We start from the raw sequence: 230,686 nt of genomic DNA on the forward strand, positions 1-230,686 counted from the left end.
TTTTCAAGATGATTTTATCATCTATATTCATAAATTAACGGAATAAATTTTTGTCTATATTTTTGGGGTCATTCCAGGTTCAACCTTTGAAGTTGTTATTGCTAAGAATGAAGATTTATTACATGGGCTTAATGTTTTAGATTTTAAAGAAATCAATAAAGGACAATAAAATGGAAAAATTTTGCATATTAATATTAGATGATGTGGAAGAAAATATATATTCTTTGAGACTGATGATTGAAGATAGTTTTGATGTTGATATATACACAGCATTAAATGCACAAGATGCCATAACAATTCTTATGAATAATAAGATTGACCTTATTTTAAGTGATATTCAAATGCCTGATGTGGATGGGTTTCAATTTGTTGATTATATTAAAAGTCTTGAAAAAACTAAAGATATTCCTGTTATTTTTATTACTGGAATTTATGATAAAGATTCATATCAGAAAAGAGGTTATGATTTAGGTGTTATTGAATATATTTCAAAACCTATTGATAATGATTTGCTAACATCAAAATTAAAAGTATTTATCAAAATATTTGAAGAGAAAAAAAGTTCAAAAGAAGAGTTAGAACAAGCAAATAAACTTCTTGTTCATAATGCAAAGATGGCTAGTATGGGAGAAATGATAGGTGTTATTTCCCATCAACTAAAACAACCTTTAAATATATTATCACTTTATTGTCATGATATTAAATTCTCTTATGACGCAGATGAATTAAATAAAGAACTTATAGACGAATTTGCAGTTAATACAAAACAGCAAATAAAACATATGAGCGATACCATAGATAGCTTTTTAGGTTTTTTTAATTCTGAAAAAAGTTTTACAAAAATTTCATTAAAAAAATCAATTGAAAAATTTATGGATCTGATGAAATCACAAATTAGTAAAAATAATATTGATATATCCATCGATGTTGAAGATAATTATATTTTAGGTGTAGAAATGGAGTTATCACAAGTTTTTATGAATCTTATTACTAATTCTATTCAAGCATATGTAGAAAGAGATATAGAAAATAGATCAATTGAAATAAAATCATATAAAAAAGATGATAAAGTAATTTTAACAATTGCTGATTTTGCAGGTGGGATAGATGAAAAAGATATAGAAAAACTTTTTGACCCATATTACACAACAAAAGAGACAGGCACAGGAATTGGGCTATATATGGTTAAATTAGTAATCATAAATAGTTTTAAAGGCGATTTAAAAGTAGAAAATAGCAATAAAGGTTTAAAATTTACTATGACTTTTCCTATAGCATAATAAATATAGCTTTGGAAATAAAAAATTAAATAAAAAGTAATCCTTTTAGAATTACTTTTTACTTACCTATAATCATTTTTATATTCAACATAATGAGCTGCATGATTGATAAGTTTATCAACATCTTCTTGAGTTAATTGTTTAACTACCTTTGCAGGTGTTCCCATAATTAAGCTTCTTGGAGGAAAAACTTTTCCAGAAGTTACAAGAGAATTTGCTCCTACTATACTTCCTTCACCAATAACAGCATTATCCAAAATTGTTGCACTCATACCAATAAGACAATTATCTTCAATAGTGCAACCATGAAGCATAACTTTATGTCCAATAGTAACATTATCTCCAATAATTGTTTTTGTATCAATATCAGTATGAATACAAGATAAATCTTGAATATTTGAATTTTTACCTATTATAACTTCATTTACATCTGCTCTAATTACACAACCAAACCATACTGAAGAATCTTCTCCAATTTCAATTTGTCCAATTAAATCTGCACTTGGCGCTATCCAAGCTGAAGAAGCTATTTGAGGGTAAAATTCTTTAAATTTTAATATCATATTAATTATTTTCTATTTTGATTTTTACCAGCAATGATAAATCTTAAAGCATTTAATCTAATAAAACCTTCTGCATCTTTTTGGTTGTAAACTTCATCTTTTTCAAAAGTTGAATAAGCATCGTTATATAGTGATTTAGAAGAATCTCTACCAACAACTGTTACATTTCCTTTGTAAAGTTTAACTTTTACAGTTCCTTCAACATGTTTTTGTGTTGAATCAATAGCAGCTTGAAGCATTTCTCTCTCAGGAGAGAACCAATATCCTTGATAGATAAGTTTTGCATATTTTGGCATTAATTCATCTTTTAAGTGAGCTGCTTCTCTATCTAAACAAATTGATTCAATAGCTCTATGAGCTTTTAACATGATAGTTCCACCTGGAGTTTCATAACATCCTCTTGCTTTCATACCAACATATCTATTTTCAACTATATCAACTCTTCCAATACCATGTTTATTACCATACTCATTTAATTTTGCAAGTAAAGTTGCTGGTGACATCTCTATACCATCAATAGCAATTGGATCACCATTTTTATATGTTAAAGTTAAATATTCAGGTGCGTCTGGAGCTTTTTCAGGTGCTGTTGTCCATAACCACATTGACTCTTCTGGCTCATTGTTTGGATTTTCTAAATGTAAACCTTCATAAGAGATATGAAGTAAGTTTGCATCCATTGAATATGGACTTACTTTTGGATTACCATTTTCATCAACATGTTTTTGAGCAATTTCAATTCCATGTTTTCTTGCATACTCAAGTAAACTTTCTCTTGAATTTAAATCCCATTCTCTCCAAGGAGCGATAACTCTAATATCAGGTCTTAATGCTAGGGCACCAATTTCAAATCTTACTTGGTCATTTCCTTTTCCAGTTGCTCCATGAGAAACTGCTTCTGCACCTTTTTCATTAGCAATATCAATAAGTTTTTTTGCAATTAAAGGACGAGCAATAGAAGTTCCAAGTAAATATTCACCTTCATAAATTGCATTTGCTCTAAACATTGGGAAAACATAATCTTTTACAAATTCTTCTTTAATATCTAAAATAAAAACATTTTCTGGTTTAATCCCACATGCTATTGCTTTAGCACGAGCTGGTTCAACTTCTTCACCTTGACCTAAATCAGCAGTGAATGTAATAACTTCTGCATTATATTCATCTTGAAGCCATTTTAAAATAATAGATGTATCAAGCCCACCACTATAAGCTAATACTACTTTTTTTACTTCTTTTTTACTCATTTATTTATCCTACATCATAGTAATTTTAAGGGAGTTATTTTATCTAATCTTAGCTATAATCTTCTTTATGAGAATAGATAAATTTTTAAACGCAGTTAATATAACTAAAAGAAGAGCCGTTGCTGAAGATATGCTTGAACACAAAGTTGTTTATATAAATGGTATGGTTGTAAAAAAATCAAAAGAAGTTAAAGTTGGAGATGTTATAGAAATAAGGTACTTAGAATACACAGAAGAGTATAAAGTATTACAAATTCCTTTGACTAAATCAACTCCAAAATCAAAACAAGATGAATATATTGAAAAATTAAAAGGAAAAGATAATGTTTAATATGGATAAACTAAAATTTGATGATATATTTGAAAATAGACTTCCAGCAGAAGAAGTTAGAGATTTTTTAATAAAATTATATGAAGATGGGGAAACTGCAGAACAAATAGCAGCAGCAGCTGATGCTATGAGAGACCATTTAATACCATTGCCTATTCATTATTCATTAAAAGATGAGTTAATTGATAATTGTGGAACAGGTGGAGATAAATCAAATAGTTTTAATATTTCAACAACTGTTTCATTACTTTTAGTTGCTTGTGGAAGTAAAGTTGCTAAACATGGAAATAGAAGTATTACAAGTAAATCAGGTAGTGCTGATATGCTTGAAGCACTTGGAATAAATCTAAATCTTAGTATTGAAGATCAAGTTAAAATGTTAGAAGAGACAGGTTTTGTATTTATGTTTGCACAAAATCATCATCCAGCAATGAAAAATATTATGCCAATAAGAAAATCAATCCCACATAGAACAATTTTTAATATATTAGGACCACTTAGTAATCCAGCAACTGTATCAAAGCAGTTAATTGGTGTATTTAGTGATGCTTATATTCATAGAATGATTACAGCACTTAGTCTTTTAGATACAAAAAGAGCTATGGTTGTTAGTTCAAAAGATGGTATGGATGAAATCTCAATTAGTGATGTAACTTATGCAACTACATTAATTGATCAAAGAACAAGTGATTTTATTATAGACCCTAGAGAATATGGCTTAGATATATATCCTAAAGAAGATATTTTAGGTGGTGATGCAAATGAAAATGCTCAAATTACAAGAGATATTTTAGAAGGAAAAATAACTGGTGCAAAACTTGATATTGTATTGATTAACGCTGGAGCAGCTTTATATATAGATAACCGAGCAAAAGATATTGAAGAGGGAATTGCTATAGCTAGAGAAGCTATTACTTCTGGAAAAGCTAAAGAAAAGTTAGAACAAATCATTAACTTCTCAAAAAGCATATAATAGGATTAATTTGGAAAAAATAGAATTAATTTTAGAAGAGAATCAATTAACAAAAATTATTGAAAAATTAGATAATTTGATTAATAAAGAAGAGTCTATAGTTTTATTAAGAGGTGATTTGGCAAGTGGTAAAACTACTTTAGTTAAAAATTATGTTAAATCTTTGAATATAAATGAAACAGTTACTTCACCAACTTTTTCAATTCAAACAATTTATGGTAATAATATTTATCACTATGATGTTTATAATAAAACTTTAGAAGAGTTTATATCTTTAGGTTTACTTGAAGAGTTTGAAAAACAAGGGGTACATTTTGTGGAGTGGGGTGATGATAGATTGGACGAACTTCTTAACTCTTATGGATTTCATACCATTAAAATAGATATAGAAAAATTAGAAAATAAAAGGCGATATATAATTAATGCATAAACTAAGAATAGAAAATATAACTAAAAGTATTAAAAAAACTCAAATTTTACATGGTATTTCTTTAGAAGTTAAATCAGGAGAAATCGTTGGATTATTAGGACCAAATGGAGCAGGAAAAACTACAACATTTTATACTGTTTGTGGACTAATAAAACCAACATCAGGTGAGATTTTTTTAGATGAACAAAATATTACAAGTTTACCTTTGCACAAAAGAGCATTAAAAGGAATTGGATATTTACCCCAAGAGTCTTCTATTTTCAAAGACTTAAGTGTAGAAGATAATTTAATGCTTGCTGCTCAAATAGTAACAGATGATAAGGAAGAACAAAATAGAAGAGTGGAAGAGTTACTTGAAGTTTTTAATATTGAACCAATTAGACAAAGAAAAGGTGTTTCTTTATCTGGAGGTGAGAGAAGAAGAACTGAAATAGCAAGAGCACTTGTTTCAAAACCAGATTTTTTACTTCTTGATGAGCCTTTTGCAGGGGTTGATCCAATAGCAGTTAAGGATATTCAAGAAATTATAAATCAACTTACAATTAGAGGTATTGGTGTTCTTATAACAGACCACAATGTAAGAGAAACTTTAGAAATCTGTGATAGAGCATACGTTATGAAAAGTGGAGCATTATTAGCATCTGGTAATAGTGATGAAATTAGAAATGATGGAAGCGTAAGAGAACACTACTTAGGAGAAAGTTTTACTTTTTAAAAGTAAGATACTCTCTCATCTTCATTATTTAATGCTTTTTTAAGAGCTGAAGAAACTCTTTTTAAGAATAAGTCTTCATTATCATCATTATTTAATTCAACTACTCCAAAACAAGACTTTTTATTTGTTCCTTTGCTTTCAAGCATATCATTTAAAAGTTCTTCTAATTTATAAGCAACATTTAAAGCACCATCTAAATCTGTTTCAGGAAGTAAAATTAAAAATGACGATTCTTCGACTTTAAAATTTATATCATGTTCTCTAACATTTTTATTAATTAGTTCTGTAATATCATTCATAAGTTCTTCATAGGTGATTTTTTCATCTATATTTTCTATCGCAAGTTTTATAATAGAAAGACTTTTTCTATATCTTCTAACTCTTTTTGATTCTATGGAAAATATTTTATGAAACTTATTTAGATTATATAACCCCGTTATTAAATCATGGTTATATTTATATTCAAATAGATTTGATTTTTCATTTAAATTAGTTACATCAAATAAACTAACTACATAAGCATCTTCTTCATTTTTTAATTTAGATACATCTATTTTAAAGATTTTATTTAAATCATCTATTTTTAAATTAATTAAAGTACTTTGATCTTCTAAATTTGCTATATATTCAAGCCAAGGAGTTTTATCTTCTTGTGAATATTGCTCTTTATCAATCAAAGAATCTTCTAAATTTATCTCAAGATTTTTAAAAGTTTTTGAAAATAATTCGTTTGATAAAAACTGCTTATCTTTTTTAAAGATTGCAACAAAACTATCTTGTTTGTTTAATAGTTCCATTGTATCACTACTATTACTTAAATCAATCTCATTATTTAATTTTTCAGCTAAAAATTTATGCTCTAATAACTTTGTTATATTTTTAATTAATTCATATAAATCTAGTGGTTTTAGACAATATGAAGTAATCCCTAAATCAATAGATTTTTTATAAAAATTTGAATCAGTATGTGCAGTTGTTGTTATGGTTGGAATATTTGGATTAATCTTATTGATTTGGCTTATCATCTCTAAACCATTCATTTTAGGCATATTAATATCAGTAATGATTAAATTTACATCTTGATTTTCTTTGAAGGTAATAAGTCCTTCTTCTCCATTATTACACACTATTAACTTATTTACGAAATTATTTAAAATATTAGAAGTAAAATTTCTAATTTCATCTTGGTCTTCAACATAAAGTATATTTAGTTGTTTTAAAAAATCTTTATTCATGATTCCTTCTTATTGTAAGTTAATATTTTCAATAATACCTGTGGATATTACATTAAATAATTTAAAAATAACTTTATTTACTAAAAATTCTAAGTGCATTTTTTAAATCTTCTTCTGTATCTATTCCAAAAGATTTAGATTGAACTTCAACCATCGCAATCTTTTTTTCATGATAAATTGCTCTTAATTGCTCTAATTTTTCGATACTTTCTGTAGCTGCTGCTGGTAATTTGCAAAATTCATCTAAGCTTTTTACAGTAAATCCATAAATCCCTAAATGTCCGTTATAATTAGAGTGTTCATAATGGTCTCTATGGTATGGAATTTTACTTCTTGAAAAATATGTAGCATTACCTTTATCATTTAATAATACTTTTACATGATTTGGATCATCTGCCAATTCTGAAGAGATTTTTTTATGACAAGATACAATCATTATATCTTCATTATTTTCTTTTACTTTTTTAACTCTATTTATTACAGCTTTTATCACATCAACTTCTATAAATGGCTCATCGGCTTGAACATTAATAACAATATCATCTTCACTAAGTTTTAATTTTTTTGCTGCTTCATTTATCCTATCAGTACCGCTTTGATGTTCACTTGAAGTCATTATTGCATTTATTCCATGCTTTTTGGCTAATCCTATAACTTCTTGGGAATCTGTTGCAATAGTTACTTCATCTAAACTACTTACTTGTTTTGCAGTTCTTATAACCATTGGTAAACCAAGTATATCTACTAATATTTTGTTTTGAAATCTACTAGAATTTAATCTCGCAGGTATTATTATCATATGTTTTTTCCTTTAATTAATTATTGGTAAAGTTATCTTTACATTTGTTGTTTTATTAAGACTAGTTATTTTAATAGTTCCTTTTAAATGTAATTCTATAATATTTTTTGCAATATATAAACCTAATCCAACTCCATGTTGTTGATATTTTGTTGAAAAATAGGGTTCAAAAATTTTTGTAATATTTTGCGGTTCTATTCCACCAGCATTATCAATTATATTTAATTCAATAAAATCTTTTTTCTTTTTTACATCAATTGTAATTTTTTTATTAACTTCCATCATATTTCTTTGCATAGCTTCAATGGAGTTTTTAACAATACTATTAAATACTGAAACTAACCTATCTTGGTAGGTTTCAATAATTATATTTTCATCACAATTAATTTCAAACTCTGTGACTCGTTTATAGGGTTTGATTAAAGTTTCAATTAAATTTTTAACTTCTATAATCTCTTTTTGACCTTCTTCTTCAATCAAAGATTTAAACTCTTCTATTGTATTGGAAAGATTTTTTACATTTTCTGTAATTATTTTTAAAGCATCAGAAAAAGATCTATCATCCTCTACTTCTAAAGATAGTTTTTGTGCTATTATTGATATGGTATTAAGAGGTTGTCTCCATTCATGGGAAATAGTTCTAATGGTTTCATTCATAATATTTAATTTATTATCTTGGACAATTACTTTTTCATCAAGTTCTAATTCGTGAGTAATATCAAACATCAATGCTGTATATCCTGTAATATCACCATATTTATTATATATTGGTTTTATTTTTGTATCAACCCAAAAAATATCATTATTTTTTTTAACATTTTTGATTCTTCCATTCCACTCTTTTCCACTTATAATAGTATCCCACAAATTTTCAAAAAGTTCATTTGGAGTATCTTCATGTCGAATAATAGTATGTTTTCTTCCTAACAATTCACTTTTTGAATAACCTGTTAATTTACAAAAAGCATCTGAAACTTTTGTGATAAATCCATATTTATCAGTATGACTAGAGATAACATAACTATTTAAAATTTGGTCATCAGAAATCTCTTTTGTAATATCTTTAGCGTTTAAAACAAAAAGTTTTTTATTTAACATTAGAGAAACTGTAACTTTTAAATATATAGGTTTACCATCTTTTCTAGTACAAACAACATTGATATCTGTATTATAAGAATTAATCGTATTTTCTTTTAAAAGTTGTAAAAAAGGTAGTTTATATTCATCATTAATCAAATCAACAAAAATTTTATTAAGTAATTCTTGTTGTGTATATCCTAATATTGGAGTTAAAGCATCATTTACATATAAAAATTTACTTTTAAAATCAATTATTCCTATACCATCCCAAGAATTATTGATAATCTCCTTTAATTCAAGATTTGTACTTTTTAATTTTTCTAATTCTAAATCCATTCTAAACCTAAATAAACTTATTTTTATATCTTTTCATTATAATATAAAAACTTTAAAACTAGGGAATACTTAATGGATAATGACAATTTAAGTGCTAAAAAGACCATAACTGTAATAGATACATTTGGATTTTTATTTAGAAGTTTTTATGCGCTTCCACCTTTAAAATCAAAAGATGGTTTTCCAACTGGATTGCTTACTGGATTTATGAATTTTATCTCAAATATTGGAAAAGATTTTCAAACTGATTATATAGTTTTTGCACTTGATTCTAAAGGAGATACCTTTAGAAAAGAGATTTATAATGAATATAAATCACATCGGCCAGATGTTCCAGAAGATTTATTAAGACAACTTCCCGTTGCCATATCATGGATAGAACAAATGGGATTTAAAACAGCTATTAAAGATGGTTTTGAAGCAGATGATATTATTGCTTCAATTGCCCATGATGCTAGAGAAAAGAACATAGAAGTAAGAATTGTAAGCCATGATAAAGATTTATATCAATTAATTGATGATGACATGATTTATCTATTTGATCCAATAAAAAAAGTTATAATAAACGAAGAAAAATGTTATGAAAAATATGGAATTCATCCTAAACAATTTATAGATTATCAATCACTTTTAGGAGATAGTGCTGATAATGTTCCTGGAGTAAAAGGAGTAGGGGCTAAAACAGCAGAAGCACTTATAAAAGAGTTTGGAACCTTGGACAATATTTATAATAATATTGAAAGTGTTCCAAAACCAAGATGGAAAACACTTCTTTTAGAAAATAAAGAGATGGCATATATTTCAAAAGAGTTAGTGACTTTAAAAACAGACTGTCATTGCATAGATTTTTTACATGAATTTGAACTACCAAAAGAAAATCCTATATTAAAAATAGAAGAGACCTTATTAAAATATGATTTAAATAAAATAATCGAAAGAGTTCATCAAAATGGTCTTAATTATAAAACTGAACTACCAAAACCTAAAGAAATAGTAAATTATGATTTTGTGTTGTTGGATACAAAAGAAAAACTAGAAAATGTAATAGCTTCTATTCCAAAAGATTCTATTGTAGCTTTTGATACTGAAACAACAAGTTTAGATACAAAAATAGCAAAAATTGTTGGTTTTTCTTTTGCTTATGAAGATACAAAAGCATATTATGTGCCAATTGCACATTCGTATTTAGGTGTATCAGAACAAATTTCATTAACTGATGCTAAAAATGCTATTAGCAAATTAAATGAGTTTAAACTAATAGTTCAAAATTTTAAATATGATTTTGACATTATAAAATTTAATTTTGATATTGAATTAATTCTATTTGCTGATACTATAATATTGGCTTGGTTGTTAGATAGTAGTTCTAAAGTTGGACTTGATGCACTCGCAAAAAGTTATTTTGACTATACTATGATTGCTTTTAATGATGTAGTAAAAAAAGGTGATGACTTTTCTACTGTAGCTATTGAAGAAGCGTGTAATTATGCTGCTGAAGATGCACTTATGACTTATAAAATATATTTTAAACTTTTAGAAGAATTTAAAAAACAAAATTGTGAGCATCTTTTAAAAATAGCAGATGATTATGAGTTTAAATTTATAAATGTATTGATAAACATGCAAAATAACGGCGTAAAAATAGATACACAAATATTAAAAAATTTAAAAATCCAAAATCAAGAATATATCCAAGAACTTACAAAAAAAATATATGAACTTGCTGGGTCTGAATTCAATATCAATTCTCCAAAGCAACTTGGAGTAATACTTTTTGAGACATTAGGTTTACCTGCATCTAAAAAAAGTAAAACAGGGTATAGTACAAATGAAGTAGTACTAAGTAAGCTTATAGATTCCCATGAAATTATTTCAGCACTTTTAGAGTATAGAGAGGCATATAAACTTCAATCAACATATATTGAACCACTTTTAGAATTAGCTTCAAATGACAATGAAAATAAAATCTATACCTCATTTTTACAAACAGGTACTGCAACAGGAAGACTTAGTTCAAAGAACCCAAATCTTCAAAATATACCAGTAAAAAGTAGTGCAGGCAGAGAAATAAGAAAAGCTTTTATAGCAAGAGATGGATACAAGTTAGTTGGAATTGATTATTCTCAAATAGAATTACGACTTTTGGCTCATTTTAGTAAAGATAAAGCCCTTGTAGATGCCTTTAATAATAACTTAGATATTCATAGTCAAACTGCAATAAAAATATTTGGTGAAGAGAAAGCTAGTGAAAAAAGAAATATTGCAAAAACTATTAACTTCGGATTACTTTATGGAATGGGAAGTAAAAAACTTGCTGATACCCTTAAAATAACTCCTAAAGAAGCAAAAGTATATATAGATTCATATTTTGAAGCTTTTACAAATGTAAAAGAGTATATGAAATCAATTGAAGATTATGTTTTAGAAAATGGTTATGTTGAAACTTTAATTAAAAGAAGAAGAATATTTGATTTTAATTCGGCAAATACTATGCAAAGAATTGCATTTTTGAGAGAAGCAGTTAATACAAAATTCCAAGGAAGTGCTGCTGATTTGATAAAACTATCAATGATAAAAATATTTGAAAAATATAAAAATGATGAAAATCTTAAAATGATTTTACAAATACATGATGAACTTATTTTTGAAATAAAAAATGAAAAACTTGATGAAATAACAAATGATTTGAAAAAAATAATGGAAAATATCTTTACTTTAGAGATACCACTAAGAGTATCAGTAGCTATTGGTGATAGCTGGGGTGATTTAAAGTAAAATAAAAAGCTTTTTTATTAAAAAATAATTTTCTTTTGACAAAAAAGATAAATTTAGATATAATGGAAAAAATTTTAAAAAGAGTGACTTATGATTAAGACATTAAAAAATATTAGAAAATTAGATAATGCTAAATTACTTGTTGTAAGTAGTGACTTAACTGTTAAAAAAACTTTAGAACAAGATTTAGATAACTACTTTAAAGAAGTTAGTTTTGTATCAAATAACAAAGATGCTTTAATTTTAGCAGCACAAAATAGTTATGATTTAGTAATTATTGATACAAAAAGTGAAGGATTATCGTTTAGTAGTTTTTGCTTTGAATTACTTGATGTTGTAAAAAATTTACCTAAAATAGTAATTTCAGATGAAGATAATAGTGAAGATATAGTTATAGCAGTTAATTGTAATGCTTATACATTTATCTCAAAACCTTTAAGGTTACAAGATTTAAAACTAGCGATAATTATGTGTTTAAATCAAACAAAAAGAGGGGATAAAATAGAATTCCAAAATGGAATCTATTTTGATGAGTATAGAGATCAATTTTTCAAATCTGGTGGGATAGTAATTGATTTTACTAGACTTGAAAAGGGATTTTTAAAGCTTCTTATAAGTAAAAAAGGTGAAATTACCGATTATGACACAATTAAAGATGTTGTATGGAAAGGTAAAAATATGTCTATTTATACAATGAGAAATATTGTAAATAAAATTAGACAAAAAACCTATTATGAAATAATTAGAAATCATTCAAATAAAGGTTATGTAATCGATGAAACAGGTATGAAGAGATTCTAATTAAAGGGTGCATAAATGGAAGAATTGATTTTGACCAAAGAAGAATTGGTTGAGATGTTTGAATCACATGTTCTTGAAGATACAAATAAAGGTTGGTTAATGAATGATAAAGTTGTGGAGATTATTGCTTTACATGAAGTTGAACCAAAATATCTTCAAGATATCACAAATGCAAAGTATTATAAAATAATCCCGAAAGGTAATTAATGTCACATTGTCCGTTCTGTAAAAAAAAGATTGCTATGAGTAAAGCATTTTGCTCAAGAAGTTGTAAAGAAAACTACTTTCAACTTATAGCGATACAAGTTCCAAAACCATTTTTAAAAAGAATTTTTGTGTTTTGTGACTTTGAACAAAGAGAAGCCGAAATCGAAAACTTCGCTGATAGACACGGTTGGAGATTAGACTTACTTAAAAATAAAATAGATGAACTGGCAGTAGAGCATGGATTTACAAGCTAGTCAAATTGACTTAAAAAACTCCATAATCAACAAATCATCTGTTCTTTATGTTGAAGATGAAGAAATTTTAAGAGAAGAAATTTCAAATTTACTTCAAGGATTTTTTAAAAAAGTTTTTACTGCTTCAAATGGGGAAGAGGCTTTAGAAATTTATGAAAAAAATAGTGATGAAATAGACATATTGCTTACAGATGTAAATATGCCTAAAATGAATGGTATTGAACTTGTTACAAAAGTAAGAGAAAAAGATTCAAACCTGCCAATAATTATTTGTACTGCCTTCAATGATGCTGAAGTTTTATTAAAAGCTATTAAATTAGGAGTTAGTGATTATATTATAAAACCTATTCAAATGATTACTACATTAAAAGTTTGTAATAAAATTTTAACGACAAGAAATAATGAATTATTAATAAAAAAACACGTAAAAGAGTTAGAAGATTTAAAATCTGTTTTAGAAGATGAAAATTTTATTATAGAAACAGATTTAGAACAAAAAATAACTTATGTAAATGCTTTAACATGTAAAGCTTCTGGATATACAGCAGAAGAGTTAATTGGACAAAAAAACAATATATTAAAACATCCTGATACCTCAAAAGATTTTGTTGAAAATTTATGGAACACAATAAATACAGGGAACAAATGGCAAGGAAAAATTAGAAACCTAGCAAAAGATGGAAGTACTTTTTATACAAAAACAACTATTCTTCCTATTTTTGATGAGAATGGCAAGATTATAAAATTTTTATCAACTGGTATTTTAATTACAGCAGAAGAGGAAGAAAAACAAAATTTAAAAAGGATAATTCTCCAACATAAGGGAGAAAAACTAAAAGTTGAAAATACAATTCAGCAAAGAGTAGAGGATGAAGTTAAAAAAATACTTGCATCTACAGGAAATGAAAAAGAGGCTCAAAATAAAAAATTAATTCAACTTGTAAATGACTTAGATGCTGAAATAAAAAGACTAAGAAATAAAAATATTGATAATAACTCAAGGGTAATTACATCAGAGAAAAAACTACAAGAGACTATGGTTAGATTTGATAATATGCAAATCGCTTATCAAGAAAAGATTTCAGGTATGAATAGTACTATACAAATATTAGCTAAGAAATTTGAAGATTTAATCAAAAAGAGTAAATTAACTGCTGAGAAACTAGATAAATCGCAAAAATCAATTACTATTTTACAAGGTTATATTGATGATTATAGAAAGAAAATAGCTGATTTAGAAGATGTTATCTCAAGCTATGAAAAAGAATTAAAAGAATCAAAATCCTATAAATACTAATTGACTCTTTTATTTATTACAATTAAAATTAAAACAGCTAAAATTAATATAAAAATGGATTGTAATATACCCATTGTAAGCCATCCGCCATATAAAAATCCTAATTGAACATCTGGTTGTCTAAAGAATTCAGCAGTAATTCTAGCAAGTGAATAACATAAAGCATAAATAATAGCTAGTTGTCCATCAAATTTTTTTCTGTTTCTAAAATATACTAATATTAAAAAGATGACTAATCCCTCAAGAAATGCTTCATATATTTGAGAAGGATGTCTTAAAATACCATTTACATATATTCCCCAAGGTAAGTCTGTAACTCTTCCTACTAACTCTTGGTTAAAAAAGTTCCCAAATCTACCAAATATATATCCAAAGCTAATTCCAATTACTGCAATATCAGTTATAAACCAAAATGAAACTTTGTGTTTTTTACAAAATAAAAAAGATGCAAGTAAAAACCCAATAAAAGCTCCATGGTAACTCATCCCAGAAATACCAACATATGTCCCATCAATAAAGGGATTAAATATTTGCCAAGGATGAATTAAATAATACATTGTATGAGTATCATAAAAAAGGACATATCCTATTCGGGCACCTAATATTACACCTATTTCTGCCCACCAAATATAAGAATCAAAAACTTCTTGTTTTATATTAATATTATCATATTTAATAAACCATTTTGCAACATAAATGGCACTAAGTAAAGCAAAGGCATACATAATTCCATACCAATGAACTGCAACTGATCCAATATTAAATGCTATTGGATCAAATTGAGAATAGATATTTTGCCAAAACTTCATCAATCCAATGCCTCTGCTATCAATTCTATAGGATTTTTAAATACAACATCAACATCAGCTTGGTATAAAGAGTTTGTAATTTGCATTCTACATGCACTACATTCTGCACTTACAATCTTTGCATTTGTTTCTTTTATCATTGCTGCTTTTGGAGCTCCTGCTGCTTTTGAAAACTCATATTTTTCAGTTTGCATAGTAACTCCACCAAAACCACAACATCTATTAGAGTCACTCATCTCTGTTAAAACATAATTTTGTTTCAATAAATTTCTTGGTTCTCTCCAAATACCTTGCATTTTTTTAGCATGACATGGATCATGGTAAGTTACTAAATCATCTATTTTTTTACCAGAATTTGCTAATACATCTTTTAACTTAGTAGAATTTTCGAGCCATTTTGTGGCCATAAAAACTTTTTTTGATAACTTAGCAGCTCTTTCTTTCCACTCTGGTTGGTCATGTAAATAGTGTTCCCAATCTTGATTAATCATAGCACTACAAGTAGCTTCTGGGATGATTATGGCATCAACATCATCAATCCAAGTTTCAAAATACTCTATATTTTTCTTAACTAAGTAATCAACAGTATCAAAATCACCTGTAAAATATGCAGGTGCTCCACAGCATAGTTGTTTTTTAGGAATAAAAATATCGATCTCTAGCTTTTTTAAAATATTAACTAAACTATCACCAATATTTGTATAACTATAATTACCCATACATCCAATAAAAATAGCAACTTTATTTTTAACACTACTATCTTTATTTTCGACATTTGCAGGTATATTTTCAGGATATTTATTTAAAAAGGTTCTCTTATCTGCATAGGGTAGGGCTCTATCTTTTTTTACAATTGGCAAAGAAAATTTTGGAACTGCAGAACTATTTTTTTCTTCTATTTTTAAAGCACAAGTTTGAAACATCCAACCAAGCTTAGACATAAAATCCATAATTTTTCTATGTCTTAATAAAAAGAAAAATAACCTTTTATACCAAGCAATACCAAATTTTTTAGCAATATCAGAACGAACTTGTTCAATAATCATATCCGTTGGTAAATCATTAGGGCAGGCTTCAACACAGTTTGTACATAAAAAGCAACTTTCAAAAATATCTTTTGCATTTTTATCCAACTCTAATTCATTTCTTTCATATGCACCTAATAAATCAATGAATCCTCTAGGAGAGGTTGCTTCATCTTGATTTATATTAAATATTGTACATACAGGTTTACATTTACCACATTTAACGCAATCATCGCTAATGCTTGTATAATCAAATTTATTAATTGTATTACTCATTATATAGTTTTACTAAACCTTCTTTTATTTTCAGGAATTTTTTTCAAATAAGCATCAAAAGGCATACAAATATTTCGTATAAGCATTGCACCTGTTTGATTTACTTTTATAAACTCTTTATCTAATGTCATAAGTTCTGCTTCAATAAACTCATTTAAAGCATTTAAATCATCTTTAAAATATTCAAAAAAATCTATATTAAATTTATTTTCAACTCTTTTTATATTTAAAGAAAAATTACTCATAAGTTCCATTATTACAAATTGTCTTAATTGATCATCTGCACTTAATTTATATCCTTTAAATGTAGGTAGTTTCCCTTCATCTAAGGCATTTTCATACTGTTTTAAATCTTTATAATTTTGTGCATAATAATCAACACCATCACCTATTGATGTAACACCAATACCTATTAAATCAGCTCCACCTTTTGTAGTGTAACCTTGAAAATTTCTATGTAATTCGCCTTTTTCTATTGCTTTAAATAACTCATCATCTTCTTTTGCGAAGTGATCCATACCTACCATTTTATAACCATTACTGGTAAAAAAGTCAATTGTATCTTTTAAAATAAGTAATTTTTCACTTGGTGGAGCAAAAGTTGTTTCATCAAATTTTCTCATTGTTTTCATAAGCCATGGAACATGGGCATAATTAAATACTGCAAATCTATCTGCATCAAGTTTTAAAATCTCTTTTAATGTCTCTTTAAAAGTTTCTCTATTTTGATATGGTAAACCATAAATTAAATCAATATTTATAGACTTTATTCCCGCTTCACGTGCAATGTTCATAACATTTTGTGTTGTTTCATATGGTTGTATTCTATGGATTGTTTTTTGAACTTCTTCATCTAAATCTTGAACACCAAAACTAAGTCTATTGAATCCACCTTTTTTAAGAACATCCATATGCTCTTTTGTAAAATATCTAGGATCAACTTCACATGAAATTTCAGCATCACTACTAAAATTTGGAAAACTTTGTTTAATCATAGATATTACTTCATCTAATTGTTCAGGAGAAAAGTATGTAGGCGTTCCTCCACCAAAGTGCATTTGAGTAACCAATCTTGATGTATCTAAGTATTTTTCAAGTAGTTTTAACTCTTTTTGAAGATACTCTAAATATCTAACTTTTTTATCTTCTTTAGATGTAAAAATTACGTTACATCCACAAAAATAACAGGCACTTCGGCAAAAAGGAAGATGAATATATAAAGATAAGTTTCTAAAAGAGTCTTGTTTTGAAAAAATCTCTATTAAATCATCTTGTGAAAAATCTTCAGTAAACTCAGGAGCTGTAGGATATGATGTATATCTAGGCCCTGGTTTTGAATATTTTTCAAACTTTTTAAAATCAATCATTTCTTTTACCATCTAACCAAACCATAATACCTTTTTGTGCATGTAGTCTATTTTCAGCTTCTTCAAAAACTTTACTTTGAGGTCCTTCAAATACCTCTTCAGATACTTCATAACCTCTATATGCAGGTAAACAGTGTAAGAAAATAGCATCTGATGCAGCATAAGACATAAGTTTATTATCTACAATAAAGCCTGTAAAATCTTTTACTCTTTTCTCTTTTTCAGCTTCTTGTCCCATAGATACCCAAGTATCTGTTGTAACTACGGTTGCACCTTTAAATGCTTCTATTGGATCATTTCCAATTATAATTTTTGCACCAGAAATTTTTGCAAACTCTAAAGCTTTATCTAAAATCTCTTGTTTAACTTCATAACCTTTAGGTGTTGCAATTCTAAGTTCAAACCCTAATTTAGATGCTAACATTAGCCAAGAGTGAGCAAGATTATTTCCATCTCCAACATAAGCTACAACTAAATCTTTTTCTTTACCTTCTTCAATAATTGTAAGATAATCAGCCATAAGTTGAACTGGGTGAAAGTCATCTGTTAAACCATTTATTACAGGAACTTTTGAATACTTTGCAAACTCTTCAAGTTTTGAGTGTTCAAAAGTTCTAATCATTACCATATCAACCATTCTCGAAATAACTCTTGAAGTATCACTCATAGGTTCACCACGACCTAGTTGAATATCATTTGATGAAAGGAACATTCCTATTCCACCAAGTTGATACATTCCTGTTTCAAATGATACTCTTGTTCTAGTTGAACTTTTTTCAAAAATCATACCAAGAACTTGTTTAGGTAAATACTCTTTAAAATTTCTTTGTTTTGTTTCAGCTTTAATTTGTTTTGCTAGATCTAAAATCTCTAGTAACTCTTCTTTGCTGAAATCCGCGATTGTTAAGAAATGTCTCATATTAATTCCTTGTTTTTATAAAAGCAAATATTATATTAGAATTGGCTTTATTTTTAACTTAATAGTGATTAAAATCTTCTTAAAAAATAAAAATAATTTCTTCCTAAATAGTCCATAAAATGACACTTTCGTGACTTTTAGGGTAATTACAAATTAAGAATTTTTTACTTAGACTTCTATTATTCATCAAAAGGGAAAAAAATGAAAAAATATATATTTAAACGAGATGGAAAAAAAGAAGAGTATCAATCATATAAAATTGAAGATGCTATAAAAAAAGCTTTTAAAAGTGTCCAAATAAATTATGATAAAAGAATATTTTTTAATGTTACAAATAAAATTGAGTTGTTAGATGAATTATATGTTGAAGATATTCAAGATATTATTGAAAAAGAGTTATATGAATTTAAATATTTTGAAGTAATGAAATCCTTTATGATTTATCGTCATACACACAAACTACAAAGAGAACATATATTTGGACTTAATGAAGATACAACATATATTAACTCAACACAAACAGTTGAAGAGTATATATTAAAAAGTGATTGGAGAGTAAATGCAAACTCCAATACAGGATATTCTCATGCTGGACTTATTAATAATAGTGCAGGGAAAATTATTGCAAATTATTGGTTAGATAAAATTTATTCAAGTAAAGAAGGACTTGCCCATAGAAATGCTAATTATCATATACATGATTTGGACTGTTTAAGTGGCTATTGTGCAGGCTGGAGCTTAAGAATTTTACTTGACGAAGGATTTAACAAGGTTCGAGGAAGAGTAGAAAGCTCTGCCCCAAATCACTTTAGAGAAGCTTTAGGACAAATGGCAAATTTCTTAGGCATATTACAAAGTGAATGGGCAGGAGCTCAGGCTTTTAGTAGTTTTGATACTTATTTAGCTCCATATGTTTTTAAAGATAATTTAGAATATAAAGAAATAAAAAAAGCAATTCGAAGTTTTATTTATAATCTAAATGTTCCAGCACGTTGGGGACAAAGTCCTTTTACGAATATTACAATAGATTGGACAGTTCCAAACGATTTGAAAGATCAAATTCCTACTCGAAATCAAAAACATCTTTTTAAAGACTTAGAGGATATTACCCTATTAAAAAAATTAAAAATAAAAGGTTACAACTCATTTGAAGAATTAACATATAAAGATTTTCAACATGAAATGAATCTCATAAACAAAGCTTATTATGAAATAATGACAGAAGGTGATAAAACAGGTCAACCTTTTACTTTTCCTATTCCAACAGTTAATATAACAGAAGATTTTGATTGGTATGGAGAGAATACAGATTTACTCTTTGAAAATACCGCTAAAATTGGAAGTTCTTATTTCCAGAACTTTATTGGGAGCCAATATTCAAAGGATGAGAATGGAAATATAATACCAAATGAAAAAGCATATAAGCCAGGACACGTAAGAAGTATGTGTTGTAGATTACAACTAGATTTAAGAGAACTTCTTAAAAGAGGAGGGGGATTATTTGGAAGTGCTGAGATGACAGGAAGTATTGGTGTAGTTACAATAAATATGGCAAGACTTGGATACTTATATAAAGGAGATATAAATAGTTTACTTAAAAAGCTTGAAGAGTTAATGGATTTAGCAAAATCAACTTTAGAGAAAAAAAGAAAATTTATACAAGATATGTATGAAAGAGGTTTATATCCATATACGAAAAGGTACTTAAATGGTTTTAATAATCACTTCTCAACTATTGGTGTAAATGGAATGAATGAGATGTTAAAAAACTATTTTTCAAAAGATATTGATATCTCTTCAAATATAGGAAATGAATTTTGTATTGAAATACTTGATTTCATGAGAAATAAAATGATTAATTATCAAGAAGAAACAGGGAATTTATATAATCTTGAAGCAACGCCTGCAGAGGGTACTACATATAGATTTGCAAAAGAGGATAAAAAAAGATATAAAGATATCATTCAAGCTGGATTTGAAAAAAACATCTACTATACTAATTCCTCACAACTTCCTGTTGATTATACAGATGACCCTTTTGAAGCCTTAAGTTTGCAAGATGAATTACAGTGTAAATATACTGGAGGTACTGTATTACATTTATATATGAACGAAAAAATGTCATCAATTGAATCTTGCAGAAAATTTGTCAAAAATGTTATTACAAACTTTAGACTACCATATATAACAGTTACTCCATTATTTTCCATTTGTGAAAAACATGGATATATAAATGGAGAGCATGAATTTTGCCCAAAATGCGATGAAGAAATTTTAAAACAGGAGATATTAAATGAACACACAAGAATTGCTTGAGAAAAATAGTAGTAAAAGAACAAAATGTATAGTTTATACTAGAGTTATGGGATATCATAGACCCGTTGAAAGTTTTAACATAGGGAAAAAAGGTGAGCACAAACAGCGAATTAAATTTGTTGAATCAAAAAATTATTTATGATTTAACAAAATTTACAACTACCGACTATATAGGGCATCTTTCCTGTATAGTTTGGTTTAAATCTTGTAATTTAAGATGTCAATATTGCTATAATGATGATATTGTATTTTGCAAAGAAGGAAACTATTATATAAATGATATTTTAAATTTTTTGAAAAATAGAGTAGGGATGTTAGATTCAGTTGTTTTATCTGGTGGAGAAGCTACACTTTATGACTTAAGTGATCTTTGTAAAAAAATTAAAGATTTAGGGTTTAAAATAAAACTTGATACAAATGGTACAAATTTAAAATTAATAAAAAAACTTATCTCTGAAAAACTACTAGATTTTATAGCAATAGACTTTAAAGCACCCAAATATAAATATGAAAATATCACTGGAGTAAAAAAATATGATAATTTTATTCAAACAATCAAATATCTAATAGACATTAATTTTGACTTTGAATTAAGAACAACTATAAATTCACTACTTTTAGATGAAATTGATATAAACAATATGATAAATACAATTAATTCATTAGGTTATAAAAATACATATTATCTACAAAATTTTATAGAAACTCCATCAAATATTGGAAATATAGATAAAGGAAATGATATAAATAAAGAAAAATTAGTTACAAATGGTTTAAGTATTCAATGGAGAAATTAAATATCCTTGTCCTTGAATATTTTCTATAATATCCTTTGAGATTTTTATTCTTAATCTCTTTATAAAAGTTCTTAGACGTTCATCACTTACTTCTTCTTTCCAAAGATTTATTTTTATATCTTCTGTAGTTACTAAAGTATTTTGATATTTAATTAATAAAAATAAAAACTCTTTTTCCCTTTTAGTGATATTTATTATTTTTCCATCTTTATATAAGGTCATAGTATTATTATCGAAAATAAAATTTTCTTTTAAAAATACTTTTTTTTGTTTATTTATCTTTGGTGCTATTTTTTTAATATGTTCTATTAACTCATCTGGGTCAAAGGGTTTTATAAAATACTTATTAATACCTAAATCAATAGCTTTTAGTAATTTTTCTTTATCCGAATGAGCACTTAAAACAATGATTGGAATAAACTCATCCAATTCTTTAATCTTTTGAGTCATCTCTAATCCATCACAAAATGGCATCATAATATCTGTTATTACGATATCTGGTTTAAATGATTTAAATTTTTTTAATCCTTCTTTTCCATCTTTTGCAATAACAATTGAAAAAAAAGAGTCAGAAATAGCATCTTTTAATAACTGTGCTAATCTTTTTTCATCTTCTACAAGTAGTATTTTTAACTCTTTTAATAATGTATTTTCCATAATTATCCTAAATTATCAAAGGGAATTAAAATGGTAAACAAAGAGCCATTTTCAATATTTTTGTGACTTAATTCACCATTTAAACTTTTTTCTATAATCATTTTAGACATAAACAGACCCAATCCAGTACCTTGGCTTTTATGTTTTGTAGTAAAATATGGATCAAATATTTTATCTAAGTTCTCTTTATCAATTCCACCTGCATTATCTTTTATCTCTATTTTTGCATATTTTTTATTTAAAATCTCTTCTTCATATAATCCAATAAAAATGGTTTTATTATCTATATTATTTAAAATACAAGCATCTTTTGTGTTTTGTATAAGATTTACTATTACTTGAGAAAGTTCATTTAATACACCAATTACCCGACACTCTTTAGGCATATTAAGTTTAATATTAATATCTTCAACTACCTTTTTTAAAATAATTAATGCTTCATCTATAGCATCTCTTATATCAAAACTTTTTTTCTCTTTTTGAGGATTGAAAAAATTTGTAAAATCATCTATAGTAGAAGACATTGTTGATATTAGAGTTTTACTTTCAAGATATAAATCATCTACTTTTTTTTGATTATTGTTTTTACAAGATTTGTTCATATTAAAAAGTGTTAAATTTAGTTCAGTTAGTGGCTGTCTCCATTGATGAGCAATATTTGCCAACATCTGTCCCAAACTTGCCATTCTTGATTGCCAAAATAGAAGCTTTTGTTTCTCTTCATTTTTACTAATCTCTTCTTGAACTCTTTTTTCTAATGTTTTATTTAACTCTTTTAGTTTTTTTGTTTGTAGAGAAACTCTATTTTCTAAATCTTTATTTAACTCTTCTAGCTCTTTTTCTTTTTTTTCTAATCGTTTTTTTAATTCAACTTCTTCTGTTACATCATAACGAATAGCAATAAACTCTTTTATCTCATCATTTTCATCTAAAATAGGGGTAATTGTAGTATTTAAATAAACAGTTTGTCCATCTTTTGTAAGATTTTTCACTGTTGCTTTATAGGGTTTTTTACTTAAAATTGTATCCCAAAGCAGAGTAAAGTTACTCTTTGGGATATCGGGGTGTCTTACTATATTATGATTTGCTCCAATTAGCTCATCATAACTGTAACCTGAAATTTTACAAAACTCATCATTTACAAAGGTAATTATTCCATTAATATCAGTTTTTGATACTATATTTGAATTTTCAATTGCCTCTTGATAAGTTTGACTCATTTTATTTTCTATTTAAAAGTTCACAAGCTTCTTTTGCGTGATATGTAATAATTATATCTGCACCGGCTCTTTTAAATGAGATTAAAGTTTCAATCATAATTCTTTCATAATCAATTAATCCAGCCATTCCAGCATGTTTTAGCATCGCATATTCGCCACTTACATTGTAAACAGCAAGTGGAAGATTTGAACTATTTCTAATATCTCTTACTATGTCTAAATATGCTAATGCAGGTTTTACCATAAGAATATCTGCACCTTGATTTTCGTCTTGGATTGATTCTTCAATAGCTTCTCTTCTATTTGCAGGATTCATTTGATAAGACCTTCTATCTCCAAAAGATGGAGTAGATTCCGCAACATCTCTAAATGGACCATAATAAGCACTTGCAAATTTAGTAGAATATGCCATTATTGGTAAATCAACAAATCCATTAGCATCAAGTGCAGTTCTTAATGTTTCTATTATTCCATCCATCATACCACTAGGAGCAATCATATCAGCACCTGCTCTTGCGTGAACTAATGCTTGTTCGGCAGATATTTCTAATGTTTTATCATTATCAACTGTTTGAGTTTTTGGATCTAAAATACCACAGTGTCCATGATCTGTATATTCACAAAAACATAAATCTGTAGCTACAAACATAGAAGGAAATTTCTCTTTTACTGCTTTTATTGTTCTTGCAATTATACTTTCATCACATAAACATTCGCTTCCAACTGAATCTTTTACATCAGGAATTCCAAATAATATTATTGATTTTAATCCAATGCTTTGGATATATTCACACTCTTTTAATATTTCATCGATACTCATTTGAAAAACACCTGGCATAGATGAAACTTCTGTTTTAATACCTTTACCCCCTACAACAAATAATGGATAAATAAAATCATTTGGGCTTAGGTTAGTTTCTTGTACTAAGGCTCTTAAATTTTCATTAATTCTCAATCTTCTTAATCTTTTAAACATAATATTTACCTCTTTTAGATATAATCTGCACCATTTTAACAGTTTAAGGTTTAAAAAGATATGAATATAGAAGAATCAAATATTGCAAAGTTACCTACAGTACATGGTAATTTTGAAATACAATCTTTTAAAGAACATCACAAAGAACATCTAGTAATTTTTACAAAAAATTTAGGTGATGTTGTAAACGTTAGAATACACTCGGAATGTTTAACAGGAGATGCAATAGGCTCTTTAAAGTGCGATTGTCAAGCACAACTAAATTTTTCTTTGGATTATATAAATAAAAATAGTGGAATGGTTATATATTTAAGACAAGAGGGTAGAAATATAGGTTTACTTAATAAAGTAAATGCTTATGCCTTACAAGATAAAGGATTTAATACAATCGAAGCAAACCATCAATTAGGTTTTGCAGCAGATGAAAGAACATACGAAATTGTTGAGTATATTCTAAATAAATTTAATATAAAAAAAATAAATTTAATTACAAATAATCCTGATAAATTAGGAAGTTTAAAAAATATAGAGATTATACAAAGAATTCCAGTAATTGTTGGAGAAAATGAAAATAATCAAGGCTATTTAAAAGTTAAAAAAGAAGAAATGGGGCATTTACTGTAGTGGATTTTAACAACATAAAAGAGTTTAATTTAGATAAAGAGTTTTTATACAAGTGTGAAGAATTTAAAAAGTTTTTACAACACTGGGGTAAAGTACATAATCTTTCAGCAGAATTACAAGATGAAAAAATAGAGAATAATATTTATGATTCTATTTATGTTTTATCTTTTATAAAAGATTATGCAAGCGTTGCTGATATAGGTACAGGAGCTGGATATCCTGGTCTTATTTTAGCAATGGCAAGACCTAATATTAAATTTTATTTAATAGAACCAAGGGCAAAAAGAGTTGCATTTTTAAATTTTGTTAAAAACTCTTTAAAACTTGATAATGTAGAAATACTTTGTAATAGAGTTGAAAATGTAAAAGATATAAAAGTTGAACTTATTACATCAAGAGCTGTTACAAATACTGCACTATTATTGGACTTAACAAAAGAGATATCAAACGAAAATACTTCGTACCTTTTTTATAAAGGAAGTATGCTAGAATCAGAACTTGAAGAGGCTAAAATACACAATTATCAAATAATTAAAAAAGATGAAAAAAGAAACTATTTATATATAGATAAAGGGGCTAAATAATGGTATTTAAAGTTTTAGCTATTATAGCTATTTTATTTATAATCTATTTATTATTTTTCAAAAAAAGTAGAGAGAGTGAAATATCAAATAAAAAAAGAGAAAAAGAAGATAAAATAGCTGATATTATGGAAGAGTGTCCCACTTGTAAAACATATATTTCAAAAAATGAAGCCATACTTAGTAATGGCAAATATTTTTGTTCAAAGGAGTGTTTAAAATGATAATTCTTGGTGATAATTTAATTCCATTTGAAGAAACATTTTATATCAGTTCTATTGAAGAAATTTTCAATAGTAAAGCAAACTCAACAATTTTGTTTAATTATGATGAAAAGATTTTAAAATACTGTTTTGAGAACAATTTAGCTTTTGGTGTTATTGTTAATACTTTAAAAGAATCAATTTATGCAAACTCTTTGCAAGCAAAATATATAATATGTACTAAACCTTTGGATAAATCTATTCAGGATATTGCAGAAAACTATATGTTTGACTCAAAAATACTATCAATAATTGAAAACTGTGACCAATTAGAAAAAATTGCAATGGATAAAATTGATGGTGCAATATATAAAAATTTATTAGGATAGATATGAAAGATATACTAGATATAATCGTCATTATAGCTTTTATAATAATAGTTTTTGGCTTTATTAGAGGTTTTAACAAACAACAAATTGACAAACATACAAAAAAATTAGAAGAAATTGAGAAAAGGGAAAAAGAAAAAAATGAATAAACCATTATTAATTGAAATAGGTGTTGAAGAACTACCTGCTATACCATTTTTAAAGGAACTTCCAAATATAGAAAAAAAATGGAGTGATATTTTAGAAAAATTTAAATTATCAACTAATTTTGACTTTTTTTATACTCCAAGAAGATTAGTTCTTTGGCATAGAGAATTTAATTTATCTCAAGAAGATACAACTGTTGAGAAATATGGTGCACCTGTTGCAATTGCATATAAAGATGGAAAACCAACAGGGGCAGCAATTGGATTTGCTAAAAAATGTGGAATTGAAGTTGATGAATTACAAACAATTAATAATGGAAAAGATGATGTTTTATATTTCAAAAAAGAAGAGAAAGGTAAAGCTTCAAAAGATTTATTAAATGAAATGATAAATGAATTTATAAATGTTCTTGATTTTGGTAAATCAATGAGATGGGCGAGTAGAACAGATAGCTTTATTAGACCTATTAGAAGCTTAATTGTTATGCTAGGAGAAGAGATAGTTGAAGCAGAACTTTACGGTGTAAAAAGTTCAAATAAATCTTTTGCACATAGAATGGTTTCTTATGAGCCATTTAGTTTTGATTTTGCAGGAGATTATTTTTGTAAGTTAGATAAAAATGGAGTTATTTTATATCCAGAAGATAGAAAAAAAGCCATTTTAGAACAAATGAAGAAAATTGAATCTGATAATAATTTAAGCATAGATATTGATGAAGAACTATTAGAAGAAGTAGTTGCTATTACTGAATATCCAACAGCATTATTAGGAACTTTTGATAAAGAGTTTTTAGAATTACCAGAAGAGGTTATTGTGACATCTATGAAAGAACATCAAAGATACTTTGCTGTTTATAAAGATGGAAAGTTAACAAATAACTTTATCGTAGTTTCAAACTCTAAAACAGATGATTTTTCACTTATTATTGCAGGAAATGAGAAAGTTCTAAGACCAAGACTTGCAGATGCAATGTTCTTTTATAAAAATGACTTAAAAAATGGATTGTCAAATAAAGGTCTTAAAAACTTAGTTTTCGTTGATGGATTAGGATCTATGTATAATAAATGTGAAAGAGAAGAAAAAATAGCTTCTTATTTAGCAGATATTTATAATATTGGACAAAAAGAACTTTTAACAAAAGCTGTAATGCTTTCTAAAGCTGACTTGATGTCTGAAATGGTTTATGAATTTACAGAACTTCAAGGACTTATGGGATATTACTATTCAAAAGCAGCTGGAGAAGACGAATTAGTTTATACAGCACTAAAAGAGCAATATCTACCTGATGGTGAAGATTCTGAACTACCATCAAATAAATTTTCTGCAATAGTAGCACTAGCATATAAACTTGATAATCTTATGGGACTTTTTAGTGTTGGAAAAATTCCAACAGGTTCTAAGGATCCATTTGGTCTTAGACGTGCAGCAGCTGGTATTGTTAAAATTGCAATAGAGCATAAAATAGAAGTGAATTTATCAAATATAATTGATAATTTATTAGAAAACTACACGGGATTAGAAAAAAGCAAATTAATCGAATTTTTCAATGAAAGATTATTTAAAATATTTGAAGTAAATCCATCTGTTATAAAAGCAGTTCTTGGAAGTGGGGAAGGGGATGTTTATAAAATTTCTCAAAAAATATGTGCTTTAAATCCAATAGTTTTAAGTGAAGATTATAAAGAGGCATCAGCAACATTTAAAAGAGTGGCAAATATTATTAAAGATATTGATGTAAATTCATCATTAAAAGTAAACTCATCATTATTTGAGCAAGAAGAAGAGAAAGATTTATATGAAACTTACACACAACTTACAGATAAAAAATATAATAACTATGAAGAAGAATTAGATGCGTTATTCTCTTTAAAGCCAAAATTAGATAAATTTTTTGATAATGTTTTTGTAAATCATGAAAATGAAGCTATAAAAACAAATAGAAAAAACCTAATTGGACTTGTTTATCAAGCATTTAGAAATATTGCGGATATTAAAGAAATTACAATATAAGGATATAAAATGAAGAAAATTTTAACTCTTATCACAATGGTGACATTTATTACGGTATTAAGTGGATGTGCTACATGGGAAGGTGTAAAAAAAGACACTTCAGATGCTTATGATGCTACAAAAGAGGCTATTCACGACGCAACAAAGTAATTTTATTACTTTGTTCGTATCTATTAAAAATATGCTAGATTTATCTTATAGTTTTTGTTTATTTTAAATATTATATTTAAAAATATTTTTTGAAGTAGAGTAAAATGTTTATTTAAAACAATATATTTATTTGGCAGAAAGTCAAACTCAATATTATTTTTACTAAGTGTATAAGTTATTTTTATTAATTCTTTTTTTGCTAATTCATATTCTGTTTCATAATTAAATTTAAAAACCTCATTTTCATTGTCAAATTCGTAGTATGCTAAGTTTAAAGAATCAATTTGTGTTTTTATATCTTTCATGTTAATACTTTATTTAAATTTGTTATTTTATTATTTTATTATTCATAAGTTAACAGATGATTAACAAACTAATCTTTTTTTAAGAAAGTGAGAGCAATTTTAATAAAAAAGAGTGAATTAACACTCTTTTTTATTATTTACAAGCAGAAAATTGAAGTTGAGCTTCATTTTTTTCTAAAAAACCTTTTCCAATCCCTTTTACATTTAAAAGTTCTTCTTTGTTTTTAAAACATTTATGTTCATTTCTGTATTGAATAATCATTTCAGCTTTTTTTACACCTAAACCTTTTAATGACTTCAACTCATCAATGGAAGCCTTATTTACGTCAACAGCAAACAAACTTACACAAAGAACTACAAACATCACAATAGTTTTCATTTTTTCTCCTTAATTTAAAATAATATATTATTATAAAATTTAAATTAAATTACACTTTAATAGAAACTATTATGAAATTATTTGAATTAAATATGAATAAAAATTATTTACTTAGCTCTTTTAAACAATTTTCAAAAGAACCAATTACTATATTATTTACACTACATGCAATCATTAAATTAATAGGATAATCAAAATCTTCTATTACCATATTATCAATATCAACATACAATCCATTTAAAAGCTTTTTTTCATCATTATTAAAAGTATCTAAATATGATTTATTATTACTCATATAACCATAAACATCTTTTCCAAGAGCTTTAGCATAACCACATTCCCATATTGTTCCAGAATCAGCCTCTTTCCCACGAAATTGATTTAAATTTGCAATAACAATATCTGAATTATGTATTAACTCAACATTGGCTTTATATATATCTTGAGCAATCTTATTTTTTTTATTTTGATTAAAATCAACAACATTATCCAATGGATACAAACCTTTAAAGCCATATTTCTCACAGAGATTAACGTAGTGTTTACCTATTTCAATAGAATTTTGTTTAAAAACATCATAGCCTGCAATATATATTTTTTTCATTTGTCATCCAATTTTATAAAAATTTTGTATTTTTTTGTAATAAAACTTACTTTAACTATTTTTTGATTTTCATACTTTACTAGAAGAGAGGAATAAAGGGAAATAAAGTTGGTTGCGGAAACAGGATTTGAACCTATGACCTTCGGGTTATGAGCCCGACGAGCTACCAAGCTGCTCTATTCCGCGATCAATTGGTGGATGGGGTAGCAGGATTCGAACCTGCGAATACTGGTACCAAAAACCAGTGCCTTACCACTTGGCGATACCCCATTCAAAGTGCGAATTATAGTAAAATAATCGATTTTTGTCAAGAATCTTTATATTTAATTTTGTATATTTAGATATAATTAGAGACTAAAAATAATATTTAAAAGAGATTTATAATGTCAGCAATTAAAAGAGTACAAGAAGCTATTGAAGAGATAAGAAAAGGTAACATGGTAATCATGTTAGATGATGAAGATAGGGAAAATGAAGGTGATTTAGTATATGCAGCTGCTCTATCTACTCCACAAAAAGTTAATTTTATGGCAAGCCATGCAAAAGGTTTAATTTGTGTATCAGTGACAAAGTCAACGGCTAATAGATTAGAACTTAATCCTATGGTGGCATCAAATACTTCATCATATGAGACAGCATTTACAATTTCAGTTGATGCTGCAACTGCAAGTACAGGTATTAGTGCAGGGGAAAGAGATGATACAATAAAAATCTTAGCAAATCCTGTAAGTAATACTAAAGAATTAGTAAAACCAGGACATATTTTCCCTCTTATAGCTAAAGATGGTGGAGTATTGGTTAGAACTGGTCATACAGAAGGTTCTATTGATTTATGTAAACTTGCAGGTTTTAATGGAGAAGCAGTTATTTGTGAAATCATGAAAGAAGATGGAACAATGGCTAGACGTGATGATTTAGATATATTTGCACAAAAACACAATATGAAGCAAATCTATATCTCTGACTTAGTTGAATATAGATTATCACATGAAATACTTGTGGAAGAAGTTTCTTCAACAAGTATGGAGTTTTTTGGTAAAAGTGTTCTTAAAAAAGAGTTTAAAGACCATTTAGACAATATTCATACTGCAATAATTTTTGGTGATTTTGAAGATACTACACATGTAAAATTTCACTCTGTAATCCCAGATTTAGAGCTGTTTTTAAATGATGAAAAATTGAATTCTATGTTAAAATCAATTAATTTTTTACAAGCTAAAAATGGAATTTTAATTTTTCTTGATGAAAAAATGAAAAATTTGGAATCAAAAAAAGATTATGGAATTGGTGCACAAATTTTAAATCTATTTGATATCAAAAAAATCAAACTTTTAACAAGTGGTGGTAAACACTCATTTGTAGGATTGACAGGATTTGGACTTGAAATTATTGAAGAGATTCAAATAGAAGGATAAAGAGAAAAGTAGGGGAGTAATTTATTTTATTCCCGCAGCTACTTTTACCATGTTAATACTCTTTTTGAGTTTTTCTAGCTCTTTATAGGCTAATTGTTTATTTTCTTTATAATAAAAAGATTTTTCTATAATGCTAATTTTTTCTTCAATTTTATAAATTGCATTATCTCTTAAATCTTCATTTTCTATATCTAAGTATTTCATGGGATTTTGATTTAATACTCTTTTTATTCTATGAGAAAAAAGATATTTATTATCAGGATTTTCTCCAAAAAATAGACAAATTTCATTATAAACATTATCTATTGAAGATTCAAATTTTTTATAAATAACTCCTGCATAATCATTTAGGTATTTTTCATAATTTTCATAATTTATAAAAAATTCTTTTATATTTTCTTTATTTGAAGTATCATTTTCTATATCAAAATTCTTTTCAAGCATATGAATTGAGCAAAAATATGTAATAGTAGTACACTCAGCTTTTATATTTTCCAATAATTCTTTTATTTTCATTTTATTCCTATATAAAAAAAGGGACAGAGTTACCTGTCCCTTTTTAATATCAATATTTGATTTTTACAACTGTGGACCAGCTGCAGTAAAATCATAATCACTTTCTAATGTTAAATATTTTTTGAAGTTTTCTACATACATTCCTGCAAGTTTTTTTGACATTTCATCATAAGCTTCTGTATCTTCCCAAGTATTTCTAGGGTTTAATACTCTTGTTTCTACACCATCAAGTGTTTTAGGAACAGCCAAATTAAATACAGGAAGCATTTCAAATTCACTATTATTAATAGAACCATCTAAAATACCATTAATACAAGCTCTTGTATTTCGTATACTCATTCTTGTACCTATACCGTAAGGACCTCCAGTCCATCCAGTATTAACTAAATATACATTAACTTGATGCTCATCAATCTTTTCACCTAATAAAGCAGCATAAATTGTTGGATTTAATGGTAAAAATGCTTCACCAAAACATGAGCTAAATGTTGCAACTGGTTCAGTAATACCTCTTTCAGTACCTGCAACTTTTGCAGTATATCCACTTAAGAAATAGTACATAGCTTGTTGTTTTGTAAGTTTTGCAACTGGAGGTAAAACTCCAAAAGCATCAGCACATAAGAAAATAATATTTTTAGGGTGTCCACCTTTCATATCAGGTGTATGATTAGGGATATGAGATAAAGGATAAGAAACCCTTGTATTTTCAGTCTTACTTCCATCTTCAAAATCTACAACACCATTTTCATCAGCAACAACATTTTCTAAAATTGCACCTTTTTTAATAGCATTGTAAATTTCTGGTTCACTATCTTTATCTAAATTGATAACTTTAGCATAACATCCACCTTCAAAGTTGAAAACACCACTATCATCCCAACCATGTTCATCATCACCAATTAAAGCTCTATTTGGATCTGTTGATAATGTTGTTTTTCCAGTACCTGAAAGTCCAAAGAATAATGCTGTATCTCCGTTTTTTCCAATATTTGCAGAACAATGCATTGGTAATTTTCCTTCTAAAGGAAGCCAGTAGTTCATCATTGAAAAAAGACCTTTTTTCATCTCACCAGCATACCAAGTACCACCAATAATAGCGATATTTTCTTCTACATTAAAAACCACAAAAACTTCAGAGTGAAGTTTATGACTTACATAAGATTTATCTATTGTTTTACAAGCATTATAAACAGTAAATTGAGGAGTAAATTCATTTAACTCCGTTTCATTTGGCATAATAAACATATTTTGAATAAAATTTGCTTGCCATGCAATTTCTGTAACAAACCTAGCTGATCTTCTTGAATCAATTGATGCACCACAATATACATCCGTAACAAATAAATCTTTATTGCTTAACTGTTTTTTTGCAGTTTTTAACAAGTCGTCATATACATCTTTAGTTACTGCTCTATTTATATCACCCCAAGCTATATACTTGTTTGAAGGATCTTGATTTACGAAAAATTTATCTTTAGGACTTCTACCAGTAAATATACCAGTATCAATCATTAAAGCACCAGTTGAAGATATTTTAGCACCTTCATTTTTTACTGCATGATCAATTAATAAATCTACATCACTGTTTCTGTATACAGTTTGAACGTTTTCTAAACCTAATTGGTTCTTAATATCAGACATTATTCTTTTTTTCCTAATAAATTAAAATATTGATAATAGTACACCGGCGGCCACAGCAGACCCAATAACACCGGCAACATTTGGACCCATCGCATGCATTAATAATACATTTGATTTGTCGTATTCCTGACCAACTTTACTAACAACTCTAGCTGCCATCGGTACAGCACTAACTCCTGCAGCACCAATTAAAGGATTAATTTGATTTTCTTCTGAACTAAACTTATTCATAAGTTTTGCCATAAGAACACCAGCAGCAGTTCCAGCTGAAAATGCTAATAATCCAATAATCATAATTCCTAACGTATCCAATACTAGGAATTTATCCGCTGCCAATTTTGAACCAACTCCTAAACCTAAGAAGATAGTTACAATATTGATTAAAGAATTTTGCATTGTATCTGAAAGTCGCTCAACAACTCCTGATTGTTTTAAGAAATTTCCAAATGCAAATGCTCCAATTAGTGGAGTAGATTCTGGAAGCACTAAAATAGCGAGCATTAAGATTAAAATTGGTAAGAAAAGTTTTTCTAATTTATGTACTTTTCTTAGTTTTGGCATTTTAATTCTTCTCTCTGCATCTGTTGTAAGTGCTTTCATAATTGGAGGTTGAATTACTGGTACTAATGCCATGTATGAATATGCAGCAACTGCAATAGCACCTAACATCTCAGGTGCTAATCTATTTGCAATAAAAATTGATGTTGGTCCATCAGCTCCTCCAATAATAGAAATAGCACTTGCAGTTTGTAAATCAAACCCAATCATAACAGCACCAACAAGTGAACCAAAAATACCAAATTGTGCTGCACCACCAAGTAATGCAGATTTTGGATTAGCTAAAAGTGGTGAGAAATCTGTCATAGCTCCTACACCCATAAAAATCAATAATGGGAAAAATTCATTTGCAATTCCCATATTATAAATAATCCCCAACATTCCATGAGCACCACCCATATTTGCAAGAGGAATATTTGCTAACAATCCACCAAAGGCAATTGGAAGTAGTAATAATGGCTCAAATCCTTTTGCAATTGCTAAATAGAACAATAAGAAAACAATACCAAACATAATAAGTCTTCCCCAAGTTTGCTCAAACATAGTCATAGGTCTAGCATGAGCAGGATTTGGTTCAGAAGTCATAACATCTGGACTAGGATTTATTAATGAATTAATACCAGTAGTTTCATAAAAAGAAACTACTAGCTGACCTATTGTTTTCGCATGATACTCTTTTACTTTTGGTTCTTCTTTAACAGTAGATGATGTATGAGAAGTATCAGAAGCAAAAGCATTCAAGCTAAACACACAAAATAATGAGATTAGCAAAGAAGCAATTAATTTTTTATTCATAAATTTTCTCCAACTTGCTTCTTAACCAATAATGGCAATAACTTGCCCTTCTTCAACTGCTTCACTTTGTTTTACTAAAAAAGATTTAATAGTACCTTCAACTGGTGCTTCTACATCAATCTCCATTTTCATTGCTTCTAAAATAGCAACAACTTCACCTTTTGCTACTTTATCACCTACATTTTTTGTTATTTTCCATACATTTCCACTAACAGTTGCACCTACTTCAACACCATCACCACTTATTGGTGCACTTTGTGTTGCAGTAGAAGTTTGTACAGGTGTTACTTGAATATCTGCATTTCCTTCTGCTACTGTTACGTTAAATTTTTGTCCATCTACTACTACCGTATAATTTCCAGTTGCATTACCCATAACTTTTTTTTCTCCTAATTTACAATCTTTATCATCTTCACATATATCTAAGCTATTTTTTCTAACACTTAAAGGACTATTACCTTTTAAAAATGAAATACCCTTTTCATCACAAGCAGCAGCAATAAAAATATTTTCTTCAGTTATTTCTATATTTTCATCTTTTAATCTAGATTCCCAATATTTCATAGTTTTTTTCTCATCTCTATCTGAAATATCTAAAGGATTTTCTTTTGTAGGTTCTAATTTTAGTTTTTCAGCTGCTAGTGTAACAAGTTCTGCATCTGGCTCAACAGGAGTTTTACCAAAATAACCAAGAACCATTTTTCCATAACCAGGAGCAATTTGTTTCCATGGTCCAAACATAACATTTGCATATGCTTGTTGCCAATAAAATTGAGAAACAGGAGTTACAGATGTACCATATCCACCTTTTTCAACAACTTCTTGCATAGCTTTTATTACTTCTGGGAATTTATGTAAAGTTCCATTATCTCTCATCATCTGAGTATTTGCAGTCAATGCACCACCAGGCATTGGAGAAAATGGAATTAAAGGAGAAACTTGTGTTGCTTCTGGTGGCATAAAATAATCTTTTAAACAATCATTTAAAACTTCTTCATATTTTAAAATTTTGTCTATTTCTAAACCACCAAGATCATAATTCATCCCTTTAACAGCATGCATCATTGTTAAAATATCTGGTTGACTAGTACCACCTGATACTGGGCTAGCTGCTAAGTCAATACCATCAGCTCCTGCATCAAGAGCAGCTAAATAACAAGAAATACTTACACCTGCAGTTTCATGGGTATGAAGTCGTATGTGAGTATCTTCACCAACTAATTTTCTAGCCATTTTAATTGTTTCAAAAATTTTATTTGGAGAAGAAGTTCCTGAAGCATCTTTAAAACAAATAGAATCATAAGGAATTCCACTGTCTAAAATTTGTCTTAATGTTTTTTCATAAAAAGCTACATCATGTGCACCTACACAACCTGGAGGCAAATCCATTAGTGTAACTACAACTTCATGATTTAAACCATATTTTTTGATACATTCAGCTGAATATTCAAGATTTTGAACATCATTTAAAGCATCAAAGTTTCTAATAGTTGTAGTTCCATGTTTTGCAAACATTTTTGCATGTAAATCAATAAGGTCTCTTGAACCTGTATCTAACATAACAGTATTAATACCACGTGCTAGAGTTTGTAAGTTAGCATCTGGACCAACTATTTCTCTAAACTTATCCATCATATCAAATGCATTCTCTTGTAAATAGAAGAATAAAGACTGAAATCTTGCTCCCCCACCAAACTCAAAATGCTTTATTCCTGCCTCTTTTGCAGCTTCAACAGCTGGAAAAAAGTCATTCATTAAAACACGTCCACCAAAAACTGACTGGAAACCATCCCTAAAAGTGGTATCCATTATATCAATATATTTTTTAGACATTAAAATTAACCTTTTTGATTATTGTGATGTTGAATAGCTGCAGAAATAGCAGCAATCTTTTTAGCAGTATCAGATGTTGCAACACTAGGCTGAACTTTTTTAGCAGTCTTTAGATTGTCTTTTTCAGGAAAAAATTTCCCAATAAGCGCTGCTTGAGCTTTTAAAGCAAAAACCATGATAATAAGAAAGGCATAAACAATTCCCATTCCTAAGACCATGAATTTTAATGCTTCCATGACTAAGTTTGTTTCCATATATTTCTCCGTCAAAACACCGAAATTCAAACTCAATTTTATAGTAATTTACCTTTGTTAAAATTAATTTTACTAATAATTTATCTTAAATTTTAAAATTTACATTATTTGTACATATTTACAATATTTTATTACCATATTTATATAATAAGTAATCTAATCTTTTTATAGCTCTTGAAATTGATATTTTTGTATCTATAATTATTGTTTGCATGTTAAACTCCTAAAAAATATTTCAAATTTTAGTAAATTTTTTTAAAAGTATTGAAAAATATTTCATTTTGTAATATAATTTCAAAAAGGAGATAAAATGTTATTAGTAAATGAGATAATTGAAAGATTAAAAGATGTTTTAAGTACAGATGGAAAAAATGGCAAAGTTTTTGATAAAGACGTAGCTGATGCTTTAAATCTAACTCAAGCAAATTTTGCAACTATGAAAAATAGAAGCAAGATTCCTTTTTCAAATATATTAGACTTTTGTGCACTTAAAAAAATCTCAATAAATTGGCTTTTATATAATCAAAATCCTGGCTCACTTATAGATTCAACAGATAAATATTGGATTAAGTATTTTCCAGAAATTTCTGTTAGTGCAGGGGGAGGGGCATATGATAGTGATGAAAATTATGAAAAACTTGAAGTTCCCCCTTATTTTATAGATATGCTAGGAGGAGAACAAAATCTAAAAAATATAGAAGCTATTAATGTAATAGGTGATTCAATGGAACCAACACTTAATTCAAATAATATAATTTTTGTAGATAAATCTATAAAAAGTGGTTTTAGAGATGGAATATACGCATTTACGACAAATCATGGTCTTTTTGTAAAAAGAATACAAAAAAGAGTTGATGGAAAGCTTGATATTATTTCTGACAATAAGGATTATCCTGCTCAAATAATGAAAAGTGATGAATTAGAAATTTTAGGAAAAGTTGTAGGCTCTTTTGGAATGGTATTCTAAAAGAGTTCTGTATTTTCGTGTAAAGACAATCTTAATATTTCTTCAACTTTTATTTTATCATAACCCATTATATAAATAGCATTGAAATTCTCTTTTTTAATAACATGTTTTAAATCATCTAAATTTTCTAAAACAATTTGCTTCTCTTTTAAATTTTCTATGAAAATTGGGCTAATAAATATAGTTTTACCATATTTGTATTTTTTTTCAAGGTATGAAATTTCATTTACTAATAAATCTAAATTCTTTTGACAAATAATAAATTTATTGCTTTTCCCAAAATCTATGATATTTAAGTATTTATCAACAAAAATTGGCTTAAAATGACTAAATTTAGCTAACTTATGAAAATCTAAATCTGTATCAAAAAAGTTGTACACATCTAAAAATTGATTTATATATAAAGATGGGATTTTTAATTTTTGAAAATACTTCTCTTCATAAGAAAATGAAGTTTCAAATAGGGAATGTTCTATTAAATTGTAAATTTTATAATCTTTTTGCGAAAATTTTTTATAATTTGGATAAATATTTTTTATAAGTTCTTCATCTGAACAAAAAAAGATCTCATCTTCACTTATATTTTCTATAATTTTTGTACTTCGATACAATTTAGATGATATAAGTTTAATTTGTTTATTTAAATACTTAAAAATATTTAATAAATCAAAGGTAACTTTATCACAATAATAAACTTCTAAATTAAAAGTAGAAAATTTAAATCTAAATAATTTAACTAAAGCTTCCTCAACCGAAAAAACTTTTATCCAAGCTATTTCTTTATCTAAAACTTCCATTTCAAAATCATAAACTATTGCAAAAGCACCATTTTTTAAAGCAATTATGATTTCTTCATAATTTTTAGCTAAAAAAAGGTCCCCTTCAATAACTTTTTTTGGATCAGTTTTAATATTGTATATAAAAGAAATAGATGGAGAGTTTTGTAGTTCTCCATCTATAATATCAATGATAGAAGAAATATTCACAATATTTCTTAAGAGATTTTCGTTCCAGAAACTTTTGGTTTTTCAGGACGAACTAAATTTAAACCATTTTCATCTCGTGCTGCTAGAAGCATACCTTCACTTAGCATTCCCATAAGTTTTGCAGGTTTTAAGTTTGCTACAACACAAGCTTGCGTTCCAACTAATTCTTCAGCGCTATAAGACTCTTTTATACCAGCTAAAATTTGTCTATTTCTTCCTTCACCCAAATCAACTTGTAGTTTTAATAACTTAGAAGATTTTGGTACTTCTTCAGCTTCTACAATTGTTCCAATTTTTAATGTAGTTTCAAAAAATTTGTCAATTGTAATTAAATTATCTTCGTCAACTATTTCTTCTGTTTTTTCTAGTTCTTTTTTAGCAGGCTGTGTACTAACAACTGCAGGTGCTGCTTGTTCTAATAATATTTCCTCAATTCTTGGGAATAGTTGTTCTATTTTTGTAATAGTTACATCAGAAAGTAACTCTTTGTTTACAACTATCTTTGTAAAATTATCACTATTTATTTCTAACCCTATACATTGAGCTATTTTTGAAATTTTTTCAGGCATTACAGAATCTAAAAGTAGGGCAACTCTAGCCATAATATTTGTAATCAAAGCAACTAAAGCCATGGCTTCATCTACTTTTCCTTCTTTCATTTTAGTCCAAGGCTCGTAATCACCAATTGCTTTATTTGCTATTGTTAAAACTTTCCAAATCTCTTCAAGATATCTATTTAATTGCATATTATAAATATAACTTTCTACACCTTCTAAAATCTCATTAACTTCATCTAACTCTTTTTTATGAAATTGAACTACATCTTTTGAAGTTACTTTATATTCAAAATATTTTCCACTCATACCAATAATTCTATTAAGTAAATTTCCTAAATCATTTCCTAAATCAGAATTGATTCTGTCCATTAAAGCTTTTTGAGAAAAATCACCATCTTGACCAAAAGGAACTTCTCGAAGCATAAAATATCTAAAAGCATCTAAGCCATAGGCATCTGCCACTTCTTTAGGATTTACTACATTTCCTTTTGATTTAGACATTTTATCTCCATCTCTAGTCCACCAACCATGAGCTGCTATATGTTTTGGTAATGGTAAATCTAAAGACATCAAAAATGCTGGCCAATAAATAGCATGAAATCTTAAAATATCTTTTCCAACTAAATGTACATTTGCTGGCCAAAATTCCATATTTTTTTCATCAGTTCCATATCCAAGTGCTGTAATATAGTTAAGTAGGGCATCTAACCATACGTACATTACATGTTTAGGCTCATTTAGTGATTCTGGTAGTTTAACACCCCAATCAAAAGATGTTCTAGAGATAGATAAATCTCTTAATCCACCCTTTACAAAATTTGTAATTTCATTCTTTTTAGAACGAGGTAAAATACAATCAGGATTTTCTTCATACCATTTTAATAATTTATCTTCATAAGCTGATAATTTAAAGAAATAACTCTCTTCTTTTACAATATTTGTAGGTTTTCCACAGTCAGGACAAAACTCATTTTCAATTAGTTGTTTTTCAGTAAAAAATGTCTCACAAGATACACAATAATATCCCTCATATTCACCTTTATAAATATCACCTTTGTTATACATTTTTTCAAAAGCAAACTGAACTCCAGTTTTATGTTCTTCATCCGTTGTTCTTATAAACTTATCATATGTAATATCAAAATCATCCCACAGTGCTCTAAACTTACCAGAAACTTCATCTGCATACTCTTTAGAAGTTTTATCTCTAGCTTTTGCACTCTCTTCTATTTTTTGCCCATGCTCATCAGTACCTGTAAGAAAAAAAGTTTTTTTACCAGTTAATCTTGAGTATCTAGCTAGCATATCAGCAATAATAGTAGTATAGGCATGTCCAATATGTGCAACATCATTTACATAATATATTGGAGTAGTAATATAAACATTTTTATGACAATTCATTTTTTACCTTTTATTAAAATTCAAATCCACCTGTAGAACCTTTATTCATAGATTCATACACAGCTATTACATATCTTTTTCTTATTTCACAATCAAAAAACTTCTCACAATCACTACAAGAATCCAATCCAAAAGATTCTTGGCACTGTTTTAAAACAACTAATTGCTCTTCTAAAGCCTCTTCCCATTGGTCAAGTTTTTGATTATTTTCCATTTTCACTATAAACTTTTAAAACTCTATTTATCTCTTCTTTTGAACCAAAGAAACAAGGAGTTGTGTCATGGATATGTGTAGTTTCAACATCTAAAACTCTTTTAAATCCATCAACTGCTTCACCACCTGCTTTTTCATATGTTAAAGCAAAAGGAAATACCTCAAATAGTTGTCTTAATTTCCCTTTTGGTCTATCAGTAGTTCCTGGATATGAGAATAATCCTCCACCTTTAAGAAGTATTTGATGAAGATCAGGAACCATTCCACCACTATATCTTAATCTATAGCCATCATTAAAAATATCATCGATTAGTTGTTTATGAAAAGGTGCCCAACAATTTTGAGTAGAACCAGGAGCATTTAATTTTCCTTTTTCATTTAACTTAATATCTTGAATAAATTCAAATTTTCCATTAAGTAATCTGTACATTTTTACATCATCAGTTGTAATTACCATTTCAACTCTTGGTCCAAAAACCACATAAACAGAAGCTATAATATTTTGTGCATTAAACTCATTTTCATAGATACCAAATATAGAACCAACTGATAAATTTACATCAACTAAAGAAGAACCATCTAAAGGGTCATAAGCAATTAAATATTTACCTTCATCATGCAAATTTACAATACTTTCTTGCTCTTCACTAACTATTGCTTTTATAGATTTTACTTTTGCAAATATCTCTTCAATAATTACATCACTTTGGATATCAAGTTTCAACTGCGTATCACCAGTAGAATTTTCTTGTTCACTTTTTCCCGTATCACCTGTCTCTATAAGATATTTAATCTTTACAGCCGACTCTTTTATGGCATCAAAAATTTCATTCATTATTTTACTCTTTTCGCATTTTGTTCAATCCATTTGATTATCTCTTCTGGATTATTTAAATCTAATCTTTTTATCCCATTTGGAATATTTTTTATACTTTCATCAGTAGCAATTATATCTGTAATTTCAAAATAAGAATTTTCAATTTTATCTCTAAATATGGCAATTCTTGGCAATGGTAAAGTTTTAAGTCCTTCTACTAAAAGATAATCAAACTCTCCAAACATATCAATAATCTCTTCTATTGTTGAAGTTTCTTGTTTAAACATAGTTGTTTTTGTAGGACCTACAACTGCAACATTTGCTCCTGTTTGAAAAAACTTATAAGAGTCTTTTCCTTCTCTATCAAAGCTGGCTTTATCTTTTGGGTCATGTTTGACAATACAAACTTTATAACCCATATCTTGCAAGATACTTGAAACTTTAATAATTAAAGTTGTTTTACCACTATTTGAAGGTCCAGTAAAAGCTACAGCTAAATATTTTTTTGTACTTGATTTCATTTTGGGATTTTACCTAAATGATGGTTAAAGTATCTTTAGTGTAAAATCACCAAATTATTATACTTATATGGAGTTTTTATGAACAAATTTTTATCAATTATTTTAATTTCTTTTTTAGTTTTTCTAAGTGGTTGTAGTTCTTATTCTATCACTAAATATTTTGATAAAAATGATTTTTATTTAAACTCTTTGCAATATACAAAAAAAGCAGACATAATTAAAAAAGATGAAGTAGTTGCAATATTCACAGCAACATACTTAAATAAAGTAGAAAATAAATATGATAATGACTATGAAAACTTTATAGTTTCTGTATATGTTGCAAATAACAAAGAAACTACAATACCAACAATAACTTTAGATAAAAAAAATTATTCAAATGAGGATATAGAAAAAGAATTAAATTATGAAACTAATTATGCAAAAATGGAAGAAATTGCAAAAGAATCAAAAATAATTGAATCAATTCCTCTTAAAAACCCATGGGCAAAATACTATTTAATTAAATTTAATAAAAATGAGAAAATAGCAAACTTTTTATTGAGATATAGACTTAATGAAAGTCAGAAGGCTGAAATAAGTTTTTAAAAAACTCTTCTAAACTTAAATCTTTTTTTGCAAAGATTTTTGTATAAGCAATATAATTATAAATAAACTCTTTAACTTTTTCATCCCCTAAAAGTTCTAAACTTAAGTAAGGTTCATAGATATTTTGAGTTTCAAACAAATTAAAATATAATCTCTCATTTAAGTTTTTTGCCCCATTAACATAAGCATAAAAAAGTGTTAAAGGATGGTAAAATTCAGTTTCTAATTCATTTAAAATATATGAATAATAAAGAATATTTGTTTTTGGAGTCAATAACTCTTCTTCTTTAAGCTCAAGATTATTTAATAATACTATTTCATTGACTTTATTTAAATTTAATTGCATTAAACCTAAGTCAAACTCTTTTGAAATACTTTTAACGTCAAAATTACTTAATGTTTTGGCAAATGAATGAATAAGAATTTTTCTATCAGTAAAACAATCTTTTAAAAACTCATATTCAAGAATTTTGAAGCTATCATCTATTTTAATATCTTTTTTTGCATAAAGAGTATAAATATTTAAGTCACTTGACTCTTTTAAAACAGCTAGAGTACTTTCCTCATTTTTTAATAAATAAAGCCAAAAGTTTACTTTATCTTTTTCATATTGGGAAATAGCTTTCGATAAAGCATTTTTAAAATATATCACTGTTTGTTCATCAATTTTTTTATTTAATACTCTGTTTATTGCTAAAAGAAATGACACATTGTAGTTATAATTAGTGTCATCTAAATCAAAAAATGAAGACTGTAAAAAATTTAACTTGGGATTACTTATTATCAATGATAAAAATCTTTCAAATTTTTCATCATATTTAATTTTTTCAATAGTTTTTAAAGGGAGTTTGTAATTTAATTTTTCATATAAAAAGTTATTTGAACTGTTTAAATATAAATCATAAATAATATCATGAGAAGAAGAAACAATTTTAGTAAAAGGAATAGGGGAGTTTATAATTTTTAACTCTTTTGCAAAAATAGGATATCTATCTTCGATTTTTAATATAATTGAATTAATTTCTAAAGGAGTAAGCTCTAATGCTTTTTTTAAGTTTAATCCAACAACTATACAGTCACTATTTGCTTCTACCAAACTTTTTTCATTGGCATTCATACACTGCAATACTGCTAAAGTTTCATCATAATCTATTTTTTTTGCATACTCATCAAAAATAGCTTGATTTACATTGGAAATGTTTTCTAGTATTTTTATAGTATGTTCATAAGATTTTTCACTATTTTTTAAATCAAGAAAATAGCGAAAATCCTTTTCTAAAGGTGTTTGAATATTTAAATTTTCTTCAGAAAATAAGTGACTAACAATAAGAAAAAAGAGTGAAAAAATCTTTAATCTCATAATAATCTTCTTACATACCCATAAATAATCTTCCTAAAAATGTCTCTAGGAAAATAAGAACTAAAATTAAAATCATTGGTGCTAAATCCATACCACCAAATACTGTTGGTATATACCTTCTTATAAAAGCATAAGCAGGCTCTGTCAATCTATATAACATCTGAACAATAGGATTATAAGGATCTGGTCTAACCCAAGATATTAAAGCTGAAATAATTACAACCCATTTATATAAAAATATAATACTCATAACAACTGTAGCAATTGAACCAATTAATGCATCTGTCATTTTACAATTTCTCCCATATAGTTTTTAATAAGCGGATAAATATCCGATAAATTTGCTCCACTATTAGTACCAGTTATAATATATCTCAATAAATTAGATAATAAATCACCTTTTAATTCGGTATTATCAATAATATAATTTTCAAATAGCTTAAAATCATCAATAAATGGAGCAGTTAAAATACAATCTTTTAGATTATTAAACTCTTTTTCAAATCCTTCAAGAGGAGTTTTTGAACTAAAAATTAAATCAATTTTTGATTTAATCTCCTTTATTGTACTGGCTTCTTCTAAAAAAAGCTTTCCAAGTTTTCCTATATCACTATCTGCAAAACCTAAAATTTTAGATAATCTCATTTCATCTAATTTTGATATATGTACAGTATTTATTGATTTTAATTTTTCAATATCAAATTCTACAGGAGTATTTGATACTTTTTTAATATCAAACCACTCAATAGCCTCTTCAATAGTAAAAATCTCAGTTGGTGTCTCAGTTCCTAAAAGTACCAAGTAATTTGCTATAGCACTAGGTAAAAATCCTTCTTCAACAAGATGTTTAACACTATATAGTTCATCTAACGTAGAAAGTGCTTCTCCAGTTTTTACATTAATAATTTTTGGAAGATGTATATAATCTATATTTTTAGTATAGTTTAATGTATTTCTTACATGAATTTGCTTTGCTGTATTTGAAAGGTACTCTTCTGTTCTAATAATTGTCGATATATCATAAAGCATATCATCAACAGCACAAGCATAATCATAAGTTGGTGTTTTATCGTGCTTTAATATTCTAAATGAATCAACCATAAAAGGCTCATATGAAAAATCACCTTTAAGTAAATCAGTAAAAGAAATGGTACTTTCTGGTTTTTTAATTCTAACTGTAAAAGGTGCATTACAATTCAAAACTGTTTCATCAGATAAAGTTTCACAAAAACCATCATAATAATATGGTTTGTCATTTTCTTTTGCTTCAATTCTAAGTTCTTCTAATTTTTCATCAGAGCAAAAACATGAAAATGCTTTTTTTTGACTCATAAGTTGCATAGCCATTTTTTGATGGTATTTTAAATTTTCACTTTGATAAATTACTGTTTTATATTCAATTGAAAAAAGAGATAAAAGTTCTAATATCTCTTTATCTTTTCCCTCAATATTTTTTTCTTTATCTATATCTTCTATTCTAATTAAAAGTTCTTCATTTAGCTGTTTTGAAACAATATAATTAATTAGAGCAACTCTTAAACTATTAAGCTGCATATTTCCTATTGGACTTGGTGCAAATCTTAACAAATTTATTTCCTTACTATTGAAAAAGATAGATTTTTTATTTCCACATGAGATTTAATATAATCATTAATCTCTTGTAAAGTCAATTTTTCAATTTTTTCTAACTCTTTATTTGTATGGTTTTGCTCTAATCCTCTATAGTAATTTGTAAATGCACGATTTAATCTTTGACTCAATGTTTCAACTCTAAGAGGTTCACTACCTGTTAAGAAATTTTTAGCAGCATTTAGTTCATCAATAGTAATACCATTTTTTACAAAATTATTAACTATTTTTATTACTAAATCTTTTGCTTCATTTGCAGTTTCATTTTTAGTTTGTAAATATCCAGAAAAATATGAATGGGATTTATTTATAGAAATTTGTCCATATGCACTATATGCTAAACCTCTTTTAACACGAATCTCTTCCATAAGTCTTGAACCAAAACCACTACCACCTAATACAAATGAAGCCACCTTTGCAATATAGTTATTTTTATCATTAACTTTTGTATTAAAAGGACTTCCAAAGTATATATAAGCTTGTTCTGTTTCTTTAATTATCTCTTTAACAATTTTTTTATCAGATGCGTTTAGATTAATAATCTTTGATTCTTCTGCATTTTTTAATGAACTTAAAAGTGGTTCTAACCCTTTTTTTACTTCATCTAAAGTAATATCACCACCCACTACAACTATCAAATTTTCTAATACTAATGTAGAATTAACAAATTCTTTTACATCATCTAAAGTAATTTTAGAAATAGAATCAATAGTTCCATTAGAAGGATTTTCTAAAGCACTACCTTTAAAAAGTATTTTATTTAATTCATTTCTTGATACATAATCAAAATCATTCTCTTTTCTCTTTAATGAACCTGTTAAAATTGTCTTAATTTTATTTAATGTTTCATCTTTATAATTAGGAGACTTTAATAGTTCATTTAATAATTGTAAGCCATTTTTATAAACATCTTTTATAGAAGATAATTCTATTACAAATGTTTCAAAACCATGAGAAGCATTTAATGAAATAGCTAACTTCTCTAACTTTTGAGCAAATTTTACACTTCCATCTTCTAAAGTACCTTCATTTAATACTCTAGCTGATAAAGTTGATAATCCACTTTTATCTTTGTCTTTTATATAACCACTATTTTTAAAAACTAATTGTAAATTAAAAGTTGCTAAAGAGTGTTGTTCTTCAAAAATAATTGGTATATTTGTATTATTTATTTTAATATGCTCAATTTGGGCACCCATTAAAAATCCTTGTATAAAAAATAAAATTAATGCTATTTGTTTCATATTAGAATTAAAACCTTTCTAATATCTCATATGCAGTATTTCTCTTAGCTGGGTTTTCACCAATATCTCTTATTAGTTGAATCATTTCATCTTGATTCATACAATTTGTAGCTCCTGCAGCTGCAACAACATTTTCTTCCATCATAGTACTTCCTAAGTCATTTGCACCAAATTTTAAAGCCATTTGACCTATATAACTTCCTTGTGTAACCCATGAACTTTGAATATTTTTAAAATTATCTAAATATATTCTTGAAACAGCTAATAATCTTAAATATCTGTTTGAAGACTGAGGTTTTAAATCAGGGATTTCTTCCAATAATTTAGTATTACTGCTTTGAAAAGACCACATAATAAAAGCTCTAAATCCGCCAGTTTCATCTTGTAATTGTCTAATTAAATCCCAATGCTCAATAATCTCTTCATCTGTTTCAACTGTTCCAAACATCATAGTAGCTGTTGTTTTCATTCCAATTGAATGGGCAAGTCTATGAACTTCTAACCATTGGCTTGCATCAATTTTTTTAGGTGCAATTATATCCCTTACTCTATCACTTAAAATTTCAGCTCCAGCTCCAGGTATTGAACTTAATCCCTTAGCTTGTAATCTTTTTAAAACTTCCAAAATAGATATCTTTGAAATTTTTGCAATATAAACAATCTCTATTGCAGAAAAAGAGTGTAGGGTGATCTGAGGAAATTTAGTATGTATATGTTCAACTAGATCTTCATAATAATCAATTTTTAGTTTTGGATGAACTCCACCTTGCATAAGAATTTGAGTTCCACCTATTTCTAGTAATTCTTCAATTTTTTTATCAATCTCTTCATATGATAATACATATGAATCATCATCTCGTCCATGTCTATAAAAAGCGCAAAACTTACAATCAACCCAACAAACATTTGTATAATTTATATTTCTATCTACAACAAATGATGTTATTTTTTCAGGATGAAGTTCCAACTTTCTTTTAGTTGCCATTTCACCTAATTCAACTAAAGAAGCATTTTGAATTAAATCTAAAGCTTCTTCATTCGTAATTCTATTTGTTATATTCATTTTTTTTACCATTTTATCTCTTTATTTAGAAAGACGAACCTAAAGCAAATTCAAATGAAGATGTTTTATCGCCTTGTTCATCATCTAATGCTTGTGAGAAGATGAATTGAAGTGGTCCAAATGGAGAAACCCATTCAAATAATGCTCCTGTTCCACTTCTTTTTATTTCAGAAAAAGAATCTTTTCCAATCATTCCATAGTCGTAAAAAACTCCCCATCTCATTTTTGATTTAGAAACTAAAGGGAAAGATAGTTCAAAACTATTTGCAAATGATTGTTTATAAACTGTTTTATTTATCAAGTTATCATCTGGACCAAAAGCATACGACTCATATCCTCTTAAAGATTTAGGTCCACCAAGATACAAAGAATCTCCTCTGTTTAATCTTCCATTATCAACTAAAAAATTTAAATTTGCTCTATATCTAAAGATCCAATCACTATCGATTAAATCCTCCAAAGAATAGAAATATTTAAAATTTGATAAACTTTTTAAATATTTTGAATCACCACCAACTCCTGCGAACTCTAAAGAAGTTCCTGCTTTTATCCCACTTCTAGGCACCATAAAATCATCAGTATTATTAAAATTAATATATGGAGTAATAGAACTTGTTATATAATCTTGATCAACATTAGAAGGTAATGAAAGACCATCACCAGTATTTGTATCTGTATATGTTTCTTCAATCATATCAAATCTATATTTTGCACCTGCATAAAGATTTCTAATTATCTCTCTTCCAGCAGAAATAGAGAATCCATTTGCTATTTTACTTAACTGATAAGATCCATTTGCCGTACCTGAATAATCAATTTCATTTTCTGAATTATGAATTTCAACTGTTCCATTGTATTTACTATCTCTAATTGCAGGGTTTGAAAGAGAAAGATAATAGTTATGACTTTTTTCAGAAAAATCTACATTAACAGCAGCTGCTAAACCTGAACCAAATACATTTTTTTCATTAATTCCAGCATTTAATAAAAGCCCATCATAAGAACCATATCCTCCACCTAGTGTTATATTACCTGTTGGAGTCTCTTTTACATTTACTACTAAATCCATTTTATCATCAGTAATTCTTTTTTGCTCAATTGTTACATCATCAAAAAAACCTGTTCTTTTTAATTTATTTTTTGAATCATTAAAATCAGTAAGAGAAAATAAATCACCTGGAGCTAAATAGACATCTCTTCTTATTACTCTATCAAGAGTTCTATTATTTCCAGAGATAATTACATCGTTTATATATACTTTTTTCCCTGGAATTATGTTAAAAATAATATCAGCAGTAGCATTTTTTTCATCTTTATTAATATCATACTTCACTTGTGTAAAAGCATATCCTAAATCAGAAACTTTTGTTTTCATAAATTCTACATCAGTTCTTAATTTTTCTATATTAAAAATATCATCTTTTTCAAGTTTTAATTCACTATATAAAGTTTTTGGGTCTATAATTGAGGCATCTACATATATCTTTATATCATTTGTTTTATATTGTTTACCTTCTTGAATAAAAAAATCTAGTACAGCATCATTAGAAGCAAAGTTAACTTTTAAAAATGGATCTTTTACAACAGAGTCTAAATAACCTTGTTTGAAATATTGATCTCTAATTCTTGGAGCATCAAATTCAAGTTGTTCTAAATTTACTTCACCACTATTTTGTCCAAAAAACCAAGGAATTAGATCTTCTTCATTATTTGCAGTAACTTCTTCAAAATCATCTTCATCTAGTTTTGTTGCACCATAATAGTTTACTTTTTTAATTATAATTTCATCACCAACATTTACATCAAAAGTTATAGCAACCGCATCATTCTCTAAATTTACAACATCAACTTCAACAACAGAATTAACATAACCTTCACGCTCTAAGTTTTTAAGTAAAACTTCTTTAGCATGCTTGATTGCCGAAGTTGTGTACATAGTTCCTTTTTTTATACCCATTTGTGAATATAATACTTCTTTATCTTCATCTCTACTTTTATAATTGTTCATTTCAATATTGGCAATAGAAGGCTTTTCCTTAAAGATAAATTCTAGATTACCATTGTCATTATTTACTGAAATATCATCAAAATATCCAAATTTATAAAATTTTTTAATAGCATTATTTATTGATTTATTATTTATATCATCGCCAACTTTGAATTCAATTGTCTCATCCGCAATATCTTGAGAGATTTTAGATAAATTAACATATTTTATAGACTGTATCTCTTGTGCATGTAAAAATGTAGCAAGTACTAAAGAGGTATATAAAGCAGATTTTTTCACGTTGATCCTTATAACTATTCTTATTAAAGCAGATAATATAACTAAATAAACTTTATAGGATGATTAAGATATAATCTTTTTTTTATACATTTTATAAAGGTAAAGTAGTGAATATAGGAATTATTGGATTAGGGCTTATGGGTGGTTCTATTGCAAAAGCAGTTAAAAAATATACAATAGCAAAAAATGTATATGGATATGCTAGAAATGAACAAACAGCTAAAGAAATTGAAGAGTTAAATTTAGTTGATAAATTAATGAGTTTAGATGAGTTAAAAAAGAATTCTGATGTTATTATTTTAGCTATTCCTGTTGATTCAATAATTTCAATGTTTGATGATTTAAAAGATGTTTCACAAACTACTACTATTATGGATTTAGGCTCAACAAAAGAGTTTATTGTCAAAAATATTCCCACAGAAATTAGAAAAAATTTTGTTGCAGCGCATCCTATGACTGGTACAGAAAAATTTGGTCCAAAAGCTGCAATAGATGGTTTATATGAGGGAAAAACTGTAGTTTTATGTGATTTAGAAGAAAATGATGATATTCATAAAGAAAGAGCAATTAAAATATTTCAAGATATTGGTATGAGACTAGTTTTTATGAAATCAAAGGACCATGATATACATGCTTGCTATATGTCACATCTACCACATGCTATTTCTTTTTCTTTAGCAAATACCGTTATGAACCATGAAGATCCAAGATCAATTATAGCCTTAGCTGCAGGTGGCTTCAAAGACATGAGTAGGATAGCAAAATCAAGCCCTGCAATGTGGACAGATATTTTTAAACAAAATAGAAAAAACCTATTAGATTCTATTGATTTATTTGAAACTCATATGCAAAAAGTTAGAGATATGGTTGAAAAAGAAGATTATGAGGCTTTAGATTTATGGATGAAAAAAGCAAATAGCTTACATGAGATACTTTAGCTAAAGTATCTCAACATTATTTATAGCTTCTTGTATTTTAATAGCTTGATAATGTTCTTTAACATCATGGCATCTTATAATTGAAGCTCCATTTTTAATTGACTCCAAATGAATAGCTAAGGTGCCAGGAAGTCTCTCTTCAATAGTTGACTCTATAACTAAATTAATCATCGATTTTCTACTAGCACCTATTAATAACTCATAACCAAAGTGTTTAAAATGCTCTAATTTTTTAAGAAGAAGTAAATTATGCTGTAAATTCTTACCAAAACCAATACCAACATCTAAAACAATATTATTTATTCCAAAGTTTTTAGCTTTTTTAATTCTTTGATTAAAAAAAGTATCTATTTCTTTAATTACATCATCATATTCTGGACTTTTTTGCATGTTTTCTGGATTATTTTGCATATGCATAATAACAACCTGTGCATTATATTTTGAAGCAATTTTACAAACTTCATCATTTTCTAGTCCAGTAATATCATTTACAATAGAAAAACCTCTATTTAAAGCATAATCTAAAACTTTTGGTTGATAAGAATCTAAAGAAAATTTTACCTTTTCATAAAGTTTTTCATCATATATTAAATCAATTATTGGTTTAACTCTATTTAACTCTTCTTCCCATGACACAGCAATACTTCCAGGGCGACTTGAAACTCCACCCAAATCAATAATATCCGCACCATCGCTAATCATATGTTCTATTTTTAAAACAGCATTTGAGCCATAAAATCTACTATTTTTAAAAAAAGAGTCTTCATTTGCATTAATAATACCCATGATTTTTGTTTTAAAATTTTTCATAAAACTCCAAATCTATCTATGTTTTCTATGAATTATCGTTAAAAGTAGGGTAGTTAAAATATGAATTGGTCTAGAGTTTAATTCTAAAAGCTTTATAGCATTTGAAAAAGCATCTAACTCTTTTTGAGAAAGTTTTATTTTTTGAGAATTAATTTTAAATAAAATTGATTCTATTATAGATTTTGCTTCTTTTTTACCAATTTTTTGATTATCTTTTAAAAATTGATATAGACTTTTTAAATCCATTCTAAAAAAATCAAAATCCACATCAACTCTTTCAATTCTCTTTTTTAAATACTTATGTGGCATACGAGAAAGAATAGTTGGTAAAATATTTGATTTAGAAGTAGTAACAATAATAAAAACAATATTTCGAGGAGGTTCCTCTAAAACCTTTAATAAAGAGTTTTGAGCTTCTGTTCTAAAGCTACTTCCACAAAGAATAATATATTTTGTTTCACTTGAAGAAATATACGCTTCTTTTATAGTTTGCTGTGCTTGTGCAGTTAGAAAATCATCTTTTTCTTCATTTCTTATAACTCTATAACTATGATTAGGTAGAGTTTGTATCAAATCTTTTAAAGTTTCATCTATATTATTTACTATAAGTATTGTTGAACTATTTTTTTCAATCAAAATTAACTCTCAACATTAATCTCTGCAAAAAGTGCTGCACTTAGGGTTTTATTATATAATCTAAACATTTGTAGAAATTTCATATCTAAAGCGATATCACTACTTTTTAAATTAAAAGCATCTTGCTTTTCTTCATCCAATAGCCATAAAAAAGAGTATTTAGAAACTTTTGGGATTAAAGCTCTTACATCTTGACTTCGCCCTATATACCAAAAACAATAACCATTTGGGAAAGATATATTTAACATATCTTTTATATAATTTATATCATCTTCATTTTGAACATTATCAATTAGTTTATAAAATGATTTAAAATCATAAAAAGGTAAATATGGTCTATTTAAACTTTTTTTATTGATATTTGTAAGAATATACTCCAAAAACCAATTTCTTTCATCATCACTTATTACAATAACTGAACAACCTTTATCTAAAATACTAATAATAGACTTAGCAACTAAAGGTGTCCATTCATATTTTTTTTCTTCCAACCAAGGAGATAGTAGTTTATCATCCCTGATTGTATCAACTGTCCAATTTAAAAATTCTTGCACTTTTATTTATCCAAATCATATGCTTCATGTAGAGCACGAACTGCTAATTCTGCATATTTTTCTTCTATAATCATTGAAATTTTAATTTCACTTGTTGAAATTATTCTAATATTAATATTTTCACTTCCAAGTGCTGTAAAAGCTTTTGATGCAACACCAGTATGTGACTTCATACCAACACCAACTATAGAAACTTTACAAATTTTTTCATTATAATCAACTTTTTCAACTTCATTTTTAAAGTTAGCCATAACTTTTTTACAAATTTCCCAATCTGTTTTAGGAATAGTAAAATCTAAAGCTGTTTTTCCATCAACAGCAACTGTTTGAACAATCATATCAACGTTTATATTTGCATCTGCAAGGGCTGTAAAAATTGCTGATGCAATTCCTGGTCTATCGATAACACCATACATACCAACTCTAACTTGATTTTTATCCAATGCAATACCACTTACTATTGGTTGTTCCATAATATTTTCTTCCTTTGTTATTAAAGTACCTTCAACTTCAGGAGTAAAGCTACTTCTTGATACTAAATTTACATTTAACTTTTTTGCCATTTCAACTGATCTATTTTGTAATACTTTTGCACCCAAACTTGCTAATTCTAACATTTCATCATATGATATTTTATCAAGTTTCTTAGCTTTTGGTTCTATTCGTGGATCAGTTGTATATATACCATCAACATCTGTATATATTTCACAAACATCAGCATTTATAGCCCCTGCAATAGCCACAGCAGTTAAATCAGAACCACCACGTCCTAACGTAGTTACTCTACCATTTTGTGTAACTCCTTGAAAACCAGCAACAATAATGATTTTGCCTTCATCTATGGCACTTTTCATATTTGTTGTATCAATATTTTCAATTCTTGCTTTTGTGTGTTTATCATCAGTTACTATTCCAGCTTCTCTTCCACTCATAGAAACAGCACTATAACCAGCTTCATTTAAAGCAATAGAAAGTAGGGCAGAAGTAACTCGCTCTCCTGAACTTAATAACATATCCAATTCACAAGCATTTGGACTTTTTGAATAACTTTCTGCATATTCGATTAATTTATTAGTTTCGCCACTCATTGCAGAAACAACAGCTATAACATCATGTCCCTCATCTTTTATTTTTTTTATAATAGTTGCAACATTTTGAATTCTATCTAAGGTACCAACACTAGTACCACCAAATTTTAATACTTTTAACATATAACTTGTATTCCTTTTTAAATATAACCTTCTTTTCTAAAATGCTTTAATACTTGTTTGTACACAGTCCTTTTAAAAAAAGTTATATAATCATAAATATTTTTTGTTGGAACAAATTTATATTCGCTAAACTCTGGAGTATGATGAGTGTTAATATTAATTTTTGCACCATCATTTAATTTAACTAAATAATACTTTTGCACCTGACCATCATATGGTTTCATTTTTTCAGCAATTGCAGGAGGGAATTCATAACTTACCCACTCTGGGTACTCTGCAATGATTTTCACATCATTAGTACCAATTTCCTCTTCTAATTCCCTAAATAAAGCTTCTTTTGCACTCTCACCGTCATCAATTCCACCTTGGGGAAACTGCCAAGCATTTTCAACATCAGTTCTTGATGCTATAAAAAGTTCACATTTTTGAGGATACTTTGCTGATAAAACAATAGCTGCTACATTAGGTCTATAATTTTTACCATTTACTACTGTAGGTATTTTCTCACTTTTATCAATCATAAATATCTTTTCCCTTATAATAAGGGAAATATTATAATAAACTTAGGATTAAAAATTGCTTTTATACATACATATTCCATTTTGTGATAGTAAATGCTTTTACTGTGCATTTAACTCATATGTGGATAGATTTCATCTAAAACAAACTTACATGAAAGCTCTTGAAAAACAGCTTTTATACGATATTAAGCACTATTTAAAAGACGAAAAAATTGAAACAGTATTTATTGGTGGAGGAACACCAAGTTGTGTTGATTATAACGAATACAAAAATATTTTTAAAATTATTTCTCCATATTTAAAAGAAAACTGCGAAATTACAAGTGAGGCAAATCCAAATTCTGCAACCAAAGAATGGCTTAGTGGGATGAAAGATTTAGGAGTCAATAGAATTAGTTTTGGAGTACAAAGTTTTAATGATAAAAAACTAAAATACTTAAACCGAGCACACAACAGTAATAGTGCTATAAATGCTATACAAAATGCAAAATGTATAGGTTTTAATAGTATTAACTGTGATATTATTTACGGTGTACAAGGTGATAGTTTTGAAAAACTAAAACTTGATTTTGACATAATTAATGAACTAAATATAGATCACATCAGTGCATATTCGTTAACGCTTGAAGAGGGTACAAAGTTTTACAATAAATCTAAAGTAAAAATTGATGATGAAGAGTTGTCGTATGAGCTTTTTAATTATTTAAATAATTTAGGTTACAAACAATATGAAATCTCAAATTTTTCAAAATCTAAAACAATGCAATCAAATCACAACTTTGGATATTGGGAATATAAAAACTATTTAGGTGTAGGAACAGGGGCTGTTGGCTGTATTGATAATTTTAGATACTATCCAAATAAAAGCATAGAAAAATATATAGAAAATCCAATATCTTATGAAAAAGAGTACATGGATAATCTAGATATCAAAACTGAAAAGGTTTTACTGGGATTAAGATCAACAGTTGGAACTGATTTAAATTTATTTAATAAAAAAGAATTAGAAAAAATAGAAATATTATTGAATGAAAATAAAATCTTCAAAAAAGAAAATAGAATATACAATTACAATTTTCTTCTTGCAGATGAAATTTCCTTATATATATTAGATTAGTTTTATTAAAGTCTAATTTATACTCTATAAGTATAATACGGTTTTTAAAGGAGTTTAATGACAATAAAAGAGTGTATTAAAAAATATTCACAAGAACTTAAAAATGTAACCCATATACCCGCAAAAGAAATAGAAATACTAATAATGTTTTTACTTGAAAAAAATGTTATTTGGATACATCTAAATAGTCATATAGAATTTACAAAAGAAAAAGAATTGGAAAAGTTAGTTAAAAAAAGAGCAACCCATTATCCACTAGAATACATTACAAATAAAGTCTCTTTTTATGGTGAAAATTTTATTATAAAAGAGAATGTTTTAATTCCAAGACCAGAGACAGAAATATTAGTAGAAAAAGCATTTGAAACTTTAAAACAAATATCTAATCCAAAAATAGTTGAAGTTGGAACAGGTAGTGGAATAATTTCTGTAATGCTTTCAAAACTACTTCCAGAATTAAAAATTGTAGCTGTAGATATAAATGATGATGCTTTGAATTTAGCAAAAGAAAATGCAATAAAACATAATGTTAAAAAACAAATTACTTTTATAAAATCTGATTTATTAAAAGAAATTAATGGTGATTTTGATATGTGCATATCAAATCCTCCTTATATTTCAGATAGTTATGTTTTACCACATAATGTAAATTTTGAGCCAAAAAATGCACTTTTTGGAGGAACTATTGGTGATGAACTTTTAAAAAACTTAATAGAAGAAGTTTCATCTAAAAATATAAAATATCTATATTGTGAATATGGGTATGACCAAAGAGATTCAATAAAAAATTATATGAAAAACTTCAATGTTAAATCACTAGAGTTTTATAAAGACTATTCTGATTTTGACAGAGGGTTTTTAATTGAATTTTATAATAAATAAATAAATAAAAGGAATAATATGTTTGATGAATTTAATACAAATGATTTAGAGAATAAAAAAGAGTTATTAGAGCTAAAATTAAAAGAATCAAAAGAAGAAATAGAAAAGCTTTTACAAATAGAAAATAAGACTTATGAAAACTTTGTTAAGCCTTATCAAGAAATAGGGGAGAGTATTAATATTTTCATAACACCAATTTTTCATTTAGATTCTGTTAAAAACTCAGAAATAACGACAAAAGTGCATGAAGATTGCCTTCCTTTAATCTCAATTTATGAAACTGAATTAAGTCAAAATGTAAATATTTATACATCATTAAAAGATATACAATATAACTATAAATATATATTAAATGATATACAAAAAAAAGTACTTGAAAATGAAATTAGAGACTTTGAATTATCTGGTTGTCATTTAAATAATAATTTAAAAGAGAGACTAAAAGAGATAAATTTAAGACAAAGTGAGTTATCTCACAAATTCTCACAAAATCTATTAAATGCAACAAATTCATATGAAATGATAGTAGAAGACTATGAAGATGTAAAAGAAATTCCAGAGTCGGATTTGGAACTTGCTAAATTTGAAGAAGAGGGTAAAACCAAATACAAATTTACATTACAAATGCCTTCTTATATCGCTTATATCACGTATGGAACAAATAGAGAAAAAAGAGAAGAAATATATAAAGCATATTGTACAAGAGCACCAGAAAATGGAAAAATTATAGAAGAAATACTAGCTTTGAAAGATGAAAAATCAAAAATACTTGGATTTTCTTCGTATGCAGAGTATTCACTTAGTACAAAAATGGCTAAAAGAGAAGATGATGTAATAAATTTCTTATATGAACTAGCTCAAAAAGGCAAAGATGGTGGAGAAAAAGAGATAGAAGAGATAAAAGAATTTGCAAAAAAAGATGGAATTGAAGATCTTAAATCTTATGATATATCTTATTATTCAGAAAAATTAAAAAAAGAAAAATATGATTTAGATGAAGAATTTTATAGACCATATTTTGAAAAAGAGTCAGTATTAAAAGGATTTTTTGATTTTCTTAATTCTATATTTGATATTGAGTTTAAACCTGCTAATACTACAACTTGGGATGAAAAAGCAACAGCTTATGACATATATGAAAAGGGAAAAATATCTTCTAGAATTTACATAGATTTGGAATCAAGAAAAGATAAAAGAGGAGGAGCATGGATGAACAATTGGCATTCATATTATGTTGATAAACATAATAATATTCATTTGCCTACTGCTTTCATTGTTTGTAACTTTCCTCAATCTACAAAAAAAACAAAATCACTTCTTAGACACTCTGATGTTGTTACTCTTTTTCATGAAATGGGACATGCTTTACATCATTTATTAAGTAAAATTGAAGAACCATTTATTAGTGGAATAGCAGGTGTTGCATGGGATACTGTTGAGTTTCCTTCTCAATTTTTAGAATATTTTTCATATGATAAAACAGTTTTAAAACAGTTTGCAAAACACTATAAAACTGGTGAAACTTTACCTGATACAGCCATTGATAAAATCATAAAAGCTAGAAATTTTCAATCATCTTTAAATATGATAAGACAAGTTGAATTTGCTCTTTTTGACTTCAAACTTCACCAAAAACTATACAAAACAGAAGAAGATGTACAAAAATTATTAAATGAAATTAGAGATGAAATTTCAATCATAAAACCACCAATTTACAACAAATTTCAAAATGGTTTTTCTCATATTTTTGGAGGAGGGTATGCAGCAGGATATTACTCTTACAAGTGGGCAGAAGTATTAAGTGCAGATGCTTATTACATGTTTATTGAGTCTGAAAATAGTTTTAATAAAGAGTTAGCATTAAAATATAAAGAAACTATTTTAGAAAAAGGTGGTTCAGCTGATATGAATGAGCTATTTTACGAATTTGCACATAGAGAACCAAGTGTTGATTCATTATTAAAAATTGATGGAATTATTAGCTAATTTTTGGCACAATACGGTTTGATAATAATATCAATGAAGGAAAAATTAATGAGTAATAATAGTGATACAATTTCTAAATTAAGTGATGCTCTTTCTAATTTAATAAATGCATATGAAACTTTACAAAAAGAAAAAGAAGATTTAGAAAAAGAAAATGAAGGATTAAAAGGCAATATAAAAGAACTAGAGTCTTTAAATTCTGATCTTGAAAATAAGTTAAATGAGATTAATTCAACTAATGAAAAACATGGAAGTAATATAAACTCAATGTTAAGTAAAATAGAGACTATTTTAAAAGTTGGAGATAAGAAGAAAGATACAACTAATGAGTCTAATACAACTCAGCCATTTAATCAAACAAGGGAATCTCAAACAACTAATAATATAGATGAAGAGGAGTTTTTAACAACTCCTATTGTCTCTAGTGATGCTTTTTTAAAACCAAAGGCTGAAGCTGTAAAAGTAGATGATATTCAATTAGATAAAAAGTCTTCTGATGAAAAAATTGATTTAAATAGAATGGCCTCATTGTTAAATGGATTTAATAAATAAGTAATAAAAAGAATGATACTACTTTTAAATAAAATATCTTTATACTCTACTTTTGGAGTAGATGATTTTGATTCTTTAGATAAAACCATAAATAATATGGCTCCATCTATGGTTGAGTACTATTTATCTGACTTATCAAATGGAGTTGAAAATATTTATTTAAATAAAAAAAACATACAAAATAGTCTAAATATAGGAGATTTTTCCATATATTTAGATTATGAAGATGAAGTCTATTTGGAAATAAATGATGAAAAAGAAGATTTAGAAACTTCTAGTTTATGGTAATTTAATCAATTAAATTTGTAGTTGCTTTTAATCTTTCCTTATCAAAATGGGTATATATTCTTGAAGTATTTATATCTGCATGTCCTAAAGCTTCTTGTACAAGAATAAGGTCATGATGTTTTTGATATAAAAGTGTTGCAAAACTATGTCTTAGCATATGTGCACCATTTTTTTCTTTTCTAATACCACATGAAATAAGAATCTTTTCAACTATTCTACTTATATATGCTTGAGTTAATCTATTTCCTTTTTTATTACAAACTAAAAAGTCATCTTCACAAATCCTTTGATTTAACCAATAATCTAATTCATTTTGAATAATTTTTGATTTTATCATTACAACTCTTGGCTTATTACCTTTTCCTCTAACTTGTATTATAAAAACATCATCTTCTTTATATATATCTTTTAATTTTAAATTTAACATTTCAGAAACTCTAATTCCTGTATAAATTATAATTTTAAGAATCAATCTATTTCTATACCTAATATCTTCTGAAAACTCATAATTTTCAACAGCATCTAAAAATCTAGTTATCTCATCTTTATTCATATATGAAGGTAGTTTTGTACCTGATTTACCTCTAAGTCCACCCCAGTTTTTCAGCTCAATTTTAAACATATATGAATTGCCATCTTCTGTTTCATTTTGCTTATCAATATATGAAAAAAAAGCGAGTAGGGCTATTCGATGGTTCTTTTTAGAAGCATCAGACAATCCACTTGTTGTTGTAGCTAAAAAATCACTCAATAACTCTTCATCAATTTCTTTCATAGAATCTAAACCTAAATTTATTAGAAAATCATACAATTTTGATAAAGGATTATAATACGTATTAATTCCTGATAGTCCAATATTTCTAGCACTTTTTACTAAAGAAGTTAATTCATCTAAATTTTTAGTACCTTTTATTAATTCTTTAATTATCATTGCCAATTTATTTTTGTCATTAACATTTGAATTACTAAGTGAAGTTAATTTATTACGAATAAATCTCTCAATCCAAAAGAGAAGTGTTTTATCAAAAGTATCACAAAAATCTAAATCATATCGCATGAGAGTCCTTTTATATTACAGTTTGAAAATTATAGTTTTCAATACTAATAATTATACCAAAATAAACTTTATTATCTTTTATGGTTATTTGAAAATTCTATAATATACTCAGCAATTTCATCTAAATGAACAATATCTTTTACTGCACCAATTTCAATAGCTTTTTTTGGCATACCAAAAACAACACAACTTTCTTCATTTTGAGCAACAGTATAAGCACCATTATCATACAATTCTTTTATTGCAATCATACCATCATCTCCCATGCCTGTCATCATTACAGCCATCGCAGATGAACCAACAACATTATTAACTGATCTAAACATAATATTAACACTAGGCTTATGATGAGAAATTCTAGTTCCATCTAAAAGTTTTGTGTAATAATCACTACCTCTTTTTTCAATAGTCAAATGCATATTCCCAGGTGCTAAAAAAGCCTTGCCTTTCTCCAATTTCATACCATCTTCTGCTTCATAAACATCAAGAGCTGATTCATTGTTTAATCTTTGTGCAAAAGATCTTGAAAATCCATAAGGAATATGTTGTGTGATAACTATAGGGGGTAAATTATTTGGTAATGATTTAAAAACTCTCAAAAGAGACTCTACCCCGCCAGTTGAAGAGCCTATAGCAATAACTTTTGTTCCTGGAAATCTTGCAGGAGATGAAGGAAGTAGTTGGTCAGGATGAACTTTAGTATTTGACTCTAAATCAGTTTTCTTTTGAAGTACAACTTGTGGTTTTGGTTTTTTTAACGTATATCTTTGAAGTAAAAAAGTAAGATTTAGTAGATTATCTTTTACTCTTGATTGAAAGGAAACCATTGATTCACCACTAGCTGGTTTTTCAATATATCCAACTGCACCATCATCAAAAATATCATTTCCCCTTGCACCCTCACCTGATACAACAACAGCTGGCATAGGGTGAAGACGCATTAAGTTTCTTAGAAAAGTAACTCCATCCATTTTAGGCATATTAATATCAATCGTTACCAAATCAGGCTCAAACTTTTTAATTTTTTCCCTTGCATCAAAGGCATCTACAGCTTCTTCAATAACTTCAAATTCATCAATAGAATTAATAATATCTTTCAATATTCTTCTCATTGACAATGAATCATCTATTACTATAACTGTATACATCTCATAATACCTTTAAAATAGCTCAATATCCATCTCTGGAGCTGGTACTGGGTCATTCCCAAATAAGTCAACACCACCAACATACTCTTTGATAACTGGTGCTTTTGTAATTTCCACTTGTAATGATTTTTCTTCTTGAATAACTTTTGAATCAGTTTCATTTTTATTTGTAACTTTAATAAATGTTTCAAAATTATTAGTCATCAAAATCAATCTTGCATGATCCCCTCTTGTATGTTCAGAAAGTATTTCAAATCCTTCTGACTTACAAAAATCTTTTGCAAACTCAACATTTCTATGCCCTATTGAGTTAATATTTGAAGCCATTAATTGCATAATATCTGCTCCACCAGAAATTTTTGCTTTTAAATTCTTTTTTGTACAACCTAATTTATACATTTCATTTAGCATTGCCTCAACAGAATAAAGACCATATTTCATATCTTCATTTGAATTGTTGGTTGTAGGTAAAAGAAAATGATTCATTCCTTTAATTCTTTTAACTGTATCATAAAACATAATTGCAACACAAGAACCTAATAAAGTCTTAAATGCAATTTCATAATCATCAGAACTAACTGCAAATTCTCCACCAATTACAGTATGTGCCTTATAACCTTTTATTGTCTGAGTAGAAAGATTATTGGTAACTTTTTCAATACTTCCATCTTTATGTCCTAAAATTACCAAGATATTTCCTTCTCTTTTATAAAAATGTTTTGCCCTATTCTTTTCACATATGCCTCAAGTTTTCCAGGACTTTCAGAATGTCCGATATAAAGAGTTCCCCCTATTTTCAGATGTCTAAACAATTTAAATAATATCTTTTCTTGGTCTTCTGAAGAAAAATATATTAATACGTTTCTACAAAAAATAACATCAAATTGATTCTTAGCAAAAGGATAATTATCATCATTTAAATTCATTACTTGAAATTTAATCATTCTTTGTAATTCTTCTTTAACTTTAATCAAAACTTCTTCAGATGCTAAATTTTTTTCAACTCTTTTTTTAAAATATTTTTGTGGTTTTAACCAAGATGGAAATTCTTTTGAGCTTTTAGAATATCTATATATTCCGTTTGCAGCATATTGAAGTACATTTGTATCAATATCAGTTGCTATAATAGAAGCATTTATCTTTTTACCTAATTCTTCTTGTGTTTCTAAAATTGTCATTGCCATTGAATAAGGTTCTTCACCTGTTGAAGAAGCGGAACAATACAATTTAATCTCTTGATTATTTTTAGATAATTCTGGTAAAACTCTATTTTTCAAATCAGTAAAATGAAATTCTTCTCTAAAAAAATGAGTTTTATTTGTTGTAAAAGCATTTATAAATTCTGTTTTATAATTACCCTCTTTAATAGCATCCAATAATTCATCTAAAGAACCTTGAAAAGAGGCATTTCTCTTCAATTTATGAAGTCTATTTGAAATCATAATATCTTTATTTTCAGTAAGCGTTATTCCTGTAAAAGAGTATAACAACTCTTTTACTTTTTCATGTAAATGAAGTGTATCGTCCATATTTATGAAGCTTTCACAATTCCTAATTCTTTTTCTTTTTTAACCTGCGCATTGATAATACCCAAAACATCTAAAATCAATCCTATACTTCCATCACCTCTTACAGTTGCTGCACCTACACCTTCAACTGATCTAAAGTTTTTATCTAAAGGTTTTACAACTACTTGGTATTGATTCAAGAATTCATCAATAGCAATTGCTATTTTTGTATTTCCTTGTTTAACAACAATTAACATACCTTCTTCAAGTTTCGTATATCTTGGTTCTACGCCAAAAAGTTTATGAAGTCTAACGATAGGAATAAATTCTTCTCTTAACATCAATAAATCTTGTGCACCATCACCAATTTTTTTGATCATTTCAGGAGTTGGTTGTAATGACTCAACAATAGAGTTTAGTGGTAAAATATATCTTTGTTCTCCAACTGCAATATCAAGTCCATCTAGAATTGCCAAAGTTAAAGGTAACATAATTGTAATTGTAGTTCCAACACCAATAGTTGTATCTAAATTAATAGCACCTCCAAGTTTATGGATATTAGTCTTAACAACATCCATTCCTACACCACGACCTGAAATATCAGTAATTTGTTCAGCTGTAGAAACACCTGCTCCAAATACTAACATAGCTTTTTCATTATCAGTCATTTTAGATAATTGATTTTCATCAATTAATCCATTATCTAGGGCTTTTTGAGCAACTTTTTCTCCAACAATCCCTTTTCCATCATCTTCTATTGTAATAATCATTTGACCATTTGCTTGCTCAGCTGAAATAATTATTTCACCCATCTCATTTTTACCTGAAGCAATTCTACTTTCAGGAGTTTCAATACCATGGTCCAAAGAGTTTCTAATAATGTGCATTAAAGGATCTGTTAATCCTTCAATCATAGCTTTATCAATTTCAACATTATCCCCAAAGTGTTTGAAATCAACTTTTTTACTTAATTTTTTAGAAATATCTCTTACAACTTTTGGGAATTTAGAATAAATAGATTCCATTGGAACCATTCTTATGCTCATAATAGAATCTTGCATATCTCTAATATGTCTTTCTAGTTGTTCTAATCTTTCATATACAGAGTTTTGCACTTTATTATCTTCAATTGAAGAAGTGAACTGTTTAAGCATAGCATTTGTAATTACTAAATCACCAACATTATTCATTAATAAATCAATTTTATCTAAATTTACTCTAATATTATTAGTAGCAGCTGCTGGTTTTTTCTCTTCTCTATTTCTAGCTGCTGCAGATGGTCTAGCCGCAGATGGCGTTGCAGAAGCTGTAGAAGGAGTTGTTGTTGGTGCTGGTGTTACTTGTTGTATTGGTTTAGAAACAGATTTTTCCTCTTCTTCTTTATCTACTTTAATAGTTGAAGAAGGTGTTATATCTTCAGCATCATCAAAAAATCCAAAATTATCACTGTTCGTATTATTACCTTGATTTGAAACTTTTATTTCGTCATTGAAAAAACCAAAAGAGTCATTTTCAAAAGAGTCATTTTCTTCTAAATCGTCATCTTCGAAAATTCCATAAGATGTTGATGTTGATTTTGCTATAGAAACATCATTTTCTTCTTGAACTTCAACAGGTGAATTTTCTTGAATATTCTCTTGAACTACAGCTTGTGGAGCAGATTCTTGTGATGAAGGACCTTCTCCATTTATATATGCTCTAATTTGAGTTAACATCTCTGCTGTCATAGAAGTAAAAGTTTCTCTATTGATATCTTCTGCAACTTCTAATTCTAAAATCTCTTTCATTATATCCATAGCATCCATTAGTGTTCCAGCCATTTCTGGAATAAACTCAATTTGATGATTTCTTAATTTGTCCATCATGTTTTCAACATCATGTGTAAATTCAGCAAATAATGGAAGTTCAACAGAAGCTCCACTACCTTTTAGAGTATGTACGTCCCTAAATAGTTGTCCCATTTCATCATCAGTAAGAGAACCGTTATTTTCAGCTTCTAATAAAACATTATCTGCAGACTCAAAAAGTTCCACAGCTTCTTCTAAAAACATCTCTCGATATTTTGATATATCAAAACCAGCCATAATAATACCCTCCTATCTATTTAAAACTATGTTAACAGCTTTTAATAATTGATCTGGAACAAATGGTTTAACAATCCAACCTGTTGCTCCCGCCGCTTTCCCTTTTGCTTTCATATCATCACTTCTTTCAGTTGTCAAAACTAAAATAGGTTTTGTTTTATATTTATCAACTTTTCTTAATTCACCAATTAGAGTCAATCCATCCATATTTGGCATATTAACATCTGTTATAATTAAATCAAAATCGTTAGCTTTTGCCTTTTCTAAACCGTCTACACCGTCTACTGCTGCAATAACATCACTGTAACCACCCTCTTTTAAAGCATAGGTTAACATGTCTCTTAACATAGTTGAATCATCCACTATTAAAAGCTTTGCCATAGTATTTCCTTAATACGAAAAAATAATATTTTATAAATAATAACTAAAGAACTATTAATTTAGTATAAAAATTAGATATTAGCCGAAGCTAATTCGATTCTATCTTTACTAACCTTTAATACTTTTAGTTCAACTTTATCACCAACATTTAAAATATCTGATACATTTTTAACTCTATCTTTAGAGATTTTAGAAATATGTAATAGCCCTTCTCCACCTTTTGGTAATTTCATAAAAGCACCAAAATCAACTATTCGTTCAACTATACCTTCTAAAATTTCATCTTCTTTATACAATGAGTCAAAAATAATTTTTTCATTTTGTTTTCTTGATGGTGCATTATTAGAAATAGTTTTTATATGCTCACAAGCATCTAAAACATTTTGTTTACACTCACCTGCTACTTTTACATTTCCACTATCTCTATCTAAATCAATAGATACTGAAAATTTCTCAATTATCTCTTTAATTGTAGCTCCAGCTTTTCCTATAACTACCATTATTTTACTTGGGTCTATAGCAAATTGTTCCATTAAAGGTAATGCAGGACTAGGAATAATATCAACAGCAGCTTCTTCCATTAGTGATAAAATATGTTCTCTACCCTCTTTTGCTTGTAAAAGTGCTTCTTTTAAAACACTTAGCTCTATTCCACCTAGTTTAATATCCATTTGTAAAGCTGTAATTCCTGTTTTTGGTCCAGCTACTTTAAAATCCATATCTCCATCATGATCTTCTAATCCCATAATGTCAGTTAAAACACAATGTTTGTCACCTTCTAAAACCATTCCCATAGCAACTCCAGCAACTAAACCAGAAATTGGAACACCCGCAGCTTTAAGTGCCAAAGAACCACCACAAACAGTTGCCATTGAAGAAGAACCATTTGATTCTAAAATTTCAGACACTAATCTAACAGTATCTCCAAAATCTTTGTCAATAGTTGCTTCTAATGCTCTTTTCCCTAAATTTCCATGTCCAAGTTCTCTTCTTCCCACTCCAAACATAGGTTTAGCTTCACCAACAGAAAATCCTGGGAAATTATAATGAACCATAAAGTTTTCCATAGAAGTTGATTTTTCATTCAGTGTTTCAAACATTTGTCCATCTTTTGCACCAGCTAATGTTGCTACAACTAAAGCTTGTGTTTCACCTCTTGTAAATAAACAAGATGAATGAGCTGAAGGTAAAATGTTAGTTTCAATTGAAATTGGTCTAACTGTTTTTAAACCTCTTCCATCTGCTCTTACATGCTCATTTACAATCATTGCTCTTACAATCTCTTTTTTCACTATTGAAACAGCTTCATAAACATCATTAAATGGAAATTCATTAGAAGTACAATATTCATCTTCAGCAATCTTTTTAGCTAAATCTTTTAACTCTGTTGCTCTTTCACTTTTAGCTAATTTTTTAACAGCATCTTTTACATCATTTAAATATATATTTTTAACATGAGCAATTAAATCTTCAGAAATAGTAAATTCTACAAGTTCTACTTCTTGCATCTTTTTACAAACATTTTCAAAACCAGTTTCATAAGTTGTATTAGCTTCTTTTAAAGCAATTTGAGCAATAGAGATAGCTTCAACTAGCTCATCTTCACTCATTTCATTTGTTTTATGAACTTTTGAAAATGCTTCAATATCAACTTCAACCATATCTTCAGATGAAATTGCTCTCATCTCAATCATTAAAAGTTCATCTTTTGAACCAGCAACATATAAATCTAATGTTGAATTATCCATATCAGTAACATTTGGATTAACAACATATTCACCATCAATTCTTGCAACTCTTACACCAGCAACTGATTTTTTAACTGGTAAATCAGAAGTATAAAAAGCAGCACTAGCAGCATTTAAAGATAATGTTTGTAAATCAACATCCTTATCTGCACTTAATACCATTACTGTAATTGTTGTAGGATAAACATAACCTTTTGGAAAAAGTGGTCTTAAACTTCTATCTATAATTCTTGAAGTTAATGTTTCCAATTCACTTGGCTTACTCTCTCTTTTGAAAAAACCACCTGGCATTTTTGCTGCGGCATAAGTTTTTTCAATATATTGTACAGTTAAGGGAGTAAAATCTTCTGAAACAGGATTATCAAACTCACTTACAATTGTTGCTAAAACAACTGCCTTACCACATTTTGCTAAAACTGATCCATTAGCTTGCTTTGCTACTTTATTAAACTCAAATATTTCCTGTTTTCCATTTAATTCAAACTCACATACTGTTGACATAATTATTTATCCTTTATATTTTTAATATCTTCAAATGTTATCTCTTCAAGTTCATTATAATAATAATCAATAGAGATAAAATGATCTAAACTCTTTACATAATACAAATCATCAGCAATAGACTCAATCGTTTGTATACTAGCATTTGGTAGTATAGGAATTGCAACTGAAACTGATTTTGCACCCAAATTTATTGCTGTTTTTATACATGCCATCATTGTAAGACCTGTATTTAAACCCTCATCAACAAGAAGAATATTTTTATCTTTAATATCTTTTATTCTTTCCCCTGACCTAAATTTACTTAATTTATTTAAAATCATACTATCATAAACATATTTTGACTTTGAAAAAATAAAATCTAAACTTAAATCAAAAGATTTAGCTAACTCTTCATGGATAACAACTTCTTCACTCTCTGTTACTATTGCAATCTCACACTCTTCATTATTTGGTGCTACGACTTTTTCAGTAAAAAGTATTTTAAATTGAGCATCTAATTCTTTTGCAATTGCCTTTGCAATAGGATAACCACCATAAGATGAAGCTACAACTATCCAATCTTCTAATTTCATTTTTTCAATTGGTAAAATTTCACATAATTTTTTTGCAGCATCTTCTCTATTTTTAAAATAAATTTTACTACCACTACATTTTAATTCAAAATCCAATTACTTTTCCTCTTTAACCATATATTGTTGTTTAAAACCACCCAAAGGTTTTAAAGTTAATTCTAAGTAAACAATATCTTGTTTAGTAGAATTCGTAGTTGTTGAAGCACTTGGTTTTATCTCTTTAATATATTTTAAATCTAAACTCCAACACTTATCATTAATCCCAAAAATAAAAGCTTGTTTATTCCGCAATTTTTCTTTTAAGTTATAATTTTCTTCATATCTTAAACTATAGTCTTTATAAAAACTAAAACCTGTATTATAACTATACGATTCTAATTCTTCTTTTCCAGAATTTGGAGTATTTTTTGATAAATAATGAGTAGCATTAAAAAAGTAATTTTCAAAATTAAATGAAAAACTTGTAGATGACTCTGTCAATTTTTTATCTAAATTACTATAAATAATTCTATTAGAAATAGTTCCTAAAAAATAATTATATCTAATTTCATTTTCTAAATCACCTAATTCCGTATTATTAAAATCATCATAAATAATAGATTGACTAATCTTATGATTTATTATCTCTTTTAATTCTTCTATATTTGTCCATGCTTGGTTTAGAGAAAAAGTTATAGTTTTGGTTGTCTTTGATAATGGGAAAGCTGATAATTCACTTGAATTTGAATTTAGAGGATAAATATCCCCATCTAATTTAACTACATTTGGAAAAACAAAATCTGTATTAAAATTAATTGTATGAATCCCTGATTCATACTCTTTTACCAAATTACTATTAAATGTAACTTTGTGTCTATTTTCTATAAATTTTGCATTTTTATAAGCACTATTTCCATTAGAATAATTTATTTTTGAAATAGTTAATTCTTCTTGTAAAATTATTTTTAAATAATCATCAAACATTGAAAAACTATATGAAACAGGAACATTAAAATCAGTTTTAACAGCATCAATTCCACTTTGTCTGCTATAATTTGTAGATTGTAAATCTATTGAATATAATAATTTATCTAAAAATAAACTATCAGAAAAAGAGTGTAATTGTACTTGCGGCAACTGCTGAAGTGTACTTTTATTTGAATCTAAATTTGTATCTATATAATGTCTTAAATATGTCCCAAAATAGTAATCACTATCTTTTAAATAATAATTGATCTTTGATTCAACTTTTTTTTCAACACTTGAATTTTTTTGACTAGAATCTCCTAAATTATAATATTCTATATCATTTAACCATTTTATTGATGCAAATAAACCATCATCACTATCATTTCCACTAAAAAGTTTATCTCTTCTATAATCAATATTCCAACCAAAATGCTTATCATTTTCTAAAGAATTTTCTACAACATAGCTATCTTTCTCTTTAAAATAACCTGTTCCAATTTTTAAAATAGAATTATCAGAATCTGCATATCTATAATACGCATACATTCCATATCCCCTATCTAATCTAACTTGTGGAATCAACTCAATGTCATAATTATCAGCAGGTGCAATAAAAATTGGTTGAGAATATAAAAATCCTTCGGAATTTGAAAAACCAACCGTAGGTCTCAAAAGTCCTGTTCTTCTTGTAGTATCAGTTGAGAAACCAAAATAAGGAGTATAAAAAACAGGAACATTTTTTATATAAAGTCTAGTATTATAAGTATTTAACCACTGGTCTTTAGTGTCATAATCTGCACTTGTGAATCTAATATTCCAAGCTGGATTTATACAATCACAACTAGATAAAATAGAATTTTTAAAATGATAAAAATTATTTTGTTTATTTGCATCATTTGAAGTTACCCAAACTTGAGATTTATTATCAAGTAAAAGAATTGGATTTTGGGTTAAACTTTCACTATTTAAATCCATAAAAGCATAATCACTTTGAGTTTGAATAATATTATCTTTTAAAATTACAACATCATCAAATAATTCTAAAGTACTCTTTTCCTTATCATAAATAACTTTTTGAGCAGAAATATAATATTTTGGAGAAAATATTACAACATCACCCTTTGCAATAACAATATTATCTTTACTATTTAAATCATTTGATAATATTTGAATCTTTTCATTTTTTAACTCTTTTGAAAATAGCATACCAACAAATATTGGTAAAATTAATAATATTTTATACATCTATAACCAATGTTTTTGAAATTTTATCGTGAAATGTTTGTCTTCCATCATTAAAAAATGAAAATATAAAACCTATATAAAAAAACATTTCACTTAAGATTCTACCAAAAGATCTTAAAGCTGATTGGAAAAGACTAACTCTATTAAAATTATCATAATCAATAACTCTTACTTTTGCTATTATTTTACCAACAGTTGCACCATAATACCATACAAAAAATGTTTGATAAATAAATTTCAATACCAAAACTTGTAAAACAAATTCATTCATTAAAATTAAAATAGTAGACAAATCACTTTCATTATTTGCAATCGTATCCCAAAAAATAATTAATACTATTAAAGTAATTAATATATCATCAATAATAAATGCTTTTATTCTTGAATTAATTGTAGCTAATTGTAAATTGTCCATATCGGTCTGTTTTTGAATCATAAAACTACTTCAATGCTTGATAAGCAATATCTGTTCTACATTTTTTACCAGCAAAATGAACTTGCCCACATAAGGCATAGGCTCTATCTCTTGCTTGTTTTATAGTTTTACCAAAACCAACACAAACTAAAACTCTTCCACCAGTTGCAAAAAGTTTATCATCTTCTTTTGAAACACCAGCATAAGATATATGTGTATTATTTAAAATATCTTCATCAACAATTTCATCAACTATTATTTCAGCAGGTTCACTTGAACTATATGGGTAGTTTTGGCTTGCCATAACAACACCAACACTAAATTCATCTTTAATTTTAATATCCAATGAATCTAAATCTTTCGTAGCACCCTTATAAAATAGTTCAGAAACTGGTGTTTCAAGTAATGGCATCAAAATTTCACACTCAGGATCACCAAATCTAACATTATATTCTAAAATAATTGGTTCTCCATCAACAACCATTACTCCAATAAAAAGAACACCTTCATAAGGTGCACCTTCTTTTTTCATACCAGCTAAAGTTGGTTTAATAACTCTTTCTTCAACTTTTTTATAAATATCTTCATTTACTAAAGGTGTAGGAGCATAAGCACCCATTCCACCAGTATTTGGACCTGTATCACCATCCCCTATTCTCTTATGATCTTGAGCAGCTGGCAATACCTTATAATTTTCACCATCACAAATGGCAAAAATTGATAATTCATATCCATCTAAAAATTCTTCAACAACCACAGAATTTCCAGCATCTCCAAAAGATTCACCACTAAGCATATCTGAAACTGCTTGTTTTGCCTCATCTTTAGATTGTGCAATAATTACACCCTTTCCTGCACATAAACCATCAGCTTTTACAACAATTGGTGTTTTTTTCATATTATCAATGAAATTATGAGCTTCATTTTCATTACTTGTTTCTATAAATGCTGCTGTTGGAATATTATATTTTTTTAATATATTTTTCATATAAACTTTTGAACCTTCAAGTCTAGCTGCAGCTGCACTTGGCCCAAAAATAGTTAAATTATTTTCTTTAAAAATATCTACAACTCCATCAACTAAAGGAGCTTCTGGTCCTACAATTGTCAAATCTATACTATTATTTTTTGCCCATAAAGCTAATTCTTTATAATCTTTTATATTTATATTAGTACCTAAATTTTCTGTTGCACCATTTCCTGGCATAAAATATATTTTGTGTTTATTCTCTTTATATATAGCTAATCCAATAGAGTACTCTCTACCACCGCTACCAAGTATTAAAATATTCACTATGATTTTCCTTAATAATTGTAAGTTTCCAAGTAGCCGTTAACCATTTAACTGGCCCTAAAAGCCAACACTAGCACATAAGAACTGCATTTTAGGAGCAAAATACTAAAAGTAAATGCTGCACACCATAAAGTTACATTACGCACAAAAAAACAGTATCGGACCCTCAACAATGGAAATCCCGAACTACTTAGATAGTATTATTTTATCTAATTATGATTGAATTAAAGATTAATTTTATTGAAATGTTTTGGCTAGTTCAATACAAGCTTCGATTGATTGTATTGGTGAAATTTTATATTCTATATCTTTTGGCATGTGTTTTGCTGTTGTTTTACCTATAACTACTGCTTTATAACTCTCATTCCAAGTAAATTTTTCAAAAAAACATTTAATACAAGAGGGTGAAGTAAAAATAATAATTGAATTAGATACAGGAAGATTAAAAATATTTTTGTTACAAATAGTTTTATAAACAGCTATCTCTTCTATATTTACATGATTATTACTCAATATCTCAAATAATCGTGAAACACTCTTTTCACCCTTAATATATAACACTTTTTTATTTTTTAACAAAGGAATTAATTCATAAGCGAACTCATCACCATGGGAAAAAGTACCAGTAAAAACGATATTTGAGTTATATTTTTTTAAGATATCTGAAGTTTTTTTTGCTATAGCATAAGAGTCTAATTTTGTCCAAGAATTGCATAACTTATCAATGGCATAAATGGCATTTTTAGAAGTAAAAATCAAAGAATCATATTTTTCTAAATCTATTTTAACATCTAAATATTCTATGTCAAAAACTGGCAAATTTTCAACACCTTCATATTTAATATTTGATAATAAAACTATATTATTCACTTATATTTAATTTCTCTTTTTGAATTTCATTTATTGCTAAGTCCATGTTTTTATATATATTGACACTCTTAAAATGTTCACTATCTTCAACTTTTACAAATCTTCGCCTATCTCTTTCTTTTACAACCAAAGAGACACCTATCTTATAATCTCTCAATAAATTAATTGTTTCTTCTAGTGTAATAATTGCTGAAATATCCAAAAATGGTATATTTCTACAATCAATAATAATATATTTAGCTTTTAAAACTTTTTTAATTCTTTGCTCAAGTAACATTGCACTACCAAAGAAAAAAGCTCCATCAATTTTTAATATTCTAATTTCATAATTATCAATATCTATATCAAAAGGACTATTTTTAAAAGCCCTAATTGTCTGAATTTTTGTTTGCTTAGATATTTTATAAATAGCTGAAATAGCAGCAAATGTTATACCTGCACCAACTGCCATAATTAAGTCCACAAATACTGTAAGAAGTAACACCGTTATCATAATTAGTAAATCATTTTTATGTATAACTTTCATAATTTTAAAAAATCTATAATCTATAATATCAACACCAACTTTTATTAATATACCTGATAAAACTGCTAAAGGAACTTGTGAAGCATATTTTGCAAAAAATACAACAGTTAATAAAAGCATTATAGAATGAGTCATACCAGAAATGTTTGTCACTCCTCCACTTTTAATATTAATAACAGTCCTCATAGTAGCCCCTGCTCCTGGAATCCCTCCAACAAAAGAACATAAAGCATTACCAATTCCTTGTCCTATCAATTCTTTATTTGGTCTATGTTTAGTTTTTGTCATAGAATCTGCAACCAAAGAAGTTAATAAAGTATCAATAGTTCCAAGCAAAGCCAAAGTAACGGCATACATTAAAATATCACTAATTTTTAAAATATCAAAATTAAAAGGCAAAATAAATTCAGGTAAAGAAGTTGGTATTTCGCCTATTACTTTAGTGTCAAAACCATAATAAATAGTAAAAACAGTCATAACAATTAAAGCAATCAAAGCAGAAGGAATAATTTTAGTTACAACTTTAGGAGTAAAAAACATAATTATTAATGTCATATATGCAATTACTAAAGAGTCTTTATTTGCTAAGTGAAGCGTATTTGGAAGCTCTATTAATGTTTGAATTACAGAACCATATCCATCAACACCTAAAAATGAATTAATTTGTAAAACTATAATAATAACACCAATCCCTGACATAAATCCAGAAATAACAGGATAAGGAATAAATCTAATCCATTTTCCAATACCAAAAACACCAAAAGAGATTTGAATTACTCCAGATAAAAATATTACCATCATTACAGATGATAAATCATTTTGGAATGCAACAATTGCAGCAGCAGTAATAACTGTCATAGGACCAGTTGGTCCTGATATTTGAGTTGGCGTTCCACCAAATAAAGCAGCAAAAAATCCTAGTATTATTGCACCATATATTCCTGCTTGTGCCCCAGCACCACTTGCAACACCAAAAGCTAAAGCTAATGGTAATGCAACAACAGCTGCAGTAATACCACCTAAAATGTCATTTTTAATATATTTAAACAAAAAGACTCCTTTGGGCTATTGATTTTCTGTATCTTCCTCTTCTCTTTCACCTTTTTTACGAGCTAAAATATGAATTGGCGTTCCCTCAAAATTTAATTGTTCTCTTAGAACATTTATTAAATATCTTTTATAAGAAAAATGCAATAAATTTGGTTTATTCATAATAAGCGCAATTCTTGGAGGTTTTGTCTCAAACTGAGTTGTATAATATATTCTTAAATAAGCTCCATTTGGGCTTGGTAAGGCATGTCTAATAACAGCATGTTCTATAACTCTATTTAATTCAGAAGTTGAAACTCTTTGATTATAATTTTCATAAATTTCAATCAACTTATCTTTTAATTTATCAATACTTCTTCCTGTTTTTGCTGATACAGCAATAATTGGAGCATAATACAAAAATTTAAACTTTCTTCTCACTGTTTCTTGTATTTTTTGGAATGTATCCATATTTTCATCCCATTTATTTAAAACAATAATAGTACCTAAACCATATTCATCAACAAGACCTGCAATTTTTTCATCTAAATCAACTAATTCAGAAGAAGCATCCAAAACAACCAATGCTAAGTTTGCTTTTTGAAGCATCTCTTTTGTTCTCATTAAAGCATATTTTTCTATACCTTCAATACTTCCTCTTCTTCTAAGACCTGCTGTATCAACAAAAGTAATATTTTTATCTTTATATTCAAAAGATTCATCTACAGGATCAATAGTCGTCCCTGCAATTGGAGAAACAACAGAACGTTCCTGTCCTATTAAGGCATTAAGAATAGATGATTTTCCAACATTAACTCTACCAATAATTGCTACTTTTATATTGTTATCATCAACTTCTTCTTCAATCACTTCATCTTCTAAAGGATATTCACCCTCTTCATATTCAGAATCATCTTCATCTAAGATTTCTCTATTTATAACAATTTCACTCTCAGGTAATTCTGGAAGTACATTATAAATCCAATCAAATAAATCTTTTGTACCTCTATTATGTGAAACTGATATTCCAAAAAGATTTTCATCTTTTATTCCAAATTCAAAAAATTCCCAAAGTCTCTCTTTTTCTTTATCATTATCAATTTTATTTACAACCAAAGCTAACTTTTTACCTAAAGCTTGAAGCTCATAAAATAATTCTTTATCTTTTTCATCAGGAAGCTTTTTACCATCTACCATAAAAAGTATTATATCAGCCTCTTTTGCTGTTTCTATCGCTTTTCTTTTTACTGTTGAAAAAATTGCATCATTGGTTTCATCAATACCACCAGTATCTAACATCAAAGCTTTTTTATCAAATATTTCTACTTCATGTTTTCTAATATCTCTTGTTGTTCCAGCTAAATCCGATACTATTGCGATTCTTTGTTTTGCGATTCTGTTAAATAGAGAACTTTTACCAACATTTGGCTGCCCTACTAACGCTATTTTTTTTAATTCATCTTTGCTATTTATTACTTGCATCTATTTCCTAATTTTCTTCAATTTTGTATTATAACAAAAAAAAGGGCATTAGCCACAAGACTAACACCCTTTTTTAATAATTCGTCAAAAAATTTTAGTATAAACCAAATTTTCCTTCTTCACTTGTTCTATATAAAACTCTCATATTATCATCTTTGTCATAAAAAACTTTGAATACAGCACTTGAACCTTTTAAGTCATTTAATGCCTCTTCAATGTCTATTGGTTTATATGATGATAATCTAACAGGAACAATCTCTGCTTCTAATTTATCTAACTCGTTAGCAATTGCATCTTCAATTTCTGTAGAAACAACTTCTGTAAGCTTAGTAGCTTTATGAGCACTTACTTTATCATGATGTCTTCTTAAAACTTTTGAAACTCTATCAACTGCAATATCAATTGCTGAATATAAATCTTTATCTTTTTGTTTTACAACAATAGTATCTAAATGTGCTACATTTAATGTAAATTCAAAAACGAATACAGGTTTACTATTTCTCTCTTCTTTATCAACAATTGAATTAACTGAAATAATATCTAAGTTATACTTTTTAAAAATTTCCACTGAACTATTTACATAGTCTTTTATCGCATCTGTTAATTCTATGTGTCTTCCTACAATACTTGTATTCATAACATACTCCTTACTCTTAATATAATTAATATAATAACACATTGATTATTAAAATAATAATAAATTCTTATTATTATTTAATAATTACGATATTAAATTAATATATCTCTATTTCCTTTAGCATTAACTTCTGATAAAACACCTGTCATTTCCAACTGTTCAACAATTGTTGCAGCTCTGTTATATCCTATTCTAAGCTTTCTTTGAATATAAGAAATTGAAGTTTTTTTATCTGTCAAAACAACTTCTTTTGCATCTTCGTACAATTCATCTAAAGATGACATATCACCACTTGAAATAGCTGTTCCATTTCCATCTTTATCTTTTACAAAATTCATATCATAATCAACTTCACGTTGAGATTTTAAGAAATCTACAACTTTCTCTATTTCATCTTCTTTTGACCACGGAGCATGAAGCCTAACAAGCCCAGAACTTCCAGGAGGTGTAAATAGCATATCTCCTCGTCCAAGTAAAGATTCAGCACCCATTGCATCTAAGATAATTTTAGAATCAACTTTTTGTCCAACTTTATATGAAATTCTACTAGGTAAGTTTGCTTTTATCAGACCTGTAACAACATCCACAGAAGGTCTTTGAGTAGCAACAATTAAGTGAATACCACTAGCTCTTGCCATTTGTGCAAGTCTAGCAATAGAAAGTTCTACATCTTTACCACTTGTCATCATTAAATCAGCTAACTCATCAATAATTACAACAATAAAAGGTAAAGGTTCAAATCCCTCTTTTTTCGACTTTTCATTATAGTTCTCAATATTTTTTGTTTTTGTTTGAGACATAAGAGTATAACGTCTTTCCATTTCTAAAACCATATTTGATAAGGCTAAAATTGCTTCTTTTGGTTTTGTAATAACTGGAGTTAAAAGATGTGGAATATCATTATAAATAGAAAATTCTAACATCTTTGGGTCTATCATTATAAGCTTTAAATTATCAGGTGAATTTTTATATAACAATGAAAGAATCATTGCATTTAATCCAACTGATTTTCCTGAACCTGTAGTTCCAGCTATTAATAAATGAGGAAGTTTTTTTAAATCTGTAATAAAAGGTTTTCCAACAATATCTTTTCCTAAAATCATTGTTAAGGGAGATGTTGCTTTATTAAATATTTCACTATCAAGTAATTCTTTAATATAAATCACGTGCATATTTTCATTTGGAACTTCAATACCAATTACATCTTTTCCTGGAATTGGCGCTTGTATTCTAATAGTTTCAGCTTTTAATGCCATGGCTAAGTCATCTTGTAAATTCAATACTTTAGATACTTTTACATGAGGTGCTGGCTTAAATTCAAAAGTAGTAACAACAGGTCCTGTATATGTTCTTACAACATCACCTTCAATCTTAAACATCAATAGTTTTTCTAATAAATCAGCAATTTTTTTATCAATTATTTCTTCATTTATTTTAGAACTTGACTCTTTAGGTGGTTTTTGAAAAAAATTACTACTTGGCAATTGAAAATCTTTTGGTTTTTCAGATTCACCTAACTCAATTTCATCTTGTAACTTTTTATTTTCTTCTAATTCATCAACAATAATTGAATGTTTTTCATCGATATTTTCACTATGAAACTCTTCAATCATTTGTTCTTCAACTTTTTTCTCATCTAGTGCTTTATTATCAACTTTAGAGTTACTATCTACTATAAGAATTTCAGCAGTATCACCCACTTCTTTTATGGTTAATCTTTCTTCTCTTCTTTTTTCTCTTTTTGTTTCACTTACTTTAGGTTGAAATAAAACAACATCTTTTTTGATATTTGATGCAATTTTTTGTACATCAACACCTTTAATCTCTTTTCCATCAGAAAATATTAAAAATGTAATTAAAAAACCTATTAAGACCAATAGCCATAATCCTGCAAATCCAACAAATGGGAAAAAAGAATCAACAATACTATTTCCAATCACACCTGAATATATATCTTTTTTTGTAAAGATCAATGATTGTAAAATCAATGAAGATAATAAAAAAACTATTACACCAAAATATTTTAGAAAATCTTTTTTCTCATCTTGTTTAAAATTAATTTTATATAATGGATATAAAATTAAAAAAAGACAAACATAAGATAAATATCCAAAATAAGTATGTGAATAAATTGCAAATATAGAACCTATTTTACCAACTGTTGCTTTATCAGAAACTATAGTTGCATACTCAAAATATACTATTATAAATAGCGATATTAAAGATAATATTTTTTTAACTATTGGAGACCCTTTATTTTAATAATTTTGAAATTTTAGCTTGTAATCTTAGCCAAGTTTTATGTTCCATCAAAGGAAAACCTGCCCATTGTTTTTTAGGCTCAGTTATACTTTTAGTTACTCCACCTCGTGCTGCAATTGTAGTAAATGGTGCAACTTCAAGATGTCCAGCCGTTGCACTTTGTCCACCCATAACAACATATTCATTTAAAGTTGTAGAACCAGATAATCCAACTTGTCCTGTTAAGATACATCCAACTCCAAGTTTACAATTATGTGCAATATGAACTAAATTATCAAGTCTAACTCCATCACTTATAATTGTTGATTTAAAAGCTGCCCTATCTATAGTACAATTAGCACCAATTTCTACATCATTTCCAATTTCTACATTTCCATTTTGATAGATTTTTATATATTTACCCCTATTTTGAGCAAATCCAAAACCATCACATCCTATAACTGTTCCAGAGTGAATTATACAATCATTTCCAATATTACAATCCCTATAAACTACAACATTTGGATAAATAATTGTATTATTTCCTATTTTTACATTATCTCCAATATAAGCACCACTCATAATAGTACAATTGGCACCAATAGTAGAATTTTTACCTAAATTTACATTTGGCATAATAATTGAATTTTCACCTACTATACAATCATCGCCTTCTGTCTCAACAACATTTGGAGCAAAAATTTTAGAAGCAAGGGCAAGTTTTATATATGGCTCATCACAGACAAGTGCAATTGTATTTTTAGGAACTTTTGAAACAAAATCGTCTTTTACTAAAACGGCTGCTGCAGAAGTTTTTTCTAAATCATTTATATATTTTTTATTTTCTAAAAATGTCAATTCATTTGATGTTGAATCAAGTAAAGTACTTAAACCACTTATTTCAATATCACTATCACATTTTATATCTAAAGCAAGAGCTATATCTTTTAATTTCAATAATTATCCTTTAATTCAAACAATAAGAGAAAACTCTTATCTCTCCATTGCAACTACACCACTTTTAACTATTTCAATTGGGTTGTAGTTTTTGATAACTTTTACAAAATTTGCAATTCTACTTGGTTCATCAGTTGCTGATACAACTATACAATCTTGAGTTACATTTTGAATCGAACCATTATATGCACGTGCTAATACATCCACATCACTTAGATTTTGGTCAACAGGGATTTTTATAAGTACTGTCTCTTTTTCAACAACATCAAAATGCTCGTTAACTCTTAATACAGGGATTAATTTATTTAATTGTTTAACAATTTGATCAATTACTCTTCTATCTCCAGTTGTTACAATAGTCATCCTAGAATATTCAGAATCACTTATTGGAGCAACAGTTAAAGAGTCAATATTATAACCACGAGCAGAGAAAAGCCCTACAATTCTTGATAAAACATTGTTTTCATTTAAAACAATAACAGAGATAACTTTTCTAGCATTTTCAGAATCATAGTAGTGATTAAAATTATTCATTGTTATCTCCTAAAAGCATCATTTCATTAAGTGCGTGTCCATTTGGAACCATTGGTAAAACCTCTTCATTTCTATCTACAATAACTTCAATCATTGCAACTACTTTTTTCTCCATTGCATCGTTTAATGCTTCATCAAACTCTTTTTTAGTTGTAACTCTATACCCTATTCCACCAAAAGCTTCAACAAGCTTCACAAAATCAGGCTGTGCACTTAAATCTGTTTCAGATAATCTGTTTTCGTAAAACATAGTTTGCCACTGTCTTACCATTCCTAGATAGTTATTATTTAATATAATATTAATTACTGGCAATTTTTGTTCAACACAAGTCATAAGCTCTTGAATATTCATTAAAATTGAACCATCACCCGTAAAGTTAATAGATACTTTATCAGGTCTTGCTTTTGCAACTCCCATAGCACCTGGTAATCCAAATCCCATTGTTCCTAATCCACCAGATGTGTTCCATTGTCTAGGATATGAAAATGGATAAAATTGTGCAGTCCACATTTGATGTTGTCCAACATCTGTAGAAATTATAGCTTTTTCACCAAGTAATTCACCAACTCTTACAATCGGCCATTGTGGTTTAATTTTTGTATCAGAATCTCTAAAAGCCAACGGATGTTGTGCTCTATAATCTCTCAATAATGCAACCCAATTAGAGTAATCATTAAATTCAAATTCACCAATTGAATCAATCATTCCTTGAACAGTAACTTTTAAATCTCCAACTATTGGGAAATTTGTATGTACAAGTTTTGCAATTGAAGCTGGGTCAATATCCACATGAATTACCTTAGCTTTTTTTGCAAATTCATCAAGTCTTCCTGTTACCCTATCATCAAATCTAGCACCTAAAGAAATCAATAAATCAGCTTCATGGGCTGCCATATTAGCTGCATATTCACCATGCATTCCTAACATTCCTAAAAGTAATGGATTATCATGTCCCATTACTCCTCTTGCCATAAGAGTTTCTACTACTGGGATATTTAATTTCTCTGCTAATTCTCTAATTTCATATGCACAGTTTGATAAAATTGCTCCACCACCAACATATAATAGTGGTTTTTTAGCCTTTGCAATTGCTTGCATAGCTCTTTTTAACTGTTTTTTATTGTAGTTAACTGTTGGTTTATAAGTTGGTATATTAACCTCTGCTGGATATAAATAATCAGCAACTTCAGCTGTAATATCTTTTGGTATATCCACATGTACAGGTCCTGGTCTTCCAGTACTTGCAATGTGAAATGCTTCTTTAATAATTCTTGGTAAATCTTTTATGTTATTAACTAAATAATTATGTTTTGTACAAGGTCTTGAAATACCTACTGCATCAATCTCTTGAAAACCATCTGTACCAATAATTGTAGTAGGAACTTGCCCTGTAATTACAACTAAAGGAATAGAGTCCATATAAGCATCAGCTAATCCTGTAACTGCATTTGTAAATCCAGGTCCAGAAGTAACAATTGCAACTCCTACTCTCCCTGTAGCTTTTGCATACCCTTCTGCAGCATGAATTGCAGCTTGTTCATGTCTAGTTAATATATGTTTAAAATCTGTTTGTTTATAAATTTCATCGTAGACATTCATAATAGCGCCACCAGGGTAACCAAATACAACTTCTACCCCTTCATTTTTTAATGATTCTGTTACCATTTTTGCGCCTGTCATTTTCATTATACATTTCTCCGTTATAAAATAGCTAATTATTCTACAAAAGTTTAGTTTAATTCATCTTTAATTGGAGCTTTTTAAGTAAATTGTTTAATAACAAATTTATAATTTTTCTATTATAATCTAATATAATTTTAGGAGCTTAATGTGGACGTAAATAATCTTAATAGTGTAAGTAATGTTAGCGTAAATAATGTACCAAAACAATATATTGACAAATCAAGATTTGAAGGTTCAGTTGGAGCAATTGATAAAAATAATGATGCTTTAAAAATCTCTATAAATGAAGTTTATAATAAAAGAAGAGATGAATTATCTTTATCTCTAAGAAATCTAAACGAAGGTATTGCAGTAACACAAATCTCAATGAATTCCCTTTCTAAACAACAAGAAAATCTCAAAAATATAGGAACCTCTTTGATTAAATTAGGAAACAGTGGTGATTTTGAAAATAAAAGGTTTGAAACTGCACAAGAAATCTCTGATCAACTAAATGATTACAACAAAATTGCAGATAATGCTAGATATAACAAAAAACTACTTTTAGATGACCAATACAATACAGAAATAATAAATGTAGTTACATCTAACAAAAATTATCAAATTACTGGTGTAAATACAAAAGAAATCTCTCAAAATTTAGTTAATAGTTTACAATCAAATAGCTTATCTTCTTCTGGAGAAGTAAACAGTGCATTAGAAAGTTTAGATAACGCTTTAAACAAAAGTTTATCTTTTTCTGAAAATTTTACACAAATGAATACAGAGATGAAGCAACTTGCTAGAGGAACACTAAATGAACAAATCAATTTGTTAAAAGAGAATACTAAACTAAAAAATATAGACTTTGGTTCTGATTTTAGTAACTTTTCAAAAACAAATATTATGGCTCAATTAGGCAATTTAGCAGCATCTCAAGCACATATTATTCAAGAGCAAACCTCGAAATTAATTAGTTAATTTCAAGGCATAATCTATAGCTACACCCTCTCTTAATCCATCATCAAAAACTATTGATTTATTTTTTCTAAGAACTTCATAAAATGTTTTGTAAATAAGCACTCCTGACTCAATGAAATCAGTTCTTCCTGGTCCCACAAAATCAAAAAGCTCTTTACCTGATAAGCTTTTTAGTTTATTTAAAAAATGTTCTATTTCATTTAACTTTAACTCTGTACCATTTACAATATTTCTATCATATGACATAAAATTTAGTCCAAGTTTAACCGCAGCAATTGTTGTTGGTGTGCCAGCTGTTGCCACAAAAACAAAGTTTTTTAAATCAATATTTAAACTATCTAAAAATATTAATATATCTTTTTCTCTTCTTTGTAACTCACTAATCAAATCATCACTATTCTTATATTTTTGAGAAAGAGTTACAATACCTATATCAAAACTTTTCGCAAAGTAGTCATTCCCATTATTGATAATCAATTCAGTTGAACCACCACCAATATCAATTAAAATAAAATGTTCAGATTCTTTTTTCTCTCTTTTTAAAGCATATTTTATTGCAAGAAGCGTTAATCTTGCTTCTTCATTTCCGTCAATTATTTTAAAATCTAAACCACATTCTTTTTTAAATCTTCTTAATACTTCATTGGAATTTTCAGCCATTCTCATTGCTGCTGTAGTTACACAAATGGCATCTTTAGGATTATATTTGAGCTTTTCTATTGATCTTTTAACAGCATCAATCACTCTATTTTGTGCGGCAATTGAGATTTGCTTGGTATCTATAAGCCCATCAGCCATACCAACAACTTCTTGATATTCATCTATTATTTTATGATTTAGACCATCATAAAGTAAGGTTCTAAATGAGTTAGAACCTAAATCAATTGAGACAATGTTTTTCATTAAGGGTGAGGAATTTTAACTTTTGAATTAAGTAAAAAACCTATTATTACCATAGATATTAAAACTATAGTTTCAGGTAATATTCCTGTTAACCAAACAAGATATACAACAAAAAGCAAAATTGCACCAAGGGGAGTAGGAACACCAGTAAAATACTTTTCTACTTCTCCTTCTTGTGCATTTATATTAAAAGTAATCAATCTTCTTAAACCAGAAATTATGTAATAAATAAAAGTAAATATTACCGCAAAAGTATTTAATTCTAACTCTTTGCCATCAATTATTGCAAAATAAATAAACATACTTGGGACAACAACAAAAGATAAAAAATCTGCATAAGAATCTAATTGAATACCAAACTCAGTAGATAAATTATATTTTCTAGCAATTTTTCCATCAACTATATCAAAAGCTCCTGCAATCCATGCAAAAAGTGCTGCACCAAAAAACTCACCATGTGTAATAAAATATATTGCTAAAATACCAGCACTTATATTCATAAATGTAGCTAAATTAGCTAAATTGAAATGATTATGTTTATTAAATAAGAAATTCAAACTTTTCCTTTAAATTGTATATTGGTTTCTTCCATTTTGTTTTGATTTGTATAAATTCTCATCAGCCATCTTATATAATCTATTTGGAGATATATTAGAACCTGGTTCATAAATAACTGCACCAATTGATATGGTTACAAAATCATTTGCTTTACTTGATTTATGTTCAATTCTTAAATATTCAATTATCTTATTAATTGCTTTTAAACAGTTTTCTAAAATCTCTTGGTCAACATCAAATAATATCGCACCAAATTCTTCTCCACCTAATCTAAACACATATTCATATTCTTTGTTAAAATATTTCTTTAACTCAGTTGCTACAGCTTTCAATGTCATATCACCCATATCATGACCATAGGTATCATTGTACTGTTTAAAGAAATCTATATCAAACATTATAAAAGCTGTTTCCCATTTATTTGCATTTGAAACAGCTGGAATACTATCAAATATGGTATCAAAGTATCCTCTATTATAAAGCATAGTCATAGAATCAGTTATGGATTCAATTTTATATTTTTTATTCAATATAGTTAAATGGTTATCTTTTTTGATAATACTATATGTTAAATAAATAAATATGGCAAAAGAGAAAATTACTAGGGCAATTATATTATAAAAAAGTAGTTTTTTCATCTCTTCATATCTATTTAAAAAATCTACCCTTTGATTTTTTGCATTTTTAACTTCATACTCTATCAAAAAATTTATTTTTTGAATCATAATTGTATATTTCATACTATTTTTATCCATAAATGAAACTTGAATATCTTCATTTACCGAATTTACAACTTTTCTTTCTTGATTAGTTTTATACCCTTTAAAATAGTCATTCCAATTTTTTTCAATAACTTTTTGACTTTTTTTAATAGAACAAAGTTTTTCTTTATTTTGTAAGCATATTATCATATCTTTATAGCTAGAAGATATGTTTTGTAGATTTGTAACAGGAACGAAATTCCCAAAGTATATTTTATCAATATGTTTTTTAAGGTTTTCAATTTGAGAATTGAATATAAAACTAGCCATTGTTAGCATCATTATTATAGTAATTAACAATAATACCAATTTAAAACTAACTGAATCAAAAATACGTTTTTTCATTCTTTGAATTATATAAAAATTATGATTAAACCAAGTAAAAACCTTAACTTGCTTTTTGATATGAATTTTAGTTAAAATATTAAATATACTTCAAAAGGAGTAATTATGCAAATTAATAGTAATTTAAATGCGATGAGATTAGAAGAAATCAAGTTAAATGATTCAGCTAAAAATATTGCAAATCCTAAAAATTATATAAATGAACCTCAATCACAAGAAGTTACACAAGATCTTATTGATTCAATAACTGCACAAATACCTATCCCTATTGCATATGAAGCAAATGGAACTAGCGTAAAAGTACAAGATGAAATCTTTGCATCATTAATTAATATTAAGGCCTAAATAAAAATGGATAAAATAAAAGTTGTCTGTTCTTCTTGTAATAGTGTAAATTCTATACCTAAAAAAGAGTCTTACAAGGTTGCTAATTGTGGTAGTTGTAAAGAATCATTGCTAAATACTAAGCCAGTTGATTTAAATGATTCAAATTTTGATATTCAAGTAGTAAATTCTGATATTCCAGTTCTTGTAGATTTTTGGGCTCCTTGGTGTGGTCCTTGTAAAATGTTTGCTCCTATTTTTAATGAAGCTAGTTCAAAATATCCATTAAAAGTAAAATTTGCAAAAGTAAATACTGAAGAGGAACAAAACTTAGGTGCTAAGTATCAAATACGTTCAATCCCTACTTTAATTGTTTATAAAGCAGGAGTTGAAGTAGAAAGAGTATCAGGGGCATTAGATCCCATAAAACTTGGGATGCTAATTAACAAATATATTTAATCCAATAACTCTTTGTCAAAGAATGTTGAAGTTTGAATATTTTTAAATGCTGCTTTCATAGATACAAACATTTGAGGATTTTCTTCTTCCATTTTTTCTAATAACTCTTTTGTTGCAGCTCTTGCATGTGGCATTTTAACATCAAATCTCATAGCAGGACAAGCTTCATCCCCTATTACACTTATTTCATTTGTTTTAGCAAAAGCTCTTAATTGTCTTTCTCTACAAAAAATAAGTGGTCTAATTACCTCTAAACCATTTTCAGCTTTATATCTTGGAGGCATAGAACGTAGTGCACCATTGTATAAAAAGTTCATAAAAAATGATTCCATAGCATCATCTAAGTGATGACCTAAGGCTAATTTATTGTATCCTTGTTCTTGAGCAGTTGAGTATAAGTACCCTCTTCTCATTCTAGAGAAAAATGAACAAAAAGATGAATTTTTTCTGATTTTTTCTTTTGATAATTCAAAAATTTCAGTATCAACTATTTCGTGTTCGATTCCATGTTCAGCACAATGTTTTGCCAAAAATTCAACTTGCTCACCCATTCCGTATGTAACAGTAACTGCTTTAAATTCAAAATTAAAAGGTGTAACTTTTTTTAAGTGGTTTAAAGCATGAATCAAAGTTGTAGAGTCTTTACCACCTGAAAATCCAACAAGTACTCTATCACCCTCTTTTATTAAACCATACTCTGCGTTTGTTCTTCCAACTACACTAGAAATTTTTTTACTTAATTCAACCAATTTATATTATCCTAAAACTTTTTTCGCGATTGTATCATAATTTACATTGATATCTATTTTAATAAAATAAACCTTTATAATAGTATCATAGGAATTAACTCTATTTTTAGAAAAATTTACTATAATTTCAACAACTAAAAATAAAGAGAATATCATGACTACAGAAGAAATCAAAGAGTTTAAAAATAAAATTAGCGAAACAATTATGCCTATGGCAAAAAATATGAAAGATGACGAAATAAAAGATTTAATAAAACATGTTGAAAAAGAAAATCCAGATTTACCTGAAGGTTTTGGAAATATGCTTTATGAACAAGTATTAATGTTAAAAGATAAATAAAACTAACAACTACTTTTCTCCTTCTTAACTAATTTAAAATTTCAAAAATCAACTTGAATTTTAAATTAGTCCAAAAATTATATAAAATAGCATCTAAAAAAATAAAAAGTTTAATTAAATTAAACTTTTTACTTTTAATTTTGATTGTATTGTGTTAGAATCTGTTTGTAAAAATATACAAAAGGAACTACAATGGAATACAAAAGAATATTTTTCCCCCTTGGAGGAGGAGGAGAACTTAGAAATAGAATTCATGGGGCACTACTAATAGGTAAATACTTCAACTCACATTTAGAGATATTTAAATCTTTAGCAAAACCAAGTAAAATAATGAAATTTGATGACAACTTACCTGAAGAGGTATTAAAAGAGCTAAATGCTATGGCGAAAGATAGATTAACAGAAGAAGTAACTTTGCATGAAACTATTTTTAAAGAAGAAGTTAAAAAAGTTGGTACTACTGTTTCATCAAAATCAAAAAAAGGAATAGCAACTGCTACTGTTGTTACAGGTGATGGTTTTAGAAGTAAATTAATAGAAGAAGAATCTAAATATTGTGATTTAGTAATTGTTTCAAATCCACATGAATCAAGAATAACTGCAACATTTGAAACAGCAGTTACAAAAAGTGGAAAACCAGCACTAATGTTTCCAAGAAAAATGACAAAATTTAGTACAGAAAAAATATTAATTGGATGGAATAACTCACCTGAAGCTTCAAGAGCTGTAACAGAAGCTATCCCTCTTTTAAAGAAAGCTAAAAAAGTACATATTATTTCATCAAAAGAATATGGAGAAGATTTAAATCAAGTTGCTAAACTACAAAGTTATTTAGAAGAACATGATATTGAAGCAAGTTTTGAAATAATAAAAACAACCAAAACACCAGGTCAAGCACTACTTAATTATGCAAAAGAAGGGAAATTTGATTTAATTGTAGCGGGTGCATTTGGTCATAGAGGATTAAAAGAGCTAATGTTTGGTGGAACTACTAAATATATGCTAAAAAATAGTGATATTCCTATATTTATGGCACACTAATAAAAAAGGGTTTTATACCCTTTTTTATAAAACTTTTTCTAAATCTTGAATAATAGATAAATCATAACAATCATCTACTTCTGCACTATTTTTTAAAATAGATATTGCTTCATCTTTACTATAAGCTTTTCTATAGACTTTATTTGAAGTCAAAGCTGAAAAACTATTAACAGCAGCTAAAAGTCTATCTTTTAGACTAAGGTCTTTGCCTTTTAAACTAAAAGGATAACCTTTGCCATTTTGTCTTTCTTGAATTTTTATTGCCCAAGAGCTTATATCATCAAATCCCATAATATTTGTCAATACTCTTTTTGTAAAATATGGATAAGATTTTATATCTTCATATTCCCATTTTTCGAGTTCTGTTTTTTTATTTATAATTTGTGGATCAATACATAATTTTCCAATTCCACATAATGAAGCTGCAATTAAAAATGTAAATTTATCTTTATGCTCAAATTTATAAAAATCTATCATTTTTTCTAAATTAATTAATAATTTACTCTCTTTATTAATAAGTTCAAAAATAGATGATGTGATTTTTAATAACTCTTCAAATTTTAATGTGATTGTAAAATCATATAAATTAGCAAATATAAAATATAATATTTCATTTTCATTTTGTAAATCAAGCCAAAAGTTTATTCTTTCTGATATTAGTAAAAAAATATCAACTAAATCTTTAGAAAAAAGCTCATTTTGACAACTTTTAACAAACTCAATAACTTCAGCCCTATCTTTAACAGCAAGTTGCGATAAGTCAAACCTATTTTCAATGGTAATAGACAAAGATAATATTTGAGATAAAAGAGGTATTTGCTCATCTTTTAAACCATAAATTCCACTTCCATCAAAATACTCATTTTGGTATTTTAAAATATTTTTTTTATCCAATAAAAAAGGGAAAATATCTGCAATATTATTAGAAGCTTCACAATACTCTTTTGATAAATTAGAACTACTTAACAATCCTATAGAATGTAAAAGACTATAAGAACATAAATCACTCATTTCTTGAGGAGTTAAATTTAATTGCTTCCCAATATTTAAGGCAATATAAGTAACCCTTTTTGAATGATTTAAAGGACTAGAACACTTAAATTTTCTCACATAATCAAGAGGCAATGAAAGTGCCAATAAAAAATTATTTAAATTAAAACTAATCTCTTTTTTCTTATCCATATGTACTATTCTTCTAAAAATTTAGTTATGGCTTCAACTGATGTATCACTCATATCTAAATCTAAGTGAACACCATTTTTAACTTTTATCAATTTTGCATCTAAACCTTTTTTAGAAGCTATTTCATAAAAGTCTTTAGTAACATTTGGTTCTGATATTTTATCATTTTCACCATATATAAGTAAAAATTTAGTCTCTTTACTTACTTTATCAATTACGTCAATAATAGATATTAAGCCAGTTGATTTATCTTTTTCATGGATATCGTATCTACCACCAACTAAAACTGCATTTTGAATTAGGTCTGGTTCAAAACCAGTAACTGTTGCTCCCATCATTGCGCCAGCACTATGTCCGATATAAGTAATAGTTTGAGCTTCAAATCTATCTTTTAACTCTTTTATCAAATCCACCAAAAAGTTTATATACTCTTCCTTTGCAGCTAAATTCTTAACTCCTTCATGTGCTAAAGCTGTAAAATTATTTGTAGAAGAATCAGAATATCCAGGAAGAGCAACTGCAACAGTTGTAATATCTGTATTTAAAGCTATCGTTTCAGCAAAAGGAGAATATCTTCCTAATACATTTGTTCCATCAGGCCATGTTCCATGAACAATTATATTTAAATACCCTTCTCTATCACCTTTACTTTTAAAATAATGAATACATTCACCACTAGCAAATAAATAATCTTCCCCCTTTTCTAAACACTCTTCATGACTTATTTTTTCAGCAGATAAATTCAAAGCAAAAAAAATAAAACTAATAAATACTAAAAAAAACTTTTTCATAATTTTCTCCTACTAATAAGCTATTATACCAACATAGCCAGCAACTTTTCGCTCAATTAATTCAACAATCCCTGCTTGAACATATGAAACATCATCAATAAATTCATCTTCATTCCATTTCATTGTTTCCATAGTATTTCTACAACCTATAAATTCCACATCATATTCCATCAAAGAAGTGATTCTATTTAACGTAGCCTTATCATAATCTTTTCTTAAAGCTCTCATTCCATTTCCATAGGTTACAACAACAATTTTTAAAGTCTCACTTGGATACTCTTTTAAAATATTATAAATTGAGCTCAAGTTATGATTTACTTTACTTACATCAGAATCAAATAACTGAAACACAACCCTTCTTGGCTTTTCAAAAGTTGGTTGAGGATCACTAAATGTCGAACTTGCAAAAGTAAAAGTAGCTAATAAAACAAATAAAATAATTTTTTTCATATTACCCCTTTATATATACATCATTATCTTTCTCAATTGTACCATTTTTTAATATTTTACAATACAATCCTCTACAATCTTTTACAATTTTTGGTAATTTTTTATCAAAAATTGACAAATGATTACAAATAGTACACTTTTCTGTAATTTCGATTTCTGCATTATTTATTTTCAATATTGTCCCCACTTCTAAATCATGTGGATTAAAATCAAATAAAATATTTTCTCCTAAACTACCAAACTCCAAGGATATATTGTGTTCATACGATTTATCATAACTATTAATTCCCAAAATCATAACTGTTTTGTCCAAATCTTTTTGTGCAAATTTATCATTTTCAATACCATAGTTTTCGATTAAATTTAAAAAATCTACTTTTGGTCTAGGCATTGAACTTTTTGAATCTTTGTTTGCACGATATGTACCTAAAACTTTTCCCAATAACTTCATTTATTAATATTTTCCTTTAAAATTGCTATAAAATCATCTTTTACCCATGCCCCTGGATAAATATTTAATAGCTTATTTTCATTTGATATAAAGAAAAATGTAGGTGTCATTCCATAAAAATTCTTTTTTAAATCAAAAGGTAACTCTACATTATCAACATCTACTTCTAAAAAAATAAAATCTTTATCAATTAAAGATTGAATATCATCTTTATTTAAAACATTATTTTTCATCTTTTTACAGAAATGACAAGTTTGTGATGTAGCAAAAATTATAATTGATTTATTTTCTTCTTTAGCTTTTTTTAAAATATCTTTTTCATCATAACCCTTTTCTAATACTTTTAAAGCTTTTGGATGGGCTAATTCTCTTTGTTTTTTATATTCCATAAAAAATTGAGCTAAATTTGTAGCTTCATTGTCACTTATTTTTATAGGTTCTTTTTTCTTATAATACTTCGTAATCATTGGATCACAAACACTATTATTTAAATCTGGTTTTGCCAAATAAGACTTTAAAAACTCTTCAATCTCTATTTGTCTCATTTCAGAATCTTCAGGATCTCCAATTTTTTTAGAACTATCCATAATTGCGTAAGCTAACATATTTTCTGTTGGAGTGTCTAAATTATATAAAGTATTCTTTTTTTCAAAAAAATTAGTTTTTAAACTTGATATGGAAATATAAGTACCATGACAAGAAGAACACTTATCATTAAATATCTTTTTACCCTCAATATAATCTGCTTTTAAAAGCAAAGTAAATAAAAAGAGAAAAATTATAACAAACCTAAATATCATCTATCTTCCTTAATTCTTAATTTAAAATAGAGTTCAATAACTACATTTTAAATTGAGAAAAGTACAGTAAAACTGTACTTTTTCAACTAAAAGATTAGATAATACCTGGATTACCTTTTATTCCAATGATATCAGGTGTATCAACTTTTAAATTTTTAACATGTTTAATACTTCTTAAATAAGTTTCAACTGTTTCCCATACTGGCTCACCTGGAGATTGCGCTCCAACTGTTGACCAACCAGCAACTTGATACTCTTTTTTAGCTTGAAGTTTTTCACCATTTCTTGTAAGTGTAATATCAGAAATTCTTTCACCAATTTTAGCACTTGGATTAATCTTATATGAAATTCCGCCAGTTCTTACCATATCTCCACCTTGTTGGTAAAATGGATCTGGATTGAATAAGTTATCCGCAACGTCTTCTAAGATATCTTTTATACCTTGACCAGTTATAGCTCGTCTATAAGTTTCAGGATAAGTCATAGCAGTTTGAGTTGCTAAATCATCAAAAGTAATTGCTTGACCTGGCATTACTGATGTTCCCCATCTAAATCCAGGTGATAAAGAGATTTCAGCATCTTTTACGTCAACTAAAGCATCACATATAATTTGATCCCAAGAACCATTAAAGTTTCCTCGTCTAAATAAAGTATCATCAGTAGTTGCAATTTCTCTCATTAACTCTTTTTTAAATGGAGCTCTTACATCTTCAATGTATTTTTTCATAGCTTTATCTTCAGGAATCAAGTCAGAAAAAATAGGCAATAATGTAAATTTAAAGTCTTTTATTTTCCCTTTTTGAATATCTAAATCAAGAACATTTAAAAACTTACCATTACTTCCCGCATTACAAACATATGTAACACCTTCTTCATTTTTAACAGGAACTGCTTCAGGAACACCATCATGAGTATGTCCACCCATAATAAAATCAATTCCAGTACAAACTTCAGCCATCTTTTTATCTGTATCAAAACCGTTATGAGATAATACGATAACAGCATCAGGTTTTTCTTCATCCCTAACTTTATCAACTAACTCTTGCATTCCCTCATCATCAATCGCGAAAGTCCAATCAGGAATAAATCTTTGAGGATTTGCAATCGTTGTATAAGGGAAAGCTTGACCTATAATTGCAATTCTAGAACCATTTATCTCTTTTATAGTATATGGTTTAAAAGCATGTCCAGTATCTTCATCATAAGCTTCAGCTTTTCCATCAAATAAAGATGATTCTTTTACTTTTACATTTTGCGCTAAAAACTCAGCATTTAGAAGTTTTACATTTTCTAGCACTTCTTGGGCTTTATATGTAAACTCCCAGTGCCCAACAGCAATATCAACACCAAGTAAATTCATAGCACCAACCATATCTTTACCTCTTGTTTGAAGAGCTGTCCAAGAACCTTGCCAAGTATCTCCACCATCTAGTAAAAGAGTTTTTTCTTTTCCAAAGCTATCTCTTAAAAAGTCAACAACTGTTTTAATTTGAGCAAAACCACCAGTTTTACCCATAGCTTTCGCATGTTTTTCAAAGTTTACACAAGAATAAGCATACTCAAGTCTTGCATTTCCTTTTATTCCATAATAATCCAAAAACTTTTCACCCACAATATGTGGAGGTTTACCTAAATTTCCAAAAAGACCAAGATTTACACTTGGTTCTCTGAAATATACAGGTAATAATTGTGCATGAGAATCTGTCATATGCATAAGTCTTGCATTACCAAAAGGTTTTAGCTTATAGTAATCTTCTAACTTACCAGTATTTGTCATTCTTGTATGTGAATTAGCAAATACTGGTGCAGCACCAAGTACAGCCATCATATATACAAATTCTCTTCTACTTAGTTTACTCATATGTATTAACCTTCTAATTATTTACCATCACCAACAACAGTAAACCCTAAAGATGTCCATGCTTGCATTCCACCTCTATAGTATTTTATTTTCTCTGCTGGGTAACCCATTTTTAATAATGCAAATTTTGCATTTTTAACCATTCCAGGAGTTTGTCCACACCAATATCCATTACAATATAAAGCTAAAGTTTTTGCATTTGAAAAATCAAGTGTTCCATCAGATTTTTGAACAACACCCATTTCATCTTCCATCATTTCAATTGCAGTATCTTTTTCATCAAAATTTGTATAAGGTACGTTTATAGCACCTGGAATTCTTAGTCTAGCAAACCATCCTGGTTTTCTTGAATCAATAACAGCAATAGTTTTATCAGTTTGTGCTTTTTTCATAAGCTCAATAAACTCTAACTCACCAACAGTCTCTACACCTGGTGCTAAAACCATAGGTTGAGGCGCACCTCTATCTGTAGTAACATATAAATCAGTGATTTTATTACCTTGTGTTTGATTTCTCATCAAAGTAAATTTTTCACCATTTAAATTCATTTCAATAGACTTAACACCCTTTGAAATCGGAACAAATTTTGCTCCTTCTGCTAAACTTGAACTTATACACAAACTTGAAACCAATGTAGCTATTGCTACTTTTTTTAACATCATCATACTCCACCCCTTAAGTTTTTTTGTTAATCTTTATCTATGTCTTTTTAAAAATTGTGCAGAAAAAAAGCCAAGGCAAAACCTTGACTTTAATATTTTATGTAATTAGTATTTTATACCAACACCTGGCATTGATTGTTTCCAAAATGTTTTTGCTTCATCTTTTTGTTGTAAAGCAACAACAGCAAATCTACAAGCTCTTTGTGCGGCTTCAGTTATATCCATAGTTCCTGTAACTTTTTTCTTTTTATCAACTATTTCAATAGTTTTTGCACCAGATTTAATTCCAGCTTGAACAGCTTCAACATATTGAGAAGCTGTCATACCAAGTCTCATAAATTCAACACCCTCCGCTTTTGCAATAGCATTGTATTCAGCTGCTGTTGTAATAACACTATTTATACCACTTTTCTCTACGCTACAAACTTGATTTAAATCAAGTTTTGCTGCTGTTGCAACGCTTGGTTGAGAAGTACATCCTGAAATAACTGCAGCAATAGATGCTGTTACAATTAAAGTTGTTAATATTTTCATTTTTATTACCTCTACTTTCTAATATCTGGACCATCAATAGCCATACCATTTGACATATAAGACATAAAGAATAACAACTCTTTCATCTCTTTACTTGTATCTTTTGGTGGAACTTGACCTTCATCAACAATACACCCAGACATTCTTCTCTCAGGAGTTCCAAGTCCAGCCCATTTTAATCTATAAACTGGCCATTGAGTCATTTGACCTAAAAGTGGAGAAAGTTTTTCATTTCTAACTCTTTGCCCTGCACCTTGTACATGACATTCAGCACAATTTAGTTTTAAATATCCTCTTTGAGAATAATAATACTCTTTCCCTCTTTCATACGCAGCAGCGGCTTCAGCACTATTAATTTTTACATCAATTTTTTGTTCTGCTTCAACTGATTTAGTAGCAAAAAATGCTTGTAATTTAGCCATGTCACCTTTTTGTGTATTCCAAGCTTTTTCACCATTTGTAGTTAAACACTCATTTACAGCTTGAGTTAAACTAACTACTTCTTTTCTTTTTTCATCAAAATAAGGATAACTTGCCATAATTGCAGGGTTTGGGAAACATGTTGCCATTGATTTACCATTTGCAAATTGTTTCTCATATAATTTTGCACCAGCATCAACATCATCTTCATATGGTGGCATCTCTTTAATCTCTTCATATTGAGATTTTCCATCTTTATTAAAAGAATAAGAACCTAAAGCAAAATCAGCATGCTTAAGACCTTTTTCAGATTTTTCTAACTCTTCATCAGTAGAGTATGGGAAAAATGTATTTTTATTTTTCAAAGGGTCTTCAAATTTTGCTTCAAAATATTTAATTACTTCTAATCTATCTTTCTCAGCTTGTGCAGAATAATTAGTTGCATGTAGTGCACTAACTGTCAATGCAGCTAAAGCTGTAGTTTTTGCAATTTTTAATAACATTTTATCTCCTTGTCATTATTAAATATTAGCTACGTTTGTGTAGCTAATTATTTGATTGTTGCTGTGTCAGTTTGCTTATTACCTTTTAAATCAGTCCATGTAAAAGTAAAATCATCCCCTGATTTTCCTGGGAAATCAAATTTTATATATGGATTTTTTGATAAAAATTGACTTGAAGACATTTCAAATACTACATTACCTTTTGAAGTTGCTATCATACTTGTGATAAAATTCACCTCTTTTTTAGCTTTTTTTGCTTCTGCATAACTTAGCATTTCATGATTAGCCATAACTTTTGCTGTTACTACACCATTTTTTTCTTTAACTTTTATTCTAGATTTTTTAGCCATTTTAATTCCTTTTTTTCTATATATTATTTAAAATTTATTTGTGGAGTTGGAATTAAATCAACCACCACATCCACCAATAGTTACTTTTACTTCTTTAGAAGCAGAATATAATTTACCATCAGCTTCAACAACAGCAGTTACTTTTCCAGTTTTAGCCATTTTTATTCTTATTGAATAATCTATGATTCCACCTTTTGGAACAGTAAATACAGCAACAGTAGCTTCTGGATTTGCATCTTGGAATATAGCTACTTTAGAACCAGCTAATTTAGAAGATACAGTAACAGGGATAACAGCACCATTTTCAGCGATATCTGGAGCTTTGATTTTAACTTTTGATTCACTAGTTGTTGTAGTTCCAAAAAGTTCTTTCATCGCTTCATCAACTTTAGTTGCTGTCCAAGCTTTTGGTTTTGTAGCTCTAAAATCAACTGCACTTAATGTAGTTGGTGCCAAAGAAGCAACCGCTACAGCACCTAATCCTAAACCTAAAAAATTTCTTCTATTCATTTTATTTCCTTTATTAAATATATTAATTAATTGTTTTTAAATAAGCCACTAAAGCTTTTATTTCACTATCACTTAACCAACCATTTTTTCCAAATGCAGGCATTTGCGAAATAGGATTTGTAGTATAAGGATCATAAATTTTGTCATATAAAGCTTGTTCTGGCCATGCAGAAAGATATTGTAATTTAGGCCCCATACTTCCTGGCCCATCAATATTTTTACCATTTACGGCATGACATGCTAAACAATTTCCTAAATTTTTAGTATTAAAGATTTTTTCACCTTTTGCCACTAAATCAGCATTTGCAAATGTACTTGAAACAAGTACACCAGTAACAGCCGATGCCATTAATATGTTTTTAATCAATTTCATCTATTCTCCTTTGTTATTTGCTTGAGTCAATTATATAGTCTACCACTTTTTTAAACTCATCATCAGATAAAACAGTACCACCTTTTGGAGGCATTGCATTTATTCCATTGATAGCATTTTTATAAACAGTATCCATACCTTTACTCACAACCTCTGTCCAAGCATTTTTATCTCCAAATACTGGTGCGCCAATAGCTTTATTTGAGTGACATGCTGAACAATATGTATCGTAATTCCCTGAAACAACTGGATCTTTCCCTGAGTTCTCACTTACAGGTTCTTTCCAACTTCTTTCAGCAGTAATTGGTTGATTAGCATTTGGTGCTAAATCAACATTTATTCTCATCAAAAGTTCCTTAACATCACCTTTAATACAATCTTTCATACATCTTGTACCAGTACCATAGATTTTAGGGTTAGATAATAATTTAGTTACTTCGTTAAGTCCATCACGTGGGTCTTTTGTATTAACATTAGGATAAAAACCATCTTCATTTGGAAGTTTTATTTTATGAAAATTTTCTTTATTTAATACAAATTCAGAATCCATTTCTTCACCATCTACTTTTATATCATTAACTGAAAGTAAAAAAGCAGTAATTGCATAAACTTCACTATTTGTTAAAGTTTTAGGTGCAGTAAATGGCATAGAGTCTTTAATATACCAAAAAAGTGTACTAGCATATGGCCAATAAGAACCAATAGTTTTTAATGCAACATTTGGATTAGGTGCTTTATCAGCAGGATTAAGTCTTTGAATAACTAAATCAGCTTTTTTACCACCTGAAAGAGTAGGATAACCTTTTCCTCCTGCACCAAATTCACCATGACACATACCACAGTTCTTATCATAAAGTTCTTCACCCCATTCTACAGAACCTTCTGCAATCTTTGGCTTACCATCTTCCATAACTGGTTTACCTTTTTCTGTATCATATTCTGGTAAATCTTTTAAATCTGGTTTTACATCTACATTCCAAATATTAATTTCATTTTTAGTAGCTGCTCTTCCATTATTATATTTCACATTTTGTGTATTGATATGATAAGGACCATATTTACCATCTTTAGTTGGATATTTTACAGCACCATCAACAGATGACTCATTTGCTACAGCAGAAGCAGCAAATAAAGAAATAACTCCCAATGAAAGAAGAGTTGTTTTAAGCTTTTTTGTTGTGTTTTCTAATTTGAACATTATTACACTCTCCTTTACTAGTAATTTCCCAAGTTACAATTGCATTTCTATGATAAATTGATTCAACACCAACAGCACTTGTTTCTTGATCAATTGTTGGTTGGATATTTCCAAAGTCATCTCTAGATCTACTAGCTAATAAAAGTGGCTTACCATTCCATTTGATAACATAAGAAAATCTTGTCCAAGATTTTGGAAGAACTAAACCTTTTAAGCTAGCTTCAACCCAGTTATCTCCACCATCAAGTGAAATATCAACACCTGTAATAGTACCATGACCAGACCAAGCAATACCTTCAATTTCTACCATATCACCTTTTTTTAAGTGAGTCCAAGGTTTTTCAGGACATGGACTAGTAATTACCGAGTTAACTTCATTTACCCAGAAAAATCTAATAGCTTTTCCACCAGGTTGAACCATAGTATATTTAGATGTTTCTTCTTTTGAATGCCAAGGAGTATCAGAGAACTCTAATCTTCTTAACCATTTAGTATTTAAGTTACCTTCCCATCCTGGAACAATAAGTCTTACAGGATAACCTTGTTCTGCTCTAAGAGCTTCACCATTTTGTCCCCAAACAACCATTACATCGTCTAAAGCTTTTTCAACTGGAATAGATCTTGGATTTGATGCGTTATCACTTCCTTCAGCAAGCATCCATACTGCATCTTTTTCTAATCCAACATCTTCAAGAATAGTTTTTAACATTACTCCAGTCCATTGTGCAGCACTCATAAGCCCCTTCATAAACTGCAATGAGTTAAACTGTGGACCTCTCCATTCAGGAGCACCATTTGCAGGACACTCAATAAAATAAATTCTTGATTCACTTGGATATCTTTTTAAATCATCTAAAGTTAAAACAATTTCTTTCTTAACTTTTCCGTGAATCATTAATCTCCACTCTTTTGGATCAATATGAGCTGTACCCCCATGATCTCTTACAAAGAACAGACCATTTGGTGTTACAATTCCTTCTGATTCATGAATTGGACTCATTGAAACAGAAGCATAATAATCACCTGAAGAAAACAATGAATGTGTTCTTCTTATATTATTATGCTCATATGGCGAAGGTAAACCGTATAAATTTTTATCTACAGGATCCCCTAATTTTTGCCCCCACGGTGCTTCATTCATAATTGCTGGATCATCCGCTTTAACTTTTACAGGCGCTAAAACATTTGCTGCAGCAATTGCACCAGCAGAATAAATAGCAGTTTTTTTGAAAAAACTTCTTCTACTAAGTTTTTCTTCTTGAGTAGAAGTTTCATTTTCATTAAAACTATCAGTCTTACTTGTCATTTATCCTCCTCATGATAATTGAAAAATATAAATAAAATTTATAAATATAGTTAAAAAAATATTTATAAATTACTTATACTTATAGATATTATAAACAGCCATTATATAACTATAAATTATATAATCGTTGACATATTATTACCATTTTTTATGAGGAAGTCAATTATTTTTTGCAATTTATATAAAAAAAAGTAATATGCTATGTTAATGCTATTTTAGGGGTAAAAAATCACCATATAAATAGCTTATAAAGTTAATTTTTTTATTGATTATGATAATATCATTTTCTAAAAAAGGGAGGAATAAATGTTAAATTTTATAAATTATGAAGAATCTTTAAATATATTAAATAATTTTATTTTAAAAGAAAAAATAAAGGAAAAATTATTTTTAACAAATGCAATAGGAAGAGTTTTAGCTACAGATATAATTGCAAGTGAGAATTCACCTGCATTTGTAACGTCAGGGATGGATGGTTATGCTATTAAATATGAAGATCAAAAGTTAGTTAATTTAAAAATCATAGATAAAAATCCTGCAGGAAATGTTGTAGAATCAAAAGTAGAAAATGGTGTATGTATTAAAACTTTTACAGGCTCTTTAATGCCAGAAGGTTCTGACACACTTATTCCAATAGAAAATGTAGAAGTTATAGGAGACTCTATAAAAATTATTGAAAAAGTGCCACAAGGTTTTGCAGTAAGAGAAGTTGGAGAAAACTACAAAAAAAATGAAGTTCTTATAAAAAAAGGTACAACTATAGGTTTTGCAGAAATTGGCGTAATGGCATCATTAAATATTGCACAAGCAACTGTTTGTTCTCAAGTTATTGTAAGTATTGCAAGTACTGGAAGTGAAATTCTAGATATTGGAGAAACACAAACTAATATTGCACAAATAAGAAGTTCAAATCATCTTACTGTTGAAGCATTAGCAAAAAAAGCAGGTGCAAAAACTATTCAAATGGGTGTTATCAAAGATGATATGGATTCAATTACTCAAATGATGAAAACTGCCTTAGAAAACTCTGATATTGTTGTTACAACAGGTGGTGTTTCAAAAGGTGATTATGATTTTGTACAAGATGTTGTAAAAAAAGAGCTTGGTGCAGAAGTTTTATTTCATGGAGTGACAATTAAACCAGGAGGTCCAATTCTAGTTGCTAAGAAAGGTGAAAAACTTATTATTTCTTTACCTGGCTTTGCATATAGTTCAACGGTATGTGCAATACTTTATCTTCTGCCTATGATTTATAAATTTGAAGGTTCAAATAGAAAACTTCCTATTGTAAAAGCTAGAATAAATGAAAACTTTCCTATGAAGATGAAAAAAACTCTGTTTACAGCTTGTAATGTAAAATATGAAGATGGTGAATATAAAATTGACTTTGAAGGAAAAAGAAAAGGGACAAGTGCAATATTGACAAATATGCTTGGTAGCCCTGCTCTACTTATACAAAAAAGAGATAGTGCTGATATAAAAGCTGGTGAATTAGTTGATATATTATTACTAAATGATTTATAATGTTTGAACAAATTATTATAGTATTGATGGGAATACTATTTTTAATAGTACTTCCTATCATGTCAACAATTAAATACTGGAATTATAAACCTTATATAAAATATGCACTTTCGCTTATATGGATATCATATATAGTTATATTTTACGAAGTTTTTTTTCCAAGGGATAGTTATTATATAAATAATTTAAAAAGCTTTTCAAATATTGAATTCACTAATGAAACAAAAATCTTAAATAGTTATACTTCTTTTTTAAATATAAAAGGAGAGTACTCTTCTTGTGCTATATTTGAAGTTACTAATAATGAAAAAAATATCTTAAAGAATCTAAAAAAAGATAAAATGATTTCTTTACCAGATTTCAATGACCATTGTACTAAAATAATAAAAGAACAATTTAAAAATGATAAGCTAATCACTTTTAAATCAATTGATGAAAAAAACCTTAAACAATGGGGATTTTTAAAAGATAGCAATAAAATTTTTATTTATCATAAATATTTTGGTATGACAAATAAATAAAACTATTTTAACTCTACCAATGCTTCTATCAATGAAGCATTGATTATAGAACAAATAAATTTAACTGTTCCACTCCAACCTATATCTTCTATCAAATCATCTACTTTTTGATAATTTGATTCCATAGTTGGAGCTGAATTTATCAAATCAAGTATTAAATTAAAAATATCATTGTCATTTATTTTACATAATTCTAAAATATTTGTTTGAACTTTTAAATCACCAAAGCCATGATTATCTTCACCACTTGTAAAGTTTTCTACTAGATTACCAAAAACATGAAGTGTTCTTCTTAAACCACTTTTGATAAGTTCCATTTTAAAACATAAATCAACTTTTGAAGAATAAGACATATTTGGTAATTCTGCTGTTTGTGATACTTGAGCAAGTTTATGTTTTAAAAGTTGATTTAAAGTATCTTCTATAATTGATACAGAAAGTACAATCGTATCTCTATCACTTTTATTATTTACTTTTTGGGTATAAATTTTTATATTTTGAGAAAATCTTTCATTTATATCTAAGTTTTTATCTAAAATCATTTTTTCTCAGTTCGAACAACATGTTGCACCTTTTTTTGGAAATTTTAATCTATATAAATGATAAACAATAAGTATCAACATAGCTAGGGAAGCCAAAGATTTAAAAATATTTGATTCGTCCATATCATGTGAAATAGATAAAACTTCAAGATTTTGAAAATATAAATCAAAAATGAATCCAAAAATTAAAGACATAATACATATAACTGATACATAAATTACAAGAGAAGTACGTCCTAGCATTTTATATACTACACTCATAGTAACAGCACTAGTTGCTGGTCCTGCCGTTAAGAATATAAAAGCTGCCCCTGCACTCATTCCGTGCAACATCAATGCAGCTGCAATTGGTAAAGAAGCTGTTGCACAAGTATATAAAGGAATAGCTACAATTAAAATTACAAAATAAGTTAATATCTTGTTATCAAAAAGTAGTTTTGCATACTCTTGAGGCATAAAAGTTGTAAATAAAGCTCCTAAAATAAGCCCTATAAGTAAAGATTTTGCCATATCAGAAAAAAGTGTTCCATAACCATAACTTAATGCACTTTTTAAAGAAAAAGGTTTTTTAGCTTTTGAAGAACTATCACAACATGAACTTGAGCTACAACAAGAGCCTTTATTTTCACTGCTAGGATTAATTTGAGGTTTAAATGTAGCATTTACACTAAAAGAACTATTTGGAGCAAATGCTTGAAAAGAAGGTTTTATTTCAACTTTTTCTTCTTTTTCTACAAAATTTTGTACTAATCCAACTATTATTGCAATGATTACTGAACTAACAAGCCTAAAAATAGTAAAAACAAGTCCAAAAAATGAAAAAGTAGCCAAAATAGAATCCACGCCAGTAATAGGCGTAGAAATTAAGAAACTTTGTATAGAACCTTTACTTGCACCCTCTTTTTTTAAGCCTTGTGCCAAAGGTATAACAGAACATGAACAAACAGGTAATGGAATTCCAAAAATTGTTGCTTTTATTACAGATGTTGTGGAGTTTGTACCTAAATGTGAAGATATAAAATCATCAGGTATTAACTGTTTTAAAATTCCAGCTATAAAAAGCCCAAGTATTACATAGATACTCATAGCATCTAAAAGTTTTAAAAGATTAAGTACAAACTCTAATATTAGTTCCATTTTATTCACCTAGTAATTTACTTTCATCAATACTCTTTTTGGCTTTTACACCCAACTCTTCAAACTCTTGTGCTCGTTTTAAGAGATTGCCTTTTCCAACACTTAATTTATTGATAGCTTCATCATATGATTTTTTTGTTCTATCTATGTGAGTACCAATATTTTCTATATCTTTTACAAAAGCTGCAAACTTATCATATAAATCAGCCGCTTTTTTAGAGATAATCAAAGCATTTTCATTTTGATGTTCATATCTCCAAATATTTTCTATGGTTCGTAGAGTCACAAACAAAGTTGATGGAGATACAAGCATAATATTACTTTCAAATGCTACTTTGAAAAGATTACTATCCTTTGAAGCTGCTAACATAAAAGCACCCTCAATAGGAATAAATAGCAAAACAAAATCCAAAGTCTTTAAATCACTTATTTCATCATAGTTTTTAGAACTAAGTCCTTTAATATGAGAATAAATAGATTTTACTAACTCTTTGGCATACTTTTCTTTTAAAATTTCATCTTCACTTTCCACATAGTTTGTATATGCAAGAAGTGATACCTTAGAGTCAATTATGACATCCTTTTCTTGTGGAAGATGTACAATTACATCTGGACGTAGTCTTTTCCCTTCTTCTGAAGTAAAACTTCCTTGTGTAGAGTACTCTATTCCTTCTCTAAGACCTGTTTGCTCCAAAATCTTAGATAAAATCATCTCACCCCAATCACCTTGGGTTTTATTTTCACCTTTTAAAGCTTTTGTTAGATTTATTGCATCTTGGGAAATTTGATTGTTTAAATCTTTTAGGTTTTTAATCTCTGTTAAAAGAGTAACCCTTTGTTTTGTCTCATCATTATAAATATCATTAACTCTTTTCCCAAAAGTATCTAACTGCTCTTTAAATGGTGTTAAAACTTGATTTAGGTTTAGTGATGATTTTTTTGAGTTCTCTTCAAATAGTTTATTTGCCAAAGATTCAAACTCTAGTTTCATCTGTTTTTTTGAGTCTTCTAAAAGCTGTAGTTTTTCATCATAAGATTCAATTCTTACTTTAAACTCACTATTCATAGCCTTTTTAGACTCTTCATATCTAATCTTCTCAAACTCTAGTTTTTGAATAATCTCTTTTTGAATAGACTCTTTTTCAAAAACTAAAGCCGATAGCTTTTTTTCATATACTAACTTCACTAAAAAATATGTAATTAGTATAGAGATTAAAACTACAACTATAAAGATTAGAATTTCATTAGACATTTAAATTAAACTCATCTTTCATGGCATCTTCATCCTTTGAGTGAACATCAAAACCTAATTCTTTAAATCTTTCCACTAATGGTGGATGAGAATAATAAAAGAAAATATACAAAGGATGAGACAGCGGAAATGATTTATTCTCATTTGCAAGTTTTAATAAAGCACTTACTAAATCCTCTTTTGATTGTAAATTTGAACCAAACTCATCGGCTGCATATTCATTATGTCTTGAAATAAGAGATATCAATGGCATAAGAAAAAATGAAAGTATCGGTGAAAACATCAAAAATACTACAATAATCCCATATGGTTCATTTGAGATGTCCAATCCTAAAAAGATTTCATCCCCTAAGTTTCCAAAGATAGCAAAAAATGCAAACATAACAAATCCCATGATTCCTATATTTTTTAAGATATCTCCATTTTTGAAGTGTCCTAACTCATGCCCTAACACTGCAAGTAATTCATTATGAGATAGTTTTTCAATCAATGTATCAAACAAGACTACTCTTTTAGTGCTTCCAAGTCCTCCAAAATAAGCATTAAGCCTATTATCCCTTTTACTTGCATCTACAGAAAATACACCAGAACTTTTAAATCCTACTTCTTTTAGAAGATTATTGATTTTTTCTTCTAGTTCTTTGTCTTTCAAAGGCTCAAATTTATCAAACATCTTATCTCTAATCACTGGATAAAGCATATTAATTAAAATAATTACAGCAAATATAAAAACAAAGCCCCAAATCCACCACATAGGAAAAGACTCAATTATAAACGAAATACCTGCAATAACTAAAGAACCAGCAACTAAAAATATAATCCCTGTTTTAATAGTATCCATAATATATAGTTTCGCAGTCATATTTGAAAAACCATATTTTTTATTTAATTTAAAAGTTGAGTATAAGTCAAATGGTAAACCTAAAATCCAATTGATAATTATAAAAGCATCTACAAATATAATAGCTTTCAGCCAAGACTCTTGAACAGTAATCAATGAGTCCAAAAAACCTAGTCCAAATTTTATCCAGAAAAAGAAAATCACAAAATCATATAAAGTAGAAACTATAGAAGCTCTTTCTTTTTCTACAGCATATTCAGCTGCTGTTTCATACTTATCACTTGACAAAATTACAGGTGACAATTTTTTTGCATTTTGGATAAAACCAACTTGCATAAATGAGGTATAAATATTTACTATAAAATAAAAACAATAAGCAATAACAAAAATTTCTAACACTAAATTTCCTTTTTAAATTTTATATATTTTATCCGTTTGAAACTTGCATAGTAGTAAAAAAATAATAGTAATTAATAATTTTTTTCCAAAGAAGAAAATATAGTTTTTATTTTTTCTATTTCATCTTTTTCTGAAGTTAAAAATATAAGTTCATAATTATCTTCAAAAGACTCTTTTGTCCAGTTCGCAGTTCCAAAAATTGCTATCTTTTTATCCACCATCAAAAGCTTTAAATGGTTTTTTCTATCTAAAATCTTGTATTCAATACCATTTTCTTTTAATATTTTATTGATTTTATCACTTTTCTTAAATTTAGCTTTATCTAAATAAATCTTTACTTTTAGCCCTCTTTTTGAGGCATTAATTAAGCTATCTATAAGCTTTTTATATGATAGATTATACATCGCTAAGTCTATAGAACTCTTAGAATTATCTATCAATGATATGATTTTATCCCTAGATTTTTTTGCCTCTTTTGGCAAAAAATAAATTTCACTACTAGCAAAACTACAGCTAAAAACTAGCAAAAATATTAATAAAAATCTAATCATTTTTAAACACTTCAAACATATCATTTGGTATTTTTGATGGCTTGCCATCTTTTAAATATGCAACTTTTACTTTCATAGAAAAGAGTAGTTTTTCATCTTTAAATATCTCTTGGTTTAACACTAATGAAGCAGATTTTTTTTCCAAAAGAGAAGTTTTTATAAAAAGTTCATCTCCAAAAAGTGCAGGACTTATATAGTTTGCTTCAAGTGATTTTACAACAAAAAATTCTCTAGGCTGATGTGGAGTTAATCCCTTTTGAAAAAAAAGCTCACTTCTAGCTCTTTCACAAAAGTTTAAATAATTGGAGTGATAAACAACTCCACCACAATCTGTATCTTCATAATATACTCGTATTTTCACTCGATAACTCCTAAGAAACTTTCTTTAATTTTGAAGTATTTTACAGTTACTCTTTTAAAGGGTTGGTTAATATTAAATTTTATTTTAACTTTGTTATTTGATATTTCTTTTAACTGCTTATGATAATATTGGAAAAAATTAATAAGAAGAAATATAAATAATATGAAAAACAAAAAAATCAATACCCTTGAAGAACTAGCTAAATTAGCTGATTACTCTTTTATAAATACTCTTGTTTGTGATCCTATAGCAAACAAAGATGGAAAAAACTTTTATCCTAGAGAGGTTTATAATGGACACTATGTACCAGTAATCCCTACCCCTATAGAAAATCCAAAATATATTACCCACAGTAAAACTTTTTTTGAAGAGTTGGGATTAGCTGACTCGTTAGCACAATCTGAAGATTTTATGAAAATGTTTAGTGGTGATACGGCAAATGTTCCAAAGCCATTGCATAATATTGGTTGGGCATGTGGATATGCCCTTTCCATTTATGGGAGAGAATATTATCAACAGTGTCCATTTCAAACAGGAAATGGATATGGCGATGGAAGAGCTATATCTATACTTGAAACAGTCATAAATGGTAAGCGATGGGAAATGCAACTAAAAGGTGGAGGAAAAACACCATATTGTAGAGGTGCAGATGGTCGTGCAGTTTTAAGATCAAGTATTAGAGAATTTTTAGCACAAGAACTTATGTATGCTTTAAATGTACCAACTTCTCGTTCTTTGAGTTTATATACTTCAAACACTGAAACAGTGAGCCGTCCTTGGTTTACACAAGGTTCTTATTCTAAAGACCCAGAAGTTATGATAGAAGAAGCTGTTGCTATAACTACCAGAATTGCACCATCTTTTATTAGAGTTGGTCAGTTAGAACTTTTTGCTAGACGTGCACGAAAAAATGAACACCCAAAAGCAAAAGAAGAGTTAGAACAAATTGTATTACATGCCATAAATAGAGAATACAAGGAGCAAATAGATATCAGCTTACCACTAGAAGAAAAAATACTTTTATTTGCAAAGTTATTTCGTGAACGGCTAACTTTATTGGTAGCAAACTGGATAAGAGTAGGATATTGTCAAGGAAATTTTAATAGTGATAATACTGCTGTTGGAGGATTTACTTTAGATTATGGTCCATTTGGATTTATTGATATGTTTGACCCTAACTATCAGCCATGGACTGGAGGAGGAAAGCACTTCTCATTTTTTAATCAGCCTGAAGCAGCAAGACAAAACTTCAATATGTTTTGTAGCGCTTTAGCACCACTACTTGAAGCATATCCAAATGCCTTAGAAAATTTGGCTACTATTAGAAATAATTTTGCAAAAGTAATGGTAGAAAAATTACAAAAGATGTGGGCTTCTAAACTTGGACTAAATAAATTTGATGAAGAATTATTTAACTCACTTATATCCCTTATGATTGAAACAAAAGTTGACTATACAATATTTTTTCGGGAGTTATCATCTATTCCAGAAGATATCTCTACTCTAGAAAAAAGTTTTTATTATCAAATAGATAATGAAAATATCAAAAATAAATGGAAAGATTGGCTTAAAAACTGGAAATCAAAAGTTAATGCAACATCAAAAGAAATGAAAGCTATAAACCCTAAATATACCTTAAGAGAGTGGTTTTTAGTTCCAGCTTATGAAGAGGCTAAAGATGGTGATTACACTTTAATACATGAATTGCAAAATATAATTGCAAATCCATATGATGAACAATCTACTGAAATAGAAAAAAAATACTATAGAAAAAAACCATTAGAGTTTTTTGATATAGCGGGGATTTCCCATGTTAGTTGCTCTTCTTGATTTTACCCTCTTTACATAATTAAAACCTAAATATGTTAAAATCAACTTTTAGATTTTAATATATTTCAAGGTGTTTATGTGTCTATATTTGCTTTACAATCTTTAGCTGGTGGATTTCTAGATGAAGATTTACAACATTTTAATAAAAAATTTGATGATTGGTGTATTCAATTTGATAATTATGAAGATGCCATGGATATAATGCAAACCCTTGAAAATCAAGAGGCTATTGATATAGTTGAAATCACACCTTTAACTTATCCTAAATACTTTTTTACCTCATTACAAGGTACTGTTTATACAACACGACAAATTGAAGATAAGATTATTTGTGTTGTAGAACCATATATGGGTTCTAGTTTTAAAATTGCAATCTGTGATCTTAAAACAAAAAAAGTAACGCTAACAAAAACTTCTTATAAAAATATTCCAAGTGTTGAAAGTGCTTTTGCTAATTTTGGAGAATAAATTTAATTATTTAGATTTTTTTAGAAGCTCTGGCATGATATTTCCTATCTCATGAAATCTATACTCTAAACTTTCAACTACAATATTATAGAGTTTGTGTTTATTGTATTTCTCATGCCATTTTGTTTCTTTATTTTCATAAAAATTATAGTACTCATATCTTAATTTATATGCTTCTTTTAAATCTATGATATCTATTTCATCCAACTATTTACCTTCTATTTATGTACCAAAATAGTGTTATCTTTTTCTATTTTATATTTGATTTGATTTTCTTCTAATATTTTTAAAATCTCTTTTAACTCTTGGATAAGTGAGTCATTATCTACTTTAAAATAATTTCTTATTTGAAAACAATGTTTTGTGTAATTGTATTTATAAATGTTGCAGTCTAGTAAAAGTAATATTTTTTCATCAAGCATGAATAACTCCTTTTTTAGTCTAATAATATTCTATTAGAAAAAAAAGGAGAAATCAATATCTTTGACAAAAAAAATTAGACTTTTTTAATATTTTCTATTTATATTTGGTTAATAGTATATTGCTAACTATTTTTGCACTTCTCTACTCTAATTGTATTTAACGCATCAAAAACTATATCTATATTTTTTTCTATTTTATCTGTAACATCAAAAATCTCTTTATTTGGAGCACTAGAAGCATATAAATCAACTGTTTGCTGAACTAAGTTATGAACTTCTTTATGAGCTTCTTTTAAATGTGACCACTCTTTAGTTTGTGAAAAATCTGTATTTTCATGTTGATCAATCCATTTACCTAAATTACACTCATGGTGAGTTTTCACCTTAAAACTATGACCTTTTTTACATTCAGAGAAATTTATATTTTTAAATGCGATATGGTCTGACTTTAATTTATTTGCATCAAAAATCAAATTTTCATCACAGATTCTATCACTTGCACTTTTATCAAAACCAGTTCTATTTACAGTATTTTGTAATTGGGCAGCAAGATTTGATGTGATATTAGACATTTCATTAATAGAAGAAGCTAGAGAAGCATTTTGTTGTGTTGCTTGATCTAAAGAATTTACAGTATCAGTAATTTGATTCATTGCTGATTCTTGCTCTTTTGTTGCAGTTGTTACATCTTCAATAAGTCCAATTGTCAATGTAATATTTTCATTTAATTGGTTATATCCTGAAATCATTTGATTAGATATATCTTTACTCTCTGTAGCTTTTTGAGTTGCATCTTCTACTAAGGCTTTTATTTCCTTAGCAGCTTCAGCACTTCTTGAAGCTAGATTTCGCACTTCTGCTGCAACTACTGCAAATCCTTTTCCAGCTTCACCAGCTGTTGCAGCTTCAACAGCTGCATTAAGTGATAGTATATTTGTTTGGAAGGCTATTTGGTCAATTATTGAAATAGACTCATTAATTGCACTAACTTTAGAACTTAACTCTTCCATCGCTTCTGCTGTTTTAAAAGCAAGTTGTTTACCTACTTCATTTGATTCACTTACATTTTTTGCATAAGAAGACATCTTTGAAGCTGTTTCACTACTATTTTGAATAGTCGCTGAAATCTCTTGAATGGCAGCTGCAGTTTCTTCTAAAGATGCTGCTTGTGTATTTGAAGAGTTACTTAGCTTTTTAGAAGCTCCAGCTAGCTCAAAAGCACTTGCAGTTAATTTATTATTTGCATTGTCTATTAAACACATAACTTCATTTATAGTTGATTGGGTAACTTTTATACCACTAAAAATAGAAGCCACTACACCTGTAAGTTTAACATTTGGCATTTTAGTATCGTATTTTGCATTTGATAGATTAATTAGTACATCTGAAAGCATCAATAGATTTTTTTGAAAAACATCAATCATAGAGTTTACTTCTTCCACAAGTTGATTAACTGATTGAGAATGACCTTTTTTAATTACTCTATCATTTAAAAGACCTTTATTAACTTTTTCAATAATTAACTTTGTCTCTTCAATAACTTCAGTATCAAGTTTATTACCCTTGTTTAAATCATCTAAATAATTATTGAAGCTATTAACAACTTCACCAATTTCATCATTTGATTTAACCTCTATTTTAGTAGATTCATTTGTAGTATTATTTACTAACTTATCGATAGATTCTTTTAAATTTTTAATTGGAGATAAAACTGTTTGTTTTAGGGTTAATAAACTAGCAATCATAGATAAAATCAATGCAATAACTAACAATACTGAAGCTTGCCAAATAATATCTGAAACTCCATGAACAGCCACATTTACTACTTCATATTTTCTTCCAATAAGTGATATACCTAAAATTTTATCTTCAAAATCTTTTATATAAGTAAATGTATAAAAATATTTAGCTGATTGAACATATCCATCATTTAAAAGTTTTTTTAAATCAATAGTTTTAGCATCATCATAAAAATCTTGATTTAAAAACTTTTGAGATACCCTGTAGTTATCAAGTTTTAGTAATTTTGAAGTATCAGCAATAGCTACAGAGTTATCCATAAGTAAAATAAAAGCATCACCATTTTCATTAAACTCTTTAGCAACAGAGTTAATTCCCTGCATAAATTCCAATGAACCTACATGTTCATTCCCATTTGCATAAACAGGTACAACAGAACGTATGCTTAATCCTGCTTTCCCTACTTCAAAAGTATTTACTACTTTTTTTTCTTTATTTACTTGAACAACACTATGTCTAAAAGATGATAAATCATCTCCAAATTTATCAGTAGCCCAAGATCTAACAAATGACTTATTGTCGCTTGTATGAATATGTACTTTTATATTTTTAAATGGTGTTGACTCTTTCATTTTAATAGATAGACTTGAAAGTGCTTCGATGGCTAAATCTCTATTGTTCTCTAAAAGTGATTTTTGTATCATAGAATCATTTTCTATTGATATTGCATTAGAAATACCAACTTCAAATTTTCCATTTATTTTTAATTCTGCAGTTTTTTGAAGCTCATTTTTTGTTTTATTTATAACTTCCTCAACGATTATAGATTTTTTATTATCTAAAATAAAAAAACTTACTATAAACATAACTATAGTTACTGCTATAGTTATAAATGAAAACTTCTTTGAAATCCTAAGATTATTCATACATTTCTCCCCCAAAAAAATATAATTGGAAAAGTATATCCATTTAAAAGATAAATGTAACTTATAATATTATCCCATAGGATATGGGATTTCTTTTTGGATTTTTTGAATTTCTTCTAAAATCTCATCATTTAAACTTATATTTAAAGCTTCCAAAGAAGCATCTAATTGCTCTAGTTTTCTAGCACCAATTATTGTTGAAGCTACAAAATCATGCTGTTTTGACCAAGCAACTGCTAATGTTACTGGATTAATATTATATTTTTTTGCCAAATCTAAGTATCTAGCTGTAGCTTCTATTGTTTTATCATTTACAAATCTATTTGCCATAGCTTGGACTCTTTTATTTTTATTTGCCATATAAATTGAGAATCTTGCACCTTCTGGATAAAATCCACTATTATATTTTCCACTCAAAACCCCACCAGCTATTGGAGAATATGGCAAAAGAGATATTTGTTCTTTTTTACATACGGTACTTAATTCATCTAAAAATCTAGGATTTAAAAGTGAAAAATTGTTTTGAATAGATTCAAATCTAGCTAGATTATTATATTTTGAAGTTTCATTTGCTTTTGTTAAACCATAGGCACTATCATTTGAAGTTCCTATATATCTTACTTTCCCTTCTTTTACTAACTCATCAAAGGCCTTTAATGACTCTTCAATAGGCACAACAGTATCTGGCCAGTGCATTTGATATAAATCCACATAATCAGTTTGAAGTCTTTTTAAACTTCCTTCAATAGCTCTTTTGATATGAAAAGAATCTATCGCAGTCAAACCATGACGTGTAGGAGGTACAAACCATCCTGAAGCTGCACCTGCAACTTTTGTAGCTAAAATAACAGAATCTCTAGGTTTTGTTTTTAGCCACTCTCCCACTATACTTTCAGTTAATCCACCCAAATCAGATGTTGGAGGAACAGGATATATTTCAGCAGTATCAAAAAAGTTTATGCCACTATCGTATGCTTTATCCATTATTTGAAAAGCTTCTTCTTTTGAAGTTGTTGTCCCAAAAGTCATAGTTCCAAGACAAATATCAGTTACTCTAAGTCCAGTTTTTCCTATATATTTATAATTCATAATAATACCTTCTAATACAATTAATTTATTATATTACCATTAGAATTACTATTCCATTATACATATCTCTTTTTTCATAATATGTTTCAAAGTATTAAATGCAACTATACAAACTATAGCTGTCGCACAAAAAACAAAAAAATATGACAAATAATAATAAATAATCTCTTTGTTTATAGAATAAACTAAAAGTGTAGCTAAAGCCATAGAAGCCAAAGGAAAAGTAAATGCCCACCATGAAATAAAAAACTTGATTTTTAAAAAATTCTTGTACATAAAAAATAACAATAGTGTAAAAAATAGTCCTAAATTATATAAAACTGTAGCAAATATGTCATAATGTTCTGTCAACTTATAATATGCAAGAAGTCCCACAGTTGGTGGTGCTATAAGTATAAAAAGAGTTGGCATAAATTTTTGTGCAAACTGATCATGGAAAATAATTCTATTTAATATAATTGAAAACATAATTATCCAAAAGAAAATACCGATTGAGAAAAAATACATCAAAATACTATTACATAAAATATTTATTCCACCAACAGGAATAATAAGATTTCCTACAATTGGTATAAACCATGCTGGGTTTGAGTGTTGGATATTTAAAGATTTATTTATCCAAAAACTAAGTGTATAAAAAGTAAAAAATAGATGTAAAAGTGTACCTATTGTAAATAATGTATGTGCAATATAAGTGTTCAAAGGCTGAAATAACATCGATACAAGTACAAAAGATATAGAGATAGCTGCAAAAAAGTTTATTCGAATCGGATGTGAAAACTCTTGTTTTACTTCATCTATATAATTAATCATTTTTAAAATATACGTAACTAAAATAACTAAGAAAATAACTATAGTAAAATATGAAAGTATCTCATAAAACATTTTATTTAAATTCAATACTTCATGGGCTTTTCCATAGACTAAACTAAGACCAGATAATCCCATAACAATTGCAAACATCATTACTGGAAAAAATTTTAACCGATTAGGAACTAACTTTATACTTTCATTATCCATTTTTTGGTACTCTTCTTTTGTAAAGGAATAATTAATGGCAAAGAAAAAAGAGATAATAGACTTCAGAAATAAAGATATAACTTATACTCTTGAAGGGATAAAATATAAGGTACTATTTTTAAATAAAGGCACTATGAATGTTGAATTATCATGTTATGAGAAGGAGAAAGTAACATATAATAAAACACTACCTTTTGCCCATCTTCCAAAAGCTATCAAGTCCTTAGTCAAGCCAAATAACTAAAACAATTATAATCCGTATATTATTAAAATATTATAAAAAATATTATTAGATTTTCTTATAATATAAGTAAAAATATAATCAATATAACTTCCGATAACTCCAATATACTACCTAAGGCATCACCATTAAGAAAACCTACATTTTTCCTAATAAACAGTGCAAGTAAATATGAAATAATGAAAGCGACTATTGTTAGAATAATAGCTTCAAATCCTATAAGAAAAATATTTAAAAAAGTAAAAATAAGTATTGCCACTAAAAAAATATTTGTACTTAATGATTCTTTTAATTGAGTTACAAAAGATGATTTAAAATCAAAATTTTTAATCACAAATAAAACCATAAGACGACTTATAATAATGATTGATAAAAACTCCAATAAATAATCATTTAAAAACAAATATACAATCCCAGCTATTTTAAGTGTAAAAAAAGCCAAAGCATATAAAACACCCATAGCCCCAATTGTTGGCTCTTTTATAACCTCATAGGCATCTTTTCCACTATGTTTTGCATATATAGCATCAACTACATCTATGATAGCTTCCGTATGAATAAAACCATAAAAAATCATATATGAAACAGCACATATTATTGCTCCAAACCAAGATAATTGGTCTAAAAAACTATATAGTGTAAGTGAAATAATCCCAATAATTAGACCAACTAAAGGCAAAGAAAAAAGCATAAAAGCCAAAATCTCTTTTTTGGATAAGTCATCTTCTTCTTTAAACTTCACTGGTAAAATTGTAAAGTAACTAAGGGCAAATTTAAAACCTAAAATAAAATTATTCATTTATGCTATCCCATATTTTATTTACATCTAGTTTTTCTTTCATGGTAGAAATAAAACTATCAATTTTATCTTTTTTATATACTTTAAAATCAAACTCTTTATACTCATTATTTATGGCTTTAAAGAGTTTTGTTCTTATATTATCATTATCAAAAATAGCATGGATAAAAGTACCTTTGATATTATCTCTTTCATAAGAGATTGGATATTTTTTTGAAACTCCATGATGTATTTCAAAACCTTCAATCTCACAATCAAAGATATCATAAGTGGCTTTTTTAAGGACTTTGTCTTTTTCAAATACTATTTCATCATCTATAAAAGCAAAGCCCTCTTCTTTACAAGCAATACTATTTTCTAAAGCATATTTATCATCAAGAGTATTAAACATCATCTCATAACCACCACAAAGCCCTAAGATAGTTTTTTGGTACTCTTTTATCTTTTCAAATAAACCGTTTGATTTAAGCCATAAAAGGTCTTTTATAACTAACTTTGAGCCAGGTAAGATTATCATATCAAATTTATCAAGGGAAATATTGTTTTCTATAAACTCTAAGTTTATGTTACTATCCGCAATCAAAGGCTCAAAATCGTTGTAATTACTCATATAAGGATATGAAATAACCCCTACTCTTATAATACTATCTTTAGAGTTTTGTGCATAGTTTTTCAAACTTTGAGAATCTTCAAAGCCAAGATTAAAAGGAACATAAGGAAGCACTCCAAGAACTGATATCTTAAAATCATTTTCTATGATTTTTATACCCTCATCAAAAAGACTTAAATCTCCACGGAATTTATTTACAATCACCCCTATTACATTTTTTTGAAGCTCTTTTGGAAGAAGATTATTAACCCCATAAATAGAAGCAAAAACCCCACCCTTTTCTATGTCTGCAACAAGTATGATTTTTGTATTGTATTTTGTAGCGATGTAAATATTTGATAAGTCCTTATCCATAAGATTAAGTTCCACAGGACTTCCAGCACCCTCACAAACAAGACAATCATACTTCTCATCAAGATAAGAAAAACATCTATCAACAGCAGGCTTTAAAAGGTCTAAATCTTTATAATAAGTAAGCACATCCTTAGAAGCCAATACTTGCCCCTCAACAATAACAGAAGCACTACTTCCTCGACCTGATTTTAGTAAAACTGGATTTAGATGATAAGAAGTAGGCACTCTCAAAACCTGAGCCTGAAAATACTGTGCAACAGCAATCTCACTACCATCATCACAAACATAAGCATTGTTTGATACATTTTGAGCTTTAAAAGGAGCTACATTTACTCCTAAATCTTGTAAAATCTTAGCTATTACAAAAGTAATAGTTGATTTTCCAGCATCGCTTGAAGTTCCAAAGATAGAGATGTTATTCATCTATTAAAATACCTTTTGTTGCTTTAGTTCTTTCTTGATTTGACATTATATATTTCCTATTTATTTCATAATTGATTTAATATTTTCTTGAATAATAGTTTTACCATTTAAAGCAATTTTCTCAAACTCTTTTGTTTGGGGTTCTATTTTTTCTAATTCTAAGATATATTTTTTCTCATCAAGTTTGTTAAGTGAATTATTTAAAACCTCTAAATCTTCAAATGTAATAAACCTAGAAAAAATAAGTTTTTCAATAATACTTTTATCAAAAGATACAGCTATAGCTATATCGAAAATATCTCTTGTGAGATTATCTTGTTTTCTATATTTTATTTTTTTGGCAATTATATCTTCTACTGATTCATAAAAAAGTTCATAATCAATGTCTAATTTTGTATCTTTTATTGGTTTATTTATAATTGATTCATTAAGTAAAAAATCAACTTTTATATCATCTTTTGTTTTAAGTTGGACATGATGAGTCATACCATCAAATCGATACTCATTATTGTCAAATATTTTTGTTTCATCTATGTACCATTTTGGATTTAAAAAATCAAAAAGCTGTGATTCTGTGATAAATATATCTATATCAAAAGATTTCCTATGATTAAAATGAAACATAGCCAAAGCTGTTCCTCCACCAAATACCCACCAATTTTTTATGACTGATTGCTTTTCAATAGGAGCTAATAATTCATAATAAATACTATTTAAAGTATTTATTTGCTGTTCAAAATTATTTAAGTAGCCATTCATATTGTGAAATCGCCTTTGTTTTGTATTGATTAGTGTAGTATTCATATAGTTTTTTTAGATTTGATTTATCTATATCATAAACTTCACAATACTTAATAACATCCTCATAACTTACTTCATTAAAAAGTGTAGTAATAGCATATTGATATTTTATATCTGTGTTTGCAGTTGAAAAAACTATATATAAATCATCTAAATCATAATGAAGTCGTTTATCACTTATTGAGTTGTTTATCGTTGATAAAATCCATTTTGCAGTAGATATTTTTTTCTCTTCTTGAAAAAGTTCCTTATAAGGCTTTATAAAATCATACTCTTCTTTATCTAAAGATAAATCATATTCAACTTGTTTCATTAGAATAAATTCAGGTTTTAAACCAAAAAATTTAGCAAACTTTTTTGCTGTATGTATGGTAAAACCTCTTTTCTTTTGATAAAGTTCACTGATTGTTTTTTTACCTATTTGAAGAACTTCACAAAGCTTATCTTGAGTTATTTTGTTTGGTTCTATGTATTTTTCTTTTAAAAAATCTATTGGTGCCAACATTTTATTATCCTAATATGATAACTTTTATTTAAATAATATTATCGTAATATGATAATATTGTCAATCATACTCTTTTGATTATGCTTATCTTTTATACGATTTTTCACGAGATTTTACACTTACAACTAAAATAATAAGTTTTTCTTCCTCTTTTTTGTAAATCACTCTATAACTTCTAAGTTTTAGTCTATAGAGTTCTTCACTTACTCCTTGAAGTTTTTTGATTTTTCCAATTTTTAAAAACTCTTGTTCAAATTCATAAGAAAAATTTTCTACAAAATCATACAAAGACTCTTTTATAAATCTTATATCTGAGATATTTATATTTTTAAAGTCTTTTTTTACTGGCTTCTCAAACTCCAAAGTGTACATTTATACGCCTAAATCTTTGAAAAAATCATCAGCTTTTATTGTTCCTGTACTTTCAGATAATCTTTTTTTGGCAAGTTGAATATCCTGATAATCCATATACATTTCCAAAGCTTCAGAGATAATTGCTGTTTTCTTTTTACCTAATTCTTTTGACATAGTATCCAAGTCTTCTAGTAATTCTAAAGATAGAGTAAAGGTTGTTGGTTTAACTGTTTTATACATAATAAACTCCTTTTATATTGTTTATTATATTGTTTATTATATTTTTTGTCAATTATATCTATTAACATTATTAAAAATATCATCGAGAGTATAAAGCTCACTATCCGTATTAAAGATAGACTCTCTTAACCTCTGTAAAAGAATTATATAAGATGTATTACACTCTTCTTTTATTTCTTTTATAATCTTTTCTAAACTAACATCAATATCATTCAACTTACTAATAATTTTATGTAAAAATAATTCAGGACAATTCCATTTTTTTTTATTTTCTTTAATAATTATTATGAAAATTTTTTTAAAAGTATTTTCACATTTGTCACAATAAAATAAATCATCAGTTATTTTCATTATGAATACACTATCACTTAATTTTTCACTATTATTACTTTTCTTATTACATTTTGAACATCTAATATCTTCCATATTTATCCTCTTGAAAACTTTTATAACAAATTATAATATAAAAAATACCAAAATTTTAGCTTGTTTTTTTAACTTTTATTTTTATGAAAAAAATATCGTTCCTTTCATAATTTTTAAGTTTAAAAATTTTGAAATTTATTTAGAAAGTAAAAAAATCACTTCAACCTTTGAGCAAGACCAAGCTTCACTTCATAAACTTCATCACAGATACTTGCTAACTTTTGTCCAATGATTCCGCTTAAGTCAACATACTTACGACTTACTTTTTCAAAAGGGATTACTCCGCTACTTACATCATTTAATACAAAAACTATATTTGCATCTTTTTGTGAAAGTTTTTCTATCTCTGCTAAAAGTTTATCTTCTTCTTTTTCAAGACCATTTAAAAGCCACATGGAGATACAATCTATCAAATATGTATTTTTATCTTGGATAACCTTTGATAAAAAAAACTTCTCTTCTATGGTTTCAAACTTATTTGCTCTTTGATTTTGATGTTTTAAAACTCTTTTTTGCATCTCTTCATCGCCATAGCTATTATCATAAGTTGCTATGTAATATGGTTTTTTATTAATTGCTAACTCTATAGTTTTTGCTTCTGCAAGATTACTTTTACCTGATTTTTGTCCGCCAAAATATAATATCTTCATCATAGTCCTAAAAAGTTTTTAATACCAGTAAATACAATTTGGGCAGAAATTGCAGCAACAAAAAGCCCTGTAATTTTTGATATTACAAGTAAGCCTTGCTTACCTATGATTTTTTCAAAAACAGTTGCTGAATAAAGCATAAATCCCACAACTAATACAGCACAAACTAAGGCTAAACTTCCCATAATCATTGATGAAGTATCTTTAAGTGTTGCTCCAATAACCAACAAGATACCAATCGTTCCAGGTCCTATAGTAACAGGTATTGCCAAAGGCACAACAGCTAGTTGAGAGATATCTTTATCCCCTACTTTTCCACTATCTTTGTTTCCTTTGATTAAGTCAACAGCTGATAAAAAAAGTAATGCACCTGCACCTATTCTAAAAGCATCAAGAGTTATACCAAAAACAGCAAAAATATGCTTTCCAAAAAATAGTAGAACTAAACTTATAATAATCACAGAAATTGTAACTCTTATGGCTAAAGCTTTTTTTTCTTTTGATGTTGCATCATGGGTTACTGTTAAAAAAACAGACAAAACAAAAAATGGCGTGATAATAAAAAATATTTTTAAAAATGTAGCAATAAATAAATCCATAAACTTATCCTAAAAAGCTTTCAACTTTTTTGGTAATATCAGCTTTCGATAATCCATTTAAAAGTCCATACATAAGTGCTCCACCTGCACCAACACCCTCTTTTGCTTCACCTTGGTCATAAAGTTTAAGGGCTGGATGAGTTGATAAAGAGAAGTCAAAATCTGCATAATAAGCATTTACTTTAAAATCCAACATTTCAAGTAATGCTTTTATATCACTATTTTTATCTTCATATACCCATTTTGTAGTGCATAATGCTAAATTTGAAGTATCAAATTCTCCACCCATTGTTCTTAATATAGAATTTACAATTAGAAGGACTGATGCCATTTGAGTTCCACCTGCTAGGATTATTTTCATTTTATTGTTTAATCCTAGAATAAATCCAGCATTGAATATTTGCATATTATCAGATACTCGCCCTAATTTGGCAAAAATATCATCATCACTTCTTATATGTTCAAGAGCATTTTTAACAGTTTCATCTCTAATAGTATTTGGTGCATCTTTAAAAGAACTAGAAAAAAACTCTTTACAATCATAACCTAAAGCTTCACAAGTAGCTCTGGCTGTTGTAGTTCCACTTGGAACACTTTCTCCTAATATTATATAGTTATCATTACACTCATAACTTTGCCCAAAAGCTAAACCTTTTTGAAAAATATCTAAAGCATCAATTTTTGCATCAAGGGCTATTGATTTTGAGGGGCTTATTCCAAAAGAGTGAGTTTTGAAATAATCAACTTGAGGAGATACTTCAAGTCCTAAATCTAGTAATTCAATATTTGAATATGGATTTAAAAGATGTATGGCTCTAGTAATTAGTGCAGGAGTTGGTACACCACTTGGTGTTGTAGCTATTTCACCTAAACTTCGTAACTCTCCTGTACACAAAAACTCACTATCAAGTGTTGGAGTTAAGTGTATCTTCCCTGGAATTCCAGCTTGTGTTATACCTACTATATTTACAGTTTGTGTATTACTAAGGGCTAACATAAAAGTAGCCTTTTTGCCTCTTAAAAACTCTGCAAAATCAATGTTTCCTATAATATTTTTTACCAATTTTTTTCCTATATCAATTCTTTAAATTTTTTCTTAAAAATTATATTATCATAATCTCTATTAGCCAAATGTCTTTTAACACAATAATAAAGTGAAGCATATCTTAAATATGGTATAAATTCTTCTAAACTTATACTTTTATCATAAGCATCTAATAACACTAAAACATCAGATTTATTACTACACCAAGATAGAGCTACAACACTTAAATCAAAAATAAAATCACCCTCACAAGCATCACTAAAATCAAATACACAAGTGAGTTTATCTTCACAAAAAGTTGCATTATCTAAAAATAGATCTCCATGAATAATGCCATCATTTTTAAGCTCAATGTTTAAAGAATCAAACTCTTTTTCAAATGCTTGATTTTCCGTTTTTTTTATCAATGCTTTTAATTCAGACTTTCCAAAACTTGAAAGATTGTCATGTTTTTTATCTTTGGTTATTTTATGAAATGATTTTAAAAACTGCGCTATTTGCTCCAAATGGGTTGATTTTACAAACTCTTTTACACTTTCACCCTTAGCTTTAGAAAAAAGTAAACCTCTTTTACCTTTTATAAAAATATCATTTTTTATGATTTTAGGAACACAAAGACTACTTGTATAATTTAAAAGTTTAATTTCAGCATCAATATTAAAAATATTTTCCTCTTCATATATTTTTAATATATACTCATCATCTAATATATAAACCGTGTGACTTTCGCCATTGTTAGTCTCTTCTAAAGTTTTTATATCAAAAAATGGTTTGATATCCTCATAAAAAATCTTTGTTTTTACACCCACTAGATAACCTTGATATCTTGTAGTGTTTTTCTTTTTTCCCAATCAAGTGTTAAAAGCTCTGGTTCATCTAAAAACTTATCCACATAACCAACTGTCAAATAAGCTATAAGTTTGTGTTTTTTGTCAATATTTAAAATCTTCTTTACTCTTTTTGGTTTTAAAATACTTACCCAACCAACTCCAATGTTATAGGCTCTTGCCATAAGCCAAAAGTTTTGTATGGCACATACAACACTATATTCACCCATTTTTTTCTGCGTAGTCTGTCCAAGTATTCTTTTATCACTTTTTTCATACAAAACAGCAATATTAAAATATGACTCTTTTATACCTTCAAGCTTCAATTTACTATAAAGTTCTTTATCTTTAAAAATCTCTTTTGCTTTTTCATTCTCTTTTACAAAATCTTGATAAATCTCTTCTCTTTTTTGTTTATCTTTTACAATAACAAATTTCCAAGGCTGTGAAAAACCTACTGAAGGTGCATTTGATGCTGCTTTTAAAAGTTTGTCAAGAATTTCATCATCAATTTTTTTATCAATAAATCTATTTCCTCTTACATCACGTCTTGCTTCAATTATCTCTTCTAAACATCTTATGTCTGAAGCTGTAAACTGTTTCATTAAAACTATTTTCCTCTTATTTGTTATATATAAATTTTATAGTACCATTCGATAAAAAAGAGAACTTTTGAAATCAAATAATCAATTTAGTCATGGTGGAGATATTTTAGCTTTTAGCAAAAAAACTGGCTCAAAAACAAGTGAAATAATAGATCTATCTTCAAATATAAATTTTATAAAACCCAATATCAAAACAGACCTAAATAAACTAGATATTTCAAACTATCCAACATATGAAAAATTATATAAAATAATAGCAAAAAAATATAGTGTAAAAGCTGATGAAATAGAACTTTTTAATGGTGGAAGTAGTGCTATTTTTTCTTTTTTTAGACATCTTGATTTAAAGCATTGTACTATCTACTCTCCTGCTTACTTAGAGTATAAAAAAGCAGCACAAAATTTTGAGTATAAAATTGATTTGATAAATAGATTTGATAATATAAAAAAAGAGGTAAAAAAGAACTCTTTAGTTATTTTTGTAAATCCTTCAACACCTGATGGTAAATATTATGATTTGAAAGAACTTTTTAAATCTTGGATTGAAAAAAACTGCACTATTTTTATAGATGAGAGTTTTTTAGACTTTACGGATAAAAAATCAATGATAAACAGATTAAAAAAGTACGATAAACTCTATATCCTAAAATCAATGACAAAAATCTATAGCAGTGCTAGTATAAGAGTGGGAACTATAATTTCCACATCAAAAAATATCAAAAAACTAAAAGAAAAAGAGCCTTTGTGGAAGATATCTCATTTTGATTCTATTTATTTACAAAATGCAATCAAAGATAAAAACTTTATAAAAAAAACTATTAAAATTACGGAAGAAAATAAACAATACACAATTAAACATTTAGAAAAATTTGATTTTCTAAAAAAGATATATAAAAGTGAAGCAAACTATTTGTTAGTTGAACTTAAAAATATAACTGCACCTATTTTACAAGAAAAGCTTTTATCATACAAGATTATGATAAGAGATTGTTCAAACTTTGATTTTCTAAATGATAGTTTTGTAAGAATAGCAATCAAAGAAAAAAATAGTATGAAAAATTTTATTCATGCTTTAAAAAAAGAGTTTAACTGATGTATTTATTAACACTTTTCATAGCATATTTTATCGACTATATTTTTGGAGAGTTTGAAAAAATAAAGTTTTTCAAGCACCCTATTATATTTATGGGAGATTATATCAAGTGGTTTGAAAAAAGTTTTTATAAAGACTCGGTATTAAGAGGTTTTACTTTAACTTTATCACTTCTTAGTATTGTTTTTATTATCACATATTTTCTTAGCTTTTTTGATAATTTTTTAATTCAAGGTTTTTTATGCTCATTTGCAATCTCATCTAAAATGCTTTATGATAGCGTAAAAGAAGTAATTTATGCCCAAGACTCAAAGAAAGCTATATCTATGCTAGTTAGCCGTGATACAAAAGATATGAGCAATAGTGATATAAATAAAGCTGCAGTTGAAACCTATGCAGAAAACTTAAGTGATGGAGTAATTGCTCCCATGTTTTATATTTTACTGTTTGGGGTGGTAGGGGCATTTATTTATAAAGCTATTAATACCCTTGATTCAATGGTTGGATATAGAAATGAAAGATATGAAAACTTTGGAAAAGTAAGTGCAAAACTTGATGATATAGTAAATTATATACCTTCAAGAATAACAGCTGTACTTATTGCTTTATTTTTTAATTCATATAAGGCTTTAAAAAAATTTAATTCTTATGGGAAAAAACATGAAAGCCCAAATGCTGGACATCCTATTTCAGCTATGGCGTTAAGTCTAGGTATAAAACTTGGAGGACCTACTTCATACTTTGGGAAAATAAAAGAAAAGCCTTATTTTGGTGAAGGAAGAGAAGATATTACTAAAGAAGATATTTTAAAAGCACTTGAATTTAAATCTAAATTCGACGCCCTACTTTTAGTTATGCTAATAATCTTCTTTTTATTAGTTTAATATTTCCCCTTAACATACAATGTAAAAAGGTTCCAAAAACCTTATTTTTTTCCCAAGAACCAAATTTTCCAATAAGCTCTTGAGACTTAGAAAGTCTATCAAATCCACTGTTTTCATCAGTTGGTTTCGTATAGTGAAAAGCATGACCTTTTATGCCATCTTCATTGAAATAGTATCCCATTCTTTGAAATCTTTTCTCTTTTACAAAACTTACATCAAGTAGAGAACTCATATCTTTTTCATCAACTTTATTGCCAAGATATAAAAGCCCTGCACATTCGGCATATATCGTTTTATCTTTAGCATGATTTATTAATGAGTTTTTAAATTTATTGGAATTTTTAACTCTATCATAGGCTTCATCTGTTTCAACATAACCACCACAAATATACACAACATCAGTATTTTCAGGGATTATTTCATCTTTTGTTGAATCAACTATTACAACTTCTCTAAAAATCTCTTTTAAAAATTGTAAATTATCATAATATAAAAATGAAAAGTTTTTATCATACACAAGGGCAAGTTTTTTATCTATTTTGTCTATTTTTTTAAAAGGATATTTGATATTTTTTTTCTTTTTGATTTTAGAGATTTTTTCAAGCTTTTTTATATCGATATGTTCTAAAACTTCGTGGCTTATTTTTTCTATTTTATTCAAATCCTTTAGGTCAAGCCCCAAGTGAGTATCACTTAAACTTTCAATACCACTTTTTATCCAACCTAAGACTTTTATATCTTTGAAATCTTTTTCAATGATTTTTTTAATAAGTTCATAATGATCTTGTGAAGATATTTTATTTAAAACAACAGCTTTGATAGTATTATCTTTTTTATAACTTTTAAGACCTTTTAAAACAGCACTTACAGTTATATAACTTCCACTTCCATCAAGTAAAATTATTGTAGGGATATTTAAAAGTTTTGTTATATCATAGGCACTACTATTTTTATCATGTCCATCATAAAATCCCATCACACCTTCACAAACAGAAACTTCTTTATCGCTATAATGATTAAAAAGCCATTGAAGTTGTTTTTTATTCATCATATATCTATCAAGATTTATACTTGGTGTTTGGCAAACTATTTTATGAAATTGAGGATCAATAAAATCAGGCCCCATTTTAAAAGGTCTAACTGAATTTCTAAAGTGATACAATAAAGCAGTTGTTAAAACTGTTTTACCTTGATTTGAGGCACTTGCACTTACACAAATAGCTTTCATATTATCCCCTTTTATTTCTTTTTACCAATAAATATACAAAAAATGGAGCTCCTATAAAAGCAGTTACCACTCCAATTGGCAAAGTTGAAGCTGTATTTAAATTTCTTGCAATCAAATCAGATGATACCAAAAAAATTCCACCATAAAAAAATACTGGAAAAATAAGTTTATCTGCACTTTTTTTATAAATAAGTTTAATAATATGAGGTATTACTAAACCAACAAAACCTATTGGTCCAACAAAACTTATACTAATACCAACACATAAAGATATAACTATTAGTAAAAGAAGATTTAATTTATGTACATTTAAACCTTTTAAAAAAGCTGTATCATTTGAGATAAGTAAAAGTTTTATTTCTGATTTTTTCCAATAAATAATACCATATAAAATTGCACTTACAAGTAACAACGTTGTAACACTTGAGAAACCAACCGTATCTAGGCTACCTAAAGTAAATCTTACTATTGAATAGTTTTGTTCTAAATTACTCATATAAAACACTAACATCAAAGCAGATGAATAAAAATATGATAAGGCAATTCCTATTAATAAAATAGAATTAGTAGAGACTGCAATACTATCTTTATTTATTTTTTTAGAGATAAAATAAAGAATTGTTATGGTCAAAAGTGAACCAAAAGCTGATGAAATAGACAAAATTATTGCAGGAAAAAATACAATGGAAATCGCTGTAAAAAGTGTAGTCCCACTTGCTATGCCTAAAGTATATGGAGTAATAAGTGAATTTTTAAATACTATTTGAAAAATAAGTCCACCTAAAGCTAAAATTCCACCAACAAAAAATGCCAATAAAACCCTAGATACTCTCAAATCCCAAAAAACTTGATAACTCATAGTTGTATTATTGAAAATATCATTTACATTAAGTGTTATTTCACCTAAAAAAGGAGCTATTAATAAAATAACTATAGATAAAATATAAAGTGATATTTTCATAAATTTACCACCAAATGTTCATTAACTTTTATTATAGAATTATTATAAAATCTCTTCAAATTATCACTTGAAAAAAACTCTTTATTCTCTCCAAAAAACTCTATTTTACCACTATCCATATATAAAATTTTATATTTTAAAGCATAGGCTAAATCTAAATTATGAGTTATGATGATTTTTTGTTTTAAAAAATTTGATTGAAAAATATCAAATACCTCTTTTATACGACTTATATCCAAGTTTGCGGTTAATTCATCAAATATTGTAATTTCTGCATTGTGCATAATACTAGAACCCAATAAAAGAAGTTGTTTTTCTCCTGAACTAAAAGTTGTACAAAATTTGTTTTCTAGTTTTTTTAAATTTAATAATTCAATTACTTTATCAATCTTTTCATTATCTACAAAATCTATACAAGAAAGTTCAAAAAACTCTCTTGTTGTTATATATTCATCAAAAATCTCAAACTTTGGAGGAATATAATTTATAAATGTTGCCCTTTGTTTATCACTTATTTCTTTTATATTTTGATCAAATATTTTTACACTATCATTCTCAATTAAATTAGATAATACTTTTGCCAAAGTTGATTTACCAGCACCATTGTGTCCAAGTATTATTAAGTTTTCATTCTCTTTTATATGAAAAGTTATATTTTCTAAAATAGAACTTGTGTAATTACTTATTTCTAACATTTTCTAGTATCTTTTTAAAATCTTCTATAAAATAAACAACTCTTTGACTAGGAATTCCAGCATATAACTTATCTACAGCATATACATCTTTGTTTTTAGCGGCATTTATTGGCAAATCCAACCATAGCTTTTTTATCTCATTTAACTCTTCTGTTTTTCCATCATAAAAAGGGGCTAACAAAACAATAATATCAGGATTTATATTGATTATCTTTTCTGTATTTAAAACAGGTTGAGCTTTACTTGTTGATTGAAAAGCATTTACGTTTCCACTAGCTTTTATAATATCTTCAAAATATAAATAGTTACCTGATACATAAATTTGTCTCGAAAGTGTTTTTTTAGGGCTTATTACTACTAATATTTTTTTATCTTTTACAATACCTGCTATAGAAGCTAATGAGTTGTTTATACTTGAAATTAACTCTTTAGCTTTTTGTTCTTTTTTAAAATAATTCCCCAAAGTAAAAATAGTATTTCTAATATCTTCTATGCTAGCTGTCTGAAAAGTTAAAGTTTTTATATTTAGACTTTTCAAGTTTTTAAGAAGTTTTTCATCATAATCTTGAGAGATTACAACACTTGGATTTGATGACAATATCTTTTCTAAAGATATTGTTGCATATCCACCAACCTTTTTTACACTCTTTGATTCTTCAGGAAAACTACAATATTTTGTATTGGCAACAACATTTTTACCAACACCTAATGAATATACTATTTCATTTATAGAAGGAGAGAGAGTAACTACTCTCTCACTAGCTTGTAAATTTATTACTAAAATAAGTATTGATAAAAAAATTTTCATATTAGAAACTTACCTTTAAACCAACATATGCACTTCTTCTTGGAGTTGCATAGTTATAAATTGTTTGATAATATTTATTAAAGATATTATCCACTTTTACATAAGTTGTTATATTTTTTTTGATTTCATAATTAATTACGCCATTCCAAAGTGTGTAATTACCTGTTTTTTTAGTTTTTGCACTATCATCATATCTTCTTCCAGTATAAGAACTATTTAAATTGATGTGTGTCTTTTCTATTCCATAATAGTCTAAAGATAGATTTAATTCCTCTTTTGCTCGTCTTGCTAAGTCATTACCTTTATTATCTTTTGAGCTTGAATTAGTGTAATTTAAAGACAATAAAGTATTATCAACAATATTTTTGCTATAACTAACTTCAAAACCTTTAAAAATAGATTCACCAGATAGATTTTCATATCGTGTATTTGGATAAGAACCTGCAACATACTCAATCATATCTTTAATTTTATTTTTAAAATATGTGATTTTTAAATCTTTATATTCAAAATTAATATCATATGATTTAGTTGTTTCAGGTGATAAACTTGGAGTATAGTTTAAATTACTTAAAGTTGGAGCATTATATGCTGTTCCAAAATTTGAAGATAAAGCAATATCTTGAGCAATATTATATTTAATTCCAATTTTACCAGTTGTTTTTTTCTTAAATTTGCTATTTCTATCATGTCTCAAAGTTTCATTTATAATAAAGCTATTTATTTTATTTGTATTTGAAATAAAAACAGCTTTTGTATTATATTTAATTTTATTGTTTATATCTTCAAAGTTTTGTTTATCAATACCAAGAACAAAAGTATCACTTTTTAAATAATTAAAATTTGTTTGTAATGAGAATTCATTTACTAAACTTTTTGCATTAAAAGTATTTTGGGTTCTATCAAACTTTGATTGTTGTGCATTTAATTTTAATTGATAAGAGTTTTCATTGTGTAAATAATTTACAGATTTGAAATAATGTTGAAGTTTTGTTTGATTTGTACTATTATCTGCACTTGAACTATCATAAGCATATTTGGCATATATTTTTTTAAAAGATAAGTTTAATTCATCTTTATCACTTAAATATAAACCACTTCCTATGTTATAAGTATTATTTATATAAAAGTCATTTTCATAACCTAATTTATCCCATTTATAACCATTTGGTTCATATGAGCTTATACCATCAGTAGATAATCTACTTGCATCAAGTTTTACATAACCTATATCATTCTTTGTAGAAATACTGCTATTTATCTTTTTTGTTCTATAACTTCCAGCCTCAACAGCTATATTTCCATGTAGTCCAGTTTTTGCTTTTGTTGTAATTATATTTATAACACCCCCACTAGCATCTGCTCCCCAGATACCAGATTGAGCACCCTTTACAACTTCAATTTGCTCAACATTTTCTATATTTAATTGAGCTAAAGGAGCACCACTTAAACCAGCAGGTTCGTTATATCTTATCCCATCAATTAAAATTAAAATTCTTTTTGCCTCAATTCCTCTAATGTATAAAGAATCATTTTGTCCAAGACCACCATTACTAACTATACTTACTCCAGCTAGTTTTTTTATAGCATCACTTACATTACTAAAATGTCTTTCTTCAAGCTCTTCTTTGGTTATAACTTCAATATCTGAAGTAACATCTTTTATTGATTGTTCTGATTTAGTAGCACTTACGACGGTGATTTCTGATAACTGTTGTGAATAGAGGTTTGATGTTGCTAATAGAAAGCTTGCAACAAAGCTTGTAGTTATTTTTTTGTTCATTTTTATTTTTCCTAATTATTTTATTTTATTTGTTGAATATAGTTTTGCAGGTTTTAGCTGTCTTGAAATAAGTATATTTACTATTTTTGGTACTTGATTATCAAGTAATGAATGAATCAAACTATAAATAGATGATGTTTTTCTATCAACAGTTGCTGCTAACATTCCAAAAAGCGTAAAATATTTTTTGCTTTTACTTATCATAAACTCTCCTTTCTTTTGATTTAAAATACGCGTATTATATTCAAAAGATAATAAATCTTTTATTTCAAGGTAAATTAAAGCTATTTAAATACAATACGACAATTTAAAGGAGATACTTTGACTTATAATGAATGGTTTGAAAAACATGCCACTAGACATCAAAATATCATGGAAAAATTAAAAGATTTAAGTGATGAAGAAGTTATTAAATATTTTAGATTTGATAATATGGTTAAAAATGAACCTGATTTTTGTCCACTTTATAAAGAGAATAAAAAATGTCATGACTTTGAAGAGTTAAATTGTTATTTGTGTGCCTGTCCAAATTTTAGATTTAAAGATGAGGGATTTAAAAAAGTTGAAGATAAAACTCTTTATTCCTACTGTAATATAGATAGTAAAGATGGTGCTCAATATGAAGGCGAAGATTACATTCATCAAAACTGTGCTGGATGTTTAGTTCCACATAAAGAAGCTTATATAAAAAAACATTTTTCAAGAGATTGGAAAGAGATTATGAAAGATGTAAGGAAATAAAAAAGTCTCACTTCTGGTGTTTGAAGAGAGACTTTTATTTGTGTTATTATGTTATTCTTTTGTATAAAATGTAGGAGTAATACAAAATCTGTAGTGGAATAATACTTAATCAATGTTAATTAAGTGTTAATAGAAAAATTTAATTTGGAGAATTTATGAAACTTATAATGTTTGATATGGATGGAACATTAATAAATAGTGGTGGAATGATTGCAAATACTATAAACTATGTAAGAGAAAACCTAGGTTTTGAAGCCTTAGATAAAAAGTTTATATTAGAAAATGTAAATGACCCAAATATAAACTCTGCTGAATTTTTTTATGGTACTAAACACTTTACTGAACAGCAAGGTGAACTTTTTGAAAAATATTATTATGAGCATTGTTTAACTGATTTAGAAATATACGATGGTATAAAAGAGTTACTTGAAGATTTAAAAAATGACTTTATCTTTACTGTTGCAACAAATGCAAATAGTGAATTTGCAAATAGGATGCTAAATCATCTCGAAATAGGAAAATACTTTAAAACAATAGTTGGATATAACGATGTTTTAAAACCAAAACCACATCCAGAAATGGTTTATAAAATTCTTGATGAAATAAACACAACAAAAGAAAAATCTCTTTTAGTAGGAGATAGCCACAAAGATATTCAAGCTGCAACAAATGCAGGAATTGACTCTATTTTAGTAAACTGGGGTTTTTCTTATCATGAAGAAAATGCAATAGAAACAGTAAAAGAATTGGAGCAAAAAATATTTAAAAAGTTTTCAATTTTTTAAAAGGAATAAAATGAATATACGTCTAGCAAAAATCGATGACCTAAAAGATATTTATGATTTGATTTGTGATATGGAAAGTACTCAATTAGATTATAAAAAATTTGAACAAATATTTATTAAATATTTGAATAATGAAAACTTTTACTCAATTGTTGCCCAAGATGATGATTTAATTGTTGGTTGCTTAAATCTAAGAGTAGAATATCAACTTCATCATGTGGAAAAAATAGCAGAAATTATGGAACTTGCCGTTAAAAATGAGTACCGTTCTAAGGGTGTAGGTAAAAAACTTTTAGATAAAGCTAATAAAATATCAAAAGAGAACAACTGCTTACAAATCGAAGTTTGTTGCAATCAAATAAGAGAAAAGGCTCACAAATTTTATCAACGAGAAGGTATGAAAAATACACACTTTAAATTTACTATGGATTTAAAATAACTTTTATAAGCTTATTTGCTTATATTCACCCTCTTTTAAATCTTCAACAGTAAACTTATCAAAACTTATTCTATGAAGTTTTAGTACCCTATTTCCAACAGCTGCAAACATTCTTTTTACTTGATGATATTTCCCCTCAACGATTTCTAATCTAACACAAGTGGGGGAAAGAACTTCTAACTTTGCAGGAAGTAAAGCTTTACTTTCACCATTTAAAAGTAATTCCCCACTTGCAAAAATTTTCTCTTCATCACCTTTTAATGGCTCTTTTAAATGGGCTTCATAAACTTTTACAACATCCTTTTTAGGATTTGATAATTTATGATTTAAAGTCCCATCATCTGTTAAAAGTATAGCTCCTGTAGTATCCACATCAAGCCTACCAATAGTTGAAATTTTTGGATTTCTTTGAGTCCATCTAAAAGGAAGTAACGAATAAATCAACACTCCTGCATCATTGTGTGAACAAATAATTCCAGAAGGTTTATTTAAAAGTATTGTTAAAGTTTCAGGATCAAGATTTTCACCATTTATAGTAATATCATTATGATAGGCTTTAATTGAGGGGTTAAAAATCCTATTTTCATTTACAAAAAGTTCATTTATTTTTAAAAACTTCTTTGCATCACTTCTTGTACAATATCCCAAACTTGATAAGTGAGCGTCTATTCTTTTATAACTATTTTTCATAGGCAAATAGTACCATCTTTTTAATAATAAGCTTATGTAAGTGTATATTGTATTGGTACTTTTATTATTATTTCTTTTTCAACTTTTGGAAACTCTTTTGATGCTTCTTTTATAGCTTCAATTGCTGATTTTATCAATAATCTATGACCTGATATTGCTTTTATATCTTCAACTTCTCCTGATATTAAAATTTTAAATAAAACTAAAACCTTCCCTTGTATTTTATATTCCCTTGCTCGTCTTGGATAAATCACATTTTTTTGAATAAGTTGAACAATCTTTTGAAGATTTTCATCTAAAAAAACCTCTTCATATCTTTTTGAACTTTTTTTAATAGCTTCTTGCTCTTTTTTATCTTCTTTTATCTCTTTATCTTTTTTTTGTTCTTTTATTTTTTCAACTTTCTCAATTTTTTTGGGTTCTTTTTTTTGTGGTTTTATTTTCTCTTTTTTCTCAATTGGCTTTTCTATAACTTCTTTCTTTGATTCTTTTTCCTCTTTCTTTATTTCTTTTTTTTCTTGTTCAATTAAAGAAATATGATTCATAGAAATAATCTTCTCATTTTTTAAAGTTTTAATTTGATTAATTTCTCTAAAACTAAAAAATAATACAAAAAATATAAAGATATAAATACATATAGTTGTCAAAAATGAATATGTATATCGCTTTTTATTTTTCATTTTATTTCTTTGTAACTATAGAAATATTTTCAAATTTATTTGATTTTAAAAGGTCTAAAACTGAAACAAAAGCTTCAAAATCAGCTTTTTTATCGCATCTTATATAAATATGTGATGATTTATTTAATTCATTAATTTCTACTTTTAAAGCTTCTAAAGAGATATGTAATTTGTTTAAGAATATAGAATTATTCTCTTTTATGCTTATTACAGTTTCTTTTTTTGCACTCAAAGTTGTAGCACTACTTGCTTGAGCTAAAGCTACTTTTATATCCCCTTTTGCAATAAAAGTCGATGTTAACAATACAATTGCCAATAAAACTAACAAAACATCAATAAAAGGAATAACATTTATAGAATTAAATTTCTGTAATTTCATCATAACGACTTTCTATTACTTCAGCATATCGAGCTAAAATGTTATAAAACATTTGAGAAATAATTGCAACAACTAAACCAATAGCCGTGGCTTTTAAAGCCAAAGCTAGTGATGCCATTATTTTAGTAGCCTCAATATCTCCTGAACTCATTGTCATAAAAGTAAGCATAATAGCAAGAACAGTTCCTAGCAAACCAATATATGGCGAGTTTGAGGCAATAGTTCCTATGATTGATAAATGTTTTGTCAAAGCAATCTCTAGATTTCTTTTATTTTTATATATACTTATATTTATACTTTTAAAAAAGAATACTCTTTCTATAAAAAACCAAACAGATAAAAAACTCATAAAAACTAATAATAAAATGACTCCATAATCAACTAAGTGTTTTAGTAACTCAATGTTCATGTTTTTTTTCTCCTTGAATTTGAACACTTTGTTTAGAATGATTATGTTCTCTTTGCTGTACTCCATACTCTTTATAAACATAAATTTTGTAAAAGTTTAGACCTAAATAAAAGATAATCAATGCACTTGCCAATGGGAAAGCAATGATTTTTCTTATTTTTGATGCTTCTACTAATCTTATACGAGCAATCATAATTATAAAAGCCCAAACAACAGCCAAATAAGTAAAAATCTCAAAAATATGTACCCAAGTATCTTTTCTACTAGCCAATGGTTTTATATACTCAATATTTAAAGCAAAACCTTGAATAAAACCATTTACTATTTTGCTAGCATTACTGTAAAAGAAAAACTCCCAAAGGTGAGACAATCCACCAATTATAAAAATAGGAGCAAAAGCAAATCCCAAAGAGTAAAAAAGTGTATTAAATTCAGTTTTTAATACTTTTGAAGCTAAAAAAATCCCAACACTACTTAAAACAATTGTTACAGCAACAGCATATAAAAAAGCAAATAAACCAACTACATCCATACTTCCAAAATCAAAAATACCCTCAAAATATCGTGCAGTTTTCACCCAAATAAAATCCTCAACAATAGCACTTCTCCCTAAAGCATGATGGAAGCCCATAGTAATACTAATTGAAGCTGTAATTAAAAGTATAATCCAAGTTTCAGATTTCAAAGATTTGAACTTTTTAAATAAACTTGATGATGGTGCTTTAACTTTGAAACTAACAGCTTCACAACTATTGGCACAATCCATACATAAAGTACAGTCTTCCATAGAGTTTTTTTTATCAAAAGTAAATGGCTTCAGATTATAAGAACAAGCTTTTGCACAATCAAAAGTTTTACACTGTGAACACTCATTTTTATAAGTACCTAACCAAGTAAATCCTACTTTTGAATAAGCTCTTGTTAAAACTCCTATAGGACATAAACTTTTACAATAAGCCATATCTTTATACAAAAAGAAAAAAATAAAAGCATAAATTGTTAAAACAACAAAAAATATTGCTGTTGCAGTTGGAGTTTTATACAATCCTGGATACATATAATAAACCATCCACCAACCTAAAACAAGCAATAATCCACCAATCATAGGATTACTTAAAAATACTGGCAACTCTTTTTTTAAACCAAATTTTGTAATATATTTACCTAAAAAACCATGGGGACAAATACCACAAAAAATTCGTCCAAATGAACCTAAAGTTACAACCATAAAAAATGGCCAAAATAGTCCCCAAAAAACTGCTTTAGTAAAAATATTATCACTAGATGAATTGTAAAATCCATATATTATTGCATAAAAGAAAAGCCCCACAATAAATAGCCGAAAAAACATCAAAAAATATCTATTTTTAAAAATAAATCCAAGTAATGGCATTTTAAAAATGTCATTGTTATCACGTTTTATAAAATCTATCATAATTTTCCTCTTTATTAAAATTTCATAGAAAGACCAAAAGTAAAGGTTCGCCCTTGATTAACAGTTATTGATAAATCCTCTTTATCAAATGTTCCATTATCATCCCTATCACTACTTGCTCTAGCTGTGTTATAGTATTGGTTATCAAAAAGATTATCTATACGAGCAAAAAACGACCAATCTAATCCATTACTTTTCATCTTATATTGGGTTAATAAATTAACTGCTTCTTGACCTTTTATTTTTAATCTATTTAAATCATCAGCATAATAACTTGATTTTTTTACAAACTCTGTTTCAAATTTCCATTGAGGTACAATGAAATAATCTAAAATAAGATTTATAGAGTGTTTAGAAGTTCTTGGAATACGATTACCTGTAACATCAAAATAACTTAGATTGGTAGTATTTGTATTTCCATCTAAATCAATAGCAAGATTATGATAATTGGTATATCTAGCATCTAAAAAAGTATAAGCTAAATTATATGAAAATTTATCAGTAATATTTGAATTAAAAGACATCTCTAAACCTTGATGTTTCGCACCACCAATATTATCCCACATATCAGTAGCTGTACTTGAAGAACCACCATAGTTTCCTGATGTTTTCATTATAAAATCTTTTCTGTCTATTCTAAATAGTGCCATTTCATAATTATATTTTTCAAATACAGTTCCCCTTAAACCTATTTCATAGTTTTTTGATTCTTCTGGTTTTAAGTTTGGATTATTTTCTGTATTTCCATAAGTACTTGTATTTCCTGTAAAAAGTTGACTAATTGTTGGTGCTCTAAATCCTGTTGAATAATTTACAAAAACTGTATCATTTTTTGTAAAGTTATAGTTTGTACCAACTCTATATGAATACACATCAAAATCTTTTTCTAAATGTTGATTTTTATAATCACGATAATCTAACTCTATTTTATCATATCGTAAATTTGCAGTTGCAGTAAGGTCTTTTGTTATTCCTTGTTTATATTCTCCATATACTGCATAAACATTTTCATCAGTAGTATCATTACTCTTCTCATCACCAGCTTCAAAAAAGTTTGGTGTAACTACAAATGTTCTTTTTGCCTGATTAACCCTATATGTTACTTTGTTTTTATATTCATTATCCCTTAAATCTAAACCTAATAGTGTAGCAAAGCTTTTAGACGAAGTTCTTAATTCAGATTTAACACCCTTTTGTACTTGTTCATACATATTATCAAAGACATAATCAAAATCATCATAACTAGGTTGAAGTACATAATTGCCATCTCTAGTTTGAGGTGATGACCAAAATGAAGTATCATCTGTATATAAATAAGTATTTACCAATAAATTAACATTTTCAGTAAAATCTTTTGAATAAGTTAAAAAAAGTTTTAATAACTCAACATTATACATTCTTGTATAATCTCTACTATCTTGATCATCGTTATAAATACTTTTTGGATTGATTTGAGCTTCTGTTTCACCACCAACAGTTCCATGAGAATCTTTTTTTCTTTTTGAATACTCTGTACCAAATGTTAAATCAGAACTATCATTTATAAAATATTGTAATTTACCATTGAAATATTTGGCACTATAATTAGAATCTTCATGATATCCATCTGCTTTTCTTTCACTTCCTTGAACATGAAAATTTACAACATCATTTGAATAACCTGTTCTTGCTACTAATTTTTTATAGCCAAAACTTCCACCCTCAAGTGCTACAAAATTGTTATTATAGTGAGCACCTTTTTTTGTAGTAATAATTACTGCTCCACTTAAAGCATCATCACCAAATAAATAACTAGCTCCACCTTTAAGCACTTTTATTGATTCAATATTGTCTAAATCAATATTAACAGCTCCTGTTCTTTCAAATACAGGAACACCATCAATCACAACTGCAACTCCTGGTTTTTCACCCATATACATTTGGTTTTCTACACCACGAATATGTATTTTTATAGAATCACCAGTTTTTACTTCTGTAGTAATTCCTGGAATTGATTGTAAAACTTGTTGAATATTTTCTGTATGAGCTTCATCTACTTGTTCTGCACTTATAGTTGTAGTAGTTGAAACTTCTGTTTTTTTACTTGAAAATCTATCATCAATAGTTGACGAATCAACATTTATCGTATCTAGTGACTCAATAACTTGAGCATAAGAGATACTTCCAAGTAATAATGTTGATAAAATAAAACTTAGTTTTTTCATACACTTCCTTAATATTTTTCTGAATATTAAAGAAAAAGTGTTAATTAAATGTTAAATTTTATTCTTAAGATTTTATTAAGATATAGATTTTGTAAGATTTAATTTTATTTGTGTTCCATTAGTTTTTGGTTCAATTTTGATTTCAATTTGATTTTTATCGCAGAACTCTTTTACCATATTTAGCCCCAATCCAAAACCTTTTGTAGTTATATCTTCTTGAAAATATTGGTCAAAAACAATAAAAAGATTTTTTGTATCAATGGATTTACCCGTATTAAAAATAGATAAAATGCCATCTTTAAAATCTATCTTTACTGTTCCATTATTACAATTATATTTTATGGCATTGGATAAAAGATTATCAATTATCTTTTGAAAACCATTTTTATCACTATTTATTATTATATTTTTAACACTATTTTCTATGGTAATAGTTCCTTTTATATCTTCAAACTTATCAATAGAGTTTTCCAAAATTTCATCAATTAAAAACTCTTGTTTATCGATTCTATCAATCTCTTTTTTTATCTCATATTCCATTTGATTGTATAGCTTTAAAAGTTCATTTGTTGCAAGTTTTATTCTCTGTAATCTTTTTGCATTTTTTTCATCTTTTATATTTTTTTCTAAAAGTTGTACATTTGCTTGTATAGTAGATGCTGGAATATTAAGCTCGTGAAGAGTCTCTTTTATAGTTTTTTGTAAGTTTTTATCACTTTTAAATAAAGGATCAAAAAGTGGCTTACTTAAAAAATAGTTTAAAACCACAGCAAAGATAATTAAAAGTAGTGTAATTGCTATAAAAGTATCTTCGTTGAAGCCAAAGGTAGTTACTAAGTAATAATTCGCAATCAAAACCATAATCACAATAAATGCAATTAAAATTGAGTTTGAAATTAAAAAGTTTTTTCTTTTAGTACTCAAGTTTATACCCTACACCCTTTATATTTACAATTTTTTCTTTTGTAAATATTTTTTTTACATGATTTATATATACTCGTATAGAACCTTCACTATAGTCCTCTTCCACACTCCATAATCTACTTACAATCATCTCTTTCGTAACTATTTTATCTCTATTTTCTAAAAATAGTTCTAACAAATCTACCACTTTCATAGGTAAATTCATGTCACTATTATCCTTATAGACTCTTCTATCACTTGGATTAAAAAATAAATTTTCATCTAACATTATCTTTTCTGTTTGTTTCCCTGCTCTTTTTAAAAGTGATTTTATTCTTAAAATTAATTCATCTAAATCAATTGGTTTTTTTAAATAATCATCTGCCCCACTTAAAAATCCATCTTCTAAAGTTTGTTTGTCTTTGTATGAAGTTAAAAATATAGCTGGAGTATTATCTCCTGATTCTCTCAAATCCTTTAAAAGTTCCAATCCACTGATTTTTGGTACATTTATATCAAGTAAATATAAATCATAATTTATTTTATAATTTAATGACAATGCCTCTTCACCGTCATTTGCAATATCAACAATAAAGCCCTCATCATCTAAAAAATCCTCAATAGTTTGAGCAAAAAGTTCGTCATCTTCAAGTAGTAGTATTCTCATTTATTATCTATTATCCAATATTTTTTACAAAATTCTACACTAAAGTTTATAAAATAGTTGTATTTCTATTTTTTTAATATATAATTACTTATGATTAAAAAATTAACTTTACCCCTAATTTTACTTCTTTTAGCTTATTTTATAATTTCAAGTGAAAATGTAAAAGTAATAGCTACTGGAATTGCAATATTTATTATAGGTATGCACTTTATGGAAAGTGGTTTTAAACTATTTTCTGGTGGTGCATTAGAAAAAGTTTTAGAGAAATTTACCTCTACTAATTTAAAATCCATATTAACTGGTTTTATTACAACCTCTATTGTTCAAAGCTCATCGCTTATATCAGTAATTGTAATTTCTTTTTTAACTGTTGAACTTATATCTTTAACGCAAGGTATGGCAATAGTTTTTGGAGCAAATCTTGGAAGTACAACTACGGCATGGATTGTTTCTGCATTTGGACTTAAAATAAAAATCTCTTTATATGCAATGCCAATGATTATTTTTGGTGTTATATTTAGATTTTCAAATAACTCAAAATATGTAGGTCTTGGAGATATTTTATTGGGACTTGGATTTATCTTTTTAGGTATTTCATATATGAAAGATGGATTTGAAACATTAAAAGAAGCAATAAATTTAGCTTCATATTCTGTTGGTGGATTTACAGGTATTTTAATTTATATTGCAATTGGAGCAATAGCAACAGTTGTTATCCAATCAAGTAGTGCCACAATGGCCATAATTATTACAGCCCTTTCAGGAGCAAATATTATCTACATAGATGCTATTGCACTTGCAATTGGAGCAAATATTGGTACAACAGTAACTGCAATAATTGGCTCATTAACTTCAAATGAAAATGGAAAAAGACTAGCATTTGGACATTTTATATTTAATATAATTACAGCTATTGTTGCTGTTATTTTTATACATATTTTAAAAGATTTTGTTGATTTTATATCTCCATTTTTCTCAATTGCAAATGATAATTATAGTATGAAATTAGCACTTTTTCATACCATATTTAATCTTCTTGGAATCATACTTTTATTTCCATTTATTGCATATATTGTCAGCCTATCAACAAAAGTAATAAAAGATAAAGTTAAAAAATCATCAAAACCTATATATCTTGATGAATCAAATATCAAAATTCCATATAATGCTATGGTTTCTATTCAAAAAGAGGTTATTCATTTATATGACAATGCTCAAAAAGCAATCTTACATGCTCTGTCAATTCATACTTCAGATTTAAAAGAAGAGAAAGATATTGATTCTGTTCTTATAGCACCTGATAAAATGGATACAAATTTAGATGATATTTACCATAATGACTTAAAATCTCTATATGGAGAAATAGTTGATTATCTTTTAAAATCACAAAGTAACATGAATCCAAATCAACTATTTTATGTGGGACAATTAAGGCTTTCATCTAATATCATAATTAAAATTTTAAAAGATACAAGAGATATTCAAAAAAATATGAACATATACTTATATAGTAAAAATGAATATATAAAAACTGAATATTTAGCCTTAAAAAAAGAGTTAGCCTTAAATATTTTAAGAACAAACCAACTTAAAAGTAAAGATATTGATGATATAGAAACATCAACTCAAATACAAGTGTATAAAGATAATCTAGAAGTTTTAGAAAATGAGAACAATAAAAAAATAGATGAACTAATAAGAAATAATAAAATTACATCTAAAATGGGAATATCTTTAATGAATGATACAGGAAGTGTCATGAATATAAGTAAAAATTTATTTAGAATTGCAAATATTTTATTTGTAAATGATGCAAAACTCAGAACTTTAGGAGAAAACAATGAAGCTGTCTAAACTAATAAAAACTTTCAAAAGTTACCTAACAAGGGACAAAGAAGAGATAAAAGAGAATGAAGAAGAAATAAAAATTATTATAAATAATCTCTATGAAAAAAAAGCTAGTTTAAAGAAAAAACTTAAAAATTGTGAGAAAAAAAGTGATGAGAAAAAATTAGAAGATAAATTAAAAGCAGTAAAAAAACTTATTAAAAAAGCAGAAAAAGAGTTTATTTAAACTCTTTAAAATTTTGCCGTAAAGCCTCATAAGCTACTATTGATACAGAGTTTGCCATATTTAAACTTCTTGCATCGTTTGTCATAGGAATAGTAATACATCCTTTTTCATTTTTTGATAGTAAATCTTCAGGTAAACCTGCATCTTCTCTACCAAAATAAAAATAATCCCCTACTTCATAAGAAACTTCAAAATATACTTGTTTTGTCTTTGTTGTTGCAAAAAAATGCCTATCATTAAGAGGATTTTTTGACCAAAAATCTTCTATATTTTCATATTCAGTTACATCTAAATCAAACCAATAATCAAGTCCTGCACGTCTAACTTCTTTTTCTGTAATCTCACCAAAACCATACGGTTTTATTAAATGTAATCTACAATTTAAAGCAAAAGCAAGTCGTCCAATTGTACCAACATTTCCAGGAATTCTTGGCTCTAATAAAACTATATTAAACACTATAAAATTACCGTTTTATTACCATAAACAAAAACTTTATCTTCCAGTAGAAGTTGAAGAGCATTTGCTAGTACAACTTTTTCTACATTTTTTCCAGCAATTCTCATATCTTGCCAAGAAAAAGTATGGTCAACTCTTACAACATCTTGAGCAATAATTGGACCTTCATCTAAATCATCTGTAACATAATGAGCAGTAGCTCCTATAATCTTAACACCTCTGTGATGTGCTTGTTTATAAGGATTTGCACCAATAAATGCTGGTAAAAACGAATGGTGAATATTTAAAACTTGTTGAGGGAATTCTTGAACAAATTTTGGAGTTAAAATTCTCATATATTTAGCTAATACTATAAGTTCTGGATTATACTCTTTAATTTTTTCTATAACTAAATCTTCGTGTTCTTCTCTTTCTAATCCATCTGCACTTATACAGTGAAATGGTATATCAAACTTTTCAACTAAGTCTTTAAGATAATCATGGTTTGCAATTACAGCTTTTATATTTGCATCCAATTCACCATCAAGATATCTAATAAGCAAATCACCTAATACATGTGATTCTTTTGTTGCTAATAAAACAATATCTTTTTTTGATTTTTCTCTAAGTTTAAGTTCTGTTTCTTTTGGCAAAACTTCAGTTAACTCTTTTAAAAGTATCTTGGCATTTACATCACCAGTTATTACTGTTCTCATAAAAAATTTATTTGTTTCTACATCAACATATTCTGCATTTTGTTCGATATTTAAATTGTTAGCAAAAAGAACTTTTGATACATTGTACACAAGTCCTTTAGAGTCAGAAGTGTTTATTAAAAGTATATACTCTTTCATTTTATTCCCATATAATAGTATTATTCCAAATTAAAAGTGGAATAATACCATTATTTTTATTAAATCATTTGTGATAGTTCTTCTTTATAAGCTACTAAATCAAAATCTTTAAGTCTAGAAACCCCTGATTCTACTGCAGCTTGTGCAACAGCAGATGATACTTCTACTATAAGTCTTTTGTCAAATGGTTTTGGAATAATATAATCTTTTGAAAATGCCAAATGTTCTCCAAATATAGCTTTTACATCAGCAGTTACTGGTTTTTTAGCCAAATCAGCAATAGCATAAGCCGCAGCTTTTTTCATTTGCATATTTATTTTTTTAGCTTGAACATCAAGTGCTCCTCTAAAAATAAAAGGAAATCCAAGTACATTATTTACTTGATTGTTAAAATCACTTCTTCCTGTTCCAACGATTGCTTTATCTCTTATTTTAAAAACGTCTTCTGGAAAAAGTTCAGGTGTTGGATTTGCTAATGCAAATACGATTGGCTCATCAGCCATAACTGCAATATGTTCTTCAGTAAAAGTACCAGGTTTAGATAGTCCTAAAACTACATCAGCATCTCTAAATGCTTCTAATTTTGTCAATGATTCTTTTATAGAAAATTCTTCTTTATATTTATTTAAATCATCTCTTCCATCATGAATAACACCCTTAGAATCACACATAATAATATTTTGAACACCAACTGCTTTATACATTCTAGCACATGAAATGGCAGCCGCCCCTGCTCCCATAACAATTACTTTTAAATCTTCAAGTTTTTTACCAATAATTTCACAAGCATTGATTAATCCAGCTGTTGTAATTATTGCAGTTCCATGTTGGTCATCGTGCATAACAGGAATATCAACTTCTTCTATTAATTTTCTTTCAATTTCAAAACATTCAGGTGCTTTTATATCTTCTAAGTTAATTCCACCAAATGTAGGAGAAATTGCTTTACATATAGATACAAATTTATCAATATCTGTTTCATCTACTTCAATATCAAATGAATCAACAGCTGCAAATTTTTTAAACAATACAGCTTTCCCTTCCATAACTGGTTTTGAAGCCACTGCTCCAATATCCCCTAATCCAAGTACAGCAGTACCATTTGATATAACAGCTACAAGATTTTTTTTAGCAGTATATTTAAACGCATTATTAGCATCTTTTTCTATTTCTAAACATGGAAAAGCAACCCCTGGCGTATATGCCAAAGCTAAATCTCTTTGTGTTCCAAGTTTTGTTGTTGTACCAATTTCCAATTTCCCTGGTTTTGGAAACTGATGGTAATCTAAAGCTTCTTCTTTAGTTACAGGTTTACTCATAAATAGACTCCTTTATTTATTTGGACGAGAATTGTAACTAATCGAAACTTAAAAATCACATTTTTTATAAATCTATATTATTTAATTTATATTTAAGACTTAAATACATTATTTTTACATAACTTATACACTTTTAATACATCTTTTTATTATTTCTTAAAAAAAAATCACTTTTAGGACATTTCTATTTATTAGGATTTTCCCATTGAAATTTAAAGGAAAAAACTAAATGAGAATAGAACATGATTTAATAGGTGATAGAGAAATCCCAAAAGATGCCTATTATGGAATTCAAACAGCAAGAGCAAAAGAAAATTTTGATGTTACAGGAGTATCTCTTTCAGGATTTACTACATTTATCATATCACTAGCTAAAGTAAAAAAAGCTACTGCATTGGCAAATTTTGAACTAAAATGTTTAGATGAAAATAAAAAAAATGCAATATGTAAAGCTTGTGATGAAATAATCGAAGGAAAACTGCATGATGAATTTGTCGTAGATATGATTCAAGGGGGAGCTGGAACATCAACAAATATGAATGCAAATGAGGTTATCGCAAATAGAGCTTTAGAAATAATGGGTCATAATAAAGGAGAATATAAATATCTTCATCCAAACAATGATGTAAACCTATCACAATCTACAAATGATGTCTATCCAACTGCAATCAAAATAACTTTATATGAAAAAATATTTGAACTTATTGATTCCATGAGAATTCTTGAAAAATCAATGGCAAAAAAAGCTATTGAATTTGAAAATGTTATCAAAATGGGTCGAACTCAACTTCAAGATGCAGTTCCTATGACTTTAGGACAAGAATTTAATACTTACGCAATTATGATAGATGAAGATATACAAAGACTTATCGAATCTCAACAATTAATCAGAGAGATGAATTTAGGAGCAACAGCAATTGGTACAGGGATTAACTCTCACCCAAATTATGTAAAAATTGTAGAAAAAAAACTGCAAGAAGTTACAAATAGACCTTTTGTAACTGCACGTGATCTAGTTGAAGCAACTCAAGATACAGGTTCATTTGTACAAATATCTGGTGTTTTAAAAAGAGTATCTGCAAAAATCTCAAAAATATGTAATGACCTAAGACTTTTAAGTTCTGGTCCAAGAACAGGATTCAATGAAATCAATCTTCCTGCGATGCAACCTGGAAGTTCTATTATGCCAGGAAAAGTAAATCCTGTTATTCCTGAAATGGTTAATCAAGTAGCTTATCAAGTTATTGGAACTGATGTAACTATTACAATGGCTAGTGAGGGAGGACAATTACAGTTAAATGTATTCGAGCCAATAATTGCATATAATCTATTTAACTCAATAAATATGATGAAAAAAGCATTTGAAAGTCTAGCTTATAAATGTATTGATGGAATTACAGCAAATGAAGTAAGATGTGAAGAGTTAGTATTAAATAGTATTGGATTAGTAACTGCACTTAATCCACATATTGGATATGAAAATTCAACTATGGTTGCAAAAGAAGCATTAAATGAAAATAGATCAGTTTATGATATAGTTTTAGAAAAAAATCTATTATCTAAAGAGCAACTAGATGAGATTATTCATCCACAAAATATGATAAGACCTTATTTAAGAGCATAAAATGAAAATAGGAATTATTGGAGGGGTAGGACCATACGCTGGATTGGATTTAAATAGAAAAATTTATGACAATCAAAAAACATATGGAAAAGATCAAGACTATATAGATGTTATATTAATTAGCAATGCTTCTGATATTACAGATAGAACTGGATACTTAAAAAATGAAGTTAAAGTTAATCCTGCAGAAGGCCTTTTTCGTGCTGCTTTAAAACTTGAACAAATGGGAGCTAATGTTATTGCAATTTCTTGCAATACAGCCCATTCACCAAAAATATTTGATAAGGTTTGTGAATTAATGAATATTGCAAAATGTGAAGCAAAACTTCTTAATATAGTTGAAGAGACACATAAATTTTTAGAAAAAAATTATTCAAATCTTGATAATATAGGTTTTCTTGGAACATTAGGAACATATGAAACAAAACTATATGAAAACTATTTTGTTAAAATGAATAAATTTAAATTTATAAATCCAAGTGAAAGAGGTAAAAATAATTGCCATGATGCTATATATAATACTGAATACGGAGTAAAAGCACAATCTAATCCAATAACAAAAAAAGCTAAAAAAATATTTGAAAACGAAATAGTAAAATTAAAAAATATGGGAGTAGAAGCTGTTATTATGGGATGTACAGAAATTCCTTTGGCATTTAATGACAAAACAGTTTATAAAGATGTTTTGTTAATTGACCCAAGTACAATATTAGCAAGAGCATTAATTTCCAATATAAATGAAAATCTTTTAAAAGATTATACTTATTCAAAGTGAGGCTAAATGAATTATAAAGTTTGCATATTATTTCTCTTTTTATTAGTATTCCAAAGCAACCTTTTTTCTAATCAAAAAAAGGAAAATATACAAATTTTAATTATAAATTCATACCATAAAGATTTTCAATGGAGTGATGAACTCATTGATGGTGTTAAAAAAGTTTTAAACACAAACAAAAAAATCGAAATTACAACTTTATATATGGATTCAAAACGAATCAATTCTTCAGAATACTATAATAGTTTATTAAGAATTTATAAATTACAACTCAAAAATAGAAAATACAATATCGTACTTTTAGTTGATAAATTTGCTTTTGAATTTGCACTAAAAAATTATAATGAATTATTTTTTAACAATGAAAAATTAGTTTTTTCAGGAATTGAAAAATTTTCACCAGAAGAAATTGAAAAGTATAATCTATCTGATAGAGTATTTGGGGTTATGGAAAAACGAGCAATAGAAGGAATTATTGCTACAATTGATACTATGATGCCAAAATTAAAAAAACTATACATAATCAATGATAGAAGTAGTAATGCAAAAGATACAAATATACTAATTCAAAAAGCAATTAATAAATACAAATCAAAATTTGAAATTGAATATATTAGAAAATCTACACTTAAAGAACTAAAACAAAGATTTTCTGAACACAAGTCTAATGAAGCAATATTTTTTGTGAGATTTTATAATGGTGATAATAATGAATTTTACAAAAACCGTGAAATTGGTGCAGCTATTAACTCTTTTAAACTACCAACTTTTGTAACAGATACTCTTTTTTTAAAAGATGGTGCACTAGGAGGAAAACTACTTTCAATAAGCCATATTGGAGAAGCTACTGGTGAGTTAGTTTTAGATTTGATAAATAAACCAAATATGAAACCACTTATAACAGTAGATGAAAAATATCAATATTTATTTAACTATAAAAAAATAAAAGAGTTCAATTTAAATCCAGCTAATATTAATTCACCTTATAGCTTGGTTAATACACCTGAATCTTTTTTTGATAAAAATCGGAAACTAATAAACATAGTATTTATGATTTCACCTATATTAATCTTATTAATTTTTATGTTGGTATATACATTATATTTGCATACGAAAACTGCAAAACATCAAGAGTTTATTATCCAACAATCTAAATTAGCAGAAATTGGAGAGATAATCTCTTCGATAACTCACCAATGGAAAGAACCTTTAATTGAAATTTCAACTTTAGTACAAGAACACATCGGTTCAAATAGTAAATCAAAAGATGAAGATAAAAAATACATTGATGATATTATGGTTCAAATTTATTATATGACAGATACTATTAATGATTTTCATCAATTTATTAAACCCTCAAGCAACAAAACTACATTTAATATCAAAGATGCAATTATAAAAATGATGACTATAGTTCATCACTCTATGAAATATAATTATATTGACATCAATATTGAAATTGCAAAAAACACAAAACTACTTGTTGATGGATATCCAAATGAACTAATGCAAACAATGTTAAATATAGTAAATAATGCAAAAGAAGCTATATTAGAAAAAAGAAAAAATATAGAAATGTATGATGGTAAAATAGATATAAATATATTTAACAATAAAAAATATGTACAAATTGAGATTCAAGATAATGGATGTGGGATAGATAAAATATGTTTAAAAAAGATATTTGATCCATACTTTACTACTAAAAGCAAAGGTTATGGAATTGGTTTATATATGACAAAAGTTATTATTGAAGAAAAAATGAATGGAAAAATTAGTGTTGAGCCAATGGATGTAGGAACAAAATTTGTAATAAAATTGGAGTTGTCAAATGAAAATTTTAGTATTAGAAGATAATACAAAATTATTAAATTTTATTGTAACTTCTTTGGAAAAAGAAGGGTTTACAGTTGAAGCTTTTACAGATGGCTCTTCTGTTATGGAAAAATTGGATGAATATTATCAATGTTTTATATTAGATATAAATGTACCAAAAGTTGATGGTATTTCAATCTTAGAAAAAATCCGTATAAAAAATCCTTCTATTCCCGTAATAATCATAAGCTCTAACCATGAATTAGACAAAATTCAATCTTCATATGAAATTGGTTGTGATGAATATTTGAAAAAACCATTTTTAATGTATGAATTAATTCATAAAGTTAATAAACTTTGTTTAACTAAAAAAAGTAAAATTAATCTAGGTGAAGGTTTTTTATATTTTCCTAAAGATAGATATCTAACTGGTCCAGATGGCGAAATTAAACTGGCAAGAAAAGAGATACTTTTTTTAGAGCTTTTATGTAAAAATCGTCATCAAATTTTTACTTTTGATGAAATTGAAGATTATGTATGGGATGGAGAATTTACAAACTTAACAAATATTCGTGGTTTGGTTAAAAGATTACGAAAAAAAATACCAGAAGATTCTATAAAAATAGTAAAAGGTATTGGATACAAAATCAATATTGAATAAAATATACAAATTTTTCTAAATTTTATAAAAAAATCCCTTTTAGAACATTTTGAATTTTTATAATAACTCAAATCAAAAAGGAGTTATTATGGTAGAACTTTGGAAAGAAATACCACTTTGGAAAAAGATTTTTGGTGCCTTAATATTGGGGTTAATTGCAGGAACAACTTTGGGTGAATATGCGTTGATGCTAAAACCGCTTGGAACACTTTTTGTTAACTTAATCAAAATGTTAATTGTACCTTTAGTTTTTGTAACATTAGTTACAGGTATTGTTTCAATGGATGATTTAAGTAAGATGAAAAGAATTGGTTTAAAAACTTTTGCCTTATATTTAATTACAACAGCTATTGCTATTTCAATTGGTTTAGGTATAGGTGTTATTTTTGAACCTGGAGCTGGAATTGCTTTAGGTAGTGCAACTGCTGTTACAGCTAAAAGTGCACCTGGATTAATTGATACTTTATTAAATATTGTTACAAAAAATCCAATGTCAAGTTTAGCAAATGGTAATATACTACAAATTATCTTCTTTGCACTTATGTTAGGTATATCTATCAATTTAGCTGGTGAAAAAGCTAAACACGTTAAGTCATTTTTTGTTTCATTTTCAGAAGCAATGTTTAAAATGACAGAAATAGTTATTAAATTTGCACCAATAGGTGTATTTGGTTTGATGGCTTGGGTTTCTGCTTCATATGGAATGGATGTATTACTTAGTCTTGGAAAAGTTATTTTATGTGTATATCTTGGATGTATATTACATGTTTTAATCACAATGGGTGGAGGAATTGCTTTTTTTGCAAAATTAAATCCAAAAAATTTCTTTAAAGGAATTATAGGGGCTCAATCTGTGGCATTTACTACGACAAGTAGTTCAGGTACACTTCCTATAACAACTGAAAATGTTGTAAATAACCTTGGTGTATCTAAACCTGTTGCTAGTTTTGTATTGCCTTTAGGTGCTACTATAAATATGGATGGTACAGCGCTTTATCAAGGTGTTTGTGCAGTATTTGTAGCACAAGCTTTTGGAATACATTTAGATTTTAGTCAATATATGATGATAATTTTAACTTCTACTCTAGCTTCAATTGGAACAGCAGGAGTTCCTGGTGCAGGACTTATAATGTTATCTTTAGTATTAACAACTGTTGGATTACCATTAGAGGGAATTGCAATAATTGCTGGAATTGATAGAATATTAGATATGGCAAGAACATCTGTAAATGTTACAGGAGATGCTATGGTTTCTTTATTAATTGCAAAAAGTGAAAATGAATTAAATGAAAATGTTTATAATTCACAAAAAGCATTTATTGAGGATGAAATAGAAGTAGAAACTGAAAAAGTACATATATAATTATAAAGAGGTTTTCCTCTTTATAATACTGCAATAATTGCAAACCTTCCACAATCTTTATCATTTCTATACGAAAAATATGGTTTATTTGAACATTTAGTACAAATATTTGATATTTCAATATTAAAAATACCAATATCATTTAACTGCTTTACATTTATACCTTGCAAATCAATATATCTATTTTGTGAAAACTCTTTTCCATAAGATTTAATTACTATATCTTCCAATTCAGGTGATACTTCATAACAACATTTTTGAATAGATGGTCCCAAATATACAGAGATATCTTCTTTTTTACAATCTAGTTCTTCTATCATTTTAAGTGCAGTTTTTTGAACTATATTTAAAAATGTAGAGTTTCTTCCTGCATGTACTACAGCAATAACACCTTTTACACTATCTTTTAAAAATATAGGAATACAATCAGCCACTATAACCATTATTGGTAAATCTTTTTCTTTAGTAATTAAAGCATCACAGTTATCTATTAGAAGAGGCGATGAGAAGTCAACTATTTCTATATTATCCCCATGTACTTGATTCATATATCTAAGTTTTGATATATCAAAATTATGTTTTTGAGATATTTTTAATCTATTTTCATCAACACTACTTTTTAAATCATTCACATGATATGCCATATTACCATCTTCTTTAGTTGTTATTATCATTTTTATAGTGTCCATATTTTTCCCATATTCTTTTTATATTAATTTATCATAAAATTTTTAATATCCTCTTATTATTCTTTAGATAGAATCACGTTTTATTTTAAGGAAATCAATGTCGCAAAAAGAAAAAGAAAAATTTTTAATATTTGGAAATCCAGTAGAACACTCAAAATCCCCTCAAATGCACAACAGTGCCTTTAGTCATCTTAACATTAACTCTTTTTATGATAAATATCTATTAACAGATGCTAAAAAGTTAAAAGATGTGTTTAATTCAGAAAATGCAAGGGGTGCAAATATAACTGTACCTTTTAAAGAAGATGCTTATAAATTAGCTGATGAAGTTGTAGGTATAGCAAATGAAATCAAAGCTGTAAATACATACGTTAAAAAAGACAATAAACTATTTGCTTATAATACTGATGCCCCAGGATTTATGAAAGCCATAGAAGATTTTGGAAAAATAAACTCTGTACTTATTTTAGGTGCTGGTGGTACTGCAAAAGCTATAGCAATGGCACTTAAAGAAGCTAATATTGAAGTTAGAATATTAAACCGAAGTAATGAAAAACTTAACTTTTTTAAAGAACAAGGCTTTAAAACTTATACTTGGAATAATTTCCAAATGAATCATTATGACTTAATTGTAAACTCAACAAGTGCTGGATTAAAAGATGATGAATATCCTATCAAAAAAACTACATTAGAAAGTATATTTTTAAATGCTAAATTTGCTTTTGACTGTGTATATGGAAAAGAAACACCATTTTTAAAACTAGCACGAGAAGAAGGTTTAATAGCAAAAGATGGTGAAGATATGCTTTTATATCAAGGTGTTTTAGCGTTTGAACTATTTACAGATACTATTTTAGATACAAAAACTATTGAAATAATGAGAGAAGCTTTAAAAAAACCTGTAGATATTAAAGAAAAAATTTAATTATTTACCAGCTACTTTTTTTTGGTCAATATATTCTATTGACCAAAATACTAAATCATTTGAATATGATCTTCTTTAGTCGTAATCATACACAAAAATTCATACTCACTTCCATAACATGCTTCGTACATATGGTTTATACCTGCTGGAATATAGATAAAATCTCCCTCTTTAGCATGGTATTCTTCATTACCAACTATAACTTTGGCTTCACCTTTTAAAACATATTGTTGATGTTGTATTTCATTGGTGTGATTTGGCATAGAACCATCTTTGGCTAAAGTTACTTTTCGTACAATAAAATCTTTATCCTCTTTAGGAGTTAACACAGCAATAGAGGCATTAACTGTTTTTGGAATACAATTTTTTTCAAAATTATCTGATGTTTGGCAATACATGATTATCCTTGAGTTTTAATACAAAATCATAGTGCGTTTTAGCTGAAAAACTTATTCATTAAAAAAGTATTAAAGTTATTCTGTTATTCACTTTTTATTAATTCTAATATGCTAAAATACGCGTATTTTATATTATTATATATCAAAATACAAAGGAATAAAATTTGAATAAACATATAAAAAAATTCTCAAATTATGCACTTGTTGGTAGTCTTGGAGCTTTCTTAGTTACTGGTTTAACTGGTTGTGAAGACAAAGGAAATAATAACCAAACACAAGGAGAAAATAATGCCTTTACAAATGCTACTCAAAAGCAAGGAGCATTTGTTATTATTGAAGAGAGTGCTGATGGAAAATATGCTATTGCAGATGAGTTTCCAGCGTCAAAAACTACAATAGTACTAAGAAAACCAGATGGAAGTGAAAAAATATTAACGCAAGAAGAGATAGACAAATTAGTAAAAGAAGAAAATGCAAAAATAGATGCAGGAACATCTTCATTAACTAATCCAGAAATATCAAATGGTGGAATGGGACTTGGTGGAGTATTATTATCATCAATTGCTGGAGCAATGATTGGTTCATGGATTGGTAATAAATTATTTAATAACCAAAATTTTCAAAACCAAAGGGCAACACAATATAAGTCACCTCAAACATATTCTAAAAGTCAAAGTTCATTTACAAAAGCAAGTTCAACCCCAACAAAAAAAAGTGGTTTCTTTGGAAGTAGCAGTTCTACATCAAAATCAAGTTCATTATTTGGTTCAAAATCAAGTGGCTTTGGTGGTTAATTTATGAAACTTCAAAAAATAAAACCTCTTACAAAAGAGTATTTAGAATCAATAGGATTCGTATGGCATACAGACCAAGATAACACTTCATATATAGCAGATGAATTAGTACAAATTACTGAAGAAGAAGCAAATGCTTATTATGAAGCAACAAATGAGTTATATGATATGTTTTGTGAAGCTGGTGATTATATTATAGATAATAATTTATTTCACGAAATTAATATCCCATTTAACTTAGTCAATCTTATAAAAGAGTCTTGGGAAAATGATGTTCATTGGCATCTTTATTCAAGATTTGATTTAGCAGGTGGTATAAATGGTAAACCTATAAAACTTCTTGAGTTTAATGCAGATACACCTACTTCACTATTTGAAACAGCAATTATTCAATGGGCTATGTTAAAAGCAAATGATTTAAATGAAGCAAGCCAATTTAATAATCTATATGAAGCACTAAAAGATAACTTCAAAAGAATCATTACAATGGAAGATGATATTGAAAGATTTAAAGAGTATTACAAAGATTTGGGATGGAAAATTCTTTTCTCTTCTATTAGTGGAAGTAGCGAAGATGAAAATACTACTAAGCTTTTACAACATATAGCATCTGAAGCTGGATTTAATACTGATTTTGAATTTATGGATAAAGTACAATTCAATGATGAAGGTATCTACAAAGATGATGTAAATTTTGAGTTTTGGTTTAAACTTATACCTTGGGAAAATATTGCCATAGAAGAGAGTGAATTAGCTTTAATTTTAGAAGAGATAATCACAAATCAAAAAGCAATTATCTTTAACCCTGCATATACTTTAATGTTCCAATCAAAAGGATTCATGAAAATACTTTGGGATTTATATCCAAATCATCCACTTTTACTAGAAACTTCTTTTGAACCATTAGTTGGTAAAAAACAAGTAGAAAAAAGATGTTTTGGAAGAGAAGGTGCAAATGTTGCCATTATAAATAGTGATAACTCTTTAGATATTAAAACAGATGGTGAATATGAAGGATTTAAAGCTATTTATCAAGAGTATGTAGAACTTCCTCAAGATGAAAATGGTGATTACTACCAAGCAGGTGTTTTTTATGCTTACGAAGCTTGTGCCTTAGGATTTAGAAAAGGTGGCAAGATACTAAATAACATGTCAAAATTTGTAGGACATATAATCAAATAAACAAGATTTTTTTCTTGTTTATTTAAACTTTTTTATCTTCTTCATCCATATATTTTAATAATATTTCAAAATTTTTTTCTATATCTTTTAAAACTTTTATTAATAAAATAGGAGTATGTGAAAGTTTTTTACTAAGATCACCTTTCATTTTACTATCATTTCGTAAGTCAATTTTTCCATCTACTAAGACAATATCATATTTTACATTTCCATCAGTAAAACAAATACTAAATGGAATAAAATACTCTTCTCCATCTTCTGCATAGTACCAACTTGGGTCTCTTCTTAAAAAAACATAAGGTAATGTTCCTTCAATTTTACAATGCAAAAGCAATTTTTTATTAAAAACAATTTTTCTCATATTTTGTATGTTTATAATAGAGTTTTTTAATCTTTTTTCAACTCTTTTATATAACAACTTCCAAAGAAAAGAATTAATACTTTTTTTTGCATCTAGATGACCTAAACTATCTTCATCCATATAATATATATTTGTCATTTATGTTCTTTATATCTTTTAATATAGTTTTCTAAACTTGAAAAATCAATATCTGTTTTAAATTCAATTTCTAAATCCATCAAAACCAAATTTTTAATATCAAACTTTTTCAACTTTACAAAATCTTTTGCTGTTGTTAATATAGTATAACCATTATAAGATTTTTCAACTACTTCTATATCTAGTTTAGTAAAGTTATAATGATCAGGAAAAGAGATAAGTTCACATGGTTTTGGAACAAAATCTAAAAGTCTTTTTGCTTTAGAAATTGCAGTTAATATTACTATTTGAGAAGGTAGTTTTTCTAAAATTTCACCATCTTTTTTAAATTTAATAATTCTATTAAAATCAACACCTTCTTTTAAAACCATATTTGCAGTTGAATACATCATTTTAGGCTCTCTATATCCACCACTTGGCAAACAAAATATATTTTCAGGCTCATTTTTAGGCTTTAATAAAATATCAAATTTATTTATATGATACTTTGAAAAACCATCATCTAAAAAGCATATTTTTGCTCCAAGTTCTTTTGCTTTTAAAATAGCTTTTACTCTATCTTCACTAACTATTACAATTGCATTTGGTAAAGAATTTGCCAATAACATAGCTTCATCACCACTTGTATTTATATCTTCTAAAATCTTTCCCTTGTTGCTTATTACATATAGTCCTTCAGATTTTCTTCCATAACCTCTTAAAATAATTGCAACATTTTCTTTCTCTTTTGCCAATGCAATAGTAATAGGAGTTTTTCCACTTCCACCTACAATTAAATTTCCAACTGAAATAACTGGTATAGCAAAATCTAACTTTTTAGCTGATATTCGTTTAAAGGAGATGATAAGCATATAAATTAAGGTAAATGGAATAAATAAAAAAGAGATGATTTTTTGAAAAGTTGTTGGAAAGAAGAGATACTCTTCAATCCAACTATTAAGTTTTTGTTTTAGCAACAATTATATCCACTCTGAAGCGATATCTATAATTTGGTCACAAATATAATTTATCTCTTCATCCGTAAGTCCTGGATAAATAGGTATTGATAAAATTTGTTGATATGAAGTTAAAGCTCCACCAAATTCAGTAATTTTTATACTATATTTTTCTTTATAATATGTCAATAGATGTAAAGGAATATAATTAAGTCCAGTATTAATCCCCCTATCTTTTAACTCCCTTGCAAAAGCATCCCTATTTCTAGAGATTTTGATAATATAATGAGTGAAAATATGCTCATCTTTTTGCTTAGGAATTTCAATATGTTTTACACCAGTAAGTCTTTCTTTATAAATTTTTGCAATCTCTTTTCTTCTTTTTATAAAACTATTCGTTTTTTTAAGTTGAGCAAGAGAAAAAGCTGCATCAAGTTCACTTAAATCATATTTATGTCCAATATCAACCACATTATAAATATAATCTAAATTTCCATAATCATCATAAGTAGTTGTAACAGCATGTGTTCTAAGTAATTTAGCACGAGATGCCAACTCTTCGTTATTTGTAACAATAACTCCACAGTTACTTACATCTGTTTTACCATTTGATGGGTTTGTTGAAAAAACTGTCATATCAGCACTTAAAGAACCAACAGTTTCATCATTATATGTTACTCCTAATGCAGAAGTACAATCTTCAATTAATATAATCTCATATTTTTTACATATTGCATATAATCTATCTAAATCAGGAGTTTGACCAGCAACAAAAGAGATAATTGCACCTCTTAATTTTTTAGAATTATTTGCTTCTAATGCCTTTTCAAATTTATTTAAATCAATATTCATATCATCAATATTAATATCAATAAAAATTGGCTCTGCATCAAAATGTCTTACAACCTCTGGCACATTTACAAAAGAGTTTACAGACATTAATATTTTGTCCCCTCTTTTTAATTTAATAGCACTTAATGCTAAATGTAATGCCGCTGTTCCATTACATGTAGAAATAGCATATTTAGCACCAATAAATTTTGCCATATTCTCTTCAAATTCAACTACTTTTGAACTATCTTTATTTAATTCTAAAACAGACTTTAGTTGATTTAACTCTTCTTCCCCAACTGATGATTTATAAAAAGCTATCTCTTTCATATTAACTCCATTTAATTTTAGCGATTGTTGGAAGCTTACCTTTAAATGCGTTAGCTTTCATTCTATAAGTTATCATATCAATAAGTTCTTTATCAATACCATTATTTATTAGTTCTTCTTTTGAAATACCCTCATCAACTAATTTTTTAAGTACTTCATCCATTTGTTTATAAGAGTATCCAAGTTCATCTTCATCACTTTGACCTTCCCATAAATCAGCACTTGGTCTTTTTTCTAAAATAGAATCTGGAACTCCTAAAAATTTTCCAAATTCATATTCATCACTTTTATACATTTCACCTATTGGATTAATCGCACAAGCTATATCTCCAAAAATAGTTCCGTATCCTAGTAAAATTTCACTTTTATTAGAAGTTCCTACAACTAAAGAGTTATCTCTAGCACTTACATCATATAGAACTGACATTCTCATTCTTGCACTAAAGTTACCAATTCTAAGTTTATCCCCATCCATAAATTTTTCATGGGCATTAACCATTGGAGCAATTTCCACAATTTCATGTTCTATATCAAACTTTTCACAAACTTCAAGTGCATGTTTTATACTTCCTGCACTTGAATAGTGCGATGGCATAAGTACACAACTCATATTTTCACCAAAAGCTTCTTTACATAAAATAGCAACAATAGCAGAATCTAAACCACCAGATAAACCAACGGTTACCCTTTTTAAACCAGCTTTGCTTACTTCATCTTTTAAAAATGTTATTAATTGTTCTTTTATATATTTCCATTCCATAATTTTTATCCTTTAATAAATTATATCTCATTTATTTTTGTTTTTTCATAAATTTCTTCAAGAAAACCTTTATTATTCTCTCTAAAATTCTCTTTTTTTCTAAGTAAGTTCTCTTTTATATCGTATAACTCTTCCAAATCAAAATAGTCCAAAAATTTTGGATTAATTTCTGTTTGTTCGCCAGTTGCTGAAATTAGGCTTTTTATTTCATTTATTACGTACTCTTTCTCTTCCATTAATTTTCTTTCTCAAATTTATTTAAAATATTAGTTAAATACAATTCCATCTTCTCTTCACCAAAATCTTTTTCACTACTTACACAGCAACCACAACAAGTGCCAGCATCAGTTTTTTCACCAATTTTTTCAATACTATTTGCACCATTTTCTTTTATTGCAAATAAAATCTCACCTAAAGTCACTTGCTTACATGTGCAAACTTCAAAAGAATGATGAAAACTCTTAGCCATTTATTAATTCTCCCAAAACATCTTTACAATATATACTTTTTTTAATTTTTCCAAAATCACCCTCACTCATTAAGCAGTGTCTGCACTCTGTTCCAGCATGGGTTTTTTCTTGTAAATCTCTCAAACTAATAACACTTTCATTTATGACAGCATTTTTTATATCATTTATTGTAACTTTTATACAATTACAAACTTCATAATTTTTATCAAAATTTTCTAACAACTATATATTCCTACTCTTTTTTATCATCTCATAAGCTTCATTTATTTCTTGTAATTTTTTAGTTGCTTCATCGATTATATTTTGACTTGCACCCTGCCCTGAAATAATATCAGGATGATGTTTTTTCACCAATTTTCTATAATTGTTTTTTATAGTTTTGTCATTATCTTCTTTAGTTGATTCTAAAATTTTATATGCTTGCTCTAGTGTTGTTGCATGGTTTTGAGCCTGAGAAGCATAGAAATTTTTAAAATTATTAACCATTTGATTAAAATCAGTTGGCTTTATCTCTAAAGCATTGGCAATATCTTCACAAATCATTTGCTCTGCTTCACTAAAATTTTTATCAATAAAAGCCAAGTTTAAAAGATATTCTAAAATTTTGGCTCTTTTTTGATAGTCATTTTTTGTTAGTTTAAGAAGTTTCTGTGCTATATCTAATGTATTATCAAAAGTTTTTTTCTCTTGGTTATATATCTGTTTTAATTTTTCTCTTATCTCAGTGCTATTTTCAAAATGACTAGATATATCTGTAAATGTATGTTTTAACATCTCAGCTTCTAATTCACAAACACCACCATCTGCCTTTGCAACTTTTGCCATAAGTGCAATTAATAAACCTGCTTCATGGTGAAGTAAATCACCTTGAAAATTCTCTTTTATATTAAACTTAATATTTTCAAATTTTTCTGTTTTATAACTTCTTGCAATAAAATATAAAACAACACCTATAAAAAGTAAAACTAATAATTTCATTTAACACCTTTTTAAATAATTAGATAGATTTTATCAAAAATAAGGTAAAATCTCTCCTTTAATCAATGAATGGAGACATTATATGTTTGGAATGGGATTTATGGAAATACTGCTTATTGCAATTATTGCAATTATTGCACTAGGACCAGAAAAATTACCTGATGCTATGGTATCAGTTGCACGATTTTTTAAAAAATTTAAAAGTGGTATTGAAGATGCAAAATCTACTCTAGACAATGAATTAAATATCTCTGATATGAAAGCAGAAGCAAATAAATTTAAAAATCAAATTGAAAGTGCAAAATCATCAGTTACAGGATTTGATGAATTTAACCTAGGGGTTAATGATATCTTAAATGATGACAAAAAAGATGATGCTAAAAAACCAGATAAAGTATCATTTAAACAAGAAGAAAAAACAAAAGAAGAAGTTGTAACAACTTCAGCAAATCCAAGTGATAAATTTAAAGTAAAAAAAGAATCTAAAGAGGATAACGCCTAATGTTAGAAGATTTAAAGCCACATATTGCAGATCTAAGAAAGAGATTAATAATCTCAGTAATTAGTTTAGGTATAGCTTTTTTTGCATGTTTTACTTTTTATGAACCTATCTTAAACTGGATGATGGTACCAATAGAAGCGGTACTTCCTAAAAATTCTCAAATGGTTGCAGTTGAGATTCAAGAGACATTTTTTACAGCATTAAAAGTTGCCTTTTTTTCTGGATTTATAGTTTCTTTACCTATTATATTTTGGCAATTATGGCTATTTTTAGCTCCAGGGCTTTATGACCATGAAAAAAAATTAGTAATTCCTTTTGTATTTTTTGCAACACTTATGTTTTTAATTGGTGCTGCTTTTGCATACTATATTGTTGTTCCATTTGGATTTGAATTTTTAATTAACTTTGGTTCAGCAGTTGTTACAGTATTGCCAAGTATTGGTAAATACGTAGGATTTTTTACAAAACTACTATTTGGTTTTGGAATAGCTTTTGAATTACCTGTTATTACATTTTTCCTTGCAAAAATTGGACTTGTTGATGACAGAATGTTAAAAGACTTTTTCAGATATGCAGTTGTTATTATATTTGTTGTAGCAGCACTTTTAACTCCTCCAGATGTATTAACTCAATTTTTAATGGCTGGTCCACTTATTTTATTATATTTAGTTTCAATTTATATTGCTAAGGTGTTTAATCCAGCGGATACTTCTTTAGATGATGAAGAGTAATTTGGACCCCTTAAAAACTTCTAGCTATGACTATTTTTTACCTAAAGAACTCATAGCTAGCAAACCTTTATATCCTGCTGATAGTGCTAAACTTTTAGTTTATGATAGAAATAATGACACCATAACTCATACTACATTTAAACATCTACTTGATTTTTTACCTGAAAATTTAAACATTTTTTTAAATGATACAAAAGTAATAAAAGCAAGAATCTATGGAAAAAAAGAGAGTGGTGGTAAAACAGAATTACTATTTAATAAACCTCTATTTATGAATAGATATCAAGTTATGATAAAAGGGAAAGTTCAAAAGGGAAGCAAACTTTATTTTGATAATAATTTAAGTGCTGAAGTTATTGAACTTAATGATGATGGTACAAGAATTGTAAAATTTTATCAAGATGAAAAACAACTTGATTTTACAACTTTAATTGAAATATTAAATGAAATTGGACATTTGCCACTTCCTCATTATATGAATAGAGAAGATGAAAAAGAAGATGAAAAAGATTATCAAACTCTATTTGCCAAAAATTATGGAGCTGTTGCTGCTCCAACAGCATCATTACACTTTACAGATGAACTTTTAGAAAAATTAGATACTAATCATAATATCAATTATCTAACTCTTCATGTGGGAGCTGGCACATTTAAACCAGTAGATGCAGAAGATATTTTAGAACACCCAATGCACAGTGAATATTTTGAAGTTCCAAAAGAAAGTTTAGATGCTTTAAAACAAAACAAAAAAACACTAGCTGTTGGTACAACAGTTACAAGAACAATAGAGTACTTTGCTAGAACAAACAAAATACAAGGTGAATGTGATTTGTTTTTAAATCCAGCAAATAAACCAATAAAAGTGAATCATCTACTTACAAACTTTCATTTACCAAAATCAACTCTAATCATGTTAATAGCCTCGTTTATAGGTTTAGAAAAAACTTTAGAGATATATGAAACTGCTGTAAAAGAAAAATATAGATTTTTCTCATATGGTGATGGAATGTTAATAATATAAAAGGAAAAGATATGGCTAAATACGTACTATTTGATACAGAAACTACAGGAAATCAAGAAGAAGATAGAATCATACAATTAGGAGCTATGATAGTTGATGCAAAAGCTCCAATTGAAGTTTATGATGAACTATGTTTTACTGATGTTGAAATAAAACTTGAAGCTATGGAAGTACACAATATTACACCTGATATGATTATAGGTCAACCAGAAGCAACACAAACAAAATTTTATCAAAAATTACAAGAGTATAATAACCCATCAAACTATTTAATTGCTCATAATATAAACTTTGATTTAAGTATGATAAAAAAAGAAGGCTTTGAACCACAATATCAACTAATAGATACTTTAAGATGTGCTCAACATCTATTTCCAGAACTTCCTTATCATAGATTACAATATCTAAGATATGCCCTTGATATTTATATGGATGAAGAGGAAGAAGCAGCAAAACATAATATTACAATAAAAGCCCATGATGCCATTGGTGATGTTTTAGTTATGAAACTATTTTTATCACAACTTGTGGCAAAATGTAGAAGTGCTTATCCTGATTATAATCCTATGGAAAAGCTTGTAGAACTTACAAAAACTCCTGTTTTTATACAAACCTTCAAATTTGGGAAATATAAAGGTAAAGATACAACTGAAGTTGCTAAAGAAGACCCTGGATATATTATGTGGATGATGAAAAATATGGATATGGATGAAAATCTAAAATATACATTAGAGAAACTAACAACAAATACAGGAAATGATTATTATTAAAAATGATAAAATCAAAATTCTCTATGTGGAAGATGATGAAATAACAAGAGAAAATGGCATTGAGTATTTAGAAAACTATTTTGTTCATATTTTTGAAGCAAAAGATGGTCTTGATGCCCTAAAAAAATTTGAACAAATAACTCCACATATAATTATTACAGATATACAAATGCCTAAAATAGATGGCTTAGAATTTGTAAAAAAAGTGCGAGAAAAAGATAAAGAAGTTCAAATTATAATTCTTACTGCATACTCACATAAAGAGTATCTAATAAAAGCAATTGAACTTCAATTAATAAAATATCTAATGAAACCAATAAAAGAGTACGAACTAAAATCAGCTCTTGAACTTTGTGTTCAAAATTTAGAAAATAATAAATCTAATATAATAAACCTAAGAGAAAATTGTATCTTTGATAAATACAATCATACTTTATTTGTAAATAATGAACTTGTAAAATTAAGAACAAAAGAGACTGATTTATTGATTCTTCTTTTAAATAACAAAAATAGATATGTTAGCTATGAAGAAATTGAAAACTTTGTATGGAAAGAGTTTCCTATGACAAAAGATGCTTTAAAAACTTTAATTAAATACCTCAAACAAAAAATCTCAAAAGATATTATTTCAAATCAAACTGGCGTTGGTTACAAAATAAATGTATGATTTAACTACTACTTTATCATATGGAATTGTATTTGGAATTCTAATTATGACTGTAGTTTATACTTTTATTCGATATATTTATTCTAAAGAACTTTTTTATCTAAGTTATTGTTTTATGCAGTTTTTTTCACTTATATATATTGTTTTATATAGTAAGTTTTTTATTTCTGAAAACTTTTTTCAAGACTTATCCCTTTTTTTAGCAACATTATTTGCTTTAGTTTTTGCAATAAGATTTTATGAAGGTAGGTTTATTCCTGAAATAACAAATAATAAAGAACTTATTTTAAATACATTTTTACTTATTTTTATAATTTTAACTGCTTTATATCACTATATTTTATTTGAATACTTACCCTATACAATTATATATGCAATACTTTTTATATCTATACTTTTTAATTTAAACCAAGGTTTTAAAGCTAATGCAATATATGTTATTGGATGGTCTATTATTTGCCTTATTTTGTATATTCTTGACTTTAAAACTTTTTTTAAAATAAATACTAATTTAGACTTGGTATTAATAGCTTTTGCTATTGAAGCTATTTTATTTACTATTTCAGTTGCATATAAATATAACCTTTTAAAAAAAGAGAACATAGAAATAGAAGCAATGCTTCTACAACAATCTAAACTAGCACAAAGTGGAGAGATGATTGCAAATATAACTCACCAATTTAGACAACCTTTAAATAACTTATCATATATATTAATTAATATGAAAAACAAATATGACAATAATCTTTTAGACAAAAGCTATTTTGATAAAAAAACTTCCCAAGCAAATGAGCAAATAGAATTTCTAACTAATACAATAGAAAACTTTAAAAACTTTTATATAAACTCTAAAGAGAATGAAGACTTTGAAATAAAGGATGTTATTCAAAACTCTTTAACAATTTTAAGTGGTGATATTAAAAAAAGTGAAACAATAATTGAACTGTTATTTAACACTAATGAACATATTAAAATCAATGGCATACAAAATGAATTGGCACAGGTTTTAGTGGCAATAATTTCAAATGCACTAGATGCAATAAAAGATATCGAAGTTCCAAAAATAAGTATAGAAGTTAATTCAACAAATGCAGATGTGATATTATCAATTAAAGATAATGGTAAAGGTATAAAAACCAAAAAACTAAATAAAATATTTGAAGCTTATTTTACAACAAAAAGCAATGGTACTGGGCTTGGTTTATATTTATCTAAAGTTATTATTGAAAAGAATTTTAATGGTAAACTTGAAGTAAAAAGTAGCCAAGAAGGGACTACTTTTTACATTATAATTGAAAAGAGTATTTAAATTACTTTGGTGAGTAAAATACTATCTCTTTTTTTACTCTCATATTTTTATTTCCTTCTACATAAAATAGTAGATTAATTTTAGTAGTAGATAATCTATTTTTACTTGATAAAACTAAAACTGTTTTTCTTGTTTGTTTAGGATTAAGTACTAATGGAATATATCTTTTTATACTAACATCTTTATTTAAAACTTCAATAGTAAATTTATTTTTTTCTTCACTACTATTATGAATTGTTAATAGATAATTATTTACAACATTTCCATTTTCATCTATTTTATATAATTCTGTATTTTTATTTATATTTACTAAAAATGGCTCTTTCTCACCCATAAAATATGCGGTAAATAAGATACAAACAATCAATGAAGCAATATATACTAAATTTCTAGGATTTAAAAACTTTTCAATTTTTTTCAATAATACATTATTTGTACTTCCCCAGTAAATCAAAGACTTTTTACCAAGTTTTCCCATAACTGTACTACAAGCATCAGAACACTCTAGACAATTTATACACTCTACTTGTAAACCTTTTCTTATATCAATATGAGTAGGACATACTTTTACACAAGCTTCACATGTAGTACACTCTTCATTTCCTGACCATTGTTTAACATTGAAAATAGTTTTTTCATTATTAAGATAAATTTGCCCACCTCTGTTATGATTATAAACAACTTGTTTAGTATTATTATCATATAAAACAGACTGGATTCTAGAATAAGGACAGACAAATGTACAAAAATGCTCTTTCATAAATACAATATCATATACTAAAAACATAACAATACTTAGTATAAACATTATCAAAAATAGGTGTTCTTGAGGTTCTTTAATATACTCAAAAAAATCTTCAGGAGGAACAAAATATAACATAAAATTACTAGCAATAATAAATGATAAAACTATCCATAAAAATAAACCAATATACTTTTTAATTTTATTAGAAGTTTTACTATAATTGATATCTTTTTGTTTATTTTTGATTCTTCTAAGTTTCAATAAAAACATTTCAATCAAATCCCTATAAACAACTCTAAAGATAGTTTGAGGACATGCCCACCCACACCAAACTCTTCCAAACATTGATGTCATAGCAAATATTCCTATAAATAAAAACATAAGCAAAAATGGCATAATAAATAGCTCATTCATATTATATACATTACCAAAAAAATGAAACTCATAAGTCACAAACGATAATAATAAAATATGATTACCTCCAATTTTTACAAATGGTGTTACTATAATAAATATAGTGAGAATAAGATAAGTTAGATATCTCTTTTTAGAATAATTCATAAGCGTTCCTTTTAATTTTTCAAAGTATAAAAATTAAAAGTGGCAGTTTGGTGGTAATAACTATTTATTCTAAAATCAACCACTCAAAATGGTTGCTTGAAATTCTTCAAAGCGTTTTTCTTGAATTTGAAGTTTTTCTTTTAAAGCAGCATTATTATTTTTCAGTTCAATTAATTCTGATTGTAGGTGTTGTGAATTATTTAATTTTTCATCAACTTGGCTTTTCAAACTTTGAGCCAATGTTTTATAATATTCATTCTCTTTTTTTAATTCTATGCTAGTTTTAAAATTTTCACTTTTTAATAACATAATATGTTTTTTCAATGATATAATCTCACATTCATATTTAGTTATTACGGTTGCAAACTCTATAAACTTTTTAATTCTTCCATCATTATAAAAGATTGGTAAAATAGTTGAATATGTGTAATAAAAGTTTCTATCTTTTGTAATTTTCTTAGTAAGTCCCACCCAAGTTTTACCGGTAGTAGCTAGTTTTTTTATTTCAAAGACTGGAATTTCAGAATGATCGAATATCAATTTACTATCAAACTTTTTTCCAATTATTTCATCTAGTTTATATCCTGAATTCATCAGAAATAAATCATTGGCAGAAATAATCTTAAAATTTACATCCATTTCACATATAATATTTTTAGTATCTAAAATTGACATAAACTGTCTCAACTCATTGTTTTTAACATCTATATCTTTATTTTCTTCTTTTTTCTTCATAATTTCAGATATTGTCTTAAGGATATTATTAAGCTGCATAGGTTTAATAATATAATCTACTGGATTAAATTTGACAGCTTTTAACAATAAGTTTGTATCATTAAAAGAAGTAGTAATTAAAATTGGGACATTCAAATCTATATTTCTTATTTCAGATAAAATTTTTATACCACCCAATTGTGGCATATCAATATCTGTTAATACTAAATCAATTTCTAATTTATTTTTAGTAAAAACATTTAATGTATCATCAATATCTTGAGAAATCAATACTTTTTTGAAAAAACCTGCAAAAATTTCAGAGGCTTCATCTCTTACTGAAGTATCAGTTTCCATATATAAAATTGTAGCATCCGCTAAATAGTTTTTATTAAAAGAACATTCTAAGGATTGCGACATGACAGACTCCTTAATCTAAAAATTAACTAACTAAAACAACTACTCATAAAAAAATGTGAAAGACTTAATTATAACATATATTTTAATAAAATAAGAATTATGCTCTTTTTTAGAGATATTTTATCATAAAATAATTTTTTTTAGACATATAAATAAGTATTATATACCACTATTAAGAAATTTAATAATAAAAATGCCTCTTTTCTTTTTATTGCAAACAATGAGACTACAATATAAGTTATAAAAAACCAAAATGGAGTTACTACTTCAAAACTTTGAAATTTAAGATTTAAAGCAATGCTTAAAAAAGAGTCTAAAAAATCTCCATATCCAATTAAATGTAAGAAAAGTTCTAAAGGATAAAAAATAGTAAAAAGTATAGTAATAAGAGGTGAAATTAGTTGAATATATGAAGTAATACCAAAAAAATAATGAACTATAGGATTAAAACTTGCAAAAATCCAGATATTAAAAAACATAAAAAGAAATATTTTATTTAAGCCTTGAAAATATTTTATAAATAAAAATATATAAAACACTCCAATAATTGAAAACCATAGAGATATAGAAAAGATATACTTTGGAAAAAGTGCAAGAATAAACAATAATGTAAAAAGAAGTGTTTCAAAGGATATTAATTTGATATTTGCTCTTAAAATATATACTCCTAAAAGCATCATAACAAACGCCCTTAAAAGAGATGGCACTAAATCAGTAAAAACTAAATAACAAAATAATATTAGTAAAACCACAAGCAAAATATCATATTTTTTATTTCTATAAGGGAAATATCTATTATGAAAAAAGTTATAAGGATAATAAAGTATGGAATAAATTATAAAAGACAAAACTCCAAGGTGAAATCCTGAAATAGCAATCAAATGGGATATGGAATATACAGCAAATATATCCCTAAGTTTATTACTTGTAGGAATTGCTAAAAATATTGCTTCATATACTTCACTAATATCTTTATCATTATGTTGAGATTTTATCTTATCTCTTAAATATTTTTTTATACTGTTGTTTTTAAGTATAAAGATATTGAAGCTTTTTGTGTAAAAACCTTTTAAATATTTAAAAAATGATATATTAGAAGTTAATATGGAGATCTCTACAAAATCAAGCTTATCAAGAATTAAATCCTTTTTTGTAGAGGTAAAAAAACTAAAATCTTTTGTTTGAAATTTATAAATATTAAAATCATCTTTTTCATATATATTTATTACTTGTGCTTCTATTTTATATATACTATTTAAAGTAAATTTTTCATAGCTTTTATATTGAAAAGAAAGTGAAGTAAAAAATATAAGAGTTAAAATAACACAAAAGATAAATAACTCTTTTGTGTTATTAATAAAATTTAATTTTTGCATTAATTATTCTACTAAATAATGTTTTAAATTATTTAGTAGAATGTCGTTTTATTTACTCTTTTTCCAAATACTCATTTGAGAAATAGTATATTGATGTTTTCTTGCTGTCTCTTTTATAACAAAAGGTACATCAATAGTATCAAGTAGTTCAAATCTATCTTCTAAATTTGATTTTAAAGTATCTAAAGTCTTAACTTCTTTATTGTCTTTCACATATCCACCCAACCAATTTTGTTTTGGAGTATAAGCTTCAAGCCAAGTATATGGGCTTAATATTACTAAAAGTCCATCATCATTTACCCTATTTGGAACATCATCTAAGAATTTTTGAGGATAATATAATCTATCTATTAAATTTGAACAAAAAATCAAATCATAACCACTATACATATCTTTTAAATTACAAGCATCACCTTGCATAAAAGTTACTCTCTCTTTAATTTCTTCGAGTCCAAAATCTTTTAAGGCTACAGTTTTTTCTTCATAAAGCTCACCTTCAGTTGCTACTTTGTAAGTTAGGCTATCATATTTTTTAAGTTTTATTCCCACACTAATAAAGTTTGCACTAAAATCTATTCCTAATACCTCATCAAATACTTTTGCCAACTCAAAAGAACTTCTTCCCACACTACAACCCAAATCAAGTGCTTTTTCTTTTTTTATTCCTTCTAAATAAGGTTTTAATACCTCAACAGAAGTTTTTGGGAAGTTCTTAACACAAAAATTCTCTTCTCCATAATGAAATTCACAATATTGGGAGATTTGTTCATCTGTTTCATATACATTGTCATTTAGTTTTGTTCTATATTCATTATCACTTTTAACATATCTAAATCCAGCATGTTGGAAAAAATGTTTTCTAAAGGCATATCTTGCACTTCTTAATGTCTCATTTCCCAAACTTATAAATGAACCACCTTTTATAAGGGCATGTCTATCATCAAAAGTAGGTGTTGTAAAGTCATCATATACAGGATGTGTTTGAAAGCCATCAAATGGATAGGTTGGTGTTATGCTCCATTGCCATACATTACCTATTACATCATAGAAATCACCCATCTTATATTTATCAACTGGTGTTTGATTAAAATACTTTAATCCTATATTTGCATTACAATCTTGTGCTTTTACATAATCATTTAATCTATAAAACTCATCTTCACTTGGAAGTCTTACTTCAAAACCTAACTTTTCACTTTTATATTTACAAAATGCTTCCGCTTCATATACATTTATATCAACTGGATAGTTTAAAGGTAAAGGAACTACTCTATTTATCTCTCTTAAATAGTATTTATCATCCTCTTTTATCCAAAATGTTGGCATCTTAGTTTGAGTAAAGTCTAACCACTTCAATCCATCTTTACTAAAATAATGTAGCTTATTATAACCACCCTCTTTTACAAACTCTAAAAACTCCCCATTTGATACTAAATACTTACTAGCTTCAAACTCTTTGATTTTTGCTTTATGAAATGAGAATTCATTATCCCAGCCATAAAATTCTGGTTTATTATGATCTTTTTCAAGTATAACTTCTCCAGCTTCTACTTTTACTAACTCATTTTGTGGATAATTTTCACTTCTTTCATTGTTATATTCAAATATCTCTTCATCTATTAAAAACTTTATATCAAGCTCTCTTAAAAGTACAGATGATGTCTCTATATGAATATTTTCATGTTCTATTCCCATAAGTATAACCCACATAGGAGAATTCCAATTAATAGGTATAGTAAATTCAATAGTATCAATAAGTTTCAAAACTAAATTTTTTACTTCATCTCTATATGCTTTTGTCTCTTCAAAAGTTGGCCAAGTATAGTTTTCACTATTTAAATCATCCCAACTCATTTCATCTACACCTATAGCAAATATTGATTCGTAAGTTTTATTTACTCTTTTTGTTGTTATATTTGACATATTTAGCTTATTCATAAAAAATGTAGCAGTATGTCCATAATAAAAAATTAATGGATGTCTTAATTTATTTGGCTGTTCATATATGTAATCTTTTTCTTTTAATAAATCAAAAAGCTTTTCATCTAATTCATACATCTGTAAAAAATAGTTTTTGATTTCTTCACGTTTTTCTTCTACTGTTCCCGTATTTAAATTTATAGCTTTCCAATTATAATTCATAGTCACCTCAATTTTTCATATATGATTATTTTATATAAATTATGTTTATTCTTTATAAAGTCATTATATTAATTTTTCTTTTGATAAAACAATACCATCCCTATCAGCATAAACCATATCACCTTCACAAAAATTAACCCCACAAAAAGATATGTTAACTCCCCTTTGTCCTTCAGTTACTGGTATATATTTTCTACTACAAGTTCCCCTTGCATATAAGGCAACTGGTATATCTTTTATTTGAAAAGTATCTCTTACATAGCCATTAACTATAATTCCCTCATAGTTATTTTTAAAAGCAAATTTCATAAGATTTTCACCAACAACTGCAAAATACTCATCTGCAACATCAACAACTACAATTTTGCCCTTTCCTGATTCATCCCTAAGAAGTTTAACAAGCTCACTGTTATTTCTATCTAATTTAACAGTAACAACTTCTCCACAAACTTTTTCTTTCCCACCATAGTTTTTAAACTCATTATCTAACAAATAAGTTTTATCTGGATGTTGGTCACATAAATCTGCTGTAAAAAAATTCATTTATTCTCCTTTTTATAATTTTAATTTTTAAAAAACTCTTTAAAAGTTTTTATTACATAATCTATATCTTCACTTGTAACATCTCTATGAGTTACAAGTCTTAACTCATCATAAGTTCCTGATATATTTATACCTTTATTTTTTAAATAATTTATTAATAAATCTACATTACTATCTATTAGTTCAATAAATACCATATTTGTATCATTTGATAAAATTTTGATTTGATTTATTTTTCCTAATTCCAAAGCTAATTTTTTTGCATTTTGATGATCTTTTTCTAAATCTTTTATGTTATTATCTATAGCATAAGAACAAGCAGCAGCTAAATATCCAGCCTGTCGTAGTCCTCCTCCAAGCATTTTTCTATATCTTCTAGCTTTATTTATAAAATCTTTATTACCAACCAATACAGAACCAACAGGAGCACCTAAACCTTTCGAAATACATATTGACATAGAATCAAAACAAGCACTTATCTCTTTTATATCTATTCCTAAATCAATAACTGCATTAAAAACCCTTGCTCCATCAAGATGTAATAAAAGATTTTTATCATGTGCAAATTTTTTTGCTTCATGCAAATAAGACAGTGGTAAAACTTTTCCATCATGTGTATTTTCTAAACATAAAAGTTTTGTAATAGCAAAATGAAAATCATCTGGCTTTATTTTTTTACTTACCTTATTTAAATCCAATGTTCCATCATCTTCAAATTCTATTGGCTGAGATGATATTCCACCAAGTACAGAAGCGCCTCCTCCTTCATACTTAAATATATGAGAATCTTGTCCACAGATATACTCTTCACCCCTTTGACAATGGGAAAGCATAGCCAATAAATTTGCTTGTGTTCCACTTGTTGTAAATAAAGCAGCCTCTTTATTTGTTAATCTAGCTAGTTTTTCTTCAAGTTCATTTACACTTGGGTCTTCCCCATATACATCATCTCCAACTTGAGCATCAAACATATACTCTTTCATCTGTTTTGATGGAGTTGTAAAAGTATCACTTCTTAACTCTATTATTTTATCCATTCATAACCTTTTTTAAAACCACTGTATAATTTTTTCTTTTACTTCTTTTGCTCTTTCTAATGGTAACATATGTGTTTGAGCTTCTATTTGAGTAAATTCAATATTTTTTGCTTTAAAGGAAAGCTCTTCCATAAATTTTGAACTAACAAGTCTATCCTCATTTGCATACATAAAAGCTAAATTTAGATTACTATTTATTAGTTTTTCACTTAAATCTTCTCTAATAATTGTGGCATTAAATTGGGAATAAAAAGCCTCTTCACCTACATCAATATACATTTGAAGTATTACATTTATAAGTTCTTCATCATTTTGATTTTTTGGTTCCACTAGACTTAAAACTTTTTTTCTACTAAGACCTTTAAAACCAAATTTTTTAGTAAACTCAATAGCTTCTCTTCTTTTTATACATTCCTCTTCACTCAAATTTGCAGGAGTACAAGCAACAGCTAATATCTTATTTACTCTCTTTGGATACTTTAATCCAAAATAACAAGAGATATAACCACCTAAAGAAAATCCTAAAAGATTTATTTTTTCATCTTTTATCTTTTCATTTAATACATCAACAATTTCATCAAAACTATTTTTTAAAGGAATTTCAAGGTGAATAAACTCATAAGCATCATCAAAAAGTGGAATTAACCTACTCCATAGTTTTTCATTATTCATAAAACCTGGTATTAAATATATTTTTTTCTTCATAAGTTTACTTTGTATTTTTACTATATTGTACCTAAACAAAGTTTTACATACTTTTAGCTATCCTTATGCCCTTTATAAAATGAATAAATAGGCAATCAAATGAAAGTAGTAACAGGCGTTGTAGGAAACGATATACACGTTGTAGCAAATAGACTAATTGATCTTTCATTACAAGCAAGAGGATTTGAAGTGTTTAACTTAGGTGTTAATACCTATCTTGAAGAATTCTTCGATGCTGTAGTAGAGACAAATGCAGATGTTCTTTTAATCTCTTCTTTAAACGGTGAAGCAGAAGGTTGGTGTAGAGAAGTAAAGATATTAAAATCAAAATATAAAAACTTAGACAATGTGGTTTTTATGATTGGTGGTAACTTAGTAGTTGGAACAGGAGATGCGTCAATTATTGTACCAAAATTTAAAAACTACGGTTTTGATTTGGTATTTCATCAGGTGGATTTAAATACTGGACTTGATGAGTTGGAAAAATATTTAAAAACGAGAGAATCATGAGTTTATTACAAGAAGAACGAGAGATAATTTTAAGTAATGAATATGTGGAACATTTTGACTTTGCTGAGGTTGAAGAGTTTGTAAAAAATGCCTCTAAAGACCTATTTATTTCACATAATTTTAGAACAAAAAACAAAATGTTAGTACAACCACGTGGTGGTTTCCCAACATATAACAAAATGTTCGCATTATATGAATTTTTTAATGATGCAGGAGTAGATGTATTACCTTGTACTATTGATTCAAACACAAGACTTAATGACTATGCAACAGCTAAAAAGATGCTAAGACTTTCAGAAGAGAGTGAAGTTGATATGTTAAATGGTTATCCCCTTGTTAATCATGGATATAGAACAAGTAGAAAGATGATGACTCACTTTAATAAGCCTATTTCATTAAGACATGGGACACCTGATGCTAGACTTCTAATTGAAACAGCTATTGCTTCAGGTATCTTTGAAATAGAGGGTGGTCCAATTACTTATCTTTTACCATACTCTAAAAATTTTCCATTAGATAAAGCCTTTTTATATTGGAAATATGTTGAGCGAGTTTGTGCTAAATACTCAACTTTAAATGAGCCAATAAATAGAGAATCTTTTGGTCCATTAACAGCTACACTTGTTCCCCCTTGTATTACGATTGTAATTCAGTTACTTGAAATGCTTTTATCCCTTGAAGAAGGAGTTAAATCATTCTCTGTATCTTTTTCACAAAGTGGAAGTATGAATCAAGATATAGTAACAGGTGCAGTTATTAGAAAACTTGCAAAACATTATGCCAATGAAATTGGATGTGGAGATGCTGAAGTTCATTTAGTATATCACCAATGGATGGGTGCATTTCCAACTGATCAAAACTATGCTTCTCAACTTATCTCAATGTCAACAGTTATTGCTTCAATGGTTGGCGCAGATAAAATTATTACAAAAACAAAACAAGAAGCTTCTGGAATTCCTACAAAAGAGGCAAATGCAGAAACAGTTGCAAATACACAATATCTAATTAGAATACTAAATGGTCTTCCAAATGTAGTTGACCAAGAAGAAGAAGAAAATCTAACTGCAGAAGTTATGGCTATCATGGAAGCTGTGTTTAACGATAGTGCTGATACTTTATGGAGAAAAGCATTTAATTGTATCAAAAATGGAATAATCGATGTACCATTTTCTCCTCATATTATAAATCACAATGAGATGATTACGATACGAGATGCAAATAAGAATATTAGAATTATAAAAAGAGGAAATGTTCCAATTCCAGATCGTTGTTTTGAATATGAAAAATCAAAATGTGACCTAAAAAAAGATACTACATCAATAGTAAACGATATTATCCATGACATAGGAATTATGCAATGAGCCAATTAAATAACAAACTACTAATAGATGTAGGAAGTACTTATTTTAAAGTTAGTTCATCAAAAGGTGTTGAACAACACTTTAGAGATTTTAACAAAGATATATACGATGACTTAACATATAAATGTGGAGATACAATTCGTAATTATGAAAAACAGAACGTTTATATTTGTTCATCAGCAAATGGAGGACTTAGTACTCTTATTATTGGTGTTACTAACTCATTTTCACTTAAGTATGCAACAAATATTGCTTTTAATTCTGGGATTAATATTATTGATACTGTTTTATATCAAGATATAGAAAGTTCTTCTATTCCTAGTGATTTAATTGATGTTGTTATAGTTGTAGGTGGAATCAATTCTGTTTCAGATATTTTTGGAAAAGAATTATTTGATTATTTAGGAAAAATAAAATACTCAAATATAGTATATGTTGGAAGTACAAAAGATAGTGATAATCTTCTAAAAAATATAGAAAATCTAGTTGTTTTACCAAATATAATTGATGATAAATTACATATAGTGGAAGAGCATTTAAAAGAGTATTTAACAAACCTTTACCAAGCTGATATTATGGGGAAAGAAGATATCAAACATCTATATGACATAACATCAAATCAAATTTACTCAACTCCATATATTGTTAATAAAACTCTGCCATATATTGATACAAAGTTTTCAGTTGTAAACCCATATATTCTTATAGATATAGGTGGAGCAACGACAGATATTCACTACTCTAAAGACTTAGTAGATGATAATATGGTTACAACAAATGAGTATGATAGACTTGTATTTAAAAAACTTGGTGTTTTTAAATCAAAAGAGTCACTAATTTTTAGTGCAAAAAACAATGAATTTGTTTATGAGTTATTATCATATTTAAAAGTTACAGAAAATATCTTTGAAGAGCAAAGTGAGAAAGCTTTAAGAATATTAATGCAACTTGCGATATTCTTAGTATTATGTAAAGTATCACACTATAGAAAAGCATATATAAATTTAAAACTTTTATCACTAAATAGTGTAGTTTTAACAGGTGGTATTACAAAAGTTTTATCACAAGAAGAAGTAGAAGATATTATCTCATTTTTTTATAAAAAAATTCTAAATTCAAACCATAATCCAAGTGTTGTAATGGATACAAATTACGACATTTGGACTCTTGGTTTAACTCAAAATTAAAGGATAAAAGATGTCAATAAATTGTATTAGAAGATTAATTGAAGATGCTGCAATCTCTCATCCACAAAAGAATGCCTTAATCCTAAATGAAAAAAGTCTTACATATAGTGATTTACTTACAAAAGTAAATCAAGTGGCTTTTTATTTAAAAGAGTTAAATTTACCAAAGGGAAGCAGAATTGGTGTTTATTCTAATAAAGGGATTGAACAAGTAATTGCAATACTTTCTATATTATCAACTGATTATGTACTTGTACCTCTTACAAAACTTCTTAAACCAGAGCAAGTAGAATATATAATCAAAGATTGTGATATAAAATGTATTATTACTGATAAATTAAAACTTGAATCCATAGAAGAAATTAAATTTGATGGTCATATTATCTCTTATGAAACAACACATAAAGAAATAGCATCATTTGAAGAGATTTTTAAATACTATAATAAACCCTATTCATGTGAAATAAATGGACATGACAATGCAGTTATTACTTACTCTTTTGGTATAACTGGAACTCCAAAAGGTATAGTTATTTCACATAGAAATCTAATAGATAGTGCTAGAGTTGTATCACAATACTTACACCTTGAAGAAGATGATGTAATCTCTGGAATTTTAATATTTAACTTAGATTATGGATTAAATCAAATTTTTTGTTCTTTATATAAAAGAGCAACATTAGCACTTCATAGATTTATACTTGCAAGTGATTTTTTCAATCACTTAATAAACGATAATGTAACTGTAATTCCTCTTATGCCAATTAATATTACCCAAATGTTTGATGAAGAGTTACAAAGACTTCCAAGTGCAGAATTACTAAGTAAAATTAGAATTATCACATCTTCTGGAGGAAATGTAACTCCTAAAATGTTAAATATTGTTCAAAAATACTTTGTTAATGCAAAATTTTTCTCAATGCACGGTTTAACAGAAGCATTTAGATCAACATATTTAGATCCAAGCCAAATAAACATAAGACCTAATTCTATTGGAAAAGCTATTCCTGATGTTGAATTATATGTAATTGATGCAAATGGAAATGAGTGTGCCCCAAGAGTTGTAGGAGAACTAATTCATAGGGGTGGATATATTTACAAAGGCTTTTGGAATGCACCTATTGAAACAGCTGAAAGATTTAAATCAATTGAGATATTAAAAAATGTTATTAATCTTGAAGGTCAATTAATAGATGAAATAGTTGTAAAAACAGGTGATTATGTTTATAAAGATGAAGAGGGATATTTGTATTTTGTTTCAAGACATGATGACATGATTAAAACAAGAGGGTTTAGAGTAAGTCCTTATGAAGTCGAATCAGTTGTTATGAATAATATCCCACAAATAGAACAATGTGCAGTATTCTCAATAAATAATGATGAAATTGAAGAAGAAATTGTATTAGTATATAGTGCAAGAAGTGAATTATCTTCAAAAGAGATTACTTTTGAATTAAAAAAACACCTAGCTTCATATATGATTCCATCTAAAATAATTTATAAAAAATCTTTACCACTAATTCCTAGCGATAAAAATAAAATCAACAAACAAGAACTTAAAAAAGAAGTTTTAGAAACTATCTAATATAGCACTAGCTATATTAGATATCCTCTTTTGCCATAAATCAAAGCAAAAATTATATTTTTAAATTAAAATTCTAAAGTAATTTTAAATAATGTTACACTTTTCCTCATTTTAGTATTATTTGATTGCTTTCAAAATAAAATAATAAACTTAAAAGTAAAAGTAGTATAATATTTTAATTATAAATTAATAATAAGGGAAAACAATGAAAAAAATCATACTTCTAACTTCTATCCTAGCATGTGCAGCATTTGCTAATCCATATGCAAAATGTGTTGCTTGTCATGGAGCTAATGGAGAAACTGTAGCTATGGGTAAATCTAAAGTTATCAAAGATATGACAAAAGCTGAAATCGTAACTGCATTAAAAGGTTATAAAGATGGTTCTTATGGAGGACCTATGAAAGCTTTAATGAAAGGGCAAGTTACTCCATTAAGCGATGCTGATATAGATGCTATTGCAAATCAAATAGGAAAATAATCACTTCTAAACAAAGTAGAATTAATACTTTTAAAGAGTTTTCTTGTAAAATATAAATATACAAGATTCTCTTTAAGGTATCAATTTTGAAATTAAGCTATAAATCTAAATTCTTATTTTTTCATTTTTTATCTGTTTTTATTTTAACATCTACAATCTATATTTACGATTCAATTTCTAATAAATCAAACATTAACAATATTTCATACAATAACTTTAAAACTGTTTTCAATCAAAAAGAACAATATATACTAAATTTGTTAAACTCCTATAAAAATGCACTAAATGTATTATCAAAAAGCGAACCATTTAAAAATTATATAAATAATAGTGAAGATGTTAAAAATTCAAATCATATATTTTTATCATTGATAGATACTTTGCCAGCAGTTTTTCAAATAAGATATATTGATTTAGAAGGTAATGAAAAAATAAAAATAGATAAAAATCTTTTTTCAAAAGATATACCATCTATAATTACACCAAAGAATCAATTAGAAAATAAATCAAATAGAAATTATTTTAAAACTTTCATAGCTTTAGAAAAGGGAGTTTTTGGTATTTCTGATATAGATTTAAATAGTAACAATGGGAAAATATCTGAACCTAAAATGGCAACTACAAGGATTGCAAAAACTATTTTTGATAAAGATAACAACAAAAAAGGTTTTATTGTTTTAAATGTTCTTTTGGATGAACTCTTTAAATATTTAAGTAATGATGAACTTTTTAAAATATATTTAGTAAATAATAAGGGAAATATTATATTCCCAAATAATGAAAAAATGGGTATTTACTCCAAAAACTTTGATACTTATTTACTAGATTCACACTTTAAAAAGTTAGATATTAAATCTATATTATCAAATGACGAATTTATGAGTGAAAAATATTATTCGAAAAAAATAAAGAATTTTAACTCTGGTGAAGATATCACACTTTTTTTTGAGTCTAAATATAATTTTTTAGAAAAAGATTTAATTAGCCAAAAGACTCAACTAATTTTTGCACTAATTATTATATCTATTTTAGCACTTCCACTTGTACTTTATTTTGCTGGTACTCCTGAAAGACTTGAAGAGAAAATTATCAAACAATTTATTACTGATGATTTAACTAAACTTCCAAATCTAGAACATCTTCTAAATGACTTAAAAGAAAAAGAGTTTAAAAATTCATTGATTATTTTACTAAATATAACAAATGATAAAAATATACAAAATATTTATGGATTTAACGTTTCTAAAGAATTATTAAAAGAGTGTGCAAAATTTTTCACAGAATATAAAAAAATAGATCCTAGATTTTTAAAAGTATATAAAATAAAACATAATGTTTTTGCATTTAAATACTTATATAAAGATAGACCAACTTTAAATAAATCACTAAATAAACTACAAAATCTATTAGAAAATAAAGAGTTTATTATCCTTGATAAATATGAAATAACTATTGATACTGCAATTGGGGTAAGTGGAATAGATACACTAAATAATGATATAAACGAGCTAAAAGAGGCTGAAATAGCCCTTGATGATGCAATAGAATCAAACCATGATATCTCTATTTATAATAACTCCCATATTGAAAATATAGAAAAATATAAAGCAAATATTGACAAAATAAAAGTAATAAAAGATGCAATACTAAACAATAATGTGCTTATTGCATTTCAACCTATTTATAACAACTTTCAAGGAAAAGTTGAAAAATATGAAGTACTTGTAAGATTGAAATATAAAGATAAAATATTTTATCCTGATGAATTTTTACAAATTTCAAAAAGAATAAAAAAATATAAAGCCTTAACAAAGATTATTATTCAAAAAACTTTTGAATATTTTGCAGATAAAGATTTTGAGTTTTCTATAAATTTAAGTATGGAAGATATTATTGATGAAGAGATTAGACAGTATCTTTATGAAGAAATAGTAAATAATAATGTTCAAAATAAACTTGTAATTGAACTTGTTGAAACAGAAGCTATAAATAACTATGAAGCTTTTACAAATTTTATTAAACAAATCAAAAAACTTAATTGTAAAATTGCTATTGATGACTTTGGAAGTGGTTATTCAAACTATGATTACATTATCAAACTTTCTGATTACATAGATTATCTTAAAATTGATGGTACACTTATTACTGATATTGATACAAATAAAAAGACTCAGCTTCTTGTAGGTACTTTAAAATTCTTATGTGATAGTTTAAAAATAAGAACAATTGCAGAGTATGTAGAAAATAAAGAGATATTTGAATTTATAAAAGCTATGAATATAAGTTATTCCCAAGGATATTATATAGGAAAGCCAGAGTTTGAATTAACAGTTAATGAAAATATAGAAGAAGGCAAAAAAAACCTAAACTACTTCTAATCTATCTCTTCCATTGGTTTTAGCTTCATAAACTTTATCATCAGCCATTTTTATAAAATGCTCTATAGAATGAGCTTTATTATAAAAAGAGACTCCCATAGATACGGTTATAGATATCTCTTTTAGAGGATGGAAAATCTTTTGAGACTTAATATCTTCCCTTAAGATATTAAGTTTTTTTATTAATTCATCTTTTTTTTCAAAACATAAAATAATAAATTCTTCTCCACCATATCTATAAGCTTCACCATTTAAATTATAAACATGAGATTGAATTTTACTAGCTAAAAATTTTAAAACTCTATCTCCTGTATCATGTCCAAAATTATCATTTATACCTTTAAATCTATCAGCATCAATAAATACTGCACAAAGTAAATTTGAGTGCTTTTGTTTTGTAAAGATTTCTAAATCCTCTTCCATTTTTCTTCTATTGTAAAGTAATGTTAGGGGATCTTTATTCATCATATCTTTTAAAATCTCTTTCTCTTTTAAAAGTTGTTCTATTAGATTATCTTTAAAGTTTTCTACAGCATTTATATTTTTTTGTTCTAAAATTTTGCCCAATTTAAATTCAAATTTATTTAATTTTGAATTATAATCAATCTCTTTACACTCGATTTTAATTGATGGTTTTTCTTCTCCCAATCCATTTGTCAAAATCAAATTATCTACTTTTTTTATGTCATATCTTATTTTATCATCTACAATTTTTATATCTAAAAGTTCACTTCTCCAATATTTATTGATATCTTTACATAAAACTCTTTGTTTCATATTTAATATATCTTCAAATATCTTTTTACCAATAGAAATTGTAATTGTCACTTATATTTAACCTTTAAAAGCATTTTTAACATCATATAGTATAACAATTTACAAAGACCTAAACATCAATTTAAAACGCATTATGTTAGAATCTAAAAATTTGAAAATCTTTTAGGACAATTATGAAAAAATACTATTATTTATTATCTATTTTATCCATATCTATTTTATTTTTGGGCTGTTCATCTAAGCAAATAGATTACGAAGTAAAAGATTTAAAAACATATAAACAAGATGGAAAAGATTATATTTCAAACTTACCCTACTTTGATAAAGCCATTCAAGAAGAGTTAAATAAACAGTTTGATGAAAGATATTTTAAGCCATGGCATAAAGATAAATTTGAAGCTAGTTTAGAAGATGTAACATGGCAATTTAAATATAAAAATGACAAAATGTATGGAGATAATAATAGACTAATAAAAAATCAATGGTTTGATGAGCAAATTGATAATTCTAATTTTGAAAGATATAACACATTTTTACGAAAAGCAATTACAGTTAAAAATACAAATTTAAGGGTATTTCCAACAAATAGTAAAATTTTTTACAATCCTGAAATCCCAGGTGAAGGTTATCCTTTTGATTATAATCAAAACTCAGGGATAAAAATCAACTCCCCTATTTTGATTTCACATTTTTCTAAAGATAGAGCTTGGGTATATGTTCTCTCTTCTTTTGCAAAGGGTTGGATAAAAGTTGAGGACATAGCCTTTGTAGATGATAAAATTATTAACTTTTTTGAAAATCAAAACTACTATATAGCTATAAAAGATAACTTTCCCATTTATAAAAAAGGTGTATTTTTAGAGTATATAAAACTTGGAACTCTTTTTCCGGTGAAAAATAATAAAGCAATCACAGTAGGAAGATATGCAAATAATCATGGATATATAAGAGTTGTGGAGATACCAAATATTTATATTGCTAAAAAGCCAATTGATTTTAATAGTAAAAATGTTTCTAATATCATAAATGAATTGTTAAATGAGCCTTATGGTTGGGGTGAAGCATTAAATCATAGGGATTGTTCTGCTTTAACAAAAGATTATTTTGCACCTTTTGGTATAAATTTAAAAAGAAATTCATATGGACAAACTTTAGATTATAAATATTATGATTTAAGTAAATTTACAAATGAAAAGAAAAAAGAGTTTATATTAGAAAATGGTATTCCTTTTTTAACCTTAACCTATATGAAAGGTCATATTATGATTTATATAGGTCAAAAAAACAATGAACCACTTTTTTTCCATAATGTTTGGGGTGTAAAAACAAAAGACTTTTTTGGAAATGATGGTAGAAAAATTGTAGGAAAAGCTGTAATTAGTTCACTAGATATGGGTGAAGAGTTAAATAATTTTGATGAGAAAAAAAGCTTAACTTCTAGGGTTTTAGGAATTGTTAATGTTACTCAAGAAAAATGAGTAACACACTAAAGTTTTCTTAGATAAACAAGTCTATATAGCATAGGTACATAATATAGATTTAAAACTGTCGCCCACAATATCCCAAAACCTAAAGAAACAGCCATAGGCTGTAATATAAGTGCTTGCCCTGAAGCAAAAAACATTAAAGTAAATAGTCCTAAAATAGTCGTAACAGAAGTAAGAAGTATAGGTCTTAGTCTTAAAAGAGCAAGTTCTAAAAGTTCATCCAAAGATTTTGCTTTTTTAATAAAATCCATCATGATAATACCATCATTTACAATAACTCCAGCAAGTCCAACCATACCAATCAAACTTGGCATTGTAATATTTAAGCCTAATACAAAATGTCCTACAAAAACACCTAAAATAGATAGAGGTATAGTTGAAAGAATTATCAAGGATTTAACCATAGAATCAAACATCCAAACTAATGCAATAAAAATTAAAACAATAGCAATAAGAGCTGCTTGTCCCATCTCTTTTTGGACTTTTTCATTCTCTTGTTGTTCACCTTTAATATCAATTGTTACCTTATCTTTATACTTCTCTAAAGAAGGATTTAACTTTTCAAAAACTTCAGCTGATGTAATTCCTCCACCAATTGAACCTGTTATAGATACTATTCTTTCACCATTTTCTTTAAATATCTGAGAATAAGCATTTTTTCTAACAACATCTACAACATCTTTTAATAATATTTTCTCATTACTATTTGGAATCAGAAGTTCAAAATTATCTAAACTACTTAATAAATCTTTATTTTTACTTTGAAAAACAACATCAACTATGCCTGTATCATCAAACATTTTTGAGTAAGAACCTTTAAAATAAAAAGGTCTAATGGAAGAGACTATATAGTTTTCTGTAAATCCTAAATTTTGCCCATAAGGATTTACTTTAAATTTAAGCTCAATATTTCCCATTATTAAATCATATGCCACATTTGAGACACCTTTTATTTCACTAAGTGCTTTTTTTATATTTGTAACAGCATCTTTTACATTAGCATTACTTCCACTAATTGAAAGTTCTAAATCATTTTTTACAATTCCAGCTTTTGGAACAAAAACTTTTAACTCATCAAATTCACCATTTATTGCTAAAGGTTTAATAAGTTCTCTTAATTCATTTTCTACTTTTTGAGCTGGTTTAGTTCTTATCATATTTGTATCATCATATTTTGGAGATAGATATGGATTTATATACTTATCAAAAATATTTTCTGGTGCTTTTTCATGTAAATTTACAAAAATTTGAAAATAAAACTCCTCATTTTGAGGCTGATTTTTACCATCAAGCTTTAACCCAATAACCGAAGAAATAGAATCAACATCTTTTTTAAAATCATACTCTTTTAAAATTTTTTGTTCTATCTTTGCAACTAAAGCTTCTGTTTGTTCTATCTTTTTACCAACTCCAACAGAACCATTTATATAAACTTGTGTTGTATCAAAATCTGGCAAAAACTGAAACCTAGACCCCATTGCAATAAAAACAGTTAAAAAAACAATAGAAAGTACCATACCAAATAAAGAGATATACTTCTTTTCCAATAAAAAAGATAAAACTTTTCTATAAAATGTCTTATTCCAATCCCAGATTTTATCTGCTTTTTTTACTTTATCATGGACATTAAAAATCTGTTTTGCATGTAAAGGCAAAAAGAAAAATGCTTCCACAAGTGAAGATAGAAGTAAAATAGTTATCATAATAGGAAGTACTTTCATAAACTTCCCTACTTCTCCTGTCATAAGTAATATTGGTAAAAAAGCAAATATTGTAGTTGCTGTTGCTGTTAAAACTGCTGGATAAACTTCCACAGAGCCATCAATTGCTGCAGTTAATCTATCTTTTCCCATTTCCATATGTCTATAAATATTTTCACCTACAACAATTGCTTCATCCACAAGCATTCCTAGTGCAATCAAAGCACCTAATAGTGAAAGCATATTTAAACTATATCCCATAGCTTCTGCACTTATAAGACCTATCATAAATGATGTAGGAATACCTATGGCAATAACTGTTGCTATTCTTGCATTAATAAAGAAAAACAAAGCTATAAAAAGTAAACAAAGACCAAAAAGTATATTAGATACAACAGTATTCAATCTATTTTTAATCCAAACAGAAGTATCTGTATGTGTTGCAAAATTTAGTTCAGGATACTTAAGCTTATACTCTTTTAACATTGCTTTTATATTTTTAACTAACTCAATGGCATCACCAGTTTCACTCTTATTTACACCAACTGAAACATCTTTATTTCCATTAAAATGTGAAATACTATTTACATCCGCTAGTTTATAACTAATCTCTGCTATATCTTTTAAATAAATCTTTTGATTAGATAGTTTTAAAATAGTATTTTGAATATTTTTTACCTCTTTTTCACCATTGAAAGTACTTAAATAGTAGTGTCTTGTACTATCTTTTATAATTCCAGCAGGAAAAATTGAGCTTAAATTCTCAACTGTTGTAATTACTTCTTGTAGATTAAGTCCATATGCTAAAATTTTTCTTTCATCAAACTTGATAAGTAACTCTTTGTCACTATCGCCCCAAATAGAAATATTACTTAAATCACCCATTTTAGATAAAGATGATTTTAACTCTTTAGCTACTTCAAGAAGTTCTGTTTTTGGTTTATTTCCATAAACAACAACTGTAATAAGAGGTATCGCATGGACAAGCTCTTTAACAGTTGGTTCATCCATATCTGATGGAAAATTTGTTTTTGTTTTTGTAATAATATCTTTTACATTATCAATTATATCTTCAGCTTTAAAACCACTTTTTAGTTTTACATTTATAGTAAAATATCCATTTTTAATTACAGAAGTTATATCTGATGCTTCATCCAATGATGACAATTCATCTTCTAAGTCTTCAACTGCCATTTTATCAAGTAAGTCAGAACTAGCTCCTACGTAAGAACCATTTATAACCACAGAATCAAGTGCAGCAGGAGGAAATATCTCTTTTGGAATTTTGTTATAGGCAAAAATTGCTAAAATCAATAAAAAAAGTAAAAGAAGATGATTTAAAATTGGCTTTTTAATACCAAATTCTATTATATATTTAATCATTTATTTTCCAAACTATTTATTAAAAGTGAATCTATAATTTGATTTTTGAATTTCATATCTTCTAATTGTTGTTGTAAAAACCTATTCTCTTCTTTTAGAGATATATAGTTGGCGTAAAGTTTATTTATATCTTTACTTACATAATAAATATTATTTGCTAAATATATTTTAGGAAAATATAAAGCTAATGATATAAAAAGCACCGATAAAACAATTAAAAGTGAATTTTTTGCATTTAATCTAATCAAACTTGAAAACCCTTAATTTTGAACTTCTACTTCGTGGATTAGTTTTTATCTCTTCATTTGTTGGAATTATAGGCTTTTTCGTTATAACTTTTCCTAAAGCATTATTATTTCCACAAGTACATCGCATAACATCACTAGAACAAATACAATTTTTACTCCACTTTTTGAAGTAGTTTTTTACAATTCTATCTTCTAAAGAGTGAAAAGAGATAATTGCAATTAGGCAATTTTTAGGTTTAAGTTCTTCAATTGAATCAAAAAGTCTTTCTAAAACTCCAAGTTCATCATTTACTTCTATTCTAATTCCTTGAAAAGGAAGAGTTGCTGGATGAAGTTTTCCTTTATTCATTTTTTTTGAAATAAAAGTTGATAACTCTTTTGCACTTGAAAAAGGTCTATTATTTACAATTAAAGAAGCAACTTTTTTATACTCTTTTACCTCTCCATACTCTTTAAAAACACGTTCTAACTCACTTTGAGAATAACTATTTACTACAACTGAAGCATCTAAGGCTTGTTCTTGATTCATCCTCATATCTAAAGAGTCACTATCAAAACCAAATCCCCTATCCTCTTTATCAAGTTGTAAAGAAGATACTCCAATATCTGCCAATATTCCTCTTATATCGTACTCTTTAAAACTATTTAAAACTGTTTCAAAATTTCCTTTATTAAAAATCACCCTATCTAAAAAAGGTTCTAATCTTATTTTTGAAAACTCCAACGCTTCATTATCTTGGTCATTACATATTAGTTTTACATTTGAATTTTGTTGTAAAAGTCCCTCAGAATGACCTGCATATCCTAAAGTACAATCAATTATATACCCATTATCAATATTTTCAAAGACTTTTAATGTCTCTTTATACAATACAGGGATATGTGGGATTTTCATTAAAAGGGTCCTTATAAATTTTTCTATATAATATCCAAAACATTATTTAAGGCATTTAAAATGATTGATCAAAATCACATAGACCAACTAAGTAAGCTATCTTTAACCCTATTTAGAAAAAACTTTTTTGGAATATATCATGGCTCTATCTCTTCAAAACTTGACCATAATAGTTTTATGATAAATACTTCAGATGCTATTTTTGATGAGATGGGAGAAAAATCCTTTTGTGAACTTAGTATGACCAATCGAGATTATAGATGGAAAATAGCAAGTATTGAAGCACATATCCATGCAACTATATATAATAATATCCACGAAGCAAAATATATTGCTTTTGGAGTTCCTATTTATACAACAGCATATACCTTTGAACATGATGAAATAAAATTAGATGATTATTTTGGTAAAACTACTTTTGATAGAATAAAAGTAATTGACCCAGGAGACTTTTCAACTTGGTATGATAGAAATGCTTTAGAAATTACAAAATATTTAAAAGAGACAAAAAGCCACATTATGATTATAAAAGGGATTGGTGTTTATGTTTATGATAGGGACATAAATGAACTAGTAAAAAAAGTTGCAATTATAGAAAATAGCTGTAGATTATTAAGTATAAAATCAAGTTTTAGAGAGAAATAATCATTTTTTTTCAAATAAACCTCCATTTGTGGGAAATTTTTAAATACTTTTAGCTATTTTAAAGTTTAAATACTATAAAGTTTTGATAACTTTAAATCTTACATAAGGAGTTCTTCAATGAACAAAGCTGAATTTATCGACGCAGTAGCTGCAAAAGCTGGATTATCTAAAAAAGACGCAAAATGTGCAGTTGATTCTGTATTAGAAACTATTACTGAAACATTAGTTAAAAAAGAAACAGTAAGTTTCATCGGATTTGGAACATTCTCTACTGCATCAAGAGCTGCTAGAACTGCAAAAGTTCCAGGAACAACTAAAACTGTTAACGTTCCAGCTACTACTGTAGCTAAATTTAAAGTTGGTAAAGCTTTAAAAGAAGCTGTTGCTAAATAATTTTATATTATTACTTTAAAATAAAAAAGGTAGGCTATTTTTAGCCTACCTTTTTTTATTAAAAATTAATTTTAGTTTCTACTTTTATATGATTTTGTTTGTAAGTTGTAAACTTAGAATAAGATTTTCCATTGTAAGTAAAATAATTATCATACCCTTTTAAAACATCTTTTCTAATTACTTTATTTTCATTGTTATTGCAAATATTTCTTCTTTTTGTTTCATAATAATATTTTTCATTATTATTTGGAACTCTTTCATAATTTCTCATTCCATTTGCAACAGTCGCACCTAAAAGCCCACCTATTACTTTAGCAGCTACTTTCCCATTGCCACGTCCAATTTGATTACCAATTATAACACCAGTAGTAGCACCAATAATTGTATCAACTCCTATACTATTTTCATCTTTATATGATGTTCTATTTCGTGGACTTCTTACTTCATACTCTTCATAACAAGAACTCGAATGTCTATGGGGAATAACTTCTTCTATTGTTTCATATACAGGTTTAGAATAATCAACTTTTACTAACTCCGTAAACCTATCACCTTGAGCGAATAGTGATGTGGAAATTATTGATAATCCTAAAAATAAAGTTTTTAATGGCTTTTTCATAACTGCCTCCTTAATAAGTACAAAACTCTTTTTTATCTACTTTTATTTTAAAGTTGAAATATAAGTAGCAAGAGCATCTATTTTTTTATCATCAAGTTTTGAAACTTGACCTTTCATAACACCTTTCATAGCTCCACCATAAGAACCATCTTTATAGCCATTTAAAGCAGAAATTACTTTTTCTTTTTCCCAACCTTGAATTATTTGTGATTTTCCAAGTGCAGCTTTTTCTGCATTTTGTCCATGACAAGAAGCACACGCTTTATATAAAACAGCTCCATCATTTGCCATAAGTGACGTTAAACCTAAAATTGAACTTACTACTAAGATTTTTGTTAAAGTTTGCATTTTAACTCCTTTTATTGATTTGATAAAAGAAGTATAAAAAATAAAAGTGGAAGGATTGTGAATTTAAAAAATTATTTTAGCTTTCCAAAGACTTTATATATTTCCCAATATTCATCTAAAGCTTTTTGTAACTCTTCATCACTTAAAGATGTAGGTTGTTTTACACCAAATCTACTTATAAAAGCTTCTGGCATAATAGTTGTATCTTTTGTTGGATTTTTAAGATATTCAAGCATAGCTTTATTTACAGAAGTTTTAGAACTATATTTTAATAAATACCTATAAAAATATTTATCAATAGATACAGGAAGATTTTTATGACATGAAATACAATTGTTTTCATAAACACTTGCAAATGAAAAAGAGATAAAAATAAATGCCAATATAAAAATTTTTCTTACCATGTTAACTCCATTTGAGTACCGATACCAAGTTGTGAGTTGATTTTAATATCTATATTATACTCTTTTGTAATCATATAAACTATATTTAGCCCTATTCCAAAACCACCAACACTTTTATCAAATCTAGCATATCTTTCAAACATAGATGGAATTTTATCTTTAGATATTCCTTTTCCACTATCTTTAATAATTAATTTATTATTTTGAAGTGTAACTTCTATGCTTCCTTCTATTTTATTGTACTTTATTGCATTTGAAAGAAGATTATCAATAACCTTACCTATCTTTTTTTCATCACAAAAGATTCTTACACCTGAATCTATATTTTTTACAAAAGATATTTTTTTAACATCAGCCAAAGTTTTAAAATAATCTATTCTATTTAAAACAATTTTTGATAAATCTAAATCTTCATTTTGAGAAATAATTTTGTTATTTAAAGCCAAATAAGTCAAATCTTGATATATATTTGAGACAGTTTTAGCCCCAGTGTCGATTCTTTTTAATTTTTTTTGTAATTTTTCATCTTCCAATTTGTCTATTTCTATCATCTCTATATTTGTAATAATTGCACTTATTGGTGTATTTAACTCATGGGTAGTATCTTTTATAAATCTATCCAAAAGATGTAAAGAATCACGCATTGGCTTTAAAAATAGTTTCAATAAAAAGTAACCTAAAATAAACATAAATGAAAATCCAGCAATCAAAAATATCGTAATCTTATTTTTAACTTCACTTAACCAAAGTTTATCCTCTGGTATTTCAAGAAGTACATATTTTGCACCCAAATAATAAGATTCGGGTTCTTTTATGTAATGTATATGATTATTTGTAGTATATGTTATCTCATCTAATTTTACTTTTGCAGATGTAAGAGTTGAAAATATAAGATTTCTATCACTATCATAAATTGCGGAATTAAATCTCTCATCCCTTGGATAAAACTTATATTTATCAAAATTTATATGCAGATCTTTTAATCTTGCAATCAAATCATTTGAATACTCTTGTAAAGTTATTCTTTTATTTTGAAGCATTAAATCTTTTTTAAAATTGTAATATAAAAATGATATAAATAATAAAATTACAATACAAAGTACACTATACAGTGTTAAAAAGCCCCAAAGAGTCTTTTTTTCACTCTGTGGTAAATCTATATCCAAGCTTTTTAACACTTATAATTCTCTCTTTCCCTAAAATTTTTCTCAAATTTTTTATATATGTTCTCAAAGAATCATCACTACTTTCTTCACCATAATCCCAAACATTTTCATAGATTATCTCATGGGATAACATTTGTTCTTTATTTTGCAAAAATAGTTTTAAAAGTTTTGTTTCTTTGTTGTTTAATTTTACTTGCTCATCATCTTTAAAAAGTAAATTAGAACTAGCATCAAAATATATATTATCAATAATATTTACTTTTGTATCTTTATTATGAAAATATCCCCTTTTAAGTATAGATTCTATTCTAATAAGTAACTCTTTTAATTCAAAAGGCTTTCTAATATAATCGTCACATCCAAGATTAAATCCTTTCTCAAAAGAATCCATTGAATTTAATGAAGTAATAAATATAACAGGAGTATTAATATTATCAATTCTTAGATTTTTCAAAAGTTCAAAGCCATTTAAAGAAGGTACATTTACATCTAATAAAAGTAAATCAAACTTTTCTTCATAAATTTTTTCATAGGCATCTTCTCCATCATAAAAAGATAAAACATCAAAATTACTCTCTTGTAAATATTCAACTATAGTTTCATTTAATGTAATATCATCTTCTAAAAGTAAAATTCTTCTTCTCATATTTATCTTTTTTCTTTTGATTTTTGCATATTTATTTTATATTGTTTTTTCTCTTTTTCATTCATTGTTGAGACTCTTGATTTTAACTCTTTTTCAAATTTTGCTTTATTTTCTTTTTTAACAAAACCTATTATTTCTATTAACTCTTGGGTAGACATTTCAGAAAAATCTACAGCAAAAAGTGGTGTTAAAAAAATTAAAATTAAAATCAAACTTAGTAATTTTTTCATATTCTTTTCTCTTTAAATTTTTAATTTATCATACCATAAATATTGTGGAAAAATTGTAAAACAATACTTTTTAAGCTTTCTTAAAGTAAGATAAAATTTATATATTTTGTCATTTCATCATTATATAGTAAATATATTTTAAAGTATTTATTGTATATAATACAACTTTTAAACAAAGTTCTAAAAAAGGCTAATATATGATTCAAGTAGGAAAACTTTTTCAAAAAGTACCATATTATGTAAGGGATTTAGAGTGTGAATATAAATCAATTCATGAAATTGAAGAGGTAGTTGATGAGTTCCTTTCTAACTACATGATGACTACAGCAGATTTATATAGTGTATTTTCTAACAACAGAGATTCATCTACAAATTTACATGTTTTAGTCAATGATGGTTCGATGCCAAAAAATTCAATTCATCCTGATTTTGAACATCCAATTTTTGATATTACATATGAGGAACTAAAAGACTCAAAAACAAAAGCAAATAAAGTTAATTCTTTAATGTTTATAGAAGAGTTTCAAAATAGACAAGAGTTTGACTTAGCTAAAACCTTTGATGATATTATTGGTTGTGATGGGGAAGAACTTTTTATATCTTTAAAAGAAGAAAAATTTGATATGTTTAACCCAAGCTCAATTAATTTTGACCATAGGGTAAATTTAATTGCAAAAAAAAATGTAATTATTGAAGTTTGTACTTTATTTGATATTACATATAAACACCTATACGAACAATTAAATCCAAATATTGTAAAACATGTGTGTAAAGATTTAAATATAACTTATAAAGCTTTAGCAAAAGAGATTGGATATAAGCCAGACACAATAAATAAAGCAGCTTCTTTAGGAAAAGTTTCAGAACAACTTCTAAAAGCTATAAATATGTACTTAGAAAACCTAAGATTAAAAGAGTTTTTAAAAGATTTTGATGTTATGAAAGCTACACTAAAGAGGATTTTAGATTGATTATATTAAAATCCAAAGAAAAATTGAAAGACTAACTAATGATAAAAAATATTTTTCTAGTAGCTATTACTCTAGTGCTATTTACAGGCTGTTTCTTTGGTGGGGAGACTAAAGAAGAGTGGACATCATATATCTATCCAGATAAAGCCAATACAAAAAGAAGCCTTATTTCACCAGCTAAATTTCCAACTTTGGAAATATGTAGAGAAGTCTCTTTAGGCGTTTTAAAAGAAAAAGGTTTAGATACTAATGGTACTTATAAATGTGGTAAAAACTGTAATTATCATGAGGGTATGAAATTAGATATTTGTGAAGAAATGAAGCAATAAAGGCACAACTGTAAGCCGCGTTTTGTATTTGACAATAATTTATCTAGTTGTTAAATTACTTAAACAATCTTGCGAAGAGAAAAAATGTGAAGCTAAATACCGTCTCTTCTTGCTGCGAGTTGGGTTTACAAAGCTGTTATGATTACTCAAAACACTGGTGAGCTCTTACCTCACCGTTTCACCTTTACCATAAATGGCAGTTTACTTTCTGTTGCACTATCCCTTAGGTTTCCCTAGCCATCCTTTAGATGGAACCCTGCTCCACTGCAGCCCGGACTTTCCTCTTGAAATTCATCAAGCTATTGTCTGTTGTACCTTTAATGATGAAATTCTAGCTAAAAAATAATTACTTTCTTATTATGTCATACTCTTCAGGTGGCAAAAACTTAAATATCTCTTCATCCACTTCAATATTTTGTTTAATATCTGAAAAAGTAATTACAACACTATTTTCTAAAGCATCTTTATACTCAATTTTTTGGATAAAATTATCCTTTGTAAAAAGGTTATATTCTACATCATAAATATTTGCCACATACTTATTTTTCGATACTTCTTTAGCATTTTTTATTAGACTAATAATATCAATCTCATGTTGTAGTTCAGTTAATATAGCTTGTTCTAATTCAGGCTCATCAATAACTGCAAAATTGTTTATGATATATACATTTTTTATAATTGGCTCTTTATACTGCCATAAAATATAATAAGGCTCTTTTAATACTAAATGTCCTTTATACAAAATCTCTTTTTGAGAAGGATTGATAATTTTTTGTTCAAAATTTGCGTCAAATGATTTAATATCATTTAAAATTGAGGCTTGTGAAGATAAAGATAAAACAAACATTACAATAAAAACCAATTTATAAAACATAATTTAACCTTCTTTTTTATATAATCATCGGATTATAACGGAAAAGGACTATATTTTATGTTAAATATTTTTTCAAAAATTTTTGGTACTAGAAATGATAAAGAAGTAAAAAGATATAAAAAAAGAGCAGAAGCAATAACTTTACTTGAATCAAAATACGAATCGATGAGTGATGATGAACTTAAAGCTGTATTTGAAGCTTTAAAAAATGATGTTAAAAATGAATCTGTAAAATTAAATGATATTTTAAATGATGTATTTGCAATAACTAGAGAAGCTAGTAAAAGAACTCTAAATATGAGACATTATGATGTCCAATTAATCGGAGGAATGGTTTTAAATGATGGAAGAATAGCAGAAATGAAAACAGGTGAAGGTAAGACCTTGGTTGCCTCACTACCTGTTGTACTTAATGCTATGACAGGTAAAGGTGTTCATGTTGTAACTGTAAATGACTATCTTGCAAGTAGAGATGCTTCTGAATTAGCTCCATTATATAACTTCTTAGGTTTTAGTGTTGGTGCTATTTTAGGTGGTATTAAAGATGAAGAAGAGAGAAAAGCACAATATGCTTGTGATATAACATATGGTACTAATAATGAGTTTGGATTTGATTATCTAAGAGATAACATGAACTATGATTTAAATGAGTGTGTTCAAAGAGAACATTACTTTGTAATTGTAGATGAAGTAGATTCTATTTTAATCGATGAAGCGAGAACTCCACTTATTATTTCAGGTCCTTCAAATAGAAAAAGCTCAGATTATGTAAAAGCAAATGAAATAGCACAAAAACTTGAGCGTGGTGAAAAAATAGAACCAAAAAGAGCCGATGAAAAAACTATTACAACTGGTGATTTTATTGTTGATGAAAAAAGCAAATCAGTTCTTCTAACAGAACAAGGTGTAAAAAGAGCCGAAGAATTATTTGGTGTTGAAAACCTTTATTTACTTGAAAATGCAACACTTTCGCATACTCTAGACCAAGCACTTAAAGCTCACTATGTATTTGAAAAAGATGTTGATTATGTTGTAAAAGACAATGAAGTAATAATTGTAGATGAATTTACAGGAAGATTAAGTGAAGGTAGAAGATTTAGCGAAGGTTTACACCAAGCCCTTGAAGCTAAAGAGAATGTTTCTATTCAAGATGAATCACAAACATTAGCAGATATTACATTCCAAAATTATTTTAGAATGTATGAAAAATTAGCTGGTATGACTGGAACTGCGCAAACAGAAGCAACTGAGTTTGCAGAAATTTATAACTTAGATGTTGTATCAATACCAACAAATGTACCTGTACAAAGAATTGATAAAAATGACCTAATTTACAAAAGTGAAAGGGAAAAATTCAATGCAGTTTGCGATAAAATCCAAGAACTTCATAAAAAAGGTCAACCAGTACTTGTAGGTACTGCTTCTATTGAAAAATCAGAAAAACTACATGAAATCCTTAAACAGAAAAAAATCCCTCACACTGTTTTAAATGCAAAACAACATGAAAAAGAGGGAAAAATTATCGCTGATGCTGGTCAAAAAGGTGCAGTTACAATTGCAACAAATATGGCTGGACGGGGAGTTGATATTAAATTAACTCAAGAGATACTTGACCTTGGTGGATTAGCAATTATAGGAACTGAACGACATGAAAGTAGAAGAATTGACAATCAGTTAAGAGGAAGAGCTGGAAGACAAGGTGATGTGGGTGAGTCTCAATTTTATTTATCATTAGAAGATAATTTATTAAGAATCTTTGGAAGTGATAAAATAAAAGGTATCATGGAAAGACTTGGAATAGAAGAAGGTGAGCATATCGAATCAAAAATGGTTACACGTGCTGTTGAAAACGCTCAGAAAAAAGTAGAATCAATGCACTTTGAAAGTAGAAAACATCTTTTAGAGTATGATGATGTTGCAAATAAACAAAGAAAAGTAATCTATAGCTTTAGAAATGATTTATTGAACCCTAACTTTAAAATAACTGAAAAACTTGACGAAAATAGAGCTGAATATATTGCAAATTTACTTTTAAATGCAAATATTATCAATGGTATGCCTGCAGAAGATTTTGATTATGATTTTATAATCAATAAAGTAAAAGAAGAACTAAATTTAGAGTTATCATTAGAAAATATCAAATCAGAATCTTATGAAGAACTAGAAGAAAAACTACTTACTATTATAAAAGAAGTATATGAACATAAAATGAGTATAGCTGCACCTGAACAAAAAGCAGAGATAGAGAGAATTCTTTACTTACAAATCCTTGATAACGCTTGGAGAGAACACTTATACTCAATGGATACATTAAAAACTGGAATTGGTCTTAGAGGTTATAACCAAAAAGACCCATTAGTTGAGTATAAAAAAGAATCATATAACATGTTCTTAGAACTTATAGCAAATATTAAAAATGAGATAATTAAAGTATTATTTACAGTTCAACTAAGAGATTCACAAGAAGAAGAGAAAGAAAAAGAGGCTATTGAAGCAATGAGAGCAAAAATGGCAGAAGCAGCTGAAAATATCTCTACAAATTTTGAAAACGAAGCAAAAGCAGAAAAAAGAATAGCAAGAAATGACCCTTGCCCTTGTGGTAGTGGTAAAAAATATAAACAATGTTGTGGAGTTAGTGGTCCTAAAAGAGGATTAGCAGCAGGTAAATAACTTGAATAATCAACTTATTAACTTCATTGTAAAAAAATATCTAAAATTTGACAAAAAAAATCCATTTATCTCAATAAGTGCAATCTTAGCATTTGTTGGGGTAGCAGTTGGTGTAATGGTGCTTATAATCACTATGGCAATTATGAATGGAACTGCTAAAGAGTTTGAAAACAAACTTTTTACTATGAATTATCCCCTTTCTATTTACTCAAAATTTGAAAATGGTATAAATAATGAACTCTTGGAAAGACTTGAAAAAAAGTTTCCAAATCTTAAATTTTCTCCATATATTTCCTCTCAATCAATTATTCAACATGATGATAAAATGTCTGGTGGCCTTATCTTTGGAGTAGATTTTAAAAGAGAAGCTCAAATTAACTCAATATATAAAGAAGCCATCAAAAATTTAACTCTAAGTAAATACGACATTATCACTGGTTTAGGGATATCTGATAAACTATACTTGTATGAAAGTAGTAAAGTAACTATGTATTTTACAGCACTAAATCCAAGTGGTTTTTCAATGATGCCAAAAATGAAAAGATTTAATTATAAAAACTCTTTTCGATCAGGTCTTAATGCTTATGATAACTCATATATGTACACTTCAGTTGAGGCTTTAAGAACAATATTAAGAAAAAATGATGATTATTATGATGGAATTCATATTTACTCAAATGATGCTTTCAATGACATCAATTTAATTCAAAATGAACTTCGAGATTATCCTGGTGTAGGAGTGATTGGATGGTGGCAACAAAATGGAAACTTTTTTGCTGCAATGGCACTTGAAAAAAAAGCTCTATTTGTAGTACTTATGCTTATAATACTTGTAGCATCTTTAAATATAATCTCCTCACTTCTGATGACAGTTATGAGTAGAAGAAAAGAAATTGCCCTACTTTTATCAATGGGTGCAACTTCAAAAGAAGTTAAAAAGATATTTTTAAAACTTGGAATTGTGATAGGATTTTCTGGTATATTAGTGGGAGTATTTTTAGGATTTTCTGGTATTTTTATTCTTGATAATTTTAATATTATCTCTTTACCTGCAGATGTTTATGGGACAAGTAAACTTCCACTTGAACTTGATATGATTGATTTCATATCTATACTAATAGGTTCTGCTTTGATTGTAATTTTATCTTCTTACTACCCTGCTTCTAAAGCAACTAAAATTGATGTAATTGATGTACTTAGAAATGAGTAAACCTTTAAAACTATTCAAATAGTTTTAAAGGGGAAGTTATAATTCTCTTAAAGAAATTAACAGGTGCACTTATAGAATCTTTTGCAAGATTTGTCTCTATTTTTGGATCATTTAAATCTCCAGTAATATCAACTTTAGTTGATACTCTTTTGTCATCACCTAAAAACAAATAACTAACACCTGGTATATAATTAACAATTTTTGTATAATCTTTCATAAAAATTAAATCAACACTACCATTGATGAGTGAGTCTTTTAAATTTATAGTTGCATAGCCATCAAAATCAACAGAATTTCCAATTGTATGAATCTTTACTAAATTTAGAATTCTATTTTCAAAATCATAAGTAAAATCAATATATCCCTCATTTACAGCATAACCATTTAAATTAAATCCTCCATTTGTAACCATCCCAAAAACAGCAGGAATAGCTAGAAATGGATTAATTAGTGCTGGAGTTGTATTTACTAAAGTTATAATATTGTTTAACACATTTAAATTTAGTAGTCTATTTTTATCAAAAAGCATTTTACCACTAATAATAGTATCTTTCCCACTAGCTTCTAGGGAAAAAGTTCCACCTTTTATAAGCTCTTTATCAAAAAATGTATTTACAAAACCATCATTAATATTTTTTACACTTAAATTTATATTTTTATCTAAATCTTCAATAAATTTTATTTTTCCACCTAAATAATCCAAATTAAAAACAGTTTTTTTATCACTGTAAAGAATAATATATTTATCCGCCAATACCTTATATTTATCATTAACTAATATATTTGAATTCTTTGCATCAATTTCTACTTTTTTAAATCTATTTTTTTCATCACTATTTAAATCATATATCAAATCCAAACCATTTAATTTTAGATTCATTTCATCATTATTTTTTACTGTTAAATCTAGTTTATTATCTTTTGAAACAACTTTTACTACATCTTTTTTAGAATAACCTTCTATATTTAAAGTATCAAGTTTTTTATCATTGTCTTTTATTGGAATATCCAACTTTCCAAAAGTAGCATCAAAAAAGACATCATCTTTTATAACATCAATATTTGAATCAATAGAATAAAAACTATTATCTTTTAATAAAATGTTAGAATTAATTAATCTTATACTTAAATCTTGTGTTAAATTATTTTTTTTCTCATCATCCCTTAAATCTACATCATAAGAGTTTAAAACAATATTTACTTTATCTTTTATGATATTGATTTTTAGGTCATTTGATTCTGTATTTATGGAAGTAGAATTAGTATCTATTAGTCCTAAAAGTTTTAAACTATCAATCTTCTTGTCATCTTTTTTTAAAGGTAAATCAAGTTCATATAAATTTGCTAAAAAGCTTATAATATTTTCATCTTCTAATTTAATATCTAAATTACCTTTTTTAACGTTTATATCTTTTAAAAGTTTTGAATATGGATAAAGTTTTTCGATATCCTTTATTTTGATATCTGTACTATCTTTTTGAAATAAAATTTGTGTTCCAAGATCATCAATTGTAAACTTTGTATTTTCAGTAAAATTTATTCCAAAATCAACTTTTCTATTTTCTATTTTTACTATTTCCTGATTATCACTTTTTATTAAAAACTGATTAAATAAAGCATCACCCTTTGAATCTAAAGTTTTAATATCAATTTTAAGATTAACCTTGGCATTTATCATATCTTTATGTACAAAATCAGTATTTTTAATAATTACATCAGTATTTATTAAATCAACACTTCCCTCTTTTGAATAAAATTCAAAATCATTTATCTTAAAGGTTGAATCTTTTGATTCAAATACACCAAATGTCTTCATTGGTGCATCGTAAGGTATGTATAGATGTACATTTGCATCTGTTGTACCAGATATTTGTTTTATAGGAAGATTTATCTTAAATGCTTTTAAAATACCTAAAACATTATCATCAAGCATATGCGTAGCTTTTAGTGTAACGTCAACATGACCATATTTTAAACTTGTCATATCTTTTATATCAACAAAACTACCATCAACACTTATACCTTTAAATGTTGGTTTTTCTAAGTTTATTAAGAGATTATCATTTTCATATGACACATTAATTAATGGAGTTTTAACCACATCAACATCATTATGAAATTTAACCTTTGCATCAGTAACCCTTGCATACCCTTTAATACTTTTTAAAATAGGTGTCAAAGTATTTAAATTTACTTTCCCATATAAATAATCTAAATAATATTTCCCTTCAACATTATCATACATCCAAGATTCTGCAATTTTGTCTGTTCTAAAATAGTTTTTCAAAAACTTTATATTAGCCATTTCACCAGAGTTTATAAAAAAATCAAGCTCTTTTTTATTTGATTGAATATTTAAGTCACCAGAGACCAAATCTTTATATAGATATTTCCCTAAAAAAACCAAAATATTATTATCAAAATCTAATTTTATTTTTCCCAATAAAAGTAAATTTATATCTTTTAAATAAATTGAATAGACATCTAAATTTAATAAATCACCTGTTTTTGAGTATTGTGATGCAACATTGATAAACTTATTATCTAAATATATAAAGTCATTATCTAGTCGGATTTTAAAAATATTATCAGCAATTTTTATTGTCTCAATATCAATACGTTCAAACATACTTAAAACCATAGGTGTTTTATTTAAAATTGATTTTATATCTTCAAAGGAGCTTTGTACTTTAGTTTTTTTATCTTTTATAACTAATTCATCTATTTGTAAAATAAGCTTTTTATCAATTTTTAAATAGAATTTCGAAACTGAAAAATCACCAAAAGAGAACGAATCCAATTTGATACCATTAATTAAGAAAAAAACTAAAAATGATAATAGTGATAAAAAGAACAAAATAAACGCAATAATTTTTTTTAGTAACATTATAGAAATAATCCTAGTATTAAGTATCATTATACTTTTTTATATAACTATCCCTTTGTCATCATCAAAAGTAATTTTTATACCTAAAGGGAGTACAAATTATATTATAACATACCTAAATAAATCAGGCTATGAGTTAAATATAATTGATAAAGTAATTATCAAAGCAAAAGGTTATCCTCAAAGTGGTTGGATTGATTTAAAAACAACAAAAATGACAAAAGCTGATTTTATAAATAAACTACTTACTTCAAAAGCAGCACTTAAAACTATTACTTTAATCCCTGGTGAAACAGCCTATTTCTTTTTAAAAGAAATTTCTGAGAAATTTCATCTATCGTTTATAAAACTTCAAAAGGCTTATGATAACTACTCATATAAACTTGATGGTAATATATTAGCAGAAACATATAATCTTCCAATTGGGATGGATGAAGATCACTTGGTTTTTTATTTGATATCATATACAAACAAAAAATATGAAGAGTTTTCAAATAAAATTTTTGGACACTACATAAAAAATAGTTGGTATAAATATCTAACAATAGCCTCTATAGTTCAAAAGGAAGCAGCAGACATAGATGAAATGCCAATAGTTTCTAGTGTAATTCAAAATAGACTTAAAAAAAGAATGCCTTTACAAATGGATGGTACACTAAATTATGGAATTTATTCACACACAAAAGTAACACCTAAAATGATTAGAGATGATATCTCTTCATATAATACCTACAAGTATGCAGAACTTCCAAAAGATCCAATTTGTGCAGTAAGTTTAGATGCTATTAAAGCAGCAATTTTTCCAGCCAAAACTGAATACCTATATTTTTTTAGGGATAAATCAACTGGTAAACACAGCTTTACGAAGGATTACAAAGAACATATTAATAATATAAATCGATTAAAAAATATAAAAACTCCTCAAAAAGAGACAAAAATATTTCCCAAAAAAAGTGATTCAAAAACTACCACAGATGTAAAAACTCTTTGGAAGACTATTAATTAATTGTGAAGTATTGAAACAAGAAAATTAAACTGTTTCTTTATTGATAGTTATTTGAAATATTATGATTAAAATAATGATAATATGACCTACACGAAAACTTTAACTAACTAACCAAGGAACAAAAATGTCAAAAATCATTTACACAAAAGTTGATGAAGCTCCTGCTTTAGCTACTTATTCATTTCTACCAATTATCAAGGCTTTTACAAAAAGTTCTGGTATAGAAATGGTTACAAAAGATATCTCATTAGCTGGAAGAATTTTAGCTAACTTTCCGGAGAACCTAACAGAAGACCAAAAAATTGGTGATCATTTAGCTGAACTTGGTGAATTAACTCAAGACCCAGATGCAAATATTGTAAAATTACCAAATATTTCTGCATCTATTCCTCAATTAAAAGCTGCAATTGCTGAATTACAATCAAAAGGTTACAAGGTACCTAATTATGATGAATCAGAAGAAATCACAGCTAGATATTCTAAAATCTTAGGATCAGCAGTTAACCCTGTATTAAGAGAAGGAAACTCTGATAGAAGAGCTCCAAGTGCTGTTAAAAATTATGCAAAAAACAACCCTCATAGAATGGGTGAATGGACAAAAGATTCAAAAACTGAAGTTGCACATATGGATAGTGGAGATTTCTATGGTTCTGAAGTTTCTAAAACATTTGATGCAGCAGATGATTTAAAAACTACATTTATAGCAAAAGATGGTTCAGAAACAGTATTAAAAGCTTCATTACCTATACTTGAAGGCGAAATTGTTGATGCAACAGTTATGAGTGCAAAAGCATTACAAGAATTTTATGCAAAAACAATTGCTGAAGCTAAAGAGAAAGATGTATTATTATCTTTACACTTAAAAGCTACGATGATGAAAGTTTCTGATCCAATCATGTTTGGGTTTGCAGTTAAGGTATATTTTAAAGATTTAATTGCTAAACATGGAGCACTATTTGATGAATTAGGTGTAAATTTTAACAATGGTTTAGGTGATTTATACTCTAAATTAGAAAATGTTGATGCTGCTAAAAAAGCTGAAATAGAAGCTGATATTACTGCTGTTTATGCTTCTCAACCAAGACTTGCAATGGTAAACTCTGCAAAAGGAATTACAAACTTACATGTACCATCTGATGTTATTATTGATGCTTCTATGCCAGCTATGCTTAAAGGTGGTGGTAAAATGTGGAATGCTGATGATAAAGAAGAAGACACTATTGCTATGATTCCAGATAGATGTTATGCACAAGCATTTAAAGCAGTAATTGAAGATTGTAAAGAAAATGGTAAACTTGATGTTACTACAATTGGTACTGTTCCAAATGTTGGACTTATGGCACAAAAAGCTGAAGAGTATGGTTCACATGACAAAACTTTCCAAGCTGCTGGTGATGGTAAAATTGTTGTTACTGATAAAGCTGGAAATACAGTATTCTCATTTGATGTAGAAAAAGGTGATATTTTCAGAATGTGCCAAGCCAAAGATGCTCCAATCCAAGATTGGATTAAATTAGCAGTTTCAAGAGCGCGTCTTTCAAATACTCCAGCAATTTTCTGGTTAGATGAAAACAGAGGTCATGATGCTGAAATGATTAAAAAAGTTAAAAAATACTTACCAGACCATGATACTACTGGATTAGATATTTCTATTATGGCTCCATTAGAAGCTACAAAAGTTTCTTTAAAAAGAATGAGAGAAGGGAAAGATACTATTTCTGTTACAGGAAATGTTTTAAGAGATTATAATACTGACCTTTTCCCAATTTTAGAACTTGGAACAAGTGCTAAAATGCTATCAATTGTACCATTAATGAAAGGTGGAGGATTATTTGAAACTGGTGCTGGTGGATCTGCTCCTAAACACGTACAACAATTCCAAGAAGAGTCTTATTTAAGATGGGATTCATTAGGTGAATTTATGGCATTAGCTGCTTCTTTTGAACATCTTGCTAACACTCAAAATAATAAAAAAGCTCAAGTTTTAGCTGATACTTTAGATAAAGCAACTGGAACTTTTTTATTAAATGATAAATCACCTTCAAGAAAACTAGGTGGAATTGATAATAGAGGAAGTCATTTCTATCTTGCTATGTATTGGGCACAAGAACTAGCAGCTCAAACTGCTGATGCAGAGCTTGCTGCAGAGTTTGCTCCAATTGCAAAAGCAATGACTGAAAATGAAGATAAAATCATGGCTGAATTAGTTGCAGCTCATGGAAAAGCTTCTGATATTGGTGGTTATTATTTACCAAATGAAGAAAAAGCAAATAAAGCGTTAAGACCAAGTGCTACATTAAATGCAATTATTGGGTAACTTTTAATAGCTATTCTTTCAAAGGTAGGTGTAAAAGCCTACCTTTTTTTATTTACAAATTTTAAAGGAAAAATATGAAAAACAAAAAAGTTGGAATTATAGGAGTTGGTAATGTTGGTTCAACACTTGCTTATACTTTAGCTTCAAAAGGAATTTGTGAAAAAATAGTTTTAAAAGATATAAGAGAAAATATTGTAAAAGCAATGGCTTTAGATATCTCACAAGCTGCAAATGCTGCAAGCTCTGATACATTTGTATATGCTGCAAAAGATTCAAGTGACTTAAAAGATTGTGATGTTATTGTTATAACTGCAGGATTACCAAGAAAACCAGGTATGAGTAGAGATGATTTACTTCTAACAAATGCAAAAATTATGAAAATTGTTATAAAAGATATTGAAGAACAAGCTCCAAATGCAATTATAATTGTGGTATCAAATCCTTTAGATGTAATGGTTTATACAGCATTAAAGGTTTCAAATTTTCCAAAAAATCAAATTATAGGAATGGCAGGCATATTAGATAGTGCCCGAATGAGTCACTTTATTTTAGAAAAATTAGGTTACGGTGCAGGACAAATCGATGCTTCTGTTATGGGTGGACATGGAGATGATATGGTTCCCCTACCAAACTTCTCAACAGTTGCTGGTGTTCCACTTGACGCTGTACTTAGTGAAGAAGATATAAATGATATCGTAGAAAAAACAAAAAATGGTGGAGCACAAATAGTAAAATACCTTGAAACAGGTTCAGCATACTATGCCCCTGCTCACTCTACTTCACTTATGGTAGAAGCAATTTTAAATGATAAAAAAGAAGTATATCCTTGTGCTGTATTATTAGAAGGTGAATATGGATATGAAGATATAGTTTCAGGTGTTCCTATTATGCTTGGAAGTTCAGGTATCGAAAAAATCATAGAACTAAACCTAACAACTGAACAAAAGAAACTATTTAAAAAATCAATATCTTCAGTTAAGGAATTAGTTGATACACTAAATAAAAACAATTTTTTTGAATAAGGAGTAACTTATGAAAAAAACATATGAAGTAAATAACGTAAAATGTGGTGGTTGTGCAAATACACTAATCACATCACTAGAAAAAGATTTTGGAAAAGTAGAAGTTGATTTAGATGTTCACCCAAGAAAAATCACTTTAGACATTGATGAGAGCCAAGAAGAGGCTTTAAAAGTAAAACTTAGAGGATTGGGCTACCCACTTGTTACAGATGAGCTTAGTGGCTTTGAAAAAGCTACTACTACAGCAAAGAGTTTTGTTTCTTGTGCGGTGGGAAAATTTAATGTAGCTACTTCTAAATAAAACTACGTATTAAATTTAATGAATAAACATATAAATCAAATTTGTCAATTTCAGCAAAAGATACAAAAGTTTTTTTCGCCTTTAAATAAATTTCAATCTAAAGTAAATCCTTATTATAATGCAATATCTAAAATTGGAAATACATATAAGCCTTTATTTGATCTTCAAAGTAAAATTAATAAAGGATTACAAAACTATTCAAAAATATTTAAAAATGCAATTATAATTTTGGGAGAAGAAGGATGGTTCATAGATGAAGAAATGCCTTTATCCTATATAAAAAAAATTGAAAACACTATTAAAAATAATAAACCTCTTATAAAAGATATTCAAAAAGAATTGATTGACTATTATAATTCTAATTTAAATCAAATTGAAAATTCAATAATTAAAAATTTTCCAAATAGAAGCCAAATTATTTCTTCTGCTATTCAAGCACATAGAGAAAGAAAATATGAATTATCAATTCCTGTTTTATTAACACAAATAGATGGTATATGTTATGAAAAATTGGGTAAATACTATTTTATGAAAAAAAGAGGCTCTCAGCTACCTCAGACAAGTGATTATCTTGAAGAATCAATACATAATGAATTTGAAAAATCAATATCAATTGGGCTAACAAAAAGTTTTCCAATCAATCATTCCATAAAACAAAGAAAAGAATATAATAATTCAAATACATTTAATAGACATCAAATTATTCATGGAGAAAGTATTGACTATCCAACAAAAATAAATAGTCTTAAAGCTATTTCTTTAATTAACTACATATCTCAAATTTTATCAACGAAATAACATACTTGAAATTTTACTCACTCCTAAGCTCCCGCTATGGAATTAATACTTCAATTTTAAACATTTTGTATCTCTAAAAGAATAAGTCAAAAAAAGATAGTATAAATACTTAACTTTAATACTAATTTAATATATTATAAAAAGACCATTAGGTCTTCAAAAGAAAATATACTTTAAATTTCTCAAAAATTGGAGTAAACTTATAAAAGTAGAACTTTTATAAAAGGAATACATCATGAGAACTCAAAAACACAAACTCACAGTTGGCATACAAAAAGTCAATAGTAGTATTTTACTCACTATTAAAGCAGTAGGTACACTTACCCATGAAGATTATGAAACAATAACTCCTATGATTGATTCAGCCCTTGAAGGTATTACAAATCCTAAGATTAGAGCTATTGTGGATTGTACTGAACTTGATGGCTGGGAACTTGAAGCTGCTTGGGATGATTTGAAACTTGGACTTAAACATGGAAATGAGTTTGAAAAAATTGCCATAATAAATAGTAAAACATGGATAAAAGTTGGTTCTAAAATAGCATCTTGGTTTATACAAGGTGAAGTTAAAAACTTCGAAAATGAAATAGAAGCCTTTGAATGGATAAATCAATAAAAGAGGAAAATTCCTCTTTTATTATTTAAGATTTTGAGCTACAAAATCCCAGTTAACTAATTTCCAGAAGTTTTCTAAATAAGCAGGTCTTGCATTTCTAGTATCAATATAATAAGCATGTTCCCACACGTCACATGTAAGAATTGGAGTTAAACCATCAGTTAATGGAGTTCCAGCGTTTGATGTACTTACAATTGATAATTTACCACTTGCATCTTTTACTAACCAAGCCCATCCTGAACCAAAGTGAGTTACAGCTTTGTTTGTAAATTGAGTTTTAAACTCTTCAACAGAACCAAAAGCTTCTACTAAAGCAGCTTCTACTTCACTTGAAATAGTAGATCCACCTGGAGTTAAACTATTCCAGAAAAAGTCATGGTTGTAAACTTGAGCAGCATTATTAAAAAGACCACCTTCAGAAGCTTTTACAATCTCAACTAAAGATAAATCTTCAAACTTTGTTCCAGCTATTAAATTATTTAAATTATTTACATATGTTTGATGATGTTTACCATAGTGGAATTCTAAAGTTTCTTTAGACATTAGAGGTTGCAAAGCATCCATTTCGTAAGGTAGTTTCATTAATTCGTGTTTCATTTTAATTCCTTTAAAAATATTGTTGTATAAAATGATACCCCTATATAATTAAAAAACAATAATAAGATTTAATTAGTTTTATATTTAAGAGAAATTTTTTTGTAATTTTTATTAAAAAAGGGACATTAGTCCCTTTTTTATTTTAGTAAGTCTATAAGAGGCTGTAAAGAAGCTTTCTTTTCCTCTTCACTCATTGAACCATCCATTGCATTTTCTTTTACATTTCCATTATAGATATTTGAAATATTTCCATTTTCATCAATCAAGTATGCAAAATAAGCTGTTTTTGTAGTATCAAATTGATTAAGAGAATTTACCATAGAACCATCATAATCATAAATCATAGGTATATTAGAGTTTTTTGTTAATTCTTCTAATTTTCCTGGAATTGCCCATTTTTTAATAAACCAAGGAGCATTTGAAATATTTGCAACCATTACATATGGCATATCAAGTGTAAAATAAGTTTTTAAATCTTTTACAACAGATAAAGAATCATGATTTCCAACTATTACTAGAGTTTTGATTCCTTTTTTAAATACATCACTTGAAGAAATAATATTTTTATTTCCTACTAACTCAATATTTTGAGGTAGATTTTCTAAACTTAACATACCATTTTGAACTACTTTTTCACTTATATTTTTTGGTTTTTCAGCTGTAAAATAAACAAGTAAACTAAAACCAATTAGACCTAAAAATACAATCTTTAAAATATTTTTTAACAATTTTTTTCCTTTTGATAAGATTGCAGGAGTTTAACTTTTTAATATAAATAAAATATTAATAAAGATTATCACTTTAATCTTCTAACCCATTTTTTAAATAATCTATCAACAACAATTTCATCATCTAAAGTATCTTTTTTCTTTATAAAATCAACCAATTTTTTTGCTAAATATGGAGATAAAACAAAACCTCTTCCACCCACTCCATTTAATAAAAAAAGATTCTCATATCTTATAAATCTATCACTTTTCACATATGTTCCATTCTTTAAGTATGGAAACATATTTAATGTTTTTTTTGAATCTATAATATTTCCAACTAAAGGAAAATAATCAAAACTACTAGCCCTAGGACCAAAATATTTTTTTAATACTTTTACATCATTTAAAGTTCTAATATCATTGGCTTTAGCTAAAAGTTCCAATGTATCCTTTTTGTATAACTCATTTGTATAACCAATATTAGATAAATTCTCCAAATCAGGATTTTCAAAAGCTTTATACTCTTTTTCTAAAACTCCATCAAACCTATGATGTGTGGCACCAATTGAGACTTTATATAAATCATCTTCTAACTTTTCATGTGAAGTTGATATAGAACACTCTTTATGATAGTTAAAGTCTATACAAGTTGTTGTAGAAATATCGATTCTTTGTCCCCAAACTGCTCTTATATTGATATATTCTTCTTTTATAAGTTTTATATCTGAACCAGTTGTCAAAATAAGATTTTTTGTCTTTATTTCATCATTAATAATCCAAAAATCTTCTTTTTTATATATATGTTTTACATCATAATTGAATAATTTATCTATATTAGAAGTTAATTTTTTACACATATCATAAGAAAATACTTGTGAGCCAATTTTAAAAAAATAACCACCCTCTAACTCTATCGAATCAAAATCAAAATGCTTTTTGTATTCTTCAAATTTTATCTTATCTTCATCATCTATTGGAACTCTTAAAACACCTTTTTGAACAATCAAATTTTCATCAAGATTCTTATAAAAATCAACAGCAAATTTTAAAGAAGTGGTAACTAAATCTTTAAATTTATTTGGTTTACCCAATAAAGGAGATAAGAATCCACCAGCTACTCCTGATGCAAATTGTGCAACATCATTAAATCTATCGATTAATAAAACATTATCATCTTTTAAAAAATGAGCTACACAAGATCCTGCAATCCCTGCACCTACTACTACATATTCATAATTTTTCATATTTTCCATTACTTTTTTAATAACCTAAAGTTTGGTCTCCAATATCCCCTACCACCTCTTAAACTAATACACCTAAATCCTTCTAGTTTACTTCTATAAAAACTTAGTCTCTCTTTAGTCGTTTTTCCCGTATCACAATAAAATAAAAATACAGTTTTATCTTTTGGCATTAAGGACATTTCATGAGGATTATAAGTAATATAATCTACATTATCGATTGGTTTTAATATTGTATCGACAAATATAATTTTAACACCATCTTCTTGGAGCTTTTCTTTGTATTTTAAGTACTCTTCTTGAGTCCATTCATCTTTTTCAAATATATTGTCATTCATTTAATGATTTTAGTATATATAAACTTTTTTAGCAATTAATTATAATTTTTGCTACTTTTTTTAATACCTTGATTGACTATGACTCAAGTTTGTGATATAATTGCGTATATATTATACGTTATATGGAGTTTTAATGGCAAAAAGTTTATACGAAACATTAGAGGTGAGTGATAGTGCCTCAAGTGATGAAATAAAAAAAGCATATAGAAGATTGGCAAGAAAATATCACCCTGATGTAAATAAAGATAAAGATGCAGAAGAAAAATTTAAAGAGATAAATGCAGCTTATGAGGTTTTATCTGACCCACAAAAAAAACAACAGTATGACCAGTATGGTGATTCTATGTTTGGTGGACAAAATTTCCATGACTTTGCTAGAGGTCAAGGTGGAAATGTTGATTTAGATGAAATCTTAAGACAGATGTTTGGTGGAGCTGGAGGCTTCGGTGGAAGTGGATTTGGTAGTAGAGGTTTTGGTGGAAGTGGATTTGGTGGATTTAACGAGCCTGATTTAGACATGAACGCACAAATTACTATTCCTTTTGATATTTCTATTCTTGGAGGTAAACAACAAGTATCTTTCAATAATGACTCTTTTGATATAAAAATACCAGAAGGTATTAGAGATGGTCAAAAAATAAGAGCAAAAGGAAAAGGTAAATCATACAATGGGAAAAAAGGTGATTTAATTATAAAAATAAATGTTGCTCCAAGTCCTGAATACAATCTTGATGGTGATACACTTATAAAATATTTTGATTTACCACTAAAAACAGCTTTATTTGGAGGAAAAATAGAAATAAAAACTATTCATAGAACTATTACTCTAAAAGTGCCTGAAAATACAAAACAAAATCAAAGATTTAGGGTAAAAGAGCTGGGAATACTAAATAGAAAAACTGGAACAAAAGGTGATTTACACTTAAAAGCTAACATTGTGTTACCTAAAGTTGAAAATTTAGATGAAGATGTAATTAATTTATTAAAAGAGAAATTACCAGAAACAATTTAAAAAGGGGAAATAATGGATACAAACTCATACACAGAACCTGTTTATTTGATTTCAGTGGTTGCTCAAATTCTTGAAATACATCCTCAAACACTAAGACAATATGAAAGAGAGGGGTTAATTACCCCTTCAAGAACAAATGGGAAAATACGTTTATACTCACAAAAAGATATTGATCATATTAAATATGTACTTAGACTTACAAGAGAATTAGGAATAAACCTCGCAGGTGTGGATTTAATACTTCAACTAAATGAAAAAATAAAAAATCTAGAAGAAAATGTGGAAAAATACAAAGTTAAATTAAGAGAGATTGATAAATTTGGAGTTGTACCATCTTCAAAAGCCTTAGTAATTAAAAAAAGCTCTTATGATATAGTCATTTTTGAAGAGTAGATAAAATTCTACTCTTATAAATGATATTGAACTACATAATCCCTCATCAATGGAGGAATATCTAAATAGTTTTCCTTATCTACTACTATTGTTTGTTTAGCTGTTTCTACAGGCTCTGATTCATTCATTTTAGTATCTGGCTTAGACTCAAAACCAGTTGCTACTATTGTGATTTTAACTTCATCTTTTTGTAATGAATCATCAGATGTTGTTCCAAAAATAATCTCTGCATTTGAATCAATTGTATCATGGATTTTTTCCATAACATTATTAATTGCAAACATTGAGATTTGTGGGTGGATATTAAAGTGAATTAAAATACCTTTTGCACCATTTAAAGACATTTTGTCAAGTAAAGGAGAGTTTGTAGCTGCATCTAAAGCTTGAATAGCAGCATCATCACCTTTAGCTCGCCCTATTCCCATAAGTGCCATACCTTTATGTTGCATAATTGTTTTAACATCTGCAAAGTCAGTATTAATATCACTATTTCCAGGATTTAAAATAACTTCACTCATCCCATTTACAGCTTGATATAAAATATTGTCAATAATTTTAAAGGCATCTTTCATACCAATATCTTTGTCAACAATATCAAGAAGTCTATCATTTGGTACTACAATTATTGAATCACTTACTTTTTTTATCTCTTCAAGTCCAAGATTTGCCAACCCTGCTCTTTTTTTACCTTCCCAAGTAAAAGGTTTAGTTACTACAGAAACTGTTAAAGCACCTATTTCTTTTGCAGCTTTTGCAATAATAGCAGCAGCACCTGTACCAGTACCTCCACCAAGACCAGCAGCAATAAAAACAATATCTGCACCACTTAGTGTATTTTTTATCTCTTCATAACTCTCAATAGCAGAATCTCTACCCACTTCTGGCTTCATTCCTGCACCAAGACCTTTTGTAAGCTTTACACCTAATTGTATTTTTTTAGGAGCTCTTGATATATTTAGAACTTGTAAGTCTGTATTTGCAGCAATTAAATCAATTCTTCTTGTGCCCTCTTGAATCATATGGTTGACCATATTACAACCACCACCACCAACACCAACTACAGTGATTTTTGCTACATTATCTGACAAAGTTTTATTTGGCATTTCAACTGTGATATCGTCCACTTTAAATAATCCATTATCCATTAAAACCACTCCGAAACTTTATTCCAAAATCTAGCCATACCTTTACCTTTATCACTCTTTGATATTTTAGGTAATTGTGTAGTATCTTCGGGTTTAAGTTTTATATCCATATTTGTTTTTTGTTCAACTTGTCTTGTATTTCTTTGAACTTCTTTAAATTCTTCTTTTTGAATAGTATTTTGTTTAATTACTTTTCTTCTTAGTTTTTTATTTGAATCTAGTTCAAAATTTCTATTTTTATCTAAAGAATAAAAAAGAAGTCCAACTATTGTTGACATTGTTGGATCATCAAAGTTCATATATCCATTTTTGATATTTTTAGGATTTGCAATTTTTATTGGTTGATTTTCAAAAACTAAAGTAGCCAACTCTTTAATCCCTTTTAATCTACTCATTCCACCTGTTATTACTATACCTGCATCTAAGTTATCAGCTATTCCACTTCTATTCAATTTTTGTTTTATTAGGATTAAAATCTCTTCAACTCTTGCATGAATAATATTTCGAATATCCACTAAAGATATCTCTTCTGTTACTTGTTCATCACCAATTCTAGGAATTTTGATTTTTTTAATAGTTAAATGGTCATCATCACTATTATTTGAAAGTAAACTACCATATTTAATCTTTATTAGCTCTGCTGCATTATGAGGGGTATGAAGCATAACCGATAGGTCATTTGTAATATGGTTTGACCCTACAGGTAAAAAATCTGTATATAGTAAAGAACCACCTTTATAACAAACAAACTCAGTAGTTGTACTTCCTATGTTTATTACTAAACTTCCAAACTTATTTTGCTGTTCATCTAAAACAGAAATTGCAGTTGCATATCCATTTAAAACAAAATTTGTAATTTCTATATTTGATTCTTTAAAAGCAGATTTTAGGTTTGTAAGAGCTGTTCTTTTTGCAGTTACAATATAAACTGAAACTTCTAGTCTAGCTCCATTCATATTTAAAGGATTATCAACATCTGCTGAATCATCCACTTTAAAAAAGATTGGAACAACATGGACTATTTCATATTCAGGAACAATAGTAGCATTATATAAAGCCATTTGCATAACTTGATTTATCTCATGTTCAGTGATTATTCCATTTGGAACATTTACACTTCCCATACTTCTTATACCTTTAGTATAAGAACCAGATATCGCAACTACAGTTGATTCAATTGGTTCAGAAGTGCTTCTTCTTGCTTTTAGTACAGCATTTTGTATAGATTTAGAGGCTAACTCAATATTTGTAATAAGCCCTTTATTAATTCCATCACTTGTTTCAATACCAGTACCTAAGATATTAATTTTGAAATCTAAATCATTTTTAGCAATTATTGCTGTAACATCAGTAGATCCAATATCTATTGCTAGAAGAGTGTTGCCCAATTTTTACTCCTTATTATCTAATGATGAAGTAACTTCATATCTATTTTCAAGATTTTTTATTAAACTAGTCATTAACTCTTCTTTTTGAAGTCTTAATAATATATCTTTTACAGATTTTTCTTGAGTTGTTGTATCTGTTCCAAGTTTGCTTGAATTGATTTTGTAAAGAACTACTTTTTCACCTAAATCAATTCTTCCTTCTTTGTCTTTAGACATAAAAAGCTTATTTAAAAAACCATATGCTTCATTTGGATTTAAACCTTTTATTTTATCAATTGATGTTCTACTAACAAACCCTAAATGCTCACCCTTAAAATCTTTCATTGCTTCTTTAGCTATATTATTTATTTTTTCACTTCTTTTAATATCTAAATAATCAGCTTTTACCATATCTTTTGCCATAGCAAAAGCTAAAGGTTTTGGATCAATTTTTTTGATTAATTTTACAATAGAAAAACCATCTGTTCCCTCAAAAGGTTTTAAAACATCACCAACAGTTGCAGTTTTAATTTCATTTATATTTTCAGCTGAAAAAGGTAGTTTATCTTCAAAAATAACTGTAGTTGCATCAAATTTCATCTCATCTTTTTTAAGTGCTAAATATTTTTTTAAAGCATCTTTTTTTGTAGCTTTTATACTTAATACTTTTATCATATCATCTTTTGCTTCTTCAAAACTTTTGATTTTTCCATCTTCTTTTTTATAATCAGTTTTAAATTTAGAATAGTGTTCTTTAAGTTCATCTTCTGTAGGAGAAACTGTTACAAAAGGCAATTTTGATATAGCCAATTCATAAGAATTTGTTGACATATATTTTATTTTATTGATATTCCAATAATCTCTTAAAATTGTGTCATCATAATCTATTTTTATTGATTTTGGATCTAATATTTGAATTGATAAATCATCTTGTGCAAATAATAATTTTGATAAATTATTCACTTCATTTGAAGAAGGATTAATATCAAATAATGATTCAACTTTTTGTAAAAGTAAATCTCTTTTTAGTGATTTTTCATAGGCAACTGCTGTTGTTCCATTTTGAGTTAAAACTCTAATATAAAGCTCTTTATCAAATTTACCATCTTTTATAAAAGCAGGCATTTTAACTAATTCTTTTGCGATATCTTCATCAGTTACAGTTAATCCTAAATCATCAGCATAAGATAAAATAAGATTTTTTTGAATTGCTAAATTAACTGCTGCCTCTGGAAGTCCAATTTTTTTAGCCATCTCTTGATTAAATTGATTTCCATATGCTCTAGCATACTGACCATATAGTGAAGAATATTCTCTTTGGTATTCTTCTACACTTATTTTTCTATCACCTACAACTGCTACTGCACCTGAAGACTTTCCATAGTCATAACTTCCCCAACCAACGAAACCAGCACCCACAAATGCTATTGTACTTATCCAAATTGTAATTACTAACCATTTTTTATGTCTTTGCATCCAAGTTATCATTCTAATAAAATCCTCAATAAAATTTTAGATATATTACTCAAAAGTAGCTTTTGGAAACGTTAAAGTACTAACTTAAGAGGTCATTTATTACAGATTCTCTTTTTGTTGTTTCAATTCTTTTACAAGCACCCTTAAAAGCATCCTCTTCTCCAACAATATAACACATACTTTTAGCTCTTGTAATTGCTGTATATAATAACTTTGTATTGTGCATAATATAGTGAGAAAAGCTCATAGGAATAAGAGCATTATCATACTCCATTCCTTGTGTTTTGTGTATGGTTAAACAATATGCTAAAGATAATAAAGAGTCTAAATCATCGAAATCATAAAAAACTACCATATCATCATTTGGATATAAAACTATACATTTATTCTCTTCAAAATCAAGTTTAATTATAAGCCCTAATTGTCCATTAAATACACGTCTTTCTAAAAAATCATTTGAACCTGTTCTATACATTTGCATAGTTTGAGCTCTCATGTTTTCATTTTTGATATGAATTACTTTATCACTTAGTTTATATTCATAAATTTTTGTTTTTTTTGATTCTTCCCTAGAGCTATTAAATATTTTTTGTAACTGATTATTTAGGTTTTCAACACCTAACATCCCACCTTTCATTGGTGTAATTATTTGAAAAAGAGTAAGTGCTTTTGATATATTTTTGTCTTTAATTAAAGCATAAAAATCCTTGATATATGCACTTGATATATTTAATATCATATTTAATATTTGTTCAGAATTTTGTCCTCTTAAATTTGAAAACTCACTTTGAGCTAAAGAGTTTTTAGAAGCATAATAATTTGAAATAGATACGTCCAAAAATTTAAAATCCTCATAATTTCCATTATAATCAGGGACATTACCTTGTCTTATTTCATTTGCAATTACAGCTATTGCTTGATTCTCATTTTGTCTATATATTTTTGTAAGTTTACATATAGGAGCTAGTTCAAAATTTATAGCATCACTTAATATATTTCCTGCTCCAATAGCTGGCAACTGCCCATCATCACCTACTATTATAAAAACTGTATCTTGACCAATTTTTGATATTATTTGATAAAACATAACAGAATTTACCATTGAAGCTTCATCAAGTAAAATTACTTTATATGGAAAATATTCATTCTCTTTGTGTTTTACAAAAAGTGATTGAATAGTAGAACTATTATAACCTGTAGTATCTGCTATTCTTTGTGATGCAATACCACTTAAAGCTATAGCGATAATATCATCATATGAATTTATTTCTTGAAGAAGTTCAAGAATTGCCCTACTTGATGTCGATTTTCCTGTTCCGGCATAACCTATTAAAAATAGTGTTTTATGACCTTCATTTATAAGTTCCACTGCTTTTCTTTGCTCTATACTTAAAGTAAAGCCTAAAGTTTTCTCTTTTTTATCCAAATACTCAGATATATTTGAAACAATTTTTTTCAAATATATGTCATTTTCTCTGGCTTTAAAAAACTCTAAAACTCTTTTTTCTGCAAAATATAACATTGAAGGAGCATATCTATTCTCTTTTGTTTTATAAATATCCTCTTCTAACTCCATTTTGGCTATTGCATTTTCATAAAGCATCTCTTCATTTTGAAATCTTAATGCTTCATCCAATAATCTAAAAAGGTGATACTTATCTATAGAAGAGTTTCCATTGTTATCGCAATATTCTCTTAAAGTATAATTCATACAAGCCATTATTCTAAAATCTGACTTTTCATCAATACCTAAAGCTTTTGCTATTTCATCAGCTCTTTTAAATCCTATACCTTTTATACGAATCAGTACGTATGGATTCTCTTTTATCACATCAATTAAATTTTCAACCTCACCAAACTCTGAATAAATTTTTGTAATAAGATTTGAAGTAACTCCAAATTTTGATAAAAAAGAACCCAATTCTCGTAAGTGTTTAAACTTTTGCCAGGATGCTTTTATGGTTGAAAGCTTTTTCTCTCTTATACCTTTAAAGTTTAAAAGTTCTTCTGGTTTGTTATTTAAAACTTCAATTAACTCTTCTTCATTATACTTATCTAGAAGTTCTAAAGCTACTTTTCGCCCTATTCCTTTAACTATTTTTGTTAAAAAGAAATATAATTCTTGTTCTTTTAACTCTAAAGTATCAAATGCAAATTGAATACCATATTTTTTATGTGTTACCCAATTTCCAGATAGTATAATATTTTCACCAACAATTTTTTCAATATCTGTATCAAAATATGTTCCACAAATTTTTTGGTCATTATCTAAAACTGCTATACAAAAACCAGTATCTTTGTTACAAAATAATACTTTTTTTAAAGTTCCTGAAAGTTTAAAACTTTTGTTTTCATCTTCCATTAATATCCATCATCAAATTTTTTATGTTTGTGTTTATCTTTTTTATAATTACTTTGATTTTTCTCTTTTTGTAGTAAATTTGCTTCTTTTAAAAGTCTATTTCTCTCTTCTTCAAAATTATCAGAGTGATTTTCTAAATATGAAAGTGTCAAATCAATAAACTTTTTTAAACTCGTCAAATAAACTGAAGTTAATTCAACACTTTTTACTCTTTTAGTATCTTCAAAATTTTTTAGTGTTCTTTGTTTAAAAATTATAAAATCAAAATCTTCTAGTTTTAATAAAGATACAGTTCTTGTAAAAAACTTTTCTAAAACTCTTATATACCTAATTCTTAATTGCTTATCATGTATCATTAAAAAAGTTCGTCTATTTTTTCTAAAGGTCTTGCAATAACTGCACTTCCATCTTTTATTATAACTGGTCTTTCAATCAATTTTGGATTATCAACCATTGCTTGAATTAATTTTTCTTCATCATTTTCATTTTCTAAGTTTAATTCTTTATATATATCTTCTTTTGTTCTCATAAGTGTTCTTGCACCAACTCCTAACATTAAAAGAATCTCTTTAATATCTTCTTTTGTTATCTTGGCATCTAAATATTTTATTATTTTGATATCTAGTTTTTTCTCTTCTAGATAGCTTAAAGCATCTCTTGATTTTGAACATCTAGGATTGTGCCAAATTGTTATATCTTGCATAGTCTTCCTCTATTTCAATTTTTGTTTTATTATACCAAAAAAGATTTATGATTTAATTTTATGCTATACTTTGTACTATGTTAATCTCTACAAATACACAACTTAACATTTTAGTAGCAAACAATACAAATAAAGTATTGAAAGAGGTTTTAAAAGAAGCTGACGTTAAAACTTTAACTAGCCAAAATAAAGATTTAAACGTTTCTACCTTACTTAAAACTCTTTTTAACAATATTCAAGATAATTCAAAATCAAATGAAACAGTACTTAATTTATTAAAAAATTCTAATTTAAATAAAGATTTGGGCTCTTTTACTTCCAACTTACAATCACTTATAAAATCTTTACCAGATGATAAAAGCACAGATGAATTAAAAACATTTTTACAAAAGTTTTCAATCACACCTGATCAAGCTACAGCCAAAAATGTTGAAGGACAAATCCAAAAAAGTGGTATATTTTTAGAATCAAAACTTTTAAATCAAGTTACCAATCCAAATAGTAAAAATGAAAATAGCTTATTGGATGATATGAAAGCAGTTTTACTAAAAACAAAAGCTCAATTGGAAACTTTGATTAATAATCAAGGTAAAAACCAAACACAATCAGCAAAAAAACTAGAACTTCCTCAAAATAATACAGTACAAGTAAATCAAACAACCAATAAAGAGAACAATCCTACAATAAATACATTAAAACAAATAGATAAACTTTTAACTCAAATTAAAACCCTAGAGACTCCAACTATAAAAGAAACATTAATTAGAAGCGATACTACAAATGAAATAAAACCTACTCCTCAAACATCAAATACACAAAATATTAAAAGTGATGCTCCAATATTTAATGAAATCAAAACTCTTTTAACTAAAGTCCAATCACAGTTTCAATCACAAATTTCAAATCAAAGCAACACTCAAACTTTACAAAAAACTGAAATACCATCACCTATTAGTCAACAAATTATTCAAAATGTAAGTAAAGAAAATATCAATATCCCTGAAACATTAAAACAAATAGATAAACTTTTAACACAAATCAAAAATTTAGAACCTACTACTATAAAAGAACAAGTAATCAAACCAAGTATAAATAGTGATACAAAACCAATTCAACAAGCACCTATTCAACAAAATAGTACTAATACACAAACAATCAAAGCTGATTCTTCACTATTTAATGAAATCAAAACTCTTTTAACTAAAGTCCAATCACAGTTTCAATCACAAATTTCAAATCAAAGTAACACTCAAACTTTACAAAAAATGGAAATACCATCACCAAGTAATCAACCAAAAATAGAGGCTCAAACTACTTCACAACTTCTTCAAATAAAAGCAGAGCTTTTAAAAACAGAAATACCAATACAACAACAAAATCAGGCTGTACCAAAAGAGAATATTAACACAGCTGAAACCCTAAAACAAATAGATAAAATATTAAATCAATTAAAAAACCTTGATTCATTGAATACAAAAGATGCCCCAATAAAAACAAATCTTAACTTTGACTCTTCTAAAGGTACGATGCAGACAAACACTCAAATAATAAGAACTGATTCAAATTTATTTACAGATATTAAAAGCATACTGTCAAAATTACAAGTTCAATTCCAAAATCAAGTAAATAATCAATCTCAAATTCAAGAAGAGATGAAAACTATCACTACAAAAGAGAGCGATCCAAGTGATACTTTAAAACAAGTTGATAAACTTTTGACGCAAATTGATTATCATCAACTTTATTCAATTGCAAACTCATCAAATAATGTTTACATCCCTTTTTTATGGGATTTATTAGAAGATGGCTCCATAGATATTAAAAAAATTGATGAAGAGAAATTTTATTGTTTGATTGATTTGACGCTTAAAGATTTAGGTAAAATAAATTTACATCTATATTTATATGAAGATGATAAATTAGATGTTTCTATTTTTGTGGAAAAAGATGATACAAAACAATTAATAAGACAAAAAGCTACGGCATTAAGACAAGAGTTAAATAAAACAGCCATAAGTGTAATTGGATTGAATATATATACTTTAAAAGAAGATACAAAAGAGAATATTTATAAAATAGATGATAATTTTGATTTTGGTGTAAATATTAAGGTTTAAAATGGAGAATGAAAAAAAACTACTAAAAGTAGCTGCATTAAAATATAATATAAAAGAAGATAATGCACCCAAAATGGTTGCTAAAGGAAGTGGTGAGCTTGCTTCAAATATTATCAAAATAGCAAAAGAGAATAATATTCCCATAAAAAAAGATGAAGATTTAGTAGAACTTTTAACTAAATTGGATGTAAATCAGCAAATTCCAAACAATATGTACAAAGCAGTTGCTCAAGTTTTTGCTTTCATTTATGATTTATCAAAACAAAATAAAAACTAATGATATGCTAGTATAAGAGTATTTATAATATAATCTGCAAAAACATAATAAGACTACAAATTTAATGAAAAATATACTATTGCATAATCCTTATTTTATATTCTTTTTGGGAATTTTTACAATCTTTGTAAATATTATTTCATCTGTGCATTTTTTCCCTATATTATTAGCTGGTGTTATTTTTTTAGCTTTTTTAAAATCTGTAAAATATAAATACTACTATTCAATGGTTTATTTGATAATAATATTTTTATTTATCGAATACAATAGTGGCTTTTTACCTTTTACTTTTACTTTATTATCACTGTTTATTTATACTTTTATTTTGCCCAATTTAAATAGAGTTATCTCTTTGCATAACCTAAATAAATATATTTATATACTAACCTTTTATATAGGTGTTATCTTAATTTGGGTTTTTTCTAATGATTTAAATTTTAATTTAATAAGACATATAGTATTAAATATTGTGATTGACTTTTTGATTTACGGACTATTTCTATGAAAAGACGACTTAATTTAATCCTCATTTTTATAAGCGTTGTATGCTTACTTTTGGTTTACAGACTCTATTATCTTAGTATAAAATCAAATACATATTATGAAGAACTTTCTAAACAAAACTATATAAAAAAAGTTTATCAAGCACCATCAAGAGGAATTATAACAGATAGAAATGATGTTGCCTTAGCAATAAATGATTTAGGTTTTTCCTTAAGTATAAAACCTCACTTACGTTCATATAAAAATAAACATATACTTGAAGAGTTAGTAAAAACAATTATATTACATTTTTCAGAGTTTGAAAAAGAGAAATTAATAAAAAAATATAATAAGCTAGATTCACCATATAAACATGATTATGTACAAATCATAGATTATATTCCATATGAAAAGTTTTTCGATAAATACACTATATTTAACTCCTTAGATAATTTAAAAGTTGAATCAGCAGTAAAAAGAAATTACCCATATAAAAATGTTGCTGCACATATACTTGGATATGTAGGAAAAGCGTCAAAAAGAGATATAGAAAAAAACCCTATTTCTAAATACAATGGAATAATTGGAAAAAATGGTTTAGAAAAGTATTACAATAATATTTTACAAGGTGAGTTAGGATATAAAGAAGTTAAGGTAAATGCTCTAAACAAAGAGCTTGAAGTATTAAATGAAAAAGAAATAAAAATCAATAACAATATAAAAATTTCTATTGATATTGAATTAGAAAAATATATTCATGATATTTTTGACCAAAAAGCTGGAGCAGTTATTGTTATGAATGTAAAAAATGGCGAAATCTTAGCTGCAGCTTCTTTCCCAGAGTTTGATAATAATGTTTTTGTAAATGGTATTTCTTATAAAGAGTGGGATGATTTACAAAATAATATAGATAAGCCATTTACCAATAAAATTACAAATGGTATGTATCCTCCAGGTTCAGTTTGGAAAATGGGTGCAGCTTTAGCATTTTTGGAAAATGGAATAAGTAGAAACTTTAAAGTTAATTGTACAGGAACCTATGAATTTGCAAATAGAAAATTTAGATGTTGGAAAGAAGATGGACATGGTATTGTTGATTTTAGAAAGGCTATAAGAGAGAGTTGTGATGATTTTTTTTATAAAGCAAGCCAAAAAATTGGTATAAATAAAATTAGTGAAACTATGCGAAAATTTGGTCTTGGAGAAAAAACTGGAATTGATCAAATGTATGAATTTATTGGTATAAATCCAGATGAAGCTTGGAAAAGAAGAAAATTCAATCGACCATGGTTTACAGGTGAAACATTAATTTCTTCAATTGGACAAGGTTCTGTTTTAGTAACTCCTATTCAAATAGCTAGATATACAGCATTTTTGGCAACTAAAAAACTTCCAACACCGCATTTTTACAAAGATGCCTATAAAGAGCCTAAAGAAATAGATATAGATGAAGAAAATTTAAAACTAATTCAAAGAGGTATGTATGATGTGGCAAACCATAAAGAGGGAACTGCTTATTGGCACGTAAGAGACATCGATAAAAGAATAAAGATTGCTGCTAAAACAGGTACTGCTCAAGTTGTTGGTATTGATCAAAATATCAAAAAAAGAGCCTTGGAAAGTGAACTTGAATATTTAAAAAGATCACATGCTTGGCTTACCACATATGGACCTTTTGATGATCCACAATATGTAGTAACTATTTTAGTTGAACATGGAGGACATGGTGGAAGTACTGCTGGTTCTACAGTAACAAAAATCTATAACAAATTACTAGAATTAGGTTATATAAAATAACTTAATTCTAACTAATTCTTATCTTTGCATGCTCTTTACCAATAAACTCTTTTTCATCAGCATTTTTAACAACTTGTTTAGAAATTTTATCTGTTAATGTAGCAGCTTCATGGGTTTGTACTGCAATATTTACATTTTCTTGAGTTAACTTATCTATAGAATTTATGGCATCATTAATTTGCTCAATTCCAAAAAGTTGCTCTTTTGATGCAGTATCAATATTTCCAATAAACTCTATGGTATGTTGAACATCTTCATTTAATTGTTTATATCCCTTAATCATATCATCAGCAATAGCTTTTCCATGATTTGCTTTTGCTGTTGCACTTTCAACAATATTTTTTATCTCTTTTGCTGCTTCTGCACTTCTTGAAGCCAGATTTCGCACCTCTTGTGCAACAACAGCAAAACCTTTTCCAGCTTCTCCAGCAGTTGCTGCTTCAACTGCTGCATTTAGTGAAAGAATATTTGTTTGGAAGGCTATTTGATCAATTATTGTTATTGCTTCATTAATTGATGTTACTTGAGTATTTATATCATCCATAGCTATTGTTGTTTGATTAGCTAACTCTTCTCCTTTTTTTACAGATGTTGTAACATTTTGAGAAAATTGTGCCATTTTAGCGATTGTTTCTGTGTTTGATCTAATATTACCTGTTATTTCTTCAACTGATGCTGACGTCTCTTCCAAAGAAGATGCTGTTTCATTTGAACTATGATTTAATTTCTCTACATATTCAAGTAACTGGTCAGAAGTATAATCTAGTGTTAAACCATTAGTTTTATTTTCAAAAAGAATATTAGATATTAAATCTGTAACATTATTTAAAGCATTTGTTAATTTAGAATTTTCACCTTCTATTTTTACTCTAAAATCTAAACGTGCATAATTATCTAAAATATCTTCTATTTTATGAGTATTTGAACCCATAATAGAACTTAGCTTATTAACAAGCTCATTTATTGTTTTTGCAATATAATTTAATTTTTTATTTGAAGTATTTGTATAATAAATCTTATCTTCTATATATCCATCAGATAATTTCTCTGCAATCAACATTATCTCACCATAAATCATAAGTTCATCTTGATTTTTAACACATAACTTTCTACTTATCGATGATAATTTTTCTAAAATTTTTAAGTTAAACCCCTTGGCTTTATAATCAACTTGAGGTATAGCATTTATATTACCATCAAGAAAATTCTCAATATTCTCAAGAATCTCTACTATCTTTTTTTCACTTTTTTTATCACTAAACATAATTAATCTCCCTACCTCAGAGTTTTATACAAATTAATAGCATCTTCTATTTCTTTATCTGTTGGTTTAACTCTAACAGAAACATATCTTAAATTACCTTTGCTATTTTTGGAGGGAAAAGCAGTTGCATTTACCCAATAATATCCACCATCTTTTGTTTTATTTTTAACTATACCTTTCCAAACATTTCCTGATTGTATTGTTTTCCACAAATCTTCAAATGCAGCTTTAGGCATATCAACATGTCTTACAAAACTATGAGGCTTACCAATTAACTCTTCTTTTGAATAGCCAGCAATTTTACAAAAATCTGCATTTGCATATACAATAATACCTTTCGCATCAGTTTCTGATACAATCATAGTATCTTCTGACAACTTTACCTCTTCTGCCAAAATAACCTCCTTTTTATAAATAATACTACACTAACAAAAGAAATTGGTCTATTTCTTTCCCATTGTATAGATTCATAATTAAATATTAATTAAGCTTATATTAACATTTCATTAATTTTCCAAAATTTATTGGACTAAAAAGATGGTCACATTTTGGTCACGATTTGGTCACATTTTGTATTAATTTTAAAAATCATTTTAATAATTAATATTATTTTGCTTTAAACCATTTTTTGTAGATATTTTCATATGTATTATTATTTGAAATTTCTTCAAATAATAAATTGATTTTCTCTTTTAACTTTATATTATCTGATGTCAAAGCGATGGCATATTTATTATTACAAATGACTTCATTTAAAATTTTAAACTTACCATAATGGCTCTGAATCTGCTCTTTTGCCCAAAGAGAGTCTGCAGTTACTGCATCAATATTTTTAAACGACAATGCTGTAATCAATTGAGGATATTGAGTAAATGTTAAACTTATAACATCTGGCTGAATTTTTAAAAGATTCTCCAATCTAATTGAACCTTTTATTGAGCCAACATGTTTTCCTTTTAAATCAGAAAAATTGTTTATCTTAGTCGTACTATTTACTAAGATAATCTGATCATCAAAAAAGTATGGTTTAGTAAAAATAATATCATTATTTTTATTCTCTTGAGGAATCATATCTGTAAGTAAAATATCAATTTTTCCATCTAATAGCATTTTTTCTTTATTATTAGAGCTTACTTCAACAAACTTAACTCTTATATTAAGTATATCCATCATACTTTTAATTAAATCAATATCAAAACCTTCAAGTCTGCCTTCATTATTTATAAAAGAAAATGGTTTATAATCATACTTTACTCCAACAGTAATATACTCTTCTAAAACTACTTTTTCCAAGCTCTTTGTAAAAGAAAATTGAGCTAGAAGTAATAAAATAATAAATACTCTCATTATACATATATACATAAAACATTCCCTTTTCTCTATATAAATTTAAATAATAAATCATAAATAATTTAATTGATTATAATCAATTTTTCCTAAATTATCTTTAGAGTTTAAACTTTTTTTAGTTATGATACTTTTTTCACATTCTAAGGATATTAGTTGAGAGTTATATTAACGCTTATTATATTTTCTATTTCACTTTTTGCAGCTGATAATTTACCAGTAATAAATTTATCTATTGCTGCTATTGACCAACCTGCACAATTTGTAAAGACAATAAATATCGCAATTATTCTTATCTTATTAGCTTTAGCACCAACTCTATTATTAATGGTTACAAGTTTCACACGGCTTATTATTGTTTTATCTTTACTAAGACAAGCCATGGGACTTCAACAAGCTCCACCTAATCAAATAGTTATTTCAATGGCTTTAATTTTAACAATTTTTATTATGGAACCCTATGCCAAAGTTGCATACAATGATGGTATTAAACCTTATATGGAAGAAAAAATTGGTTATGAAGAAGGCTTTAAAAGAAGTATAAAACCTTTTAAAGAGTTTATGATAAAAAATACAAGAGAAGCAGACCTAGCACTTTTTTATCGTATAAAAAAAGAAACAAATCCTAAAAATATTGATGATGTATCTATTACTCTTTTGATGCCAGCATTTATTGTAAGTGAACTAAGAACCGCATTTGAAATAGGATTTTTAATATTCTTACCATTTTTAGTTATAGATATTATTGTGGCATCTATTTTAATGAGTTTAGGGATGATGATGTTACCACCTGTTATGATATCTTTACCTATTAAAGTTATCTTTTTTATTATCATTGATGGTTGGCAATTAATTTTAGGAAATCTAGCACAATCTTTTAAATAAATTTTAAATTATAAAATTGAATTATAATTTTTCTGTTTTTTTGTAAATTTTGTATTTTAAATATTTTTATAAAATCTCTATTTTATAGGATATTACTTTATATTTTTATTAGTTTATTTTATAAGATAAACTAATAAAACAATTTTACATTATTTTAATTATTATCCTAATATAATAAGCTTTTTAATATTAGGGTAATTTATGCAAAAAATTTTAATACTATTATTTATTACTTCACTCTTTTCATTTGCAAAAGAGATAACATTTGATGAAGCACTTAATTTATTGCTACAAAACAATAAAGAACTAAAATCAAAAAAGTTAGATATTAAACAAAGCCATGCAATTTTAGATGAAATATCTGCAAATAATTATGGAGCTTTATCTTTTAAAGAAACTTATACAAATACAAACCATGCAGGATATGTATTTAGTTCAAAACTTAGTTCTAGAAAAGCTACCTTTGCTGATTTTGGATTAGCTTCATATACTGGACCTAGTTCATTAACAACTGCACCAAAAGACTTAAACTATCCAAAATCTGTAGAAAACTATGAAACAAAACTTACTTATGATATTCCACTATTTTCAGGTTTTGAATTATCAAATGCAAAAGATATTGCAAACTTACAAATTCAAGCAAATAAAGTAAAATATGAATATGATGAGAAACTACTAACTCTAGAGCTTTTAAAAGCTTATAATGCCTGTGTTGCTTCAAAGGAATATGTAAAAGCTGTAAAAAAAGCAAAAAAAGCAACTTCTTCTTTTGTAAACTTTGCAAATGAAATGTACAAAGAAGGTTTGGTTACAAAAATCGATTTACAACAAGCACAAGTACACGATTTAAATACAAATGCAAAACTAAAAGAAGCTCAAAACAAAGTTTTATTATCACACTCATATTTAAGTTTTTTAATAGGTATTGAAATTGATGATGTAAAAAGTTTTGAAGAGGTAAATATTTCAAATATTGATTTAAAAACTATTCAAAATGAAGCCCTTGAAAAAAGAGAAGATTTAAAATATATTGATTTAAATACAAAATCACTAAAAAAAGATATCAAAATAAAACAAGCTGATTATTTTCCTAAAATTGGTGCTCACATTGAATATGGATACAGCAATGATAAGTTAAAAGAGCTAAATGAAAACCAAGATTTTTATTTAGCAACAGTTGGATTAAATATGAAGATTTTTGATATGACAAGAGAGGCAAAACTTGAGCAAAGTAGAATCAAATACAACAAACTAATGCTTCAAAAAGAACAATTTAAAGATGCAATAAAACTTGAAGTAAAAGAAAACTATTTAAATTATCTATCTAGCCAAGAGATATTAACAGAAAAGATTAAAGCTCAAAATCTTGCTGAAGATATTTTACATAAATCAGAAGAGATGTACAAAAATAAGTTAATCAATATGACTGATTTATTAATACAACAAGCTTCACTACAAAAAGCTCAAGTGGAAGTTATCATGTCAAAATTTGAATTAACATTTAACAAAGCAAAACTAAAACTATCTATGGGAAAATCATTAAAGGAATAAAATGAAAAAAATCATACTATTTATATCAATCTTTATTATCTCATTATTACATGCAAGAGAGTTAGATTTAAGTGCATCTGTAATTTCTGATAATGAAAAGATAATTTCAAGTAGAAATATGGGATATATAAAAAGTATAAGAGTAAATGAAGGAGATAAGGTAAAAAAAGGCACTTTACTTTATGAAATTGACTCAATTGAAATTGATAATAAAAAAGAACAAGCTTTATTAAATATTGAAATATATAAAAATCAATTTGAAAATGTAAAACTAAATTATGAAAGATATAAAAGATTGTATGAAAAAGATTTAGTATCTAAATTTGATTTGGAACAATTGGAGTTAAAATACAACACCCTATTAAACACTTTAAAAATAGCAAATTCAAAACTTAATGAACTAAATAATCAATATAGATACTTAAAAGTAAAAGCTCCAAATGATGGACTTATAATTAAAAAATCAATAAAAGTAGGAGAGATGTCAATGCCTGGTATGCCAGCAATTATTATCTCTGACCTCTCAACTTTAAAAATTGAGACTCAAATAAATGAAAATGACCTAAAATACGTAAAAAAAGGTGATAAAGTTGAAATTTTTATTGATTCAATTGATTACAAAACAGAAGGAAAAATCCTATCTATTATTCCAAATTCTAATCCTATGGCTCATACATTTATTCTAAAAATTTCATTTACAAAAAATGAAGATATCCTACCAGGAATGTATGCAAAAGTTTCTATTTCAATTAAAGAATAACTATGAATCAAGACATTAAATTAGAAAATGAAAATATCGCAGGAAAACTTGCTAAAACTTTTATAAATCATCCTTTAACCATGATTTTAGGGATTGTAATATTGTTATTAGGCTATTTTGCACTTGTATTCACACCAAGAGAAGAAAATCCCCAAATAAAAGTTTCAGGAGGTGCGGTGATTGTTGCTATGCCTGGAGCTAAAGCTGATGAAATACAAAAAGTAATCATAGAGCCACTTGAAAAAAAGATTAAAGAGATAAAAGGTGTAGAAGATATTTATTCTTACGCAAAAGATTCAGTAGGAATTGTACAAGTTAGATATTTCATAGGACAAGATAAAGAAGAATCAAATCTAAAACTTTATGACCAAGTTATGAGAAATATGGATTTAATGCCTAAAGGAACTATGCAACCCATAATTAAAACTATGGATATAGATACAGATATTCCAATAGCTAGTATTGCATTTTATGCAAAAGATAAATCCATATCGCAAACACAACTTTTTAATAAAATTAATAAAATAGCAAAAGAGATAAATAGCATAGAAAATGTAGCCTTAGTTGATTTAAAAGGTGAAAAAAAAGAGCAATACAACATCTTAATCGATGCAAAAAAACTAAGTTATTATGGACTTTCACTAGGACAAGTATCTGAAGCAATCAAAGCTTTATCATATGAAACTCCTGATATAAAAGGGCGTACAACAAGTGGTGAACTTTTGGTATTTGGAATAAAAAGTGCCATAGAAACAGCCAATGATTTAAAAAATATTATTATAACTTCCCAATATGGCTCCCCTATTTATCTAAGTAGTATTGCAAGTATTAAAAGAAGCTATGATATTCAAAATAAAAAAGAAGCTTATATTTATACAAATGATTTAGCACAAAAAGAGCAAATTACACTAACTGTTTCAAAACTAAAAGGTGCAAACTCTGTTGAAATAAATAAAAATATTTTTGCTTACTTAGAAAAGATAAAAGATAATTTAGAAAAAGAGCACATAGGATATATAATTACTAGAGATGATGGTTTTACTGCAAACAATGCTGTAAATTCACTTGTTATGAACTTAATTATATCTATAGTTATAATATTTTTCCTACTTGTATTTTCACTTGGATTAAAAGAGGCAATTATCGTTTCTATTATGGTGCCTATGATTTTGGCTTTAACCTTATTTGTAGGATATGCACTTGATGAAACTATAAACCGTATCACACTTTTTGCACTTTTAGTTTCACTTGGGATGTTAGTAGATGCTGCAATTATTGTAATTGAAAATATTCATAGACATAGAACTATGCAAAAAGATAAAAATAAATCACTAGAACAAATCACAATAGAAGCTACAAATGAGATAGGAAATCCTACAAATATCGCTACAATTGCTATTATTATGACTTTTTTACCAATGTTTTTCGTTGGTGGTATGATGGGGCAATTTATGCATCCTCTTCCTGTGTTTGTTCCAATATCACTTTTCATGTCACTTTTTATTGCATATATTTTTACTCCATATTTAGTTAAGAAATTTTTATAGGATATTTGATGAAAAAATTTAATCTAGAACAATTTATTTATAATATCTTAGAAAGTAAACGAAAATCCCAATTAGTATATTTAATTACACTAATTCTATTTATCTTAAGTATTGCA

Annotated in this window: 245 protein-coding genes, 2 tRNA genes and 1 other RNA gene (1 of these 248 cut by a window edge); 90 read left to right on the forward strand and 158 right to left on the reverse strand. The window is 27.3% G+C overall.

Translation table 11 applies throughout. The features are described from left to right. Positions 1-170 precede the first annotated feature (170 nt). Positions 171-1,280 (forward strand): sensor histidine kinase, encoded by a 1,110-nt coding sequence (locus tag ACQY5W_RS00005; RefSeq protein WP_428022871.1) that lies wholly within the window; start codon positions 171-173, stop codon positions 1,278-1,280. A 62-nt stretch (positions 1,281-1,342) separates the two neighbouring features. Here ACQY5W_RS00005 and ACQY5W_RS00010 read toward each other — a convergent pair whose 3' ends face one another. Then, positions 1,343-1,843 carry a gamma carbonic anhydrase family protein gene (locus tag ACQY5W_RS00010; RefSeq protein ID WP_428022872.1) on the reverse strand — a complete coding sequence of 167 codons (501 nt, stop codon included), beginning with the start codon at positions 1,841-1,843 and terminating at the stop codon, positions 1,343-1,345. Positions 1,844-1,848: 5 nt separating this feature from the next. Beyond that, the gene (locus ACQY5W_RS00015) at positions 1,849-3,090 is read right to left on the reverse strand and encodes an argininosuccinate synthase (protein ID WP_428022873.1); all 1,242 of its coding nucleotides are present in this window, start codon (positions 3,088-3,090) and stop codon (positions 1,849-1,851) included. Between the two features lie 67 nt (positions 3,091-3,157). Between ACQY5W_RS00015 and ACQY5W_RS00020 the strand changes: the two genes are divergently transcribed. The 4 genes from ACQY5W_RS00020 to lptB are packed head-to-tail and all read left to right on the forward strand — an operon-like array spanning position 3,158 to position 5,539. Further along, positions 3,158-3,421, forward strand: coding sequence for a S4 domain-containing protein (locus ACQY5W_RS00020; protein ID WP_428022874.1), 264 nt, complete (start codon positions 3,158-3,160; stop codon positions 3,419-3,421). Beyond that, positions 3,414-4,394, forward strand: coding sequence for an anthranilate phosphoribosyltransferase (gene trpD / locus ACQY5W_RS00025; RefSeq protein WP_428022875.1), 981 nt, complete (start codon positions 3,414-3,416; stop codon positions 4,392-4,394). The genes ACQY5W_RS00020 and trpD overlap by 8 nt, the downstream gene beginning before the upstream one ends. 10 nt (positions 4,395-4,404) lie before the next feature. Further along, the gene (gene tsaE / locus ACQY5W_RS00030) at positions 4,405-4,824 is read left to right on the forward strand and encodes a tRNA (adenosine(37)-N6)-threonylcarbamoyltransferase complex ATPase subunit type 1 TsaE (RefSeq protein ID WP_428022876.1); all 420 of its coding nucleotides are present in this window, start codon (positions 4,405-4,407) and stop codon (positions 4,822-4,824) included. Next, positions 4,817-5,539 carry an LPS export ABC transporter ATP-binding protein gene (lptB, locus tag ACQY5W_RS00035; protein ID WP_428022877.1) on the forward strand — a complete coding sequence of 241 codons (723 nt, stop codon included), beginning with the start codon at positions 4,817-4,819 and terminating at the stop codon, positions 5,537-5,539. The genes tsaE and lptB overlap by 8 nt, the downstream gene beginning before the upstream one ends. Here lptB and ACQY5W_RS00040 read toward each other — a convergent pair. From ACQY5W_RS00040 to ACQY5W_RS00050, 3 genes are all read right to left on the reverse strand, one after another. Then, the gene (locus tag ACQY5W_RS00040) at positions 5,536-6,774 is read right to left on the reverse strand and encodes a response regulator (RefSeq protein WP_428022878.1); all 1,239 of its coding nucleotides are present in this window, start codon (positions 6,772-6,774) and stop codon (positions 5,536-5,538) included. The two genes, lptB and ACQY5W_RS00040, sit on opposite strands and share 4 nt — an antisense overlap. 73 nt (positions 6,775-6,847) lie before the next feature. Further along, entirely contained in the window at positions 6,848-7,573 is a 726-nt protein-coding gene (kdsB, locus tag ACQY5W_RS00045; protein WP_428022879.1) for a 3-deoxy-manno-octulosonate cytidylyltransferase, read from the reverse strand. 12 nt (positions 7,574-7,585) lie between these two features. Next, positions 7,586-8,989 (reverse strand): PAS domain S-box protein, encoded by a 1,404-nt coding sequence (locus ACQY5W_RS00050; RefSeq protein ID WP_428022880.1) that lies wholly within the window; start codon positions 8,987-8,989, stop codon positions 7,586-7,588. A 72-nt stretch (positions 8,990-9,061) separates the two neighbouring features. Between ACQY5W_RS00050 and polA the strand changes: the two genes are divergently transcribed. The 5 genes from polA to ACQY5W_RS00075 all read left to right on the forward strand — a co-directional run bounded on the left by polA (position 9,062) and on the right by ACQY5W_RS00075 (position 14,323). After that, on the forward strand, positions 9,062-11,764 hold the full coding sequence (polA, locus tag ACQY5W_RS00055; RefSeq protein WP_428022881.1) for a DNA polymerase I: 2,703 nt from the start codon (positions 9,062-9,064) through the stop codon (positions 11,762-11,764). A 90-nt stretch (positions 11,765-11,854) separates the two neighbouring features. Further along, positions 11,855-12,565, forward strand: coding sequence for a response regulator transcription factor (locus ACQY5W_RS00060; RefSeq protein ID WP_428022882.1), 711 nt, complete (start codon positions 11,855-11,857; stop codon positions 12,563-12,565). A gap of 15 nt (positions 12,566-12,580) precedes the next feature. Then, on the forward strand, positions 12,581-12,772 hold the full coding sequence (locus ACQY5W_RS00065) for a hypothetical protein (RefSeq protein WP_428022883.1): 192 nt from the start codon (positions 12,581-12,583) through the stop codon (positions 12,770-12,772). A 35-nt stretch (positions 12,773-12,807) separates the two neighbouring features. Beyond that, positions 12,808-13,026 (forward strand): hypothetical protein, encoded by a 219-nt coding sequence (locus tag ACQY5W_RS00070; protein WP_428022884.1) that lies wholly within the window; start codon positions 12,808-12,810, stop codon positions 13,024-13,026. Then, positions 13,010-14,323, forward strand: a complete 1,314-nt coding sequence (locus ACQY5W_RS00075; protein WP_428022885.1) for a response regulator — start codon at positions 13,010-13,012, stop codon at positions 14,321-14,323. Before ACQY5W_RS00070 ends, ACQY5W_RS00075 begins: the two co-directional genes overlap by 17 nt. Here ACQY5W_RS00075 and lgt read toward each other — a convergent pair. Genes lgt through argF form a run of 4 tightly spaced genes read right to left on the reverse strand, consistent with a single transcriptional unit; the run spans position 14,320 to position 18,719 of the window. Beyond that, the gene (gene lgt / locus ACQY5W_RS00080; RefSeq protein ID WP_428023183.1) at positions 14,320-15,132 is read right to left on the reverse strand and encodes a prolipoprotein diacylglyceryl transferase; all 813 of its coding nucleotides are present in this window, start codon (positions 15,130-15,132) and stop codon (positions 14,320-14,322) included. The genes ACQY5W_RS00075 and lgt overlap by 4 nt on opposite strands. Further along, a complete protein-coding gene (locus ACQY5W_RS00085; protein ID WP_428022886.1) occupies positions 15,132-16,433 on the reverse strand; it encodes a (Fe-S)-binding protein in 1,302 nt (433 codons plus the stop codon). Before ACQY5W_RS00085 ends, lgt begins: the two co-directional genes overlap by 1 nt. Next, entirely contained in the window at positions 16,433-17,800 is a 1,368-nt protein-coding gene (hemN, locus tag ACQY5W_RS00090; RefSeq protein ID WP_428023184.1) for an oxygen-independent coproporphyrinogen III oxidase, read from the reverse strand. Before hemN ends, ACQY5W_RS00085 begins: the two co-directional genes overlap by 1 nt. Next, positions 17,793-18,719 carry an ornithine carbamoyltransferase gene (gene argF, locus ACQY5W_RS00095; protein ID WP_428022887.1) on the reverse strand — a complete coding sequence of 309 codons (927 nt, stop codon included), beginning with the start codon at positions 18,717-18,719 and terminating at the stop codon, positions 17,793-17,795. Before argF ends, hemN begins: the two co-directional genes overlap by 8 nt. Before the next feature lie 201 nt (positions 18,720-18,920). Between argF and ACQY5W_RS00100 the strand changes: the two genes are divergently transcribed. The 3 genes from ACQY5W_RS00100 to ACQY5W_RS00110 are packed head-to-tail and all read left to right on the forward strand — an operon-like array spanning position 18,921 to position 21,832. Next, positions 18,921-21,035, forward strand: coding sequence for a ribonucleoside triphosphate reductase (locus ACQY5W_RS00100; RefSeq protein ID WP_428022888.1), 2,115 nt, complete (start codon positions 18,921-18,923; stop codon positions 21,033-21,035). After that, positions 21,013-21,177, forward strand: coding sequence for an anaerobic ribonucleoside-triphosphate reductase (nrdD, locus tag ACQY5W_RS00105; protein ID WP_428022889.1), 165 nt, complete (start codon positions 21,013-21,015; stop codon positions 21,175-21,177). Before ACQY5W_RS00100 ends, nrdD begins: the two co-directional genes overlap by 23 nt. Beyond that, positions 21,128-21,832, forward strand: a complete 705-nt coding sequence (locus ACQY5W_RS00110; protein ID WP_428022890.1) for an anaerobic ribonucleoside-triphosphate reductase activating protein — start codon at positions 21,128-21,130, stop codon at positions 21,830-21,832. The genes nrdD and ACQY5W_RS00110 overlap by 50 nt, the downstream gene beginning before the upstream one ends. Here ACQY5W_RS00110 and ACQY5W_RS00115 read toward each other — a convergent pair. The 3 genes from ACQY5W_RS00115 to hemB are packed head-to-tail and all read right to left on the reverse strand — an operon-like array spanning position 21,809 to position 24,685. Continuing rightward, positions 21,809-22,489, reverse strand: coding sequence for a response regulator transcription factor (locus ACQY5W_RS00115; RefSeq protein ID WP_428022891.1), 681 nt, complete (start codon positions 22,487-22,489; stop codon positions 21,809-21,811). The two genes, ACQY5W_RS00110 and ACQY5W_RS00115, sit on opposite strands and share 24 nt — an antisense overlap. Before the next feature lie 2 nt (positions 22,490-22,491). Then, positions 22,492-23,709 (reverse strand): PAS domain-containing sensor histidine kinase, encoded by a 1,218-nt coding sequence (locus tag ACQY5W_RS00120; protein WP_428022892.1) that lies wholly within the window; start codon positions 23,707-23,709, stop codon positions 22,492-22,494. 1 nt (position 23,710) lies between these two features. After that, positions 23,711-24,685, reverse strand: coding sequence for a porphobilinogen synthase (gene hemB / locus ACQY5W_RS00125; RefSeq protein ID WP_428022893.1), 975 nt, complete (start codon positions 24,683-24,685; stop codon positions 23,711-23,713). A gap of 60 nt (positions 24,686-24,745) precedes the next feature. Here hemB and ribA point away from each other — a divergent pair, with 60 nt between their 5' ends. Genes ribA through ACQY5W_RS00160 form a run of 7 tightly spaced genes read left to right on the forward strand, consistent with a single transcriptional unit; the run spans position 24,746 to position 28,789 of the window. Further along, a complete protein-coding gene (gene ribA / locus ACQY5W_RS00130; RefSeq protein WP_428022894.1) occupies positions 24,746-25,309 on the forward strand; it encodes a GTP cyclohydrolase II in 564 nt (187 codons plus the stop codon). Then, positions 25,309-25,893, forward strand: coding sequence for a 16S rRNA (guanine(527)-N(7))-methyltransferase RsmG (gene rsmG / locus ACQY5W_RS00135; protein ID WP_428022895.1), 585 nt, complete (start codon positions 25,309-25,311; stop codon positions 25,891-25,893). Before ribA ends, rsmG begins: the two co-directional genes overlap by 1 nt. Beyond that, a complete protein-coding gene (locus ACQY5W_RS00140; RefSeq protein WP_428022896.1) occupies positions 25,893-26,114 on the forward strand; it encodes a PP0621 family protein in 222 nt (73 codons plus the stop codon). The genes rsmG and ACQY5W_RS00140 overlap by 1 nt, the downstream gene beginning before the upstream one ends. After that, positions 26,111-26,482, forward strand: coding sequence for a hypothetical protein (locus ACQY5W_RS00145; protein ID WP_428022897.1), 372 nt, complete (start codon positions 26,111-26,113; stop codon positions 26,480-26,482). Before ACQY5W_RS00140 ends, ACQY5W_RS00145 begins: the two co-directional genes overlap by 4 nt. Positions 26,483-26,484: 2 nt before the next feature. Further along, positions 26,485-26,631 carry a hypothetical protein gene (locus tag ACQY5W_RS00150; RefSeq protein WP_428022898.1) on the forward strand — a complete coding sequence of 49 codons (147 nt, stop codon included), beginning with the start codon at positions 26,485-26,487 and terminating at the stop codon, positions 26,629-26,631. Beyond that, a complete protein-coding gene (glyS, locus tag ACQY5W_RS00155; RefSeq protein WP_428022899.1) occupies positions 26,624-28,639 on the forward strand; it encodes a glycine--tRNA ligase subunit beta in 2,016 nt (671 codons plus the stop codon). Before ACQY5W_RS00150 ends, glyS begins: the two co-directional genes overlap by 8 nt. A gap of 9 nt (positions 28,640-28,648) precedes the next feature. Further along, positions 28,649-28,789 carry an entericidin EcnAB gene (locus ACQY5W_RS00160; RefSeq protein ID WP_428022900.1) on the forward strand — a complete coding sequence of 47 codons (141 nt, stop codon included), beginning with the start codon at positions 28,649-28,651 and terminating at the stop codon, positions 28,787-28,789. Positions 28,790-28,812: 23 nt separating this feature from the next. Here ACQY5W_RS00160 and ACQY5W_RS00165 read toward each other — a convergent pair whose 3' ends face one another. The 5 genes from ACQY5W_RS00165 to ACQY5W_RS00185 all read right to left on the reverse strand — a co-directional run bounded on the left by ACQY5W_RS00165 (position 28,813) and on the right by ACQY5W_RS00185 (position 30,347). Beyond that, a complete protein-coding gene (locus ACQY5W_RS00165) occupies positions 28,813-29,094 on the reverse strand; it encodes a hypothetical protein (RefSeq protein WP_428022901.1) in 282 nt (93 codons plus the stop codon). Positions 29,095-29,227: 133 nt separating this feature from the next. Continuing rightward, complete coding sequence (locus tag ACQY5W_RS00170) at positions 29,228-29,473, reverse strand: ComEA family DNA-binding protein (protein ID WP_428022902.1); 246 nt, start codon at positions 29,471-29,473, stop codon at positions 29,228-29,230. Positions 29,474-29,576: 103 nt separating this feature from the next. Next, positions 29,577-30,077, reverse strand: coding sequence for a nucleoside 2-deoxyribosyltransferase (locus ACQY5W_RS00175; protein WP_428022903.1), 501 nt, complete (start codon positions 30,075-30,077; stop codon positions 29,577-29,579). A 109-nt stretch (positions 30,078-30,186) separates the two neighbouring features. Further along, positions 30,187-30,263 (reverse strand) — tRNA-Met (locus tag ACQY5W_RS00180). 9 nt (positions 30,264-30,272) lie between these two features. After that, positions 30,273-30,347 (reverse strand) — tRNA-Gln (locus ACQY5W_RS00185). Positions 30,348-30,460: 113 nt separating this feature from the next. Between ACQY5W_RS00185 and ACQY5W_RS00190 the strand changes: the two genes are divergently transcribed. Beyond that, a complete protein-coding gene (locus tag ACQY5W_RS00190) occupies positions 30,461-31,492 on the forward strand; it encodes a bifunctional 3,4-dihydroxy-2-butanone 4-phosphate synthase/GTP cyclohydrolase II (protein WP_428022904.1) in 1,032 nt (343 codons plus the stop codon). Between the two features lie 21 nt (positions 31,493-31,513). Here ACQY5W_RS00190 and ACQY5W_RS00195 read toward each other — a convergent pair whose 3' ends face one another. The 5 genes from ACQY5W_RS00195 to ACQY5W_RS00215 form a co-directional block, all read right to left on the reverse strand. Further along, positions 31,514-32,008 (reverse strand): hypothetical protein, encoded by a 495-nt coding sequence (locus ACQY5W_RS00195; protein WP_428022905.1) that lies wholly within the window; start codon positions 32,006-32,008, stop codon positions 31,514-31,516. Between the two features lie 63 nt (positions 32,009-32,071). After that, entirely contained in the window at positions 32,072-33,649 is a 1,578-nt protein-coding gene (gene pckA, locus ACQY5W_RS00200) for a phosphoenolpyruvate carboxykinase (ATP) (RefSeq protein ID WP_428022906.1), read from the reverse strand. Positions 33,650-33,670: 21 nt separating this feature from the next. After that, a complete protein-coding gene (locus tag ACQY5W_RS00205) occupies positions 33,671-35,002 on the reverse strand; it encodes a sodium ion-translocating decarboxylase subunit beta (RefSeq protein ID WP_428022907.1) in 1,332 nt (443 codons plus the stop codon). 21 nt (positions 35,003-35,023) lie between these two features. After that, positions 35,024-36,835, reverse strand: coding sequence for a biotin/lipoyl-containing protein (locus ACQY5W_RS00210; RefSeq protein WP_428022908.1), 1,812 nt, complete (start codon positions 36,833-36,835; stop codon positions 35,024-35,026). Positions 36,836-36,840: 5 nt separating this feature from the next. Beyond that, on the reverse strand, positions 36,841-37,089 hold the full coding sequence (locus tag ACQY5W_RS00215) for an OadG family protein (RefSeq protein ID WP_428022909.1): 249 nt from the start codon (positions 37,087-37,089) through the stop codon (positions 36,841-36,843). A 310-nt stretch (positions 37,090-37,399) separates the two neighbouring features. Here ACQY5W_RS00215 and ACQY5W_RS00220 point away from each other — a divergent pair, with 310 nt between their 5' ends. Continuing rightward, entirely contained in the window at positions 37,400-38,056 is a 657-nt protein-coding gene (locus tag ACQY5W_RS00220) for a S24 family peptidase (RefSeq protein WP_428022910.1), read from the forward strand. Here the strand turns inward: ACQY5W_RS00220 and ACQY5W_RS00225 are convergent. Genes ACQY5W_RS00225 through mobB form a run of 5 tightly spaced genes read right to left on the reverse strand, consistent with a single transcriptional unit; the run spans position 38,053 to position 42,552 of the window. Beyond that, on the reverse strand, positions 38,053-39,042 hold the full coding sequence (locus ACQY5W_RS00225) for a peptidoglycan synthetase (RefSeq protein ID WP_428022911.1): 990 nt from the start codon (positions 39,040-39,042) through the stop codon (positions 38,053-38,055). The genes ACQY5W_RS00220 and ACQY5W_RS00225 overlap by 4 nt on opposite strands. 8 nt (positions 39,043-39,050) lie before the next feature. Next, complete coding sequence (metG, locus tag ACQY5W_RS00230; protein ID WP_428022912.1) at positions 39,051-41,000, reverse strand: methionine--tRNA ligase; 1,950 nt, start codon at positions 40,998-41,000, stop codon at positions 39,051-39,053. A 13-nt stretch (positions 41,001-41,013) separates the two neighbouring features. After that, positions 41,014-41,214: a hypothetical protein gene (locus tag ACQY5W_RS00235; RefSeq protein ID WP_428022913.1), complete on the reverse strand. Its 201-nt coding sequence runs from the start codon at positions 41,212-41,214 to the stop codon at positions 41,014-41,016. Next, positions 41,204-42,049, reverse strand: a complete 846-nt coding sequence (locus ACQY5W_RS00240; RefSeq protein WP_428022914.1) for a class 1 fructose-bisphosphatase — start codon at positions 42,047-42,049, stop codon at positions 41,204-41,206. Before ACQY5W_RS00240 ends, ACQY5W_RS00235 begins: the two co-directional genes overlap by 11 nt. Beyond that, a complete protein-coding gene (mobB, locus tag ACQY5W_RS00245) occupies positions 42,049-42,552 on the reverse strand; it encodes a molybdopterin-guanine dinucleotide biosynthesis protein B (protein ID WP_428022915.1) in 504 nt (167 codons plus the stop codon). Before mobB ends, ACQY5W_RS00240 begins: the two co-directional genes overlap by 1 nt. A 78-nt stretch (positions 42,553-42,630) precedes the next feature. On the opposite strand from mobB, the gene ACQY5W_RS00250 reads away from it, so the two are divergent. Then, positions 42,631-43,140 carry a hypothetical protein gene (locus ACQY5W_RS00250; RefSeq protein WP_428022916.1) on the forward strand — a complete coding sequence of 170 codons (510 nt, stop codon included), beginning with the start codon at positions 42,631-42,633 and terminating at the stop codon, positions 43,138-43,140. On the opposite strand, the gene ACQY5W_RS00255 is transcribed toward ACQY5W_RS00250, so the two are convergent. The 6 genes from ACQY5W_RS00255 to bamA are packed head-to-tail and all read right to left on the reverse strand — an operon-like array spanning position 43,106 to position 50,723. After that, positions 43,106-44,500 carry a transglycosylase SLT domain-containing protein gene (locus ACQY5W_RS00255; RefSeq protein ID WP_428022917.1) on the reverse strand — a complete coding sequence of 465 codons (1,395 nt, stop codon included), beginning with the start codon at positions 44,498-44,500 and terminating at the stop codon, positions 43,106-43,108. The genes ACQY5W_RS00250 and ACQY5W_RS00255 overlap by 35 nt on opposite strands. 10 nt (positions 44,501-44,510) lie before the next feature. Next, positions 44,511-44,789 (reverse strand): YggT family protein, encoded by a 279-nt coding sequence (locus ACQY5W_RS00260; protein WP_428022918.1) that lies wholly within the window; start codon positions 44,787-44,789, stop codon positions 44,511-44,513. Further along, the gene (gene gltX / locus ACQY5W_RS00265; RefSeq protein WP_428022919.1) at positions 44,786-46,087 is read right to left on the reverse strand and encodes a glutamate--tRNA ligase; all 1,302 of its coding nucleotides are present in this window, start codon (positions 46,085-46,087) and stop codon (positions 44,786-44,788) included. Before gltX ends, ACQY5W_RS00260 begins: the two co-directional genes overlap by 4 nt. A 2-nt stretch (positions 46,088-46,089) precedes the next feature. Next, on the reverse strand, positions 46,090-47,328 hold the full coding sequence (locus tag ACQY5W_RS00270) for a M16 family metallopeptidase (RefSeq protein WP_428022920.1): 1,239 nt from the start codon (positions 47,326-47,328) through the stop codon (positions 46,090-46,092). Between the two features lie 52 nt (positions 47,329-47,380). Further along, positions 47,381-48,448, reverse strand: a complete 1,068-nt coding sequence (locus ACQY5W_RS00275) for a dehypoxanthine futalosine cyclase (protein WP_428022921.1) — start codon at positions 48,446-48,448, stop codon at positions 47,381-47,383. Positions 48,449-48,461: 13 nt separating this feature from the next. Beyond that, the gene (bamA, locus tag ACQY5W_RS00280) at positions 48,462-50,723 is read right to left on the reverse strand and encodes an outer membrane protein assembly factor BamA (protein WP_428022922.1); all 2,262 of its coding nucleotides are present in this window, start codon (positions 50,721-50,723) and stop codon (positions 48,462-48,464) included. Between the two features lie 107 nt (positions 50,724-50,830). Between bamA and ACQY5W_RS00285 the strand changes: the two genes are divergently transcribed. Beyond that, positions 50,831-51,661 (forward strand): prephenate dehydrogenase, encoded by an 831-nt coding sequence (locus ACQY5W_RS00285; RefSeq protein WP_428022923.1) that lies wholly within the window; start codon positions 50,831-50,833, stop codon positions 51,659-51,661. Here the strand turns inward: ACQY5W_RS00285 and folP are convergent, their stop codons facing one another. From folP to ACQY5W_RS00310, 5 genes are read right to left on the reverse strand one after another with little or no spacing between them, the layout of a single operon-like run. Further along, entirely contained in the window at positions 51,662-52,471 is an 810-nt protein-coding gene (gene folP, locus ACQY5W_RS00290) for a dihydropteroate synthase (RefSeq protein ID WP_428022924.1), read from the reverse strand. It lies immediately after the preceding gene. Positions 52,472-52,483: 12 nt separating this feature from the next. Next, entirely contained in the window at positions 52,484-53,107 is a 624-nt protein-coding gene (locus tag ACQY5W_RS00295; RefSeq protein ID WP_428022925.1) for a DNA polymerase III subunit delta', read from the reverse strand. A gap of 2 nt (positions 53,108-53,109) precedes the next feature. Beyond that, on the reverse strand, positions 53,110-53,661 hold the full coding sequence (locus tag ACQY5W_RS00300) for a HobA family DNA replication regulator (protein WP_428022926.1): 552 nt from the start codon (positions 53,659-53,661) through the stop codon (positions 53,110-53,112). Positions 53,662-53,663: 2 nt separating this feature from the next. Then, a complete protein-coding gene (locus ACQY5W_RS00305; RefSeq protein ID WP_428022927.1) occupies positions 53,664-54,872 on the reverse strand; it encodes an aspartate kinase in 1,209 nt (402 codons plus the stop codon). Positions 54,873-54,889: 17 nt separating this feature from the next. After that, positions 54,890-55,393, reverse strand: coding sequence for an RNA pyrophosphohydrolase (locus tag ACQY5W_RS00310; RefSeq protein WP_428022928.1), 504 nt, complete (start codon positions 55,391-55,393; stop codon positions 54,890-54,892). A gap of 55 nt (positions 55,394-55,448) precedes the next feature. Here ACQY5W_RS00310 and hemW point away from each other — a divergent pair, with 55 nt between their 5' ends. The 5 genes from hemW to ACQY5W_RS00335 are packed head-to-tail and all read left to right on the forward strand — an operon-like array spanning position 55,449 to position 60,218. After that, positions 55,449-56,510, forward strand: coding sequence for a radical SAM family heme chaperone HemW (gene hemW, locus ACQY5W_RS00315; protein ID WP_428022929.1), 1,062 nt, complete (start codon positions 55,449-55,451; stop codon positions 56,508-56,510). 57 nt (positions 56,511-56,567) lie between these two features. Beyond that, positions 56,568-57,392 (forward strand): peptide chain release factor N(5)-glutamine methyltransferase, encoded by an 825-nt coding sequence (prmC, locus tag ACQY5W_RS00320; RefSeq protein ID WP_428022930.1) that lies wholly within the window; start codon positions 56,568-56,570, stop codon positions 57,390-57,392. An 18-nt stretch (positions 57,393-57,410) separates the two neighbouring features. Continuing rightward, entirely contained in the window at positions 57,411-59,378 is a 1,968-nt protein-coding gene (locus ACQY5W_RS00325; protein WP_428022931.1) for a M3 family metallopeptidase, read from the forward strand. A gap of 48 nt (positions 59,379-59,426) precedes the next feature. Further along, complete coding sequence (locus tag ACQY5W_RS00330; protein WP_428022932.1) at positions 59,427-59,930, forward strand: hypothetical protein; 504 nt, start codon at positions 59,427-59,429, stop codon at positions 59,928-59,930. Positions 59,931-59,942: 12 nt separating this feature from the next. Continuing rightward, the gene (locus ACQY5W_RS00335) at positions 59,943-60,218 is read left to right on the forward strand and encodes a hypothetical protein (protein WP_428022933.1); all 276 of its coding nucleotides are present in this window, start codon (positions 59,943-59,945) and stop codon (positions 60,216-60,218) included. 1 nt (position 60,219) lies between these two features. Here ACQY5W_RS00335 and ACQY5W_RS00340 read toward each other — a convergent pair whose 3' ends face one another. The 19 genes from ACQY5W_RS00340 to ACQY5W_RS00430 form a co-directional block, all read right to left on the reverse strand. Further along, positions 60,220-61,275, reverse strand: a complete 1,056-nt coding sequence (locus ACQY5W_RS00340; RefSeq protein ID WP_428022934.1) for a tyrosine-type recombinase/integrase — start codon at positions 61,273-61,275, stop codon at positions 60,220-60,222. 71 nt (positions 61,276-61,346) lie between these two features. Then, complete coding sequence (gene cheB / locus ACQY5W_RS00345; RefSeq protein WP_428022935.1) at positions 61,347-62,423, reverse strand: chemotaxis-specific protein-glutamate methyltransferase CheB; 1,077 nt, start codon at positions 62,421-62,423, stop codon at positions 61,347-61,349. A gap of 12 nt (positions 62,424-62,435) precedes the next feature. Continuing rightward, on the reverse strand, positions 62,436-63,113 hold the full coding sequence (locus tag ACQY5W_RS00350; protein WP_428022936.1) for a chemotaxis protein CheD: 678 nt from the start codon (positions 63,111-63,113) through the stop codon (positions 62,436-62,438). Beyond that, positions 63,107-63,952: a CheR family methyltransferase gene (locus ACQY5W_RS00355; protein WP_428022937.1), complete on the reverse strand. Its 846-nt coding sequence runs from the start codon at positions 63,950-63,952 to the stop codon at positions 63,107-63,109. Before ACQY5W_RS00355 ends, ACQY5W_RS00350 begins: the two co-directional genes overlap by 7 nt. 2 nt (positions 63,953-63,954) lie before the next feature. Then, complete coding sequence (locus ACQY5W_RS00360) at positions 63,955-66,015, reverse strand: chemotaxis protein CheA (protein WP_428022938.1); 2,061 nt, start codon at positions 66,013-66,015, stop codon at positions 63,955-63,957. Positions 66,016-66,027: 12 nt separating this feature from the next. Continuing rightward, positions 66,028-66,396, reverse strand: a complete 369-nt coding sequence (locus ACQY5W_RS00365) for a response regulator (protein ID WP_428022939.1) — start codon at positions 66,394-66,396, stop codon at positions 66,028-66,030. A gap of 71 nt (positions 66,397-66,467) precedes the next feature. Beyond that, entirely contained in the window at positions 66,468-68,645 is a 2,178-nt protein-coding gene (locus ACQY5W_RS00370; protein ID WP_428022940.1) for a polyribonucleotide nucleotidyltransferase, read from the reverse strand. 2 nt (positions 68,646-68,647) lie between these two features. Continuing rightward, a complete protein-coding gene (locus ACQY5W_RS00375; protein ID WP_428022941.1) occupies positions 68,648-69,316 on the reverse strand; it encodes a phosphoribosyltransferase in 669 nt (222 codons plus the stop codon). Continuing rightward, on the reverse strand, positions 69,317-71,413 hold the full coding sequence (locus tag ACQY5W_RS00380; protein WP_428022942.1) for an LPS-assembly protein LptD: 2,097 nt from the start codon (positions 71,411-71,413) through the stop codon (positions 69,317-69,319). Next, a complete protein-coding gene (locus ACQY5W_RS00385; RefSeq protein ID WP_428022943.1) occupies positions 71,406-71,849 on the reverse strand; it encodes an RDD family protein in 444 nt (147 codons plus the stop codon). Before ACQY5W_RS00385 ends, ACQY5W_RS00380 begins: the two co-directional genes overlap by 8 nt. A 4-nt stretch (positions 71,850-71,853) precedes the next feature. Then, positions 71,854-73,122, reverse strand: a complete 1,269-nt coding sequence (gene purD, locus ACQY5W_RS00390; protein WP_428022944.1) for a phosphoribosylamine--glycine ligase — start codon at positions 73,120-73,122, stop codon at positions 71,854-71,856. 237 nt (positions 73,123-73,359) lie between these two features. Further along, positions 73,360-73,992, reverse strand: coding sequence for a uroporphyrinogen-III synthase (locus ACQY5W_RS00395; RefSeq protein WP_428022945.1), 633 nt, complete (start codon positions 73,990-73,992; stop codon positions 73,360-73,362). Further along, on the reverse strand, positions 73,985-75,568 hold the full coding sequence (locus ACQY5W_RS00400; RefSeq protein ID WP_428022946.1) for a SulP family inorganic anion transporter: 1,584 nt from the start codon (positions 75,566-75,568) through the stop codon (positions 73,985-73,987). Before ACQY5W_RS00400 ends, ACQY5W_RS00395 begins: the two co-directional genes overlap by 8 nt. Positions 75,569-75,583: 15 nt before the next feature. Then, positions 75,584-77,029: a ribosome biogenesis GTPase Der gene (der, locus tag ACQY5W_RS00405; protein WP_428022947.1), complete on the reverse strand. Its 1,446-nt coding sequence runs from the start codon at positions 77,027-77,029 to the stop codon at positions 75,584-75,586. Between the two features lie 94 nt (positions 77,030-77,123). After that, the gene (gene hpf, locus ACQY5W_RS00410) at positions 77,124-77,666 is read right to left on the reverse strand and encodes a ribosome hibernation-promoting factor, HPF/YfiA family (protein WP_428022948.1); all 543 of its coding nucleotides are present in this window, start codon (positions 77,664-77,666) and stop codon (positions 77,124-77,126) included. A 92-nt stretch (positions 77,667-77,758) separates the two neighbouring features. Next, the gene (locus tag ACQY5W_RS00415) at positions 77,759-79,909 is read right to left on the reverse strand and encodes a DNA translocase FtsK (protein WP_428023185.1); all 2,151 of its coding nucleotides are present in this window, start codon (positions 79,907-79,909) and stop codon (positions 77,759-77,761) included. 10 nt (positions 79,910-79,919) lie between these two features. After that, positions 79,920-80,864, reverse strand: a complete 945-nt coding sequence (lpxD, locus tag ACQY5W_RS00420; RefSeq protein WP_428022949.1) for a UDP-3-O-(3-hydroxymyristoyl)glucosamine N-acyltransferase — start codon at positions 80,862-80,864, stop codon at positions 79,920-79,922. Positions 80,865-80,900: 36 nt separating this feature from the next. Further along, the gene (gene ilvN / locus ACQY5W_RS00425; RefSeq protein ID WP_428022950.1) at positions 80,901-81,398 is read right to left on the reverse strand and encodes an acetolactate synthase small subunit; all 498 of its coding nucleotides are present in this window, start codon (positions 81,396-81,398) and stop codon (positions 80,901-80,903) included. After that, the gene (locus ACQY5W_RS00430) at positions 81,391-83,085 is read right to left on the reverse strand and encodes an acetolactate synthase large subunit (RefSeq protein ID WP_428022951.1); all 1,695 of its coding nucleotides are present in this window, start codon (positions 83,083-83,085) and stop codon (positions 81,391-81,393) included. Before ACQY5W_RS00430 ends, ilvN begins: the two co-directional genes overlap by 8 nt. A 144-nt stretch (positions 83,086-83,229) precedes the next feature. On the opposite strand from ACQY5W_RS00430, the gene ACQY5W_RS00435 reads away from it, so the two are divergent. Further along, positions 83,230-84,042 (forward strand): hypothetical protein, encoded by an 813-nt coding sequence (locus ACQY5W_RS00435; RefSeq protein WP_428022952.1) that lies wholly within the window; start codon positions 83,230-83,232, stop codon positions 84,040-84,042. On the opposite strand, the gene ACQY5W_RS00440 is transcribed toward ACQY5W_RS00435, so the two are convergent. The 3 genes from ACQY5W_RS00440 to ACQY5W_RS00450 are packed head-to-tail and all read right to left on the reverse strand — an operon-like array spanning position 84,031 to position 86,534. Further along, the gene (locus tag ACQY5W_RS00440; protein ID WP_428022953.1) at positions 84,031-84,945 is read right to left on the reverse strand and encodes an exopolyphosphatase; all 915 of its coding nucleotides are present in this window, start codon (positions 84,943-84,945) and stop codon (positions 84,031-84,033) included. The two genes, ACQY5W_RS00435 and ACQY5W_RS00440, sit on opposite strands and share 12 nt — an antisense overlap. Next, complete coding sequence (locus tag ACQY5W_RS00445) at positions 84,945-85,502, reverse strand: CDP-alcohol phosphatidyltransferase family protein (RefSeq protein WP_428022954.1); 558 nt, start codon at positions 85,500-85,502, stop codon at positions 84,945-84,947. Before ACQY5W_RS00445 ends, ACQY5W_RS00440 begins: the two co-directional genes overlap by 1 nt. Positions 85,503-85,511: 9 nt before the next feature. Continuing rightward, positions 85,512-86,534 (reverse strand): GGDEF domain-containing protein, encoded by a 1,023-nt coding sequence (locus ACQY5W_RS00450; protein ID WP_428022955.1) that lies wholly within the window; start codon positions 86,532-86,534, stop codon positions 85,512-85,514. 180 nt (positions 86,535-86,714) lie between these two features. On the opposite strand from ACQY5W_RS00450, the gene ACQY5W_RS00455 reads away from it, so the two are divergent. Both ACQY5W_RS00455 and trxC read left to right on the forward strand, forming a co-directional pair. Continuing rightward, on the forward strand, positions 86,715-86,954 hold the full coding sequence (locus tag ACQY5W_RS00455) for a hypothetical protein (protein WP_428022956.1): 240 nt from the start codon (positions 86,715-86,717) through the stop codon (positions 86,952-86,954). Between the two features lie 6 nt (positions 86,955-86,960). Further along, positions 86,961-87,392 carry a thioredoxin TrxC gene (gene trxC / locus ACQY5W_RS00460; protein WP_428022957.1) on the forward strand — a complete coding sequence of 144 codons (432 nt, stop codon included), beginning with the start codon at positions 86,961-86,963 and terminating at the stop codon, positions 87,390-87,392. On the opposite strand, the gene ACQY5W_RS00465 is transcribed toward trxC, so the two are convergent. Then, positions 87,389-88,141 (reverse strand): tRNA 2-thiocytidine biosynthesis TtcA family protein, encoded by a 753-nt coding sequence (locus tag ACQY5W_RS00465; RefSeq protein ID WP_428022958.1) that lies wholly within the window; start codon positions 88,139-88,141, stop codon positions 87,389-87,391. The genes trxC and ACQY5W_RS00465 overlap by 4 nt on opposite strands. A 154-nt stretch (positions 88,142-88,295) precedes the next feature. Between ACQY5W_RS00465 and ACQY5W_RS00470 the strand changes: the two genes are divergently transcribed. Further along, positions 88,296-88,481, forward strand: coding sequence for a hypothetical protein (locus ACQY5W_RS00470; protein ID WP_428022959.1), 186 nt, complete (start codon positions 88,296-88,298; stop codon positions 88,479-88,481). Between the two features lie 192 nt (positions 88,482-88,673). Continuing rightward, positions 88,674-89,522, forward strand: coding sequence for a universal stress protein (locus ACQY5W_RS00475; protein ID WP_428022960.1), 849 nt, complete (start codon positions 88,674-88,676; stop codon positions 89,520-89,522). Between the two features lie 24 nt (positions 89,523-89,546). Here ACQY5W_RS00475 and ACQY5W_RS00480 read toward each other — a convergent pair whose 3' ends face one another. The 14 genes from ACQY5W_RS00480 to soxC form a co-directional block, all read right to left on the reverse strand. Next, on the reverse strand, positions 89,547-90,704 hold the full coding sequence (locus ACQY5W_RS00480) for an HD-GYP domain-containing protein (protein WP_428022961.1): 1,158 nt from the start codon (positions 90,702-90,704) through the stop codon (positions 89,547-89,549). A gap of 5 nt (positions 90,705-90,709) precedes the next feature. Beyond that, a complete protein-coding gene (locus tag ACQY5W_RS00485) occupies positions 90,710-91,495 on the reverse strand; it encodes an alpha/beta hydrolase (RefSeq protein WP_428022962.1) in 786 nt (261 codons plus the stop codon). A 12-nt stretch (positions 91,496-91,507) separates the two neighbouring features. Then, complete coding sequence (locus ACQY5W_RS00490; RefSeq protein WP_428022963.1) at positions 91,508-91,945, reverse strand: DsrE family protein; 438 nt, start codon at positions 91,943-91,945, stop codon at positions 91,508-91,510. Between the two features lies 1 nt (position 91,946). Then, positions 91,947-92,396, reverse strand: a complete 450-nt coding sequence (locus ACQY5W_RS00495) for an MOSC domain-containing protein (protein ID WP_428022964.1) — start codon at positions 92,394-92,396, stop codon at positions 91,947-91,949. Beyond that, entirely contained in the window at positions 92,393-93,196 is an 804-nt protein-coding gene (locus ACQY5W_RS00500) for a thioredoxin fold domain-containing protein (RefSeq protein ID WP_428022965.1), read from the reverse strand. The genes ACQY5W_RS00495 and ACQY5W_RS00500 overlap by 4 nt, the downstream gene beginning before the upstream one ends. A 94-nt stretch (positions 93,197-93,290) precedes the next feature. Then, positions 93,291-95,057 (reverse strand): thiosulfohydrolase SoxB, encoded by a 1,767-nt coding sequence (gene soxB / locus ACQY5W_RS00505; protein ID WP_428022966.1) that lies wholly within the window; start codon positions 95,055-95,057, stop codon positions 93,291-93,293. Between the two features lie 17 nt (positions 95,058-95,074). Next, a complete protein-coding gene (locus ACQY5W_RS00510; protein WP_428022967.1) occupies positions 95,075-95,722 on the reverse strand; it encodes a rhodanese-like domain-containing protein in 648 nt (215 codons plus the stop codon). 102 nt (positions 95,723-95,824) lie between these two features. Further along, a complete protein-coding gene (locus ACQY5W_RS00515; RefSeq protein ID WP_428022968.1) occupies positions 95,825-96,253 on the reverse strand; it encodes a hypothetical protein in 429 nt (142 codons plus the stop codon). A gap of 11 nt (positions 96,254-96,264) precedes the next feature. Continuing rightward, positions 96,265-97,176: a sulfur oxidation c-type cytochrome SoxA gene (gene soxA, locus ACQY5W_RS00520; protein ID WP_428022969.1), complete on the reverse strand. Its 912-nt coding sequence runs from the start codon at positions 97,174-97,176 to the stop codon at positions 96,265-96,267. Between the two features lie 47 nt (positions 97,177-97,223). Further along, positions 97,224-97,526 carry a thiosulfate oxidation carrier complex protein SoxZ gene (soxZ, locus tag ACQY5W_RS00525; RefSeq protein WP_428022970.1) on the reverse strand — a complete coding sequence of 101 codons (303 nt, stop codon included), beginning with the start codon at positions 97,524-97,526 and terminating at the stop codon, positions 97,224-97,226. A 57-nt stretch (positions 97,527-97,583) separates the two neighbouring features. Further along, positions 97,584-98,036 carry a thiosulfate oxidation carrier protein SoxY gene (gene soxY, locus ACQY5W_RS00530; RefSeq protein ID WP_428022971.1) on the reverse strand — a complete coding sequence of 151 codons (453 nt, stop codon included), beginning with the start codon at positions 98,034-98,036 and terminating at the stop codon, positions 97,584-97,586. A gap of 22 nt (positions 98,037-98,058) precedes the next feature. Then, positions 98,059-98,409 carry a sulfur oxidation c-type cytochrome SoxX gene (gene soxX, locus ACQY5W_RS00535; RefSeq protein WP_428022972.1) on the reverse strand — a complete coding sequence of 117 codons (351 nt, stop codon included), beginning with the start codon at positions 98,407-98,409 and terminating at the stop codon, positions 98,059-98,061. 13 nt (positions 98,410-98,422) lie between these two features. Continuing rightward, positions 98,423-99,607: a c-type cytochrome gene (locus ACQY5W_RS00540; RefSeq protein WP_428022973.1), complete on the reverse strand. Its 1,185-nt coding sequence runs from the start codon at positions 99,605-99,607 to the stop codon at positions 98,423-98,425. Continuing rightward, the gene (gene soxC, locus ACQY5W_RS00545; protein ID WP_428022974.1) at positions 99,573-100,913 is read right to left on the reverse strand and encodes a sulfite dehydrogenase; all 1,341 of its coding nucleotides are present in this window, start codon (positions 100,911-100,913) and stop codon (positions 99,573-99,575) included. Before soxC ends, ACQY5W_RS00540 begins: the two co-directional genes overlap by 35 nt. A gap of 306 nt (positions 100,914-101,219) precedes the next feature. Here soxC and ACQY5W_RS00550 point away from each other — a divergent pair, with 306 nt between their 5' ends. Together ACQY5W_RS00550 and ACQY5W_RS00555 are read left to right on the forward strand one after the other, a co-directional pair. Continuing rightward, positions 101,220-102,437: a molybdopterin molybdotransferase MoeA gene (locus ACQY5W_RS00550; RefSeq protein WP_428022975.1), complete on the forward strand. Its 1,218-nt coding sequence runs from the start codon at positions 101,220-101,222 to the stop codon at positions 102,435-102,437. Then, positions 102,437-102,958, forward strand: coding sequence for a hypothetical protein (locus tag ACQY5W_RS00555; RefSeq protein ID WP_428022976.1), 522 nt, complete (start codon positions 102,437-102,439; stop codon positions 102,956-102,958). The genes ACQY5W_RS00550 and ACQY5W_RS00555 overlap by 1 nt, the downstream gene beginning before the upstream one ends. A 2-nt stretch (positions 102,959-102,960) precedes the next feature. Here ACQY5W_RS00555 and ACQY5W_RS00560 read toward each other — a convergent pair whose 3' ends face one another. The 6 genes from ACQY5W_RS00560 to ACQY5W_RS00585 form a co-directional block, all read right to left on the reverse strand. Beyond that, the gene (locus ACQY5W_RS00560) at positions 102,961-103,500 is read right to left on the reverse strand and encodes a hypothetical protein (protein WP_428022977.1); all 540 of its coding nucleotides are present in this window, start codon (positions 103,498-103,500) and stop codon (positions 102,961-102,963) included. Positions 103,501-103,506: 6 nt separating this feature from the next. Next, positions 103,507-104,637, reverse strand: a complete 1,131-nt coding sequence (locus ACQY5W_RS00565; protein WP_428022978.1) for an SO_0444 family Cu/Zn efflux transporter — start codon at positions 104,635-104,637, stop codon at positions 103,507-103,509. A gap of 1 nt (position 104,638) precedes the next feature. Beyond that, the gene (rmuC, locus tag ACQY5W_RS00570) at positions 104,639-105,889 is read right to left on the reverse strand and encodes a DNA recombination protein RmuC (protein WP_428022979.1); all 1,251 of its coding nucleotides are present in this window, start codon (positions 105,887-105,889) and stop codon (positions 104,639-104,641) included. After that, positions 105,882-107,129, reverse strand: coding sequence for a M48 family metallopeptidase (locus ACQY5W_RS00575; protein ID WP_428022980.1), 1,248 nt, complete (start codon positions 107,127-107,129; stop codon positions 105,882-105,884). The genes rmuC and ACQY5W_RS00575 overlap by 8 nt, the downstream gene beginning before the upstream one ends. A 71-nt stretch (positions 107,130-107,200) precedes the next feature. Then, positions 107,201-107,680 (reverse strand): phospholipase D-like domain-containing protein, encoded by a 480-nt coding sequence (locus ACQY5W_RS00580; protein ID WP_428022981.1) that lies wholly within the window; start codon positions 107,678-107,680, stop codon positions 107,201-107,203. Then, positions 107,673-108,041 (reverse strand): YbgC/FadM family acyl-CoA thioesterase, encoded by a 369-nt coding sequence (locus tag ACQY5W_RS00585; RefSeq protein WP_428022982.1) that lies wholly within the window; start codon positions 108,039-108,041, stop codon positions 107,673-107,675. The genes ACQY5W_RS00580 and ACQY5W_RS00585 overlap by 8 nt, the downstream gene beginning before the upstream one ends. 162 nt (positions 108,042-108,203) lie before the next feature. Here ACQY5W_RS00585 and ACQY5W_RS00590 point away from each other — a divergent pair, with 162 nt between their 5' ends. Further along, the gene (locus tag ACQY5W_RS00590) at positions 108,204-109,871 is read left to right on the forward strand and encodes a protein adenylyltransferase SelO (protein WP_428022983.1); all 1,668 of its coding nucleotides are present in this window, start codon (positions 108,204-108,206) and stop codon (positions 109,869-109,871) included. 78 nt (positions 109,872-109,949) lie between these two features. Beyond that, on the forward strand, positions 109,950-110,339 hold the full coding sequence (locus ACQY5W_RS00595) for a hypothetical protein (protein ID WP_428022984.1): 390 nt from the start codon (positions 109,950-109,952) through the stop codon (positions 110,337-110,339). A 6-nt stretch (positions 110,340-110,345) separates the two neighbouring features. On the opposite strand, the gene ACQY5W_RS00600 is transcribed toward ACQY5W_RS00595, so the two are convergent. From ACQY5W_RS00600 to ACQY5W_RS00620, 5 genes are all read right to left on the reverse strand, one after another. Then, the gene (locus ACQY5W_RS00600; RefSeq protein WP_428022985.1) at positions 110,346-110,546 is read right to left on the reverse strand and encodes a hypothetical protein; all 201 of its coding nucleotides are present in this window, start codon (positions 110,544-110,546) and stop codon (positions 110,346-110,348) included. Between the two features lie 11 nt (positions 110,547-110,557). Then, on the reverse strand, positions 110,558-110,761 hold the full coding sequence (locus ACQY5W_RS00605) for a hypothetical protein (protein WP_428022986.1): 204 nt from the start codon (positions 110,759-110,761) through the stop codon (positions 110,558-110,560). A gap of 122 nt (positions 110,762-110,883) precedes the next feature. Continuing rightward, positions 110,884-113,427, reverse strand: a complete 2,544-nt coding sequence (locus ACQY5W_RS00610; protein WP_428022987.1) for a methyl-accepting chemotaxis protein — start codon at positions 113,425-113,427, stop codon at positions 110,884-110,886. A gap of 69 nt (positions 113,428-113,496) precedes the next feature. Beyond that, on the reverse strand, positions 113,497-114,516 hold the full coding sequence (locus ACQY5W_RS00615; RefSeq protein WP_428022988.1) for an aldo/keto reductase: 1,020 nt from the start codon (positions 114,514-114,516) through the stop codon (positions 113,497-113,499). Between the two features lie 48 nt (positions 114,517-114,564). Further along, entirely contained in the window at positions 114,565-115,536 is a 972-nt protein-coding gene (locus tag ACQY5W_RS00620) for an SLAC1 anion channel family protein (protein WP_428022989.1), read from the reverse strand. A 34-nt stretch (positions 115,537-115,570) separates the two neighbouring features. Between ACQY5W_RS00620 and ACQY5W_RS00625 the strand changes: the two genes are divergently transcribed. Continuing rightward, positions 115,571-115,780, forward strand: a complete 210-nt coding sequence (locus ACQY5W_RS00625) for a hypothetical protein (protein ID WP_428022990.1) — start codon at positions 115,571-115,573, stop codon at positions 115,778-115,780. 55 nt (positions 115,781-115,835) lie between these two features. On the opposite strand, the gene ACQY5W_RS00630 is transcribed toward ACQY5W_RS00625, so the two are convergent. The 12 genes from ACQY5W_RS00630 to bluB all read right to left on the reverse strand — a co-directional run bounded on the left by ACQY5W_RS00630 (position 115,836) and on the right by bluB (position 124,015). Further along, positions 115,836-116,576 (reverse strand): adenosylcobinamide-GDP ribazoletransferase, encoded by a 741-nt coding sequence (locus ACQY5W_RS00630; RefSeq protein ID WP_428022991.1) that lies wholly within the window; start codon positions 116,574-116,576, stop codon positions 115,836-115,838. Continuing rightward, positions 116,569-117,963: a cobyric acid synthase gene (locus tag ACQY5W_RS00635; protein WP_428022992.1), complete on the reverse strand. Its 1,395-nt coding sequence runs from the start codon at positions 117,961-117,963 to the stop codon at positions 116,569-116,571. The genes ACQY5W_RS00630 and ACQY5W_RS00635 overlap by 8 nt, the downstream gene beginning before the upstream one ends. 60 nt (positions 117,964-118,023) lie before the next feature. Next, positions 118,024-118,722, reverse strand: coding sequence for a nucleotidyl transferase AbiEii/AbiGii toxin family protein (locus tag ACQY5W_RS00640; RefSeq protein WP_428022993.1), 699 nt, complete (start codon positions 118,720-118,722; stop codon positions 118,024-118,026). After that, positions 118,703-119,269 (reverse strand): helix-turn-helix transcriptional regulator, encoded by a 567-nt coding sequence (locus ACQY5W_RS00645; protein WP_428022994.1) that lies wholly within the window; start codon positions 119,267-119,269, stop codon positions 118,703-118,705. Before ACQY5W_RS00645 ends, ACQY5W_RS00640 begins: the two co-directional genes overlap by 20 nt. A gap of 84 nt (positions 119,270-119,353) precedes the next feature. Beyond that, a complete protein-coding gene (locus tag ACQY5W_RS00650; RefSeq protein WP_428022995.1) occupies positions 119,354-119,641 on the reverse strand; it encodes a type II toxin-antitoxin system RelE family toxin in 288 nt (95 codons plus the stop codon). Next, positions 119,642-119,863, reverse strand: a complete 222-nt coding sequence (locus ACQY5W_RS00655; protein WP_428022996.1) for a ribbon-helix-helix domain-containing protein — start codon at positions 119,861-119,863, stop codon at positions 119,642-119,644. 48 nt (positions 119,864-119,911) lie between these two features. Further along, complete coding sequence (locus ACQY5W_RS00660; protein ID WP_428022997.1) at positions 119,912-120,289, reverse strand: hypothetical protein; 378 nt, start codon at positions 120,287-120,289, stop codon at positions 119,912-119,914. A gap of 155 nt (positions 120,290-120,444) precedes the next feature. Further along, the gene (locus tag ACQY5W_RS00665; RefSeq protein WP_428022998.1) at positions 120,445-120,939 is read right to left on the reverse strand and encodes a bifunctional adenosylcobinamide kinase/adenosylcobinamide-phosphate guanylyltransferase; all 495 of its coding nucleotides are present in this window, start codon (positions 120,937-120,939) and stop codon (positions 120,445-120,447) included. Further along, positions 120,939-121,538 carry a MarC family protein gene (locus tag ACQY5W_RS00670; protein ID WP_428022999.1) on the reverse strand — a complete coding sequence of 200 codons (600 nt, stop codon included), beginning with the start codon at positions 121,536-121,538 and terminating at the stop codon, positions 120,939-120,941. The genes ACQY5W_RS00665 and ACQY5W_RS00670 overlap by 1 nt, the downstream gene beginning before the upstream one ends. A 4-nt stretch (positions 121,539-121,542) precedes the next feature. After that, positions 121,543-122,601 carry a nicotinate-nucleotide--dimethylbenzimidazole phosphoribosyltransferase gene (locus ACQY5W_RS00675; RefSeq protein ID WP_428023000.1) on the reverse strand — a complete coding sequence of 353 codons (1,059 nt, stop codon included), beginning with the start codon at positions 122,599-122,601 and terminating at the stop codon, positions 121,543-121,545. A gap of 8 nt (positions 122,602-122,609) precedes the next feature. Next, the gene (locus ACQY5W_RS00680) at positions 122,610-123,392 is read right to left on the reverse strand and encodes a phosphotransferase (RefSeq protein WP_428023001.1); all 783 of its coding nucleotides are present in this window, start codon (positions 123,390-123,392) and stop codon (positions 122,610-122,612) included. Then, on the reverse strand, positions 123,392-124,015 hold the full coding sequence (gene bluB, locus ACQY5W_RS00685) for a 5,6-dimethylbenzimidazole synthase (RefSeq protein WP_428023002.1): 624 nt from the start codon (positions 124,013-124,015) through the stop codon (positions 123,392-123,394). Before bluB ends, ACQY5W_RS00680 begins: the two co-directional genes overlap by 1 nt. Positions 124,016-124,082: 67 nt before the next feature. Between bluB and ACQY5W_RS00690 the strand changes: the two genes are divergently transcribed. Together ACQY5W_RS00690 and cbiB are read left to right on the forward strand one after the other, a co-directional pair. Next, positions 124,083-125,108, forward strand: a complete 1,026-nt coding sequence (locus ACQY5W_RS00690; RefSeq protein ID WP_428023003.1) for an aminotransferase class I/II-fold pyridoxal phosphate-dependent enzyme — start codon at positions 124,083-124,085, stop codon at positions 125,106-125,108. Continuing rightward, entirely contained in the window at positions 125,108-125,992 is an 885-nt protein-coding gene (gene cbiB / locus ACQY5W_RS00695) for an adenosylcobinamide-phosphate synthase CbiB (protein WP_428023004.1), read from the forward strand. Before ACQY5W_RS00690 ends, cbiB begins: the two co-directional genes overlap by 1 nt. Here the strand turns inward: cbiB and ACQY5W_RS00700 are convergent. The 6 genes from ACQY5W_RS00700 to ACQY5W_RS00725 are packed head-to-tail and all read right to left on the reverse strand — an operon-like array spanning position 125,961 to position 131,671. Then, the gene (locus ACQY5W_RS00700; RefSeq protein ID WP_428023005.1) at positions 125,961-127,220 is read right to left on the reverse strand and encodes a cobyrinate a,c-diamide synthase; all 1,260 of its coding nucleotides are present in this window, start codon (positions 127,218-127,220) and stop codon (positions 125,961-125,963) included. The genes cbiB and ACQY5W_RS00700 overlap by 32 nt on opposite strands. A gap of 1 nt (position 127,221) precedes the next feature. Beyond that, the gene (locus tag ACQY5W_RS00705) at positions 127,222-128,181 is read right to left on the reverse strand and encodes a FecCD family ABC transporter permease (protein ID WP_428023006.1); all 960 of its coding nucleotides are present in this window, start codon (positions 128,179-128,181) and stop codon (positions 127,222-127,224) included. Then, on the reverse strand, positions 128,178-128,876 hold the full coding sequence (locus ACQY5W_RS00710) for an ATP-binding cassette domain-containing protein (RefSeq protein WP_428023007.1): 699 nt from the start codon (positions 128,874-128,876) through the stop codon (positions 128,178-128,180). The genes ACQY5W_RS00705 and ACQY5W_RS00710 overlap by 4 nt, the downstream gene beginning before the upstream one ends. Next, positions 128,860-129,684 carry an ABC transporter substrate-binding protein gene (locus ACQY5W_RS00715; RefSeq protein ID WP_428023008.1) on the reverse strand — a complete coding sequence of 275 codons (825 nt, stop codon included), beginning with the start codon at positions 129,682-129,684 and terminating at the stop codon, positions 128,860-128,862. The genes ACQY5W_RS00710 and ACQY5W_RS00715 overlap by 17 nt, the downstream gene beginning before the upstream one ends. 1 nt (position 129,685) lies before the next feature. Further along, complete coding sequence (locus tag ACQY5W_RS00720) at positions 129,686-131,467, reverse strand: TonB-dependent receptor plug domain-containing protein (RefSeq protein ID WP_428023009.1); 1,782 nt, start codon at positions 131,465-131,467, stop codon at positions 129,686-129,688. 15 nt (positions 131,468-131,482) lie between these two features. After that, positions 131,483-131,671, reverse strand: coding sequence for a hypothetical protein (locus tag ACQY5W_RS00725; protein WP_428023010.1), 189 nt, complete (start codon positions 131,669-131,671; stop codon positions 131,483-131,485). A 117-nt stretch (positions 131,672-131,788) separates the two neighbouring features. Here ACQY5W_RS00725 and ACQY5W_RS00730 point away from each other — a divergent pair, with 117 nt between their 5' ends. From ACQY5W_RS00730 to ACQY5W_RS00740, 3 genes are all read left to right on the forward strand, one after another. Beyond that, positions 131,789-132,208 carry a hypothetical protein gene (locus ACQY5W_RS00730; protein ID WP_428023011.1) on the forward strand — a complete coding sequence of 140 codons (420 nt, stop codon included), beginning with the start codon at positions 131,789-131,791 and terminating at the stop codon, positions 132,206-132,208. Positions 132,209-132,363: 155 nt separating this feature from the next. Further along, positions 132,364-132,993 (forward strand): HAD family hydrolase, encoded by a 630-nt coding sequence (locus tag ACQY5W_RS00735; RefSeq protein ID WP_428023012.1) that lies wholly within the window; start codon positions 132,364-132,366, stop codon positions 132,991-132,993. Positions 132,994-133,003: 10 nt separating this feature from the next. Beyond that, positions 133,004-133,432, forward strand: coding sequence for a GNAT family N-acetyltransferase (locus ACQY5W_RS00740; protein ID WP_428023013.1), 429 nt, complete (start codon positions 133,004-133,006; stop codon positions 133,430-133,432). Between the two features lie 3 nt (positions 133,433-133,435). On the opposite strand, the gene ACQY5W_RS00745 is transcribed toward ACQY5W_RS00740, so the two are convergent. The 8 genes from ACQY5W_RS00745 to ACQY5W_RS00780 all read right to left on the reverse strand — a co-directional run bounded on the left by ACQY5W_RS00745 (position 133,436) and on the right by ACQY5W_RS00780 (position 140,799). Beyond that, complete coding sequence (locus tag ACQY5W_RS00745) at positions 133,436-134,122, reverse strand: pseudouridine synthase (protein ID WP_428023014.1); 687 nt, start codon at positions 134,120-134,122, stop codon at positions 133,436-133,438. A gap of 32 nt (positions 134,123-134,154) precedes the next feature. Then, complete coding sequence (locus ACQY5W_RS00750) at positions 134,155-134,802, reverse strand: energy transducer TonB (RefSeq protein WP_428023015.1); 648 nt, start codon at positions 134,800-134,802, stop codon at positions 134,155-134,157. 1 nt (position 134,803) lies between these two features. Then, positions 134,804-135,181 (reverse strand): TonB system transport protein ExbD, encoded by a 378-nt coding sequence (gene exbD, locus ACQY5W_RS00755; RefSeq protein WP_428023016.1) that lies wholly within the window; start codon positions 135,179-135,181, stop codon positions 134,804-134,806. Next, the gene (gene exbB, locus ACQY5W_RS00760) at positions 135,162-135,590 is read right to left on the reverse strand and encodes a TonB-system energizer ExbB (protein WP_428023017.1); all 429 of its coding nucleotides are present in this window, start codon (positions 135,588-135,590) and stop codon (positions 135,162-135,164) included. Before exbB ends, exbD begins: the two co-directional genes overlap by 20 nt. Further along, positions 135,580-137,025, reverse strand: a complete 1,446-nt coding sequence (locus tag ACQY5W_RS00765; RefSeq protein WP_428023018.1) for a 4Fe-4S binding protein — start codon at positions 137,023-137,025, stop codon at positions 135,580-135,582. Before ACQY5W_RS00765 ends, exbB begins: the two co-directional genes overlap by 11 nt. A gap of 14 nt (positions 137,026-137,039) precedes the next feature. Beyond that, positions 137,040-139,229, reverse strand: coding sequence for a TonB-dependent receptor (locus ACQY5W_RS00770; RefSeq protein ID WP_428023019.1), 2,190 nt, complete (start codon positions 139,227-139,229; stop codon positions 137,040-137,042). Between the two features lie 75 nt (positions 139,230-139,304). Next, on the reverse strand, positions 139,305-140,153 hold the full coding sequence (locus ACQY5W_RS00775; RefSeq protein ID WP_428023020.1) for a sensor histidine kinase: 849 nt from the start codon (positions 140,151-140,153) through the stop codon (positions 139,305-139,307). Continuing rightward, complete coding sequence (locus tag ACQY5W_RS00780) at positions 140,143-140,799, reverse strand: response regulator transcription factor (protein WP_428023021.1); 657 nt, start codon at positions 140,797-140,799, stop codon at positions 140,143-140,145. Before ACQY5W_RS00780 ends, ACQY5W_RS00775 begins: the two co-directional genes overlap by 11 nt. Positions 140,800-140,889: 90 nt before the next feature. On the opposite strand from ACQY5W_RS00780, the gene ACQY5W_RS00785 reads away from it, so the two are divergent. Together ACQY5W_RS00785 and ACQY5W_RS00790 are read left to right on the forward strand one after the other, a co-directional pair. After that, positions 140,890-142,653, forward strand: a complete 1,764-nt coding sequence (locus ACQY5W_RS00785) for a Na/Pi cotransporter family protein (protein WP_428023022.1) — start codon at positions 140,890-140,892, stop codon at positions 142,651-142,653. Further along, complete coding sequence (locus ACQY5W_RS00790; protein ID WP_428023023.1) at positions 142,640-142,873, forward strand: hypothetical protein; 234 nt, start codon at positions 142,640-142,642, stop codon at positions 142,871-142,873. The genes ACQY5W_RS00785 and ACQY5W_RS00790 overlap by 14 nt, the downstream gene beginning before the upstream one ends. On the opposite strand, the gene ACQY5W_RS00795 is transcribed toward ACQY5W_RS00790, so the two are convergent. The 3 genes from ACQY5W_RS00795 to ACQY5W_RS00805 are packed head-to-tail and all read right to left on the reverse strand — an operon-like array spanning position 142,866 to position 145,482. Further along, positions 142,866-143,330: a tRNA (cytidine(34)-2'-O)-methyltransferase gene (locus ACQY5W_RS00795; protein ID WP_428023024.1), complete on the reverse strand. Its 465-nt coding sequence runs from the start codon at positions 143,328-143,330 to the stop codon at positions 142,866-142,868. The genes ACQY5W_RS00790 and ACQY5W_RS00795 overlap by 8 nt on opposite strands. Then, the gene (gene purU, locus ACQY5W_RS00800; RefSeq protein WP_428023025.1) at positions 143,330-144,163 is read right to left on the reverse strand and encodes a formyltetrahydrofolate deformylase; all 834 of its coding nucleotides are present in this window, start codon (positions 144,161-144,163) and stop codon (positions 143,330-143,332) included. Before purU ends, ACQY5W_RS00795 begins: the two co-directional genes overlap by 1 nt. 59 nt (positions 144,164-144,222) lie before the next feature. After that, a complete protein-coding gene (locus tag ACQY5W_RS00805; RefSeq protein WP_428023026.1) occupies positions 144,223-145,482 on the reverse strand; it encodes a malic enzyme-like NAD(P)-binding protein in 1,260 nt (419 codons plus the stop codon). Positions 145,483-145,711: 229 nt separating this feature from the next. Here ACQY5W_RS00805 and aspA point away from each other — a divergent pair, with 229 nt between their 5' ends. The 5 genes from aspA (at position 145,712) to ACQY5W_RS00830 (ending at position 151,720) form a co-directional block, all read left to right on the forward strand. Next, positions 145,712-147,106, forward strand: coding sequence for an aspartate ammonia-lyase (gene aspA / locus ACQY5W_RS00810; RefSeq protein WP_428023027.1), 1,395 nt, complete (start codon positions 145,712-145,714; stop codon positions 147,104-147,106). Between the two features lies 1 nt (position 147,107). After that, positions 147,108-147,881, forward strand: a complete 774-nt coding sequence (locus ACQY5W_RS00815; protein WP_428023028.1) for an aspartate/glutamate racemase family protein — start codon at positions 147,108-147,110, stop codon at positions 147,879-147,881. A 6-nt stretch (positions 147,882-147,887) separates the two neighbouring features. Further along, the gene (locus tag ACQY5W_RS00820) at positions 147,888-149,738 is read left to right on the forward strand and encodes a sensor histidine kinase (RefSeq protein WP_428023029.1); all 1,851 of its coding nucleotides are present in this window, start codon (positions 147,888-147,890) and stop codon (positions 149,736-149,738) included. Next, a complete protein-coding gene (locus ACQY5W_RS00825) occupies positions 149,713-150,357 on the forward strand; it encodes a response regulator transcription factor (protein WP_428023030.1) in 645 nt (214 codons plus the stop codon). The genes ACQY5W_RS00820 and ACQY5W_RS00825 overlap by 26 nt, the downstream gene beginning before the upstream one ends. Positions 150,358-150,445: 88 nt before the next feature. Then, positions 150,446-151,720, forward strand: a complete 1,275-nt coding sequence (locus tag ACQY5W_RS00830; protein ID WP_428023031.1) for a dicarboxylate/amino acid:cation symporter — start codon at positions 150,446-150,448, stop codon at positions 151,718-151,720. Positions 151,721-151,740: 20 nt separating this feature from the next. Here the strand turns inward: ACQY5W_RS00830 and pgeF are convergent, their stop codons facing one another. Next, positions 151,741-152,409, reverse strand: coding sequence for a peptidoglycan editing factor PgeF (gene pgeF, locus ACQY5W_RS00835; RefSeq protein ID WP_428023032.1), 669 nt, complete (start codon positions 152,407-152,409; stop codon positions 151,741-151,743). A gap of 97 nt (positions 152,410-152,506) precedes the next feature. Between pgeF and ACQY5W_RS00840 the strand changes: the two genes are divergently transcribed. Next, on the forward strand, positions 152,507-153,334 hold the full coding sequence (locus ACQY5W_RS00840; protein ID WP_428023033.1) for a shikimate dehydrogenase: 828 nt from the start codon (positions 152,507-152,509) through the stop codon (positions 153,332-153,334). Positions 153,335-153,384: 50 nt separating this feature from the next. Here ACQY5W_RS00840 and ACQY5W_RS00845 read toward each other — a convergent pair whose 3' ends face one another. Then, positions 153,385-153,732 (reverse strand): cupin domain-containing protein, encoded by a 348-nt coding sequence (locus ACQY5W_RS00845; protein WP_428023034.1) that lies wholly within the window; start codon positions 153,730-153,732, stop codon positions 153,385-153,387. Between the two features lie 164 nt (positions 153,733-153,896). On the opposite strand from ACQY5W_RS00845, the gene ACQY5W_RS00850 reads away from it, so the two are divergent. Together ACQY5W_RS00850 and ACQY5W_RS00855 are read left to right on the forward strand one after the other, a co-directional pair. Further along, positions 153,897-154,526 carry a UPF0323 family lipoprotein gene (locus ACQY5W_RS00850; protein ID WP_428023035.1) on the forward strand — a complete coding sequence of 210 codons (630 nt, stop codon included), beginning with the start codon at positions 153,897-153,899 and terminating at the stop codon, positions 154,524-154,526. 3 nt (positions 154,527-154,529) lie between these two features. After that, complete coding sequence (locus ACQY5W_RS00855; protein WP_428023036.1) at positions 154,530-155,708, forward strand: glutathionylspermidine synthase family protein; 1,179 nt, start codon at positions 154,530-154,532, stop codon at positions 155,706-155,708. Between the two features lie 22 nt (positions 155,709-155,730). Here the strand turns inward: ACQY5W_RS00855 and ACQY5W_RS00860 are convergent, their stop codons facing one another. From ACQY5W_RS00860 to ACQY5W_RS00895, 8 genes are read right to left on the reverse strand one after another with little or no spacing between them, the layout of a single operon-like run. Further along, a complete protein-coding gene (locus tag ACQY5W_RS00860) occupies positions 155,731-156,207 on the reverse strand; it encodes a hypothetical protein (protein ID WP_428023037.1) in 477 nt (158 codons plus the stop codon). Continuing rightward, positions 156,204-157,166 (reverse strand): tetraacyldisaccharide 4'-kinase, encoded by a 963-nt coding sequence (locus ACQY5W_RS00865; RefSeq protein WP_428023038.1) that lies wholly within the window; start codon positions 157,164-157,166, stop codon positions 156,204-156,206. The genes ACQY5W_RS00860 and ACQY5W_RS00865 overlap by 4 nt, the downstream gene beginning before the upstream one ends. Further along, entirely contained in the window at positions 157,167-158,303 is a 1,137-nt protein-coding gene (locus ACQY5W_RS00870; RefSeq protein WP_428023039.1) for a DegT/DnrJ/EryC1/StrS family aminotransferase, read from the reverse strand. A gap of 1 nt (position 158,304) precedes the next feature. Beyond that, positions 158,305-159,066 (reverse strand): NAD+ synthase, encoded by a 762-nt coding sequence (locus tag ACQY5W_RS00875; protein ID WP_428023186.1) that lies wholly within the window; start codon positions 159,064-159,066, stop codon positions 158,305-158,307. 17 nt (positions 159,067-159,083) lie between these two features. Further along, positions 159,084-159,299: a hypothetical protein gene (locus ACQY5W_RS00880; protein ID WP_428023040.1), complete on the reverse strand. Its 216-nt coding sequence runs from the start codon at positions 159,297-159,299 to the stop codon at positions 159,084-159,086. Beyond that, complete coding sequence (locus tag ACQY5W_RS00885; protein ID WP_428023041.1) at positions 159,299-159,532, reverse strand: (2Fe-2S)-binding protein; 234 nt, start codon at positions 159,530-159,532, stop codon at positions 159,299-159,301. The genes ACQY5W_RS00880 and ACQY5W_RS00885 overlap by 1 nt, the downstream gene beginning before the upstream one ends. After that, positions 159,525-159,755 carry a (2Fe-2S)-binding protein gene (locus ACQY5W_RS00890; RefSeq protein WP_428023042.1) on the reverse strand — a complete coding sequence of 77 codons (231 nt, stop codon included), beginning with the start codon at positions 159,753-159,755 and terminating at the stop codon, positions 159,525-159,527. The genes ACQY5W_RS00885 and ACQY5W_RS00890 overlap by 8 nt, the downstream gene beginning before the upstream one ends. Next, positions 159,756-160,511, reverse strand: a complete 756-nt coding sequence (locus tag ACQY5W_RS00895; RefSeq protein WP_428023043.1) for a TerB family tellurite resistance protein — start codon at positions 160,509-160,511, stop codon at positions 159,756-159,758. A gap of 82 nt (positions 160,512-160,593) precedes the next feature. Between ACQY5W_RS00895 and tatB the strand changes: the two genes are divergently transcribed. The 6 genes from tatB to ACQY5W_RS00925 are packed head-to-tail and all read left to right on the forward strand — an operon-like array spanning position 160,594 to position 165,511. Next, a complete protein-coding gene (tatB, locus tag ACQY5W_RS00900; RefSeq protein WP_428023044.1) occupies positions 160,594-161,013 on the forward strand; it encodes a Sec-independent protein translocase protein TatB in 420 nt (139 codons plus the stop codon). Further along, a complete protein-coding gene (tatC, locus tag ACQY5W_RS00905; RefSeq protein WP_428023045.1) occupies positions 161,013-161,744 on the forward strand; it encodes a twin-arginine translocase subunit TatC in 732 nt (243 codons plus the stop codon). Before tatB ends, tatC begins: the two co-directional genes overlap by 1 nt. After that, positions 161,731-162,765 carry a tRNA preQ1(34) S-adenosylmethionine ribosyltransferase-isomerase QueA gene (queA, locus tag ACQY5W_RS00910; RefSeq protein ID WP_428023046.1) on the forward strand — a complete coding sequence of 345 codons (1,035 nt, stop codon included), beginning with the start codon at positions 161,731-161,733 and terminating at the stop codon, positions 162,763-162,765. The genes tatC and queA overlap by 14 nt, the downstream gene beginning before the upstream one ends. 11 nt (positions 162,766-162,776) lie before the next feature. Beyond that, positions 162,777-163,535 carry an exonuclease domain-containing protein gene (locus ACQY5W_RS00915; RefSeq protein ID WP_428023047.1) on the forward strand — a complete coding sequence of 253 codons (759 nt, stop codon included), beginning with the start codon at positions 162,777-162,779 and terminating at the stop codon, positions 163,533-163,535. After that, positions 163,522-164,202, forward strand: coding sequence for a response regulator transcription factor (locus ACQY5W_RS00920; protein WP_428023048.1), 681 nt, complete (start codon positions 163,522-163,524; stop codon positions 164,200-164,202). The genes ACQY5W_RS00915 and ACQY5W_RS00920 overlap by 14 nt, the downstream gene beginning before the upstream one ends. Next, on the forward strand, positions 164,195-165,511 hold the full coding sequence (locus ACQY5W_RS00925) for a sensor histidine kinase (RefSeq protein ID WP_428023049.1): 1,317 nt from the start codon (positions 164,195-164,197) through the stop codon (positions 165,509-165,511). The genes ACQY5W_RS00920 and ACQY5W_RS00925 overlap by 8 nt, the downstream gene beginning before the upstream one ends. Position 165,512: 1 nt before the next feature. Here ACQY5W_RS00925 and ccoG read toward each other — a convergent pair whose 3' ends face one another. From ccoG to ACQY5W_RS00960, 7 genes are all read right to left on the reverse strand, one after another. After that, entirely contained in the window at positions 165,513-166,817 is a 1,305-nt protein-coding gene (ccoG, locus tag ACQY5W_RS00930; protein ID WP_428023050.1) for a cytochrome c oxidase accessory protein CcoG, read from the reverse strand. Positions 166,818-166,892: 75 nt separating this feature from the next. Next, a complete protein-coding gene (locus ACQY5W_RS00935; protein WP_428023051.1) occupies positions 166,893-167,951 on the reverse strand; it encodes a response regulator in 1,059 nt (352 codons plus the stop codon). A 140-nt stretch (positions 167,952-168,091) separates the two neighbouring features. Further along, complete coding sequence (locus tag ACQY5W_RS00940; RefSeq protein WP_428023052.1) at positions 168,092-169,327, reverse strand: ComEC/Rec2 family competence protein; 1,236 nt, start codon at positions 169,325-169,327, stop codon at positions 168,092-168,094. Between the two features lie 48 nt (positions 169,328-169,375). Then, a complete protein-coding gene (gene ovoA, locus ACQY5W_RS00945; RefSeq protein ID WP_428023053.1) occupies positions 169,376-171,469 on the reverse strand; it encodes a 5-histidylcysteine sulfoxide synthase in 2,094 nt (697 codons plus the stop codon). 63 nt (positions 171,470-171,532) lie between these two features. Next, positions 171,533-172,012 (reverse strand): ribonuclease E activity regulator RraA, encoded by a 480-nt coding sequence (rraA, locus tag ACQY5W_RS00950; protein WP_428023054.1) that lies wholly within the window; start codon positions 172,010-172,012, stop codon positions 171,533-171,535. 20 nt (positions 172,013-172,032) lie between these two features. Then, a complete protein-coding gene (gene ltaE, locus ACQY5W_RS00955) occupies positions 172,033-173,049 on the reverse strand; it encodes a low-specificity L-threonine aldolase (RefSeq protein ID WP_428023055.1) in 1,017 nt (338 codons plus the stop codon). 12 nt (positions 173,050-173,061) lie between these two features. Beyond that, complete coding sequence (locus tag ACQY5W_RS00960) at positions 173,062-173,754, reverse strand: alpha/beta fold hydrolase (protein ID WP_428023056.1); 693 nt, start codon at positions 173,752-173,754, stop codon at positions 173,062-173,064. Between the two features lie 99 nt (positions 173,755-173,853). On the opposite strand from ACQY5W_RS00960, the gene glmS reads away from it, so the two are divergent. The 6 genes from glmS to ACQY5W_RS00990 all read left to right on the forward strand — a co-directional run bounded on the left by glmS (position 173,854) and on the right by ACQY5W_RS00990 (position 181,256). After that, positions 173,854-174,264: a methylaspartate mutase subunit S gene (gene glmS / locus ACQY5W_RS00965; RefSeq protein WP_428023057.1), complete on the forward strand. Its 411-nt coding sequence runs from the start codon at positions 173,854-173,856 to the stop codon at positions 174,262-174,264. After that, entirely contained in the window at positions 174,261-175,625 is a 1,365-nt protein-coding gene (locus ACQY5W_RS00970) for a methylaspartate mutase (protein WP_428023058.1), read from the forward strand. The genes glmS and ACQY5W_RS00970 overlap by 4 nt, the downstream gene beginning before the upstream one ends. After that, entirely contained in the window at positions 175,622-176,812 is a 1,191-nt protein-coding gene (locus tag ACQY5W_RS00975; RefSeq protein WP_428023059.1) for a glutamate mutase L, read from the forward strand. Before ACQY5W_RS00970 ends, ACQY5W_RS00975 begins: the two co-directional genes overlap by 4 nt. A gap of 10 nt (positions 176,813-176,822) precedes the next feature. Beyond that, the gene (locus tag ACQY5W_RS00980) at positions 176,823-178,397 is read left to right on the forward strand and encodes an AMP-binding protein (protein ID WP_428023060.1); all 1,575 of its coding nucleotides are present in this window, start codon (positions 176,823-176,825) and stop codon (positions 178,395-178,397) included. A gap of 205 nt (positions 178,398-178,602) precedes the next feature. Further along, positions 178,603-178,878: a c-type cytochrome gene (locus ACQY5W_RS00985; protein ID WP_428023061.1), complete on the forward strand. Its 276-nt coding sequence runs from the start codon at positions 178,603-178,605 to the stop codon at positions 178,876-178,878. 86 nt (positions 178,879-178,964) lie between these two features. Further along, positions 178,965-181,256, forward strand: coding sequence for an EAL domain-containing protein (locus ACQY5W_RS00990; protein ID WP_428023062.1), 2,292 nt, complete (start codon positions 178,965-178,967; stop codon positions 181,254-181,256). Here ACQY5W_RS00990 and ACQY5W_RS00995 read toward each other — a convergent pair. After that, positions 181,242-182,084, reverse strand: a complete 843-nt coding sequence (locus ACQY5W_RS00995; RefSeq protein ID WP_428023063.1) for a GGDEF domain-containing protein — start codon at positions 182,082-182,084, stop codon at positions 181,242-181,244. The genes ACQY5W_RS00990 and ACQY5W_RS00995 overlap by 15 nt on opposite strands. A 122-nt stretch (positions 182,085-182,206) precedes the next feature. Between ACQY5W_RS00995 and ACQY5W_RS01000 the strand changes: the two genes are divergently transcribed. Continuing rightward, positions 182,207-183,511 (forward strand): SH3 domain-containing protein, encoded by a 1,305-nt coding sequence (locus ACQY5W_RS01000; protein WP_428023064.1) that lies wholly within the window; start codon positions 182,207-182,209, stop codon positions 183,509-183,511. A gap of 8 nt (positions 183,512-183,519) precedes the next feature. Here the strand turns inward: ACQY5W_RS01000 and ACQY5W_RS01005 are convergent, their stop codons facing one another. Genes ACQY5W_RS01005 through rsmH form a run of 3 tightly spaced genes read right to left on the reverse strand, consistent with a single transcriptional unit; the run spans position 183,520 to position 187,746 of the window. Continuing rightward, the gene (locus ACQY5W_RS01005) at positions 183,520-186,603 is read right to left on the reverse strand and encodes an efflux RND transporter permease subunit (protein WP_428023065.1); all 3,084 of its coding nucleotides are present in this window, start codon (positions 186,601-186,603) and stop codon (positions 183,520-183,522) included. Next, entirely contained in the window at positions 186,600-186,851 is a 252-nt protein-coding gene (locus tag ACQY5W_RS01010; RefSeq protein ID WP_428023066.1) for a hypothetical protein, read from the reverse strand. Before ACQY5W_RS01010 ends, ACQY5W_RS01005 begins: the two co-directional genes overlap by 4 nt. After that, positions 186,844-187,746: a 16S rRNA (cytosine(1402)-N(4))-methyltransferase RsmH gene (gene rsmH, locus ACQY5W_RS01015; RefSeq protein WP_428023067.1), complete on the reverse strand. Its 903-nt coding sequence runs from the start codon at positions 187,744-187,746 to the stop codon at positions 186,844-186,846. The genes ACQY5W_RS01010 and rsmH overlap by 8 nt, the downstream gene beginning before the upstream one ends. Positions 187,747-187,806: 60 nt before the next feature. Here rsmH and ACQY5W_RS01020 point away from each other — a divergent pair, with 60 nt between their 5' ends. Beyond that, positions 187,807-188,391 (forward strand): class II aldolase and adducin N-terminal domain-containing protein, encoded by a 585-nt coding sequence (locus tag ACQY5W_RS01020; protein WP_428023068.1) that lies wholly within the window; start codon positions 187,807-187,809, stop codon positions 188,389-188,391. 117 nt (positions 188,392-188,508) lie between these two features. Beyond that, positions 188,509-188,784 (forward strand): HU family DNA-binding protein, encoded by a 276-nt coding sequence (locus tag ACQY5W_RS01025; protein ID WP_428023069.1) that lies wholly within the window; start codon positions 188,509-188,511, stop codon positions 188,782-188,784. Between the two features lie 58 nt (positions 188,785-188,842). Here the strand turns inward: ACQY5W_RS01025 and ACQY5W_RS01030 are convergent, their stop codons facing one another. The 6 genes from ACQY5W_RS01030 to ACQY5W_RS01055 all read right to left on the reverse strand — a co-directional run bounded on the left by ACQY5W_RS01030 (position 188,843) and on the right by ACQY5W_RS01055 (position 192,197). Then, positions 188,843-189,403, reverse strand: coding sequence for a glycine zipper 2TM domain-containing protein (locus ACQY5W_RS01030; protein WP_428023070.1), 561 nt, complete (start codon positions 189,401-189,403; stop codon positions 188,843-188,845). Between the two features lie 42 nt (positions 189,404-189,445). After that, on the reverse strand, positions 189,446-189,751 hold the full coding sequence (locus ACQY5W_RS01035; protein WP_428023071.1) for a c-type cytochrome: 306 nt from the start codon (positions 189,749-189,751) through the stop codon (positions 189,446-189,448). Between the two features lie 71 nt (positions 189,752-189,822). Further along, positions 189,823-190,155, reverse strand: coding sequence for a hypothetical protein (locus tag ACQY5W_RS01040; RefSeq protein WP_428023072.1), 333 nt, complete (start codon positions 190,153-190,155; stop codon positions 189,823-189,825). Beyond that, the gene (locus ACQY5W_RS01045; protein WP_428023073.1) at positions 190,149-191,333 is read right to left on the reverse strand and encodes a sensor histidine kinase; all 1,185 of its coding nucleotides are present in this window, start codon (positions 191,331-191,333) and stop codon (positions 190,149-190,151) included. The genes ACQY5W_RS01040 and ACQY5W_RS01045 overlap by 7 nt, the downstream gene beginning before the upstream one ends. Continuing rightward, on the reverse strand, positions 191,296-191,967 hold the full coding sequence (locus ACQY5W_RS01050; RefSeq protein WP_428023074.1) for a response regulator transcription factor: 672 nt from the start codon (positions 191,965-191,967) through the stop codon (positions 191,296-191,298). Before ACQY5W_RS01050 ends, ACQY5W_RS01045 begins: the two co-directional genes overlap by 38 nt. 2 nt (positions 191,968-191,969) lie before the next feature. After that, a complete protein-coding gene (locus ACQY5W_RS01055) occupies positions 191,970-192,197 on the reverse strand; it encodes a DUF1104 domain-containing protein (protein ID WP_428023075.1) in 228 nt (75 codons plus the stop codon). A 197-nt stretch (positions 192,198-192,394) separates the two neighbouring features. Here ACQY5W_RS01055 and ACQY5W_RS01060 point away from each other — a divergent pair, with 197 nt between their 5' ends. Together ACQY5W_RS01060 and ACQY5W_RS01065 are read left to right on the forward strand one after the other, a co-directional pair. Further along, positions 192,395-193,168 (forward strand): hypothetical protein, encoded by a 774-nt coding sequence (locus tag ACQY5W_RS01060; protein WP_428023076.1) that lies wholly within the window; start codon positions 192,395-192,397, stop codon positions 193,166-193,168. A gap of 38 nt (positions 193,169-193,206) precedes the next feature. Next, the gene (locus tag ACQY5W_RS01065) at positions 193,207-193,497 is read left to right on the forward strand and encodes a hypothetical protein (protein WP_428023077.1); all 291 of its coding nucleotides are present in this window, start codon (positions 193,207-193,209) and stop codon (positions 193,495-193,497) included. On the opposite strand, the gene rnpB is transcribed toward ACQY5W_RS01065, so the two are convergent. Together rnpB and lolA are read right to left on the reverse strand one after the other, a co-directional pair. After that, positions 193,493-193,815: RNase P RNA component class A (rnpB, locus tag ACQY5W_RS01070), an RNA gene on the reverse strand. The two genes, ACQY5W_RS01065 and rnpB, sit on opposite strands and share 5 nt — an antisense overlap. 28 nt (positions 193,816-193,843) lie before the next feature. Further along, on the reverse strand, positions 193,844-194,371 hold the full coding sequence (gene lolA / locus ACQY5W_RS01075) for a LolA-like outer membrane lipoprotein chaperone (protein WP_428023078.1): 528 nt from the start codon (positions 194,369-194,371) through the stop codon (positions 193,844-193,846). A gap of 57 nt (positions 194,372-194,428) precedes the next feature. Between lolA and secA the strand changes: the two genes are divergently transcribed. After that, on the forward strand, positions 194,429-197,041 hold the full coding sequence (secA, locus tag ACQY5W_RS01080; protein ID WP_428023079.1) for a preprotein translocase subunit SecA: 2,613 nt from the start codon (positions 194,429-194,431) through the stop codon (positions 197,039-197,041). A 1-nt stretch (position 197,042) separates the two neighbouring features. Continuing rightward, the gene (locus ACQY5W_RS01085) at positions 197,043-198,251 is read left to right on the forward strand and encodes an ABC transporter permease (RefSeq protein ID WP_428023080.1); all 1,209 of its coding nucleotides are present in this window, start codon (positions 197,043-197,045) and stop codon (positions 198,249-198,251) included. A gap of 10 nt (positions 198,252-198,261) precedes the next feature. Here the strand turns inward: ACQY5W_RS01085 and ACQY5W_RS01090 are convergent, their stop codons facing one another. Further along, positions 198,262-201,051 (reverse strand): AsmA-like C-terminal domain-containing protein, encoded by a 2,790-nt coding sequence (locus tag ACQY5W_RS01090; protein ID WP_428023081.1) that lies wholly within the window; start codon positions 201,049-201,051, stop codon positions 198,262-198,264. Position 201,052: 1 nt separating this feature from the next. On the opposite strand from ACQY5W_RS01090, the gene mltG reads away from it, so the two are divergent. The 6 genes from mltG (at position 201,053) to ACQY5W_RS01120 (ending at position 207,198) form a co-directional block, all read left to right on the forward strand. Further along, positions 201,053-202,144, forward strand: coding sequence for an endolytic transglycosylase MltG (gene mltG, locus ACQY5W_RS01095; protein ID WP_428023082.1), 1,092 nt, complete (start codon positions 201,053-201,055; stop codon positions 202,142-202,144). 124 nt (positions 202,145-202,268) lie between these two features. After that, on the forward strand, positions 202,269-204,461 hold the full coding sequence (locus ACQY5W_RS01100) for an NADP-dependent isocitrate dehydrogenase (RefSeq protein ID WP_428023083.1): 2,193 nt from the start codon (positions 202,269-202,271) through the stop codon (positions 204,459-204,461). 74 nt (positions 204,462-204,535) lie between these two features. Further along, complete coding sequence (gene mdh / locus ACQY5W_RS01105; RefSeq protein WP_428023084.1) at positions 204,536-205,483, forward strand: malate dehydrogenase; 948 nt, start codon at positions 204,536-204,538, stop codon at positions 205,481-205,483. A 10-nt stretch (positions 205,484-205,493) separates the two neighbouring features. Further along, a complete protein-coding gene (locus tag ACQY5W_RS01110) occupies positions 205,494-205,784 on the forward strand; it encodes a heavy-metal-associated domain-containing protein (protein WP_428023085.1) in 291 nt (96 codons plus the stop codon). 18 nt (positions 205,785-205,802) lie between these two features. Continuing rightward, on the forward strand, positions 205,803-206,582 hold the full coding sequence (locus ACQY5W_RS01115; RefSeq protein WP_428023086.1) for a hypothetical protein: 780 nt from the start codon (positions 205,803-205,805) through the stop codon (positions 206,580-206,582). 235 nt (positions 206,583-206,817) lie between these two features. Further along, entirely contained in the window at positions 206,818-207,198 is a 381-nt protein-coding gene (locus tag ACQY5W_RS01120; protein WP_428023087.1) for an STAS/SEC14 domain-containing protein, read from the forward strand. Positions 207,199-207,219: 21 nt separating this feature from the next. On the opposite strand, the gene ACQY5W_RS01125 is transcribed toward ACQY5W_RS01120, so the two are convergent. The 4 genes from ACQY5W_RS01125 to ACQY5W_RS01140 form a co-directional block, all read right to left on the reverse strand. Further along, positions 207,220-207,795, reverse strand: a complete 576-nt coding sequence (locus ACQY5W_RS01125) for a superoxide dismutase (RefSeq protein WP_428023088.1) — start codon at positions 207,793-207,795, stop codon at positions 207,220-207,222. 137 nt (positions 207,796-207,932) lie between these two features. Next, entirely contained in the window at positions 207,933-208,523 is a 591-nt protein-coding gene (locus tag ACQY5W_RS01130) for a hypothetical protein (protein ID WP_428023089.1), read from the reverse strand. Between the two features lie 68 nt (positions 208,524-208,591). Next, on the reverse strand, positions 208,592-209,749 hold the full coding sequence (locus tag ACQY5W_RS01135; protein ID WP_428023090.1) for an NAD(P)/FAD-dependent oxidoreductase: 1,158 nt from the start codon (positions 209,747-209,749) through the stop codon (positions 208,592-208,594). 8 nt (positions 209,750-209,757) lie between these two features. Beyond that, on the reverse strand, positions 209,758-210,084 hold the full coding sequence (locus ACQY5W_RS01140) for a hypothetical protein (protein WP_428023091.1): 327 nt from the start codon (positions 210,082-210,084) through the stop codon (positions 209,758-209,760). 133 nt (positions 210,085-210,217) lie between these two features. Here ACQY5W_RS01140 and ACQY5W_RS01145 point away from each other — a divergent pair, with 133 nt between their 5' ends. Both ACQY5W_RS01145 and ACQY5W_RS01150 read left to right on the forward strand, forming a co-directional pair. After that, the gene (locus ACQY5W_RS01145; RefSeq protein WP_428023092.1) at positions 210,218-211,096 is read left to right on the forward strand and encodes a DnaJ C-terminal domain-containing protein; all 879 of its coding nucleotides are present in this window, start codon (positions 210,218-210,220) and stop codon (positions 211,094-211,096) included. Between the two features lie 12 nt (positions 211,097-211,108). After that, a complete protein-coding gene (locus ACQY5W_RS01150; RefSeq protein ID WP_428023093.1) occupies positions 211,109-211,489 on the forward strand; it encodes a heat shock protein transcriptional repressor HspR in 381 nt (126 codons plus the stop codon). 14 nt (positions 211,490-211,503) lie between these two features. On the opposite strand, the gene ftsZ is transcribed toward ACQY5W_RS01150, so the two are convergent. The 6 genes from ftsZ to arsC form a co-directional block, all read right to left on the reverse strand. After that, the gene (gene ftsZ / locus ACQY5W_RS01155; protein WP_428023094.1) at positions 211,504-212,634 is read right to left on the reverse strand and encodes a cell division protein FtsZ; all 1,131 of its coding nucleotides are present in this window, start codon (positions 212,632-212,634) and stop codon (positions 211,504-211,506) included. After that, a complete protein-coding gene (ftsA, locus tag ACQY5W_RS01160) occupies positions 212,634-214,022 on the reverse strand; it encodes a cell division protein FtsA (RefSeq protein ID WP_428023095.1) in 1,389 nt (462 codons plus the stop codon). Before ftsA ends, ftsZ begins: the two co-directional genes overlap by 1 nt. A gap of 3 nt (positions 214,023-214,025) precedes the next feature. Then, complete coding sequence (locus ACQY5W_RS01165; RefSeq protein ID WP_428023096.1) at positions 214,026-215,489, reverse strand: peptidylprolyl isomerase; 1,464 nt, start codon at positions 215,487-215,489, stop codon at positions 214,026-214,028. 67 nt (positions 215,490-215,556) lie between these two features. Continuing rightward, entirely contained in the window at positions 215,557-217,839 is a 2,283-nt protein-coding gene (gene recD2 / locus ACQY5W_RS01170; protein WP_428023097.1) for an SF1B family DNA helicase RecD2, read from the reverse strand. Then, positions 217,839-218,195 (reverse strand): hypothetical protein, encoded by a 357-nt coding sequence (locus tag ACQY5W_RS01175; RefSeq protein ID WP_428023098.1) that lies wholly within the window; start codon positions 218,193-218,195, stop codon positions 217,839-217,841. Before ACQY5W_RS01175 ends, recD2 begins: the two co-directional genes overlap by 1 nt. After that, positions 218,195-218,542: an arsenate reductase (glutaredoxin) gene (gene arsC / locus ACQY5W_RS01180; protein ID WP_428023099.1), complete on the reverse strand. Its 348-nt coding sequence runs from the start codon at positions 218,540-218,542 to the stop codon at positions 218,195-218,197. Before arsC ends, ACQY5W_RS01175 begins: the two co-directional genes overlap by 1 nt. A 77-nt stretch (positions 218,543-218,619) precedes the next feature. Between arsC and ACQY5W_RS01185 the strand changes: the two genes are divergently transcribed. The 4 genes from ACQY5W_RS01185 (at position 218,620) to mrdA (ending at position 223,216) form a co-directional block, all read left to right on the forward strand. Beyond that, entirely contained in the window at positions 218,620-220,659 is a 2,040-nt protein-coding gene (locus ACQY5W_RS01185; protein ID WP_428023100.1) for a flagellar hook-length control protein FliK, read from the forward strand. Between the two features lies 1 nt (position 220,660). Beyond that, positions 220,661-220,936 carry an EscU/YscU/HrcU family type III secretion system export apparatus switch protein gene (locus ACQY5W_RS01190; RefSeq protein WP_428023101.1) on the forward strand — a complete coding sequence of 92 codons (276 nt, stop codon included), beginning with the start codon at positions 220,661-220,663 and terminating at the stop codon, positions 220,934-220,936. 64 nt (positions 220,937-221,000) lie between these two features. After that, positions 221,001-221,441 (forward strand): hypothetical protein, encoded by a 441-nt coding sequence (locus ACQY5W_RS01195; protein ID WP_428023102.1) that lies wholly within the window; start codon positions 221,001-221,003, stop codon positions 221,439-221,441. Then, positions 221,438-223,216, forward strand: coding sequence for a penicillin-binding protein 2 (gene mrdA / locus ACQY5W_RS01200; protein WP_428023103.1), 1,779 nt, complete (start codon positions 221,438-221,440; stop codon positions 223,214-223,216). The genes ACQY5W_RS01195 and mrdA overlap by 4 nt, the downstream gene beginning before the upstream one ends. Before the next feature lie 7 nt (positions 223,217-223,223). On the opposite strand, the gene ACQY5W_RS01205 is transcribed toward mrdA, so the two are convergent. From ACQY5W_RS01205 to ACQY5W_RS01215, 3 genes are all read right to left on the reverse strand, one after another. Then, positions 223,224-224,480, reverse strand: coding sequence for a methyl-accepting chemotaxis protein (locus tag ACQY5W_RS01205; RefSeq protein ID WP_428023104.1), 1,257 nt, complete (start codon positions 224,478-224,480; stop codon positions 223,224-223,226). A gap of 11 nt (positions 224,481-224,491) precedes the next feature. Beyond that, complete coding sequence (locus ACQY5W_RS01210) at positions 224,492-224,875, reverse strand: PAS domain-containing protein (protein ID WP_428023105.1); 384 nt, start codon at positions 224,873-224,875, stop codon at positions 224,492-224,494. A 211-nt stretch (positions 224,876-225,086) separates the two neighbouring features. Continuing rightward, on the reverse strand, positions 225,087-225,842 hold the full coding sequence (locus ACQY5W_RS01215; RefSeq protein ID WP_428023106.1) for a substrate-binding periplasmic protein: 756 nt from the start codon (positions 225,840-225,842) through the stop codon (positions 225,087-225,089). A gap of 141 nt (positions 225,843-225,983) precedes the next feature. Here ACQY5W_RS01215 and fliP point away from each other — a divergent pair, with 141 nt between their 5' ends. The 5 genes from fliP to ACQY5W_RS01240 all read left to right on the forward strand — a co-directional run. Then, positions 225,984-226,712, forward strand: coding sequence for a flagellar type III secretion system pore protein FliP (gene fliP, locus ACQY5W_RS01220; protein ID WP_428023107.1), 729 nt, complete (start codon positions 225,984-225,986; stop codon positions 226,710-226,712). A gap of 201 nt (positions 226,713-226,913) precedes the next feature. Next, positions 226,914-228,263 carry a TolC family protein gene (locus tag ACQY5W_RS01225; RefSeq protein ID WP_428023108.1) on the forward strand — a complete coding sequence of 450 codons (1,350 nt, stop codon included), beginning with the start codon at positions 226,914-226,916 and terminating at the stop codon, positions 228,261-228,263. A gap of 1 nt (position 228,264) precedes the next feature. Beyond that, the gene (locus tag ACQY5W_RS01230; protein WP_428023109.1) at positions 228,265-229,023 is read left to right on the forward strand and encodes an efflux RND transporter periplasmic adaptor subunit; all 759 of its coding nucleotides are present in this window, start codon (positions 228,265-228,267) and stop codon (positions 229,021-229,023) included. A gap of 2 nt (positions 229,024-229,025) precedes the next feature. Continuing rightward, positions 229,026-230,570, forward strand: coding sequence for an efflux RND transporter permease subunit (locus ACQY5W_RS01235; protein WP_428023110.1), 1,545 nt, complete (start codon positions 229,026-229,028; stop codon positions 230,568-230,570). Between the two features lie 8 nt (positions 230,571-230,578). Beyond that, a protein-coding gene (locus ACQY5W_RS01240; RefSeq protein ID WP_428023111.1) for an efflux RND transporter permease subunit crosses the window boundary here: on the forward strand, positions 230,579-230,686 show its 5' end (the start). The gene runs 1,557 nt beyond the window's last position; 108 of the gene's 1,665 nt are visible here — the first part of the coding sequence; its start codon is at positions 230,579-230,581; the stop codon falls past the right edge of the window.

This window comes from Arcobacter sp. (assembly GCF_050300555.1).
Taxonomy (GTDB): domain Bacteria; phylum Campylobacterota; class Campylobacteria; order Campylobacterales; family Arcobacteraceae; genus Arcobacter.

Bases quoted from the DNA above. Each gene is read 5' to 3' on its own strand.
- ACQY5W_RS00005 (WP_428022871.1), top strand. From the start codon at position 171: ATGGAAAAATTTTGCATATTAATATTAGATGATGTGGAAGAAAATATA.
- ACQY5W_RS00010 (WP_428022872.1), bottom strand. From the start codon at position 1,843: ATGATATTAAAATTTAAAGAATTTTACCCTCAAATAGCTTCTTCAGCT.
- ACQY5W_RS00015 (WP_428022873.1), bottom strand. From the start codon at position 3,090: ATGAGTAAAAAAGAAGTAAAAAAAGTAGTATTAGCTTATAGTGGTGGG.
- ACQY5W_RS00020 (WP_428022874.1), top strand. From the start codon at position 3,158: ATGAGAATAGATAAATTTTTAAACGCAGTTAATATAACTAAAAGAAGA.
- trpD (WP_428022875.1), top strand. From the start codon at position 3,414: ATGTTTAATATGGATAAACTAAAATTTGATGATATATTTGAAAATAGA.
- lptB (WP_428022877.1), top strand. From the start codon at position 4,817: ATGCATAAACTAAGAATAGAAAATATAACTAAAAGTATTAAAAAAACT.
- ACQY5W_RS00040 (WP_428022878.1), bottom strand. From the start codon at position 6,774: ATGAATAAAGATTTTTTAAAACAACTAAATATACTTTATGTTGAAGAC.
- kdsB (WP_428022879.1), bottom strand. From the start codon at position 7,573: ATGATAATAATACCTGCGAGATTAAATTCTAGTAGATTTCAAAACAAA.
- ACQY5W_RS00050 (WP_428022880.1), bottom strand. From the start codon at position 8,989: ATGGATTTAGAATTAGAAAAATTAAAAAGTACAAATCTTGAATTAAAG.
- polA (WP_428022881.1), top strand. From the start codon at position 9,062: ATGGATAATGACAATTTAAGTGCTAAAAAGACCATAACTGTAATAGAT.
- ACQY5W_RS00060 (WP_428022882.1), top strand. From the start codon at position 11,855: ATGATTAAGACATTAAAAAATATTAGAAAATTAGATAATGCTAAATTA.
- ACQY5W_RS00065 (WP_428022883.1), top strand. From the start codon at position 12,581: ATGGAAGAATTGATTTTGACCAAAGAAGAATTGGTTGAGATGTTTGAA.
- ACQY5W_RS00070 (WP_428022884.1), top strand. From the start codon at position 12,808: ATGAGTAAAGCATTTTGCTCAAGAAGTTGTAAAGAAAACTACTTTCAA.
- ACQY5W_RS00075 (WP_428022885.1), top strand. From the start codon at position 13,010: ATGGATTTACAAGCTAGTCAAATTGACTTAAAAAACTCCATAATCAAC.
- lgt (WP_428023183.1), bottom strand. From the start codon at position 15,132: ATGAAGTTTTGGCAAAATATCTATTCTCAATTTGATCCAATAGCATTT.
- ACQY5W_RS00085 (WP_428022886.1), bottom strand. From the start codon at position 16,433: ATGAGTAATACAATTAATAAATTTGATTATACAAGCATTAGCGATGAT.
- hemN (WP_428023184.1), bottom strand. From the start codon at position 17,800: ATGATTGATTTTAAAAAGTTTGAAAAATATTCAAAACCAGGGCCTAGA.
- argF (WP_428022887.1), bottom strand. From the start codon at position 18,719: ATGAGACATTTCTTAACAATCGCGGATTTCAGCAAAGAAGAGTTACTA.
- ACQY5W_RS00100 (WP_428022888.1), top strand. From the start codon at position 18,921: ATGAAAAAATATATATTTAAACGAGATGGAAAAAAAGAAGAGTATCAA.
- nrdD (WP_428022889.1), top strand. From the start codon at position 21,013: ATGAACACACAAGAATTGCTTGAGAAAAATAGTAGTAAAAGAACAAAA.
- ACQY5W_RS00115 (WP_428022891.1), bottom strand. From the start codon at position 22,489: ATGGAAAATACATTATTAAAAGAGTTAAAAATACTACTTGTAGAAGAT.
- ACQY5W_RS00120 (WP_428022892.1), bottom strand. From the start codon at position 23,709: ATGAGTCAAACTTATCAAGAGGCAATTGAAAATTCAAATATAGTATCA.
- hemB (WP_428022893.1), bottom strand. From the start codon at position 24,685: ATGTTTAAAAGATTAAGAAGATTGAGAATTAATGAAAATTTAAGAGCC.
- ribA (WP_428022894.1), top strand. From the start codon at position 24,746: ATGAATATAGAAGAATCAAATATTGCAAAGTTACCTACAGTACATGGT.
- ACQY5W_RS00140 (WP_428022896.1), top strand. From the start codon at position 25,893: ATGGTATTTAAAGTTTTAGCTATTATAGCTATTTTATTTATAATCTAT.
- ACQY5W_RS00145 (WP_428022897.1), top strand. From the start codon at position 26,111: ATGATAATTCTTGGTGATAATTTAATTCCATTTGAAGAAACATTTTAT.
- ACQY5W_RS00150 (WP_428022898.1), top strand. From the start codon at position 26,485: ATGAAAGATATACTAGATATAATCGTCATTATAGCTTTTATAATAATA.
- glyS (WP_428022899.1), top strand. From the start codon at position 26,624: ATGAATAAACCATTATTAATTGAAATAGGTGTTGAAGAACTACCTGCT.
- ACQY5W_RS00160 (WP_428022900.1), top strand. From the start codon at position 28,649: ATGAAGAAAATTTTAACTCTTATCACAATGGTGACATTTATTACGGTA.
- ACQY5W_RS00165 (WP_428022901.1), bottom strand. From the start codon at position 29,094: ATGAAAGATATAAAAACACAAATTGATTCTTTAAACTTAGCATACTAC.
- ACQY5W_RS00170 (WP_428022902.1), bottom strand. From the start codon at position 29,473: ATGAAAACTATTGTGATGTTTGTAGTTCTTTGTGTAAGTTTGTTTGCT.
- ACQY5W_RS00175 (WP_428022903.1), bottom strand. From the start codon at position 30,077: ATGAAAAAAATATATATTGCAGGCTATGATGTTTTTAAACAAAATTCT.
- ACQY5W_RS00190 (WP_428022904.1), top strand. From the start codon at position 30,461: ATGTCAGCAATTAAAAGAGTACAAGAAGCTATTGAAGAGATAAGAAAA.
- ACQY5W_RS00195 (WP_428022905.1), bottom strand. From the start codon at position 32,008: ATGAAAATAAAAGAATTATTGGAAAATATAAAAGCTGAGTGTACTACT.
- pckA (WP_428022906.1), bottom strand. From the start codon at position 33,649: ATGTCTGATATTAAGAACCAATTAGGTTTAGAAAACGTTCAAACTGTA.
- ACQY5W_RS00205 (WP_428022907.1), bottom strand. From the start codon at position 35,002: ATGAATAAAAAATTAATTGCTTCTTTGCTAATCTCATTATTTTGTGTG.
- ACQY5W_RS00210 (WP_428022908.1), bottom strand. From the start codon at position 36,835: ATGTCTAAAAAATATATTGATATAATGGATACCACTTTTAGGGATGGT.
- ACQY5W_RS00215 (WP_428022909.1), bottom strand. From the start codon at position 37,089: ATGGAAACAAACTTAGTCATGGAAGCATTAAAATTCATGGTCTTAGGA.
- ACQY5W_RS00220 (WP_428022910.1), top strand. From the start codon at position 37,400: ATGTTATTAGTAAATGAGATAATTGAAAGATTAAAAGATGTTTTAAGT.
- metG (WP_428022912.1), bottom strand. From the start codon at position 41,000: ATGAATTGTCATAAAAATGTTTATATTACTACTCCAATATATTATGTA.
- ACQY5W_RS00235 (WP_428022913.1), bottom strand. From the start codon at position 41,214: ATGGAAAATAATCAAAAACTTGACCAATGGGAAGAGGCTTTAGAAGAG.
- ACQY5W_RS00240 (WP_428022914.1), bottom strand. From the start codon at position 42,049: ATGAATGAAATTTTTGATGCCATAAAAGAGTCGGCTGTAAAGATTAAA.
- mobB (WP_428022915.1), bottom strand. From the start codon at position 42,552: ATGAAATCAAGTACAAAAAAATATTTAGCTGTAGCTTTTACTGGACCT.
- ACQY5W_RS00250 (WP_428022916.1), top strand. From the start codon at position 42,631: ATGAACAAATTTTTATCAATTATTTTAATTTCTTTTTTAGTTTTTCTA.
- ACQY5W_RS00255 (WP_428022917.1), bottom strand. From the start codon at position 44,500: ATGAGATTAAAGATTTTTTCACTCTTTTTTCTTATTGTTAGTCACTTA.
- ACQY5W_RS00260 (WP_428022918.1), bottom strand. From the start codon at position 44,789: ATGACAGATGCATTAATTGGTTCAATTGCTACAGTTGTTATGAGTATT.
- ACQY5W_RS00270 (WP_428022920.1), bottom strand. From the start codon at position 47,328: ATGGGTGCCCAAATTGAGCATATTAAAATAAATAATACAAATATACCA.
- ACQY5W_RS00275 (WP_428022921.1), bottom strand. From the start codon at position 48,448: ATGGTAAAAAAAATGAATATAACAAATAGAATTACGAATGAAGAAGCT.
- folP (WP_428022924.1), bottom strand. From the start codon at position 52,471: ATGAAAAATTTTAAAACAAAAATCATGGGTATTATTAATGCAAATGAA.
- ACQY5W_RS00305 (WP_428022927.1), bottom strand. From the start codon at position 54,872: ATGTTAAAAGTATTAAAATTTGGTGGTACTAGTGTTGGTACCTTAGAT.
- ACQY5W_RS00310 (WP_428022928.1), bottom strand. From the start codon at position 55,393: ATGATTGATAAAAGTGAGAAAATACCTACAGTAGTAAATGGTAAAAAT.
- prmC (WP_428022930.1), top strand. From the start codon at position 56,568: ATGACAATAAAAGAGTGTATTAAAAAATATTCACAAGAACTTAAAAAT.
- ACQY5W_RS00325 (WP_428022931.1), top strand. From the start codon at position 57,411: ATGTTTGATGAATTTAATACAAATGATTTAGAGAATAAAAAAGAGTTA.
- ACQY5W_RS00330 (WP_428022932.1), top strand. From the start codon at position 59,427: ATGAGTAATAATAGTGATACAATTTCTAAATTAAGTGATGCTCTTTCT.
- ACQY5W_RS00335 (WP_428022933.1), top strand. From the start codon at position 59,943: ATGATACTACTTTTAAATAAAATATCTTTATACTCTACTTTTGGAGTA.
- ACQY5W_RS00340 (WP_428022934.1), bottom strand. From the start codon at position 61,275: ATGCGATATGATTTAGATTTTTGTGATACTTTTGATAAAACACTTCTC.
- cheB (WP_428022935.1), bottom strand. From the start codon at position 62,423: ATGTATACAGTTATAGTAATAGATGATTCATTGTCAATGAGAAGAATA.
- ACQY5W_RS00355 (WP_428022937.1), bottom strand. From the start codon at position 63,952: ATGGACGATACACTTCATTTACATGAAAAAGTAAAAGAGTTGTTATAC.
- ACQY5W_RS00360 (WP_428022938.1), bottom strand. From the start codon at position 66,015: ATGGCTGGTTTTGATATATCAAAATATCGAGAGATGTTTTTAGAAGAA.
- ACQY5W_RS00365 (WP_428022939.1), bottom strand. From the start codon at position 66,396: ATGGCAAAGCTTTTAATAGTGGATGATTCAACTATGTTAAGAGACATG.
- ACQY5W_RS00370 (WP_428022940.1), bottom strand. From the start codon at position 68,645: ATGTCAACAGTATGTGAGTTTGAATTAAATGGAAAACAGGAAATATTT.
- ACQY5W_RS00380 (WP_428022942.1), bottom strand. From the start codon at position 71,413: ATGTATAAAATATTATTAATTTTACCAATATTTGTTGGTATGCTATTT.
- ACQY5W_RS00385 (WP_428022943.1), bottom strand. From the start codon at position 71,849: ATGATTCAAAAACAGACCGATATGGACAATTTACAATTAGCTACAATT.
- der (WP_428022947.1), bottom strand. From the start codon at position 77,029: ATGCAAGTAATAAATAGCAAAGATGAATTAAAAAAAATAGCGTTAGTA.
- hpf (WP_428022948.1), bottom strand. From the start codon at position 77,666: ATGAATACAAGTATTGTAGGAAGACACATAGAATTAACAGATGCGATA.
- ilvN (WP_428022950.1), bottom strand. From the start codon at position 81,398: ATGAATAATTTTAATCACTACTATGATTCTGAAAATGCTAGAAAAGTT.
- ACQY5W_RS00430 (WP_428022951.1), bottom strand. From the start codon at position 83,085: ATGAAAATGACAGGCGCAAAAATGGTAACAGAATCATTAAAAAATGAA.
- ACQY5W_RS00440 (WP_428022953.1), bottom strand. From the start codon at position 84,945: ATGAAAAACATTGTCTCAATTGATTTAGGTTCTAACTCATTTAGAACC.
- ACQY5W_RS00450 (WP_428022955.1), bottom strand. From the start codon at position 86,534: ATGGCTAGTTTTATATTCAATTCTCAAATTGAAAACCTTAAAAAACAT.
- ACQY5W_RS00455 (WP_428022956.1), top strand. From the start codon at position 86,715: ATGCAAATTAATAGTAATTTAAATGCGATGAGATTAGAAGAAATCAAG.
- trxC (WP_428022957.1), top strand. From the start codon at position 86,961: ATGGATAAAATAAAAGTTGTCTGTTCTTCTTGTAATAGTGTAAATTCT.
- ACQY5W_RS00470 (WP_428022959.1), top strand. From the start codon at position 88,296: ATGACTACAGAAGAAATCAAAGAGTTTAAAAATAAAATTAGCGAAACA.
- ACQY5W_RS00475 (WP_428022960.1), top strand. From the start codon at position 88,674: ATGGAATACAAAAGAATATTTTTCCCCCTTGGAGGAGGAGGAGAACTT.
- ACQY5W_RS00480 (WP_428022961.1), bottom strand. From the start codon at position 90,704: ATGGATAAGAAAAAAGAGATTAGTTTTAATTTAAATAATTTTTTATTG.
- ACQY5W_RS00485 (WP_428022962.1), bottom strand. From the start codon at position 91,495: ATGAAAAAGTTTTTTTTAGTATTTATTAGTTTTATTTTTTTTGCTTTG.
- ACQY5W_RS00490 (WP_428022963.1), bottom strand. From the start codon at position 91,945: ATGAAAAAAATTATTTTATTTGTTTTATTAGCTACTTTTACTTTTGCA.
- ACQY5W_RS00495 (WP_428022964.1), bottom strand. From the start codon at position 92,396: ATGAAGTTATTGGGAAAAGTTTTAGGTACATATCGTGCAAACAAAGAT.
- ACQY5W_RS00500 (WP_428022965.1), bottom strand. From the start codon at position 93,196: ATGATATTTAGGTTTGTTATAATTTTTCTCTTTTTATTTACTTTGCTT.
- soxB (WP_428022966.1), bottom strand. From the start codon at position 95,057: ATGAGTAAACTAAGTAGAAGAGAATTTGTATATATGATGGCTGTACTT.
- ACQY5W_RS00510 (WP_428022967.1), bottom strand. From the start codon at position 95,722: ATGATGATGTTAAAAAAAGTAGCAATAGCTACATTGGTTTCAAGTTTG.
- ACQY5W_RS00515 (WP_428022968.1), bottom strand. From the start codon at position 96,253: ATGAAAATATTAACAACTTTAATTGTAACAGCATCTATTGCTGCAGTT.
- soxA (WP_428022969.1), bottom strand. From the start codon at position 97,176: ATGTTATTAAAAATTGCAAAAACTACAGCTTTAGCTGCATTGACAGTT.
- soxZ (WP_428022970.1), bottom strand. From the start codon at position 97,526: ATGGCTAAAAAATCTAGAATAAAAGTTAAAGAAAAAAATGGTGTAGTA.
- soxY (WP_428022971.1), bottom strand. From the start codon at position 98,036: ATGAATAGAAGAAATTTTTTAGGTTTAGGATTAGGTGCTGTAGCGGTT.
- soxX (WP_428022972.1), bottom strand. From the start codon at position 98,409: ATGAAATTGATTAAAAACATATTAATGGCATCGGCTGTTACTGGTGTA.
- ACQY5W_RS00540 (WP_428022973.1), bottom strand. From the start codon at position 99,607: ATGTTCAAATTAGAAAACACAACAAAAAAGCTTAAAACAACTCTTCTT.
- soxC (WP_428022974.1), bottom strand. From the start codon at position 100,913: ATGACAAGTAAGACTGATAGTTTTAATGAAAATGAAACTTCTACTCAA.
- ACQY5W_RS00550 (WP_428022975.1), top strand. From the start codon at position 101,220: ATGTTAAATTTTATAAATTATGAAGAATCTTTAAATATATTAAATAAT.
- ACQY5W_RS00555 (WP_428022976.1), top strand. From the start codon at position 102,437: ATGTTTGAACAAATTATTATAGTATTGATGGGAATACTATTTTTAATA.
- ACQY5W_RS00560 (WP_428022977.1), bottom strand. From the start codon at position 103,500: ATGATTTTAGATAAAAACTTAGATATAAATGAAAGATTTTCTCAAAAT.
- ACQY5W_RS00565 (WP_428022978.1), bottom strand. From the start codon at position 104,637: ATGGAACTAATATTAGAGTTTGTACTTAATCTTTTAAAACTTTTAGAT.
- rmuC (WP_428022979.1), bottom strand. From the start codon at position 105,889: ATGTCTAATGAAATTCTAATCTTTATAGTTGTAGTTTTAATCTCTATA.
- ACQY5W_RS00580 (WP_428022981.1), bottom strand. From the start codon at position 107,680: ATGATTAGATTTTTATTAATATTTTTGCTAGTTTTTAGCTGTAGTTTT.
- ACQY5W_RS00590 (WP_428022983.1), top strand. From the start codon at position 108,204: ATGAAAAACAAAAAAATCAATACCCTTGAAGAACTAGCTAAATTAGCT.
- ACQY5W_RS00605 (WP_428022986.1), bottom strand. From the start codon at position 110,761: ATGCTTGATGAAAAAATATTACTTTTACTAGACTGCAACATTTATAAA.
- ACQY5W_RS00610 (WP_428022987.1), bottom strand. From the start codon at position 113,427: ATGAATAATCTTAGGATTTCAAAGAAGTTTTCATTTATAACTATAGCA.
- ACQY5W_RS00615 (WP_428022988.1), bottom strand. From the start codon at position 114,516: ATGAATTATAAATATATAGGAAAAACTGGACTTAGAGTAACTGATATT.
- ACQY5W_RS00620 (WP_428022989.1), bottom strand. From the start codon at position 115,536: ATGGATAATGAAAGTATAAAGTTAGTTCCTAATCGGTTAAAATTTTTT.
- ACQY5W_RS00625 (WP_428022990.1), top strand. From the start codon at position 115,571: ATGGCAAAGAAAAAAGAGATAATAGACTTCAGAAATAAAGATATAACT.
- ACQY5W_RS00630 (WP_428022991.1), bottom strand. From the start codon at position 116,576: ATGAATAATTTTATTTTAGGTTTTAAATTTGCCCTTAGTTACTTTACA.
- ACQY5W_RS00635 (WP_428022992.1), bottom strand. From the start codon at position 117,963: ATGAATAACATCTCTATCTTTGGAACTTCAAGCGATGCTGGAAAATCA.
- ACQY5W_RS00640 (WP_428022993.1), bottom strand. From the start codon at position 118,722: ATGAATGGCTACTTAAATAATTTTGAACAGCAAATAAATACTTTAAAT.
- ACQY5W_RS00645 (WP_428022994.1), bottom strand. From the start codon at position 119,269: ATGTTGGCACCAATAGATTTTTTAAAAGAAAAATACATAGAACCAAAC.
- ACQY5W_RS00650 (WP_428022995.1), bottom strand. From the start codon at position 119,641: ATGTACACTTTGGAGTTTGAGAAGCCAGTAAAAAAAGACTTTAAAAAT.
- ACQY5W_RS00655 (WP_428022996.1), bottom strand. From the start codon at position 119,863: ATGTATAAAACAGTTAAACCAACAACCTTTACTCTATCTTTAGAATTA.
- ACQY5W_RS00660 (WP_428022997.1), bottom strand. From the start codon at position 120,289: ATGGAAGATATTAGATGTTCAAAATGTAATAAGAAAAGTAATAATAGT.
- ACQY5W_RS00665 (WP_428022998.1), bottom strand. From the start codon at position 120,939: ATGAAGATATTATATTTTGGCGGACAAAAATCAGGTAAAAGTAATCTT.
- ACQY5W_RS00670 (WP_428022999.1), bottom strand. From the start codon at position 121,538: ATGGATTTATTTATTGCTACATTTTTAAAAATATTTTTTATTATCACG.
- bluB (WP_428023002.1), bottom strand. From the start codon at position 124,015: ATGAAACAGTTTACAGCTTCAGACATAAGATGTTTAGAAGAGATAATT.
- cbiB (WP_428023004.1), top strand. From the start codon at position 125,108: ATGTATTTATTAACACTTTTCATAGCATATTTTATCGACTATATTTTT.
- ACQY5W_RS00700 (WP_428023005.1), bottom strand. From the start codon at position 127,220: ATGAAAGCTATTTGTGTAAGTGCAAGTGCCTCAAATCAAGGTAAAACA.
- ACQY5W_RS00705 (WP_428023006.1), bottom strand. From the start codon at position 128,181: ATGAAAATATCACTTTATATTTTATCTATAGTTATTTTATTAATAGCT.
- ACQY5W_RS00710 (WP_428023007.1), bottom strand. From the start codon at position 128,876: ATGTTAGAAATAAGTAATTACACAAGTTCTATTTTAGAAAATATAACT.
- ACQY5W_RS00715 (WP_428023008.1), bottom strand. From the start codon at position 129,684: ATGAAAATTTTTTTATCAATACTTATTTTAGTAATAAATTTACAAGCT.
- ACQY5W_RS00720 (WP_428023009.1), bottom strand. From the start codon at position 131,467: ATGAACAAAAAAATAACTACAAGCTTTGTTGCAAGCTTTCTATTAGCA.
- ACQY5W_RS00725 (WP_428023010.1), bottom strand. From the start codon at position 131,671: ATGATAAGTAAAAGCAAAAAATATTTTACGCTTTTTGGAATGTTAGCA.
- ACQY5W_RS00735 (WP_428023012.1), top strand. From the start codon at position 132,364: ATGAAACTTATAATGTTTGATATGGATGGAACATTAATAAATAGTGGT.
- ACQY5W_RS00740 (WP_428023013.1), top strand. From the start codon at position 133,004: ATGAATATACGTCTAGCAAAAATCGATGACCTAAAAGATATTTATGAT.
- ACQY5W_RS00745 (WP_428023014.1), bottom strand. From the start codon at position 134,122: ATGAAAAATAGTTATAAAAGAATAGACGCTCACTTATCAAGTTTGGGA.
- ACQY5W_RS00750 (WP_428023015.1), bottom strand. From the start codon at position 134,802: ATGAAAAATAAAAAGCGATATACATATTCATTTTTGACAACTATATGT.
- exbD (WP_428023016.1), bottom strand. From the start codon at position 135,181: ATGAAATTACAGAAATTTAATTCTATAAATGTTATTCCTTTTATTGAT.
- exbB (WP_428023017.1), bottom strand. From the start codon at position 135,590: ATGAACATTGAGTTACTAAAACACTTAGTTGATTATGGAGTCATTTTA.
- ACQY5W_RS00765 (WP_428023018.1), bottom strand. From the start codon at position 137,025: ATGATAGATTTTATAAAACGTGATAACAATGACATTTTTAAAATGCCA.
- ACQY5W_RS00770 (WP_428023019.1), bottom strand. From the start codon at position 139,229: ATGAAAAAACTAAGTTTTATTTTATCAACATTATTACTTGGAAGTATC.
- ACQY5W_RS00780 (WP_428023021.1), bottom strand. From the start codon at position 140,799: ATGAGAATACTACTACTTGAAGATGACGAACTTTTTGCTCAAACTATT.
- ACQY5W_RS00785 (WP_428023022.1), top strand. From the start codon at position 140,890: ATGATTAAAAAATTAACTTTACCCCTAATTTTACTTCTTTTAGCTTAT.
- ACQY5W_RS00790 (WP_428023023.1), top strand. From the start codon at position 142,640: ATGAAGCTGTCTAAACTAATAAAAACTTTCAAAAGTTACCTAACAAGG.
- purU (WP_428023025.1), bottom strand. From the start codon at position 144,163: ATGAAAGAGTATATACTTTTAATAAACACTTCTGACTCTAAAGGACTT.
- ACQY5W_RS00805 (WP_428023026.1), bottom strand. From the start codon at position 145,482: ATGAGTAAACCTGTAACTAAAGAAGAAGCTTTAGATTACCATCAGTTT.
- aspA (WP_428023027.1), top strand. From the start codon at position 145,712: ATGAGAATAGAACATGATTTAATAGGTGATAGAGAAATCCCAAAAGAT.
- ACQY5W_RS00815 (WP_428023028.1), top strand. From the start codon at position 147,108: ATGAAAATAGGAATTATTGGAGGGGTAGGACCATACGCTGGATTGGAT.
- ACQY5W_RS00820 (WP_428023029.1), top strand. From the start codon at position 147,888: ATGAATTATAAAGTTTGCATATTATTTCTCTTTTTATTAGTATTCCAA.
- ACQY5W_RS00825 (WP_428023030.1), top strand. From the start codon at position 149,713: ATGAAAATTTTAGTATTAGAAGATAATACAAAATTATTAAATTTTATT.
- ACQY5W_RS00830 (WP_428023031.1), top strand. From the start codon at position 150,446: ATGGTAGAACTTTGGAAAGAAATACCACTTTGGAAAAAGATTTTTGGT.
- pgeF (WP_428023032.1), bottom strand. From the start codon at position 152,409: ATGGACACTATAAAAATGATAATAACAACTAAAGAAGATGGTAATATG.
- ACQY5W_RS00840 (WP_428023033.1), top strand. From the start codon at position 152,507: ATGTCGCAAAAAGAAAAAGAAAAATTTTTAATATTTGGAAATCCAGTA.
- ACQY5W_RS00845 (WP_428023034.1), bottom strand. From the start codon at position 153,732: ATGTATTGCCAAACATCAGATAATTTTGAAAAAAATTGTATTCCAAAA.
- ACQY5W_RS00855 (WP_428023036.1), top strand. From the start codon at position 154,530: ATGAAACTTCAAAAAATAAAACCTCTTACAAAAGAGTATTTAGAATCA.
- ACQY5W_RS00860 (WP_428023037.1), bottom strand. From the start codon at position 156,207: ATGACAAATATATATTATATGGATGAAGATAGTTTAGGTCATCTAGAT.
- ACQY5W_RS00870 (WP_428023039.1), bottom strand. From the start codon at position 158,303: ATGAAAGAGATAGCTTTTTATAAATCATCAGTTGGGGAAGAAGAGTTA.
- ACQY5W_RS00880 (WP_428023040.1), bottom strand. From the start codon at position 159,299: ATGGAAGAGAAAGAGTACGTAATAAATGAAATAAAAAGCCTAATTTCA.
- ACQY5W_RS00885 (WP_428023041.1), bottom strand. From the start codon at position 159,532: ATGGCTAAGAGTTTTCATCATTCTTTTGAAGTTTGCACATGTAAGCAA.
- ACQY5W_RS00895 (WP_428023043.1), bottom strand. From the start codon at position 160,511: ATGAAATTATTAGTTTTACTTTTTATAGGTGTTGTTTTATATTTTATT.
- tatB (WP_428023044.1), top strand. From the start codon at position 160,594: ATGTTTGGAATGGGATTTATGGAAATACTGCTTATTGCAATTATTGCA.
- tatC (WP_428023045.1), top strand. From the start codon at position 161,013: ATGTTAGAAGATTTAAAGCCACATATTGCAGATCTAAGAAAGAGATTA.
- queA (WP_428023046.1), top strand. From the start codon at position 161,731: ATGATGAAGAGTAATTTGGACCCCTTAAAAACTTCTAGCTATGACTAT.
- ACQY5W_RS00915 (WP_428023047.1), top strand. From the start codon at position 162,777: ATGGCTAAATACGTACTATTTGATACAGAAACTACAGGAAATCAAGAA.
- ACQY5W_RS00920 (WP_428023048.1), top strand. From the start codon at position 163,522: ATGATTATTATTAAAAATGATAAAATCAAAATTCTCTATGTGGAAGAT.
- ACQY5W_RS00925 (WP_428023049.1), top strand. From the start codon at position 164,195: ATGTATGATTTAACTACTACTTTATCATATGGAATTGTATTTGGAATT.
- ccoG (WP_428023050.1), bottom strand. From the start codon at position 166,817: ATGAATTATTCTAAAAAGAGATATCTAACTTATCTTATTCTCACTATA.
- ACQY5W_RS00935 (WP_428023051.1), bottom strand. From the start codon at position 167,951: ATGTCGCAATCCTTAGAATGTTCTTTTAATAAAAACTATTTAGCGGAT.
- ACQY5W_RS00940 (WP_428023052.1), bottom strand. From the start codon at position 169,327: ATGCAAAAATTAAATTTTATTAATAACACAAAAGAGTTATTTATCTTT.
- ovoA (WP_428023053.1), bottom strand. From the start codon at position 171,469: ATGAATTATAATTGGAAAGCTATAAATTTAAATACGGGAACAGTAGAA.
- rraA (WP_428023054.1), bottom strand. From the start codon at position 172,012: ATGAATTTTTTTACAGCAGATTTATGTGACCAACATCCAGATAAAACT.
- ltaE (WP_428023055.1), bottom strand. From the start codon at position 173,049: ATGGATAAAATAATAGAGTTAAGAAGTGATACTTTTACAACTCCATCA.
- ACQY5W_RS00960 (WP_428023056.1), bottom strand. From the start codon at position 173,754: ATGAAGAAAAAAATATATTTAATACCAGGTTTTATGAATAATGAAAAA.
- glmS (WP_428023057.1), top strand. From the start codon at position 173,854: ATGAAAGTAGTAACAGGCGTTGTAGGAAACGATATACACGTTGTAGCA.
- ACQY5W_RS00970 (WP_428023058.1), top strand. From the start codon at position 174,261: ATGAGTTTATTACAAGAAGAACGAGAGATAATTTTAAGTAATGAATAT.
- ACQY5W_RS00975 (WP_428023059.1), top strand. From the start codon at position 175,622: ATGAGCCAATTAAATAACAAACTACTAATAGATGTAGGAAGTACTTAT.
- ACQY5W_RS00980 (WP_428023060.1), top strand. From the start codon at position 176,823: ATGTCAATAAATTGTATTAGAAGATTAATTGAAGATGCTGCAATCTCT.
- ACQY5W_RS00985 (WP_428023061.1), top strand. From the start codon at position 178,603: ATGAAAAAAATCATACTTCTAACTTCTATCCTAGCATGTGCAGCATTT.
- ACQY5W_RS01000 (WP_428023064.1), top strand. From the start codon at position 182,207: ATGAAAAAATACTATTATTTATTATCTATTTTATCCATATCTATTTTA.
- ACQY5W_RS01005 (WP_428023065.1), bottom strand. From the start codon at position 186,603: ATGATTAAATATATAATAGAATTTGGTATTAAAAAGCCAATTTTAAAT.
- rsmH (WP_428023067.1), bottom strand. From the start codon at position 187,746: ATGAAAATCCCACATATCCCTGTATTGTATAAAGAGACATTAAAAGTC.
- ACQY5W_RS01020 (WP_428023068.1), top strand. From the start codon at position 187,807: ATGATTGATCAAAATCACATAGACCAACTAAGTAAGCTATCTTTAACC.
- ACQY5W_RS01025 (WP_428023069.1), top strand. From the start codon at position 188,509: ATGAACAAAGCTGAATTTATCGACGCAGTAGCTGCAAAAGCTGGATTA.
- ACQY5W_RS01030 (WP_428023070.1), bottom strand. From the start codon at position 189,403: ATGAAAAAGCCATTAAAAACTTTATTTTTAGGATTATCAATAATTTCC.
- ACQY5W_RS01035 (WP_428023071.1), bottom strand. From the start codon at position 189,751: ATGCAAACTTTAACAAAAATCTTAGTAGTAAGTTCAATTTTAGGTTTA.
- ACQY5W_RS01040 (WP_428023072.1), bottom strand. From the start codon at position 190,155: ATGGTAAGAAAAATTTTTATATTGGCATTTATTTTTATCTCTTTTTCA.
- ACQY5W_RS01050 (WP_428023074.1), bottom strand. From the start codon at position 191,967: ATGAGAAGAAGAATTTTACTTTTAGAAGATGATATTACATTAAATGAA.
- ACQY5W_RS01055 (WP_428023075.1), bottom strand. From the start codon at position 192,197: ATGAAAAAATTACTAAGTTTGATTTTAATTTTAATTTTTTTAACACCA.
- ACQY5W_RS01060 (WP_428023076.1), top strand. From the start codon at position 192,395: ATGATTCAAGTAGGAAAACTTTTTCAAAAAGTACCATATTATGTAAGG.
- ACQY5W_RS01065 (WP_428023077.1), top strand. From the start codon at position 193,207: ATGATAAAAAATATTTTTCTAGTAGCTATTACTCTAGTGCTATTTACA.
- lolA (WP_428023078.1), bottom strand. From the start codon at position 194,371: ATGTTTTATAAATTGGTTTTTATTGTAATGTTTGTTTTATCTTTATCT.
- secA (WP_428023079.1), top strand. From the start codon at position 194,429: ATGTTAAATATTTTTTCAAAAATTTTTGGTACTAGAAATGATAAAGAA.
- ACQY5W_RS01100 (WP_428023083.1), top strand. From the start codon at position 202,269: ATGTCAAAAATCATTTACACAAAAGTTGATGAAGCTCCTGCTTTAGCT.
- mdh (WP_428023084.1), top strand. From the start codon at position 204,536: ATGAAAAACAAAAAAGTTGGAATTATAGGAGTTGGTAATGTTGGTTCA.
- ACQY5W_RS01110 (WP_428023085.1), top strand. From the start codon at position 205,494: ATGAAAAAAACATATGAAGTAAATAACGTAAAATGTGGTGGTTGTGCA.
- ACQY5W_RS01115 (WP_428023086.1), top strand. From the start codon at position 205,803: ATGAATAAACATATAAATCAAATTTGTCAATTTCAGCAAAAGATACAA.
- ACQY5W_RS01120 (WP_428023087.1), top strand. From the start codon at position 206,818: ATGAGAACTCAAAAACACAAACTCACAGTTGGCATACAAAAAGTCAAT.
- ACQY5W_RS01125 (WP_428023088.1), bottom strand. From the start codon at position 207,795: ATGAAACACGAATTAATGAAACTACCTTACGAAATGGATGCTTTGCAA.
- ACQY5W_RS01135 (WP_428023090.1), bottom strand. From the start codon at position 209,749: ATGAAAAATTATGAATATGTAGTAGTAGGTGCAGGGATTGCAGGATCT.
- ACQY5W_RS01140 (WP_428023091.1), bottom strand. From the start codon at position 210,084: ATGAATGACAATATATTTGAAAAAGATGAATGGACTCAAGAAGAGTAC.
- ACQY5W_RS01145 (WP_428023092.1), top strand. From the start codon at position 210,218: ATGGCAAAAAGTTTATACGAAACATTAGAGGTGAGTGATAGTGCCTCA.
- ACQY5W_RS01150 (WP_428023093.1), top strand. From the start codon at position 211,109: ATGGATACAAACTCATACACAGAACCTGTTTATTTGATTTCAGTGGTT.
- ftsZ (WP_428023094.1), bottom strand. From the start codon at position 212,634: ATGGATAATGGATTATTTAAAGTGGACGATATCACAGTTGAAATGCCA.
- ACQY5W_RS01165 (WP_428023096.1), bottom strand. From the start codon at position 215,489: ATGATAACTTGGATGCAAAGACATAAAAAATGGTTAGTAATTACAATT.
- recD2 (WP_428023097.1), bottom strand. From the start codon at position 217,839: ATGGAAGATGAAAACAAAAGTTTTAAACTTTCAGGAACTTTAAAAAAA.
- ACQY5W_RS01175 (WP_428023098.1), bottom strand. From the start codon at position 218,195: ATGATACATGATAAGCAATTAAGAATTAGGTATATAAGAGTTTTAGAA.
- arsC (WP_428023099.1), bottom strand. From the start codon at position 218,542: ATGCAAGATATAACAATTTGGCACAATCCTAGATGTTCAAAATCAAGA.
- ACQY5W_RS01185 (WP_428023100.1), top strand. From the start codon at position 218,620: ATGTTAATCTCTACAAATACACAACTTAACATTTTAGTAGCAAACAAT.
- ACQY5W_RS01190 (WP_428023101.1), top strand. From the start codon at position 220,661: ATGGAGAATGAAAAAAAACTACTAAAAGTAGCTGCATTAAAATATAAT.
- ACQY5W_RS01195 (WP_428023102.1), top strand. From the start codon at position 221,001: ATGAAAAATATACTATTGCATAATCCTTATTTTATATTCTTTTTGGGA.
- mrdA (WP_428023103.1), top strand. From the start codon at position 221,438: ATGAAAAGACGACTTAATTTAATCCTCATTTTTATAAGCGTTGTATGC.
- ACQY5W_RS01205 (WP_428023104.1), bottom strand. From the start codon at position 224,480: ATGTTTAGTGATAAAAAAAGTGAAAAAAAGATAGTAGAGATTCTTGAG.
- ACQY5W_RS01215 (WP_428023106.1), bottom strand. From the start codon at position 225,842: ATGTATATATGTATAATGAGAGTATTTATTATTTTATTACTTCTAGCT.
- ACQY5W_RS01225 (WP_428023108.1), top strand. From the start codon at position 226,914: ATGCAAAAAATTTTAATACTATTATTTATTACTTCACTCTTTTCATTT.
- ACQY5W_RS01230 (WP_428023109.1), top strand. From the start codon at position 228,265: ATGAAAAAAATCATACTATTTATATCAATCTTTATTATCTCATTATTA.
- ACQY5W_RS01235 (WP_428023110.1), top strand. From the start codon at position 229,026: ATGAATCAAGACATTAAATTAGAAAATGAAAATATCGCAGGAAAACTT.